The organism is Sorangium sp. So ce1036 (assembly GCF_051369805.1).
In the GTDB taxonomy this organism is placed as follows: Bacteria; Myxococcota_A; Polyangia; order Polyangiales; family Polyangiaceae; genus Sorangium; species Sorangium cellulosum_F.
In genome coordinates this window covers 5,446,717-5,677,402 of the sequence record NZ_JBBMOX010000001.1, presented here as the reverse complement: position 1 = coordinate 5,677,402, position 230,686 = coordinate 5,446,717, and the positions used below count along the sequence as shown (strand labels likewise).

174 protein-coding genes (2 of these 174 running past the window's edge) are annotated in these 230,686 nt (G+C 72.6%); 92 read left to right on the top strand and 82 right to left on the bottom strand.

Annotation, left to right across the window (positions count from 1 at the left end):
• From WMF31_RS21480 to WMF31_RS21460, 5 genes are all read left to right on the top strand, one after another.
• Positions 1–1,148: the 3' portion of an acyl-CoA dehydrogenase family protein gene (locus WMF31_RS21480; protein ID WP_436603741.1), read on the top strand. Its footprint begins 25 nt before the window's first position; the window shows 1,148 of its 1,173 coding nt (coding positions 26–1,173); the start codon falls outside the window, past its left edge; it ends in the stop codon at positions 1,146–1,148.
• 18 nt (positions 1,149–1,166) lie between these two features.
• Positions 1,167–1,595, top strand: coding sequence for an ester cyclase (locus tag WMF31_RS21475; protein WP_436603740.1), 429 nt, complete (start codon positions 1,167–1,169; stop codon positions 1,593–1,595).
• 317 nt (positions 1,596–1,912) lie between these two features.
• Complete coding sequence (locus WMF31_RS21470) at positions 1,913–2,074, top strand: ribbon-helix-helix protein, CopG family (RefSeq protein ID WP_436603739.1); 162 nt, start codon at positions 1,913–1,915, stop codon at positions 2,072–2,074.
• Positions 2,071–2,448 carry a VOC family protein gene (locus tag WMF31_RS21465; RefSeq protein WP_129347700.1) on the top strand — a complete coding sequence of 126 codons (378 nt, stop codon included), beginning with the start codon at positions 2,071–2,073 and terminating at the stop codon, positions 2,446–2,448. The genes WMF31_RS21470 and WMF31_RS21465 overlap by 4 nt, the downstream gene beginning before the upstream one ends.
• The gene (locus tag WMF31_RS21460) at positions 2,441–3,298 is read left to right on the top strand and encodes a class I SAM-dependent methyltransferase (protein WP_436603738.1); all 858 of its coding nucleotides are present in this window, start codon (positions 2,441–2,443) and stop codon (positions 3,296–3,298) included. The genes WMF31_RS21465 and WMF31_RS21460 overlap by 8 nt, the downstream gene beginning before the upstream one ends.
• 11 nt (positions 3,299–3,309) lie before the next feature.
• Here WMF31_RS21460 and WMF31_RS21455 read toward each other — a convergent pair whose 3' ends face one another.
• From WMF31_RS21455 to WMF31_RS21440, 4 genes are all read right to left on the bottom strand, one after another.
• Positions 3,310–4,080: a hypothetical protein gene (locus tag WMF31_RS21455; protein ID WP_436603737.1), complete on the bottom strand. Its 771-nt coding sequence runs from the start codon at positions 4,078–4,080 to the stop codon at positions 3,310–3,312.
• A 269-nt stretch (positions 4,081–4,349) separates the two neighbouring features.
• Positions 4,350–4,769: a peptidase inhibitor family I36 protein gene (locus WMF31_RS21450; protein WP_129347703.1), complete on the bottom strand. Its 420-nt coding sequence runs from the start codon at positions 4,767–4,769 to the stop codon at positions 4,350–4,352.
• A gap of 207 nt (positions 4,770–4,976) precedes the next feature.
• Entirely contained in the window at positions 4,977–6,026 is a 1,050-nt protein-coding gene (locus WMF31_RS21445) for a glycosyl hydrolase 53 family protein (RefSeq protein ID WP_436603736.1), read from the bottom strand.
• 609 nt (positions 6,027–6,635) lie between these two features.
• Positions 6,636–7,079, bottom strand: a complete 444-nt coding sequence (locus tag WMF31_RS21440) for a hypothetical protein (RefSeq protein ID WP_436603735.1) — start codon at positions 7,077–7,079, stop codon at positions 6,636–6,638.
• Positions 7,080–7,758: 679 nt separating this feature from the next.
• Between WMF31_RS21440 and WMF31_RS21435 the strand changes: the two genes are divergently transcribed.
• A complete protein-coding gene (locus WMF31_RS21435) occupies positions 7,759–8,904 on the top strand; it encodes a hypothetical protein (protein WP_436603734.1) in 1,146 nt (381 codons plus the stop codon).
• Positions 8,901–9,758 carry a hypothetical protein gene (locus tag WMF31_RS21430; protein ID WP_436603733.1) on the top strand — a complete coding sequence of 286 codons (858 nt, stop codon included), beginning with the start codon at positions 8,901–8,903 and terminating at the stop codon, positions 9,756–9,758. The genes WMF31_RS21435 and WMF31_RS21430 overlap by 4 nt, the downstream gene beginning before the upstream one ends.
• 181 nt (positions 9,759–9,939) lie before the next feature.
• Here WMF31_RS21430 and WMF31_RS21425 read toward each other — a convergent pair whose 3' ends face one another.
• Positions 9,940–10,449, bottom strand: coding sequence for a ClpX C4-type zinc finger protein (locus tag WMF31_RS21425; protein WP_436603732.1), 510 nt, complete (start codon positions 10,447–10,449; stop codon positions 9,940–9,942).
• Positions 10,450–11,027: 578 nt separating this feature from the next.
• The gene (locus WMF31_RS21420) at positions 11,028–12,191 is read right to left on the bottom strand and encodes an IS481 family transposase (protein WP_436603731.1); all 1,164 of its coding nucleotides are present in this window, start codon (positions 12,189–12,191) and stop codon (positions 11,028–11,030) included.
• Between the two features lie 387 nt (positions 12,192–12,578).
• Here WMF31_RS21420 and WMF31_RS21415 point away from each other — a divergent pair, with 387 nt between their 5' ends.
• On the top strand, positions 12,579–12,878 hold the full coding sequence (locus WMF31_RS21415) for a hypothetical protein (protein ID WP_129347709.1): 300 nt from the start codon (positions 12,579–12,581) through the stop codon (positions 12,876–12,878).
• Between the two features lie 76 nt (positions 12,879–12,954).
• On the opposite strand, the gene WMF31_RS21410 is transcribed toward WMF31_RS21415, so the two are convergent.
• The gene (locus WMF31_RS21410) at positions 12,955–13,776 is read right to left on the bottom strand and encodes a CBS domain-containing protein (protein WP_436603730.1); all 822 of its coding nucleotides are present in this window, start codon (positions 13,774–13,776) and stop codon (positions 12,955–12,957) included.
• 362 nt (positions 13,777–14,138) lie between these two features.
• On the opposite strand from WMF31_RS21410, the gene WMF31_RS21405 reads away from it, so the two are divergent.
• The 7 genes from WMF31_RS21405 to WMF31_RS21375 all read left to right on the top strand — a co-directional run bounded on the left by WMF31_RS21405 (position 14,139) and on the right by WMF31_RS21375 (position 25,087).
• Positions 14,139–14,807: a universal stress protein gene (locus tag WMF31_RS21405; RefSeq protein WP_436603729.1), complete on the top strand. Its 669-nt coding sequence runs from the start codon at positions 14,139–14,141 to the stop codon at positions 14,805–14,807.
• A gap of 436 nt (positions 14,808–15,243) precedes the next feature.
• Entirely contained in the window at positions 15,244–16,149 is a 906-nt protein-coding gene (locus WMF31_RS21400; RefSeq protein ID WP_436603728.1) for a latent transforming growth factor beta-binding protein, read from the top strand.
• A 164-nt stretch (positions 16,150–16,313) separates the two neighbouring features.
• Positions 16,314–19,046, top strand: coding sequence for a protein kinase domain-containing protein (locus WMF31_RS21395; protein ID WP_436603727.1), 2,733 nt, complete (start codon positions 16,314–16,316; stop codon positions 19,044–19,046).
• Between the two features lie 176 nt (positions 19,047–19,222).
• Positions 19,223–20,017, top strand: coding sequence for a septum site-determining protein MinC (gene minC, locus WMF31_RS21390; RefSeq protein WP_436603726.1), 795 nt, complete (start codon positions 19,223–19,225; stop codon positions 20,015–20,017).
• Between the two features lie 497 nt (positions 20,018–20,514).
• Complete coding sequence (locus tag WMF31_RS21385) at positions 20,515–22,119, top strand: endo-1,3-alpha-glucanase family glycosylhydrolase (protein ID WP_436603725.1); 1,605 nt, start codon at positions 20,515–20,517, stop codon at positions 22,117–22,119.
• Positions 22,120–22,705: 586 nt separating this feature from the next.
• On the top strand, positions 22,706–23,284 hold the full coding sequence (locus WMF31_RS21380; RefSeq protein ID WP_436603724.1) for a hypothetical protein: 579 nt from the start codon (positions 22,706–22,708) through the stop codon (positions 23,282–23,284).
• 219 nt (positions 23,285–23,503) lie between these two features.
• Complete coding sequence (locus tag WMF31_RS21375; protein ID WP_436603723.1) at positions 23,504–25,087, top strand: carboxypeptidase regulatory-like domain-containing protein; 1,584 nt, start codon at positions 23,504–23,506, stop codon at positions 25,085–25,087.
• A 34-nt stretch (positions 25,088–25,121) separates the two neighbouring features.
• Here the strand turns inward: WMF31_RS21375 and WMF31_RS21370 are convergent, their stop codons facing one another.
• Entirely contained in the window at positions 25,122–26,837 is a 1,716-nt protein-coding gene (locus WMF31_RS21370) for an ABC transporter substrate-binding protein (RefSeq protein ID WP_436606580.1), read from the bottom strand.
• Between the two features lie 520 nt (positions 26,838–27,357).
• On the opposite strand from WMF31_RS21370, the gene minD reads away from it, so the two are divergent.
• Together minD and minE are read left to right on the top strand one after the other, a co-directional pair.
• Positions 27,358–28,185 carry a septum site-determining protein MinD gene (gene minD, locus WMF31_RS21365; protein WP_129347719.1) on the top strand — a complete coding sequence of 276 codons (828 nt, stop codon included), beginning with the start codon at positions 27,358–27,360 and terminating at the stop codon, positions 28,183–28,185.
• A gap of 11 nt (positions 28,186–28,196) precedes the next feature.
• A complete protein-coding gene (gene minE, locus WMF31_RS21360) occupies positions 28,197–28,505 on the top strand; it encodes a cell division topological specificity factor MinE (protein ID WP_436603722.1) in 309 nt (102 codons plus the stop codon).
• 30 nt (positions 28,506–28,535) lie between these two features.
• On the opposite strand, the gene WMF31_RS21355 is transcribed toward minE, so the two are convergent.
• From WMF31_RS21355 to pheS, 16 genes are all read right to left on the bottom strand, one after another.
• Entirely contained in the window at positions 28,536–29,465 is a 930-nt protein-coding gene (locus WMF31_RS21355) for a phosphatase PAP2 family protein (protein ID WP_436603721.1), read from the bottom strand.
• A gap of 73 nt (positions 29,466–29,538) precedes the next feature.
• A complete protein-coding gene (locus WMF31_RS21350; RefSeq protein WP_436603720.1) occupies positions 29,539–29,991 on the bottom strand; it encodes a nucleoside deaminase in 453 nt (150 codons plus the stop codon).
• Positions 29,988–31,043 carry an ABC transporter substrate-binding protein gene (locus tag WMF31_RS21345; RefSeq protein WP_436603719.1) on the bottom strand — a complete coding sequence of 352 codons (1,056 nt, stop codon included), beginning with the start codon at positions 31,041–31,043 and terminating at the stop codon, positions 29,988–29,990. Before WMF31_RS21345 ends, WMF31_RS21350 begins: the two co-directional genes overlap by 4 nt.
• Complete coding sequence (locus tag WMF31_RS21340; RefSeq protein WP_436603718.1) at positions 31,040–31,885, bottom strand: ABC transporter ATP-binding protein; 846 nt, start codon at positions 31,883–31,885, stop codon at positions 31,040–31,042. The genes WMF31_RS21345 and WMF31_RS21340 overlap by 4 nt, the downstream gene beginning before the upstream one ends.
• A complete protein-coding gene (locus tag WMF31_RS21335) occupies positions 31,882–32,727 on the bottom strand; it encodes an ABC transporter permease (RefSeq protein ID WP_436603717.1) in 846 nt (281 codons plus the stop codon). Before WMF31_RS21335 ends, WMF31_RS21340 begins: the two co-directional genes overlap by 4 nt.
• A gap of 3 nt (positions 32,728–32,730) precedes the next feature.
• Complete coding sequence (locus WMF31_RS21330; RefSeq protein WP_436603716.1) at positions 32,731–33,363, bottom strand: cysteine hydrolase family protein; 633 nt, start codon at positions 33,361–33,363, stop codon at positions 32,731–32,733.
• 286 nt (positions 33,364–33,649) lie between these two features.
• Positions 33,650–34,651, bottom strand: coding sequence for a PAS domain-containing protein (locus WMF31_RS21325; protein ID WP_436603715.1), 1,002 nt, complete (start codon positions 34,649–34,651; stop codon positions 33,650–33,652).
• Between the two features lie 512 nt (positions 34,652–35,163).
• Complete coding sequence (locus WMF31_RS21320) at positions 35,164–35,460, bottom strand: hypothetical protein (RefSeq protein WP_436603714.1); 297 nt, start codon at positions 35,458–35,460, stop codon at positions 35,164–35,166.
• Positions 35,461–35,507: 47 nt separating this feature from the next.
• On the bottom strand, positions 35,508–37,151 hold the full coding sequence (locus WMF31_RS21315; RefSeq protein ID WP_436603713.1) for a hypothetical protein: 1,644 nt from the start codon (positions 37,149–37,151) through the stop codon (positions 35,508–35,510).
• A 177-nt stretch (positions 37,152–37,328) separates the two neighbouring features.
• Positions 37,329–37,979: a bifunctional 4-hydroxy-2-oxoglutarate aldolase/2-dehydro-3-deoxy-phosphogluconate aldolase gene (locus tag WMF31_RS21310; RefSeq protein WP_436603712.1), complete on the bottom strand. Its 651-nt coding sequence runs from the start codon at positions 37,977–37,979 to the stop codon at positions 37,329–37,331.
• 37 nt (positions 37,980–38,016) lie between these two features.
• Positions 38,017–39,669 carry an MFS transporter gene (locus tag WMF31_RS21305; protein ID WP_436603711.1) on the bottom strand — a complete coding sequence of 551 codons (1,653 nt, stop codon included), beginning with the start codon at positions 39,667–39,669 and terminating at the stop codon, positions 38,017–38,019.
• The gene (locus WMF31_RS21300; RefSeq protein ID WP_436603710.1) at positions 39,666–40,439 is read right to left on the bottom strand and encodes an SDR family NAD(P)-dependent oxidoreductase; all 774 of its coding nucleotides are present in this window, start codon (positions 40,437–40,439) and stop codon (positions 39,666–39,668) included. The genes WMF31_RS21305 and WMF31_RS21300 overlap by 4 nt, the downstream gene beginning before the upstream one ends.
• Entirely contained in the window at positions 40,436–41,554 is a 1,119-nt protein-coding gene (locus WMF31_RS21295) for a hypothetical protein (protein ID WP_436603709.1), read from the bottom strand. Before WMF31_RS21295 ends, WMF31_RS21300 begins: the two co-directional genes overlap by 4 nt.
• Positions 41,551–42,792, bottom strand: coding sequence for an enolase C-terminal domain-like protein (locus WMF31_RS21290; protein ID WP_436603708.1), 1,242 nt, complete (start codon positions 42,790–42,792; stop codon positions 41,551–41,553). The genes WMF31_RS21295 and WMF31_RS21290 overlap by 4 nt, the downstream gene beginning before the upstream one ends.
• Positions 42,793–43,292: 500 nt before the next feature.
• Complete coding sequence (gene pheT, locus WMF31_RS21285) at positions 43,293–45,725, bottom strand: phenylalanine--tRNA ligase subunit beta (protein ID WP_436603707.1); 2,433 nt, start codon at positions 45,723–45,725, stop codon at positions 43,293–43,295.
• A 33-nt stretch (positions 45,726–45,758) separates the two neighbouring features.
• A complete protein-coding gene (pheS, locus tag WMF31_RS21280; RefSeq protein WP_129347733.1) occupies positions 45,759–46,808 on the bottom strand; it encodes a phenylalanine--tRNA ligase subunit alpha in 1,050 nt (349 codons plus the stop codon).
• A gap of 329 nt (positions 46,809–47,137) precedes the next feature.
• On the opposite strand from pheS, the gene WMF31_RS21275 reads away from it, so the two are divergent.
• The 4 genes from WMF31_RS21275 (at position 47,138) to WMF31_RS21260 (ending at position 52,365) form a co-directional block, all read left to right on the top strand.
• The gene (locus tag WMF31_RS21275) at positions 47,138–48,364 is read left to right on the top strand and encodes a pectate lyase family protein (protein WP_436603706.1); all 1,227 of its coding nucleotides are present in this window, start codon (positions 47,138–47,140) and stop codon (positions 48,362–48,364) included.
• A 214-nt stretch (positions 48,365–48,578) separates the two neighbouring features.
• Complete coding sequence (locus WMF31_RS21270; RefSeq protein ID WP_436603705.1) at positions 48,579–49,784, top strand: vWA domain-containing protein; 1,206 nt, start codon at positions 48,579–48,581, stop codon at positions 49,782–49,784.
• 99 nt (positions 49,785–49,883) lie between these two features.
• On the top strand, positions 49,884–51,518 hold the full coding sequence (locus tag WMF31_RS21265; RefSeq protein ID WP_436603704.1) for a serine/threonine-protein kinase: 1,635 nt from the start codon (positions 49,884–49,886) through the stop codon (positions 51,516–51,518).
• A 28-nt stretch (positions 51,519–51,546) separates the two neighbouring features.
• Complete coding sequence (locus tag WMF31_RS21260) at positions 51,547–52,365, top strand: hypothetical protein (protein WP_436603703.1); 819 nt, start codon at positions 51,547–51,549, stop codon at positions 52,363–52,365.
• A gap of 51 nt (positions 52,366–52,416) precedes the next feature.
• On the opposite strand, the gene WMF31_RS21255 is transcribed toward WMF31_RS21260, so the two are convergent.
• Positions 52,417–53,742, bottom strand: a complete 1,326-nt coding sequence (locus WMF31_RS21255; RefSeq protein ID WP_436603702.1) for a sigma 54-interacting transcriptional regulator — start codon at positions 53,740–53,742, stop codon at positions 52,417–52,419.
• 122 nt (positions 53,743–53,864) lie between these two features.
• Between WMF31_RS21255 and WMF31_RS21250 the strand changes: the two genes are divergently transcribed.
• Positions 53,865–54,563, top strand: a complete 699-nt coding sequence (locus WMF31_RS21250; protein ID WP_436603701.1) for an HD domain-containing protein — start codon at positions 53,865–53,867, stop codon at positions 54,561–54,563.
• Positions 54,564–54,645: 82 nt separating this feature from the next.
• Here WMF31_RS21250 and WMF31_RS21245 read toward each other — a convergent pair whose 3' ends face one another.
• From WMF31_RS21245 to WMF31_RS21230, 4 genes are all read right to left on the bottom strand, one after another.
• A complete protein-coding gene (locus WMF31_RS21245) occupies positions 54,646–55,779 on the bottom strand; it encodes a pectate lyase (protein WP_436603700.1) in 1,134 nt (377 codons plus the stop codon).
• 542 nt (positions 55,780–56,321) lie between these two features.
• Positions 56,322–56,855 (bottom strand): hypothetical protein, encoded by a 534-nt coding sequence (locus tag WMF31_RS21240; RefSeq protein WP_436603699.1) that lies wholly within the window; start codon positions 56,853–56,855, stop codon positions 56,322–56,324.
• Positions 56,856–56,891: 36 nt separating this feature from the next.
• Positions 56,892–57,233 carry a hypothetical protein gene (locus WMF31_RS21235; protein ID WP_436603698.1) on the bottom strand — a complete coding sequence of 114 codons (342 nt, stop codon included), beginning with the start codon at positions 57,231–57,233 and terminating at the stop codon, positions 56,892–56,894.
• A gap of 1,104 nt (positions 57,234–58,337) precedes the next feature.
• A complete protein-coding gene (locus WMF31_RS21230) occupies positions 58,338–59,474 on the bottom strand; it encodes a response regulator (protein ID WP_436603697.1) in 1,137 nt (378 codons plus the stop codon).
• Positions 59,475–60,349: 875 nt separating this feature from the next.
• On the opposite strand from WMF31_RS21230, the gene WMF31_RS21225 reads away from it, so the two are divergent.
• Positions 60,350–64,693: a DNA topoisomerase 3 gene (locus tag WMF31_RS21225; protein WP_436603696.1), complete on the top strand. Its 4,344-nt coding sequence runs from the start codon at positions 60,350–60,352 to the stop codon at positions 64,691–64,693.
• Positions 64,694–64,748: 55 nt separating this feature from the next.
• On the opposite strand, the gene WMF31_RS21220 is transcribed toward WMF31_RS21225, so the two are convergent.
• The 3 genes from WMF31_RS21220 to WMF31_RS21210 form a co-directional block, all read right to left on the bottom strand.
• The gene (locus WMF31_RS21220) at positions 64,749–64,877 is read right to left on the bottom strand and encodes a hypothetical protein (RefSeq protein WP_436603695.1); all 129 of its coding nucleotides are present in this window, start codon (positions 64,875–64,877) and stop codon (positions 64,749–64,751) included.
• Positions 64,878–65,092: 215 nt separating this feature from the next.
• Positions 65,093–66,481, bottom strand: a complete 1,389-nt coding sequence (locus WMF31_RS21215) for an SBBP repeat-containing protein (protein ID WP_436603694.1) — start codon at positions 66,479–66,481, stop codon at positions 65,093–65,095.
• Between the two features lie 395 nt (positions 66,482–66,876).
• Positions 66,877–67,695, bottom strand: coding sequence for an SDR family NAD(P)-dependent oxidoreductase (locus tag WMF31_RS21210; protein WP_436603693.1), 819 nt, complete (start codon positions 67,693–67,695; stop codon positions 66,877–66,879).
• Between the two features lie 482 nt (positions 67,696–68,177).
• Here WMF31_RS21210 and traA point away from each other — a divergent pair, with 482 nt between their 5' ends.
• Positions 68,178–70,202, top strand: a complete 2,025-nt coding sequence (traA, locus tag WMF31_RS21205; RefSeq protein WP_436603692.1) for an outer membrane exchange protein TraA family protein — start codon at positions 68,178–68,180, stop codon at positions 70,200–70,202.
• Complete coding sequence (locus WMF31_RS21200; protein WP_436603691.1) at positions 70,199–72,082, top strand: OmpA family protein; 1,884 nt, start codon at positions 70,199–70,201, stop codon at positions 72,080–72,082. Before traA ends, WMF31_RS21200 begins: the two co-directional genes overlap by 4 nt.
• 224 nt (positions 72,083–72,306) lie before the next feature.
• On the opposite strand, the gene WMF31_RS21195 is transcribed toward WMF31_RS21200, so the two are convergent.
• Positions 72,307–72,939: a hypothetical protein gene (locus tag WMF31_RS21195; protein WP_436603690.1), complete on the bottom strand. Its 633-nt coding sequence runs from the start codon at positions 72,937–72,939 to the stop codon at positions 72,307–72,309.
• Positions 72,940–73,260: 321 nt separating this feature from the next.
• Between WMF31_RS21195 and WMF31_RS21190 the strand changes: the two genes are divergently transcribed.
• Complete coding sequence (locus WMF31_RS21190; RefSeq protein ID WP_436603689.1) at positions 73,261–73,803, top strand: hypothetical protein; 543 nt, start codon at positions 73,261–73,263, stop codon at positions 73,801–73,803.
• 55 nt (positions 73,804–73,858) lie between these two features.
• Here WMF31_RS21190 and WMF31_RS21185 read toward each other — a convergent pair whose 3' ends face one another.
• A complete protein-coding gene (locus tag WMF31_RS21185) occupies positions 73,859–75,661 on the bottom strand; it encodes a sensor histidine kinase (RefSeq protein ID WP_436603688.1) in 1,803 nt (600 codons plus the stop codon).
• Positions 75,662–75,791: 130 nt separating this feature from the next.
• Here WMF31_RS21185 and WMF31_RS21180 point away from each other — a divergent pair, with 130 nt between their 5' ends.
• Together WMF31_RS21180 and WMF31_RS21175 are read left to right on the top strand one after the other, a co-directional pair.
• Positions 75,792–76,409, top strand: a complete 618-nt coding sequence (locus WMF31_RS21180) for a DUF47 domain-containing protein (RefSeq protein ID WP_436603687.1) — start codon at positions 75,792–75,794, stop codon at positions 76,407–76,409.
• Positions 76,406–77,413 carry an anion permease gene (locus tag WMF31_RS21175; protein WP_436603686.1) on the top strand — a complete coding sequence of 336 codons (1,008 nt, stop codon included), beginning with the start codon at positions 76,406–76,408 and terminating at the stop codon, positions 77,411–77,413. Before WMF31_RS21180 ends, WMF31_RS21175 begins: the two co-directional genes overlap by 4 nt.
• Positions 77,414–77,668: 255 nt before the next feature.
• Here the strand turns inward: WMF31_RS21175 and WMF31_RS21170 are convergent, their stop codons facing one another.
• On the bottom strand, positions 77,669–78,841 hold the full coding sequence (locus WMF31_RS21170) for a 6-phosphofructokinase (RefSeq protein WP_436603685.1): 1,173 nt from the start codon (positions 78,839–78,841) through the stop codon (positions 77,669–77,671).
• A gap of 123 nt (positions 78,842–78,964) precedes the next feature.
• Positions 78,965–81,715: a phosphoenolpyruvate carboxylase gene (locus WMF31_RS21165; protein ID WP_436603684.1), complete on the bottom strand. Its 2,751-nt coding sequence runs from the start codon at positions 81,713–81,715 to the stop codon at positions 78,965–78,967.
• 283 nt (positions 81,716–81,998) lie between these two features.
• On the opposite strand from WMF31_RS21165, the gene WMF31_RS21160 reads away from it, so the two are divergent.
• Positions 81,999–83,489, top strand: coding sequence for a protein kinase domain-containing protein (locus tag WMF31_RS21160; protein ID WP_436603683.1), 1,491 nt, complete (start codon positions 81,999–82,001; stop codon positions 83,487–83,489).
• Positions 83,490–83,517: 28 nt separating this feature from the next.
• On the opposite strand, the gene dut is transcribed toward WMF31_RS21160, so the two are convergent.
• Complete coding sequence (gene dut / locus WMF31_RS21155; protein WP_129347750.1) at positions 83,518–83,973, bottom strand: dUTP diphosphatase; 456 nt, start codon at positions 83,971–83,973, stop codon at positions 83,518–83,520.
• 18 nt (positions 83,974–83,991) lie between these two features.
• On the bottom strand, positions 83,992–85,371 hold the full coding sequence (locus WMF31_RS21150; RefSeq protein WP_436603682.1) for a site-2 protease family protein: 1,380 nt from the start codon (positions 85,369–85,371) through the stop codon (positions 83,992–83,994).
• A 152-nt stretch (positions 85,372–85,523) separates the two neighbouring features.
• Here WMF31_RS21150 and WMF31_RS21145 point away from each other — a divergent pair, with 152 nt between their 5' ends.
• Positions 85,524–86,450 (top strand): SGNH/GDSL hydrolase family protein, encoded by a 927-nt coding sequence (locus WMF31_RS21145; RefSeq protein WP_436603681.1) that lies wholly within the window; start codon positions 85,524–85,526, stop codon positions 86,448–86,450.
• Positions 86,451–86,508: 58 nt separating this feature from the next.
• Here WMF31_RS21145 and WMF31_RS21140 read toward each other — a convergent pair whose 3' ends face one another.
• The 5 genes from WMF31_RS21140 to WMF31_RS21120 form a co-directional block, all read right to left on the bottom strand.
• Complete coding sequence (locus WMF31_RS21140; protein ID WP_129347752.1) at positions 86,509–87,255, bottom strand: lysophospholipid acyltransferase family protein; 747 nt, start codon at positions 87,253–87,255, stop codon at positions 86,509–86,511.
• A 135-nt stretch (positions 87,256–87,390) separates the two neighbouring features.
• Positions 87,391–87,822, bottom strand: coding sequence for a secondary thiamine-phosphate synthase enzyme YjbQ (locus WMF31_RS21135; protein ID WP_129347753.1), 432 nt, complete (start codon positions 87,820–87,822; stop codon positions 87,391–87,393).
• A gap of 9 nt (positions 87,823–87,831) precedes the next feature.
• Complete coding sequence (locus WMF31_RS21130; RefSeq protein ID WP_129347754.1) at positions 87,832–88,701, bottom strand: HvfC/BufC N-terminal domain-containing protein; 870 nt, start codon at positions 88,699–88,701, stop codon at positions 87,832–87,834.
• The gene (gene bufB, locus WMF31_RS21125; protein ID WP_436603680.1) at positions 88,685–89,542 is read right to left on the bottom strand and encodes an MNIO family bufferin maturase; all 858 of its coding nucleotides are present in this window, start codon (positions 89,540–89,542) and stop codon (positions 88,685–88,687) included. The genes WMF31_RS21130 and bufB overlap by 17 nt, the downstream gene beginning before the upstream one ends.
• Before the next feature lie 125 nt (positions 89,543–89,667).
• Positions 89,668–89,955 (bottom strand): hypothetical protein, encoded by a 288-nt coding sequence (locus tag WMF31_RS21120; protein WP_129347755.1) that lies wholly within the window; start codon positions 89,953–89,955, stop codon positions 89,668–89,670.
• 252 nt (positions 89,956–90,207) lie between these two features.
• On the opposite strand from WMF31_RS21120, the gene WMF31_RS21115 reads away from it, so the two are divergent.
• A complete protein-coding gene (locus tag WMF31_RS21115; protein ID WP_436603679.1) occupies positions 90,208–91,323 on the top strand; it encodes a hypothetical protein in 1,116 nt (371 codons plus the stop codon).
• Positions 91,304–92,428 carry a hypothetical protein gene (locus tag WMF31_RS21110; protein WP_436603678.1) on the top strand — a complete coding sequence of 375 codons (1,125 nt, stop codon included), beginning with the start codon at positions 91,304–91,306 and terminating at the stop codon, positions 92,426–92,428. The genes WMF31_RS21115 and WMF31_RS21110 overlap by 20 nt, the downstream gene beginning before the upstream one ends.
• A 168-nt stretch (positions 92,429–92,596) precedes the next feature.
• Here WMF31_RS21110 and WMF31_RS21105 read toward each other — a convergent pair whose 3' ends face one another.
• Entirely contained in the window at positions 92,597–93,175 is a 579-nt protein-coding gene (locus WMF31_RS21105) for a hypothetical protein (RefSeq protein WP_436603677.1), read from the bottom strand.
• Entirely contained in the window at positions 93,172–94,449 is a 1,278-nt protein-coding gene (locus WMF31_RS21100; RefSeq protein ID WP_129347757.1) for an AAA family ATPase, read from the bottom strand. The genes WMF31_RS21105 and WMF31_RS21100 overlap by 4 nt, the downstream gene beginning before the upstream one ends.
• A gap of 986 nt (positions 94,450–95,435) precedes the next feature.
• Between WMF31_RS21100 and WMF31_RS21095 the strand changes: the two genes are divergently transcribed.
• Complete coding sequence (locus tag WMF31_RS21095) at positions 95,436–95,909, top strand: SRPBCC family protein (RefSeq protein ID WP_436603676.1); 474 nt, start codon at positions 95,436–95,438, stop codon at positions 95,907–95,909.
• Positions 95,910–96,062: 153 nt separating this feature from the next.
• On the opposite strand, the gene WMF31_RS21090 is transcribed toward WMF31_RS21095, so the two are convergent.
• Positions 96,063–98,681 carry an efflux RND transporter permease subunit gene (locus WMF31_RS21090; RefSeq protein ID WP_436603675.1) on the bottom strand — a complete coding sequence of 873 codons (2,619 nt, stop codon included), beginning with the start codon at positions 98,679–98,681 and terminating at the stop codon, positions 96,063–96,065.
• Between the two features lie 154 nt (positions 98,682–98,835).
• Between WMF31_RS21090 and WMF31_RS21085 the strand changes: the two genes are divergently transcribed.
• Positions 98,836–99,501: an HAD family hydrolase gene (locus WMF31_RS21085; protein WP_436603674.1), complete on the top strand. Its 666-nt coding sequence runs from the start codon at positions 98,836–98,838 to the stop codon at positions 99,499–99,501.
• A gap of 91 nt (positions 99,502–99,592) precedes the next feature.
• Here the strand turns inward: WMF31_RS21085 and WMF31_RS21080 are convergent, their stop codons facing one another.
• Together WMF31_RS21080 and WMF31_RS21075 are read right to left on the bottom strand one after the other, a co-directional pair.
• A complete protein-coding gene (locus WMF31_RS21080; protein WP_436603673.1) occupies positions 99,593–100,444 on the bottom strand; it encodes a hypothetical protein in 852 nt (283 codons plus the stop codon).
• Positions 100,445–100,476: 32 nt separating this feature from the next.
• Positions 100,477–101,559, bottom strand: a complete 1,083-nt coding sequence (locus tag WMF31_RS21075) for a fatty acid desaturase family protein (protein ID WP_436603672.1) — start codon at positions 101,557–101,559, stop codon at positions 100,477–100,479.
• Between the two features lie 399 nt (positions 101,560–101,958).
• Between WMF31_RS21075 and WMF31_RS21070 the strand changes: the two genes are divergently transcribed.
• Positions 101,959–102,753, top strand: coding sequence for a fatty acid desaturase (locus tag WMF31_RS21070; protein WP_436603671.1), 795 nt, complete (start codon positions 101,959–101,961; stop codon positions 102,751–102,753).
• A gap of 255 nt (positions 102,754–103,008) precedes the next feature.
• Here WMF31_RS21070 and WMF31_RS21065 read toward each other — a convergent pair whose 3' ends face one another.
• Both WMF31_RS21065 and WMF31_RS21060 read right to left on the bottom strand, forming a co-directional pair.
• Complete coding sequence (locus WMF31_RS21065; protein WP_436603670.1) at positions 103,009–103,833, bottom strand: hypothetical protein; 825 nt, start codon at positions 103,831–103,833, stop codon at positions 103,009–103,011.
• A 32-nt stretch (positions 103,834–103,865) separates the two neighbouring features.
• Positions 103,866–104,291: an EVE domain-containing protein gene (locus WMF31_RS21060; RefSeq protein ID WP_436603669.1), complete on the bottom strand. Its 426-nt coding sequence runs from the start codon at positions 104,289–104,291 to the stop codon at positions 103,866–103,868.
• Between the two features lie 893 nt (positions 104,292–105,184).
• Here WMF31_RS21060 and WMF31_RS21055 point away from each other — a divergent pair.
• The 3 genes from WMF31_RS21055 (at position 105,185) to WMF31_RS21045 (ending at position 111,822) form a co-directional block, all read left to right on the top strand.
• Positions 105,185–106,243 (top strand): OmpA family protein, encoded by a 1,059-nt coding sequence (locus WMF31_RS21055; protein ID WP_436603668.1) that lies wholly within the window; start codon positions 105,185–105,187, stop codon positions 106,241–106,243.
• A 195-nt stretch (positions 106,244–106,438) separates the two neighbouring features.
• Positions 106,439–109,288 carry a peptide ABC transporter substrate-binding protein gene (locus tag WMF31_RS21050; protein ID WP_436603667.1) on the top strand — a complete coding sequence of 950 codons (2,850 nt, stop codon included), beginning with the start codon at positions 106,439–106,441 and terminating at the stop codon, positions 109,286–109,288.
• Positions 109,289–109,488: 200 nt separating this feature from the next.
• Entirely contained in the window at positions 109,489–111,822 is a 2,334-nt protein-coding gene (locus WMF31_RS21045; protein ID WP_436603666.1) for a peptide ABC transporter substrate-binding protein, read from the top strand.
• A 46-nt stretch (positions 111,823–111,868) separates the two neighbouring features.
• On the opposite strand, the gene WMF31_RS21040 is transcribed toward WMF31_RS21045, so the two are convergent.
• Positions 111,869–112,888, bottom strand: coding sequence for a sigma-54 interaction domain-containing protein (locus tag WMF31_RS21040; RefSeq protein ID WP_436603665.1), 1,020 nt, complete (start codon positions 112,886–112,888; stop codon positions 111,869–111,871).
• A 152-nt stretch (positions 112,889–113,040) separates the two neighbouring features.
• Here WMF31_RS21040 and WMF31_RS21035 point away from each other — a divergent pair, with 152 nt between their 5' ends.
• Positions 113,041–114,816 (top strand): phosphoenolpyruvate carboxykinase (GTP), encoded by a 1,776-nt coding sequence (locus WMF31_RS21035; RefSeq protein ID WP_436606579.1) that lies wholly within the window; start codon positions 113,041–113,043, stop codon positions 114,814–114,816.
• Between the two features lie 62 nt (positions 114,817–114,878).
• Positions 114,879–115,232, top strand: a complete 354-nt coding sequence (locus tag WMF31_RS21030) for a hypothetical protein (protein ID WP_436603664.1) — start codon at positions 114,879–114,881, stop codon at positions 115,230–115,232.
• Between the two features lie 46 nt (positions 115,233–115,278).
• On the opposite strand, the gene WMF31_RS21025 is transcribed toward WMF31_RS21030, so the two are convergent.
• Positions 115,279–115,986, bottom strand: coding sequence for a glutathione S-transferase N-terminal domain-containing protein (locus WMF31_RS21025; RefSeq protein ID WP_436603663.1), 708 nt, complete (start codon positions 115,984–115,986; stop codon positions 115,279–115,281).
• A gap of 135 nt (positions 115,987–116,121) precedes the next feature.
• Here WMF31_RS21025 and WMF31_RS21020 point away from each other — a divergent pair, with 135 nt between their 5' ends.
• A complete protein-coding gene (locus tag WMF31_RS21020) occupies positions 116,122–118,512 on the top strand; it encodes a glycoside hydrolase family 31 protein (RefSeq protein ID WP_436603662.1) in 2,391 nt (796 codons plus the stop codon).
• Between the two features lie 3 nt (positions 118,513–118,515).
• On the opposite strand, the gene WMF31_RS21015 is transcribed toward WMF31_RS21020, so the two are convergent.
• Positions 118,516–119,619: a polysaccharide lyase gene (locus WMF31_RS21015; RefSeq protein WP_436603661.1), complete on the bottom strand. Its 1,104-nt coding sequence runs from the start codon at positions 119,617–119,619 to the stop codon at positions 118,516–118,518.
• Positions 119,620–119,823: 204 nt separating this feature from the next.
• Between WMF31_RS21015 and WMF31_RS21010 the strand changes: the two genes are divergently transcribed.
• The 6 genes from WMF31_RS21010 (at position 119,824) to WMF31_RS20985 (ending at position 126,608) form a co-directional block, all read left to right on the top strand.
• The gene (locus tag WMF31_RS21010) at positions 119,824–120,792 is read left to right on the top strand and encodes a quinone oxidoreductase family protein (protein ID WP_436603660.1); all 969 of its coding nucleotides are present in this window, start codon (positions 119,824–119,826) and stop codon (positions 120,790–120,792) included.
• A gap of 331 nt (positions 120,793–121,123) precedes the next feature.
• A complete protein-coding gene (locus tag WMF31_RS21005; protein ID WP_436603659.1) occupies positions 121,124–122,044 on the top strand; it encodes an ABC transporter permease in 921 nt (306 codons plus the stop codon).
• 2 nt (positions 122,045–122,046) lie between these two features.
• A complete protein-coding gene (locus tag WMF31_RS21000) occupies positions 122,047–123,105 on the top strand; it encodes an ABC transporter permease (RefSeq protein ID WP_436603658.1) in 1,059 nt (352 codons plus the stop codon).
• Between the two features lie 34 nt (positions 123,106–123,139).
• On the top strand, positions 123,140–124,153 hold the full coding sequence (locus tag WMF31_RS20995; protein ID WP_436603657.1) for an ABC transporter ATP-binding protein: 1,014 nt from the start codon (positions 123,140–123,142) through the stop codon (positions 124,151–124,153).
• Entirely contained in the window at positions 124,150–125,178 is a 1,029-nt protein-coding gene (locus WMF31_RS20990; protein ID WP_436603656.1) for an ABC transporter ATP-binding protein, read from the top strand. The genes WMF31_RS20995 and WMF31_RS20990 overlap by 4 nt, the downstream gene beginning before the upstream one ends.
• Positions 125,179–125,303: 125 nt before the next feature.
• Complete coding sequence (locus WMF31_RS20985; protein ID WP_436603655.1) at positions 125,304–126,608, top strand: hypothetical protein; 1,305 nt, start codon at positions 125,304–125,306, stop codon at positions 126,606–126,608.
• Between the two features lie 364 nt (positions 126,609–126,972).
• Here WMF31_RS20985 and WMF31_RS20980 read toward each other — a convergent pair whose 3' ends face one another.
• Positions 126,973–127,668 (bottom strand): hypothetical protein, encoded by a 696-nt coding sequence (locus WMF31_RS20980; RefSeq protein WP_436603654.1) that lies wholly within the window; start codon positions 127,666–127,668, stop codon positions 126,973–126,975.
• Positions 127,669–127,907: 239 nt separating this feature from the next.
• Between WMF31_RS20980 and WMF31_RS20975 the strand changes: the two genes are divergently transcribed.
• From WMF31_RS20975 to WMF31_RS20960, 4 genes are read left to right on the top strand one after another with little or no spacing between them, the layout of a single operon-like run.
• Positions 127,908–128,249, top strand: coding sequence for a BolA family protein (locus WMF31_RS20975; RefSeq protein ID WP_436603653.1), 342 nt, complete (start codon positions 127,908–127,910; stop codon positions 128,247–128,249).
• A gap of 9 nt (positions 128,250–128,258) precedes the next feature.
• Positions 128,259–129,074, top strand: a complete 816-nt coding sequence (locus tag WMF31_RS20970) for a metallophosphoesterase family protein (protein ID WP_436603652.1) — start codon at positions 128,259–128,261, stop codon at positions 129,072–129,074.
• Positions 129,075–129,115: 41 nt separating this feature from the next.
• Complete coding sequence (locus WMF31_RS20965) at positions 129,116–130,510, top strand: hypothetical protein (protein WP_436603651.1); 1,395 nt, start codon at positions 129,116–129,118, stop codon at positions 130,508–130,510.
• Positions 130,441–132,762 carry a tetratricopeptide repeat protein gene (locus tag WMF31_RS20960; RefSeq protein ID WP_436603650.1) on the top strand — a complete coding sequence of 774 codons (2,322 nt, stop codon included), beginning with the start codon at positions 130,441–130,443 and terminating at the stop codon, positions 132,760–132,762. Before WMF31_RS20965 ends, WMF31_RS20960 begins: the two co-directional genes overlap by 70 nt.
• A 58-nt stretch (positions 132,763–132,820) precedes the next feature.
• On the opposite strand, the gene WMF31_RS20955 is transcribed toward WMF31_RS20960, so the two are convergent.
• Positions 132,821–133,420 (bottom strand): Uma2 family endonuclease, encoded by a 600-nt coding sequence (locus WMF31_RS20955; protein WP_129356659.1) that lies wholly within the window; start codon positions 133,418–133,420, stop codon positions 132,821–132,823.
• A 133-nt stretch (positions 133,421–133,553) separates the two neighbouring features.
• Between WMF31_RS20955 and WMF31_RS20950 the strand changes: the two genes are divergently transcribed.
• A complete protein-coding gene (locus tag WMF31_RS20950; RefSeq protein WP_129347784.1) occupies positions 133,554–133,826 on the top strand; it encodes a hypothetical protein in 273 nt (90 codons plus the stop codon).
• Here the strand turns inward: WMF31_RS20950 and WMF31_RS20945 are convergent.
• From WMF31_RS20945 to WMF31_RS20935, 3 genes are all read right to left on the bottom strand, one after another.
• A complete protein-coding gene (locus WMF31_RS20945) occupies positions 133,823–134,911 on the bottom strand; it encodes a hypothetical protein (RefSeq protein ID WP_129347785.1) in 1,089 nt (362 codons plus the stop codon). The two genes, WMF31_RS20950 and WMF31_RS20945, sit on opposite strands and share 4 nt — an antisense overlap.
• A 114-nt stretch (positions 134,912–135,025) precedes the next feature.
• On the bottom strand, positions 135,026–135,439 hold the full coding sequence (locus WMF31_RS20940) for a four-helix bundle copper-binding protein (protein WP_436603649.1): 414 nt from the start codon (positions 135,437–135,439) through the stop codon (positions 135,026–135,028).
• A gap of 383 nt (positions 135,440–135,822) precedes the next feature.
• A complete protein-coding gene (locus WMF31_RS20935) occupies positions 135,823–136,227 on the bottom strand; it encodes a CBS domain-containing protein (protein ID WP_242516238.1) in 405 nt (134 codons plus the stop codon).
• 649 nt (positions 136,228–136,876) lie between these two features.
• Between WMF31_RS20935 and WMF31_RS20930 the strand changes: the two genes are divergently transcribed.
• The 4 genes from WMF31_RS20930 to WMF31_RS20915 all read left to right on the top strand — a co-directional run bounded on the left by WMF31_RS20930 (position 136,877) and on the right by WMF31_RS20915 (position 144,052).
• Positions 136,877–137,704, top strand: a complete 828-nt coding sequence (locus WMF31_RS20930) for a hypothetical protein (RefSeq protein ID WP_436603648.1) — start codon at positions 136,877–136,879, stop codon at positions 137,702–137,704.
• Position 137,705: 1 nt separating this feature from the next.
• Positions 137,706–141,686, top strand: a complete 3,981-nt coding sequence (locus tag WMF31_RS20925; RefSeq protein WP_436603647.1) for a serine/threonine-protein kinase — start codon at positions 137,706–137,708, stop codon at positions 141,684–141,686.
• Positions 141,687–142,096: 410 nt separating this feature from the next.
• Positions 142,097–143,008 (top strand): lipase family alpha/beta hydrolase, encoded by a 912-nt coding sequence (locus WMF31_RS20920; RefSeq protein WP_436603646.1) that lies wholly within the window; start codon positions 142,097–142,099, stop codon positions 143,006–143,008.
• 3 nt (positions 143,009–143,011) lie between these two features.
• On the top strand, positions 143,012–144,052 hold the full coding sequence (locus tag WMF31_RS20915) for a lipase secretion chaperone (RefSeq protein WP_436603645.1): 1,041 nt from the start codon (positions 143,012–143,014) through the stop codon (positions 144,050–144,052).
• A gap of 27 nt (positions 144,053–144,079) precedes the next feature.
• Here WMF31_RS20915 and WMF31_RS20910 read toward each other — a convergent pair whose 3' ends face one another.
• The 6 genes from WMF31_RS20910 to WMF31_RS20885 form a co-directional block, all read right to left on the bottom strand.
• Positions 144,080–144,712: a hypothetical protein gene (locus WMF31_RS20910; protein WP_436603644.1), complete on the bottom strand. Its 633-nt coding sequence runs from the start codon at positions 144,710–144,712 to the stop codon at positions 144,080–144,082.
• A gap of 482 nt (positions 144,713–145,194) precedes the next feature.
• On the bottom strand, positions 145,195–146,496 hold the full coding sequence (locus WMF31_RS20905) for an MFS transporter (RefSeq protein ID WP_436603643.1): 1,302 nt from the start codon (positions 146,494–146,496) through the stop codon (positions 145,195–145,197).
• Between the two features lie 44 nt (positions 146,497–146,540).
• Positions 146,541–147,530 carry a zinc ribbon domain-containing protein gene (locus WMF31_RS20900; RefSeq protein ID WP_436603642.1) on the bottom strand — a complete coding sequence of 330 codons (990 nt, stop codon included), beginning with the start codon at positions 147,528–147,530 and terminating at the stop codon, positions 146,541–146,543.
• A complete protein-coding gene (locus WMF31_RS20895; RefSeq protein WP_436603641.1) occupies positions 147,527–148,666 on the bottom strand; it encodes a hypothetical protein in 1,140 nt (379 codons plus the stop codon). Before WMF31_RS20895 ends, WMF31_RS20900 begins: the two co-directional genes overlap by 4 nt.
• 156 nt (positions 148,667–148,822) lie before the next feature.
• Positions 148,823–149,833, bottom strand: a complete 1,011-nt coding sequence (locus WMF31_RS20890; protein WP_436603640.1) for an alpha/beta fold hydrolase — start codon at positions 149,831–149,833, stop codon at positions 148,823–148,825.
• 389 nt (positions 149,834–150,222) lie between these two features.
• Positions 150,223–151,326, bottom strand: a complete 1,104-nt coding sequence (locus WMF31_RS20885; protein WP_436603639.1) for an extensin family protein — start codon at positions 151,324–151,326, stop codon at positions 150,223–150,225.
• Positions 151,327–151,864: 538 nt separating this feature from the next.
• Here WMF31_RS20885 and WMF31_RS20880 point away from each other — a divergent pair.
• From WMF31_RS20880 to WMF31_RS20855, 6 genes are all read left to right on the top strand, one after another.
• Positions 151,865–155,887, top strand: a complete 4,023-nt coding sequence (locus tag WMF31_RS20880) for an RHS repeat-associated core domain-containing protein (RefSeq protein WP_436603638.1) — start codon at positions 151,865–151,867, stop codon at positions 155,885–155,887.
• Positions 155,888–156,029: 142 nt separating this feature from the next.
• A complete protein-coding gene (locus WMF31_RS20875; RefSeq protein WP_436603637.1) occupies positions 156,030–157,775 on the top strand; it encodes a hypothetical protein in 1,746 nt (581 codons plus the stop codon).
• A 198-nt stretch (positions 157,776–157,973) separates the two neighbouring features.
• Positions 157,974–158,186 carry a hypothetical protein gene (locus tag WMF31_RS20870; RefSeq protein ID WP_436603636.1) on the top strand — a complete coding sequence of 71 codons (213 nt, stop codon included), beginning with the start codon at positions 157,974–157,976 and terminating at the stop codon, positions 158,184–158,186.
• 84 nt (positions 158,187–158,270) lie between these two features.
• Complete coding sequence (locus WMF31_RS20865) at positions 158,271–160,136, top strand: M14 family zinc carboxypeptidase (RefSeq protein ID WP_436603635.1); 1,866 nt, start codon at positions 158,271–158,273, stop codon at positions 160,134–160,136.
• Between the two features lie 317 nt (positions 160,137–160,453).
• A complete protein-coding gene (locus tag WMF31_RS20860; protein ID WP_436603634.1) occupies positions 160,454–161,062 on the top strand; it encodes a DUF4360 domain-containing protein in 609 nt (202 codons plus the stop codon).
• Positions 161,063–161,439: 377 nt separating this feature from the next.
• The gene (locus WMF31_RS20855) at positions 161,440–162,255 is read left to right on the top strand and encodes a hypothetical protein (protein ID WP_436603633.1); all 816 of its coding nucleotides are present in this window, start codon (positions 161,440–161,442) and stop codon (positions 162,253–162,255) included.
• A gap of 55 nt (positions 162,256–162,310) precedes the next feature.
• Here the strand turns inward: WMF31_RS20855 and WMF31_RS20850 are convergent, their stop codons facing one another.
• The 4 genes from WMF31_RS20850 to WMF31_RS20835 form a co-directional block, all read right to left on the bottom strand.
• Positions 162,311–162,739, bottom strand: a complete 429-nt coding sequence (locus tag WMF31_RS20850; RefSeq protein WP_436603632.1) for a hypothetical protein — start codon at positions 162,737–162,739, stop codon at positions 162,311–162,313.
• Positions 162,740–162,989: 250 nt separating this feature from the next.
• Positions 162,990–163,589, bottom strand: coding sequence for an RES family NAD+ phosphorylase (locus WMF31_RS20845; RefSeq protein ID WP_129347805.1), 600 nt, complete (start codon positions 163,587–163,589; stop codon positions 162,990–162,992).
• Between the two features lie 148 nt (positions 163,590–163,737).
• The gene (locus tag WMF31_RS20840; RefSeq protein WP_436603631.1) at positions 163,738–164,370 is read right to left on the bottom strand and encodes a hypothetical protein; all 633 of its coding nucleotides are present in this window, start codon (positions 164,368–164,370) and stop codon (positions 163,738–163,740) included.
• A gap of 466 nt (positions 164,371–164,836) precedes the next feature.
• A complete protein-coding gene (locus WMF31_RS20835; protein WP_436603630.1) occupies positions 164,837–166,096 on the bottom strand; it encodes a hypothetical protein in 1,260 nt (419 codons plus the stop codon).
• A gap of 756 nt (positions 166,097–166,852) precedes the next feature.
• Between WMF31_RS20835 and cysK the strand changes: the two genes are divergently transcribed.
• The 3 genes from cysK to WMF31_RS20820 all read left to right on the top strand — a co-directional run bounded on the left by cysK (position 166,853) and on the right by WMF31_RS20820 (position 170,979).
• On the top strand, positions 166,853–167,845 hold the full coding sequence (gene cysK, locus WMF31_RS20830; protein ID WP_436603629.1) for a cysteine synthase A: 993 nt from the start codon (positions 166,853–166,855) through the stop codon (positions 167,843–167,845).
• Positions 167,846–167,852: 7 nt separating this feature from the next.
• Positions 167,853–168,845 (top strand): serine O-acetyltransferase, encoded by a 993-nt coding sequence (locus WMF31_RS20825; RefSeq protein WP_436603628.1) that lies wholly within the window; start codon positions 167,853–167,855, stop codon positions 168,843–168,845.
• A gap of 238 nt (positions 168,846–169,083) precedes the next feature.
• A complete protein-coding gene (locus WMF31_RS20820) occupies positions 169,084–170,979 on the top strand; it encodes an SEL1-like repeat protein (RefSeq protein WP_436603627.1) in 1,896 nt (631 codons plus the stop codon).
• Positions 170,980–171,020: 41 nt separating this feature from the next.
• On the opposite strand, the gene WMF31_RS20815 is transcribed toward WMF31_RS20820, so the two are convergent.
• Both WMF31_RS20815 and WMF31_RS20810 read right to left on the bottom strand, forming a co-directional pair.
• The gene (locus WMF31_RS20815) at positions 171,021–173,813 is read right to left on the bottom strand and encodes an RICIN domain-containing protein (RefSeq protein WP_436603626.1); all 2,793 of its coding nucleotides are present in this window, start codon (positions 173,811–173,813) and stop codon (positions 171,021–171,023) included.
• A 686-nt stretch (positions 173,814–174,499) separates the two neighbouring features.
• Entirely contained in the window at positions 174,500–177,805 is a 3,306-nt protein-coding gene (locus WMF31_RS20810; RefSeq protein WP_436603625.1) for a UvrD-helicase domain-containing protein, read from the bottom strand.
• Positions 177,806–178,386: 581 nt separating this feature from the next.
• Here WMF31_RS20810 and WMF31_RS20805 point away from each other — a divergent pair.
• From WMF31_RS20805 to WMF31_RS20770, 8 genes are all read left to right on the top strand, one after another.
• Complete coding sequence (locus WMF31_RS20805; protein ID WP_436603624.1) at positions 178,387–180,903, top strand: DUF2169 domain-containing protein; 2,517 nt, start codon at positions 178,387–178,389, stop codon at positions 180,901–180,903.
• 110 nt (positions 180,904–181,013) lie between these two features.
• Entirely contained in the window at positions 181,014–183,434 is a 2,421-nt protein-coding gene (locus WMF31_RS20800; RefSeq protein WP_436603623.1) for a type VI secretion system Vgr family protein, read from the top strand.
• A gap of 108 nt (positions 183,435–183,542) precedes the next feature.
• Positions 183,543–183,980: a hypothetical protein gene (locus tag WMF31_RS20795; RefSeq protein WP_436603622.1), complete on the top strand. Its 438-nt coding sequence runs from the start codon at positions 183,543–183,545 to the stop codon at positions 183,978–183,980.
• A gap of 34 nt (positions 183,981–184,014) precedes the next feature.
• On the top strand, positions 184,015–186,657 hold the full coding sequence (locus tag WMF31_RS20790) for a DUF2169 domain-containing protein (protein ID WP_436603621.1): 2,643 nt from the start codon (positions 184,015–184,017) through the stop codon (positions 186,655–186,657).
• Entirely contained in the window at positions 186,654–187,703 is a 1,050-nt protein-coding gene (locus WMF31_RS20785; RefSeq protein WP_436603620.1) for a pentapeptide repeat-containing protein, read from the top strand. Before WMF31_RS20790 ends, WMF31_RS20785 begins: the two co-directional genes overlap by 4 nt.
• 19 nt (positions 187,704–187,722) lie before the next feature.
• A complete protein-coding gene (locus WMF31_RS20780; protein ID WP_129347817.1) occupies positions 187,723–188,367 on the top strand; it encodes a DUF3540 domain-containing protein in 645 nt (214 codons plus the stop codon).
• 9 nt (positions 188,368–188,376) lie between these two features.
• Positions 188,377–188,769, top strand: coding sequence for a DUF4150 domain-containing protein (locus WMF31_RS20775; RefSeq protein ID WP_129347818.1), 393 nt, complete (start codon positions 188,377–188,379; stop codon positions 188,767–188,769).
• Positions 188,766–189,215, top strand: a complete 450-nt coding sequence (locus WMF31_RS20770) for a hypothetical protein (protein ID WP_436603619.1) — start codon at positions 188,766–188,768, stop codon at positions 189,213–189,215. The genes WMF31_RS20775 and WMF31_RS20770 overlap by 4 nt, the downstream gene beginning before the upstream one ends.
• Positions 189,216–189,299: 84 nt before the next feature.
• On the opposite strand, the gene WMF31_RS20765 is transcribed toward WMF31_RS20770, so the two are convergent.
• Positions 189,300–190,604, bottom strand: a complete 1,305-nt coding sequence (locus tag WMF31_RS20765; protein WP_436603618.1) for a hypothetical protein — start codon at positions 190,602–190,604, stop codon at positions 189,300–189,302.
• 320 nt (positions 190,605–190,924) lie between these two features.
• Between WMF31_RS20765 and WMF31_RS20760 the strand changes: the two genes are divergently transcribed.
• The 6 genes from WMF31_RS20760 to WMF31_RS20735 all read left to right on the top strand — a co-directional run bounded on the left by WMF31_RS20760 (position 190,925) and on the right by WMF31_RS20735 (position 197,680).
• A complete protein-coding gene (locus WMF31_RS20760; RefSeq protein WP_436603617.1) occupies positions 190,925–192,391 on the top strand; it encodes a DEAD/DEAH box helicase in 1,467 nt (488 codons plus the stop codon).
• Between the two features lie 269 nt (positions 192,392–192,660).
• Positions 192,661–193,656, top strand: a complete 996-nt coding sequence (locus tag WMF31_RS20755) for a M23 family metallopeptidase (protein ID WP_242516245.1) — start codon at positions 192,661–192,663, stop codon at positions 193,654–193,656.
• A gap of 94 nt (positions 193,657–193,750) precedes the next feature.
• Positions 193,751–194,851, top strand: coding sequence for an alpha/beta fold hydrolase (locus WMF31_RS20750; RefSeq protein ID WP_436603616.1), 1,101 nt, complete (start codon positions 193,751–193,753; stop codon positions 194,849–194,851).
• Between the two features lie 220 nt (positions 194,852–195,071).
• Complete coding sequence (locus WMF31_RS20745) at positions 195,072–195,473, top strand: SPW repeat domain-containing protein (protein ID WP_436603615.1); 402 nt, start codon at positions 195,072–195,074, stop codon at positions 195,471–195,473.
• A gap of 95 nt (positions 195,474–195,568) precedes the next feature.
• Positions 195,569–196,336 (top strand): TSUP family transporter, encoded by a 768-nt coding sequence (locus WMF31_RS20740; protein ID WP_436603614.1) that lies wholly within the window; start codon positions 195,569–195,571, stop codon positions 196,334–196,336.
• 99 nt (positions 196,337–196,435) lie between these two features.
• Entirely contained in the window at positions 196,436–197,680 is a 1,245-nt protein-coding gene (locus tag WMF31_RS20735) for an NAD(P)/FAD-dependent oxidoreductase (RefSeq protein WP_436603613.1), read from the top strand.
• A 6-nt stretch (positions 197,681–197,686) separates the two neighbouring features.
• Here the strand turns inward: WMF31_RS20735 and WMF31_RS20730 are convergent, their stop codons facing one another.
• Together WMF31_RS20730 and map are read right to left on the bottom strand one after the other, a co-directional pair.
• A complete protein-coding gene (locus WMF31_RS20730; protein WP_436603612.1) occupies positions 197,687–198,883 on the bottom strand; it encodes a sodium/glutamate symporter in 1,197 nt (398 codons plus the stop codon).
• A 210-nt stretch (positions 198,884–199,093) separates the two neighbouring features.
• Positions 199,094–199,843: a type I methionyl aminopeptidase gene (gene map, locus WMF31_RS20725; protein ID WP_436603611.1), complete on the bottom strand. Its 750-nt coding sequence runs from the start codon at positions 199,841–199,843 to the stop codon at positions 199,094–199,096.
• Between the two features lie 487 nt (positions 199,844–200,330).
• On the opposite strand from map, the gene WMF31_RS20720 reads away from it, so the two are divergent.
• Positions 200,331–201,338, top strand: a complete 1,008-nt coding sequence (locus WMF31_RS20720; protein WP_436603610.1) for a glycoside hydrolase family 16 protein — start codon at positions 200,331–200,333, stop codon at positions 201,336–201,338.
• Between the two features lie 117 nt (positions 201,339–201,455).
• Here the strand turns inward: WMF31_RS20720 and WMF31_RS20715 are convergent, their stop codons facing one another.
• A complete protein-coding gene (locus WMF31_RS20715) occupies positions 201,456–203,303 on the bottom strand; it encodes a hypothetical protein (protein WP_436603609.1) in 1,848 nt (615 codons plus the stop codon).
• Positions 203,304–203,505: 202 nt separating this feature from the next.
• Positions 203,506–204,402 (bottom strand): STAS domain-containing protein, encoded by an 897-nt coding sequence (locus WMF31_RS20710; RefSeq protein ID WP_436603608.1) that lies wholly within the window; start codon positions 204,400–204,402, stop codon positions 203,506–203,508.
• 196 nt (positions 204,403–204,598) lie between these two features.
• Here WMF31_RS20710 and WMF31_RS20705 point away from each other — a divergent pair, with 196 nt between their 5' ends.
• On the top strand, positions 204,599–204,925 hold the full coding sequence (locus WMF31_RS20705; RefSeq protein WP_436603607.1) for a LysR family transcriptional regulator: 327 nt from the start codon (positions 204,599–204,601) through the stop codon (positions 204,923–204,925).
• Between the two features lie 28 nt (positions 204,926–204,953).
• Positions 204,954–206,795, top strand: a complete 1,842-nt coding sequence (locus WMF31_RS20700) for an inositol monophosphatase family protein (RefSeq protein WP_436603606.1) — start codon at positions 204,954–204,956, stop codon at positions 206,793–206,795.
• A gap of 41 nt (positions 206,796–206,836) precedes the next feature.
• On the opposite strand, the gene WMF31_RS20695 is transcribed toward WMF31_RS20700, so the two are convergent.
• On the bottom strand, positions 206,837–207,859 hold the full coding sequence (locus WMF31_RS20695) for an STAS domain-containing protein (RefSeq protein WP_436603605.1): 1,023 nt from the start codon (positions 207,857–207,859) through the stop codon (positions 206,837–206,839).
• Between the two features lie 5 nt (positions 207,860–207,864).
• The gene (locus tag WMF31_RS20690) at positions 207,865–208,038 is read right to left on the bottom strand and encodes a hypothetical protein (RefSeq protein ID WP_436603604.1); all 174 of its coding nucleotides are present in this window, start codon (positions 208,036–208,038) and stop codon (positions 207,865–207,867) included.
• Between the two features lie 163 nt (positions 208,039–208,201).
• On the opposite strand from WMF31_RS20690, the gene WMF31_RS20685 reads away from it, so the two are divergent.
• Both WMF31_RS20685 and WMF31_RS20680 read left to right on the top strand, forming a co-directional pair.
• The gene (locus tag WMF31_RS20685; protein WP_129347834.1) at positions 208,202–208,423 is read left to right on the top strand and encodes a hypothetical protein; all 222 of its coding nucleotides are present in this window, start codon (positions 208,202–208,204) and stop codon (positions 208,421–208,423) included.
• Positions 208,424–208,658: 235 nt separating this feature from the next.
• Entirely contained in the window at positions 208,659–209,549 is an 891-nt protein-coding gene (locus WMF31_RS20680; RefSeq protein WP_436603603.1) for a hypothetical protein, read from the top strand.
• Between the two features lie 231 nt (positions 209,550–209,780).
• Here WMF31_RS20680 and WMF31_RS20675 read toward each other — a convergent pair whose 3' ends face one another.
• The 4 genes from WMF31_RS20675 to WMF31_RS20660 all read right to left on the bottom strand — a co-directional run bounded on the left by WMF31_RS20675 (position 209,781) and on the right by WMF31_RS20660 (position 214,015).
• The gene (locus tag WMF31_RS20675; RefSeq protein WP_436603602.1) at positions 209,781–211,073 is read right to left on the bottom strand and encodes a BMP family lipoprotein; all 1,293 of its coding nucleotides are present in this window, start codon (positions 211,071–211,073) and stop codon (positions 209,781–209,783) included.
• Between the two features lie 125 nt (positions 211,074–211,198).
• A complete protein-coding gene (locus tag WMF31_RS20670) occupies positions 211,199–211,861 on the bottom strand; it encodes a glutathione S-transferase family protein (protein WP_436603601.1) in 663 nt (220 codons plus the stop codon).
• 51 nt (positions 211,862–211,912) lie between these two features.
• Positions 211,913–212,299: a VOC family protein gene (locus WMF31_RS20665; protein WP_436603600.1), complete on the bottom strand. Its 387-nt coding sequence runs from the start codon at positions 212,297–212,299 to the stop codon at positions 211,913–211,915.
• A gap of 105 nt (positions 212,300–212,404) precedes the next feature.
• Complete coding sequence (locus tag WMF31_RS20660; RefSeq protein ID WP_436603599.1) at positions 212,405–214,015, bottom strand: metallophosphoesterase family protein; 1,611 nt, start codon at positions 214,013–214,015, stop codon at positions 212,405–212,407.
• 124 nt (positions 214,016–214,139) lie between these two features.
• Here WMF31_RS20660 and WMF31_RS20655 point away from each other — a divergent pair, with 124 nt between their 5' ends.
• The 4 genes from WMF31_RS20655 (at position 214,140) to WMF31_RS20640 (ending at position 221,454) form a co-directional block, all read left to right on the top strand.
• Positions 214,140–215,408: an SUMF1/EgtB/PvdO family nonheme iron enzyme gene (locus WMF31_RS20655; RefSeq protein WP_436603598.1), complete on the top strand. Its 1,269-nt coding sequence runs from the start codon at positions 214,140–214,142 to the stop codon at positions 215,406–215,408.
• Between the two features lie 905 nt (positions 215,409–216,313).
• Positions 216,314–217,294 (top strand): hypothetical protein, encoded by a 981-nt coding sequence (locus WMF31_RS20650; protein ID WP_436603597.1) that lies wholly within the window; start codon positions 216,314–216,316, stop codon positions 217,292–217,294.
• Between the two features lie 415 nt (positions 217,295–217,709).
• Positions 217,710–219,485, top strand: coding sequence for a serine/threonine protein kinase (locus tag WMF31_RS20645; protein WP_436603596.1), 1,776 nt, complete (start codon positions 217,710–217,712; stop codon positions 219,483–219,485).
• A gap of 22 nt (positions 219,486–219,507) precedes the next feature.
• Positions 219,508–221,454 (top strand): PEGA domain-containing protein, encoded by a 1,947-nt coding sequence (locus WMF31_RS20640; RefSeq protein ID WP_436603595.1) that lies wholly within the window; start codon positions 219,508–219,510, stop codon positions 221,452–221,454.
• Between the two features lie 152 nt (positions 221,455–221,606).
• Here the strand turns inward: WMF31_RS20640 and WMF31_RS20635 are convergent, their stop codons facing one another.
• Positions 221,607–225,221, bottom strand: a complete 3,615-nt coding sequence (locus WMF31_RS20635) for a kelch repeat-containing protein (protein WP_436603594.1) — start codon at positions 225,219–225,221, stop codon at positions 221,607–221,609.
• Positions 225,222–225,441: 220 nt separating this feature from the next.
• Between WMF31_RS20635 and WMF31_RS20630 the strand changes: the two genes are divergently transcribed.
• The 4 genes from WMF31_RS20630 to WMF31_RS20615 form a co-directional block, all read left to right on the top strand.
• A complete protein-coding gene (locus WMF31_RS20630; protein ID WP_436603593.1) occupies positions 225,442–228,255 on the top strand; it encodes a thrombospondin type 3 repeat-containing protein in 2,814 nt (937 codons plus the stop codon).
• Positions 228,256–228,502: 247 nt separating this feature from the next.
• Positions 228,503–229,405, top strand: a complete 903-nt coding sequence (locus WMF31_RS20625) for a hypothetical protein (protein ID WP_436603592.1) — start codon at positions 228,503–228,505, stop codon at positions 229,403–229,405.
• Positions 229,402–230,349, top strand: coding sequence for an OmpA family protein (locus WMF31_RS20620; protein WP_436603591.1), 948 nt, complete (start codon positions 229,402–229,404; stop codon positions 230,347–230,349). The genes WMF31_RS20625 and WMF31_RS20620 overlap by 4 nt, the downstream gene beginning before the upstream one ends.
• 283 nt (positions 230,350–230,632) lie before the next feature.
• Positions 230,633–230,686 carry the 5' portion of a hypothetical protein gene (locus tag WMF31_RS20615; RefSeq protein WP_436603590.1) on the top strand. The gene runs 1,392 nt beyond the window's last position, so 54 of the gene's 1,446 nt are visible here — the first part of the coding sequence; its start codon is at positions 230,633–230,635; its stop codon lies off the right edge, out of view.

The following is a 230,686-nucleotide window of genomic DNA, read 5'->3' as shown; positions in this document are numbered from 1 at the left end:
TCGACGACCCTGTTCGCGCCGCGCGCGCCATCGCGCCGCTCGCGCGCGCTCTCCGTGACGAGACCGAGCACCAGCGCCGGCTCCCACCTGCGGTGGTTGACGCGCTCGTCGCCGCCGGGCTCTTCCGCATGTGGGTGCCCCGGGAGCTCGGCGGCGCCGAGGCCGACCCGAGGACCTTGGTGGAGGCGGTGGAGGCGCTGTCCGCCGCCGACGGCGCCGCCGGCTGGTGCCTGATGATCGCCGCAGGCACCTCCCTCTCCAGCGGCTATCTCCCGTCCGCGGGCGCGCGCGAGATCTACGGCGACCCCGCGTCGATCGTCGGCGGGCGCCTCGTGGCGAGCGGGCGCGCGACGCGCGTCGACGGCGGCTACCGCGTGAGCGGCCGCTGGGGTTTCAACAGCGGTATCGACCACGCGACCTGGCTCATCGGCGGCTGCGTCCTCTGGGAGGGGGATCGCGTGCTGCTGCGCCCGAACGGCGCTCCGGCGATGCGTTACATGTTCTTCCCCAAGGCGGCGTGCGACGTCATCGACACCTGGTCGGTCGGCGGGCTGCGCGGGACGGGCAGCCACGACTTCACGGTGGAGGACGCGCTCGTGCCCGACGAGCGGTCCTTCTCCTTCGACGAGCCGTGCCTGCGCGCGCCGCTCTACCGCCTGCCGCCGTTCGCGCTGCTCGCGCCGGCCTTCTCGGCGGTCGCGCTCGGGATCGCGCGCGGCGCCATCGACGCCCTCGTCGAGCTCGCGACGCACAAGGCGCCGTGCGGCTCGGGCGCGCTGCTCCGCGATCGCGCGTCGGCGCAAGCCGCGGTGGCCCAGGCCGAGGCGCAGCTCCGGTCGGCGCGGCTGTTCCTCCTGGACGCGGTCGACGTCGCGTGGGGCGACACGCTGGCCGGTCGACCGCTCACGCTCGAGCAGCGCGCCCTGCTCCGCCTCGCGGCGACGCACGCGAGCACGAGCGCCGCCCACGCGGTCGACCTCATGTACGCCGCCGGCGGCGCGAGCTCGATCTACACGACGAACCCGCTCGAGCGCGCGTTCCGCGACGTGCACACCGTGACCCAGCACGTGCTCGGGCAATCGCAGAACTACGAGGCCGCCGGGCGCGTCCTGCTCGGCCTCGAAGCGAAGATCGTCCCGCCGCTGTAGCGGCCGGAGGAGACGAGGATGAGCATCGAACAGAACAAGCGGGTCGCCCGCGCAAACTTCGAATTCTACGACAGGGGCGACCTCGACGCGCAGATATCCCTCTACGACCCGGCGTGCCGGGTGCACCTGCCCGGGCGCCCCGGGCCCATCGGCCGAGACGGCTTTCGCGCCTTCATCGCCGGCCTGCTGGCCGCGTTCGGCGACAACACCCACGCCATCGAGGATCAGATCGCCGAGGGGGATCGCGTGCTCACCCGCTGGCGCTGGCAGGGCGTGCATCGCGCGGAGTTCCTGGAGATGGCGCCCACGGGGCGGCTGGTCGTGCTGAGCGGCATGAACATCGATCGCATCGCGGACGGCCGTATCGTGGAGCGGTGGGGGCAGTTCGACATGCTGACGTTGCTTCGCCAGCTCGACCCGGGCTTCCGCTCGTCGCGCCCCGGGTAGCCCGGCGCTTCCGGGTGAACGGGTGCGGCCGCTCGTGTCGCCGGCGCTGACGCCCCTACCGTCCGATGCGCGCGCGGATGGCGGCGCGCGTCCACGACGAGCAGCGCGAACGCCCCGCCGTGGAGCCGCTGGTAGCCGCCGCCGAGGTCGCCTCATGCCAGGCCGAGAATCGGCCACGTCAGGGCCGCGCCGCCCCGGCCGGGGCCGCGGTGACGCTGCTCCTTCCAGGTGCGCGGCTACCCCAGACCCGTGCCGCGGCGCGAGCACCCGTTGCGCGAGCGGTGCTAGATTGCTAGCATGCTATCAAAGAGGCGCCGATGGCCGAGGATGTCAAGCAGTTCAACGTGTACCTGCCGACCGATCTCATTCGGGAGGTGAAGCACCACGCCGTGGAGACCGAGCAGTCGCTGTCGGCGATCGTGGCCGCCGCATTGCGCGCCTACCTCGACAAGCAACCACGGAGACGGAGCAAGAAATGACGACGACCGACGGAATTCAAGGGCTGCTCATCGAGACGCACAACTGGGGCAAGACGGTCGCGTTCTGGAGGGCGCTCGGGTACGAGCTGGAGTTCGAGACGGATCACCGCTCAGGCCGGCTGCGACATCCGAGTGGCGGGCCGTTCCTCTTCATCGCCGAGCGCCCCGAGGGCTCGCCGCTCCAGCTTCAGCCGGTGCTCGCCGTGCGCGACGCCGCGAGGTTCTCGCCCCCGGGCGCGGGCGGCGTGGTGCGCCCCTTCGAAGCACAGCACTGGAAGGTGCTCGAGATGCTCCTGGCCGACCCCGATGGCCGGCAGCTCAGCGTCCAGGCGCCGCTGCCCCGAGGCGCCAAGGAGGAGCCTCACGATGGCTGAGACGTCGAGCCCCGTTCCCGACAACACCGCCGTCCGCGTCGCGCTGTGGCGCGCGCTCCACGTGCTGGCCGATCCGGCGCCGCACGTGTTCGAGGACACGATCGGCCTCGCCCTCGCGGCGCCGGACGCCGACTGGCAGGAGCGGCGGGACATGAGCCCGTTCACGCGGCCCTTCCGCGCCTCCATCGTGGCGCGCGCGCGCTTCGTTGAAGATCTCCTCGAGGAGCGAGCTGCCCGGGGTGTCGCGCAGTACGTCATCCTCGGAGCGGGCCTCGACACCTTCGCTCAGCGGCGGCCAGGGCTCGCCTCCCGCCTGCGTGTGTTCGAGGTCGATCAGCCGGGGCCCCAGGCGTGGAAGCGCCAGCGCCTCGTCGACCTCGGCTTCGGCGTCCCGTCGTTCCTTCGTCTCGTGCCGGTCGACTTCGAGCGCGGCGACGCGTGGCTTCCGCGGCTGGCGGCGTCAGGCTTCGACGCGAAGCAGCCGGCGCTCGTGGCCTCCACCGGCGTCAGCATGTACCTCACGAAGGACGCCATCGCGGCCACGCTGCGCCAGATCGCGGCGCTCGCGCCGGGCACCACGCTGGTCATGTCGTTCATGCTGCCGATCGAGCTCGCGGACCCGGACGTACGGCCCGGGATCGAGGCAGCGGCGAGGGGCGCACGCGCGAACGGCACGCCGTTCGTCAGCTTCTTCACGCCGGAGGAGATGCTCGCGCTGGCGCGCGAAGCCGGCTTCCGGGACGTGGCGCACGTGTCGGCGGCGGCCCTCGCCGGGCGCTACTTCGCCGGTCGGGCCGATGGCCTTCGCCCGCCGAACAACTCGGAGGAGCTGCTCGTCGCGACGACGTAGCGCGGCCGCGGTCAGCGCTCGTGACGCCTCTCCTCGACGTGGTGCCGCCGCCGCTCCACGCGAGGCTTCTTCGTCGGCCTGGCCGGGGTCGCCGGCCTCGCCGCCGCCCCCGCCCTGACCGTCGCGCCCGCCTTCACCGTCGCCCCCGCCCTGACCGTGGCCGCAGGCCGAGCCGGGGTCGCCGGCCGGGCCGCGGGCGCGCGGTGCACGTGGCCGCGGCGCGCGGGGGCCGGGTGCACGTGGCCGCGGCGCGCGGGGGCCGGGTGCACGTGGCCGCGGCGCGCGGGGGCCGGGTGCACGTGGCCGCGGCGCGCGGGGGCCGGGTGCACGTGGCCGCGGCGCGCGGGGGCCGGGTGCACGTGGCCGCGGCGCGCGGGGTCGCGATGCACGTGCTGGCGGTGGTGGTGAGGGGCTCGGCGCCGGTCGAAGTCGACGCGGTAGTGGACCAGCGCGCGCGGCTCGTCGCGGTAGTAGACCCAGCCGTGGCGCGTCGGATAGTACCAGCGGCCGTCCACGTAGTAGACGTAGGTCCCGCGGTAGTACACGCGCGGGTAGGTCTCGATGTGGGCCGGCGCCGCTGCGACGTGAACGACCGGCTCCTCGTACACCGTGACCTCCTGGTAGGTGACGGGCGCGGGCGCGGCGGCCCTGGTGTGGACTTCCGCAGCGCACCCGGTCGCGCCGAGGAGCGCGAGCGCGACGAGCGCGGCCAGCACGGCGAGCCTGCTGCGCTGCGGGGCATGCGCGGTGGCGCTGCGGGACGAGGGTTCGAGGACTGCCACGTTCATCTCCATGGGGTTCACAGAAGCAACTGCGGTGCCACTCGGCGGCCCGGGCGGCCGGCGCCTGCGCCTGGCAGCGCGCCTGCTCCTGGTATAGCGCTTGCTGACACTTCGCGCATCGGCGCGACGGCGCCAGACCTGGATGAGACGTGAGCCGGGCGCGCGCCTCGCGCCTCGCGCCTCGAGGCAGCCGTGCACGGGCCCGCGCATCGCCCCGGGCGCGTCGGGCGATGGCCGCGATGCCCATCGCCTCTCGCCCGGTCATGGTGTCAGAAGACGTAGACGCTCTTGGGGATGAACGGCAGCGGGCTCAGGCCGCTCTCCGCGAAGACGGGGTACGGGTAGCCGATGCAGTCCTCGTTCATGAATATCGCGGCGGCGGCGCCGTTGGTGTTGTAGGCAGAGTGAGCCCTTCCTTCCCAGCCGTGCTCCGGGAGGTTGACGCACGTGCCCACCTGCGGGTTCAGCGCCCGGACGTTGAAGATCTCCCCGCCGTAGCCCTCCTCCTCGAAGAGGCAGAGGACGTTATCGAACGGGCACGGAACGGGGTCCTCCTCCTGCGCCGAGGCCACCTCGGGGAGCAGCAGGCCTGCCCCCGCGAGGAGGCCGACGCCCACCAGGGCGCGCAGGCCCAGGGAGGGGGACGGCGTGAGACGACGGAGGTTCTGAACGCGATCGAGCCAGTGCATGGGGTTTCCTCCTCCTGCCCACCCATGGGCAGGTGCTGCGGAGGCACCAAACAGCGGAGGCTGCTCGTGCATTCCCGATGGCCACCGCGGACACTCCCTCGACCTGGCACGAGGTGATCGTCGGCTGATGAGCCGCCTCCGCGGCCCGCTTCAGGGGGTGCTGGAGGTCCTCGTGTCGCGGGGGATGGCGTGATCCGCAGCTCGACGTCATTCCAGGCCGAAGCTCGCCTTGATGGCGTCGAACTCCGCGAAGTCGTCGCTGTTGGCCCTGTACGCGCCGCCCTGCTGCGTGAAGAGGGACGAGCCCCATGAGCCGCTCTGCGTCGGCTCCCAGAAGAACGTGCCGAGGCCTCTGCCGTCCGGCAGGTCGCGCATGATCTGATTGGCCTTCGTGCGCTCGGGGTTGTATTCCGCGATCGCGAACGACAGATCCGGGAATGTCTCGGCCAGGGTATTGAACGTGTTCTGCCACACTGCCGGCTGGCCCTGAAACGCCGTGTAGCAGGAGAGCCCGAGGACGTCGAACGCGACGCCTCGCGTCTTGGCGCTGTTGACCCACCACGTGACGCCGTTGACGTCCTCGGTGTTCTCGACGTGCAGCATGATCTTGATCGTGTCATCGACCTCCTTGACCCCGGCGATGCCTGCCTTGAGCAGGGCGGCCAGGTTGTCCCAGGTCTGGTTCGTCGCCCGCCCGGTAAGTCCTTTCGGATTGACGACCGAGTTGTTGCCCCAGCAGTCCGTGTCCGCGGCCGGCACATGGATCAGCATGCCCGGCGTGATCTCGTTGCCGATCTGCACCATGTCCGGGCGCGCGCCCGCGGTGACGAGCGCGGCGACGACGTCCTTCGTGTAGGCCTTCAAGAGGCCCGCCATCTCGTCGATCGACTGGGCGTCCCGCCAGGCCTCGGGGATGATCTGCTTGCCAGGATCGGCCCAGGTGTCGCTATAGTGGAAGTCGAGCAGGAACCCCATGCCCGCCTCCTTGATCTGCTTGCCGAACTCGATCGTGTGGTCCTTGTCGCAGTAGGTCTCCGACTTCGCGCAAGAGCCGCCGGTGCCGAAGGCATATCCGTACGATGTGCCCGGATCCACGAATGTCCGGAGCCGGATGTAGTTGAATCCATGGTTCTTCAGCAGCTCGAGTATCCCTTTTTCGTTTCCGTCCGTGTCCGTGTAAGTCGCGCCGTTGTCGATCGCCTCCTGGACGCTGGAGATATCAGCGCCCAGGATGAAGGGGGGGTCGAACGCGGGCATGCCGCCCATTCCGCCGGTCCCGGCGCCGCCGACTCCGCCGGTTCCGGCGCTGCCCGTTCCGCCGGTCCCGGCGCTGCCCATGCCCTCCGAAGCGGAAGAGGACGAGCTCGTTGCGCCGGATGCGCCTCCCCCGCTCGAGATCCCGGCCGTCGCGCTGCCGCCGCCTCCCCCCGAAGTGGCTCCCCCCTGACCAGCGCCGCCGGGATCATTGCCACCCGGGCTTGGCTCGGTGCAGTGACAGAGAAAAAATGGGATGATGAGCGCGCCAATCGTCGCGTAGGACGGTACGGTGGAGCGAAATGTGGACATCGTGCCACCATCTTACCCGAGCCCGACCGCCAGTGTCATCGGATGGATTCACCGCGGTCTCCCGGCGGAACGTACGGGTGAAGTGGCTCGGGCTATCGCCAAGCGCCGCCGCTGCGAGCGCACCTGGGAGTTCCAGCGCCGCGAAGACGCCGGCCGGGCCCCGCTCCGCGCCGAGACCGGCGCTCGACGCCTTCGGCGATGCCGTCCGCTCGCTCGACGCGGACGCGGGCGTCGCCGTCGCCGACCTCGGCGAGCGGCTCGGCCTGTCCGCGAGCGCCCTCAAGAAGACCGTCGACGAGCTCATCGAGCGCCGGGCGGCTGGTCGAAAAGAAGAAGCGGCCGCGCGTCGTGGCGTATATAGCGGAGGTCGGTGAAGCGGATGGCGCGTCGATCGAGAAAAACCATGGCCTTCATCTGGTTGTCCCCGCGATGACCCATGCCTGGCTCAGGAGGTGGCCGGTCTCGGACTTCGGCCAGCGAATCTACCTCGTGCGCGCGAGCCACGCGCCGGACGATCCCGCCCGGGTACGCCTCGAGCGCGTCCCGCTCCTGTTCGCCCTGTCCGCCATCGATGCTCGCCGGAATGAGGACCTCTACGTCCTTCAGGATATCTACTGCGAGCTCACCCTCTGCGGCCGGTCGAGCTTGCACCAGCAGGACCACCGAGTGCTCCGCGCTCGGGTCGCCGAGCGGGTGCGACGAGCGCTGGAACACGGCGACCTCGTCGCATTTCGCGAGATCCATTCCAGCGCGTCCGTCGCGCCCCGATGCGCGGGAGCCGGCGGATCGCACGGCGCATCGACGGCGTCGCCGCCGCCCCGCTCTCCCGAGGCGGAGACGGAGCTCTCGTTCTACGAGATCGTCCTGCTGGACGAGCTCGAGACTCCGATCGTCGACGTGAGCTTGCGGGTGAGCACCCCCGCCGGGGAGGTCGTACGGCGAACGGACGCGAGCGGCCGCGTACGCGTCGACCGCGTGCCGCCGGGTTGGGGAAGCGCAGCGATCGCCGATGCCGGGGAGCTCGTCAGGGCGCTCGCGGGCCGGGAGCGCAGCCCGCGCCGGACAGCGCCGTTGCCGCGGGGGGACACATGGCACGTGCGTGTCCCGGGCCGCATCGGCGACGCCGTGAGCCTCCCCGACGCCGAGCCCCAGAAGCTCCTGCTCGTGACGCGCACCGACCTCGTTCATGTCGCCCAGGCATCCCCCTGGCCCGCGCTGTCGCTGCTCGACCCGGCGGGGCCATGGCAGCTCACCCTCGCCGAGGAGCGCGCGATGCTCGCGCTCCTCTCCGCCGCGACGGGCGCAGAGGCCGTCCTGCAGCGGGTCGCACCGGCGCCCCCGCCGATGCGCGCGGGTCGTCCTGAAGGCCACGTTCACGGCGTCGTTCGGCGCGGTCGGCAGCGTCGGCCCGATGCGCCATCCCGTGCTTCAGGTGGAGCAACCCTACGACGTCGTCGCGGGGGGAACGATGCTCCAGGCAGCGAACATCCCAGCCTACGTGAAGAGCCACCCTCTCGTCGACACGAAGGTCATGGCCAACGTGAACGGCGCCGCGCTCGTCCAGATCCGGACCGAGTTTGTCAACATCACGCCGTTCTGGATGGCGTACGCCGCCTACGCGTCCGAGTACGTCGCCGATCACCGGCCCGGCGATCCCGAGCTCGTCGCCCTCGGCTACACCGGCGGCAGGCCGCTCATCTGGTTTGCCACCGTTCCCGCCGCGTGCGCCGCGCCGCCGGCGCCCGGGGTCGGCTGCCTCGTGTTCTTCCGGCCCGAGAGCTACGCTTACACGCGCGTCGACGAGGCCAGCCACTCGATGTTCGGGCTCAACCGGTATCTGCTCAAGCCGGTGGACGATCCGAAGGCAAGTTTCTGGAAGCGCGACCTGTTCCTCCCGGATCCCGACGACGGCAAGAGCCCTTATGCATGGCTACGCGCCGGCTTCGAGGACGCGCTCGCCCGGAGCCAGAGGCCCGTGGTTCTCCTTCACCCCTGGCCGAGCGGCTCCGACTTCGGCGCCGCGACCGGCCCGTCGCTCGCTGCCCTCGCCGGCGGCGCGCTCCGGTTGCTCTGGGCCGAGCAGCGCCTCGGGAGGAACCGTGGCGCGATCCACCTAGGCCGTCTCGGCGTCATGGGCTACAGCGCCGGCGGGCTGTCGATGTGGGCCGCCCTCGCCAGCAACAAACAGCGGGTCTCCGAGGTGTATGCGTTCGATGCGCGGGGCACGCCCGCCAAGGCGGGCGCCGTGATCCAGTGGTTCAATGCGCGGAGCGACACGGTTCTGCGGATGAGCGGGGGCTACCAGCTCGCCGCGAACGAGGGGATCCGGCTCAGCATCGAGAAGCTCGCAGGTGGCCCTGTATCGCGGGTGACCGCGACGCCGCCGGACAGGAAGGCATATGCGGCGGGCAGCAATCCGCTCTGGGATCATGTGATCACCCACTACCCGGACTTGCGCGAGCAGGCCGGCTACTGGCACCAATTCGCGATCTTCGGCGGCTATGTCGCCGTTCCCGGCTCGTTCACCCTGACCTTTCTGCAGCAGTTCCTGCAGGACTCGCTGTTTTGATGCGCGCCGTCGTCTCTCCCGTGCTCGCTGCGCTCGCGGCGGTCCTCGCCGCAGGCCAGCCGGGTTGCCATCGAGATCGCCTGCCGCAGGGCGACGCCTCGACGGGGGCGCTGCCCTCGTCGGCGAGCGCGGCGGCGGCGTCGCCGTCGCCTGCCGGGAGCAACGCTGCGGCCGGTGGCGCCATGGGCCATCTCGATGCCGCACGCGCCGACGCCACCGGGGCTACCGGCCAGGGCGCGCCGCCGCCGTCGATCGGCGGTGCAGGGGCGGTGTCGCCGGTGCCTGGAACGACCCCCGGCGCGGGTGCGCCGGCGGGCAGACCGTTCGACCAGGATGCCTGGCTGGCCGCGCGCGGCGTCGCGTGGCGTCCCGACGCCTCGTGCTGGTCGACCCTCGCCACGAGCCCGCCCCGGCGCATCCACGTGTGCTCATGCCACGAGGCGCTCAGCCTGCCCGAGATCGAGCTGATGGTGTGCTCGCGCGCGCGCGAGCCGGACGCCGCGGAGGGGCCGTTCGTGACGCACACGGTCCTCTATGCGCCGCGGGGCGGCGCGCTCGAGGCCGTGCTCGACGTGCCGACCGGCGCGATGCTCGACGACTGCCCGCCGCGATCTCCGATCCCTTGCAGGGTGGCGCTTGAGCTCCGGGTCGAGCGGGGCGCGATCCATCTGGAGGAGAAGTCGGGGGCCGCCTCCGCGTGCGGCCACCCGGGGATCATGTCGAGCAGGCCCATCCCGGGCGCCTCCGGCTGGAACAGCGCCTCCGGGCAGCGCGCGCGCGCCGCGTACCGGCGTGTCTGCGGCGCCCGCGGACGGTACGGCTGGGAGCGCGGCATGCTGCGCCGGGCGCCGTGAACCTCCAGTCGGCCCACGCGCCCCCGGGGGATTCCGGCGAGCGCGCCGTGCTCGCCGAGCCCCGCGGCCGAGCCGACTTGCGGCGCTGAGCTCACGGTGGCGGATCGGGGGCGAGGGCGAGCGAGCTCGCGGGACCGAGGCGCACGAGCGCGGCCGGCAGCCGCCTGTCCGTGAGAGCGAGTTACTCCGTCTCGCTCGCGGACAGCTCGATGCCTGGCACTCCACAGGCCAGGCGCGCACAGGAGGCGCAGATGCTGGCCTCTGGTCCGGCGACAAGCTTCGATTCTGTTTCGGTCTTTCCGCAGAACGAGCAGGAGCTGGGCACCGCGGTTCTTGTCGCGAGCGCGATCCCGCCGTGACGGGGGCCGAGGTGGCCTCCGGGGCCGGCGAGCTCCTCGACGACGGTCATTGCAGCATACATCGACCGGATGGCCTCGCGCGTCGCTGCAAGGAGGCCTTGCGCGATGCTCGTGGCTCGAACGGAGGCGGCTTGCTCGCACGCCGCCTCTCTGCAGCATGTCAGCGTGGACCCTGCGTTGGCGATGGTGGCGCTCAAGAAATCCTGGTAGTGCGTCAGCGCCTTGCGTCCGAGGCGCAGGTCCTTCGTCGCACGCTCGAGATGCTCGGTCACGGCACCGCGTGCGACCTGGACCAGGTCTTGAACTGCCCTGATCTCATCATCGAGTGTCATGTCGCGAGCCTTCTCCCAGGCGTCGCGCTACCTGCTCAAATGCGAGGGTGCGGACCGTGTCCGGTGCCGGGGAGGCAGCTGCGCTGTCCGGTGTGGACCGCCACCGGTTCCGGGGAAGCAGCTGCGCTGCCCGGTGCGGACCGTGTCCGGTGCCGGGGAGGCAGCTGCGCTGCCCGGTGCGGACCGTGTCCGGTGCCGGGGAGGCAGCTGCGCTGCCCGGTGCGGACCGTGTCCGGTGCCAGGGAGGCAGCTGCGCTGCCCGGTGCGGACCGTGTTCCGGTTCCGGGGAGGCAGCTGCGCTGCCCGGTGCGGACCGCCCCCGGTTCCGGGAGGCAGCTGCGCTGCCCGGTGCGGGTGTACGAGCGGAGCCCTGGTAACAGTTCTGACCGGGAGCAGCGGTGACACTTCCTTGAGCTACGGGCCCCTGCTCCGGGAGGACTGGGAACAGGGGCCGGATCCTCGTCGACGCGACACGCTCACCGCGCTCTCTCGGACCGCCAGGATCTATACACGAACCGCTTCCCGCGGTCTCGGTACACGCGAGCCTCTCCTCACGTTCCGGCGTGAGTGCGCGCAGGTCACCGTGCCTTGGCGAGCTGCAGCTCCTTGTTCTTCAAGGTGACCTGCGCGAGCAGAACCGGCCCGTAGTACAGCTCCCAGACGTCGTCGGCGATCGGAAGCAGCCCCACGGGTTCGTTGGCGATCAGCTTGGAAACGAAGGTGTTCGCGCCACCGAACTGAAGCCGACCCATGTCCCCCACGCGTCGCACGGCCATCGTGTCCGGATACTCCGGCGAGGAGGGCTTGCTCGGCATCGTCCGCCGCGACGGCGTGTAGCGCGAAGCCGGCGTCCTCTGGCCGAGCGCCTCGTGAGGCCGCTGGTCATTGTACTCGTGCCGGAAGCGGTCGAAGACGCGCTGCTGCGCCGCGAGCGTGGCTTCGGGCGGCGATGTCGCCTCCGCCTTCAGCGTCTTGTGCATGCGCTCGTGCCGGCCGTTCTGCTGCGGTTTGCCGGGCTCAATGCGCTCGGGAACCACGCCGAGCTTGATCCAGCTCACCGACAGCGCCGAGAGCCCTCCAATGCCCTGCGTGGCGAACGGCGGGCCGTTATCGGAGCGGATACGATTCGGCAGCCCAAACTCGCGGAACGCGCGCTCGAAGTGCGGCCGCACCGAGGCCTCGTCCGGCTTCGCTACGCCCTCGCATTTGAGCAAGTACCGCGACGCCTGGTCCGTCAACGTCAGCGGGTGGCACCGGGTCTTGTCGCCAAGCGCGAAATGCCCCTTGAAATCGGCGCACCATGTGTCATTAGGCTGCTCCGCTGGAGCCAGCGTCGACGGCTTCGCTGACGTCGGCATCACCACGCGGCGCCGCCGGGGCCGGATCAGCCCGTGTTTCTTGAGCAGCTCGCCGATGGTGCTCGTCGCCGGCAGCCCCTCAAGGCCCATGCTCTCCAGCCGGGCGCGCAGCTTCTTCGGACCCCAGGTGGGTCGCTCCTTCCGCAGCTCGACCAGCGCGTTGACGATCGCCGCTGGCGTCGCATGCGGGAACGTGTGCGCCACGGGCCGCCGCTCCTCCAGACCACGAGGTCCGGCTTGCTCGTAACGCTCCACCCACTTGTACCCCGTCTTCCGGCTGATGCCGAACCGTCGGCACAGCTCCGCGAACGTCTCGTCCGACTCGTTGACCTGCGCGATGAACTGAAGCCTCTCGTCCACTGAACATGTCTCTTTCCAGGGCACCAGCGATCCTCCGTCGCCGACCCTCTACGACATGTGTCACCCAGGCTCCCGGTCCGTCCGGGTGCTACCCAGGCTCCCGGTCTGAACCGTTACCCAGGCCACCGGTCCGTACCGGGCCGCCTCCGGTTGCCGGGGAAGCAGCTGCGCTGCCCGGCGCGGACCGCGTCCGGTTCCGGGGAAGCAGCTGCGCTGCCCGGCGCGGACCGCCCCCGGTGCCGGGGAGGCCGCTGCGCTGCCCGGCGCGGACCGTCTCCGGTACCGCGCGGACGTTACCGCGTGCCCTTGCATCTCCGGCTCGCGGGCTTACCTCATCGCGTGATCCCGGTCCCCACCCAGCGCCTGGGCCAGGGCCATGGGTCGGAAAGGAACCCGAAAGGAATTCACGCCATGCGCGCCGTCGACCGCCTCGATGCTGAGAACACGACCGTCGTCCCCTCCGAAGGTGGCGGAGGAGCCCCGTCCGGGAACGAGAAGGCCGTCGAGCAATCCTGGTCCGACGTCATGCGCCTCCTGGAGCAGGCGGCCGCCATCGCCGCCGCGCGTGGATGCGATCCGCAGTCGTTCACCGGCGCCGCCTTCACGGCCTACGTGGCCAAGAACCCGGCCTTCCGTCAGTGGCTCGAGACCATGCAGCTCGCCCACCAGCTCGAGCGCCTGCGGCGGGAGGGGCGCATCGGCGTCGCCTGAAGCGGGCCACCCCGGGTCGCCTGAAGCGGGCCACCCCGGGGTCGCGCCTGAGGAGGGCCACCCCGGGGTCGCCACCTCACCCCCCCGCGGCGCGCGCGGGCGTCGCGAGCCGCCTGCGCGCCTCCGGGATGAGATAGCCGCACCGCCGCCCGAACCACCGCAGCACGTCGAGCGACGAGACGATGCCGACGACCTTGCCGTCGTCCGACAGCACCGGCAGCCGGTGCACGCCCTCGTACGCCATGAGCGCCGCGGCCTGCCGGATGCTCGCGCTCTCGTGCAGCGTCACCACCACGGGCGTCATCACGTCGCCCGCGGTGGTCGTGACGGGCTCGAGCACATGGAAGCCCGGCTCGAGATCCAGCGGCGCGCGCTCGTCCGGTCGCGCGGTCACGCGCTCCGCCTCCGCGGTGTCGCCGCGCTCCTCCGCCGCCCGCAGCACGTCGGCCCGCGACACCATGCCCACCGGCCTGCCCTCCGCGTCCACGACCGGGATCCCGTTGATCTCGTGGCGGACGAGCAGGGCCGCGACCTCGTCGACGGCGACCTCCGGCCGGACGCAGACCACGTCCCTGGTCATGATGTCCGCGAGCGGCGACTCCGGATCCATCAGCCCGCCCGGATCGCGCGGCGGCTCCTCCCTCGCCGCGCCGCCCGGCGCCCGCGCGACCGCCTCGGTGTGACAGACGACCGACGTCGTCTGCGTGCCCACGTCGAAATGCAGGGCGTGAAACCGATGGCACGCCTCGCACTCGCGCACCGTGGTCGACCGCCCCTTCACGGGGCAATGGACGGTCTCCACGACCGACGCCTCGCCGTCGCGCCCGACGACGCGCGCGCTGTGGATCGTGTGACGCGGGATGGGGTGCTGTCCGTTGATCGATCCAGGGGTGATCATCTGCCTCTTCTCCGCTCCCCCCTCGGCGTCCTTCGCCCGGGGTACGTCGACGGGGACGAGCACCGGCCGTGCCACGGCCGAGCGCCCCGGGATCCCGCGGTCCTCCCGGCCGCGCCGCGCCCGCGCGGCGCAGGCGCTTCGCGCCGGTGCACCGCCTGCGCCGGCGCCGCGGCCGGCGCCCGTCGCGCACCCCGTGCGCCGCGGCGAACGGCGTGCAGGCCACCCCGCCCCGCGCCGCGCGATGAGGCCGCTCCCCGGGCGATCGGCGCGGCTGGCACATGGCGTGCAAGACTTCCTGGCGAGCGAGAGAGCGGGGCAACCGCCGGAGAGCGGCCTCATCGCGAGGCTCAAAGGAGGCTTCCATGTCGAGCGCAAACGATCGTTACGTCATCGTCGTCGGGATCGATTTCTCGGAGCTGAGCGACCGCGCCCTCGATCAGGCGCTCGAGGCCGCGTGCCTCCGCAGCAACGCCGAGGTGCATGTCATCTACGTCGAGCCCGAGACCTGGGTGAACGTCGATCTCCCGGCGGCGCCCGACCCCGCCGCGCGGACCGAGGCGATGCTCCAGCGGGTGCAGCAGCGCGCGAGCGAGCGCGTCGGCGCCCTGGGCAGCAGGCTCGACGGCGAGCGGCTGAAGCGCGTCGTCGTCCACTACCGCCGCGGCGCTGCGGCCGAGCAGATCGCCCAGCTCGCCGCCGACCTCGACGCCGACCTCGTGATCGTCGGCTCGCACGGCCTCCGCGGGCTCCAGCGGCTCCTGCTCGGCTCGGTCGCCGAGCGCGTCTCCCGGCTGGCTCGCTGCGCGGTGTGGATCGTCCGGCCGAAGGACCACGCGACGGAGGGCCGCGTCCCCGAGATCGAGCCGCCCTGCCCGGAGTGCGTGAAGCGCCGGCAGGAGACGGGCGGCGCACAGCTCTGGTGCGCGCGCCACGCGGAGCACCACGTGCGGCCGCACCGCTACTCGTACGCGACCAACGGGATCTACGCCTCGTCGAGCGCCCCCTACCAGGCGACGCCGGACAGCGTGTGAGCTCCCCATCGGGCGAACCGGCGCGCGCTCGGGCGAACCGGCGCGCGCTCGGGCGGACCCGCGCGCAGGGACCGCATCGCGCGCCGCGCAAAGCCCTCCTCCGCCACGGCGCTGCGCAAAACCCTCCTCCAGCACATCGCCGCGCCCGGCCCGACCCGGGAGGCGCGCCCCTCGCTCGCTGCATCCGCACCGAGATCATCCGAAATTGACGGCCAGCATCCCGCGGTGATATAGGTAACCGTTTTCTTCTGGCGGATTTTTGTGGTGAAAGCCGAATCGAGAGGTGATCGGGCGCGGCGTGTGCGATGTGCAGGGGGGGAGGACGACATGGAGCCTCCAGCGTCCAGCGACGCCGCGCCTCCCTCGTCGGCTCCCCGGCGGGCGTCATGAGCCTCGGCGGATGACCTCTTGTTTCGTCAGATGACGAGGAGAACGCATGCGTGTCGGACATGGGATGATCACAGCGGCGCTCGCCGGCCTGTTCGCTGCCTGCGCCGGGCCGGTCGGCGGTGTGGGCGGGGGTCAGGCTCAGACAGAGACACCGACGCACGAGACGGTGTGCGCGGCCCGCTGTGCCTGCGCGGGGTGCTCGGCGGAGGATGAGGCGCTGTGCAGCGCCGAGCAGGAGGCCGCGGGGGAGAGGGCCGAACAGGCGCAGTGCCAGGACGAGCTCACCGCATACACCGAGTGCGTCCGCCTGGAAGGACGATGCGTGGACGGCCAGCACGTCACCGACGCCTGCGACGTCCATGCGGCGGCCCTCTCGCGCTGTCTCGACGCCGCCGATCCGTCATGTCCCACCGTGGACAACGGCATCTGCGATGAGCTGCAGGGCACCGGACGATGTCCTGCCGGGACCGACGCCGCGGATTGCCGCCCGCGTTGCCCGTACACCGGCGACGGCGTCTGCGATGAGCCCCACGGCACCGGACGATGTCCTGCCGGGACCGACACCGCGGATTGCGGCTCGTTCTGCCCGTCCACCAACGACGGCATCTGCGATGAGCCCGAGGGCACCCGCCGCTGCGCCGAGGGCACCGACGCCGGGGACTGCAACCGCTCGAGCGAGTGCGACATCCTCCGCGACTGCGGCGACGTGTCGACCGGGTGCACCGCGTGCGCGATCGAGAAGGGCTGCTCCGACGAGCTCGACGCGTGCTCCAGCGACGACGCCTGCATCGCCTTCACGCAATGCGCCGTGACCTGCGAGGACGACGATGATCTCTGCCTCGGTGACTGCGAGGCGAGGCACCCGGCCGGAGCTGCCCTGTTCACCACCTACATGACGTGCGTGACCTGCGACTATTGCTACATCTCGTGCGGCGGCGCGCTCTCGTGCTGAGCCGCGGTGTCCTCGGGCCGGCGCGGTGAGCCCCGCCGCGTCGCCGGGGGGCGCGCGCCGCCGGGGGGCGCGCGGTGGTGCGCCCGCGCGCGCCCGCTTTCGATCTGGACAGGCGGAGCAGGGCGCGTAGTGTAGCTCGTCGAGCGTATCGCACCGGGAACCACATGACGCAGGGCCTCGAGGCGACCCGACATGCCGCGGGAGAGGGCTCTCCGCCGGGAGCGGGAAACGAGCGCGCCGCGAGCGCGCGGCCGTGGTGGAGGCCGGGCGTCGTCGTCGACGGCCGGTACCGGCTCGATCGGCTCCTCGGCGAAGGGGGCATGGGCGTGGTCTGGGCCGCGAGCCACACGCTGACCGGCAAGCCGTTCGCGCTCAAGTTCGTGAAGGGCGGGGCCGTGTCCGGCGCGGTGGGCGTGCGCCTGCTGCGCGAGGCGAGGATCGTGAGCACCCTCCGCCATCCCAACGTCGTCGAGGTGCACGACCTCATCGAGCTCGATGGCGGGACACCCGTGATGGTCATGGAGCTCCTGTCCGGCGAGTCGCTCGCCAGGAGGCTGCTCCGCGAGCCGAGGATGCCGCTCCGGGAGGTCGCCTCCATCTTCCTGCCGGTCATCTCGGCCGTCAGGACGGCGCACGCGCTGCGCATCGTCCATCGCGATCTGAAGCCGGAGAACATCTTCCTCGTCGACGGCTCGAGCGCGCGGGTCAAGGTCCTCGACTTCGGCATCGCGAAGCGGACGGCCCTGGAGGGGCAGGACGCCCAGACAACGGGGCTCACCGACAGCGGGGCGAGGCTGGGGACGCCCTGTTACATGTCGCCGGAGCAGGCGTTCGGAGAGCCCATCGATCACCGGACCGACATCTGGTCGCTCGGCCTGCTCCTCTACGAGTGCCTGTCGGGCGTGCTCCCCACGCGCGCCGACAACGCCGGCCAGGTGTTCAAGATCGTCGTGACAGGCGCCATCTCGCCGCTGGACAGGACAGCGCCCCACGTGCCCCGGGAGCTCTCCAGCCTGGTGAGCCGCATGCTGTCGACGGCCCGCGACGCCCGGCTCTCCGACCTGGGGGAGGTGGTCCGCGTGCTCGAGCCGCTCGCGCAAGCGGCGCCGCCGTGCCTCGACGCGCCGGCGCCCCCGGCGGCCGTGCGCCCGGAGCCTCCGGTCATGGAGCCCGACCGCCGTGCCGGGGAGGAGGGGGAGGGGGACGGCGTGGATCCCATGGCCGCGACCGAGCGCCCCGACACCGCGGCGCGCCCGGCGCCGCGCCCCTCGGCCAGACGCCGCGCCGGCGCGCGGGCGGCGGCCTGGACGATCGGCCTCGGCGTGGCGCTCGCGGGGAGCCTCGCCGGGGCGCTCGCGCTGCGCGGAGAGCCGCCGCCCGAGGTCGCGGCGATCACGGTCTTGCCGCGCTCCGGCCCGCAGGCGCACGGCCTGTACACGGCCGCGCTCCAGGCCGCGCGCGACGCGAGAGAGGCCGAGGCGGTGGACCTCCTGCGGCAGGCGGTCGCCACCGACGACGCCTTCGCCGCGGCGCACCTCCGCCTCGCGATCTACGCGCCGGAGCTCGCCGAAGCGCGGAAGCACCACGCGCGCGCCGAGGCGCTGAGCGCCGCGCTCGACCCGGACGAGCGGGCGATCCTCGCGGCGATGGAGCCCGCGCTCGGCCGCGACGTCGTGGACACGGCGCTCTGCGCGGAGCGGCTCGGCGCGCTCGCGGCGCAGCACCCCGACGACGCGGAGCTGCTCTCCCTCCTCGCGCGCTGCGCGCTGCGCTCGGACATCCACACGAGCGTCGCGGCGGCGCGGCGGATCGTCGAGATCGAGCCCCACCACGCCCGGGGATGGGCCGCGCTCGCGCGGTCGCTGCAGCGCCTGGGGAGCCTCAACGAGTCCGCCGCCGCCATCGACCGGTGCCTCGCGATCTCGCCCAGGGCGGCGAGCTGTCATGAGGTCCGGAGCGAGCTCCACGGCGCGCTCGGCCTCTGCGCCGACGTCGAGCACGACCTGCAGCTCATGCTGCCGGCGGCGCGCGGGAGGGGCCAGCAGATCCTCCGCAAGCTCGCGTCCTCGATCCATGCGCAGGGGCGGTCGCCCGATGCGGTCCGCGAGCTGACGCGGCAGAGCCGGGTCTCGCTGCCCGAGGCGGAGAGACGCCATGTCTCGCTGCTCGACGAGGCGAACCTGAGCGCGTTCATGGGCAACTTCGCGGCGGCCGAGGACCAGCTGCGGCGCGCGCGCCTGTGGATCAGCGCGGACTCCAGGGCCCACGCCGACGTCGCCCGCGCGCTCATCGACATCGCCCTCGAGACCGATCGCGCGCTCGAGGCGGCGAGCATCGCCGAGACGTGCGTCGAGAACTACAGCGCCTGCGCCACGGACTCGGCGGACCTCCTGCGGGTCATGCTGCACGCCGGCCGCATCACCAGGGCCGAGTTCCAGCGGCGGCGCGCCGAGCAGCTGTCGCCGTCGCGCGCCCCGGGCGCGGCCGATCTGGCGCCCTCCGCCTGGATGAGGGCCCACGCGCGGTGGATCGGCGACCCCGAGGAGGCGGCGGAGGACGCCCCCGCGCTGCCGCTGGCCGCGCTGATGAGCCATCAGGTCGGGCACGAGGTCCACGCGGACATCGGCGCGGTCTATTCCCTCGCGGGCATGCCTCACCACGCGATCTACGCGCTCCGCAGGGCGGTCACGACATGCGATGGGCTGGGCTGGCCGGTGAGGTACGTCCGGTCGTTCTGGTTCCTCGGTCAAGCCCTCGAGCGGACGAGGGACGTCCCCGGCGCGTGCGAGGCCTACGCGGGCGTGATCGCGCGCTGGGGGAGCGCGGCCCCGCGCTCGGTGACCGCGGAGCGGGCGCGGGCGAGGATGACGGCGCTCGGCTGCGGAACGACCGGGTGAGCGTCCCGCCGCGGCGGCGAGGCGCGCGAGAGGACTCCTCTGCTCACCCGCGTTGCCACTCAGCCCCTCCGGTGAGCACCCCAGACGAGGCCACCGCCCGGTTTTTCCTGCGCGCGCGTTCCGGATCCGGGGTACCATGCCGCCGCACAAGCACCTTTTTGTGAGCGAGGAGAGCGATGGTGTCGGGCAGGCGAGGGGAGAAGCGGCAGGAGCAGCAGGCGTTTGCGCTCAAGGGCACGATGCCCGCCATCACGATGCTCAGCCTGCGGACGGCGGACGTGTCGGCGATCGAGCGTCAGCTCGCCGACCACATCTCGCAGATGCCGCACTTTTTCCTCCACCTGCCGGTCCTGCTCGACCTCGAGGCGCTCGGCGATGAGCTCATCGACCTCGGCGCCGTCGCCGCGGTGCTGCGGCGGCACAACCTCGTGCCGATCGCCGTGCGCAACCCCACCGACGCCCAGCGCGAGCGGGCCGTCGCCGCCGGGCTCGGGGTCCTGCGGACGCCGCTCTCGCGCGCGCCGCGCCAGCCCGCGCCGCCCGAGGCGAGCGCGCCGGAGCGCGCGGCGACCACGCCAGCGCCCGGGCCGGTCCGGCGGGCACGCGACGCGGCGCCCGCGCCCGATCCGGTCGGCGAGCCGCCGCCCGCGGGGCTCACGGTGCGGCAGCCGGTGCGCAGCGGGCAGGTGATCTACGTGCCTCACGGCGATCTCGTGGCCCTCGCGCCGGTCAGCTCGGGCGCGGAGCTCATCGCCAACGACAACATCCATGTTTATGCCCCGCTCCGGGGCCGCGCCATGGCGGGCGCCCACAACAACGCCGAGGCGAGCATCTTCTGCATGAGCCTCGAGGCGGAGTTCGTGTCGATCGCGGGCCGCTACCTCATGGCGGACGAGATCCCCGACGAGCACCGCGGGAAGCCGGTGCGGATCTCGGTGCAGAACGGTGAACTCGTGATCACCCGGCTGTGACGCGCCGAGGGGCGCCGTTGCCTCAGGGCGGGGGCGCCGGCGCTCACGAGCACGGGCGCGTTCACCGCGACATCGACGAAGACGGGGCGGAAGGGGGATACCCACGGCGGCCAGCGCCGCGCCGCGGGCCCACCGGCGCGCCGCGGGCCCACCGGCGCGGGGCGGATCACCCCCGCGCGGCGCGCCGGACAGGGCTCCTCGCGCCGGGCAACCTGGCGAGAACCTCTCAGGCGCGCTGAACTTTTGTCATACAGGTTCGCTCATGTGATCTCCTGTTGGACAAGATGGGTGTGGCGATCGGGTCATGTAATATTCGATCTGTCATGTTTAGTTTTGTAAACACTTCTGGCTCGTGTCCCTGTCGTTGCTACGGTCTCGTCGACCGGTGCTTCCTCTGCGAACGGAGTCGAACCTCCGGCGGCGAGCGGAGCGATCATCTGATGATTCCATCCCGGAGCGGGACACCGGCCTGCCCGCCCGCGGCCAGGAGGTTTCCAATGCAATCGTGGCACATCGCGCTGCCGATTGCGCTGCTCGGGAGCTCTGTCTCCGGATGCGGTGACGGCGAGCTGGCAGCGTCGGAGGTCGACGGGGCGTCCCGCGCGGACGCCGTGCTCCGGTCACCGGGCGGGGGCGAGCCCGCGGGTGACAGCGGCAGGTCGGAGGCCAGCGGCAGCCCCTGCTACCCGTTCGATCAGCCCAGCCCGGCGGCGCTCCGCGGCTCCGAAAAGAAGGCGTTCGCGTGGTATTTCCCCCCGTATCCCGTGTCGATCGACAACCGCGATCCGAGCGGCGACTGGTATGCGCGCTGGCTGAGCCCCGACGGGGGGGGCGGGGAGTACGCCGACACGGGGGGGCAGCTCCGCGACCGACCGCTGTTCCAGCGCCCGCCGCGGCCGGAGTCGCTCTGGCGGCAGCTCGATTTCGAGGTGGAGATCCGGCAAGCCATCGCGATGGGGCTCGACGGCTTCATCCTCGAGATGTCCCACCGCAAGGTCCATTCGGACGACAGGTTCAACCAGGTAGGAAAGATGCTCGACGCCGCGCGGGCGGTCGATCCAGGGTTCCGCATCCTGCTCGGGCCGGGGTTCCCCAAGGAGTCGAACGCCACGCCGGACGAGCTGGCCGAGACGCTGCTCAGCTACACGGGACACCCGTCGGTCTTCCGGCTGCCCGACGGCCGCGTGCCGATCGCCACGTTCTACCCGGAGCGCCCGGCGTCGAGCGGGGGCAAACCGCTCTCTTGGTGGAAGGCGCTGCGCTCGAAGATGCGCGCGCGAGGCGTCGAGATCGCATGGTTCCCCGTGTTCCTGTCCCGGACGTCGAGGGACAAGATCCCGGACCTCGACGCGTGGTACGACGAGATCGCGGGATACTCCATCTTCGACGGGAAGTTCGTGTCGCAGGGCGCGTCGAACGCCACGGAGAGCCAGAACGCCAGGGCCCGTGGCCTGACCTGGGTGGCGCGCACCGGGTTCCAGGACATCCGTGTGCGCAAGGGGGACTACGTCGAGCTGAAGCACTGGGAGCCGTCCAACAGCCGCACGCTGCGGACCCTCTTCGATCATGCGATCGGGGGGGACGCCCCCTGGATCAACGTGGTCACGTGGAACGACTACGGGGAGACGCAGACCGCGCCGTCCCAGGCGCGCGGTTATGCCGTGGCCGACCTGATCGCCTATTACACGACCTGGTTCAAGACCGGCGCCGCCCCCGCGATCACGCGCGACGCGCTGTACTACTTCCACCGGAAGCAGCATACGAACGCGCCTTACGACAGGACCAGGCAGACCGCCGGCGCCTTCAAGATCGCCGCCGGACCGGCCGCGGAGAACAACGTCGAGCTCCTCGCGTTCCTCACGGAGCCTGGCCGCCTGATCATCACCCAGGGCAGCGACACCCGGGTGATGGACGTCACGAAGCGCGGCATGACCTCGTTCATCGCGCCGATCGTCCCCGGCACCACGCCCGCCTTCGAGCTGCAGCGCGATGGAGAGGTGATCGTGTCGCTCACGAGCGACACGCGCATCGAGCGCGAGGTCGTCTATCAGGACATGACCTACTATGCGGGCGGCAGCCTCGAGTGCGAGCGCCCTGAATAGGCTTCCTCCGCGCGGTGTGGGATGCCGCGCCGGCGTTTCCCCGTCCGGCCGCTCGGGGCAGCGCAGCTCCGTCCGGGCGCGAGCTCCGCTATCCCGGGCACCCGAGCCGCCTCCACCCCGGACAGCGCGGTTCGCGCCGGCAGCGCGGGCCATCGGCGCTCGCCGGACGCGGAGGGGCCGCTGTTCCGTGCGAACCATCGCCGTCGCGTCGGAGACGGCCGATCGTTCACGCCCGGAGCACCGCGGGATCACCTGCAGCAGACCTCGACAGGCCCGGTGGGGCAGGGACGATGGCTGTGCGCGCGCGCGCTGGAGTCGCTGGAACAAAGAGCGATTCGTCCAGTGCGACTACCATGAAAGAACCACCCTGTCTCGAAATAGCTCTTGCGCTGGCGAAGGCGTGGAATAGCTTACCGCTCGCCGTCACGCGGAGCTCAGCGGAGCGCGTGACCGCGCTCGGGTCTACGAGCGGCAGATGAGCTGGCGACAGACGTCGCCCCAGCGCATCGGCCGTTGTCGAGCTGTGTGCCGGGAGAGCAGACCCGGTGTGTGATCGTGTGTCTGTGGTCATGATTGGAGGGGTTCCATGAAGAAGTCGCTTGTTTCATCGCTCGTTCTCGCTGCTGCGACGCTCTCTGCCAGCGCGATGGCGCTGGACACCAACGAAAGGTGGAATGTGGAGATTGATGTCCTCGATGAGCTCATCGGCATCGGTGAGATGGAGTGTGTGGCGAACCCCTGGGCCGCCGAGAGTGTCGCCTGCGCTTACGCCTGCGCGGTCGAGGCCAATGGGTATCCGCTGGACACCACCAACTTCTTCCTCCTGGAGCAGAAGACGTTCGGTCGCAATGACTGCGACGAAAACGCCGAGGTGGCGTTCAACACCATCCTCGTCAACGATCAGGATCAGCTGAGCAAGCTCATCTTCAATAACGAGAAGCTGGAGGTCAACGCCACGGTGCTGGGCGAGGAGAGGGACAACGACCTGTCCGGCGCCATCGTGTTCAGGGGGGTCGGCTACGTGGTCTTCGGCATCTTCTTCGACTCGACCGAAACTCAGCAATCGGGCGGCGGTGACGATGGCAATGGCGATCCGGGTGAGGGCGGGGATGATGGTGACGATGACGGCGGCGGTGAGGGGCTGGGCGTGGACGGGACGCTGTGACGGACGCCTGATCCTCGACGCGTGATCCAAGCGCCGCCGAGCGGCGGCCGGCCGGAGCTCCCCGGGGTGCACACGGGAGCTCCGGTGACCGGCGGCGGCGCGCTCCGGTCTGCAGCGGAAAGGGAGTCGCCGGCGCTCGCCGGCGGCTCTCCCTTTTTGTGCCAGGCGTCTGCCGCGCGACGACGCGCTCGCCGGGGTACGCCACGTGGAGACACGACGATGCAACAGCACAACGCACGAACAAGCTACCTCCATCGGTTCAGGCTCCTCCTGCTCGCCCTGCTCGCCCTCGCGATCGCGGCCGCGGTGCTGCTGCTCGCCCGCCCCAGGGCTGAAGAGCACCCCGTCGCGAGCCGCGAGGAGGCCCCGGGCGAGGCGCGGAAGCGAGCGTCCACCTACCGGAACCGGTCCATCCTGAGGGCCCCTGCGCCATCACGGCCGCGCGAGTCCGAGCGCCCGCGGATCGTCGGCGAGGTCTATGACACGGACGGCAACACGCTCGCGGGCGCGGCCGTCGTCGCGACGACGTTCGAGGTCGCCGGCAACATCCCCTCGACCGCGGGCGCCGTGAAGAGCGACGAGCGCGGGCGCTTCGAGCTCAGCCTGCCCGACGGGACGTACCAGCTCAAGGCCGATCTGGCCGGCTACGGCCCGACCACCGCGGTCGCGCACAGCGGCGACACCGTGAGCCTCGTCCTCTCGCGGAGCGGCGTCATCACCGGGCGCGTCGTCGACGAGCGCAGGGAGCCGGTGCGCCGCTTCACCATCGATGTCCTCACCGCCGCTCCCGACGACGTGCCGGCGCCGCCGCCGATGACCTCGAGGACGTTCGACAGCCCCGATGGGACCTTCCGCATCGACCAGATCCCCCCCTGGGGCGTGATCCTCAAGGCGACGGCCGAGGCGCACGCGCCGGCGCTCTCCGACGTGCTCTCCGTGAAGGCCGGTGACACGGGCTCGGTGGAGCTCGCGCTGTCCCGCGGGTGCGCCCTCTCGGGGAGGGTGGAGGACCCGCAGGGCACGCCGCTGGCGGGCGTGTTCATCGACGCCGAGTCGCGCGTCGGCGCCGGCGCGCTGAGCGAGATGGCCTTGAAGTCCTCGGCCGACGTGCAGCAGACCCAGACAGGGGACGACGGCACCTTCCGGCTCGATCATGTGCCCACGGGTGACATCCAGGTGCGCGCCTACGACGGGAGTTACGCGGTGACCACGCTGGCCATGTCCCTCTCCGACTGCGGCAAGGCGGAGCCGGTCCGGGTGGTCATGTCCGCCGGCGGGAGCCTCCGCGGCGTGGCGCGCCGGGGTGACGGCTCGCCGATCCCGCACGCAAAGCTGACGCTGCTCTCCCGATCCGTCGGCTTCGTGAGCGTGATGGCCGACGCCGAGGGACGCTATCAGATCGACGATCTACCCGCCGAGCGGGTGCGCCTCGAGCTGCGCGAGGGGACCCGGGCGGCCATGGTGTCCGTGAACGTCAAGGAGGGCGAGGTGGTGAGCCGCGACATCTCCCTCTTCGGCGAGGGGACCGGCGAGATCCGCGGGCGCATCACCGCCGGCGACAGGCCCCTCGCCGGGGTTCGCCTCCTGATCGCCTCCAACCGCGGCCGCAAGCAGGGCTTCGAGCGCTACATGCCGGTGACCGACAGGGACGGCAGCTTCCGCGTGCCCGCCCTCGCCGCGGGGGGGTACGTGGTCACCGCCATGACGACCTCGGTGGGCAAGGGCGTCCACGTCGAGGAGGGCGGCGTCGCGACCGTGAACCTGGACGTGACCCCCAAGCCCGCCGCGGAGGACACGAACTGAGCCGCCGCCCTGGTCCGGCCGGGTGGCGGGGCCGTCACCTCGGCCGGATCTCGGTGAGCACGAGCAGGTACTCCGGCGGGTTGTTCGGCGTCAGCTTGGCATACGGGTTCTGCTGGGTGGGGAACCCCGTGAATCGCCTGGAGTTGTACTCGCCCCAGGACGGGTTCTTGAAGAGCGGGATCACCGGCGCCGCCTCGACGAAGATCCTCTGGATCGCGTCGAGGATGCGCTTCTGCTCGGCCGGATCCGTCGCGGCCTCGAACTGCTGGAACAGCGGGTCGGCCTGCTTGGCCCCGAAGCGGTGCCAGTTGCGCGCGCTCATCTCGCCGACGGGCTTCACGAGCTCCGTGCCCATGAGATCGCGGTAGAAGTTGTAGGGGGTGGGCTCGACCGTGGTCCAGCCCATCGACATGTCGAACGTGCCCTTCTGGAGCGCCTCGAAGAACGCGCTGAAGTCGTACGTCCTGAGCGAGGCGTCGAGGCCGATCTGCTTCAGGTTCTGCGTGATGATCTGGACCGCGCGGACCCAGTCGGACCAGCCGGTCACGACGTTGATGTCGAAGCGTATCGGCTTGCCGCCCCTCATCCGGATGCCGTCGGCGCCCCTCGGATAGCCCGCCTCGTCGAGGATCTTGTTCGCCCGCGCCACGTCGAGCTTCACCCAGTCGCCCGCGGCCACGGCCTCCTCGTTGCGGAAGCGCTCGTAGGAGTCGTCCAGCCCGGTCGCGTCCGCGCCGTGCGTGTAGTTGTTCGCCGCGATCTTGACGATCTGCTCCCGGTCGATGGCCATGCTGATCGCCTTGCGCACCCGCACGTCGTCGAACGGCTTCCTGGTGCTGTTCGGATAGAGCGTGGCCGTGCCGCCCACGAGCGGGAACCAGTAATGATGGTGCGCCGGATCCTTGGCGACGAACGTCCTCTCGATGTCGGGGACGAAGGCGCCCGCCCAGTCGACCTCGCCGCTCGTGAGCGCCAGGCTGACCTGATCGTTGCTGGGGTACGCCGGGAAGCGCAGCCCGTCGACCGCCGGCTTGCCCTTCTGCCAGTAGTTCGGGTTCCGTCCGAGCTCGTAGATCTGGTTCTGGAAGACCTTCACCTCGGTGAAGGGGCCTGTCGCCACGGGGTTCTCGTTCGCGTACGTGACCGGATCCGCGACGTCTTTCCACGTGTGCTCGGGGACGATCGGCTGGTGTCCGATGTAGCTGAGCCCGGGGACATAGGGCCGCTTCAGCGCGAACTCGACGGTGGAGGCGTCCCTGGCCGTCACGGCGCCGACGAACTTCCAGACGCCCGAGAGGTCGAGCGCCGGGTGCTTCTTGAGCAGCCCGAACGTGAACGCCACGTCCTTTGCCGTGAACGCCTCGCCGTCGGACCACTTGACGTCGGGGCGGATCGTGAAGGTCAGTTTCGTGTTCTGCTCGCTCCACTCGTACCGGGTCGCGAGCCACGGCGTGTACTCGTTCCTCATCGTGTTGTAGATGAGCATCGGCTCGTAGATGCCGGCGACCGTCGGGAAACGCACGTTCCCCTCGGCGAGCAGGGGGTTGAAGTTGCGCACCCACGTGGCCTGCTGCTCCCTGGCGATGGTGACCATCGCGGGGCCCTTCTGCGCGGGCTTCGCCGCGGACGCGGCCGTCGCGGCGCCGTCGGGCGCGCCGGAGGCGGTCTGGGCTCTCTCCTTGGAAGAGCAGCCCGCCGCGGCGCCGGCGGACAGGAGCAGCGCCGACAGCACGAACCCGCGGCGGCGCATCGAACGACTCGTCTTCAGCATAGGCCTCTTCACGCGGGCGACCCCGGCCCCCCGCCACGCTCCCTCTCGGTGACAGCACGCGGCGCCGTCGCCCGGCAGAGCGGCACAGCCAAGGAGTCGCTGCCGCAACGCCCCCCCTGCCGAACACGACAATCCTTGGCGCCCACGTTATCGGTGGGCGTGCGCGCGTGTCAAATTCGATAAACCTACAAATATTCCGTCATTGCCGAGCCTCTCGGCGCCGGGAACCCCGTCGTGGGGGTCGGGCAATTGCCTACATGTAGGGAATTTGGATCCGTGAGGCCGACCGGGCTACGCTCCGAAATTTCGCCGCCAAAAAGTTGTTCCTCCGTTTCGTGATGACGTACCCCTCCGAGCGCGTCCCCGGCCTCGATGGACTCGGGCAGGCGCCGAGCTCTCAATTTCTGTCGACGGCGCCGATCGGACGCCGGGAGACGAGCACCCGAGCGGGCTCGGCCAACGGACAGCCACGTCGTTCGAACCAACAAGGAGGTTCCTGGTGTCAAAGGTAGTCGTCGTCACCTCGGGCAAAGGCGGAGTCGGCAAGACCACCACGACCGCTAACCTCGCGTCCGGCATCGCGGCGCTCGGGTACAAGACGGTTGCCATCGACTTCGACGTGGGCCTCCGCAACCTCGATCTCGTGATGGGGTGCGAGCGCCGCGTGGTCTACGATCTCGTCAACGTCCTCCGCGGCGAGGCGACGCTCCGTCAGGCGCTGATCCGTGACAAGCGGATCGAGACCCTGTACGTGCTCCCCGCGTCGCAGACGCGCGACAAGGACGCCCTCAGCATGGAAGGCGTCGGGCGCGTCCTCGACGAGCTGCGCGCCTCCGGCTTCGATTACATCTTCTGCGACTCGCCCGCGGGCATCGAGTGGGGCGCCCAGATGGCGATGTACTTCGCGGACGAGGCGATCGTGGTCACGAACCCCGAGGTCTCCTCGGTGCGGGACTCGGACCGCGTGCTCGGCCTGCTCGACGCGAAGACGCGCAGGGCCGAGCTCGGCGAGGAGCCGGTGCGCACGCACCTCCTCCTCACGCGGTACGCGCCCGCGCGCGTCGCCCGGGGCGAGATGCTCGCGCACAAGGACGTCCTGGAGCTCCTCGGCATCCCGCTGCTCGGCGTGATCCCGGAGTCTCAGGCGGTGCTCCAGGCGTCGAACGCCGGGACGCCGGTGGTGCTCGATCCGACGAGCGACGCGGCGCAGGCCTACCTCGATGTGGTCCAGCGCTTCCTCGGCGAGGAGCGCCCCCACCGGTTCCTCGATCCGGTCAAGAAGGGCTTCTTCAGCCGGATCTTCGGCGGCCAGGCGGCCACCGCCTAGGAGGGCGAGCCATGTCGATCATGGATTACTTCCGCAGATCGCAGCCGAAGTCGGCGACGGTCGCGAAGGAGCGGCTGCAGATCATCGTGGCGCGCGAGCGGGTGCGCCACACCGGTGAGCCGGACTACCTGCCGCGGCTCAAGCAGGAGCTGCTCCAGGTCATCTCGAGATACGAGCGCATCGACCTCGATCAGGTGAGCGTCAACGTCGAGCGCAGCGGCGACTGCGACGTGCTCGAGCTGAACGTCGTCCTCTCCGAGTCCGAGCGCGCCGCCCGCGCCGCGTCGCGCGGCCTCGCCGCCGCCGCGCGCAACTTCTGAGGAGGCCCGCCGCGGCCACGCGCGGCGGCCTCAGAAGCGCCAGGTCGCCGAGATCACCCTGTCGCTCACGGACACGCTCGACGGGGCGAGGCTCGCGCGCTCGGCCTTCGCGGGGGCCGCGTGGAACAGGAGGGGGACGAGGACGCCGCTCAGCGTGCCGACGACGGCGCCCGTGATCACGTCGGTGAAGTAGTGCCGGTCGGCGGCGATCCGCAGGTATCCGATGCCGGCCGCGATGGGGAGCCCCCCCGCCCAGACCCAGGGCGCGTGACGGTAGCCGCGCAGGCTGGCGACCATGCCGCTCGACACGGCGATGGCGAACGAGAAGTTCGTGTGCGCGGAGAAGAACGAGACGTTGTTGTCGCTCGGCTTCGTGACCTCGTCCGAGCGGTAGTGCACGAAGGGGCGCTCGCGGGCCACCGCGAACTTGACGAGCTGGGTCGTCATCGAGGCCACGAAGGTCGCCTCGGCGATGAGCAGTGAGTTGATCCACGCCTCGTCCAGGCGGTCGTCGAGGCCCGCCGCCAGCGCGTTGAGCCCGAGGGCCGAGGCGGGGCTGACCACGTAGCCGAGGACGTCGCTCGCGGTGTTGGCCGCCGTGGGGTCCGCCCACCGGAGCGACCGCGCGGCGCCGTCGAGGCCGTTCAGCGCGTCGGAGCCGTCGCCGTTCCGATCGCACCAGCCGCAGCGATCCGCGGCGAGCACCTCCTGCCCGAGCTGCGTGCCGAGCCAGAGGGTCCCCGCGGCGATGGTGATCCCGAGGTCGAGGGGGAGGTTGTACGTGATACGATCGCCGGCCGCCGGCTCGCTGGCCTCGCCGGCGCGCGCGGTCAGCGCGAGCGCGAGCGCGAGCGGCGCGGCGATCGCGGCCGCGCCGCGCCGGCGGGCCCGGCCGGGGCGCCGGCGGCGGCGAGGTGGAGGTGCTCTGTCGGCGACGGGACACGCGGGCTGCGGGCTCATGGGGCGCGCAGGATACTACGGGGGTGGCGCCCGGGGATCCCGCCGCCCCGACCCGCGCTCGCCGGCCGGCGCGCTACCTCCCGCGGAACAGCGCGAGGCACCGCGCGCCGAGCACGCCGCCGAGCAGGTCGAGCGGCGCGCCGGAGCGCGCGTTCATCCACGAGGCGGCCACGACCAGCTCGCGCTGCGCGCCGCCGGTCGCGCGCGTGACCTCCTGCATCGTGCAGCCGAAGACGACGCGGCTGACCCGCGCGAGCCAGGCCGCGGTGAAGCACATCGGGCAGGGCTCCACGGTCGTGTACAGCGTGGTCCCCCGGAGGTCCGGCCCGGCGGCCGCGCAGGCGCGCCGGACCGCGCCCACCTCGGCGTGCCACGTCATGTCGCGCCGGCCGTTCACCTCGTCGGTCGCCTCGGCGAGGATCGCGCCGTCCGGAGCGACCACGAGCGCGCCGAACGGCGGCTCGCCCGCCGCGAGCGCGCCGCGCGCGAGCTCCAGCGCCCGCGCCATCAGCGCCTCGTCGCTCACCGGACGAACCCCGGATCGAGCAGCGACTCCGGCGCCGGGGCCTTCTTGACGAGCCCCGATTGCGCCGCGAAATCGACCACGTATTTCATCGTGGCGTACACGGGCCCGGGCCTGTCCGCCGTGCCGAAGAGCTGCTTGTTCTCGGCCAGGCCGTAGATCTTGTCGCCGTCCAGCATGCGCTTCACGTCCTCGGCCGGAGCGTTCAAGTACTTGCCGACGATGGGGAGCGCCCTGTCGGGGTCGCTCCGCAGGGAGCGGACCCCTCGGTCGATGGCGCCGAGGAATTTCGCGTACGCGTCCTTCCCCTCGGCGAGCCTGGAGCGGCGCACGGCCACCGAGTCCGCGATCGTGTCGGGGACGCTGGCGCTGCTGAAGATCACGTGACCCCCGCCCTTGGTCGCCTTGGTGATCCACGGCTCCCAGGTCACCGCCGCGTCGACCTTCCCGGCCACGAACGCGGCGCCGGCGTCGTCCGCGCTCATGCTCGTGATCTTCACGTCGTCCGCGCGGAGCCCGGCCTTCTCGAGGCCCAGGAGGAACAGCATGTGGTTGACCTCGCCGAGCGTGAGGGCGACGGTCTTGCCCTTGAGATCGGCCATGGAGGCGATGCCCTCTCGGGCCACCACCGCGTCCGCGCCGTTCGAGCTGTCGATCAGGGCGATGGCCACGATGTCCGTGTCGCCGTTGCCGTTCACGACGGCGAGGTTCTGCAGCGTCGTGAGGCCGATGTCGAGCTGGCTCGACGCGAGCGCGGCGAGCGTGTCCCCCGGGTTCGAGAACGGCTTGAGCCCGACGTCCAGCCCGGCCTCCTTGAAATACCCGAGCTCGTTCGCGAGGAACACGCCCGCATAGCCGATCCACAGGTCGTGCCCCACGGTGAGCTTCACCGGCGCGGCGGGCGGCGCGGGCGCCTTCGCGTCCCCGGCGCGCTGCTCCGGCCCGGCGGCGGGCCCGGCGCCGCGGGCCGCCGGCTCCTTGTTCGAGCAGCCCACGGACAGGGCGAGACAGGCGAGGGCTGCCCCGAGCTCTCGCAAGACGGTTCTTCGGTTCATGATCCCCCTTCTGGTTGTGTGCTGGTGAGCCCGGAGAGCCAACGGTCGCGCTGCGCCTCGGAGCGCGCGCTCCCGAAGAGGAGCGCCAGGAGCTCTCGCTTGAGGCGCAGGAACGCGTCATCGAGCTTGAGCTCCGGCGCGCGCGCCTCCCGCGGGAATGGCACGTGGACGCTGGCCAGGACGCGGCCGGGCCGCCCGGAGAAGACCACGACGCGATCGGACAGGAGCAGCGCCTCGTCCACGTCGTGCGTGACGAACAGCGTCGTGATGCGGTGGCGCTGGATGAGGTGCAAGAGGAGCTCTTGCATCTGCTCGCGCGTCTGGGCGTCGAGCGCGCCGAACGGCTCGTCCATGAGCAGCACCTCGGGCTGCGCCACGAGCGCGCGCGCGAGGGCCGCGCGCTGCTGCATGCCGCCGCTCAGCTCCCCGGGGTAGCTGTCGCGGAAGTCCCACAGCCCGACCAGGCGCAGGAGGCCCTCGACGCGGGCCGCCTGCCGGTCCGGGGCCGCCGCGAGCCCCCTCGCGCGGCTCCTCGCGAGCGTCAGCGGAAAGCGGACGTTCTCCCGCACGCTGAGCCAGGGAAACAGCGTCTGCTGCTGGAAGACGAGGCCGAGCTCGGCGCCCGGGCCGAGCACGGGCTCGCCGTCGAGGGCGACGCCGCCGGTGGTCGCCGGCTCGAGCCCGGCGGCGATGTGCAGGAGCGTCGATTTGCCGCACCCGGAGGGGCCCACCAGGCTGACGAACTCGCCCTCGCCCGCGTCCAGATCGATCGCGGAGAGGGCGCTCGTCTCGCCGCGCCGGCCCGCGTAGGATTTGGTGACGCCTCGGATGGATAGCTTCATGGCCCGCCCCCCGGCGCCCAGCGGAACAGCCGGCGATGCGCCGCGCGGAACACCCAGTCCAGGCCGAGGCCCAGGAGCCCGAGCACCGCCAGATAAGCATAGATGCTCGGCGTCTGGATGAAGCGGTAAAAACGCAGGATGCGAAAGCCGAGCCCCTCCGTCGCCGCCACGAGCTCCGCGACGACGACGTAGCTCCAGGCCCACCCGTTGCACATGCGCAGCGCGCTCCAGATCCCGGGGAGGGCCGCGGGGGCCATGACGCGCCAGACGATCTCACGCCGCGTCGCGCCCAGGCTCTGGCTGATCTGGACGAGGGGCGCCGGCACCCGCCGCACCTCGTCCGCGGTCATGAGCAGGAGCTGAAAGAAGGTGCCCAGGAACACGAGGAGCACCTTCGCGCCCTCGCCGATGCCGGCGACGATCATGACGAGCGGGATGAGCGCCGGCACCGGGACGTAGCGGAGGAACTCGGTCGGCGGCTCGAGCAGCGCGGCGACCGAGCGGAACGCGCCGGCGAGCACGCCGAGCGGGACGGCCAGGACCGCGGCGGCGACGAACCCCGCCGTGACGCGCAGGAAGCTGTGCTCGACGTCGATCCAGAACTCCTCGGCGACGAGCGCGTCCGCCGCGGCGCGCGCGACGCTCCCGAGCGTCGGCACGACGACGCTGTTCACCCCGTCTCGCCCCGCGAGCGAGGCGTACGCCGCGAGCGTCAGGAGGATGCTCGCCGCGCCGAGCGCGAGGCGCGCCCGCCCCGAGACGGGGCGGCCCAGGGCGAGCCAGCGGGGAGGGGCGCGTCCGCACTGTCGCGACGGGGCGCGCGGCTTCGCGTCGACGAGCATGCCCTAGCTCCACAAACGCATCACCGAGGCGCTGTCGGTGATGTAGGCGAACACGTCGCCCATGCAGCAGAGCGCGGCCTCGTGGAGCGCGACGGACGTCCCGGCGACCGCGTCGGCCGGCACGAGGACACGGTAATCCATGTTCCTGGCGGTGAGCACCGTGCTCATCACGCAGATGTTGGTGCAAACACCGCAGCAGACGAGGTTCGTGACCCGCCTTTGCCGCAGCAGGAGGTCGAGCTCGGTGCCCATGAAGCAGTCATATCGCCGCTTGGCGCGGATCCAGAGGGCGCCCTCCGCGACCTCCACGCCGTCGGCCATCTCGCTCCCGCGGGTCCCCTCGATGCAGTGCAGCGGCTCGAACTCGAGCTCGATGCCATAGTCGCTCCGATCCGGCCTGTGCATCTCCTGGGAGAAGACGATCGGGAGCTGGTTCTTTTTCGCCCACGCGACGAGCGAATTGACGGTTGGCACGAGCTCCCGGGCCCCGCGCGCCTCGCACGGAGCGCCCGCGTCGACGAAGTCGCGCTGCATGTCGATGACGAGCAGCGCCGTGTCGGCGGGGTGGATCTTCTCGAGGGGCAGCGGACGGATGCGCGGCGTCATCGTGGGGTGGGTGCTCCTGTGATTGCGCATGGCGAACGCAGACGCCTTCGCCCGCGGGTCGAACGGGACAACCGCCCTGCCATGCCAGGGTGAACCCTCAGGAATCTCACCAGCCTGCCGGCGGACCGTCAAGCACGATCGATCCCGTGGGGGCGTACTTCGCAGCTGCGATGCTGTGTGAACTCCACATCAGCGCGGGCGCGTGTCCCGGGGCGCGAGCTGGGTGGATGTGCGACGAGAGCGGCCGAGATTGGCGGCCTCCGGGGCGAGCCGGGGACCGCGGGGGGGCCGGCCCGACGGCCGCGTCTCGCGCCCTCTACCCGAGCACCGTCTGGAGCCTTCGGGCCATGGCGCTTCGCCGGGCCATCGCGTAACGCACGGCGGCCCGGAGATCTCGCCGGATGATGAGCTCCGCCAGCGCGTCCCCGGTGTGCACCAGCGACTGGGCGGTGCCCGCGGAGATGCCGGCGAGGACGCACTGCGCGCCGAGCAGGCTGACGGCTTGCACCGCGCGCAGGAGGTGGCGCGCGACGGCGCTGTCGATGAGCGGGACGCCGGTGAGGTCGATGATCACGAAGTCGGCGTCGTGGCGCTCCACGCCGTGGAGGAGCGCCTCCATGATCTGGGCGCTCCGCATCGTGCTGATATTTCCCACGATCGGGAGGACCAGGATGCCCTCGTCGATCGGCAGGACGGGCGCCGACAGCGTGGCTATCGTCGCGAGCAGGCGCTCCTGGGTGGCGAGCAGGTCGTCCTCGGCGCGCCGCAGCGCCTCTTCTGCCCTCTTGCGGTCGGTCATGTCGATCACGACCCCCGCCATCCCGACCACGCGCCCCTCCGCGTCGCGGTAAGGGACGTTGTTCTCCAGCGTCCAGCCGTCCGTCCCGTCCTCGCGCCTGTACTGGAGCTCCACGTTGAGCCGGGGAATCCCGGTCGACATGATGTCCTCGTCGTTGTCGTGGTAGCTGCGCGCGGTCTCCTCGACGAAGATGTCCTCGTCGCGCTTTCCGATGATCTTCTCGACCGGGAGCTGGTAGTGGGCGGCGTATGCCTTGTTGACGATGAGGTACCGGTGATGTCGATCCTTGAAGAAGACCATCGCCGGGATCGCGTCGAGCAGCGCGGCGTACACCGAGGACGACCGCGCGGCGCCGATCCGGTCGAGCAGGTCCGCCGGCTCGACGGGGCTCTCCGCGGACAGCGCCGCGCGAGCCTCTGCCAGCTCTCGCTCCAGCTCGGCGACGTGCGCGCGGAGCGCCGTCACCTCGTCGCCGGGAGTCTGACGATCATCGCCCTCGCGCGGCATCCGGGGTTCCATGGATCGGTCTCATCGCAACCGTCTCATGATTGCCCGGGCCGCCTCGCCTGTCAAGGCGACCGATGTCCTCTGTCGAGCGAGTGCCGCGAGGTCGGGAGGGCGCGTTGTCTTGGCGCTGCTGCTCTCTCTGTCCCTGTCGTCGTCCTTGTCGTCCCGGTCGATATTGGGTCTCGCTTCTCGCTCGATGTTGCTCGCATCACGGCGGCTCCGTTAGCACTGCTGCGGGAAGTTGCCCCGGATCAGCAGAAGAACCGCCATGGCGCCAACGACGCCAAGAAGAGAGGGGAAGGGGTGTCCGTCCATCTTCCCCTTCCACTTCCCTGGTTTCTTGGCGCCCTTGGCGTCATGGCGGTTCGCCTCTCGGCCCGACTTCCTCGAAGACGACATCCCGCTCATCGCGGCGCGCCTCGCCTGACGGCGCGGCCCGCGCCGAACACCCCGTCCGTGGGTCGGGCAGCCCGGACCGCCCCAGAGCGCCGGCCGGGTGGGCTCCGGCGCGGCGCCGCCTCGCCTCAGGCGGGCGATCGACCGTGCGCCGACTGCGCGACGCGGTAGGCCCCGACGGTCGCGGCGAGCGACGCGAGGGCGAGCAGGGCCAGCGCCAGCGCGACGTTGTTGTGCGCCTCGCCGAGGCCGAGCATCCAGATCCAGCGCGTGTCGGGCGCCACCGCGCCCACGGCCATGAACGACTTGAGGGTGCCGGCGACGAACCCGAGCCCACCGGCCACCAGCGTGAGGATACCGAGGCTCACCTGGAGCGGCACGAACCGCCGCTCGGGCGAGACGGCGTAACGGACCGACGCGGCCACGAGCAAGAGCCCGAAGCGCGGCGGAGGGCAGGGGAGGCCCTCGCCGTCTAGAAGAAGCAGTAGAGCGACAGCTTGGTGCGCCCGTTGTCCGCCGTCACGTCGTCGGGGAAGGTCTGGTGCGAGTACTGATACGAGAGGCCCGCACGGATGGCCGGCGTGACGTCGACGAACACGGTGCCGTCGACGTAGCGCGACTCGCTGAAGGCGGTGCGGAGATCGCTGTAACCGTTCTCCGCCGTGAGGTGGTCCGACCAGCCCTGGGTGTAGTTCGCGGCGACGGAGACGCGCCCCGAGGGGGGCAGATAGTACTGGAGCCCGACCATCCACCCCGTCCAGCCGAGGGTCTTCAGGCGGCCGTTCGCGTCGTAGGTCACGAGGCCGTTGTCGATGTTCGGCGCGAAGGCCGTCCCGTCCGGGAGAGCCGGGGGCGGCACGTTGCCCGCCACGCCGACCAGGTCCGCGATGCCGGTGCCGGTGAAGAGCGAGCCGGTCAGCGTGAGCGCGTTGCCCGGGTCGTCCAGCGAGCTGGCCGGGATGATCGGGACCATCGCGCCGACCGAGAGCCCGTAGCCGTGCCCCGATCTCGAGTAGACCGGGGCGGCGGAGAACTCCCTGACCTTGAAGTGGCGATACGCGCCCGAGACGCCGATCGTCAGCGGGTTATGCAACATCCCGCCGGCGCCGAGCGTGTGGATCCCCCTCCAGCCGTTGAAGCCCACGCGGAGCCCCGCGTGCACGTCCGGTATCTCGGAGTCGCGCTGCGGCCCTTTGTTGGCGGCCGCGGCGATCTCGAGGTTGAGGGGATCCGTCTTCAACGAGTAGCCAAGGCGAACCTGCGGCATCCGCCCGAATACCTGGTTCACCAGCGGGAAGAAGGACGAGGTGGCCGGGGAGAAGAACGGCTGCCACCCGAACAGCTGATAGTACTGGCCGATCAGGACCTCGACGGAGCCCGCCTCGGCCTTGATGAACGCCTGCCGCATGCGGAAAGTGCCGCTGCTCACCATCGGGGCTTCGGCGATGTTGGGGGCCTGGCTGCCGAAGAAGTCCAGCTCCAGGGTGGCGGTGGTCTTGATCCCCGCGTACTCGGGCGCGTGCACCCTGACGCCGAACCGGGAGTTCCGCGCCGTGAAATGCGTGCGGCCGTGCGTGCCCGCGTAGGTGTCGTCGGTCTGGATCACCGTGGCCCCCACCGACTCGCCGAAGCTCTGGGTGGAGTCGTGCATGATGTCGAACTCCACCATCCCGTAGGCCGTGACGTCCCACTTGGATGTCACGGGCACGGGGGATGGAGCGGCGGGCTTGGCGGCCTCCGCCGGGGGGATCGGCTGCGGAGCCGGAGCCACGGGCGCGGCCCCCGGGAGCGGCGGGGGCGTGGCCGGCGCCTCCGTGGCCGGCGGCTGCTGCGTCGCGGCGGCGTCCGTCGGCTGGGGAGCCGGCGCCGCCGCGGCCGGCAGAGCGGCCGGGGCCGCGGGCTGGGCCGCCGCGGCCGGGGGAGCGGCCGGGGCCGCCGCGGCCGGCGGGGCGGCCGGGGCCGCGGGCTGGGCCGCCCCGGCCGGGGGAGCGCCCGGGGCCGCGGGCTGGGCCGGCGGCACCTGCGCCGCGGGCGGCGGGGGGGTCTGCGCGTGCGCGGCCGCCGCCATCAAGACAATCGACGCACCAAACAGGTTCGCAACCTTCAATCGGTTCATGTTCGAAGCCCCTGGGTTATCCATGGCGGCCGCGCCCGGGTTCCCGTGCGGCCGCCGAGAGCGATTGGTTCTGCAGATGTCCCGCGCAGCGCCGCGTGGCTCGTGGCCCGTTCACCGGGTCAAGCTCCTCGGGCGGCGCTGGCCGGGATCGAAACGACGAGCGGTGTCTGCGCCTCCTCAGCGCGCGTCCGACGGGCGGCACGCCTCGCGGAACGCGCGGGCGCGGGCGACGAGCTCCTCGCGGCGTCCCTCGCGCAGAAGCCCGAGGTCGACGAGGCTCGTGCCGACGCCGACCGCCTCCGCGCCCGCCGCGAGGAAGGCGCCCACGTTGTCCAGCGTCGCGCCGCCGGTGGGCATGAGCGGGATATGCGGCAGCGGCGCCTTGACCGCCTTGAGGTACGCGGCGCCGCCGAGGGCGTCGCAGGGGAACACCTTGATGACGTCCCCGCCCGCCCGGTGGGCCGCCACGATCTCGGTGGGGGTGAGCGCGCCGGGGGCGTGGACGACGTTCATCGCGAGGCACGCCCTCAGCGTCGGCTCGTCCAGCGCCGGGCTGACGATGAAGCGCGCCCCGGCCTCGACGCACGCCTCCGCGGTGGCGGGGTCGAGCACGGTGCCCGCGCCGACGAGCGCCCGATCGCCGTGGCGCGCGGAGATCTCACGCACGACCTCCACCGCGCCGGGCACGGTCATCGTGATCTCGAGCACGTCGAGCCCACCCTCGATGAGGGCCTCGACCGCCCGAAAGGCCAGCTCGGCCGAGCTCGTGCGCACGATGGGAACGACGCGCGTGCGCCTGATCCATGCAAGGACGTCTCCCTTGTTCATCGGTCCACCCGGCCGTGCCCGGCTCCATCGCGCCGGCTCATGGCGCCTCCGAGGCCTGGACCTGCTCCGCGGTCGGGCCCTCGTAGCCCTTGGCGGAGGCGCCCCTGGGCTCGACGATCGGCCGCGCGTCGCGGTCGAGCTTGATGAGCTCGGCCTTGGTCCCCTCGGGCGTCGGCCAGAGATACCAGCGCGCATCCATCCAGCCCACGCGCGCCGCGGGGCCCTCGGTGGGCGCGCCCGTCGCCCCCAGCTGGGCGGACCGCGTCGCGCGGTAGTCCGCGACGGAGGTGTAGGGAGGACGGTTGAGGGCGAACTGCAGCCCCGCGATGCTGGCGAGCATCACCACGCCGCCGGCGACGATCGCCGCCTTCGGCACGCTCCGCTTGGGCGTGACCGGCTCGACCCGCGGCAGGACGAGGTGCAGCGCGAGCAGCCCGATGAGGTACAGCGTCCCCGCGAGCAGGAACGGCAGGGCGTACGAGCCCGTGATCTTGAGCGACCAGCCCACGAAGATCTGGAAGAGCGCGCCGCCGACGACGCCGAACGCGGTCATGACGCCGACCACCGTCGCCATGGCCGGACGCGGGAGGGCGTCCGAGACGAGCGTGTAGAGATTGCTGCTCCAGCCCTGGTGCGCGGCCGCGGCGAGCGACAGGATCGCGACCGCGACGAAGACCGTGGGGATGCCCGCGACGCTCGGGACGCCGACGAGCTGCCCGACCGCCATGACGGGCACCGCGGAGAGCGCGCAGACGAGCATCGCGAGCTTCCGCGCCGCGCCGACGGAGCGGCCGCCCGCGATGAGCCGCGAGGAGAGCCAGCCGCCGCCGACCGCGCCGCCGTCGGCCACGAGGAACACGACGGGGATCGCGTAGGCCATGAAGGTCGGCTTGAGGTTGAACTCGCTGACGAGGAACTTCGGCAGCCAGGTGAGGTAGAACCACCACGGCGCGTCGGTGAAGAACTTCGCGATGGCGACCGCGTAGACGGGCCGCATCCCGAACACCTCGCCGACGCCGAGCGACTCGGTCGACTCCTTCGCGTCGGAGCGGATGTGCGCGAGCTCCTCGGGCGACACCTTCGGGTGCTCCTCGGGCCGCCGGTAGAGGCGATTCCAGAAGAAGATCCACACGACGCCGACGCCGCCCAGCAGGAGGAAGCAGGTGCGCCAGCCGTACGCCTCCGCGATGCGCACCGCGAGGAGCGGGGCGAGGATGGCGCCCACGTTCGAGCCGCAGTTGAACAGCCCGGTGGCGAGCGCCCGCTCTTTCTTGGGGAACCACTCGGCGACCGTGCGGACGGCGGACGGGAAGTTGCCCGCCTCGCCGACCCCGAGCAAAAAGCGGATCCCGGCGAAGCCGGCGAAGCTGCCGACGAACGCGTGGCCCGCCGAGGCGACGTTCCAGAGCAGGAACGTCGCGCTCAGCCCCTTGCCGGTGCCGATGCGGTCGATCCAGCGACCCACGAACACCATGCCGAAGCCGTAGGCGAGCAGGAAGCTCACGTTGATGAGCGCGAGGTCCGTCGGCCCGAGGCGCAGCTCGTCCTCGAAGAACGGGATCAGCAGGGAGAAGAGCTGCCGATCGAGGTAGTTGATCGTCGTCGCGAAGAAGAGGAGCGCGCAGATGGTCCAGCGGACCCGGGTGACAGTGCCCTGGCGCGCCGGGGCGACGGGGGATGACGCAGTCATTGGTTCACCGCCGAAGCCAGGAAGCCGCCGTCGACAACGAGGCTCGTGCCGGTGACGAAGCTCACCGCGTCCGAGCAGAGGAAGAGCGCCGCGCCGACCAGCTCCTGCGTCTCGCCGAAGCGGCCGAGCGGGGTGCGGGTGAGCAGCTCCTGCCCGCGCGGCGTGCCCTCGAGGAGGGCGCGGTTGAGGTCGGTCACGAAGACGCCGGGCACGAGGGCGTTGGTCCGGATGCCGTGCTTCGCCCACTCGGTGCCGAGGCTCCGGGTGAGCGCCATGACGGCGGCCTTGGACGCGCCGTAGGCCGCCACCTCGTGGAACGCGACGAAGCTCGACAGCGAGGCGACGTTGACGATGCGGCCGCGGCCGCTCTCGCGCAGGGGGCCGTGGAACGACTGGCAGGCGCGCAGCATGCCCGTGACGTTCGTGTCGAGCAGGCTGTTCCACTCCGCGTCGCCGACGTCGGTCGTGGGCTTGCGGAAGGTCCGGCCGGCGCAGTTGACGAGGATGTCGACGCCGCCGAGCGCCTCGAGGACCCGCTCACGCAGGGCGTCGAGCGACGCCCGGTCGCCGACGTCGCACGTCGCCTCGAGCGAGCGGACCCCCCGGGCGCGGAGCTCCTCGGTGACCGCGCGCGCGCGGTCCGCCCGGGTGCCCGACGCGACGGTGTGGACCCCCGCCTCGGCGAGGCCGAGGGCGATCGCGCGCCCGATGCCGGACGTCCCGCCGATGACGACCGCCTTGCGGCCCGCGATGTCGAAGAGCTTGGTCATGCCTTCAGCCACTCCCCTGCGATGCCGCCCAGGAGCGCCCGCGCGTCGCGCTCGATCTGGGCGTCGGTCGGCGGGACGGGCATCGCGCCGTAGCGCCGCGTGAGCGCGCTCGCGATCGAGCGCCGCGAGTGGCGCCACTTGTAGATGAGCTGATCGAGGACGCGCGCGTCGGAGTGCTGGGGCACGAACGTCGGCCCGAGCATCTCCAGGCGCATCATGGTCGTCTCCTCGATGAGGCTCGGGTTGTTCATGAACCACCAGCAGCCGAACGGGAGGACGTTGGCGAACTTCCGCGCCACGACGCAGAGGGTGTGCGTGTTCTCGCGCGCGAGCGTCGTGACCAGGAAGCGGACGTCGGGGTTCTCCGCGGCGAGCCGCTCGAGCGGGGTCAGGTCGACGGCGCTCACCCCGTCGCCGGCCACGCCGAGGCGGGGGTTCACCGCGCGCCGGACGCCGATCATCATCGCGAACGGCAGGTCGTGCTCGCGGCACGCGTCCAGCACCGCCCGGGGCGGGGCCGAGACCTCGTTGACGGAGATCGCGAGGTAGCGCGGCCGCATCCGGGCGATCCACCGCGTGAGCTCGGCCCTCAGATCCTGCGCGGCGATGAGGCGATCGAGGCGCAGCGCGGCGTGGAACCGCGGATCGGGCGCGAGGCCCGCCTCCCAGAGCGCGCGCTCCTCCGGATCGGTCGGGTCGTTCGTCATCGCGAGCGCGCTCACGCCGGCGAGGCGCAGCACGTCCTCCACGTGCTGCTCGACCCGGCGCGCGGCGAAGAAGGCGCGCGCCTCGCGCAGGTCCCGGGCGGCGGGGTCGAGGCCGAAGGCGGCGAGCACGGTCGCGACGCCCGCGGCGGCCTCGGACAGCGGCGAGCGGCGGACGAAGAGCGCGTCCCACACGAGGTCGGCCTGCGCCGCCTTGTCGCGGGCGAAGAACGCCTCGGGCGCGAGCTTCGGCTCGGCGCGGAGGGTCTCCGCGACGAGGTAATGATAGGTCAAGAGCTCGTCGACGCCCCACAGGTTCATCGCGCCGAACTGGGGCGCGAACAGGTGGGTGTGGAGATCGACGACGGGCGCGGCGTCGACGGCTCTGGCAACGCGCTCGGCGAGGGTCATCTCGGCACCTCAGGGATGCGGTTATCCTTCGGATCGGCCCAGCGCTCGTTCGGCACGGTGGCCGACCAGCCCGGGCGCAGCGGATCTCTGTCGTAGGGATAGGAGCCCAGGCGGCGGTACTCCTCGGCGTAGTGAGCGAGCTTGTCGCGGTCGAGGCGCACGCCCAGGCCGGGGCCCTCGGGGACGCGGATGCGGCCGCTCCGGTAAGGGAGCGGGCCCCCCTGGATCACGTCGTCTCTCAGGTGGTGGTAATGCGCGTCGGCGGCGAACGAGAGGTTCGGGATCACCGCCCCGAGGTGCAGCATCGTGGCGAGCTGCACGCCGAGCTCGCCCGAGGAGTGGACCGCGACGCCGAGGCCGAACGTCTCGCAGATCCCGGCCGCCTTCACGCAGGGCCGGATGCCGCCCCAGAACGTCGTGTCGAGCAGGATGACGTCCACGGCCGTGTCCAGCACGTTCGCGGCGAGCTGCTCGAAGTTGACGACGACGGTGTTCGTCGCGAGCGGCATCCGCACCTTCTCGCGGGTGCGCCGCATCGCGTGGAGGCCGAAGACGGGGTCCTCGAGGTAATCGTTGTTCAGGTCCTCGATCGCCTGCCCGAAGCGGATGCCCTGCTCCGTCGACCAGACGGCGTTCGGATCGAAGCGGACCCGATCTCCCCCGACGGCGTGGGCGACCGCGCGGTAGCAGTCGAGCTCGTAATCCGGGTGGAACACGCCGCCCTTGAGCTTGTGCGAGGTGAACCCGTGCTCCTTCTTCAGCGCCTTCGCGTGCTCCACGAGCTGCTCCGGCGTGCGCACCTCGCCGGAGCCGTCGGGGTTCGCGTAGCGGAAGAAGAGGTAGGAGGCGAAGGGGACCTCGTCCTGCAGCTTGCCGCCGAGGAGGTCGTGGACCGGCACGCCGAACGCCTGCCCGAGCAGGTCGAGGCAGGCGAACTCCAGCGCGGCGAGGATCTGGGTGCGGTTGTTGTAGAGAGAGGCCGTCGGGTTCGCGATCCGGAACCGCATCTCCTCGAGGCGGGCGGGGTCGTGGCCCACGAGATAGGCCTTCATCGCCCGGAACACGGCCTCGGCCGACTCGCCCCCGCCGCCCATCTCGCCGAGGCCGACGAGCCCGTTGTCCGCCTCGACCTCGACGAGGGTGCGCACGAAGCGACCCCAGTGACAGCCGTTCGCGTGGCGCAGGGGCGCCTCGAGCGGGACGGTGACGGTGGTGGCGCGGATATCGACAATCCTCATGCAGGACGTGCTCCCGGGGACCGGCGGTGAAGGGGCGAGTCCATCGGCGACGGCCCCTCCGTTGTGCTTCGCTGTGCATCACGCCCGCGCTCCCGCGCGCGGCGGAACAGACCAGGTTCAGAGAAGGAATCGAAGTGTCGTTTTCGGCTCCCGACGAGTGGGCGTCTCGCAGAGGCCAGATGAGCCCTCAGAACGAGTGGAAAGGCACGAGCTCGTACGCACGGAGTTTTCCGTTCGGCACGGGAGTATTCCCGACCAGTACGGAAGCTTTCCATGCGGCGCGGGAATATTCCCGACCAGTACGGAAGTGATCACGGCTCGTAACAAAAGATCAGGGAGCTACCCCACCACCGTCGATGGCGGCGCGCGACGCGCGCGTCGGCTCCCGGGCGGGAGCGCGCGTCGTGGTGTCCTGGGGTCGTGAAGAGCGAAGGAGCGACCGGATCGCCTCTGTGATCACGAGGCGACTCCGGTGCGCGCGTCGCGCGGCGAGGGCGTCGTCAGCGCTGCTGGGCGCCGAAGCGCGCCTTGGCGGCGTCCACCGCGGCGCGCGTCCACCGATCGACCTCGTCGTCGGTCAGGGTGCGCTCGGGCGAGCGGAACCAGAGGGCGAAGCCGAGCGAGTGGGTCCCGGGCGGGAGCTCGCTGCCGCGGTAGCGATCGAACAGCTCCACCTTCTCGCAGCGCTCGCCGGCCGTGGTGCGCAGCACGTCGAGCACCTGGCCCGCCGGCACCTCGAGCGGCAGGAGGAGCGCCACGTCGTGCCGCATCGCCGGGAACCGGCTCGGCTTCACGGCCACCGGCGCGCGGTACGAGCGCGCCACGGCCTGGAGATCGAGCTCCGCCGCCACCGCGCCGGCGGTGAGCTCCAGCGCGTCGCGCACGTCCGGGTGGAGCTCCGCCACGTGCCCGACGGGGCGGCCGTCGAGCGTGACGCGGGCGCCCTTGCGCGGGTGCGCCCACGGCGGGGGCTCCCCCTCCAGGTCGAGCGCCGCCGCCGCGCTGCCGGCGAGCTCCGCCAGCACCGCCTCGACCACGCCCTTTCCGTCGTAGAAATCGACGTCCTCGGGCGGCGACAGGTACGTGTCGCGCGGCCCCGCGAGGAGGATCGCGAGCCGGGTCGGCTCGTCCACGGGCGGCCGCTCGACCCCGCCCGCGCCGCGCTCGGCGGGGGCCTCGCCCTGCCGGGGCAGGAACACCTGGCTCACCTCGAACAGCCGCACCCGGGGCACGTTGTACCGCTGCGCGCGCTGCGCGACCGTGAGGAGCCCCGGGATGAGCGACGGGCGCATCACCGACTTCTCCTCGGAGAGCGGGTTCTGCAGCCGGAGGACCGGCGCGGCGGCGAGGCCCGCCGCCCTGAGATCCCCGGGCGAGAGGAACGAGTACGTCACCGCCTCGTGCAGCCCGATGCCGGTGCAGAGCTGGCGCACGCGGCGCCGGAGCCGGTAATCGCCCTTCGCGCCGGCGGGCGCCGCCGCGATGCGCGGGAGCCGGCTCGGGATCTGGTCGTACCCGGCGACGCGCGCGACCTCCTCGATGAGGTCGATCTCCTCGGCGATGTCGGGCCGGTGCGCCGGCACGTCGACGACGAGCGCGTCCGCCTGCTGCTCCACGATCGAGATGCCCAGCGTGGTCAGGATCTCGCGCGTCCGCGCCGGGGCCTCGGCCCCGATGATCCGCTGGTAGCGGGGCAGCCGGAGCGTCAGGCGGCGCGGGGCGCGGGGCGCGACGTACGCGTCGATCGGCTCGCCCGCCGCCTCGCCGCCGGCGAGCTCGCAGAGGAGGGCGCTCCCGCGGTCGCGCGACAGGGGGACCCCCGAGATGTCCACCTCCCGCTCGAAGCGGTGCGACGCCTCGGTGTGGAAGCCGTACCGGCGCGCGGTGCGCCGGATGCCGCGCGGCTCGAAGTAGGCCGACTCGAGGAACACCCGGCGCGTCGTCGCGGTGACGCCGCTGTCCGCGCCCCCGATCACGCCGGCCAGGGCCAGGACGCGCTCCGCGTCGGCGATCACGAGGTCGTCCTCGTGCAAGGAGAGCTGCTGCCCGTCGAGCGCGACGAACGCCTCGCCCGGCCGGGCCCTCCGGATCTCGATCGGCAGGCGCAGCGTGTCGAGATCGAAGGCGTGCAGCGGCTGCCCCCGCTCGAGCATCACCAGGTTGGTCGCGTCGACGAGGTTGCTGATCGGCCGGACCCCGAGGCGGCCCAGCCGCACCCGCGCCCAGAGCGGCGACGGGCCCACGCGGACCCCCTCGATCACCTGGCCGGCATACCGGGGGCACCCCTCCTTGCTGCGCACCTCCACGGCCGCGCGCGCCCCGCCGCCGACCGCCCGCGGCGGCGCGACGCCGGGCGGCTGGAACGGGAGCCCGAGCACCGCGGCCACGTCCCGGGCCACGCCGAGGTGGCCCAGCGCGTCGGGCCGGTTCGGCGTGACGCTGAGCTCGATGATCCAGTCCTCGAGGCGCGGCTCCCAGTCGAGCAGCGACTGCCCGGGGCGGCCGCCCTCGATCGTGAGCAGCCCCTCGTGGCTCGAGCCGAGCCCGAGCTCGTCCTCGGCGCAGAGCATGCCGGGCGAGGTGATGCCGGCGACCGCCTTCTCGGTCAGGGTGATGGGCGCGCCGGTGCGATCCAGGACCTCTGCCCCCACGGGCGCGTAGCAGACGAGCGCCGGCGCGGGCGGGATGACCGGCGCGCCGCACACCACCTCCACCTCCCGGCCGCCGGCGTCCACGCGGACCAGCGTGAGGCCTTTTCTGTTGGGGTGCGGACGCGTCGCGACGACGCTCGCGAGGACGACCGGGCGCAGCGAGGCGCCGACGTGCGTCACGCGGTCGACCTCGAGCCCGCCGCGGCCGAGCGCCGATACCACGGCGTCGACGCCGGGATCGGCGCCGAGGATCTCTTTCGTCCACTGGTAGGATATCAACATGGGGAATCGGGGCTGCGGCCTTGGGACAATCGCCTAGAGGCTTCCGAGGAAGCGGACGTCGTTCTCGTAGAAGCTGCGGATATCGTCGACGGCGAACTTCATGTTGGCCGTGCGATCCACGCCGATGCCGAACGCCAGCCCTGTATAGACCTCGGGGTCGATCCCGACGTTCCGGAGCACCGTCGGGTGGACCATGCCGCACCCGAGCACCTCCAGCCAGCCTGTCCCCTTGCACTGCGGGCAAGCGCGGTTCTCGCCGTAGCAGACGAGGCAGGACACATCGAGCTCCGCGCTGGGCTCGGTGAAGGGGAAGTAGCTCGGCCGGAAGCGCGTCTTCGTGTCCTCACCGAACATCCGGCGGCTGTAGACCTCGAGCAGGCCCTTCAGATCGGCGAGGGACACGTCGCGGTCGACCACGAGGCCCTCGATCTGCACGAACATGGGGCTGTGGCTGGCGTCGTCGTCGCGGCGATAGACGACGCCGGGCGCGACGATCATGACCGGGGGAGGGTGGGAGAGCATCTCGCGCACCTGCACCGGGCTCGTGTGCGTCCTGAGCAGCACGTTCTGGCCGGGATCTCCGGCGATGTAGAACGTGTCGTGCATGTCCATCGCCGGGTGATCCGCGGGGAACCCGAGGAGGTCGAAGTTGTAGCGCGCGAGCTCGATCTGCGGCCCTTCGGCCACGTCGAACCCGAGCCCGACGAAGATATCGACGATCTCGTCGAGGGTCCGCATGATGGGGTGCGGCCGCCCCGGCGCGCGCCACCGTCCGGGCAGGGTGATATCGAGGGGCGGCGCGGAGAGCTCGCGCTCGCGGGCCGTCCGCTTGATGCGCGCGGTGGCCTCCTCGCGGGCGCGCTCGACGCGGCCCTTGACCGCGTTGAGGCGCTGTCCGAGGAGCTTGCGCTCCGCCGGCGCCGCGCCGGGCAGCTGCTTCATCAGGGCATTGAGCGAGCCGCGGCGCCCGAGCAGGCTGGCATACAGGCGGTTCAGCTCATCGACGTCGCCGACGGCGGCGAACTGGACGTCGACCGTCCGATCGACCTCGTCGATGAGGCGGCCGAGTTCGGGACCACTCATTGCCGCCCCCCTTACCCCAGGGGCCCTGGCAACGCAAGGCGTGACCTCCGGCGCGGCGCCAGCGCGCAGCGCCCCGCGTCGGCGCGCGCGGGGGGCGTCCGGCGCGGGGCGACCGCGGTGGAGCGCGCCTCGCGGTGCGCGGGGCGTGGCTCCCGGCGCTCGGAGGAGCGCGCCAGATCCGCGGCGCCGCGCCCCCGGGCGCAACAACGGGTGTCCACGCCGTCAACGCCGGGTTGACGGCGTGTGGCGCCTCGCGAGCGCGCGAGCGCGCTGCTCGTGCGGTGGCCCGGCGATTGCTAATCAGGTGCATTCAGAAAGGAACTTGAATCATGAGCTTCAGGATCAGAATTGCCACGAGCACGCTGCTCATGGCTTGTGTCACCGGAATCCTCGCGATCGGCTGTGGCTCGGACGACGGGGACGAGACGTCGGGAGGCGGCAGCACGACGACGAGCGGCAGCGGCGGCGCTGACGGCAGCACGACCGCGAGCGGCAGCGGCGGCGCCGGCGGCAGCGGCGGCGCCGACGGCAGCACGACCGCGAGCGGCAATGGCGGCTCCGATGGCAGCGGCGGCTCCGATGGCAGCGGCGGCGCCGACGGCAGCACGACCGCGAGCGGCAGCGGCGGCTCCGACGGCAGCGGCGGCTCCAGCGCCAGCGGCGGCCCGGATTTCAGGCTCTACGGCTATGGCAGCGGCACCACCGGCGGCAAGGGCGGCGCCGTCGTCTCCGTGAGCACGCTGAGCGAGCTGCAGGCAGCGGCCGGGCGGGAGGAGCCGCTGATCATCCAGATCACCGGCAAGATCTCCGGCAGCGAGAAGGTGCGCGTCGCCTCCGACAAGACCATCGTGGGGGTCGGCACGAGCGGCGAGCTCGACGGCGTCGAGCTCACCCTGAGGAAGTCGTCCAACATCATCCTCCGCAACCTGAAGATCCACCACGTGGAAGCCGAGGACGGCGACGCCATCCACCTCGAGGGGACCCACAACGTGTGGATCGATCACTGCGAGCTCTGGGCCGACTCCCCCGCCGTTCAGCCCGACAAGGACAAGTACGACGGTCTCATCGACATCACCCGAGACAGCTCGGACGTCACCATCTCGTGGAGCTACCTCCACGATCACTGGAAAGGCATGCTGATCGGCGCGTCGGACAGCGACACCATCGATCGCAGGGTCACCTTTCACCACAACCACATCAGGAACGTCAACTCCCGGCTGCCGAGCTACCGCGGCGGCAAGGGGCACATCTACAACTCGTACTTCGAGGACATCCCCACGTCGGGCGTGAACTCGCGCGTCGACGCGTGCCTGCGGGTCGAGGGCAACCACTTCTACAGGGTCAAGCACCCCATCACCACGCTGGACAGCGACGCGGGCGGCACGGACCGGCGCGACAACAAGTTCGAGGAGACCACCGGCGACCAGGCCTCCGGGAAGGATTGCACCTGGGAAGCGCCCTACGGCTATCCGCTCGACGACGTGGAGGACGTCAAGGCCCTCGTCACGGAGCACGCGGGCGTCGGCAAGACCGATCCCCTCGAGAACCTGCCTTGAGTCGCCCCGCGTCCGACACGGTGCGCCGGTCGGCGACGATCCACGCGCCGCAGTCACCGCGCGGGGCTGCTCCACGGCGTACGGGTTGCTAAAGTGCTCCCCGCCACACACGCGATGTCGGCCGTTCAACCCCCGGCGCGGCGGGGGACGGCGCGCGATGGGGGAAGGGAGCATGGATGTGAATTGTCTTACGGTTACCATCTCTTTGCTGACCGTGGTGGCTGTCGGAGCCGGGTGCAGCGCCACCAACGTGCGCGACGACCGCGGGGGCAGCGATGGAGGCCAGACCTCCAGCGGAGCTTCCGGTGAACCCGCCGGTGAAGCCTCCGGCGGGGCTTCCGGGGAAGCCTCCGGCGGGGCCTCCGGCCAGGGGGGCGCGCCGGACCTCGGCGGCATCGACGTCGGCGCGACGGGCGCGGGCGGCGAGGGGTCGGCGGGGGCCGGCGGATCGTGCGTCACGCAGACGTCGGCGGCCTCGCTTCAGCCCGTGTACCTGGCCTTCGCGTTCGACGTGTCGGGCAGCATGGGCCAGGGCGACAAGGAATGGCACGACAAGGAGGCCAAGTGGGACCCGGTGGTCGCGGCGACCAAGGAGTTCTTCTCGGATCCCGCGTCGAGCGGGCTCACGGCCTCGCTCACGTTCTTTCCCGATGAGAAGGACGTCCGATGCACGCTCGAGGCCTACACGACGCCGGATGTGCCGCTGACGCCGCTCCCGTCCGACGCCTTCAAGGAGGCGCTCGACGCGATCGAGCCGAAGTCCTCGCGCGACTGGCGCGGCGGCACGCCGACGGCGTGGGTCATGGAGGGCACGATCGGGTTCATCGAGGCCGCGCGCCAGGAGAACCCCGGGAAATACGCGATCGTGCTCGTGACGGACGGCTACCCGCAGGACTGCGACGAGGAGTCCAACTCGATCGACGCCGTCGTGGCCGACGCTCAGGCGGCGCTCGCGAAGGAGATCTCGACGTACGTCATCGGGGTCGAGAACCCTCCGATCGAGGGCGCGCCCAAGACCCTCTCCGACCTGCACGAGATCGCGGCCGCGGGCGGCACCGAGGAGGCCATCCTCATCGACACGGGCAATCCCTCGCAGACCACCGCCGCGTTCAGGGACGCCGTCGACCGGATCCGCGGCGCCGCGGTGTCGTGCACCATGGAGATCCCGCCCGCCCCCGATGGCCGGACCTTCGACAAGGAGAAGGTCCGCGTGCTCCACACGACGGACGGCTCGGACACGCCCGCGGCGCTCACCTACGACCAGACCTGCGCGACCGAGGGCGCCTGGCGCTACGACGATCCCGCGAGCCCGACGCAGATCGTGATCTGCCCCGGCGCGTGCGACACCATCCAGGCCGACGTGAAGGCGACCCTGAGCGTCGACTTCACCTGCGAGAGCGTGATCGTCGTGCCGCGGTGACCGGCGGCCGCCTCGCTCCGGGCATCCCCGCTCGGCCCTCGGCGCGAGCGCGCGCTGCCGCCCGGTGACACCGCCGAGATGATGTAGAACAGGGCAACGATGGCTGCCGGGGAGCGCGAGCCGAGGACCCTTGACCGATACACGCTCCACGGCGTGATCGCGTCCGGAGGGATGGCGTCCGTCCACTTCGGCCGGCTCGTCGGCGCCCGCGGCTTCGCCCGCACCGTCGCGATCAAGCGCCTGCACCCGCAGTTCGCGATGGATCCCGAGTTCTCATCGATGCTCCTCGACGAGGCGCGGCTCGCGGTGCGCATCCACCACCCGAACGTCGTCGCCACGCTCGACAGCGTCCAGGCCGACGGAGAGCTCTTCCTGGTCATGGAGTACATCGCGGGCGAGTCGCTCGCGGGTCTGCTCCGCGAGGCCGGCCAGCGAGGGGCCCGGGTGCCGCAGCCGATCGGGTCGGCCATCCTCGCCGGCGCGCTCGCGGGCCTGCACGCGGCGCACGAGGCCACGGCCGAGGACGGCGCCCCGCTCCAGATCGTCCACCGCGACGTCTCGCCGCAGAACATCCTGGTCGGCGAGGACGGGATCGCGCGCGTGCTCGACTTCGGCATCGCGCGCGCGGCGGTGCGGAGCCAGGTGAGCCGCGAGGGGCAGCTCAAGGGCAAGCTCAGCTACATGGCGCCGGAGCAGCTGCGCGGCGCCCCGCTGACCCGCCGCACCGACATCTACGCCGCGGCCGTGGTGCTGTGGGAGGTGCTCACCGGACGGCGGCTGTTCACGGGGGACAGCGACGCGGCGATCTTCGGGCGGATCCTCGAGGGCGTGATCCAGCCGCCGAGCGCGTTCGGTGAGGTCTCCGAGGAGCTCGACCGGGTGGTGCTCCGGGGCCTCGCGAAGGACCCCGAGCGGCGCTACGCGACCGCGCTGGAGATGGCCGCGGCGCTGGAAGCGGCGCTGCCGCCGGCGAGCCCGCGCGCGGTCGGGGCGTGGGTCGAGGAGACCGCCGAGCCGCTCCTCGCGGCGCGGGCGAGGAGCCTCGCCGAGATCGAGACGTCGCAGCGGAGCCCCGCGGTCGCGACGCCGATGCCGTCGAGCCCTGCCGTCATCGACCGAAGGCTGCCGCGCGCGATCGAGCCGCGCCCTTCGCCGCCGCCGGACGGCCTCGCCGGCGAGCGGCGATCCTCGGTGACGCTCCCGACGCTGACGAGGACCGTCGAGGACGTGGCGCGGCCGAAGCCTGTCGCGCTCGTGACCGCGGTCCCCGCGACGCCGCGAGCGCGGCGGGGCGCGCGGATCGCCCGCGCCTCCGCGCTCGCGGCCGCGGCCGGCTCGCTCGTCCTCGCGGCGCTCGCCGGCCAGCGCTGCGGCGTGCGCCCCGAGCTCGAGGCGCCCTCGCCCGAGCCGGCCCTGGTCGGCGCGCCCTCGCCGCCGGCCGCGACGCCCGCGGCGGCCTCTCCGGAGGCGCCGGCGGCGGCCTCGAGCGCGGGCGTGCCGGGGCGTGCGAGCGCCTCCGCGGGAGCGCCGGCGGCGCCCTCGAGCGCGGCCGTGCCGCGGCCTGCGAGCGCGTCCGCGCAGGCGGATGCGGGCGCGCCCAGGGCCGAGCCGGGGCGCACCGGCGCCGCGCGCGCCACGGCCCCCGCGCGCAGCGCGCGCCCGCGGTCGCGCTGCGCGCCGCCCTACTATGTGGACGCCAAGGGAATCCGGCGGATCAAGCGCGAGTGCCTGTGAGCGACGGATGCGTGTAGCCTGCGCTGCGATGAGACGGGGCCTCCTTGTCGTCAGCATGGTCGCCACGCTGCTCACGGGCTCGCGTGCCCGCGCGCAGGGCATCGGGGAGGCGTGCGCGAGCTCGTACGAGCAGGCTCAGCAGCTCCGCCGCGACCGCGCGTTCCTGCGCAGCCGCGCGGAGCTCCGCGCGTGCGTGAGCGCGTGCCCGGCGACGCTCGCCGCGGATTGCAATGTCTGGCTCGAGATGATCGAGCGCGACATGCCCAGCGTGGCGCTGTCCGCCACGTCCGCGGACGGCCGCGCGCCGGGACGGGTACGGGTATTCCTCGACGGCGCGTTGCTCGTCGAGGCCATCCCCGAGGCCCCGGTCGAGGTCGATCCCGGGCGGCACACGCTGACCTTCGAGGACGCGGCCGGGGCGCGCGTCGTCGCCGTGGTCACGGTGTCGCCCGGCGACAAGGCGCTGCCGATCGCCGTGCGCTTCCCGCGCGCCGCGCCGCCGCCCGAGATCGCCGGGGCGGCGCGGGTACGGCGGCGCTGGCCGCTCGTGCTCGTCGGCGGCGGCGCGGTGGCGCTCGCCGCCGGCGCCGTCCTCGGCATCAAGGGGCACATCGAGCGGAGCGATCTCGTCAGCGCCCGCTGCGCGCCCCGGTGTCCCGCGGACGAGGTCGACGCGATCGACACGCTCTGGAAGGCCGGCGCGATCAGCGCCGGCCTGGGCCTCGTCGCGGCGGGCGCGGGCGCGGCGCTGTACTTCCAGCTCGATCCCGTCGCCCCCGCGGCGCCGGCCGCGGGCGCCGCCCTGCTGCCGGACGGCGTCGGGCTCTCGCTGCGCGGCTCGTTCTGACCCGTACTGAGCGCCCGGGCGCCTGTCGCGCCGGCCCCCGTGGGCGGGCCGTCAGCCCTTGCTCCGGATGCCGTAGCGCTCCATGAGCCGGTGGACGAGCTGCCGGGAGACGCCCATCGACGCGGCGGCCCGGGCGACGTTGCCGCCGTGATCGCGGAGCTTCATGGAGATGAAGCGCCGCTCGAACTGCTCGACGACCATGTCGCGCGCCTCGCGGAGCGTGAGCGCGGCGAGCGGGCCGACGCCCATGTCGTCCACCCGCGGCGCCACCTTGACGATCGCCTGCTCGGCCAGGTGCGGGAACAGCACGAGCCGCGCGACGGTGTTGCGGAGCTCGCGCACGTTGCCCGGCCAGTGGTGCCCCTTGAGCAGCTCCAGCGCGTTCGGGGGCAGATCGTCGAGCGATCGCGGCGGCACCTGCGCCGCGAGGAAGCGCTCGACGAGCAGCGGGATGTCCTCCTTGCGCTCGCGCAGCGGGGGCACGACGGCCTCGACGACGGCGAGCCGGTAGTAGAGATCCTCGCGGAAGGCGCCCGAGGCGATGCGGCCCTGGAGGTCGCGGTGGGTGGCGGCGACGACCCGGGCGTCGAAGGACGTGTACGCGGCGGCGCCGATGCGGCGGACCTGGCGGGCCTCGAGGGCGCGCAGGAGCTTCGGCTGGAGATCGAGGGGAAGCTCGCCGATCTCGTCGATGAAGAGCGTGCCGCCGTTCGCCTCCTCGAGCAGGCCGGCGCGCGCGGCCTGGGCGCCCGTGAAGGCGCCCTTCGTGTAGCCGAAGAGCTCGGCCTCGATGAGGCCCGGGGCGACGGCGCTGCAGTCGAACACGACGAAGGGGCCGCCACGCCGAGGGCTCGCGTCGTGGATGGCGCGGGCGAGGACCTCCTTGCCGGTGCCGGATTCGCCGAGGAGCAGGATGGTCTCCGAGGTGGCGGCGGCGCGCTCCAGGCGGGCGAAGAGCGCGCGCATGGGGACGCTGCCGCCGAGGGCCTCCCCGAAGCTCGCCGAGGTGGAGAGCGGGACGAGCACGGGGGCGCCGCAGAGGCGGACGGTGAGGGAGACGCCGCCCAGGGACGCGACGGCGCTCGGGGTCAGGAAGCCCTCATGGATGAGGACGTCGTTGATGAACGTGCCGTTCTTGCTGCCGAGATCGGTGAGGACGATCCCCCGAGGCGTCAGCCGGAGCTGGCAATGGCGGCGGGACACGCGGGCATCGGGGATGACGACATCGCACTCGGCGCTCGTCCCGAGGACGAGCGGGGCCACGCCCAGGGCGGCCTCGATCGGGGGGCCCTTCTGGGGCGTGGCGACGACGCGCAGGTCGGGGACCTCGACGGCGTCGCTGCGAAGTGTCGTGATCGTCCGGGTGGAGTCGTGCATCGGAGCGGCGAGCGGGGAGGGCAGCATCTCCGAAAGCCGCGCGGATTACCAGCGGCATGCGTCGCGCGCCGCGGTCCGCGGAGGTGATTGACACCGTGGCGCGCCCGGTGACGATGCGCTCCATGGCGAGGATCGACGAGGAGCGGGCCGTGACGGTGAATGACGGGCGCGACGGCGGCTGCGCCGGCGCCACGCCGCCTCCGGGGCCGGGCGGGCTCGCCCTGCCGGAGCCGCTGTGGAGCGCCCTGCGCGCGGCGTACAGCGAGCCCGGGCGCGCGTACCACGACCTGACTCACGTGCGCGAGGTGCTCGCTCGCTTCGATGAGGCGGGGCGCGATGTCGGCTGGCGGAGGCCGCGCGAGGTGTTCCTCGCGGCGCTCTTTCACGACGCGGTGTACGTGCCCGGTCGCCACGACAACGAGGCGCGCAGCGCGGAGCTCGCGCGGGAGGCGATCGCGCGGTGGCTGCCCGGCGAAGGGCTCGACGCGGGCCTCGTCACGCGGCTCGTCCTGCTGACGGCGCGGCACGGCGCGCTCGCGCCGGCGGACGTCGACGAGGAAGAGGCGCTGTTCCTCGACTGCGACATGGCCATCCTGGGCAGCGACGCGGCGACGTTCGACGCCTATGATCGGGGCATCGCAGAGGAGTACTGCGCCGTGCCGGCCGAGCTCTACGCGCTCGGCCGGCGCAGCTTCTTCGAGAAGCTGCTCGCCGCCGAGCGCATCTTCCTCTCGCCTTATTTCCGGGATCGCCTCGAAGCGCGCGCGAGAGAGAACCTGCGCCGGAAGCTCGCGGTGGCGCCGGGCGGCGCGGGCTCGTAGCCTGTCTGTCGAGGGCTCCCCGGCGCGGCCTGCGGGACGCGACGCCCGCGGGCCGCGGGGGGCGAGCGCCCGCGCCGCGCGATCACCAGCTCTTCACGTCGCTCTTGCTCACGCGGCACGTCTCGGTGTTCCACTGGCTCGCGCCGCCGTGGAGCTTCTTGGACTCGCCCTTGTGGTCGGTGACGGCCTCGTACTCCTGGCAGATCTTCGGCTTGTCGTCCTCCTCGTCGTAGCCCCCCTTGACGTAGAGATCGGTGATCGTGACGGTGTCCCCGTAGTTCTGGTTCGCCCCCGCGATCGTCGTCTTGACGCCATCCACCCTGACGTTGTCGATGATCAGGTTGCGCGGGCCGCCGTTGGCCGTGCAATCGCCGCAGGAGCGCCAGAGCTTGCCGAAGTCGGCGATGTACGAGTTCGTGACGATGGTCGTGGAGCCGCCCTTGGCGTTGTGCTGGAAGATCTTGTCCGCGGAGTGCAGGGCGATGGAGCTGTTGATCCTCATCGTCGCCCCGTCCTTGCTGTTGGTGGCCGCGTCCTCGCAGACGTCCTCCCAGTAGACGTGATCGAGGGTGCAGTCGCCGAGGCAGACGATGCCGTTGCCGCCGGGGAGCCCGCCCGCGATGATGAGGTTCTTCACCGTGACGCCGTCCTCGACCTCGAACACCGTCTTCTGGCCCTCCCCGTCGTCGCAATCCTCGGTGTTGTTGACGCCGATCTTCTGGTTGTTGAAGTCGTAGACGTCCTGGCCGCCGTTGGCGGCGTTCTTCAGACGCGTCGTCTCGGTCCTGATCTCGCCGTCGCCGTTGGTGGGCGTCGGGATCTCCATCGGGATCTCGTCGCCGAGCGGCTCCCCTCCGCCCGCGCCGCCGGTGCCGCTGGTCGCGCTGCTCGTGTCGCTGCCGCCGGCGCCGCTGTCGCCGCCGCCGGTGCCGCTGTCGCTGCCGCCGGCGCCGCTGCCGCCGGCGCCGCTGGTCGCGCTGCTCGTGTCGCTGCCGCCGGTGCCGCTGGTCGTGCCGCTCGCGGTCGTGCTGCTCGTGGTCGTGGCGCTGCTGCCGGTGGCGCTGGTCGTGCTGCTGCCGCCGCCGGTCGCGACGGTGCTGCTGGTCGCGCCGCCCCCCTGGCCACCATCGTCCGGCGTCACGTCGCCGCCCGAACAGCCGAGCTGGGCTGCTCCGGCGGCGCCGATCACGAGCAACAAAGTGAAAGCTGACGTCATTCCGAATCTCATCTCGCTACCTCTCGTTCTGGATTCATGGCGGACGGCTCGCGGTCCGGACGCGCTTGGTTGACGCCGGCCTGCGCCCGTCGACTCCTCGGCTCGACCCCGTCGCGGGGCAAGCACGAACCCACGCTCCACGCCGTTCAGATGGTCCCTATGGTCCCTGGGTGCAAGGGGCGGTCCAAGACGCGCGGCGGGAGTTCGGGACGTCGCGCGGATCTCCGCGGAGGTGGACCTGTCAACTCCGGGGCGACACCGGTTGACGGTCGCTGTTGACGTGCGCGTGCACCGCGCGCGCGGACGGCTTTCCTGCCTCCTGCAAGCGGGCTCCTGGTGACGCCCTCACGATCGCTCGGCCGGCGCCTGTTCTTTGGGGCAGCGGCCAGCCCGCGTGTCAACGCGTGTCCTGCGTCACCGAGAACTCTGCTGAACTCCCACGATGCGAGCGGCGGGCTCGGAGCGCCCTCGCGCGGTTGGCTGGATCATCCCAGCAACGAGTATGCCCCGCTACGCGGGGTGGACGGTGTTGCCAGCGACCGTTACTCGAGCTCGTCGGCGAAGCGCTCGAGCCAGCCCTCGATGTCCTCGGTCGGGACGACCAGCGGCCGCGAGGTCGGCTCTGCCGACGGGTAGCCTCCCACCTCATCCTGGCTGTTCACGAACGTGCCGCCGCCGGACCGGAAGTCTGTGATGATGCGGAGATCGACCTCGTCGCGGTCTCTGGGTCGGGCGCCCGCGTGTGCGAGCACCCACTCCACGACCGACGCCACCGGGAGCGCGACGAGGCCTTCGGGCCACACGGGCTCGTCGGCGAGGACGGTGATCTCCGGGGCGGCGATCGGCACCGGGTCGCCGAGCGCGTCCACGGCGATGTTGTCCTCGAGGTAGGCTGATCCCAGCGAGTTGGTGCCCACCATCGCGAGGCCCGGCTTCGTGTCGGCGCCGTGCCGCATGTAGTTGCCGACGATGCTGACGCTGGGAGGCGCCGGCGTGATGCCAGAGCTCGCCCACTCCTTCAGGACGGGGCCAAGCCGCATCGCCCATTTCCCGGGGTTGTAGACGACGTTGTTCACGATCGCCCCTGTCGCGAACCCCTTGAACCAGGGGTTTCACTCGTTGTTGTGGGCGAAGAGATTGCCGACGACGGTGACGTCGGTGCAGTCATCGTGCACGAGTGTGCCCATGGAGTGTGAGCCCTTCTCGTGGATGGATTCGAGGAGCCCTTCGGCGACAATGTTGTTGCTGAGGGTGACGCGGCGCGACGTGCCGTCGGGGCCGTCGAAGCGGGGGCCCCAGACCGACAGATCCTCGTCGACGCCCCACGCGACCGAGCGGTGGTCGATCACGATGTTGTACGCCGAGGCGCCGTCCGTCGTGACATCGGGCTCGAACCCCGACGCCGGCGCGGCCCCGGCATCGCCCATCCGGAAGCGGGGATGCTGGAGCCGCACGTCGACCCCGCCTGCCCACGGCTCGTTCCGCCCCGAGCGCGGCCGCAGCGAGCCGCGCTGGGCTCGCGCCGTGGAGGTCCCCGTCGCCGCGCGCCGCGGTCGCCGCGTCAACCACGAGTTGACGTGATTGACGGCACCGCCGTACCACGGTGTCAACCGCACGTTGACCAGCGGCCGTCCCCGGGACCTCCGCCAGCTCCTCCAGGACAGCCGCCCACGCCAGCGCCGGCGCGCCAAAGGCCATAAGGAGTCCAGCCGTGCCGCAGGAGGCCCCCGAAGAGCCGGGCGGCCGGGCAGGGGTGGCGCCGAGCGGCACGCCCGTTGCGTAGGAGCTCCGCAGGACCGGTGAGGCGAACCGCGGCAGCCCGAAAGTGGCGTCGCCGGCGAGCACCACCCATCGAGCTCCGACGTCCGCTGCCTCGACGACGAACCGAACGATGACCCCAGCATCCCAGTCAGAGCACAGGTGAAGCTGAACGATGAGCTCAAGCAGAAACACAGGTAGGATTCACGCGTTCCCGCTCGCGCTGCTGGCGCTCAGCCTCTCCGCGTGCGGCGGCGACGAGGTCACTCCTCGATCGACCGATGGAGGCGGCGGTGCGGGGGGCTCGGCCCCGACCGGCGCCGGCGAGGCGGCCGGCGGCATCCACCCTGCGGGCGGCACCACCACCCGGCATGAAGGCCGGAGCCGGGCGGCTCTGATCGCGCCGCGAGCGCCTCGGCACGCGGCGGGCCGGCGCGCCGCCGACCGGCGCCTCGACGATGGCCTCAGGGGGCGCGACCAGCCCGAGCTGGTCGCCGCGCTCGGAGACGACGCCCCGACGGTCCTCCGGATCTCGGGCACGATCGGGGGCGACGGCGCCCGATGCGGCGCGTGCGCTCCAGCAAGGCCCTCGTCGGCGTGGGCGCAGATGCGACCATCGACGGCTTCGGCTTCGACGTGAGCGGCTGGACGGAGGAGCTCGCGGCCAGCACGGGCGACACCTGCACGTCCGCCACGCCAGAGGGCTACGCGCAGGTGTCGAACGCCATCCTCCGGAACCTCACGTTCGTCAACTCGCGGCGCTCCTCCGCGCTGCCGTGGCCGCGCCCGGGGGGGCCTGCTCAGCTCGGGACCTGGGTCGCGCCCCGCGCGAGCAGGCTGATGGCCGCGATGCCGCGGCTCGAGTCCTCCTCGTTCAGGAACAGGCGCAGCGTCTCGTGGATGGCGGGCAGCGCGCGGTGGAGGTCCTCGGGCGACATCGATCGCGGCGCGATGCCGGCCCGCCGGCAGGCCCGGACGATGGTGCTCGGCCCGATCACGCTGGAGAGCCCGCTCGCGGCGACCACCTGATCGAACAGCGAGTCGGCCGCCGGCGCCACGCTGCTCGGGCCGGCGCGGGCGTGCGAGCTCGGCGGCGCCTCGTCGAGGGGGGGCCCGGCGCGCCTCGAGGGCACCGCGGCCTCCGTGCCCTGCGCGGCTCTGGGCCGGAACAGGCTGCGCAGCCGTGTCTTCAGCAGGGTGAGCTCGGGCGTCTTCAGCACGACGTCGTCCACGCCGATCTCCGCGCCTTCTTCCCGGGTCCCGGCGTCCTCGTGCCCCGTGAGGAGGATCACGGGGATGTGGCACAAGGCGCCGGATCGCTTCATCCGTCGCGCGGCCTCGAGGCCGCCCATCCCCGGCATCAGCAGATCCATGATCACGCAATCGACCCGCTCCACGGCGAGGAGGCTCAGCGCCTCTTCGCCGGATTGCGCCGGGATGACGTCGCAGCCGCCCTGCCTCAGGAGCTGCGCGAGCGCGGCGCGGTACGTGGGGCTGTCGTCCACGACGAGGACCTTCTTGCCGGTGGCGATGGAAGCGCCGGCGCCCGTCGCGCGGAGCACGGTGCTGCGCTGGCTCACGAGCTCCGCCGCGCGGAGGACGAGGTAGTTCCCGTCGTACGGCTTGCCGAGGTACTCGTCGGCCTCCGCGCCGAGCGCCTGGATCCGGTGCTTCACCTCGGTCTCGGTGGACAGCAGGATGACGGGCGTGTGCACGGGATCGGTCGCGGCGCGTATTTCCCGGAGGAGCTCGATCCCGTCGCCGTCGGGCAGGAGGACATCGAGGATCGCGAGAGAGAAGGTCTTCGACCGCAGGACCTTCTGGGCGAGCGCCCTGGTCTCGCACGCCGTCACCTGGAACCCGGCGCCGCGGAGCAGGCCCCGCAGATCCATGCGAATCGCGAGGCTGTCGTCGACGATCAGGACTTGCGGCTTCATGCTACTCCCTTCTGCTCGTGGACGACGCGAGCCATGCAGCGCTGATCGCTCCTCCGGCGTTGTAGCAGGCGCTCCCCCGGGCGCGCTCCCGGGCGCCCTTCGTGAATCGCCCTCGACGCGTTCTGCGCCGCCCTGAGCCCCGTGCAGCGCGGCGTCCGTGACGGAGGGGCGCCGGCGCGCGCTGGTCCATGCTCGGGCGCGGACGACCAGGACGCTTCACCGCTTCTTCTCCTTCAATGAGCAGCCAGGGATTCCGCATCTGTCATGAACGGAGGAGCTGTCACGCGCTGGCGAGATCCCTTGATGATAGCCGATCTCGAGCCGCCTCGGGCAGGTTCATGGGCTCGCTGTCTCGTGCGCACGGGCGCGACGGTCGATGGGTCGGATGCGCCGAGTCGCGGAGTCCTTCTGGCGAGGCGACCGTGGCTGGCACTGGCACCCTGTCTCATGGTGGGTGTCACCGTCGCGGGGATGCGCGTCAGGACATCACCGCATGGTCGGCTCTCGGCATCGCGACGGGCGCCGCGAGCCGGAGGCGCGATGTCCGCCCGCCGCCGACTTTCCCGGTTCGCGCTGTCGCGTCGCCCGCGCCTGCGCTGTCGTCGCGTCCGGGCCCGCGCTGTCGCGTCCGGGCCCGCGCTGTCGTCGCGACCGCGCACGGGGCACGGCCGCGCGCCCGCGGTCCGCGCGCGGGGCACGGCCGCGCGCCCGCGGTCCGCGCGCGGGGCACGGCCGCGCGCCCGCTGCCCTGGCCGCGCGAGCCCGTGCGGGCGTGGGCTTCCGGGGGCGCGGTTCTCCATACCGCTTCCGCGCGGCACGCGCTATCAACGCAGCCGCGAAGCGCGGGCGACGCCTGCGCTTCCCAGGTTGGCCCCATGATCGCCGTGGTCGCAGAGAAGCCCGCCGTCGCCCGCGACATCGCCGCGGTGGTCGGCGCATCGCGGCGCGCCGAGGGCTTCCTCGAGGGGGGAGGCTACGTCGTGACGTGGGCGGTGGGGCACCTCGTCGCCATCGCCGAGCCGCACCAGATCGACCCGGCCTGGAAGCGCTGGCGCCTCGATCTGCTCCCGATGCTGCCCGAGCGGTTTCCGCTGGTCGTGCTCCCCGGGACGCGGGCGCAGTTCGAGTGCGTGCGCAAGGTCCTCGGCCGGCGCGACGTCGAGCGCGTCATCTGCGCGACCGACGCGGGCCGCGAGGGCGAGCTCATCTTCCGGTACATCTACGAGGCCGCGGGCTGCAAGAAGCCGGTCGCTCGGCTGTGGATCTCGTCCCTCACCCCCGACGCCATCCGCGACGGGCTCCGGCGGCTGCGCGACGCGCGCGGCTACGACGGCCTCGCCGACGCCGCGCGCGGGCGCAGCCGGGCGGACTGGCTCGTCGGCATGAACCTCTCGCGCGCCTACAGCCTCGCCTTCGACCAGGACCTCTCGGTCGGCCGCGTGCAGACGCCCACGCTCTCGATGGTCGTCGAGCGGGAGCTCGCGATCCGGAGGTTCGTCCCCGAGCCGTACCTCGAGGTGGTCGCGACCTTCTGCCCCTTCCGGGAGGGCGGCGCGGGCGCGGCGGAGGCGTCGTACAAGGGCACGTATTTCCGGGACGAGGCGCTCCCCGGCGAGCAGCCCGGCAGGGCGGCCGACGGGGACCGGGAGCAGGGCGAGACCGCGCCGTCGCGGCGGCGCCTGCCGCCGGACGGCGAGGAGGCGCGGCAGATCATCGAGCGGGCCCTCCGGGGCGAGGCGCGCATCGAGGCGGTCCGGGCCGAGTCCCGCCGCCTGCCGCCGCCGCTGCTCTACGACCTGACCGAGCTGCAGCGGCACGCCAACCGCCTTTACGGCTTCTCCGCGCAGAAGACGCTCGAGGTCGCGCAGGCGCTGTACGAGCGCAGGAAGCTCATCAGCTATCCGCGCACCGACAGCCGGCACCTCTCGACCGACGTCGCCGCCACCCTCGGCGCGGTGGTGCAGGCGGTGGAGGGCCCGTACCGGGACAAGCTCGCGCCGGGGACGGGGACGCGGCCGCTCGGCCGGCGCTTCGTCGACGACGCCAAGGTCGGCGATCACCACGCCATCATCCCCACGGGGACGCGGCCTCCGCGCGCGGAGCTCTCGGCCGACGAGCAGAGGATCTTCGATCTGATCTGCCGCCGCCTGCTCTCGGCGTGGCACGAGGATCACGTCACGTCGATCACCACCGTCATCACGGCGATCACGGCGCGCGGCCCCGGCGGCGCGACGGTCGTGGATCGTTATCACAGCGCGGGCAGCGTCGTGGAGAAGGTCGGGTGGAAGGTGCTCGACATCGGCTTCGGCAAGGAGCCCGCGAAGCGGCGCAAGGCGGGGGAGCCGGGAGAGGGGCAGGCCGAGGGGGAGGGGGCCGCGGGAGAAGGAGATCGGGAGACGGCGGATCAGCGGCTCCCGCCGGGCCTGGTGAAGGGCGAGGTGCAGCTCGTGCTCGACGCGCAGGCGCAGGCCAAGAAGACGCGGCCGCCGCCGCGGTTCACCGAGGCGACGCTGCTCACCGCCATGGAGACCGCCGGCAGCAGCCTCGAGGAGAAGGAGCTCTCCGAGGCGATGAAGGACTCGGGCCTCGGCACCCCGGCGACGCGGGCGGCGATCATCGAGACGCTGCTCCGGCGCGAGTACCTCGTGCGGAAGGGCAAGCTGCTGCACGCGACCGAGAAGGGCATCGGGCTGATCGAGGTCGTCCACGCCGACGTGAAGAGCCCGGCGATGACGGGCGCCTGGGAGGCGAAGCTCGCCCGCATGGCGCGCGGCGGGGGCGATCTGCCCTCGTTCATGGCGGGCATCGCGTCCTACGTCCGCCACGTGGTGGAGGAGGTGCGCTCGGGGCGGCGCGCGGCGGGGGGCGCTGCGCCGCGGCCAGAGGCGAGGACGTCTCCGTTTCAGGAAGGCGGGGCGGCGAGGGGGGGAGGCGGGACGGCGAGGGGGGTCGACAAGGACCGGGCCGCCGCGGCGGCTCCGGCGGAGGCGCCGCACGAGCGGGAGGCGGCGCGCGAGCGGGAGGCGGCGCGGGCGCCGGCCCGCCGGCCTGGCAACGGCAGCGCGGCGAGCGCGCCGGTCGCCGCCTCGCGCGGCGCGCTTCGCGCGGCCGCGGCCGCCGTGTCCCCCCCGCCGGCGCCTCGCGGGGAGGCAAGGAATCGTGGAGAGAAACATCAGCAAATTCCATCGGATGCGCGCGTCTTTGCAGGGAGTCGAGGAGAGAGACCTCAACAGACTCCGGCGGGCGCGCGCATCTCTCCAGGAGGCTGCGGGGAAAAACCTCAGCAGATTCCAGCGGATGCGCGTGTTTCCTCAGGTGTCTCCGAGCTGATCCCGCCGCCTGGAGCGCGGGCGGCGGCCAGCTCGATCCCGCCCGCGCATGCGGCGGCGGTGGCGTCCGCGCCTGCGCGCCGGCCGGCCGATCTCGTCGAGCTGCTCCAGCGGTGCTTCGGCTTCCGCGGCTTCCGCCCCTACCAGGAGGCCGTCTGCCGCACGGCGGCCGCGGGGCGCGACGTGCTCCTCGTCATGCCCACGGGCGCCGGGAAGTCGCTCTGTTACCAGCTCCCCGGGATCGCCCGCGGCGGCACCACGCTCGTGGTGAGCCCGCTGATCGCGCTCATGGAGGATCAGGCCGCGAAGCTCCGGGCGTGCGGCTTCGCCGCCGAGCGGATCCACTCGGGCCGGAGCCGGGCCGAGTCGCGCAAGGCGTGCGTCGATTACCTCGAGGGCGCGCTCGACTTCCTGTTCATCGCGCCCGAGCGGCTCCGGGTGCCCGGCTTCCCCGAGCTGCTCGCGCGCCGGAAGCCGGTGCTCGTGGCCGTCGACGAGGCCCATTGCATCTCCAAGTGGGGACACGATTTCCGCCCTGATTACCGGATGCTGGGCCAGCGGCTCCCCGCGCTCCGTCCGGCGCCGGTCATCGCGCTCACCGCGACCGCCACGCCGGTCGTGCAGGACGACATCGTGGAGCAGCTCGGGCTCACGTCCGCGGCCCGGTTCATTCACGGCTTCCGGCGGAGCAACCTGGCCATCGAGCTCCTCGAGGCGAGCCCGGGCGACCGCCTCGCCCGGGTGCGCGCGCTGCTCGGGAAGAAGGGCCGGACGCCGGCCATCGTCTACGCGCCGACCCGGAAGGACGCCGAGGCGCTCGCGGCCGGCCTCTCGGGGGATTTCTCGGCCGAGGCGTACCACGCGGGCCTCGCCGCGCCGGCGCGCGACCGGATCCAGGCGGCGTTCCTGGGCGGCAGCACCGAGATCATCGTCGCCACCATCGCCTTCGGCATGGGCATCGACAAGCCCGACGTGCGCACGGTCGTCCACGCCGGGCTGCCCGGGAGCCTCGAGGGCTATTATCAGGAGATCGGCCGCGCCGGCCGCGACGGCCTCCCGTCGCGGGCCGTGCTGATGCACTCGTATGTGGACCGGCGAATGCACGAGTTCTTCCACGAGCGCGACTACCCGGATCCGGCGACGCTGCAGCGCATCGAGGCGGCCCTCTCCGCGGAGCCGCGCCCGCGCGAGGCGGTCCTGGGCGAGCTTCACCTGGATCCCGAGGTCGCGGAGAAGGCCCTGGAGAAGCTCTGGATCCACGGCGGCGCGCGCGTGGACGCGGACGGCGGCGTGGCCCTGGGCGATCCGGGGTGGCGCGGGCCGTACGAGGCGCAGCGGCGCCACAAGCTCGCGGAGCTCGTGCAGATGGCGCGCTTCACCGAGAGCCACGGCTGCCGCATGCTCCACCTGGTCCGTCATTTCGGCGACCAGGAGGACACGGGCGAGGCGTGCGGCCTGTGCGACGTCTGCGCGCCGGACGCGTGCGTGGCGCGGGAGTTCCGGGCGCCGAGCCGCGACGAGGCGCAGGCGATCGCGAAGATCCTGGTCGCGCTGCGGGACGGCGAGCAGCCGACCGGGCGCCTCTACCGCGAGGCGTTCGCGGGCGGGTCGCTCGAGCGGCGCGATTTCGAGCACCTGCTCGGCGGGCTGGTGCGGGCGGGGCTCGTGAGCGTGCGCGACGACTCGTTCGAGAAGGACGGCGAGCACATCGCCTTCCAGCGGGCGTCGCTCACGCCGAAGGGGCGCCTCGGCGGGGGGGCGGCCGACGTCCCGCTGGCGAAGGTGCCGCCGAAGGTGAAGAAGCGGCAGGGCCCGGGCGCGAAGTCGTCGGACGCGCGGAAGGCGTTCTTCGCCCGCAAGGCGCAGCGCAAGAAGGGGCGGGCGCGCTGAGCGGTGGCCTTGGGGGGGACGCCGGACGGGATGAGCGGCTGGCGGGCGGCGGCGCTCAGCGGAAGATGCCGAAGTGGCCCAGGACCCACCAGAGCAAGGCGAAGATGAGGAGGGTGCTGAGGCACCCGCCGCCGAGCTTCTTCGCGCCGTAACCCGCTGCAATCCCACGCAGAATCTTGCTCATCGAGCGACCTCCGGCCCCGTGTCGGGGGGGCTCGATGGGTGAGGCAACGCGGGTGCCAGCTCGGACGGCCGAGGGGAGGCGGAGATCGGCTCGCGGGAGGCCGATGGCCCCGCTCGATCGGGAGCGGGCATCTCGGCGCGCGCGCCACAGTGGGGCGTTTCGCCACGCGAAGGCCTCGGTCCATGCGGAGATCCGCCCGCCGGGGCGGTGGCTTGCTACCGGCCCAGCTTGGCGACGACGAGGCGCTGCTTGTAACCGTCGCCGGTTCCGGGGAGGGGGCCTGTACCAAGGTCGGCGTCCACCGCTTTGGTCCAGCCCGCAACGAGCGTCTCACCGGTGGGGGAGGCCACGACGGCGTCAAGGTGGACGCGACTACCCACGAGACGATGCCATGCGAGCTTTGCGTCGGGCGTGAGCTTGGCGACCAAGCCCTGGGTATCCTTCACCACGACCGGACCGTCGCCGAAGTCAATCTGGTTCTCGGCTCGTCCAGCAATGACGATGTTGTCATCGGCGTCGAGAGCGATTCCGCCCACCGACTGACCACCGTCCCCGCCGAACGCACTCGCCCATCCGACTTCGCCGTCAGCCGCGAGTTGCACAACGAAGGCATCGGTCTCGTCAGAAGCCGTCAGAGTGTATGGCTCTATTCGCAGCTCGCCCGAGTAATAGCCGGCCACGACAGGTCGTCCCGACGTGTCCACCGCGATATCGGCTGCCTGCACGGACAAATGCTCGCCGAGACTTCTGACCCATGCAGGAATCCCGGATGGCGTCAGCTTCATGACGAAGCTTCTGTCTTCGACACTGAACACCCCTCCAAGATCAAGAGCTCCTCGGGTCCAGCCGGTGACGAAGATGTTTCTTGAACGGTCCACAGCGACGGCGTTGAGGCCCTGCTCCGCTGGACCACTGAACTTTCTCGCCCAGCAGCCCGGTGCGGTCACTAGGCCCGTTGCACCGTCGAGCTTCGCCACGAGGATGTCCTCGCCCCCGTCGTCGGGCCGGATCGGCCCGCCGCCGAGATCGATCGTCCCACGAAACGATCCTACCACGATGATGTCATCCCGCGCATCGATCGCGACGGCGTCAATCGAGGTGTTATAGCCGCCACCCAGCCCTTTGCTCCAGATGTGCTCACCCGATGGATCAAATTGCGCGATGAACGCTCCCAGCGGGATCGGCCCTCCGCCGAAATCGGTCGTCCCGCTGGTGGTTTGTCCGGCGACGACCGGGTTGCCCTTGGAGTCGATGGCCAACGCCCACGGATTATCCGCCAAACGGTCCCCAAACTGCCTGGCCCACAGGACATCTCCGGAAGGGTTCAGCTTCAGGAGCAGCACGTCTGTTGTGTCGGCAGAAGCGAATGTTTCATTGCCAATCTTGATGGTGCCGAAGAAGGCGGCGCTGACGAACACATTCCCCTCGGCATCGCGCGCGATGCCCATGGGGTGGACGTCTCCGGTCTGCTCGTACCCGGTCGCCCACACGATGCACTCCAGACCGTCGCAGTTCTCATCGTCCACGGCATCGCAGCGCTCCACCGCGGGCAGAACCTCGCCCTCGCATGCGCCCCAGGTCCCGTCGGCGCCGCAGGTGCGCATTCCTTCCCGGCACGCGCCCCTGTTCCTGGTGCCCAGTGGGCCGGCGTAGCACGCCTCCGAAGCGTCCGGCGTGCATGTGGGCGCCTCCTCCTCAGCGCCACCCGCGCCGCCGGCACCCGTGGGATCAGAACCCCCCAGACCTCCGGCACCCCCCGTGCCGCCTGGCGCCTGGTCGGAGAACTCGTCGAGACCGAGGAGCTGCGCGCACCCGCTGGCGCACAGGCCCAGGCCGAGGAGGGAAGCGAGCGCGTAAGGTCGTGCTTGTCGTTGCATGGGCTCGTGTGCGCCCGGAAGCCGCAAGGCGAGGTTCCCGACGCTGGCGCGGAGGCTATCACACTGACGCGGCGCGCAGGAGCCTGGTTCGGATCGTCGCTGGGGCGAGCCGGGCGCTCGTCCTAGCTTCGGGCGCCTCGCGCAAGACCGCCATAGCCGAGGATCGAGAGCCCTATCCGCGCCGAGAGCCGGCGTAGCGCCGCGCGAGGGAGTACGCGGGAGAGCTGGGCCGTGGCCTTGCTCAACGCGGTCGGGACGGCGACCACGTCGCCCCGATCGGCCGCCGCGATTCCATAGGCCGCGCATTCCTCGGCGGAGATCTCGAACGGGGGCTTTTTGCGCGACACGCCGGGCGCGCCCGCGTCGAAGATCTCCGTGGTCACCGGCCCCGGGCACAGGGCCGTCACGGTGACGCCGGTCCCGTCGAGCTCCACGGCCAGGCTCTCGGAGAACGACAGCACGAACGCCTTGGTCGCCCCGTAGACCGCATGCCCCGGGGTCGGCTGGAACGCGGCGAGCGACGCCACGTTGAGCACGCGCCCTCCGCCGCATGCCACGAGGTCGGGGACGACCGCCGCGCACAGGGCGACGACGCTCTCGCCGTTGAGCCGCACCAGCATCGCCTGCGCGGCGGGGTCGCCGTCCAGGAAGGGCCCGAGCCGCGTCGTGCCGGCGTTGTTGACGAGCCAGGCCGCGCCGCCCAGGGCGCGTGCCCGATCCCGCACGCGGAGGGCCGCGCCCTCGGTGGTGACATCGAGCTCGAGCGGGTGGATGGGCGCATGCCCGGCGGCGCACGCCTGTGCGCAGAGCTCCTCCAGCCGGTGCGCCCGCCGGCCGATGGCGAGCACCGGCTGCCCGCGCGCCGAGAGCTGTCGCGCGAGCGCCGCGCCGATGCCGGACGAGGCGCCTGTGACGATGGCGAGGGCCGAGGGGGTGGTCATGAAACAGTCCTTTAGGCCCCTTTGCCCCGGAGCGCGAGATAAGCGCAGATCCCGGCGCACGGACGCGCCTCAATCCTCGCCGCCGCACCGGTTCGCCGCATCGCGCCATGGCCGCGCGAACGCCGCGCGTGCGTCGTTCAGCGGGGGCGCTCTGAGCTTGACGCGTGATGTCGACGTCGTGCCGTTCTCGTCACAATGGCGCATACCGCCCAGCGCGGCGCGGCGGAGCGCCTGGGTGGTCCGCCCGCGGCCCCACGCGCAGGAGGCATTGGAGCATCGGGGGGGAGAGGACTGTCCCCTACATCGGGGCGGGCGTTTCGCCGCCTTCCTCTTGCAGGACGCGGGGCGCAGCGGCTAGCCTGTGAAGCGTGCTTCCGACTTCGGGTGCTGAGGACCCGCGAGCGATGCTGAGGACCCGCGAGCAAGCCGTGCGCATTCGAGGCGTCGCGCTGGCCACGGCCGCCCTGTGTGCGCTGTTGCCGTTGCCCTTGCACGCACAGGAGGAGCGGCCGGTCGTCGTTTCAGCGCCCGCCTTCGAGGAGCTGCCGGGAGTCGAGGGCACCGGTCTCTGCGCCGCGTCGACCATCCCGGACAAGTCGCCGATTGAGACCTTCCTGCCGAACTTCATCGGAAAGACCAACGAGCTTATCGACGGACACAAGGAAAGTCGCCTCGAGTACGTCATCCGGACGCTCCTGGATCTGAGCAACAACAACGACACCGACAGCAACCCCAATGACGAGAACGACCCGCGGAGTTTCGGCGACTTCAAGGGGATGTCGCCGGATTGCGGGATCGGCGGCTGTAGCTTCCCGTGGGACGATCGCCTTGACAAAACGGAGATCGTCTTTGGCTCCCGTCTTCGCGGGTTCCTGGCCGTCACGGAGGAGCTCGCCGGCAAGCCGGTTCATTTCGGCATGTTCGCCGACGACGCCGTGAGCCTCGCGTTCTACGATGGCGTCACGAGCGAGAAGGTGGTCCTGCTCCAGCCGCCGGAGCTCGGCAAGCCGGTCTGGCGCCTCACGAACACCGTCACCTTCGAGAAGCCAGGCCTGTACCCGCTCGAGATCCTCTACGCGGAGATCGCCGAGCACGCGGCGCTCGAGATGTCCTATTTCGTCGGGGAGTTCGAGGACTTCCACCGCGCCGCGGAGACGCCGCCCGTCGAGAAGCTGAGCGAGAACGACTTCACCCTCTTCCGGCCGACGCAGTTCTACCAGACGCTCGCCGGCTCCCCGTCGTTCCCCGATCTCGATCAATGCCAGCAGTGCGAGCGCAGGTTCGTCGGCCAGCCCAACAACAACGGCTGCCCCTCGAGCTTCTACTGCAACGAGGCCGCCCTCTGCGCGCCATGCGACACGGCGATCCACTGCGGCGAGTCGTGCATGGCCTGCCTGGGCGACACGCCGTTCTGCATCGATCTCAACGGCAGCCACCAGTGCGCCGAGTGCCGCACCGACGCCGACTGCCGCGCCAATTTCACCTGCGACCCCGAGACGCACGAGTGCAAGGAGCGCTACGAGTGCGAGGAGGACCCGGACTGCCCGCGCGGCCACGTCTGCGTCGAGCACGCGTGCGTGCCGTGCGACTCGCCCGACATGTGCGCCGGCAACTCCTGCAACTGCTGCCCGAACGGGATCAACGGCAGGCAGATGGACTGCGCCGCCGTCGAGCCCGGCGGCATCGAGATGTGCGTCGAGTGCGTCAACGACACGCAGTGCCCCGACGGCAAGGTGTGCCACACCCCGACCGGTCACTGCGTCGACCCGCCCCTCCCGACGAACGCGCAGCCCGACTGCTGCGGCGAGGGGTGCGTCGACTGCATGCGCCCCGAGGACCCGAACGACCCCGAGACGCCCCCGGTGCCGTTCTGCCTCCCCGGGCCCGTGGGCACCGCGTGCGCCGCGTGCCGCAACGACATGGACTGCGGCGACGGCCAGTACTGCCTGAGCGGCGAGTGCAAGGCGTGCGTCGAGGACCGGCGCTGCGGCGCGCGCTGCAGGAGCTGCGGCGAGGACACGCCGTTCTGCCTCGGCACGTTCGCCGAGACCGCCGCCTGCGTGCGCTGCACCTCGGACGATCAGTGCGCCGGCACGACGTGCAACCCCGAGACGCACGCGTGCGACCCCCCCGGGTGCATGGCGACCTGCGCCGAGGACACCCCGTACTGCGACGGCGAGAAGTGCGTCGAGTGCTACGCCGACACGCAGTGCCCCTGCGGCAACACCTGCGACCTCGAGACGAACACCTGCGACGTCTCCTGCAAGTCGAACCTGGACTGCCTCGGCAACGAGCACTGCCGCTGGACCGATCAGGCCGACGCCAAGGAGTGCGCGCTCGGCCCGATGCCGGACAACGTCGCGTGCGGCGGCACCCTCGCCGACATCTGCAGCGTCTCGGTCGTCGGCCAGAAGGGCACCGACCCGCGGCCCGCCGGGCTCCTCGCGCTGGCGATGCTGGCCCTGCTCGAACGGCAGCGCCGGCGGCGCACCGGAGGTCCGTCGTGAGAAAGCGCCCGCTCCTCCTCGCCCCGCTCCTCGCGCTCTCCGCGCTCCTCGCCGGGGGCCCCGCGCGCGCCGAGGAAGGGCGCTTCGACGCCCAGGTGTTCCGCCCGTCGGCCGCGCCGCGCGACCTCGTGATGGTGCAGAAGTCCGAGGTGATCGGGAACCTGTCCCCGACCATCGGCCTCTACAGCGACGTCGCGGCCGACCCGCTCGTCCTCATCCTTGCGGGCGAGGACAGGAAGCAGGCGGCCAACGCGATCACCGGGCGCCTCGAGCTCGCCCTCCTCGCGGGCATCGGCTTCTTCGACGTGCTCGACGTCACGATGGCCATGCCGCTCATCCTCTTCCAGGAGGGCGGCAACCTCCGCAGGTTCGGCACCGAGGGGTCGGTCAAGAGCACCACCGTGGGCGATCTCCGCCTCTCCACCAAGGTCTCGCTCCCGTACCTGAACCGCAAGGAGCAGGTGAAGGAGGGGTTCGGGATGGCGATCGCCGGCAACCTGAACTTCCCCACGGGCGACCAGAACGCGTTCGCCAGCGACGGCGCGCTGAGCGGCGGCGCCACCCTCATCGCCGATTACCGGTTCAACTTCGGGCTGCTCCTCGCCGCGAACGCCGGCGTCTGGCTGCGGCCCGACAACCAGTTCGCGGGCGTGCGCGTCGGCGACATGGCCCAGTTCGGCGTGGCCGCCGAGCAGTACGTCGTGCAGCGCTGGGGCCTGTCGGTCATCGGCGAGGTGTACGGCTATCCGTCCATCACGAGCTACCCCGACGACCCGGGGCAGATCCCCGCCGAGGCGCTCCTCGGGCTGCGCTGGCAGACCAAGCACGGCATCACGATCACCTTCGGCGGGAGCTTCGGCGCGGCGTGCGGCTTCGGCGCCCCCTCGATCCGCTTCTTCAACGTGATCACGTGGCAGCCGAAGACGTCCCAGGAGCAGGAGGAGATCAACCGCCTCCAGCAGCGCGACGACGAGGATCCGGACCGCGACGGGCTGATCGGCGCGGCGGACCGCTGCCCCGACGTGCCGGGGAGCCCGGAGAACTTCGGCTGCCCGGACCTCGACACCGACGGCGACGGCTTCATCGATCGCGACGACCAGTGCCCCGACAAGCCCGCAGGGCCGCACGGGAAGAACGGCTGCCCGCTCGCCTTCGTCCGCGGCGACGAGATCGTGATCACCGAGCAGGTCCACTTCGCGACCGACAAGGACGTCATCCTCGAGGAGTCGAACCCCACCCTCGAGGCGGTCGCGCACGTGCTCATCGACAACCCGGACATCCGCGAGGTGCGCATCGAGGGCCACACCGACGTGCGCGCGACCGACGTGTACAACATGGCCCTGTCGCAGCGCCGCGTGGCGAGCGTCATGGCGTACCTGATCGCGAAGGGCGTCGATCCCTCGCGGCTCCAGGCGGTCGGCTACGGGCACACGCAGCCGATCTACGACGACAGCGGCTGCCTCGGGCCCGACGAGCAGCTCTCGCCGGATTGCCGGTTCATGACGTCGAAGAACCGGCGCGTGGTCTTCCGGATCCTGCGCTACGGCAACGCGGGGCCGCGGCCGCTCACCGGGGCGCCCGAGGGGACCGAGCAGGTCCTGCCGTCGGGCGGGGTGCTGCCGCAGAAGTCGACGACCACGCTGCCGAACCAGGGCACGCTGCCGAGCCGCGGGGTCCTCCCGCAGACCGTGCTGCCGAGCGGCGGGAGCCAGCTCCCGCCGGCCGGCGCCGGCGGGAGCACGAAGCCGCTGCCCAACCGGGGGGAGGCGGGCGGGCTTCCCAGCAACAAGGGGGTGCTGCCGAGGTCGGGGGCGCCGGGGCCGGCGCCTTCCTCGTCGAGCCAGCCTCCTGCGGCGCCGCCTGCAGGCCCGAAGCCGTAGACGCCCGCCGTTCCTGCGGCGAGGGCGGTGTTGCCGAGCTGCCCGGCCCCCGGAGAGGGTGTTCGTTTCGTGGGGCGGCGTGGGGGCCCCACGAAACGAACACCCTCTCCGGGCGCGTACGGGATGGCCGAGGGATCAACGGAGCGAGAGCTGAGACGCAAGGCGACCACCGGAGAGTCGCTGCTCGACGCGCGTTCCAGCCGGCGGCCGCGGGGCGGCGAGGGTCACTTCTTCGACGTGGACTTCGTCGGGAGCGTCGCCGGGGTCGAGGGCTTCGCCGACGCTGGCGGGGTGGACGAGGAAGGCTTGGCCGTGGTCGGGGACGAGGGCTTCGCGCCGGGCTTGCCTGCCTGTCCGGCCTTGGCCGGCGCTGCAGGCGCCGCGTCCTCGTACAGCTCGTCCGAAGAGGGCTCGGTCGGCTCGGCCTCCGCGGGAGGCGCCTCCGGCTCGGCCGTCGGCGCCGGCTCCGCGGGCTGCTCCGTCGTCGGATGGAGCGTCAGCGGCTTCGCCTCTCCTTCCGTGCGGCGGACCCACATCACCGCGGTCCCGCTCGCGACGGTGGCATAACGCCCGTCCTCGGTGCGGATCTCCTCGTTCACCGCCTCGATGACCGCATCGCCGCCGACGGCGCACGCGGCCTTGCGGAGCGACTCGAGGCGCTCTGCCTCCGTCCGGGCCTCCGGATCGCTGGCGATGGGCTGGAGGCGGTGGTACTCGCGATCGGGCATCTGGCCAGCCGGCACGACGTGCATGTCGCTACAGAACTCGCCGGAAGGCGTGCGTCGATCCCGGAAGGGCGTGCTGCAAGCGGAGATCAGCGCGGCACCCAGGGCTGCCGCGAGGAGGAGGCGCTGCATGATGCCTTCTTACCAGCGTTGCGACGGGCGATGCAAACCCCGCGCGCCACGAACGGAGCGCGCCGCCGGGGCAGGGGGATCCGGGCGGGTCGACCCCCGCTCATCCCGCCCCTCGGCGCCGCCTCATGTTCCGATCCCACGACGGCCCGGCTATGCTGCCGCGGCAGGCGTCGGCGCGCGACCCGCTCGCCTCGTGTTCCGCTCCACCAGCTCAGCGACGTCGTGGTGATCCGCGACGGATTCCTCGTGATCTTCCGGGCCGAGCAGCGCGCCCCTCGCGAGGAAGTTGCTTCCCCCGCGCAGGCACCGCATGAAGCGCCCATGCGCGCCAAGAAGCTCCTCGCTGCTCTCGCCGTGACGTTCGCCTTGCCGGGGTCGCTGGGGCTCGCGGCGTGCAAGTCCAGCGACGATCCGGAGGAGGTCTCCCCGGCGCCGAGCGCGCCGAGCGCCCCCGCCGAGCCCACCGCGACGGCGACGCAGCCCGCGGCCCCCGCGACCACGGCCTCCGCGACGCCGGCTCCGCCCACGCCTGCTGCGACGGCGAAGGCGACACCGGCCCAGCCCACCCCGGCGGGGGCCTCGCCCAGCGCGAGCGCCTCGCCCAGCGCGAGCGCCTCGCCCAGCGCGAGCGCCTCGCCCAGCGCGAGCGCCTCGCCCAGCGCGAGCGCCTCGCCCAGCGCGAGCGCGCCGCCCGACGCCGGAGCGCTCTCGGCCAAGCTCGCGGCGTGCGCCGCCAAGTGTCAGTCGATCCTGCAGAGCTGCCTCACGCCGACGTTCCCCGCGGACGGCGGCCTGCCGCAGCTCAAGGACCCGGCGGCCTGCCAGGCGTCCTTCGAGGCCTGCCGCACCGCCTGCGCGCCGTAGCGCGCTCCCCGCCGCGCCATGTACGCCGCCCGCGCACCGCAGCGCGCTCGCCGGCTCACCCCTCGGCGCCGGCCGTCGCGCTCGGCAGCGTCACCCGGAAGAGCGCGCCGCCCGCCGCGCCGTTCGCCACGGTGATGTCGCCCCGCATCGCCTCGACGAGGTGCTTCGCGATCGACAGGCCGAGCCCGGTGCCGCCCGCGGCCCGCGAGCGCCCCGCGTCCACGCGGTAGAACCGCTCGAAGACCCGCGCCTGGTGCGCCGCGGGGATGCCCGGACCGTCGTCCTCCACCTCCAGGACCACGCACCCGTCGCTGGCCCTCGCGCGCACGGCGACGCGCGAGCCGTCCGGCGTGTGGTGGATCGCGTTGTCGACCAGGTTGGTCAGGACCTGATCCAGCGCGCGCGCGTCCGCCGCGACCAGCGTGCCCGGGGCCACCTCGACCTCCACCGTGGTGCGCTTCTCGCGGGCGCGCTCGCGCAGGAGCGCCACCGTGGCCTCGGCCTGCTCCGCCAGATCGAGCGTGCCCGGCGACAGCGCCCGCTCCCCGCCCTCGATGCGCGACAGGTCGAGCAGATCGTTCACGAGCCGGTGCAGCCGGGTCGCGTTGCGATCGATCACCTCGACGAAATCCCGCGCGGCCGCCGGGTCGTCGAGCGCGCCGTCGAGCAGCGTCTCGCTGCTCGCGCGGATCGACGCGACCGGCGTGCGGAGCTCGTGCGACGCGTTGGCGATGAAGTTGCGCTGCAGCCCCTCGATGCGGCGCAGCTCCGTCACGTCGAAGAAGACGGCGACGACCCCGGCGGCGCCGCGCCCCTCCTCCGCCGGCAGCGCGAGCGGCGCCGCGTTGACGACGACGACCCGGCGCCCCGCAGGTCCCGCCGCGCCCGGCGAGGCGGGCGCGATCTCGATCTCGCGCATCGCCGCCGCACGCGAGCGCGCGACCTCCTCGAGGATCTCGTGCAGCCCCGCCGAGCGGAGCACCTCGAGCGGCGGGCGGCCGACCGCGTCCCCGCGGACGCCGAGCAGCTGCGAGAGCGCCGGGTTGATCAGCGTGATGTCGCCTCGCTCGTCCGTGACGAGCACCCCCTCGCGCATCGACTCGAGCACCGCGCCGAAGCGCTCGCCCTCGCCGCCGAGCTCGCGCCGCGACCGCTCCAGGCTCTCGGCGAGGTCGTCGAGCGCGGAGCCCAGCGCCGCGATCTCGTCGCGCCCCTGCACGCGCGCGCGCCGGCTCAGGTCACCGCGCATCGCCCGCGCGACCCCGGTCAGGTACACGAGCCGCCCGGAGAGCGCGCGCGCCCCCACGAGCGCCGCGCCGATGGCGAGCGCCAGGGCGAGGAGCGTGCCCTCGACGACGCGCGCGTGCGCGGCGGACAGGCTGCGGTCGATGGCCACCGGCTCGAACGCGAGCCGCACGACCCACGGCCCCTCCGGCCGATCGAGCCGCCGGGCCGCGTAGAGCATCCTCATCCGCGTCGTCTTGCTCACGCGCTCGCCGCGCCCGACGCCGAGGTGCCGCGCGTCGGCGACCTCACGGCGCGACCCGTGCACGTCGAGCTCCTCGAGCCGCTCCGGCGGGACCGACGAGTCGCCCCGCACCACGCCGTCCGGATCGATGAGCGTGACGCGCGCGCCGGCGCGCTCCGACAGCGCCGCCGCGAGCGCGGGCGCCTCGGCCGCGAGGTCGCCCGCGCCCGCGACGGCCGCGGCCACGAGCGCCGTCCGCGCCGCGAGGTCGTCCTCCGTGTGCTCCTCGAGCTCGGCCCCGAGCGTCTGCACCACGTAGCCGTCGAACACCACCGCCGCGAGGACCGCGATCCCCACGGCGAACGCGATGAGCTTGCTTCGTATCCCCATGTCTCCCGCGCAGCGCGCGCCGAGCGCCGGTCGCGACACGACCGGCGCTGCATCACGATATTACATAAATATCGAGCCCGCGTTACGACTCGTTGACGTGATGCGGAGCAACAGCTAAACGGCCCGCCCCATGGGACTGACCCGCGATGCGGTCTTCTTCGACGCGCTCGCCGACCATGCGCAACGGAGCGTTGCCGCGAGCAAGCTCCTCCTGGAAATGCTCGACCGGATCGAGGACGCGCCAGGGCTGGCGAAGCGGATTTCTGACCTCGAGCACGAGGGCGACAAGATCACCCACGGCTGCCTGGCCGCTCTCCATCAGACATGGATCACCCCGCTCGACCGCGAGGAGATCCACGCCCTCATCACCCGGCTCGACGACGTGCTCGACTGCATCGACGCCGCGAGCATGCGGATCGTGCTGTTCGAGGTCGGCGGCGCCCTCCCCGAGGCGCGCGAGCTCGCGCAGGCGGTGGTCGACGCGTGCACCGTGATGAGCTCGGCCGTCCAGTCGCTCAAGGACATGAAGCGGCAGCCGGACCTCCTCGCGCTCTGCGTCGAGATCAACGAGCGCGAGAACGCGGCGGACGGCCTCTACCGCAAGGCGCTCGCGGCGCTCTTCAAGAAGGGGAACGACCCGCTCCTCGTCATGAAGTGGCGCGACATCTACGACCTGCTGGAGAACGCGACCGACCGCTGCGAGGACGTCGCGAACATCATCGAAGGCATCGTCCTCGAGCACGCATGACGACCTACATCCTCGTCATCCTCGTGATCGCGTTGATCTTCGACTACATCAACGGCTTTCACGACGCCGCGAACTCCATCGCGACCATCGTCTCCACCCGCGTCCTTTCGCCTCGCTCCGCGGTGATCTGGGCGGCCGCGTTCAACTTCATCGCGTTCGCGCTGTTCGAGCCCACGGTCGCGCGCAACATCGCGAAGGGCGTCGAGCCGGCGTTCATCACCCCGAACGTCATCCTGGGCGGCCTCCTCGGCGCGATCATCTGGAACCTGCTCACGTGGTGGTGGGGGCTGCCCTCGTCGTCGTCGCACGCGCTGATGGGCGGGTTCGCGGGGGCCGCGGTCAACAGCGCGGGGCGGCTGTCGGTGCTCGACGCCACCATCTTCGGCAAGACGGCGGCCTTCATCCTGGTGTCGCCGCTGCTCGGCGCGATCATCGGGTTCGTGCTCATGCACGGGATCCGGGTGCTCGCGCGCGACTGGACGCCCGGCAAGGTGAGCGGCCGGTTCCGGCGCCTGCAGCTGCTCTCGGCCGCCGCCTACTCGCTCGGCCACGGCGGCAACGACGCCCAGAAGACGATGGGCATCATCACGGCGCTGCTCATCTCCGCGGGCCTCCAGTCGAGCGAAGGCGAGCCGAAGCCGATGCTCTGGGTCGTGCTCGTCTGCCACGCCGCGATGGGCCTCGGCACGCTCTCCGGCGGCTGGCGCATCGTGAAGACGATGGGCATGAAGATCACGAAGCTCAAGCCGGTGGGCGGCTTCGCGGCCGAGACCGCCGGCGCGGCGACGCTGTTCAGCGCCACGGCGCTCGGCATCCCCGTGAGCACGACCCACACGATCACGGGCGCCATCGTCGGCGTCGGCGCCACGAGCGGGCGCCTCTCCACCGTCCGCTGGGGCGTCGCCGGGCGCATCGTCTGGGCCTGGGTCTTCACGATCCCCGCCTCGGCCCTCCTGGCGGCCGCCGTCTACAGCGCCGCGCGCTACATCTCGGGCACCCCCTGATCCGCACGCTGCTCCCGCACGCGTGCGCGGGGGGTGGGGGCACGCCGGGGGCTCACCTCCGGGGCTTGCGTTCCGGCGAGCCCCTTTTGTGGCTCGCCTCCACGCCAGCCCCTCCGGTGAGCCCCCGGCGTGCCCCCACCCCCCGCGCACGCGTGGCAACGCGCATGGCCACAGGGCCCCGGTCACGGCCACGGCCCGGGCCGCGTTGCGGTCCTCGTGGCTGGCTGACCCCGCGCGCTGCCGCGCGGGCGCAGGTCAGCCGCCGGAGCGCAGGCTGACGAAGTTGTCGAGGATCCAGGTCTTGAAGCGCTTGAGATCGAGGCGATCGATCAGCGGGAGGAAGGCGCGCTCCACGCCGTCCTCGCGCCGGATCGAGGAGAAGCTCAGCACGCCGACGTCGTCCGCGGCGAGCACGTACGGCATGACCTCCGTGCGCCCCTCCTCGAACGCCGCGAGCAGCAGCGACGCCTTGAGGAACGCGGCCGACACGTCGAGGAAGGCCGGGCGGATGCCGCGGATGTACCGGCTGAACGGCTCCGCGATGACGCGCTTGTCCGGCGAGTCGACGAGCCCCGCGCCCTCGAGCTGCTTCTTCAGGTACGCGCTCGCCGACACGCCGGGGTGGTCCTTGCGGCGGCGCTCGGCCTCGTAGCCCTCGGCGACGACCACGAGCGCGTAGTCGGCGCGCCCGAGGTTCTCGGCGAGCTCGCTCAGCACGTCCTGGGGGAAGCGGAAGAAGGGGAGCACGATGAGGTGCGCCCGCGCCGCCACCGCGCAGTGCAGCGCGTGCCGCCCGCTGCGGTTGCCCATCATCTCGAGGATGTAGATCCGCTTGTGCGTGTACGCGTCCTCGTAGAGCCCGCGCGCGATCGTCGCGCCCGTCTCCACGCCCGAGAGGAAGCCGATCGCGCGATCGCCCGCCAGGTCGTTGTCGATGGAGACGTTGACGAAGCCCGCCTGCGGGCGGACCTCGAACTCGTCGAGCCAGGCCTTGATGCCCTCGAACGTGCCGTTGCCGCCGACGCAGATGAGGTGGGTGAACCCTTGTGCCTTGAAGATCTCGGCGGCGCGCTTGCGCTTCGCGCGGTCGAGGAAGCCGGAGTAACGCTCGCTCCGGAAGTCGCTGCCGGCGTCGAGCACGCGCCGCCCCATCGAGCGCGCCGGGATGCCCTGCGCGAGCAGATCGTAGCGCTGGCGCCGGCTCATGATGAGGCGCTCGAACTGCGGCTTCGCCCGGGCGTCGTCGGTCAGCGAGCGGAAGCCTTCGGTCGCGGCCCACACCTCGTAGCCGCGTCGCGCCGCTTCCTCGGTCAGCGCGACGGCGACTGACGAGTAGCCTGGGGCATTGCCGCCGTCGAAGACGAGCAGCAAGCGCTTGTCCGATGCCGGGAGGGTTTCGGGACGTCCGAACTCGACGATGCTGGTCATGGCGCCGGCCTTCTACCACGCTGCGCAGCGCGCCGCTGAGCGATCGTCATGAGTTCATCACGGTCGTCCGAACTCGCCCGACGCTGGACGCGCATGCCGCGCTGCGCGGCGGCGCCGCGGCGCTCATCCGGTGTTGCGCATGCCGGCGGCGATGCCGTTCAGCGTCAAGAGAAGGGAGCGATCGCGCCCTGCATCGCCGCCGCGCGCCGCCCGCAGGAGCTCGACTTGCAAGAATGAAAGGGGGTCGACATAGGGGTTGCGCAGCGAGATGCTCCGCTGGAGCGTCGGGTTGCCGTCGAGCAGCCGCCGGTTGCCGGTGAGCCGCTTGAGCCACGACCGCGTCCGCCGGTACTCCGCGATGATCCGGGGGGCGACCGCCTTGCGCGCGGCGGGCGGCGCGAGCTCGGCGTAGCCCGCGAAGATCGACAGGTCGGCCTTCGCCAGCACCATCTCCACGTTGTCGATCACCGCCCGGAAGAACGGCCACGACGCCATCATCTCCTTGAGCAGCTCCTCGCCCTCGGGGCGCTGCCCCATCGCCTCCAGGCCGCTGCCCACGCCGTACCACCCCGGGAGGATGGCCCGGTTCTGCGTCCACGCGAAGACCCACGGGATCGCGCGCAGCGACTCCAGGCCGCCCGCGCGGCGCTTGCTCGGGCGCGAGCCGAGCGGCAGCCGCGCGATCTCGTCGACCGGCGTCACCGCCGTGAAGAACTCCACGAACCTGGGCTCCTCCCAGACGAGCGCGCGGTAGACGCGCCGCCCCGTCTCCGCGAGCTCGTCGAACGCCTCGGCGAAGCGCAGCTCGGCCGTCGCGGGCGGGCGCGGCTGCGCGCCCAGCGTGTGGATGAGCACGCCGCTCAGCATCAGCTCCAGCGTGCGCATCGCGAGCTCGGGGCGGGCGTACTTGTGCTCGAGGGCCTCGCCCTGCTCGGTCGCCTTGTAGCGGCCGCCGACGCTGCCGGCCGGCAGCGCGAGCAGCGCCTGGTGCGCCGGCCCGCCGCCGCGCGCCACCGACTCGCCGCGGCCGTGGAAGACCCGGAGCGGCAGCTCCGCCTCGGCGGCGATCTTCGGCAGCGTCTCCTGCACGCGCCGGAGCGCGGCGCTCGCGGCGAGCAGGCCGACCTCCTTGCCCGAGTCGCTGTAGCCGATCATCACCTCCTGCACGCCGCGGGCGAGGACGTGCGGCCGGTACGCGGGGTGCGCGAGCAGCGCGCGCAGGATCCTCGCGCTGTCGTTCAGGGCGCCGAGCGACTCGAACAGCGGGACGACGTCGAGGCGCGCGCACGACCGCGCCTCGTCCCACAGGCCCGCGGCCCTCGCGCACTCGAGCGCGGCGAGCACGTCGTGCTCGCTCTGCGTCATCGACAGCACGAGCGTGCGGCAGGCCGACTCGCCGGCGTCGCGCTGCGCCTCGGCGATGCGCTGGAGCGACTCGAAGACGCGGCGCGCCTCGGCCGACATCCGCGAAGGCTCCACGCAGCCCTCCGCGATCGCGCGCGCCGCGGCGCGCGCGTCCTCGCCCGGGGCGCGCATCTCGAGCTCCGCGAGCGCGAACCCGAGCGCGCGGACCTGCGAGAGCAGCGCGCGCGCGCGCCGCTCGCCCGCGCGCGCGCAGCCCGCGGCGCGCAGGCCGTCGGCGACGAGCGCGAGGTCGCGCTCGAGCTCCGAGGGGTCGCGGTAGGGGATCGCGTGCGTCGGCTCCTCGGGGCGCACGAAGGCGCGCCCCTCGCGCGCCGGCCCCTGGCCGGAGCGCTCGCGCGCCGCCGCGCGGCCGTGCTCGGCGTGCTCGAGCGTGGCGACGAGGCGCGCCTCGATGAAGTGCAGCTTGCGGCGCCACGGCTCGCCCTCGGTGCGCGGCCCGAAGTGCGCGGCCACGGCGGGCATCGCGGCGGCGTCCTCCTCGTTCGAGGCGAGCAGCCACGGCGGCGGCGTGACGTGGCGGACCGACTGGGAGAGCGCGCCGCCGAGATCGCGCGCCGCGCGGATGAGCCGGCGCAGGCCCCGGATCCGGTACGCGAAGAGCGCGTCCTCGAGGACGGCGGGCACGACGAGCGGGTTGCCGTCCATGTCGCCGCCGACCCACGAGTGGATGCGGAACGGCACGATCTCGGCGTCGAACGGCTCGCCGTACACGGCCTCGAACGCGCGCCCGATGGCGGCGGAGAGATCGGGGATCAGATCCCAGAGGATCTCCTCGATGTACCAGGCGACGTTCTTCACCTCGTCGCCCACGGTGGGGCGCTCGCGGCGCACCTCGTCGGTCTGCCAGAGCGCGGTGATCTCCTCGCGGATCTCGTCGAGCCGCTCGGCCGACTCGACCGGCGTGAGCTGGCAGCGATCGCGCTCCTCGAGGTGGCGTGCGATGCGATAGAGCTTCTCGAGGACGGTGCGGCGCGCCGCCTGGGTCGGGTGCGCGGTGAGCGTGAGCGTGACGTCGAGCGAGCGCAGCGCCGCGCGCACGCGCTCCGCGGGCACGCCGGCGTCCTTGAGCGTGCGCATCGCGGCCTCGATCGATCCGCGCTGCGGGCGCGCGTCGGGATCGGTCGCGTACGCGCGCGCGCGGCGGATGCGGTGGTGCTGCTCCGCGAGGTTCACGAGCCGGAAGTAGACGGTGAACGCGCGGATGACGGGCTCGATGCGATCGTGCGGCAGGCTCGCGAGCAAGCCGCTGAGCTCCGCGGCGGCGTGCGCGCGCCCGTCGCTGGGGCCGCGGCGGCGGCGTATGGCGAGCGTGCGGATGCGCTCCTCGAGCGCGAAGAGCTCCTCGCCTTCCTGCTCGATCAGGACTTCACCAAGCAGACGGCCAAGCAAGCGAACTTCTTTACGAAGAGGTCGATCGACCTCGCGGCGATCACGGCGACGGGGCGGCATGGCGGCGAGCCTAGCGCGATGCGGCGTGGAACGGACCACCGAGTGTGATTTGGGCGGAACATCCACCCGGGGACGGCCTGCCGACGGCGCCGGACCGGCCGTGCGGCCAGGGAGAGGGAGAGTAGGGAAGGGGCGAGCGGCGGTGGTGGGCGAATGTGGGAGCTGCGCGCCGACAGGCCGCTCGGGGGCAGCGTCACGCGGGGGCGGTGGGCGCGGGTGGGCCCGAGCCCAGGCTTCCGGCGGCTCTTTCGGAGGGCCGTGGGGCTCGTGTACCCTCGGCGGGATGGCCGATGACGTCTTCGGGATCGTCGGCACGACCCAGGGGGCGTTCAAGGTGGAGCGGGTCGTCGCCGAAGGGGGGTTCGGCGTCGTGTACCGGGCGCACCACGAGGCGTTCCGCGCGCCGGTCGCGCTGAAGTGCCTCAAGGTCCCCGGCGCGCTGCCCGGCCCGCAGCGCGCGCAGTTCCTCGAAAAATTTCGCGAGGAGGCGGAGCTGCTCTTCCGCCTCTCGGCGGCGATCCCGGCCGTGGTGCGGCCGCTGCACCACGACGTGATCTCGACCGCGTCGGGCGTGTTCGTGCCGTTCATCGCCCTGGAGTGGCTCGAGGGCAGCACGCTCGCGAGCCACATCGCGTCGCGCGCGGCGCGGGGGCAGCCGCCGCTCTCGCCGGGCGAGGCGATCCGGCTGCTCACGCCGGTGGCGCGGGCGCTCGAGGCGGCGCACCGCTTCCCCGGCCCGGGCGGCCCGCAGTGCGTGGTGCACCGCGATCTCAAGCCGGCGAACATCTTCCTCGCCGAGATCCACGGCGCCGAGGTCGTCAAGATCCTCGACTTCGGCATCGCCAGCGCCCGCGACGCCGCGACGCTCACGGCCGGCCAGACCGCCACCACGTCGGGCGGCCTCGCGACGGCGTTCACCCCCGCGTACGGCGCGCCCGAGCAGTGGGCGCCGAAGCGCTTCGGCAAGACGGGCCCGTGGACCGACGTCTGGGGGCTCGCGATCACGGTGGTCGAGGCGCTCGCCGGCCGCGAGATCATCGCCGGCGATCACGTCGCGATGATGGGCACGGCGCTCGACGAGCGCCGCCGCCCGACGCCGGGGAACGAGGGCGTCCTCTTGCCCGAGGCGCTGGAGGACGTCTTCCGGCGGGCGCTCGCGGTCGATCCGCGCGATCGCTTCCGGGACGCCGGGGCGTTCTGGGACGAGGTGGAGCGGGCGCTCGGGCTCCCGCGGAGCGCGCCGCCGATCGCGCTGCCTGCCCGGAGCCACGCGCCCCCGGCCGCCCGCGGCCCCGCGACGCCGAGGGCGGCGTCGCAGCCGCCGTGGCCTGCGGGCCCCGGCGGGCTCGCGCGGACGGCGCCGGCCGACGCCTCGATGCGGGAGCTCGATCTGCCGGAGCGCGCCGGGCGCCTCGCGCCGCACAGCCTGCCCACCGAGCCGCTCGTCCCGCTCGCGCTCGACTGGTCTCCCCCGGCGCCCGCGCTCGGCGCGCGGCCGTCCTGCGCGCCCCTCCGGATGCCGCCCCCGAGGGCGGATCGCGCGCCCGCGCGCCCCAGCCTGGGCGCCGCGGAGCTCGTCTCGATGTTCGCCTTGCCGGTGCGGCTCGCGGGCGCGGGCGTCCTCATCACGGTCCTCGACCAGGGCGCCGCCTCGCTGCTCCTCGACGGCCAGCGCTTCGGGATCGGCCCGTTCCGGCTCCTCTATGTCGCCGTGGGCCTGGTGGTCCTCGGGATCGTGATCGCCGTGTACCGGCTGTTCACCTCGGATCGCTAGCGCGGCGGTCCCCGCTGCGGGTGCGGGCCTACGGCTCCCCGCGCACGCCGGTCGATCCGTAGCCGCCGGCGCCCCGCGCGGTCGGCGCGAGCGCGGGGACCAGCACCACGTCGGCGAGGGCGACGGGACAGATCACGAGCTGGGCGATGCGATCCCCCGGGCGCACCGTGAACGGATCCGCGCCGAGGTTGATCAGGACGACCTTGATCTCGCCGCGGTAGTCCGGGTCGATCGTCCCGGGGGAGTTGAGCACGGTGACGCCGTGGTGGAGCGCGAGCCCCGAGCGCGGGCGCACCTGCCCCTCGTACCCGTCGGGGAGGGCGACCGCGTAGCCCGTGGGCAGGAGCTTGCGCTCGCCGGGCGCGAGCGTCACCGGCGCCTCGAGCGCGGCGCAGAGATCGAGCCCGACGGCTCCCTCGGACTGGTAGGCGGGCGGCGGGACCTCGACGGGCCCGACGCGGAGGAAAGGGACCTGGATGCGCACGCGGCGGAGCCTAGCCGGTCACGGGCGCGGCAGCACCGTCTCGAGCGCCGCGCCCCGCAGCGCCTCGAACGCGCTGTCCGACCACGCCCGCGCGCCATCCGAAAACCCCGCCTCCACGGCGTGCTTGAGCAGCTCGAGCGCGCGCTCCAGGTTGCCGTCCTTCGCGCTCGCGCGCGCCGCGCCGTAGGCGTCCTCGCTCGTGCCCACGCGGCGGAAGACGGCCTCGTAGAGCCGCGCCGACCAGTCGAACGCGCCGTGCTCGAACGCGATCTCCGCCATCCTCCGCGCGTCGTCCTCCGAGAGCTGCTCCACGATGTCGAGCGCGATCGCCGCCGCCCGCGGCACCTCGCCTTGATCGACGAGCACCCGGATGAGCGGCCCCGCGACCTCCTTCCGGTCGTCGCCGGACTCGCGGGCCGCCTCGAGCACCTTGCGGGCCTGCTTGAGCTCGCCGAGCGCGAGGTGCACCGCGCCCGCGAGCGCCGGGTCCGGCTCGCCGTGCTTGCGCGCCTGCGCCACCGCGTCGGCCGCCTGCGCCGTGTCGCCGAGGAGCAGGCGCGACCACCCGATGAGCTCGTGCGCCTCCCGGAGCGCGCGCTTCGGCGGCTCGGGCGCCTGCGCCAGCACCTCGCTGGCCAGGGCGAGCGCCTCGTCCGCCCGCTCGTCCTCGAGCGCGCGCCGGGCCCGATGGAGCAGGAGCGCCGTCTCCATCGGCACCGGCTCCTCCTGGAGCGCCGCGCGCCGGCGGAGCATGGAGGGCGACGGCGCCTCCGGCTCGCTGCGGAAGCGCTGGAAGCTCTGGAAGGCGGACATGACGAGGATGAAGGCGAAGAAGTAGAAGTGGGCCTTCAGGAAGACGATGGCGAGGAGCACGGCCGCGATGCCCGAGATCGCCGCCGTCAGCCGGGCCCGCTTCGGGCCGAGCGCGTGCTCGAGGACGTGCCCGCCGTCGAACGGCAGCACGGGGATCAGGTTGAGGATGCCCCAGACCACGTTGACCTGGACGAGCAGCTCCATGCCGACGAGCAGCAGCGGCGGGAGCACGTGGAGCCCCGGGACATGCCCGCGCACGAGGTGCATGCACCCGGCCACGAGGAAGCCGGCGAAGGGGCCGGCCAGGCTGATGAGCACGTGCTGGAGCCGCCCCAGCGGCAGGATCGACCGCCACGTCGTCGTTCCGCCCATGAAGTGCAGCGTGATCTCCGGCTCGATCCGGTGCCGCTTGATCGCCAGCGCGTGGCCGAACTCGTGCACCAGGACGGACACGAAGACCACCACGACCCAGACCAGGAACTGCGGATATTGCTCCCTGGCCAAGATCCCGAACCCGAGCAGGGCGGCGGAGAGCCAGAACCCGAGCTGGACCTCTACCGGGACACCAAACAGACGGAAGCTCATCGGCATTTAATAAGGCCTGCGAGCCGTCCGCTCAACGATTGCCGTGCAGACGCAGCGTGCCCTAGAGTGCGCCGCGCGACGCCCCGCGCGGCCGCAGGCGCCGACGGCGCACGCGCGCACGGCCGGAGGCGGTCCGCGCAGCGAGCATGGGCATGGACATCCGGGTCAGGAGAGGGGCGGCGCTCGCCGCGATCACCGTGGCGGGCCTCGCGTGCGGCGCCGCGCCGCCGCCCGAGCCCTCGGCGGACGGCCTGCCGGCGGACGCCGCGCCGCCGCCCGCGTCCGGGGCCGCGCCCGCCACCGCCCGCGCGCCGGAGGCGGCCGCCCCGGCGGCCCGGATCCCGGCCGCGGCGCCATCCCCGGCCGCGCCGCCGGCCGTCGCGGCCGGGGATGGCGCCGCGGCTGCGGCTCCGTCCCGGGTTGCCGCGCCGCCCGTTGCGGATCCCCCGGCGGCCGAGCCGGCGCTCACCGTTCCGCCCGACACGGCGGTCCTCCACATCGGCGACTCGTTTGCGCTCGCGGGGTTCGCGCAGGCGCTCCGCCCGCGGATGGAGGCGCTCCGCGTGCGCTATGCGGTGAAGGCGGAGACCAGCTCCTACACGACGACGTGGGCCCCGCGGATGGAGCTCCTGGTCGCGAACTACCAGCCGGACCTCGTCATCATCAGCCTCGGCGCCAACGAGGTGGAGGCCTTCAACCCGCCGGCCCACGCCGGCGCGGTCCGGCGCATCGTGAAGGCCATCGGCGGCCGCCCGTGCGTGTGGGTCTCTCCGCCGCTCTGGCGCAAGGACACCGGCATCATCGACGTGATCCGGACGAGCTCGGCGCCGTGCCGCTTCTTCGACTCGGACGCGCTCGTGCCCGGCCCGATCCCGCGAAAGAGGGACAAGATCCACCCGAACGCCGAGGGCGGAGCGCGCTGGGCCGAGGTCTTCTGGCGCTGGCTGGCGGCGGAGCACCTGCCGGCCGGCGAGGACGCCGGCGCCGCCGCGCCGCGGCGCAGCCCGTGGGCGCTCCGCCCCCCGCCGCCGGACGAGCACCGCGCCCGCCCCGCGCTCGCCGGCGCCCCCGCGCCCTGACGCGCGGACCCGGACCGGGCGGGAGCGCTCTCCGGCCGGCCCCTCCCGCTTGGCGGCTCTAGGCGGGCGGCGCCGCCGTGGCGCCGCGGTGCACCAGGGCCGGGTCGTGGCCGAGGGCCCCCGCGATCGCCGCGCGCACGTCCCGCATGAGGCGGTTGCGCCCGCTCGCCCCGTAGGGCGCCGGATCGATCGGGGGCATGATGGTGACCACCACCCGGTGGTGCTTCTGCACGAGGTAGTCCCGCGCCCGCAGCACGTTGCGCGTCCCGTCGATCGCGACCGGGAGGATCGGCGTGTTGGTCTCGATCGCCATCCGGAAGCCGCCGCTCTTGAACGGCAGCAGCGCGCCCGACCTGCTCCGCGTGCCCTCCGGCGCGATCCAGACCCGCGTTCCGTCCTGGAGCATCGAGGCGCCGATCTGCAGGCTCGCGCTCGCCTGGACGTGATTGCTGCGGTTGATCCGGATGAACCCGGCGGCCTTCATCGCCTGGCCGAAGACCGGCACCGTGAAGAGCTCCTTCTTGGCCACCATCCGGAGCCGCCCCGGGACGGCGCGGAACACGACCGGGATGTCGAAGAGGCTCTGGTGGTTGGACATCACCACGAACGGCCGGGTGCCGGCCGCGTGCTCGCGCCCGCGCACCACCAGATCCACGTCGGCGTCCTCGAGGACCTTGCGCGCCCACCAGTCGAGCCGCTCATCGCAGCGCTCGAGGGTCACGCGCCCCAGCATCGCGTCCAGCACCGTGGGAAAGCAGATCCGCGCGGTGTCGAAGATTCCCATGAACGTCGTCTGAAGGCCCATCGCTCTCGTTCCGTTGAGGGTAAGGGGGTCGCCTGATGCACGCGCGCCGCGAGCAGGCCCTGCCGGCCGGGCGGCCGAGCGGCCCTCCGGAGGGCGCCGAGCTCAGCCAGCCCAGCAACACGGTAAGTATACCACTCAACCCCCTGCTGTGGCGCCCGTTACGGTGACGACCACGCGGCGGAGGTGGGGCGCGCTACGGTGCTCCCAGAGGTAGATGGCTTGCCATGTTCCGAGCGCGAGGCGTCCGCCGGAGACGGGGATCACCTCGCTCGAGCGGGTGACGGCGCTCCGGAGGTGGCCCGGCATGTCGTCGGGGCCCTCGTCGTCGTGCTCGTAGCCGTGCCCCTCGGGGGCGAGGCGCGCCATCCAGCGCTCCAGGTCGCGCAGGACGGCGGGGTCGGCGTTCTCCTGGATGACGAGGCTCGCCGAGGTGTGCTGGAGGAAGAGGGCGCAGAGCCCCACGTCGACGCCGGCGGCGGCGACGACGCGGGCGACCTCGCGCGTGATGTCGGTGAACCCCCGGCCGCTCGTGCGGATCTCGAGGGTGCGCTGGAGGATGCTGGTCACCGGGCCATCCTAGCCCGCCCCGGCGCCCTGGCCCTGCACGACGTCGACGATCAGCCCGGCGCTCGTCCACTGCTGGAACCAGGCGCCCACGCGGGCGGAGAGCGCGGCGCCCGCGGCCGCGCCGGCGCCGGCGGCCACGGCCTCGCACGCCGCGACGAGCGGCACACCTCGCCCGAGCGCCTCGAGGAGCGACAACGCCAGCGGATCGAGCTCCTCGCACCGCATCGTGAGATCGGCGGCGCGGCGGAAGACGGCGAGGTGGACGGGGCGGGGCGCCGGCAGCGCGGGCGTCCTGCCCTGCCGGAGCTCGCCGCGGAGGAGGTGCACCGGGTAGCGGAGCGCGAGGAGCGCGAGCAGCGGGTGGAGCACGAGCCGGGCCGTGGTCCAGCCGTCGGCGGGCATGCCGGTCACCTTCGCGGGATCGAGCGGCGCGGGCGCGGCGCCGTCGAACAGCGCGACGAGGGCGTGCTCGTAGCGCGCCATGTCGCGCGCGAGGTCCCGCACGGCAGGGGGGAAGCCGTCGTACGCGGCGGCGAAGGCGACGACGTGGCTCCCGAGATCGCGCAGCGTGAAGCTGTCCGGCGGGTGCGCCGCGAGGTACGCCCGGCAGAACGCGTCGAAGCCGGCGTCCCCGAGGACGTGCGCGAGCCCGGGGTAGTCCTCGCGGAGGGCGTCGATGTGGCGCACCCAGAACTGCCGCCGGTAGATGTCGGCCTGCTCGGCGGGCGTGAGCCGCTCGTTCCCGGCCACGTGCGCGCCGCACCGCGCGGCGAGCTCCGCGTCGTCGGGGAGCGGCGAGCCGCTCGTGAGCAGGCGGGTGAGCTCGCCCATCAGCGCCGCGAGCCCGGCTGGCGGCGGCGCGTCAGGCGGCGCGCGCACGCGCCACCTCCATGCGGATGGCCCGCGCCTTCTCCGCCTCGGCGACGACGTCCTCGAACGGGGGGATGTCGTCGTCCCACTCGATGAGGGTCGAGACGTCCCCGGTGTGGCCGAGGGCGCGCCGGTAGAGCGCCCACACGGCGTCGATCACGCGATCGCTGTGGGTGTCGAGGATGTACTTGCCGTGGTGCGTGTGGCCGGCGAGGTGGAGCTGCACGATCCGGTGGTGCGGCACGCCGTCGATGTAGGCCTCGGGGTCGAAGCCGTGGTTGTAGGCGGAGACGTAGACGTTGTTGACGTCGAGCAGGATGCCGCAGTCGGCCTCGTCCGCGACCGCGGAGAGGAACTGCCACTCGGTCATGCGGCTCGAGGTGAAGGTCAGGTAGCTCGACACGTTCTCCAGGGCGAGCCGGACCTCGAGGAAGTCCTGCACCACGCGGGCCCGCGCCGCGACGTGGCGCACGGCCTCGTCCGTGTAGGGGAGCGGGAGCAGGTCGTGCAGATGGAGCCCGTGCGCGCCGGTCCAGCACAGGTGATCGCTCACCCAGGGGGATTTCACCCTGGCGAGGAGCGCCTTGAGCCTGCGCAGGTAGCCGAAGTCGAGCGGATCGGTGTTGCCGATGGAGAGGGAGACCCCGTGCTGGACGAGGCGGTAGCTCTGGAGGGCCCGCTCGAGGTTCGCGAGGGGCATCCCGCCGTCGACCATGAAGTTCTCGCTGATGATCTCGAACCAGTCGACGCGCGGGCGGTGCTCGAAGAGGTGGCGGTAATGGGGGATCCGGAGGCCGATCCCGACCCCGAGGTCGGGGAGCCCCAGCCGCATGCGGGTGGCGTTTTCCATCGCTGCTTCCCCTCGAGGCCGGTCCCCCGCCCACGCAACGACCACGTTCACGTCAACGTGGTCGTGGACGTGGACGTGGTCGTGGACGGTTGCGTTAGCCGGTCACGGGGAGGGGGGACGGCCGCTCAGTGCGCCATCCCCCCACACTCGGCCGGCTTGCAGCCGCCCTTGCCCTTGCACTCGTTCTGCCCCGCACACCCGTGCGTGTCCGTCTTGCAGCCGCCCTTGCCCTTGCACTCGTTCTTCCCGGCGCAGCACTCCTTCGCGCTGGCCGCGGGCGCCGCGTCCGCCGGCTCGCCGGAGGGGGCTCCCGCCTCGGGCTCGGGCAGGTTCGATGATCCGCAGCCCGTCAGGCCCGCCACCATCCCCGACACCGCCGTGAACGCCAACGTCTTGCCCATCTCGATCGCCATGTGAACCTCCACCTTCCCGTTTCTCGATCCCGTGGCGCGGTCGGGTGCCCTCGTCGATCGCCTCGACCGCTCCGAGCCCCTCACGCGCCCCTCTGGCCACCCCGCTCCACGGCGTCGCCGCCGGATGCGTTGATTCCTGCTGCGACTCCCCGTAAGTGAGCGGCGTTGACCTCCACGCCGACGCGACTCCCCCCAGCGCGCACCCCTTCCGGCAACGCGTCGCCTGGGCTCAGGACGGCCGACCTGGCTGCGGTGTTTCGGATAGGACGTATCCCGTCTCGGCGGTCGAGGGCAAGACAAAGCGACCTCGATGGCCCGCCGCCTCCGGGGTGCGGCGACCGCTCTTCCCGCGGGCGCGCGGCGCTCCCGATCGCGGCGGCGCTCGCGCTCGGCGCGGCCGGCTGCGGAGAGGCGGCGCGCGGCGCGAAGGACGTGGAGGACCCCGCGACGGCTCGCCGCGGCGGGCGCGCGCTGCGCGACGCCCCGATCGCGGTGATCGCCGCGGAGCTCGAGGCGATGAGCGGCCCGATCCTCGAGGGACGGGAGGCGACGTTCCGGGACATCCTGGCCGACACGATCGCGAAGGACGCATACCTGTGCCTGCCCTCGGCGCGCCGCGTCTTCCACGGCGACGCGCCGGAAGGGGAGCGGCGCATCGCCGGGGTGATGCCGCACTACGGGCTCTTCCTCGGCCCGATGCGTTACCTCATGCGGCGGCGCGGGGGCGCCTGGGAGGTCGAGGTGCGCATCGAGGTCGAGCCGCCGGCCGGCGCGGCGCGGCTCGAGCTGCCCGACTGCGGGCTCTCCGCCGCGCTCGGGGGCGCGGTCGCGTGCCGTGGGACGCCGTACGCGCGCTCCGGCTCGACGGACGCGTGCCCGGGGTCCGGCGTGTTCTCGACCCGGGCCACGCCGGCCGCGATCCGCGCGCTGCTCGCGCGCTGGTCGACGGAGGCCGAGGCGTACTGGAACCGCGACGCGCGCGCCTTCGCGCTGCCGGTCCGCTACGACTTCGACTTCGTCGTCGCGGGCGAGGCGCGCGCGCGCGGGCTCCGGGTCGACCTCTCGGTCCCGCTCGCGCCGACGTGCGGCAGGACCCCGTACTTCTACGCCATGCGCGCCGGCTGGTCGCTGCCCGTGCTCGCCCACGAGGTGGGGCACGTGCTCGGCCTGCTCGACGAGTACGAGGCGCTCTCGGGCATCGTCCGCTGCTACCCGAAGACGCCATTCCCGGGCGCGGAGATCAGCCGGATGGGGCTGTCGATGCGGGAGGAGACGCGGCTCCTGCCGATCCACCACTACCTCGTGCTCCGCCGCTTCTTCTGCCGCGAGCCGAGGACCACGGACCCGTATGCCGACGCGATCCGCTGAGCGCACCGCGCGGCCCCGGGCCGGCGCGCCGCGGGAGCTCTTCGACGTTGTGGCCGCGTGCGCGCCGGCGGCGTATGCGCGCAAGGAGCTCGCATGCGCGGCGATCGCGTTCACGGCGCTCGCGGGCGCGGCGATCGCGGGCTGCCGCGCGGAGCGGGACGACGGCGGCGCGGCGGACGCAGGCGCCGGGGCGGCGGGGGCGGCGACCGGGGCGATGGACGCACGCGGCGGCGCACCGGCGCCGATAGCGAGCGAGCTGGACGGTGGGCGCGGCGCCAGTGAGGCGGCGCCGCCGATGCTCGGGGCGCCGCACGGGGCGCGGCCGCCCGCGCCGCCCGCGGAGCCGCGCTGTCCGCCGGAGATGGTGCGGGTCGCCCGCCGCTTCTGCGTGGATCGCTACGAGGCGGTGCTGCTCGACAGGGAGACCGGCCTCGAGATCTCGGCCTTCTACCCGCCGTCGCGACGGACGGCGGCGTCCGTCGAGCGCACCTGGTCGAGGCTGCGGCTCCAGATGGGCGACGAGGACGCGCGGCGCATGGAGCTGCCGCTCCTGCCGGGCTGGCAGAAGGCGCGCGACTTCGAGCCGCGCGCCGTCTCGCGCAGGGGCGTGCTCCCGCAGGGCTACACGAGCGGCGCGCTGGCGGCGCTCGCGTGCAGGAACGCCGGCAAGCGGCTCTGCTCGCTCGACGAGTGGCGGACGGCGTGCCGCGGCGAGCGCGACGAGCCGTTCCCGTACGGGCCGACCTACGCGGACGGGCGCTGCAACGTGTTCCGCGAGGGCCACCCGGCCGTCGTGCTCCACCGGGACGCGTCCCGCGGGCACAGCGATCCGCGGCTCAACCTGGTGCGCGTCGCCGGCGCGCCGCTCTTGCGGCGGACCGGCGAGACCGCGACCTGCGCGAGCGCGTGGGAGGACGACGCCGTGAGCGACATGGTCGGCAACCTGGACGAGTGGATCGACGATCCGGAGGGGACCTTCGTCGGCGGCTTCTACGCGCGCGCGACCCGGGAGGGGTGCATGGCGCGCGTGGAGTCCCACGACTTCACCTACTTCGACTACTCGACCGGCGTGCGCTGCTGCGCCGATTTGCGCGCGTCGCCGTGAGGGCAAGCGGGGGACGGGGCCTCGCCGGAGCCGCCGGCCGCGCAGCGGAGATCGCGGCCCGCAGGCAGCCCCGGAGGAGCGACGGTGCGGGTGTGCGGTGGTGAGCACCCAGCGTGCTGCACCAGCCGGCGTGGCGAGGGGCGCGCAGGACTCGTGGAGCCCTGGAGCTCACTCTCGCCTGGCCAGTCCCTGGCGGACGACCTCCCTGGCGACGAACGGGCTCCATTCCTGGAGCAGCTCCAGCGTCAGCCGTCCCTCCAGGTACGGCGTGTAGTACAGCTCCCGTGCGGCGATGCACTCCTTGTCGTTGAGCTTCAGTCGCTCGATGGTCGCCTGGACACGCTCGCGCGCCTCGCCGTGGAGGCCTTCCGCTGGGAGCACTTGAAGGAAGGACATCTCCAGGACGAACCATTCATCCGGGATCTCCATCGGATCCAGTACGTCCTCGAAGTCGCGCTTGCGCGCGTTCATGAGCGAGCACACGAAGCGGTAGTTGCTCCACTCGTACGCGAGCTCGCGGCGCTTCGACTTCGGTGCTAAGTGATCGACCGATCCCGCTCCTGTCCCGGGTGGAACGATCACACTCAGGTAGGCGCAGATGCTGCGGTAGCTGCGGCGGAGATCGTCCAGGCATTCCCGCCAGTAAGGGGGGAGGTGCTCCACGTTCGCCGCGAGGGCGCGCCGGCCGGGCTGCCGGACGAGCGCGTCGAAGCGCTCCGGCTCCGGCTGGAGACGTACGTGGATCACGGTGTGAGCCCGGCCTGCCGCGCCCTGACGAGCCAGCGCGCCCAGAAGGGATCGGTGTCCTTGAGCACGCCGTGCAGCTCTTCGTGGATCCGCTTCACGTCCTCGATCGGTAAATTCGGCCGCCGCATGGCTGCCATGGCGTCGAGGATCGCCCTCTCCGCCTCGACGGACCGCGCCTGCGCAAGGTCGAACACGTCGGACGTGAGCCAAGCAGAGGCGTCCCCGCGCGGCTTCCAAGCGGGCTTCGACACCGTGACCTCGGCCCCGTCGAGGTCGAACAGGAAGAGCGCGTCGCGCGTCTCGTTGAAGTGGGGTTCGGCGGAGGCGAGGACCAGCGGCGCGTGCGTCGTGAGGAAGAGCTGCGTCTCGATCGATGCCTCGAGCTCACCGGAGACCCGTAGCAAGGCGGGCAGGATCACGCGTTGCCACTGCGGGTGCAGGTGAGCTTCGACCTCGTCCACGAGCACGATCAAGCTGCGCTCCGGCGAAGTATTCCGGAGCTTCGCCGCCTCGACGTGCTCGCGCCACATCCAGACGAGCAGGTAGGCGAACGAGAGGATCCGCTTCATCCCGGCGGACGCAAGGACGACCGGGATGTTGCCGTACGGCATGTCGAGGGTGGGGATGTCGCGCACGTCGTGCAGCGAGACGCGGGTCGTGATCGCCCCGGGGCGGAGGGTCTCTCCGGGCCTCGGCGACAGGACCTCGAGCACGCGCGTCAACAGATCGAACGTGCTGCTCCTCTGGAGCTGCCATGTCGCCCAGTCGCGGATCAGGCCATTGCAGAGCACCGAGCCGTCGAGGTCGTCCGCGGTGAGCCCGTTCCAGATCTGGCCGGGCGTGAAGTGAAACCCGGGCACGGGTCCCATCGACCTCACGCCGAGGGGGAACTGCAGGTGCCCCGCGGGTCGAAGCGGGTCCCACACGGAGAAGCTGCCGTCGACGCGGGCGTAGAAGACGAGCCCGGAGCGCCTGGAGGCCCCGGGAGGATAGACGGTATGCCAAGTTTGCTGCTCGAAGTCGAACGACGACGAGATCCGATGTACGGCCTCCCCGTCGCGCGTCTGTCGGACGATCTCCGGCTTGACTGCCGGGCCACGTCGCGGCGCCGCGGGGTAACCCGGCCACGTGCCCGTCAGCGCGAACCAGCCGACATCCAGCACGAAGGTCTTGCCCAGCCCGTTGTCGCCCGCGAAGAGGTTCAGTCGCGGCGCGAGCTCGAACACCATCGAGGGCGCGGGGCCGGTGTCGCGCAGCTCCAGCCGTTCAAGCATCGCGGCCCTCCGCTGCGGAGCCGGTCCGCGTGGCGTGCTCCTTGGGGTCGCTCGTCGGACCATCCTGGCTCACGGAGGTCCTCCCTTCCGGAGGTACTTCATCGGCTGCGTGCTGGGCATGACAACGGCTGATCTGCCGGCTCGCGCGGCACAAGGCAAGGAAAGGCGTTCCCGCAGGGCTCCTGCCCGGACGCGAAGCGCCGCGGTGGCAAGGGCCGTCTGCGCGTCGAGGCTGTCCCTCGACCCGAGGCCGAGGGGACAGGCCGCCCATGTCCTTGTACGAGCGCGGCGGCGGGGCCGGCGCGGAGCGGGACCCGTCGGAAGGGGATGGCAGGAGCGGGGCTGGACGGAGCGGAGCGGCTGGCAAGGCGGGCTGCCGGGGGCCTCGACGGAGCGCGTCCGTTGCAGAGGTCGACGCCGGGGGGGCCAACGGAGTGCAACCGTTGGGGGGGCCGCCCGCCGGGGGTCCAGCGGAGTGCAGCCGTTGGGAGGGGGCCGCCCGCCGGGGGTCCAGCGGAGTGCAACCGTTGGGAGGGGGCCGCCCGCCGGGGGTCCAGCGGAGTGCAACCGTTGGGAGGGGCCGCCCGCCGGGGGTCCGCAACGGATCGCGTCTGCGCGAGGGGCCGTCCGCCGGGGGTCCGCAACGGATTGAGTCCGTCGGGAGGGCCTGCCGCCGGGGGTCCGCAACGGATCGCGTCCGTCGGGAGGGCCTGCCGCCAGGGGTCCGCAACGGATCGCGTCTGCGCGAGGGGCCGTCCGCCGGGGGTCCGCAACGGATCGAGTCGGCGCGAGGGGCCGTCCGCGGGGGTCCGCAACGGATCGAGTCGGCGCGAGGGGCCGTCCGCCGGGGGTCCGCAACGGATCGCGTGCGCTGGAGCGATCCTTCCCGTGCGCACGCCGCCGTGACGAGCGCGCGGACTCACCTGATAGCATCGCTCCACGATGCGGGTCGCGTGTCGCGCCCGCGGCACCGGGAGGAGGGATCCATGATCGAAGCGCGCTATCACGTCTACGACTCGGCGGTGCTGGACGCCCCCATCGAGGAGGTCTGGCAGGAGATCCGCGACGTCACGAAGCTCATCCCCATCGTCTTCGGAGACAGCGTCAAGGAGTACGGCTACGTCGACGGCGGCTCCGCGGAGAAGGTGCCGTCGCGGTTCGCGTTCACGCTCGCCTCGGGGGAGAGATCGGTGGAGGAGGTGGTCGCGCGCTCCGAGACCGAGCGCTCCGTTACCTACCGGCTCCACGGGCAGATCTTCGGCATCGAAGGGTACACCGGGACCTACCGCCTCCGGCGCATCACGACCGAGCCGGGCAAGACCTTCCTCGAGTTCCCACGGGAGTTCGGCGTCGCGGCGGGCAACGATCCCGCGCAGGTCGTCCCGTCCCTCGCCGCGCTCACCGCGAAGGAGGTCGCGACGATCAAGGCGTACTTCGCGAAGCGCCGCCGCGCCGCCTGACCCGGCCGCCGCGCCGCCTGACCCGGCCGCCGCGCCGCCTGACCCGGCCGCCGCGCCGCCTGACCCGGCCGCCGCGCCGCCTGACCCGGCCGCCGCGCCGCGGACGTCGCGGCGCGGGCGGCGGCCTCCCGAGCGCGCCGCGCGCCGGCGCGCTCAGGTCGTCGAACGGCCGACGGCGAGGAAGCTCCGGGCGCCCTTCGGGAGCTTCCGGTCGAGCCAGAGCAGCGCCGACGGCAGCACCAGCACCGCGGCGAACAGGCAGGCGAGCTCGCCGATGACCGCCGCGATCCCCAGGCTCCGCACCGCGTGGTTCTGCGAGCGCACGAGGGCCAGGTAGCCCAGCGCCGTCGTGAGGCTGCAGAGGATCACGGCGCCGCCCGTCTCCCGCACCGCCGTCAGCGCGCCCCCCGCCCCCTCGCGCGCGTACCTTTGGACGATGTTCACGGCGTAGTCGACGCCGATCCCGAACGTCAGCGGCAGGGCGATGAAGTTCAGGAAGTTGAGCTTCACGTCCATCGCCACGAGCAGCCCCGCCATCCACGAGACGCCGACGAGCAGCGCCGCGAGCACCGCGAACGCCGGGCGGCCGCCCCGGAAGGCGATGAGCACGACCAGGACCGTCGCGGCGAGCGAGAAGACGACCGCCGGCGGCACGTCGTCGATCACCGCGGCCCACATGTCCGCATAGATGACGGCGCGCCCCGAGCCGCGCACGACGCTGCCGTCGGGGAGCCGCGTCTCGCGGTACGAGTCCGCCCAGCGGAACAGGTAGTGCGCGTCGTGCACGCTCTCCGGCGAGATCGGGCTGATGTAGACGATGCGCCCGCGCGTCCCGTCCGTCTCCGTGAAGGCGCGCGCCACCCCCGCCGGCAGATCGGCGATCCCGAACGGCGCGAGATCGTCCGGCGGGATCACGGCCTGGATCCGGCCCCAGTCGTCGTCGCCGATGAGGCCGCGCTTCCTCGCCCGCACCACGCGATCCTTGATCTCCTGGAGCAGCGGGATCTTCGCCTCCTGGTCCGCCGGGACGAAGTCCTGGAGGGCGTAGATCTCCTTGAACGGCTCCTCGCCCTCCGGCGCCGCGTCGCGCCGCGCGTAGAGCGCGGCCCGGAGCGGCTCGACCTGCTCGGGCCGATCGACGAGGATCGCCATGCCGTCGGTGCCCACGTAGCCCGTGATCTCCTCCGCGAGCGCGGTCAGGCGGATCTGCTCGGCGCGCGCTCTCTCGTCGTTGCGGAGGTTCCGGAGGTCGTACTCCATCGGATCCGCGCGCACGTAGGTGACCGTGGCGACGAGCCCGATCGCGGCCAGGGCGAGCCCCGCGATCGTGAGCCCGGCCGGGCTCCGCGCGGCGAGGCGCGCGAACGGCGCGCCGAACGCGACGCCGCCCTGGGCGCGCCGCCGGAGCCCGCCGAGCAGCCCCGACGACCCCTGATCGAGCGGGACGAGCCGCTCCATCACCGCGAGGAGGCTCGGCAGCGCGACGAACGTCGCGACCCAGCAGAGCACCATGCCGACGCCGCCGATCAGGCCGAAGTCGTGGAACCCGCGGAACTCGGTGACGAGCAGCGAGCCGTACGCGGCCGACGCCGCGCAGCCGGCGGTGAGCGTGGGCAGCCACGTCTCGCGGTGGGCGACGCGCACGGCCTCGAGCAGGTCCGCGCCGCCGCGGCGCGCCTCGAGGTAGCGGGCCATGTAGATGATGCCGAAGTTGATGCCGTTGCCCGCGACGATCGAGAAGAGGAACCCGGTCGCCATGTTGAGGTGGCCGATCGCGAGCTGCGTGACGCCGAACGTCCAGGCGACGCCGACGCCGATCGTGATCAGCATGGCGACGAGCATGCGCACGCGCAGGTAGTAGAGGAACACGACCGCGGCGATGAGCAGGGCGCCGGCGACGCCGACGTCGGTCAGGTCCTCGTTGATCGCCGCGTACTCGGCGATGCCGGTCGCCAGATCGCCGGCGAGGCCGTAGGTGATGCCGGGGTCGAAGGAGGCCGGGTTCACGCGGTCGACGACCTCGCGCACGCGCCGGATCGCCTCGGTGCCGGCGGCGAAATCGCTCGCGATCACCTTCGAGCGGATGGCGACCACGACGGTCTTGCCGTCCTTCGACTGGTAGTAGCCGTCGGGGTAGCGCCCCGCGTCGATCCCGCCGAGCCCGAGGCTCTGCTCGATCGAGCGCGCGTCGATCTCGGGCGGCGGCTCGTCGTCGTCGAGCAGCGCGCCGGTCGCCTTGTTGACCTCGTAGGCGTAGCGCGCCTCGATGTCGTCCCGGAGCTTCGTGAGCTTGTCGAGGCCGACGTAGAGCCCGGCGCGCGGCGAGAGGTAGCGGTAGGCGTCGTGCACGCCGTCCTCGACGCTGCCGACCCACGGCGGGCCGATCCGCTCGATCTCGGGCACGAGCGCGTCGGCCGCCCGCTGGAGCGCGCGGGCCTCCGTGCCCTCGCCGCCCTGCAGCACGACGAAGAGCGTGGACACGCCGGCCGTCTTGGCCGCGACCCGATCGAGCTCCTGCACGCTCGGGCGCGACGCGGGCAGGAGCGACGCGAAGCCGGTGAGCACGGTGAGCCGCGTCGCGAGCAGGACGGCGACGACCGTGAGGAGCCCGGTGAGGAGCAGCGGCAGCGCGGGCCGCTTCACCTGGAGCTCGGCGAGGCGCGCGGCGAAGCCGCCGCCCCTCGGGGCGGGCGGCGAGGGGCCGGGGGAGGGCGCCTGTGGGGTGGGCGACGGCGGGGTCGCCGTGGGCGGTTGCTTCTGCGGAGAGGACATGGAGGAGGTCAGGGATCCGGGGCTGAAGGCCGAAAGAAAAGAGAAGGAGAAGGGACGCGGGCCGCAGGACGGCGCCCCTTCTTAGGCTTCTTAGGGGACGGTTTCCCGGGGAACAGCGGAGCGCGGCCGGCGCGGGCGGTGTTAGGGTCGTGCCATGTCGTCATCACCACCGAAAAAAGCCGTTCTCTGGGATCTGGACGGGACCCTGATCGACTCCAGCGAGCTGCATTTCACCGCCTGGCGTGAGGCGCTCGCGGCCGAGGGGCGCACGTACGATCGCGTCGACCATGACGCGATGTTCGGGATGCGCAACGACGACATCCTGCGCCGCCTGGTCGATCCCGGGATCACCGAGGCCGAGATCGCCCGGATCGCGGGCGCGAAGGAGCGGCGCTACCGGGAGCTCGCCGCGCGCTCGGGGATCGAGCCGCTGCCCGGCGCGCGCGCGTGGCTCCGCGCGCTGCCGCAGCGGGGCTTCCGGATGGCGATCGCGTCGTCCGCGCCGCGCGAGAACCTCGACGCGATCCTCGCGGCGACCGGGCTCACGGGCGCGTTCGACGCGGTGATCAGCAGCGAGGAGGTCTCGCGCGGCAAGCCGCACCCCGACGTCTTCCTCCGCGCGGCCGAGCGCGTCGCGGTCCCGCCGGCCCGGTGCGTCGTCGTGGAGGACGCGCCCGCGGGCGTGCTCGCCGGCAAGCGCGGCGGCATGAGGGTCATCGGCGTGGGCCCGCGGCACGCGGAGCTCGGCGCCGATCGCTCGGCCGAGCGGCTCGACCAGCTCCCGGAGGACGCGTTCGACCGGCTGATCGAGCGGGGCTAGGGGCGCGCTCGCGGGGCGGCGGGACAGCGCCTCCGCGGCCCGTCACCTCGGACGCGGCGGGCGCGCAGCAGGCTCGACCTCCGGCGCGAGCTCAGCGCGAAGCGACCGCCCGCGGGGCCTCGGCCGCGCGCGGGCGGAGCCAGCGGCCGCGCGCGAGCGCCGCGGCCGGCGTCCGCGCGGCGTCGCGGAGGGCGGTCCCGAGCGGCTGGACCAGCAGGAAGAAGGCGAGGCAGAGCGCGCCGCCCACGGCGCTCAGCGGCCCGAAGCGCGGCTCGGACAGCGCGAGCGCGGTGCAGCCGAGGAGCGCGCCGACGATGCCGGCCACGCCGAGCGACAGCAGCGCGCACCGCGACCGGCACCACGCCCGCGGATCCACGCTGGACACGAGGGACGGGCGCATCCGCAGCGCGCCGTCCGCGCCCCGCGCCGCCGCGCCGAGCAGCCACACCGGCGTGCCCGCGCGGATCGTGACCTCGACCGTCCTGGAGAAGCCGCGCGGCCGGCGCGCGTGCTGATAGGCCTCGTCGAACCGCGCGTCCGATGGACAGGCGGACGCCGCGCGGACCTCGGCCGGCGACACCCAGACCTCGCCCGCCGCGACCGGCTCGATCGCGATCTCGCGCCCCTCCGAGACGACGACGCCGCCGTGGATCTCGCCGGCGTGGCCGCGATCGGCGAAGGCGATCGCCTCGCGCGCGCCCGCCTCGGCCCCGGCGCGGCCCACCTGATCGATGCGGTGCGCGGCGAGCGCGCCGCCCTGGCCGTCCCCGCGGAGGACGCGCGCCGAGAGGAGCGCCTCGCCCCCCTCCTGCGCCGCGCCCCGCCCCTGACGGCTCGGGCCGAGCCGGCGGAGCAGGGCCGCCACGGCGGCGCGCTGCTTGAGCGCGGCCGCGACGATGAGCAGCGTGTTCACCCAGACGATGGACAGGGCGAGGACGCCCATGATCTCTCTCGACAGCACGCGGCGCGCTCCGGCTAGACGGTGGCTGCCTCGGCCTCGGCCCGGCGGTGATCGCGGGGCGCGAGGTCGATGGGCGGGGCAGAGCGCTCGGCCCGCGCCACGTCACGCGGCGCGGGCCGGTCGAAGCGGAGCACGTAAGTCCGGAGCAGGTAGCCGACCATGCTCGGCTCGTCGAGGGCCGGGTCGATCCGCGGCTCGACCTCGCGCCGGTGCGCCTCGGCGAGCGCGGACCAGTGCAGGCCAGCCCGGTTGTGGTGGATCGTGTGGTAGCCGTTGTTGCACATGATCCAGTTGAAGGCGCGGCCGACGAAGTTGCGCGAGTGGTTCCACTCGCTCGCGGTGTCGCACCCGTCGTGCTGGATGAGGTTGATCCGGAGGATGCAGCGCGCGCCGTAGAGCTGCGGGAGCACGACGAAGAACAGCGCGGTCCAGAAGTCGACGACGAGGAGCGCCCCGGTGAGGCCGAACGCGAAGACCATCTCGGCCAGGTATTGCCGGACGAACTCGCGCCGGCCGGCGAGCGCCTTCCAGCGCGCGACGCCGGCGAAGGTGTTCGGCCCGGCCACGTTGGGGAAGTGGATCAGGTTGAGGAGGTTCCAGCGAAACGACACGTGCTCCGGCGCGGCCCAGTCGGGCTGGCCGTCGTCGTCGAAGTGGTGATGAACCAGGTTGTGCGAGGGGATGTTGGCCGACGCGGGGTAGAGCGCGCCGAAGCTGAGCACGCAGCGCCAGAGCATGTTCAGCCGGCGGCTCCGGAAGATGCCCTGGTGCAGGTGGTTGTGGATGACCACGGCGTTGAGGAAGCTCAGGCCGCACGCCGCGGCGAAGCAGACGACATTGCGGCACGCCGGCGCGCAGAACATCGCCGCGAGCAGGCCGAGGTAGGCGGCGACGATCCCGATCTGGCGCCACTCGGCCGGGTGCTTCACGAGCCACGGCTCGCGGTGAGCGCCGCCGGGCAGGCCGCGCGCGGCCGCGGCCCCGTGCCCCGCCGGCTCCACCGGAGAGGACGATCCGCCCATCGTGCGAAGCGCGACAGCGCCGCAGCGCTCCCCGTCGCTGCCCGATTTCGGCTGTGAGACGACTTCGTCTGTCACGCTCCCGTCAGTATCATCCCTGCCCACGTCAAACAATGTTCAGGGGCGCCGCGCACGGTCGCGTCGCCTCGCTCGATTGCCTCCGGATGCGAAGCGCACTTCGCATCGCGCCGGACGCGCGCTGAATTCGCACTGAAATCGAGCGGCGCCGGAAGCGCCACGGACGCTCCCCGCGCGAGAGCGCGACGCGCGCGACGAAATCGAGCGATGTGCGTCGGGCGCATGGACGGGAACGAGAGACTGGTGTATTCGAGCTACCTCGATAGCCGTCGGTCCGATCCAGGCGGCGTTGGCCCGGGGCGCGGGGGAGCTGCGTGAGGCCGTCTCGGCGCTGGCGTGCGTCGCCCCTGGCGCGGGAGGCTTGAGCTCGTGTCTGCCATCGTTTCTACGCTGACGTCCTTGCCGTTCACTCAGCTCCGTCGCAATCGTTATTTTTATCTCTATTACGACGGCTTTTACGCGGTCGCGTGCGCGACGTTCCTCCTGTGGATGTGGCTCGGCGGGCGCGGGCCGCTGATCGAGCGATGGGACCATCGCTTCTGGCTGCTCCTGCCGCTGGTCTGCCACGCCCAGATCCTGTGCAGCGTGTTCATCCACAACGCGACACACAACAACTTCCCCCGGCCGATCAACCGGCTCGTCGGAGAGCTCTGCGGGATCGTGGTGCTCACGCGCTTCGCCTCGTGGGAGGTCATCCACCAGCGCCACCACCGCTACTCGGATGACGTCGACAGGGATCCGCACCCGGTCGTGCCGGGTTACTGGGCGTTCCTGGTGAAGACGGTGGTGAACGTCGAGCGCCAGCTCCAGCGGATCTACTTCGAGCTCCACGGCGACACGCCGGAGAACCGTCGCTACGAGCGGCGGCGCGCCTACGTGAGCTATGTGACGAACCTGCTGCTCATCGCGTGCTGGTACGTCTTCCTCGGCCCGATCGGGTTCTTCTTCTTCTTCGTGCCCGCGTCGATCGTCGGCTTTCTGCACCTCGTGCACTTCAACTGGTCGACGCACAACGCGTCCTCGCCGGACAGGGACGTCAGGCCGGTGAACCTGAACCACGGGGTTTACCGGATCGGCAACCTCCTCTGGCACGGCATCTACATGCACGCGAACCACCACAAGCGCGCGGGCATGTTCAACCCGGCCAGGCTGCAGCCGGGGCTGCCGGTCACGAAGGTCGGTCGCGGCGGCTAGTCGAGGCGGCTGGTCGCGGCAGCTCGCAGGTCGTCGCCCACGTCCTCGTCGCGGATCGGGGTGGGGGATGAGCCTGGGAGGCCGCGCGCTGGCACTACAGTTGCCCCGGATCAGCAGAAGAGCCGCCAAGGCGCCGAGGACGCCAGGAGGAGAGGGGGAGGGCCGTCCCAGCATTTCCCCCTCCTATTCCCCTGATTTCTTGGCGCCCTTGGCGGCATGGCGGTTCGTTTTCCAGGCCGACTCCTCGCAGTAGAGCTAGTTGCCCTGCGGCGGCTTGCCCGCGCCGCCTGCGCCCGCGTCCGCCGCTCCCGCCGCGGCTGCCGGCTTCGCACCTGCCGAGCCCGCCGGCGCAGGCGAGGCTGCCGGCTTCGCACCTGCCGAGCCCGCCGGCGCAGGCGAGGCTGCCGGCTTCGCACCTGCCGAGCCCGCCGGCGCCGCGGGGGCCGCCGGCGGCGCGCCCGCCGAGCTGGCCGGCGCGGCCGAGGCCGCCGCCGCGGCGTCCGCGCTCCCCGCGTCGGACGGCGACAGCTCGGCCCCGGCGTCGGACGGCGCCGGGTCGGCCCCCGCGTCCGGCGCGGGCGGCGGATCGGCCGGCGGCACCTCGCTCTCCCAGCACGCAGGCTTCGGCGGCGCCGCGAAGCGGACCGTGCGCGACGCGGGATCGCCCTTCCTCGTGACGAGCTTGTCGGTCTTGTACACCGTCGCGTTGCCGCACGCGTACTCGGCGGTGTCCCGCGTCTCGTGGGCCAGCGTGAGCGGCCGCGGGGCGCGCTCGTTCTCGCACTGCGCCCACTCGACCTCGTACTCGGCGTCCGCGTCCTGGAGCAGGATGCGGCTCGCCGGCTGGTCCTTCGTCCGGCGCCCGTGGAGCGTCGCCCGGGCCACCGGATCCTTGCCGTCGAGCACCGTCAGCGTGACCGGGAAGCGAAGGCTCCCGCGCATGGCCGAGCGCGTCGCGCCGATCTCGAAGTCGGGGCAGACCGGCTCGCCCTCGATCGGCGACGGCGTGGGCGGGCCGCCGCACGCGGCGCTGCAGACGAAGAGGAGGGCGAGGGCTCGGGCTCCGGGGCGGACGTTCACGCCGGGATTAGTCGTTACCCCGGGGCCTCGCGTCAAGCGATCTTGGTCTTGCCCAGCTTCAGCACGCGGTCGAAGTGCTCCTTCAAGACGGGCACCACGCTCAGGCGCGACCGCTTCAGGAGCGGCATCTCCGTGAGCGACTCGTCGCCCCGGATCGTGTCGAGCGTCACCTGCACCCGGAGCGGCGCGACGGGCTCGATGTCCACGACGCTCCAGTCCTCCTCCGCGTCGGCGGTCGGATCCGGGTACGCCGCGCGCTTGACGCGCGCCACGCCCGCGACCGACTTGCCCTCGTTCGAGTGGTAGAAGAGCACGAGATCGCCCTCCTTCATGGCCCGCATGTTGTTGCGGGCCTCGAAGTTCCGGACGCCGTCCCATATCGTCTGGCCGTCGCGCACGAGCTGCGCGAACGAATATTTCTTGGGCTCGCTCTTCATCAGCCAGTAACGGCGAGGCATGCACGGATCTCCAGGAAAGGCATGAGGGCAGCGCCGGTCAGGAAGGCGCGCTCCCATCCTCGACGACAGTCCGTCGCGTTGGCCGGCTACCCTAGCACCGCGCGTCCACCCGGTGAGCACGATCTTGACGCCGCCGGGCGGACCCCTCCGACGCGCTCGCGCGCAGACGAGGGCCGCCGAGGCGCGATGCGCCTGCCGCCCCGGGATGGCGGCGCGTGACGCGGTCGAGGCAGTGGACGCGCGGCGCGCCGGTGCGCGGAGCTCGCCGCGGGCGCCGGTGCGCGGAGCTCGCCGCGGGCGCTGGCGGCCGAGGCACTGGGGCCCGTCGCCCCGGAGCGGACCGGGCCGGAGGAGACCGGCGCGCGGCCCGCGTCCCAGTACGTCCGGAAGGTGGCGCCGCCGCTGACATCGAAACCCGCGGGAGCGCTTCCTGACACGACGACGAAACCAGCAGGCACGGTGAGGGTGTAAAATGGCATGCCTGAGGAGCGGAGATATCGAGGCCGCTCCGGCGATCGATCCCTGATCCAGGAATCGACAGCGGCATCCGCCCCGCTCTGGCGCAGTCCCCGCAGCGCGGCGGTCTCCCGCTCAGGAGACGGGCCCGGATCGGCGCCTTCGGCGCGAATGCGCGCGAAAGGGCGCTGAGCACCGAAAATGTCGCGGTGGACCCGTATCCGAAGCGGGTGACCGCCGCTCTGGCGAGCTGCGCTATCGCTTCCCGTGTCGGGAGTGACCCGACAAGGTGTCCGACATTGTGGTGAATCAATGCGCTTCGCCCTGGTTTTGCCTCTCGCAGTTTCGGGCGTGGTCGTCTAAACACGTTGGCGCTCGGCGCGAGAACGACGCCAAGGAGAGGAGCCCGAACGATGCGAACCACGAGATGGCTTGGAATGGCATTCGCAGTATCGCTGCTCGCCGCGAACGCCGGCTGCGCGGGAGAGCCCCAGATGCAGGCCCCGGCGAAGGCGCCCGCGCCGCCGCCCCCGCCCGCGCCGCCGCCCCCGCCGCCGCCCCCTCCGGACGCGGACGCGGACGGCGTGCTCGACGACGGCACGGACAAGTGCGTTGCCGAGAAGGAAGACGGCCTGCCGCCCGACCCCAGGGACGGCTGCAAGTCGAGCGATCCGGACGGCGACGGCATCGTGGCCGAGGCCGACAAGTGCCCGAACGAGGCCGAGGTCAAGAACGACTACAAGGACGACGACGGTTGCCCCGACGTCGCGCGGGTCATCGTCGCCGGGCCCGCGGTGCAGCTCAACGAGCCGATCGCCTTCGTCGAGGGCAAGGCCGACATCGAGCCCGCCTCGCAGGACCTCCTCGCCGCCATCGCCAAGGCGATGAAGGACAACCCGCAGATCCAGTTCGTCGAGATCGCCGTGCACTCCGAGAAGGCGGGAACCGACTGGAACACCGTGGCGCTCACGAAGAAGCGCGCGGACGCGGTCGTGAAGGCGCTCGTGGCGCTCGGCGTCGAGAAGAACCGGATGAGGGCCGCCGGCTACGGGGCGTTCTGCGCGGTCGATCCGGCCGACACCCCGGAGGCGAAGGCGAAGAACCGCCGCGTCGAGATCAAGATCATGCGGCTCGACGGCACGGACACCGGCGTCGAGCTCGCCTGCGCCACGGCCAAGACCAAGGGCCTGAGGCCCGCCGGCGTGCCCGCCTCCGCGCCGAAGGGCGCCGCGAAGCCGGCCGCCGCGAAGCCCGCGGACGCGAAGGGCGCCGCGAAGCCGGCCGCCGCGAAGCCCGCGGACGCGAAGGGCGCCGCCCCGGCGAAGCCCGCGGACGCGAAGGGCGCCCCCGCCGCGAAGCCCGCGGACGCGAAGCCCGCGGGCGCGGCGCCGGCCGCGGCGAAGCCCGCCGAGCCGAAGCCCGCGGACACGACGCCGGCGGCGATGAAGCCCGCCGAGCCGAAGCCCGCGGAGACCAAGCCCGCTAGCGTGAAGTAGGCGCGGCGCGAGGGCGGGGCCGCTGCCCTGCCTGCGCGCGCGGCGGCGATCACGCCGTCGAGCGCCTCCTTCGCGCGCCGCCGGCGCTCGGGCTCCGGCAGCGCGCCGGCGGCGCGCAGGCCCTCGATCTGCGCGCACAGCGCGGCGCGCGCGCCGGAGGGCGGCTCGCCGGCGAGCGCGGCCGCCGCGGCCTCGATGAGCAGCGCGGTCGCCGCCGCGTCGGCGTCCTCCGCCATCCACCGATCGACGAACCCGGGCTGCTTCGCGAGCTTCGCGAGGAGGTCCCAGCGCCCCGCGCGCGCGGAGAGCTCCGTCGCGAACAGCACGACGTTCAGGTTGCGGCCGAGATCCGGCAGGGCGCGGGTCTCGTCGTCGAGCGCGAGGAGGTCGTCGACGACCGCGTCGTCGAGCGCGGCGCAGGCGCGGCAGCTCGCCGACGACGTCCGCGATCCGCAGCGAGAGGGCGAGGGGGTAGGCGTCGCAGGCGGGCGCTTCGTGGCCGCCGAGATCGCGCGCCGCGCGGGTGCACGGGAGCGGGCCGGCGACCACGGCGAGCGAGCGGGCGGTGCGCGCGACCAGCGGGCGAGCCGCGGGCTTCCTGGCGGTGGGCGGCCGTGCTACCTCCGCGGGATGCAGCGGCGGGCTTCAGGGCGACGGGGGGCCGGCGGCGGCCGGGCCGCGGGGAGCGCCGGCCTCCTTTCGCTCGGCATCCTGGCCGCCTCGCTCGCGGCGTGCGGCGAGCGCGAGGGCGGGTATGCCGGGACGATCTCGCGCGTCGGCAAGGACGCGGCGACCCTCTACGTCAACAACGGCTCGGAGCCGGAGTACCTCGATCCAGGAAAGACGAACGACTCGGCGAGCAACACCCTCGTCCAGCAGATGTTCGAGGGGCTGACGGCGTACGCGCCGGGCGACCTGCACCCGGTGCAGGGGGTGGCGACGCGGTGGGAGCAGAGCGACGACAACCGGATCTTCCGGTTCCACCTGAGGCCCGAGGCGCGGTGGTCGGACGGCAAGCCGGTGACGGCGCACGACTTCGAGTACGCGTGGAAACGCGTGCTGCGGCCGAAGACGGCCTCGCTCGCGGCGACGAACCTGCACGTGCTGAAGAACGGCGAGCTGTTCAACCTGGGCAAGCTCAAGGCGCTGCGCGAGGCCGCCCCGCTGCGCGCCGCGCCCCGGCCCGACGCGCCGCCTGCGCTCGACCTGCCGCGCGGGGCGTTCGTCGTCGTGCTGGCGCGCTCGCCGATCCAGGTGGACACCGCGGTCGCGCCGCTCGCCGCGGTGCCCGAGGGCGCCGCCGCGGTGACGTTCACGAAGGGCGACGGGAAGGCCGGGAGCGGCGGCGAGGTCGACCGGATCGCGTTCGACGGGGCCGCGGGCGGCGCCGCGCCGCTCGCGGCCGCGCCCGGCGGCGGCTGGCAGGGCGCCGTGGTCGACATCGTCCGCGCCGGGCCGCCGTGCACCTGCAACGGCGCGGCCGACCGCTGGTTCGAGCTCGAGCGGGGCGGCGCGCGCGGCTTCCTCCCGGGCTGCGCGCTCACCCCGGGCGCGGCGGCGGCCGGCGGGGGGAGCGCGGGCGCGGCGCCGCGGGGCGAGCCGTACGCGCTCGTCATGCCGCACGCGAGCCTCCCGACGTACGACGCCGCCGCGCCGCCGGCAGCGGCGCAGGGCGAGCCCCAGGTGGGCTTCGTGCCCGACGCGCTCCTCGTCGAGGACGACCGCGCCGTCGGCGTCCGCGCCACCGACGACCTCACGCTCGAGGTCGAGCTCGAGCAGCCCACGCCCTATTTCACCGATCTCACGAGCTACACGACGCTCTTCCCCGTGCGCAAGGACGTCATCGAGGCGTTCGAGCGGCGCGGCGAGCCGGAGCTCTGGTTCCGCCCCGAGAACATCGTGGTCAACGGGCCTTACACGCTCGACGAGTGGAAGTTCCGTTACGAGATCACGATGAAGCGGAACCCGATGTACTGGGACCGCGACAAGCTGAAGATCCACCGCATCGTGTGGCTGGAGATCGAGCAGTACAACGCCACGTTGAACCTCTACAAGGCGGGAGACATCGATTACCTCGGCGACAACGCCTCCCTCCCGGCCGAGCACATGACGTGGCTGTCGACCAAGAAGGATTTCCGGCGGTACGCCTACCTCTCCACGTACTGGTACGAGTTCAACACGAGGAAGCCGCCGGTGAACGACGTCCGCGTCCGGTGGGCGCTGAACCTCGCGGTCGACAAGCGGCAGATCGTCGAGAAGATCACGCGCGCGGGGCAGATCCCGGCGACGCACTACGTCCCGGAGTACACCGGCTCGGGCTACGCCGACGCGGTCGCCGAGGACCGGCGGCGCGGGGTCGATCCGTTCTCGTCGCCGGACGTCGCATTCAACCCGGAGCGCGCCCGCGCGCTGCTCGCGGAGGCGGGCTACGAGGTCGTCCGGGAGGGCGACGGGTTCCGGGCGAACGGCTTCCCGCCGCTCGAGATCCTCTACAACACGTCCGAGGGGCACAAGCAGATCGCGGTCGCCATCCAGGACATGTGGAAGCGTCACCTCGGCGTCTCCGCCACGCTGCGGAACGAGGAGTGGAAGGTGATGCTCAAGAACGTGCGCGACGGCAACTTCCAGGTCGTGCGGTTCGGCTGGGGCGGCGAGTACAACCACCCGGCGACGTGGCTCGGCACCTTCCTCTCGTACAGCCCGCAGAACCGGACGGGCTGGGCCGACCGCGAGTTCGACGAGATGATGCGCGCCGCCGCGGCGACCGCCGACCCGCGGGAGAGCATCCGGCTCTTCCGCAAGGCGGAGCAGCGCGCCGTCGACGGCATGGCCAAGATGCCGCTCTACTTCTACACGAAGTCGACGCTGCTGAAGCCCTGGGTCAAGGGGTTCGAGGGCAACGCGCGGGGCATGCAGCACGTGCGATGGCTCTGGATCGACCCGGCCTGGCGCGACAACCCGTCGAACGAGGTCGCGGTTCCGCTGCTCGAGTTCCCGCCGCCCGGGCGGCTCGGGCCGCCCCTGGCCGGGCCGGCCGCGCCCTGATCGGGGCGCGGGCGCTCCCAGCCGAGCGCGCCGGGGGTGGGGGCACGCTGGGGGCTCACCGGAGGGGCTGGAGTGCAGGCGAGCCACAAAAGGGGCTCGCCGGAACGCAAGCCCCGGAGGTGAGCCCCCAGCGTGCCCCCACCCCCGGCGCGCCGCCGCCGCTTGCCGTCGCCGCTCGGGTTGCGGGATATTCGGAGAGGATGGGATACGCCTCCGACCCACCTCGCGGCCTTCCTGGCGTGGCGGGCGCCGCGGCTGCGCCCTGGCTCGCTTTCGCGCTCGCGGCCTGCTCCGGCGGCGACGAGGCCTACGTCGGGACGACGGCGCGCACCGGCAAGGACGCCGCGACCTTCTACGTCAACAACGGGGACGAGCCGGAGACCCTCGATCCCGCGCGGGCCGTCGACTCCGTGAGCATCGCGCTGCTCCAGCAGATGTTCGAGGGGCTGACGACGTACGCGCCGGGCGACCTGCACCCGGTGCAGGGGGTGGCGACGCGCTGGGAGCAGAGCGACGACAACCGGATCTTCCGGTTCCACCTGAGGCCCGAGGCGCGGTGGTCGGACGGCAAGCCGGTGACGGCGCACGACTTCGAGTACGCGTGGAAACGCGTGCTGCGGCCGAGGACGGCCTCGCTGGCGGCGACGAACCTTCACGTGCTGAAGAACGGCGAGCTGTTCAACCTGGGCAAGCTCAAGGCGCTGCGCGAGGCCGCCCCGCTGCGCGCCGCGCCCCGGCCCGACGCGCCGCCCGCGCTCGACCTGCCGCGCGGGGCGTTCGTGGTGGTGCTCGGCCGCTCGCCCGCGCGGACGATCGCGGCGGTGGCGCCCCTCGCCGCGCCGCCGCCCGGGGTGACCGCGGTGGCCTACGCCGCGCCCGACGAGGAGACCGGCGCCGGCGCGCGGCTCTCGTTCGAGGCGGCCCCCGGCACGGCCCCGCCGCCGGCGCCCGTCGCCCCGGCGCCGGGCAGCGGGTGGCGAGGGGCCTCCGTCTCGCTCCTCGCCGCCGGGCCGCCCGTCGCCTGCAACGGCGCGGCCGATCGCTGGTTCGAGGTGGAAGGGCCCGCGGGGCGTGGCTTCCTCCCGGGCTGCCTGCTCGAGCCCGCGGAGGACGCCGCGTACGCGCTGGTCGCGCCCCACGCGAGCCTGCCCACGTACGACCCTGCGCGGCCTGAGGCGGCGCCGCCCCAGGCCGCGGCGACCGGGTTCATCGCCGCGTCGGCGCTCGTCGAGGACGACGGTGCCGTGGGCGTGCGCGCCCGCGACGAGCGGACGCTCGACGTCGAGCTGGAGCAGCCGACGCCCTACTTCCTCGATCTCACGAGCTCGGCGACGCTCTTCCCCGTCCGCCGCGACGTCGTCGAGCCGTTCGAGGCGCGCGGCGAGCCGGGGCTCTGGTTCCGCCCCGAGAGCATCGTGGTCAACGGGCCTTACACCCTCGATGCGTGGAAGTTCCGTTACGAGATCACGATGAAGCGGAACCCGGCGTACTGGGCCCATGACGCCCTCAGGATTCACCGGATCGTCTGGATGGAGATCCCGCAGTACAACGCCGCGATGCAGCTCTACAGGGCGGGAGATCTCGATTACCTGGGCGACAACACCTCGCTCCCGTCCGAGCACCTCGGCTGGCTCTCCGGGAAGAAGGATTTCCGGCGCAGCGAGTACCTCTCCACCGTGTATTACGAGCTCAACACGCGGAGGCCGCCGCTCGATGACGCGCGCGTGCGGTGGGCGCTGAACCTCGCCATCGACAAGCGAACGCTCGTCGAGAAGATCACGCGGACAGGGACGCCCGCGACCCATTACGTACCTGACATCACGGGATCCGGGTACGCCGAGCAGGTGGCGGAGGACAGGAGGCGCGGCGCGGATCCGTTCGCGCGCGCCGAGGTCGGCCATGATCCGGCGCGCGCCCGCGCGCTGCTCGCCGAGGCGGGCTACGAGATCGTCCGCGAGGGGGACGGGCTCCGCGCCAGGGGCTTTCCGCCGATCGAGGTCCTTTACAACACGGGGGAGGGGCACGGCCAGGTGGCCGTGGCGATCCAGGACATGTGGAAGCGCCACCTCGGCATCTCCGTGACGCTGCGCAACGAGGAGTGGCGGGTGATGCTCGACAACCTCGGCGACGGGAACTTCCAGGTGATCCGCCTGGCCTGGTACGCCGATTACAACCATCCGCACACGTGGCTCGGGACGTTCCTCTCGTACAGCTCCCAGAACCGGAGCGGCTGGGCGGACGCGGAGCTCGACGAGATGGTCCGCAAGGCCGCCGCCGTCGCGGATCCGAGGGAGAGCATCCGGCTCTACCGCGCGGCCGAGCGGCGGGCGCTCGACGGGATGTGCCGGATACCGCTCTACTTCGAGGAGAAGCCGACGCTGGTGAAGCCGTGGGTCCGGGGGTTCCTCCCCAACGCGCGGAACACGCAGCTCATGCGGTGGCTCTGGATCGATCCCGACTGGCAGAGCAAGCCGGCCGGCGCGCCCCCGCCGGCGCCGGAGCTGCCCCCGCCAGGCCGGCTCGGGGGGCCGTAGCGCCGCGCCGCGACCGCCGCCGGGCCGCGCGCGGCCCGGGGGGCGGTCAGGACGCCGCGGGCGCGGCGTGGACGGCCTGATTCCGCCCCGCCAGGTGGCGCTGAACGGTCCGGAGGCTGATCCCGAGCCTCGCCGCCGCCCGCGAGCGGTTCCCGCCCTCCAGCGAGAGCGCCGCGTCGAGGATCTTCCCGATCGACTCGTCCAGCGTGGCGTCGAGCGAGATCTCGATCACGCGACGGCCGCCGGCGCGCGCCGCGGGGGCGGCCTCCCTGACCTGGGCCAGGTGGCGGAGCCCCCGCGGGAGGTCGTGCACCCGGACCTGCTTGCCCGCGCGCAGGAGCGTGACCAGCTCGATCACGTTGCGCAGCTCGCGGACGTTGCCCGGCCAGTCGTGCCGGCGCAGCGCCGCCATGGCCGCCCGCGTCATCCGGGCCGGCGGCGTCCCGTGCTTGGCCGCGAGCTGCTGCAGGAACAGGTGAACGAGCGGCGGCAGATCCGCCTGGCGCTCCCGCAGCGGCGGCACCTGCAGCGCGACCCCCTGGATGCGATAATAGAGGTCTCCCCGGAAGCGCCCGGCCTTCACCTCCTCCTCCAGGGGGCGCAGCGTCGCGCAGACGATGCGGGCGTCCACGGAGATCTTCTCGGTGCCGCCCACGCGCATGAACTTCCGGTTCTCCAGGAAGCGAAGCAGCTTCGCCTGGACCGACACGGGCATCTCGCCGATCTCGTCGAGGAAGAGCGTGCCGCCGTCCGCGACCTCGATCTTGCCCCGAGTCCGGCCGGCGGCTCCGGTGAAGGCGCCCCGCTCGTAGCCGAAGAGCTCGCTCTCGAAGAGCGGCTCCGGGACCGCGGCGCAGTTGATCGGGATGAACGGGCCCGAGCGCCGGTGCGAGAGATCGTGGATCCGGCGCGCGAGGACCTCCTTGCCGGTCCCGCTCTCGCCGACGAGCGAGATCCCCACCTCCTTCGGCGCCACCGTCCGGAGGACGCGATCGAGATCCCGCATCGCCGACGAGCGCATCACGGGCTCGATCACCACGTCAATCTGTCGCAACCTGCGGCCCATGCGGACAGTATGCGCGACACCCTGTCGTAGGGCCAGCCGGCCGTCGCGAAGGGCGGCTACCGGGCGAGCCTTTCCGGACCGCGCGACGGAGAATTCGACGTGGCATCGATGTTGCTCTTTCGCGACGCGTCGTGCCGAGCGCCCTCGAGGCCGTGAAGAGGCACTTCCAGGAAAGAAAAAGGATGCAATACGACGATCTCGACGCCTGGGTGCTCTCGGTCGCAACGCACGTCCGCCCCTCGAGCATTCACTGGTGCGACGGCACGGACGCGGAGATGAGGTGGCTCCAGAAGCAGATGGTCGCGAAGGGCGCGCTCCACCCGCTCGACCCCGGAAGGTATCCGCGGAGCTATCTGCACCGCTCCGATCCGGCGGACGTGGCCCGCGCCGAGGACCGGACGTTCGTCTGCACGCCGCAGCGGGACGACGCGGGGCCGACGAACCGCTGGATGTCCGAGGACGATGCGCAGCGCGTCGTGTGGCCGCTGTTCGCCGCGGCGATGGCGGGCCGGACCCTGTACGTGGTTCCCTATCTCCTGGGTCCCCGCAACTCGAAATACTGCCGCGTCGGGGTGGAGCTCACGGACAGCCCTCATGTCGTCGCGAGCCTCCGGCTCCTGACGCAGATGGGGAAGGAGGCCTTGCGGCACCTCGACGGCTCGCCGGACCTCGTCCGGGGCGTTCACAGCCTCGGCGACCGCTCGCCCGACCGCCGGTACGTCGTCCATTTCCCCTCGACGAGGACCATCTGGAGCCTCGGCTCGGGCCACGGGAGCAACGCGCTCCTCAGCAGGGAGTGTCACGCCCTCCGCATCGCGAGCGCGCAGGCGCGGCAGGAGGGGTGGCTCGCGGAGCACATGAGCGTCCTGGGGGTGACGAGCCCCGAGGGAAAGAAGCGCTACGTGGCCGCGGCCTTCCCGGAAGGCTGCGGGAAGACGGCGCTCTCGACGCTCGTCCCGGACCTGCCCGGCTGGAAGGTGGAGACGGTCAGCGATCACGCCGCCTGGCTGCACGTGGGAGACGACGGGCAGCTCCACGCGATCAACCCGGAGGTCGGGATGTCCTGCCGCGCGCCCGGGACGAGCCTGAGATCGGATCCCCACGCGAGGCAGCTCCTCGCCCACGATGTCCTGTTCACGAACACCGCGCTCCGTCAGGACGGGACGCCGTTCTGGGAGGGCATCGGCGACGAGCCCGGGCCGGGGATCGTCGACTGGCGCGGGCGCCCCTGGCAGGCCTCCTCGCCCGAGCGCGCGGCGCACCCCGACGCGCGGTTCACGGTCGCGATGGCCCAGTGCCCCACGGTGGGGGACGGAATCCTCGATCCCAGGGGCGTGCCGATCTCGGCGATCCTCTTCGGCGGCCGTCGCGCCAGGGTGGCGCCGCTCGTGTACGAGGCGACGAGCTGGGAGCAGGGCGTGTACATCGGCGCCACCCTGGTCTCGGACACGGCCGAGGGCGCCACGGACGCGGCCCCGGCGCCGCGGCACGACCCGATGGCGATGCTCCGCTTCTGCGGTTACAACATGGGCGATTACTTCGCCCACTGGCTGTCCGTCGGCGGGAGGATGCTGCGGCCGCCGCGCGTCTTCCACGTCAACTGGTTCCGCACCGACGAGCGGGGCAATCTCCTGTGGCCCGGCTTCGGGCACAACGTCCGTGTCCTCAAGTGGATCCTCGGGCGCGTGGAGCGGAGCGCCGCGGCGCGGCTCACGCCGATCGGGTACGTCCCCACGGAGCTCGACCTGTCGGGCCTCGATCTCTCCGACGATCACGCCCAGCGGCTGCACGAGGTCGATCTCCGCGCCTGGTCCGAGCAGGCGGCCCGGAGCGAGGAGTTCCTCGGGCGGTTCGGGAGGCGCTTGCCGGAGGCGCTTCGACGGGAGCACGAGGGCCTCGTCCGCCGGCTGAAGGTGGCCTCGAACTGATGGCACGGGGAGACGGAGCGATGCTCTCCAGCGCTCGAAGGCGGCGGGGCGAGCCACTCCACGTGGTCATCGTGTCCGATAACCCCGAGACGCTGGACGGCCTGCAAGCGTACCTCCAGCGCGCGGGCGTGACGGCGTACGTGACGCGCCAGCTGCAAGCGGCCGTCGTGGCCAGCGCCGCCATCTCGGCCGTGGTGGTCTTCCCGGACGACTACCCCGCGGCCGAGGTCGAGGCGGCGGTGGAGCGCATCACGCGAGACCGCCCCGGCGTGCTCTCCGTCCTGGTGACCGGGACGCCGCAGCGCTTCGAGGCGCTGCGGGTCGGGACGAGCGCGCGCGTGATCCCGACCATCATCCCGAAGCCGGCCTGGGGGTGGACGATCCTCGACACCATCCGCGCGCTCCTGGAGCCATGACTCGGCCGTTCCCAGGTGCGCCACGGCCGCGCCCGCAGGCGGGCGGTCACGTCTTGCGTGACGGAACGCCCAGCCCGCGCTCCACCGCCGGCCGCGCGGCGAAGGCGTCGAGCACGCGCTTCACCTCCTCGAAGGCGTCGAACCCCACCAGCTCCCCCGCGCCGTAAAAGTCCACGAGGCTGCGCACCCACGGAAAGATCGCGATGTCGGCGATGGTGTAGTCCTCGCCCATCACCCACGCGCGCCCGCGCAGACGGACGTCGAGGACGCCCAGCAGCCGCTTCGCCTCCGCCACATAGCGGTCGCGCGGCCGCTTGTCCTCGTACTCCTTGCCGGCGAACTTGTGGAAGAAGCCGACCTGGCCGAACATGGGGCCGATGCCGCCCATCTGGAACATCACCCACTGGATCGTCTCGTAGCGGCGCGCCGCGTCCCGCGGCAGCAGCTGCCCGCTCTTCTCCGCCAGATAGAGCAGGATCGCGCCGGACTCGAACAGCGCGAGCGGCTCGCCGCCCGGGCCCTGCGGGTCGAGGATCGCCGGGATCTTGTTGTTCGGGTTGAGCGAGAGGAACTCGGGCGAGAGCTGGTCGTTCGTGTCGAAGGCGACGAGGTGGGCCTCGTAGGGCAGGCCAGTCTCCTCCAGCGCGATCGACACCTTCACGCCGTTGGGCGTGGGGAACGAGTAGAGCTGGATGCGGTCGGGGTGCAGCGCGGGCCATTTGCGCGTGACGGGGAAGGAAGACAGATCGGTCATGCGGGATCCCTCGTTGTTGAAACCGCCAGTGTGAGCCTCCCCGGGCGGCGCGGGGCTGGACACAAGCCATGCCAACATCCGGGGGAGAAGGAAAGCCAAATTCGCTCCTGGGGGACAACGTACTAGACTCGCGCCATGCTCCTCACCGACGCCTCGATCGCCGGGGCGCGCGTGCTCCTCTGGGGCGCCCGCGCCGCGGTCGAGATCCGCTGTCCAGGCCCCGGCGTGCTGCGCGTGCGCCACGCCCCGCTGTCGTCCGTGGTGGGCTTCACCCACCCGGAGCTGCCCGACAAGCGCTCCTTCGCCGTGGTGGCCGGCGACGCGCTGCCGCTCCGCGCCCGCCGCGAGGGGGACACCGTCCGCGTGAGCGCCGAGGGCGCCTGTCTCGAGGTCGCGCTCGCCTCGGGGACGTGGGCCTTCAGCGATGGAGAGGGCCGCGTCCTCGCGCGCAGCGAGGCGGTCTCCGGCGAGGCGCGCCCGGCGTTCCCCCTGGACCAGCTCCGCACCCGGCTCTCGCTCGCGGCGCCGCCGGAGGAGGCCTATCTCGGCTTCGGCGAGAAGGTCGGCCCGCTCGACAAGCGCGGCATGCGCTTCACGTTCTGGAACACCGACGCGTTCCCGCCGCAGGTGGACACCGACCCGCTCTACGCCTCGATTCCCTTCTTCGTGGCCCTGCGCGGCGGGGTGGCCTGGGGCCTCTTCCTCGATGAGCCGTGGCGCTCGGAGGTCGATGTCGCCCTCGGCGACCCGGCCCGCCTCGAGTGGGAATCGCGCGGCCCCGAGCTCGACGTGTACCTCCTTTCCGGCCCGCACCCGGCCGACGTCGTGCGGAGATACACGGCGCTCACCGGGCGCCCGGCGATGCCGCCGCTCTGGAGCCTCGGCGCCCACCAGTCGCGCTGGGGCTACGAGAACGAGGACGACGTGCGCGGCGTCGTCCGCGGCTACCGGTCGCGCGGCCTGCCCCTCGACGTGATCCACCTCGATATCGATCACCTGGACGCGTACAAGGCGTGGACGTGGGATCGCGCGCGCTTCCCCGATCCGGCGCGGCTCGCGCGCGAGCTCGCGGCCGAGGGCGTCAGGGTGGTGACGATCGTCGACCCGGCCCTCAAGGCCGAGCCGGGCTATCCCGTCTACGAAGAGGCCCGCGCGCGCGATTACCTCGTGCGGCTGGATCGCGGCGACCCGCTCGTGGGAGAGGTCTGGCCCGATCCCGCGGTCTTCCCGGATTTCACGCGCGACGAGGTGCAGCGCTGGTGGGGAGATCTCCAGCGCTCGTTCCTCGACGCGGGCGTCGCCGGGATCTGGAACGACATGAACGAGCCGGCCTGCTTCTCGGTCCGCCCGGGCCGGGGCGTGCCGGGCCCGAGCGGCCAGCGCGCCTCGGGCCTCGGCCCGATCGAGGGCAGCACGCTCCCCGACGACGCGCGCCACGGCGCCCGGCGCCACCTCGAGGTGCACAACGTCTACGGGCTCGGCATGGCGCGGGCCGCGTTCGAGGGGCTCGCGCGCCACGCGCCGGACCGGCGCCCGTTCGTGCTCACGCGCGCGGCCTTCGCCGGGATCCAGCGCTACGCCGCGGTCTGGACTGGCGATTTCTCCAGCAATTTCACGCATCTGGAGGCGTCCATCGCGATGCTGCTGGGCCTCGGCCTCTCGGGCGTGCCGTTCACCGGCGCGGACATCCCCGGCTTCGTCGGCCGCGCGAGCGGCGAGCTGCTCGTGCGCTGGATGCAGGCGGGCCTGTTCTACCCGCTGATGCGCAACCACGCCGCCCGCGGCAGGCCGGCGCAGGAGCCGTGGCGCTTCGGCGAGCCGTACCTCGGCCTCGCCCGCGCCGTGCTCGAGCGGCGCTACCGGCTCCTGCCGACGCTGTACACGCTGATGTGGGAGGCGGCGGAGACGGGCCTGCCGGTGCTGCGGCCGCTCTGCTTCCTCGCGCCGGGCGATCGCCACGCGCTGCGCGCCGACGATCAGCTCCTGTTCGGCGACGATCTGCTGGTCGCGCCCGTGGTGCGGCCGGGGCAGTCGAAGCGACTCATGTACCTGCCCGACGGCGCGTGGGTGGATTTCGCGAACCTCGAGGGCTCGGGCAGGCGCGAGGAGGGCGGGCGACACGTCGTCGCGGACGCGCCGCTCGAGGTCGTCCCGGTGTGGCTCCGCGCGGGGGGCGCGGTGGCGCTCACGGCGCCGCGGATGCACACGACCCGCGCGAGCTGGGAGGAGCTCGTCTGGCACGTGCACGCGGCGCCGGTGGTGCGCGGCTGCCTGTACGAGGACGAGGGCGACGGCGACGGCGCGTCGCGCGTCACGCGGCTCGCGGGCGGCCTCGACGGCGCGACCTTCCACCTCGAGCGCCGCGCGGAGGGCGCGCTGCCGCTCGCGCGCGCGGTGGAGACGATCCGCATCCACGGACTGCCGCCGCCGCGCGCCGTCGCGGGGGCCAGGTCGCACCGCGTCCTCGAGGGAGCCGTCGAGATCGAGGTCGCGGCGGACTGGCAGCGGATCGAGGTCCGGAGCTGAGGGTCAGCGGCGCTCGCGCCGCCGCGCGAACGCGAGCGCGACGAGGAGGCCCGTGAGCGCCGCGGGCGCGGCGGGGGCCGCGGGCGAGGAGCCGACGCTGCACCCACCGTCGGAGTCCGCGTCCTCGGCGGGCGCGTCGCCGCCTGTGCCGGTGGAGGCAGAGGTGGAGGCGGCGGTCGCGGTCGGCTCGCCGCCGCCGGCCTCGCCGCTCGATCCGCCGACGCCGCTCGCGCCGCCGGTCTCGCCGCTCGATCCGCCGACGCCGCTCGCGCCGCCGGCGCCGCCGGTCTCGCCGCCCGATCCGCCGGTGTTCCCGGATCCTCCCGTCCCGTCCGCGCCGCCCGCGCCGCCGGCGCCGCCCGCGCCGCCCGCGCCCCCGGTGCCCTCGGTCGGCAGGGCGGGGCGGACATCCTCGAGGGAGTCGCCTTCCACCGCGTCATCGATGATCAGGATGGGGCTGTCCGTGAACTCGCTCGGATTGCGCAGCATGCCGAGCTGCGTGAAATGGGCGTTGTCGTCGGCGAGGGTCTGCGCGCTGCCCCCGGTGACGACCTGCTCGCCGTCGAACCACACGTCGACCGAGCCCTGCGCCGCGTTCTTCGACCACTTGATGCGCAGCGCGATGCGGTGCCACGCGCCGGGCGTGACCGCGTCGTCCGCCTGCCAGTGCACCTTGTTCTCCGGCTTGCGCGTCGCGAAGCTGATGCGCTGCCCCGTGACCTCGAAGGACATCACCTGGTTCCAGGTCTGATCGGACTCCCAGTACCCGATCTGCGTGGGCGGGTCCGCCGCCAGCGCCTCGGGGAGGTAGAAGCTCCAGGCGAAGTACGTCTCGGCGCCCTCGGCAGTGCGCGCGGCGGCCGGCTTGTGGTTCAGCTCGACGCGCTTGATGCCGTTGCCGGGCCACGTGGAATCGTTGGTGAGCTTGATCTGCCCCGCCCGCGTGCCCTGCAGGACAGGCGACGTCACCACGGAGATGTTCCTCTCGTTCAGGGTCGTCGACCACTGGGAGAGGTCGCCTGTCTCGAAGTCGCCGTTCCAGACCTGGGCCGCGGACGCCCCCGTCGTGACGCTCATGGCCAGCGCGGCGGCGGGCAAGGCGGGCAAGAAGCGCAGCCGCCGGGCGAGGAGAGCACGGCAGCGGGAAAGGAGGACAAGAGGTAGGGAAAAGTGAGCTGCTGAAGTCATCGGCGGATCCCATGCTGTTTCGGGCTGGACGTCAATCGGGAAGACCTGGCGCCCCACCACCGCGCGCCAGAGGGGACGCGGCGAGCCCGTTGACGGCCCGGCGCGCATCGACAACATGGGCGCATGCGCGCGATACGTCCGAAGGCGGCCGGCGGCCCCGAGGTGATGCAGCTCGAGGAGCTCCCCACGCCCGCGCCGGGCCCGGGAGAGGCCGTGATCCGCGTCGAGGCCGCGGGGGTCAACTTCATCGATACCTACCAGCGGAGCGGGCAGTACAGGACCGAGGTGCCCATCCCGCTCGGGCTCGAGGGCGCGGGCCGGGTCGAGGCCGTGGGGCCGGGCGTCACCGAGGTGAGGGAAGGGGACGAGGTCGCGTGGGCAGCGGGCCCCGGCTCGTACGCCACGCACGTCCGCATCCCGGTCGCGAGGCTCGTCCCCGTGCCGGCGGGCGTCGGCGCGAGGAACGCCGCGGCCGCGATGCTCCAGGGCCTCACCGCGCACTACCTCGTGCGATCGACGTTCCCGCTCGGGCCCTCGCACACGTGCCTGGTCCACGCGGCCGCGGGCGGCGTCGGCCTGCTCCTCTGCCAGATGGCGAAGCGGCTCGGGGCGCGCGTGATCGGCACCGCGTCGACCGACGCGAAGGCCCGGCTCGCGCGCGAGGCGGGCGCCGACGAGGTGATCCTGTACACGCAGGCCGATTTCGAGGCCGAGGCGCGGCGCCTCACCGGCGGCCAGGGCGTCCACGTCGTCTACGACGGCGTCGGCAAGGACACGTTCGCGAAGAGCCTGGGCGCGCTGCGCACGCGCGGCATGCTCGTGCTCTTCGGCCAGGCGAGCGGGCCCGTGCCGTCGTTCGACCCGCAGATCCTGAACCAGAAGGGCTCGCTCTACCTCACGCGGCCGAGCCTCGGGCACTACACCGCGACGCGCGAGGAGCTGGTCGGGCGCGCCGCCGACGTGCTCGGCGCGATCGACCGCGGCGAGCTGACGATCTCCGTCGGCGCCACGTACCCGCTCGCCGAGGCGGCCGAGGCGCACCGCGCGCTCCAGGGCCGCGCCACGACGGGGAAGGTGCTGCTGATCCCGTAACGTGGGTTGCGCGCTCAGGCGGCCAGGCCGGATGAGCAATACCCCTGTTGCGGGGGCGACTCGTGGCGGGCCGCCTCGGCGATAGCGCCGGCCGGCGCCCGGCAAATCGCCGCGGCTGGCCGGCGGTTCCGTGATATGCGGGAGAGCGCGGCGCGCGCCCCGCGACGGTCGCCGCGCGGGGAAGGACGGCAGCCCGGAGGCACCTCGTGACATCGCTCGGGATCGACGGAACACGGCGGGATGATGGGGGGCGCGGGCCGGCCCCGTCCGTTCGCGATGGGCTCGACCTCCTCTCGCCCGGGCGGCCCGGCGCGCCGGGAGGCGGCGCGCCGTGAGCACCTACGTCCTCAAGCGGCTCCTGTCGATCATCCCCACGCTCTTCCTCGTCGCCACCCTGGTGTTCGTCCTGGTGCGCATCGTGCCGGGCGGGCCGTTCGATCTGGAGCGGGCCGTCCCCGCCGAGGTCCAGCGTCAGCTCGACGCGAAGTACCACCTGAACGATCCGGTGCTCAAGCAGTACGGCGACTGGCTGTTCGCGCTCGTCACGCGCGGCGACCTGGGCCCGACGTTCAGGTACCCGAACCGCACGGTCAACGAGATCATCGCGCTCAGCCTGCCCGTGTCCATGCAGCTCGGCCTCTGCGCGATGCTCTTCGCCCTCGCCGTGGGCGTCCCCCTCGGCATCCTCGGCGCGATCCGCCAGAACACGTGGAAGGACACGGCGGCCATGGCCGCCGCCATGATCGGCCTCAGCGTGCCGCGCTACGTGCTCGCGCCGCTGCTCCTGCTGGTCTTCTCGCTCAAGCTGTACTGGTTCCCGGTCGCGCGGTGGGAGACGTGGCGGCACATGGTGCTCCCGGTCGTCTGCGCCGGGCTCCCGGTGGCGGCCGTCATCGCCCGGCTGACCCGGGGCGGGATGCTCGAGGTGATCCGCGCCGACTTCATCCGCACCGCCCGCGCCAAGGGGCTCTCCGAGCGCAAGATCATCCTGAAGCACGCGCTGCGCGGCGGGCTGCTCCCGGTCGTGAGCTTCCTCGGCCCCGGCTTCAGCGGCATGCTCGTCGGCTCGCTCGTCGTCGAGAAGATCTTCAACATCCCCGGCATGGGCCGCTACTTCGTCGAGGCGGCCACGAACCGCGACTACAACCTCGTGATGGGGGTCATGCTCGTCTACGGATCCCTCCTCATGGTCTTCAACGCGCTCGTCGACGTGGCCTACGCGCTCCTCGACCCGCGCGTGGAGCTCCGCTGACCATGTCGTCCGTCGCCCCCTCGCCGCGCGCCGCCGCTCCCGGCGGCCCGCCCGCGGAGGCCGACCCGGCCGCCGGCGGCGCGGCGCCGCGCCCCCCGGCCCCGCTGCGGCTCGACGCGATCGAGCAGGGGTCGAGCCTCGGCCGCGACGCCTGGCGCAGGCTCCGCAAGAACCGGGCGGCGGTCGCGAGCGGCGCCGTGCTCGTCGCCATGATCGTCGCCTGCGTCCTCGTGCCGGAGCTCTCGAGCTACCGCTACGACGCGGCCGACCTCAAGCTGGGCGCGCAGCCGCCGTCGCTCGCGCACTGGATGGGCACCGACTACTTCGGCCGCGACCTCATGGCGCGCGTCTTCTTCGGCGGGCGCATCTCGTTCGCGGTCGGCATCGTCGCGACGCTCGTGAGCTTCGCCATCGGCGTGAGCTGGGGCGGCGTCGCCGGCTACTTCGGCGGCAAGATCGACGCGATCATGATGCGCATCGTGGACGTGCTCTACGCGTTCCCGTTCCTCATCCTCGTCATCCTGCTGATGGTCTTCTTCGCGAACGACCAGACCGTCCTCTACCGCGCCTTCCAGGCCGTGCTCGGCCTCATGGTCGAGGACCCGTCCGATCCGAGCTATTTCCCCATCTTCCAGATCGTCGTCGTCTTCGCGGCCCTCGGCGGCATCTCCTGGCTCACGATGGCCCGCATCGTCCGCGGCCAGGTCATCGCGCTGCGTAGCCAGCCGTTCGTCGAGTCGGCGCGCTCGATCGGCGTCGGCCACGCCGCGCTCATCTTCCGGCACCTCGTCCCGAACGCGCTCGGCCCGATCATCGTGTACACCACGCTCACCATCCCCGAGGTGATGATGACCGAGGCGTTCCTGAGCTTCCTCGGCCTCGGCACGCAGGAGCCGCTGTCGAGCTGGGGCCTGCTCGCGTCGACGGGCGCCGACGCGATGGACCTCTTCCCGTGGCAGCTCATCTTCCCGGCGCTGATGCTCGCGCTCACGCTGATCTGCTTCAACTTCCTCGGCGACGGGCTCCGCGACGCCCTCGATCCACGCATCCGAAAGGACTGAAGGGCGAGGCCCCTCCGGCGCGCCCGCACGGACCATGCTGCTCGAGGTCAAGAACCTGAAGACCCACTTCTTCACCGAGGAGGGGGTGGTCCGCGCCGTCGACGACGTCTCCTTCGGCGTCGATCGCGGCGAGGTGCTCGGGATCGTCGGCGAGTCCGGCTCGGGCAAGAGCGTGACGAGCCTCTCGCTCCTGCGGCTCATCCCCGATCCGCCGGGGAGGATCGTGGGCGGCGAGATCCTGCTCGAGTCCGAGCGCGGGACCCCCGAGGACCTGCTCTCTGTGAGCGAGGCGCGGATGGAGCGCATCCGCGGCGACCGGATCGCGATGATCTTCCAGGACCCGATGACGTCGCTGAACCCCTACCTCCGGGTGAGCGAGCAGCTCATCGAGGTGCTCGCGCTCCACCGCGGCATGGGGCGCGCCGAGGCCCGCCGGCGCAGCGTCGAGATGCTGCAGGCGGTGGGCATCCCCGCGGCGGCGTCGCGGATCGACGACTACCCCCACCAGCTCTCGGGCGGGATGCGGCAGCGCGTGATGATCGCGATGGCCCTGCTCTGCGACCCGGATCTGCTCATCGCCGACGAGCCGACGACGGCGCTCGACGTCACGATCCAGGCGCAGATCCTCGACCTCATCCGCGAGCGCAAGGAGGCGCTCGGCGCGGCGGTCATCCTCATCACGCACGACCTCGGCGTGGTCGCGAACATGGCCGATCGCGTCGCGGTGATGTACGCCGGGCGCATCGTCGAGGAGGGGCCGGTCCGCGACATCTTCCGCGCGCCGAGGCACCCGTACACGATCGGGCTGTCGCGCTCGATCCCGCGGCTCGACGACGCGCGCGGCGCGGAGCTCGTCCCCATCCCCGGGATGCCGCCGTCGCTCGCGCGTCTGCCGCCGGGCTGCGCGTTCCACCCGCGCTGCGCGCACGCGGTCGCGAGGTGCCGGGAGGAGCCGCCCGCCCCGCGCGTCGTCTCGGGGCAGGGGAGCAGGAGGGCGCTGCACGTCGTGCGGTGCCATGTCGAGGACGTCGCCGGACGAGCGCCATGACCACCCCCGCCGCCACACCCGAGCCCGGCGCGCCGCTGCTCTCGGTGCGCGATCTCAAGGTCCACTTCCCCGTGCGGCGCGGCCTGCTCCAGCGGCAGGTCGGCACGGTGCGCGCGGTCGACGGCGTCTCCTTCGACGTCGAGCGCGGCGCCACGCTGGGCCTCGTCGGCGAGTCCGGCTGCGGCAAGTCGACCACGGGGCGGGGGATCCTCCGCCTCGTCCAGCCCACGTCCGGGAGCGTGAAGATCGACGGCCGGGAGATCCTGACGCTCGACCCGCGCGCGCTGCGCAGGGCGCGCCGCGAGATGCAGATGATCTTCCAGGACCCGTACGCGAGCCTCAACCCGCGCATGACGGTCCACGACCTCATCGCCGAGCCGCTCTGGACTCACGATCTCGTCTCCTCGCGCGACGAGGCGCTCCGCGAGGTGGCGCGCCTGATGGACCTCGTGGGGCTGTCGCCCTCGTACATGCGCCGCTACCCGCACGAGTTCTCCGGCGGCCAAAGGCAGCGGATCGGCATCGCCCGCGCGCTCGCGCTCAGGCCGAAGCTCGTCATCGCGGACGAGCCGGTCAGCGCGCTCGACGTGAGCATCCAGGCGCAGATCGTGAACCTGCTCGCGTCGCTGCAGCGCGAGCTCTCGCTCACCTACGTGTTCGTGGCGCACGACCTCGCGGTGGTGCGGCACTTGTCAAGCGAGATCGCGGTGATGTACCTCGGGCGGATCGTCGAGCGCGCCCGTCCAGAGGCGTTGTTCGGCTCACCCCGACATCCGTACACACAGGCGCTGCTCTCGGCGATCCCGATCCCGGATCCCGACGTGGAGCGGACGCGGCGGCGCCTGACGCTCGTCGGCGAGGTGCCGAGTCCGCTGAACCCGCCGCCCGGGTGCCATTTTCACACGCGCTGTCCGTACGTGATGGACCGGTGTCGGGTCGAGCCTCCGTCGCTGGAGCAGCGGCGTCCCGGGCACTGGGCCGCTTGCCACCTGACCGAGCTCCCCGCGGCACCTATGCGTCCGTGAGGTGCGCCGGAGGAGGGAAATGCCCCACACGGTCGAGCTCGCCTGTCCAGACATGACGGGGAATGTCCGATGACAGGATTTTCCTGAACGCGGCTCCGGGCAGGGGGGTTAGGATCCCTTCACCGATGTCGCGACTTTCCGACGCCACGCTTCGCGCCCAGATCCCGACGGCTCTTCTCATCGGCGGCGACGCGGCGCTGCTGGAGCGTTGCCAGGCGGCGGCGATGGACGCCGGGATCATTGTCAAGGCGTGTCCTGTGTCGATGGCGGCGGCGCTGGCGGAGGAGCGGCGGCCGGTGGTCATCGTGGTCACGCCGTCGACGTACGCGCTCGATCCCGAGCGGTTCGAGGAGATCGCGCGCGACGTGGTGAGCACGGTCGTGCGGGTCGACGCGAGGCTGACGGACGACGAGCTCGGGATGATGCTCTCGACGGCGGCGCGCGAGAGCCGCAAGCAGCGGGCGCGGCAGCTCACGCCGGGGCGTTACTCGCTGGTGCCGGGCGACGAGGGGGCGTCGGGGCCGCGCTCCGAGCGCTGGAGCGTCGCGGCGTCGGCGCCGGAGGTGGGGGGGCGGCCCGACCCCGAGGCGACGCCGCTGCCGCGCTCGGGGCGGCGGAGCGCGGCCGAGCTGGAGACTGCGTACCGCGAGCGCGTGGCGGCCGCGGTGTCGGGGCCGCAGCCTGGGCGCTGGGGAGCGGACTCGATGCCTCCGGAGGCGAGGTATCGCCCGCACGAGGCCGCGGTGCCGCGGTCGGGGCGTCCGGGTGGCGCGGCGGGGCCGGGGGCGCCGCGCGGCGGCTTGCCGGCGCCGTCGGTGCCGCTGGGCGTGATGTCCGCTCGCCGGAGCCCTCCGGGCCCGCCTGCGCCGGGGGGAGAAGGGGCGAGGAGGAGGGACACCCCCGTGGCGGGAACGCAGCCGGCGGTGGCGCCTCTGCGGAGGGAGTGGCCGGCGCCGGGGTTGCAGAGGGCGGAGCAGCCCTGGAGGAGAGAGACGCCGGCGCCGGGGTCGCGGCGAGGGGAAGAGTCTCCGTCGGGGCCGGGGTCGCAGCGGGGAGCGGCGTACGCGGCGGGGCCGGGGTCGCAGCGGGGAGCGGCGTACGGGGCGGGGCCGGGGTCGCAGCGAGGGGCGGCGTATGCGGCGGGGCCGGGGTCGCAGCGAGGGGCGGCGTACGGGGCGGGGCCGGGGTCGCAGCGAGGGGCGGAGCCTTTGCAGCGGGAGGACCTGGGCCCTCCTCCCGCCGCGACGGCCATGCAGGGACAGGTGCCGGCGTCGGGCGTCCAGGAAGGTGAAGCGAACGGGCGTCGACCCACGCCGCCGCCGAGCTCACATCGCGCGCCGCCGTCGTCGCGCAGAGCCCAGTTCCACGTCGATATCGCGCTCCTCTTCGACGAGCGAGGACTTCCGCGCGCGGATCCTCAGGCGAAGTGATGACAGGTTGAGCGGGAAGAAGTCCCGCGCGTTTGTGTGGGGAAGGGAGGGGGAGAGTTTTCCGCTCAGGGAGTCGACGAGAGATCGGATTGCACCCCGTCTTCCGTCTTCCGTCTCCCGTCTCCCGTCTCCCGTCTTCCCTCTCCCTCTTCGTGCGCGTGCGCGTGCGCGTGCGCGCTCATTCCGTGCGCGTCCTCGTACGCGAGCGTGTCGAGCACCCGCACGATCACGAATTCGCGGACGGTGGCAGAAACGGATGACGAGAGACGTGGAGGGGATGAGCGCGCACGCGCACGCGCACGAGGACGCGGAGGCCAGACGAAAGACGGGAGACGGAAGACGGGAGACGGACGCGCCTAGAGATCTAACCCGCTGAGCCGCCGCCTTCGCCCCCGGCGCCGCCTTCGCCCCCGGCGCCGCCCTCGCCCCCAGCGCCGCCTTCGCCCCCGGCGCCGCCCTCGCCCCCAGCGCCGCCCTCGCCCCCAGCGCCACCCTCGCCCCCGGCGCCGCCACCCTCGCCCCCGGTGCCGCCGCCTTCGCCCCCAGCGCCGCCGCCTTCGCCGCCGCCCTCCTCGCACGACGCCGCGACGGTCACCGAAAGCCTCCGGACGAGAGGCTCCATCCTGTTCTCCCCGCCGAGGACCGTCACGCCCTCATCGTTCACGAAACGGATCTCGATCGTGCGCTCTCCATAGCGCTCCTCGGCATCGAGCCTGTCGAGCCGGACGTCGATCACGCGGCTGGAAGAGGAGTTGTTCTCCTCGCCATCGACGCTGAGCACGAGGTGTCCGCACTGCCGGTACGATCCGCACGTGCCAGGCGGGCGAAGGAGGAGCTGCGAGACCTCGACCGTGACCGGAATCGTCGGCTCCCCGGGCGAAGGAGAGGCCGGCGGCTCGCCGATCGCGACGCACGCGCCGTCCTCCGGGCTCACGATCGAGAAGGAGGGTGCCCCGGTCGGGCCGGGGGCGCTCCCCGCATTGTCATCGCTGCAGCCGGATGCGCCGGCGAGCCCGGCGGCGAGGACGAGCGCGAGCCGCGCAACCATCGAAGGTGCCATGCCGCGCGGTTTATCCGCTGCCGTGGCGCCGGGCAATCTCTTCGTCCGAAACGACCCGCGCCCGCGCCCCCTCCCGCCGGAGCGGGCGCCCCTCGCCCCCTCGGGACCGGCCGGACCCGCCCACGGGGCGGCCCTCCGGCGGGAGGGGCGCTCGCCACGACGGGAGGAGCGCCTCCTCGTCGCTCCCGGCGCGCGCGCGGGTGACCTGCGCCGCGACGGAGGCTAAGCTCGGCGCGGCCATGACGACGACGAGGAAGGACTCCATCCAGAGCAAGCTCCTCCACGCGCTCGCCCCCGTGCACCTCGACGTGGAGAACGAGAGCCGAATGCACAGCGTGCCGGTCGGCTCGGAGACCCACTTCAAGGTGCTCGTGGTGAGCGAGGCGTTCCGGGGCCTGAGCCCGGTCGAGCGCCACCGGCGCGTCAACGAGATCGTGCGCGAGGAGTTCCGCGCGGGGCTGCACGCCCTCACGATCCGCGCGATGACGCCGGACGAGTGGGAGCGGCAGGGCGGGGCGGGCTTCCAGTCGCCCGCGTGCCTCGGCGGCTCCAAGGCGGACCCCGGCGCGAAGTCGGGCTGAGCGGCGCGCATGGCGGAGCTCGTCGTCGCGTTCGTCTCGGACCTGCACTTCGGCCCGCCGGCGTCGTTCGGGGGCAAGCTGCGCAAGCTCACGGGCGAGGCGCCCGCGCTGACCCGCGCCTTCGTGGCGCGGATGAACGAGATCACGCGGCCCGATCTCGTCGTGAACCTGGGCGACGACATCGAGGACGAGGGGCCCGAGGCCGACCGGGCGCGCTACGGCGAGTGCATCGCCGCCCTCCGCGGCCTGGAGGCCGAGCTGTTCCACGTCGCCGGCAACCACGACACGGTCCACCTGAGCGAGGCCGACCTGCTGTCGGCCTGGGGCAGGCCCGAGATCACCCGGCTGTACTACTCGTTCGATCGCGGCGGCCTTCACTTCACGGTCCTCCACACGCGCGAGCGCAAGGACCACGACATCTCGCTGGGGGCCGAGCAGCTCGCCTGGCTCGCCCAGGACCTCGCCGCGACCTCGCTGCCCACCGTCGTGCTGATGCACCACAGCGCGGCCGACCAGGATCTCCGGGGCAACCGCTGGTTCGAGGGGAGCCCGCACATCTGCCTCGTGCGTGAGCGGCGCGCGATGCGGGGGCTCTTCGAGGAGCACGGCGTGCTCGCGGTCTTCAACGGCCACCTGCACTGGAACCACCTCGACGTGATCCGCGGCATCCCGTACGTCACGATCCAGAGCCTCATCGAGAACCTCGACGACGACGCGCCGGGCCGCCCCGCCGCCGCGCACGCCGTCGCGCGCTTCGGGCCGAAGCGCATCGTGGTGGAGATCGAGGGCGCGGAGCGGGCGCGCTATCAGTTCGAGCGGAGGTAGGCGGCGCGGCCGATCCCTCCTTGTTGTGGTAGCGTCGCGGCATGTCGCGCCGGCCGATTTGGGAAGAGATCTACAATCGCTTCGACCCATTCCAGCCAGCGGCCGAGCAGGCCAGGCGCGCCGATCGTCCGCGGAGCCCGGCCGCGGACATCATCAAGCTGCTGCAAGCGCCGTTCGAGGGGACCCGCGCCCTCGTCACGGGCACGACAGGGACGGGCAAGTCGACCGAGCTGCTGCGCATCGCCGAGGCACGGAGCCGCCACGACTTCGTCGTCGTGCTCGACCTGCAGCGGCACTTCTCCGACGTCGTCGGCGACGAGCAGGCGCTGCAGGACATCAGCTCCTGGGAGGTCGTGTTCCTCGCCGGGCTGGCCGTCGCGCGCGCCGCCAAGGAGCTGCTCCCTTATCCGCTACCGGACCAGCACCTCGAGGAGCTCGCCAGGGCGTGGCAGAAGGCCGCCAAGGCCGCCGACACGCCGGCGCCGCCGGCCCAGCTCGACCTCGGCGCGGTGGCCAAGACGATGGTCGTGCTCGCCTCCGCCGCGGCCCCGCTCGCCGCGCCTGCCACGGCCGCGGCTGCGGCAGGCACCACGGCAGGGCTCGAGCTCCTCTCGGCGGCGACGAAGGTCGCCGACGCCGCGACCGGCGCCCTCAAGTGGCAGCTGCCCATCGGGCGATCCCAGCGCCGGCTGCCCGACCAGGACGAGCACGCGCAGAACCTGCTCGGCGCGGTCAATGTGCTCGTCGGCTACGTCCAGTCGAAGCTGCGCCGCGTGCTCCTCGTCATCGACGGCCTCGATCGAATCCTCGAGTTCGAGCGCGCCGAGGCGCTGTTCCTTCGGTCGGAGCTGATCGCCCAGATCGCGTGCCGGATGGTCGTCGCTGGGCCGTTCGCGTTGCACTCGCACCCGGCGAAGGGCGCCATCCCCCGCTTCAGCAAGAACTGCGTCGTGTTCAACGAGCCGGTCATGCAGAAGGGCACGGAGTCCGAGCCTGGGCCGGGCGTCGGGTTCTTCTGCGACGTCTTCCGCCGCCGCACCGCCGATCTCGGCGTCCCCGATCTCGTCCCGAACGACCTGCTCGAGCGGCTCGCGTACTTCTCGGGCGGCCGCGTGCGGGACTTCGTCAAGCTCGTCCGCGCGTTGGCCGAGCAGGGCTGGGTCGACGACGCCATGCACGCCACCCAGCCGCTCGTCGACCGCGTGCTCGATGAGATGCGCCGGCTGCTGGAGACAGGCCTCGACGCGGGGCACGTCGAGGTGCTCGAGAGAGCGGCCGCCGATCCACGCCGCCTCATCCCGGCGGATCCCAGGGCGCGGGAGCTGCTCGACTATGGCAAGCTGCTCCCGTACCCGAACGAGTCGGAATGGTACTTCCCGCACCCGCTCCTGACGATGCACCTCGTGCGAACGACGCGCCCTGGCTCGCACGGCTGAGCGGCATCCTCCGCCTCGCCCGGAAGGGCGTGCTCGTGCTCCTCGACGGAGCACGTCCGGAGCGGCTCGGTGAGCTCGTGCGGACCCTGCTGCCGTCGCACCCGCACCTGGAGGTCCACACGGACGCGGTGCGGCTCGCGCGCGCGGACCAAGGTGCGCTGGTCATCCTGATCCCGTCGCCGGACCAGGCGACCTGGCTCAACCTGGAGCGCCCGCTCCTGGCCCACCGTGCGCTGCGCGTGATCCTCTTCAGCGACCCCGGGACAACGACCGCGCTGGCCCGTCGAGCGCCGGATTTCTTCCACTGGATCTCTCACCGCCTCGAGTGTCCTCTCGGGCCGCCGCGGCCCGCGGTGCGTGGGATCCAGCGCGCGCTCCTCTCGCGCGCCGCGGGGGTGGCCTGGAGCGGAGGCGACTTCGAGGCCGCGCTCTCGGCCGCGCTCCCGGGCCGCCATCTCAGGCGGGCTTCCGCGGCGCTCTCCTACGAGCAGATGGTCGAGGCGGCGAGGCCGAGTGGCAACGCATGGCTCGCGTGGACCGATGTGGATGGCCCGTTCCGTCTCCAGCGGGTCCGCTGGGCCATGGCAGAGGCGGGGCGGCGCGGGCGGAGCGCGCTGCTCGATCCGGCGGCCACCCCCCCGGCCTTCGTGCCCGTGCACGGCACGCTGCTCAGCGTGCCGGAGGCGCGGGCCCGCCTGGAGGACGCGGGCGTGCGGTACGCCGGAAGGCTCGCTGCGCTCCTGGAGCTGGAGCCCGAGGCGGTGGAGATCGCCGCGGGGTTGCGGCGCGTGGGCGTGAACGAGACCGAGATCGAGGCGGCGGCAGCCGAGGCGGCCGATCCTGGCGTGGTCATGGCGGAGATGGCCGAGGGGCGCGGTGTCGTGATCGGGGCCGCGCTGCGTGCGCGGGCGTCCGGGGTGGGATCGCCGTCGCGCGACGCCGTGGAGACGGCGCTGCGGGAGGGGACGGGGGCGGAGCGCTGGGTGGAGGCGGCCCGAGGGGCCATCGACGCAGGGGATGCCAGGGTCGCCGTGCTGTGGGCGCAGCGGGGCCTCGCGCTCGCGGGGGAGGATCCCAGGGCGCTGCAGGTCGCCGGGCGCGCGCTGCGGCTATACGGCCGCTATGCCGAAGCCGCGGCACTTTCACAAAAAGCGGTGCTCCTCGGGGAGGAGAGGCGGCAGACCCGGGAGGCGTACTATCCCGATGCGCTCGTCGACTGGGCGTTCTCGCTGCTCCGGCAGGCCAGGCCCGCTGAAGCAGAGCGGCTCCTCCGGAAGGCGGTCGCGGCGGAGAGGCGACGCGTCGGTCGAGACCACACTGACTATGCGGTGGCGCTCCATGACCTGGCCATCGTGCTCCGGGACCGCGCCAAGCTCGAGGAGGCCGAGCGCGCGCTCACGCGCTCGCTGGCGATCGCACGGCGGAAGCTCTCCGAGGGACATGCCAACATTGCAACCGCGATGAGCGATCTCGGAAGCGTGCTGCTGGAGAAAGGGGAGTACGGCGCGGCCGAGGCCCTCTTGCGAGAGGCCTCAGAGCGCCTGGAAGTGTCCCCAGGGCCGGAACATCCCTCCACCGCAACCGCGCTCCATGGTCTCGGGCGCGCGCTGCTCGTGCAGAGAGAGTCTGTCGAAGCAGAAAGACTGTTTCGACAGGCTGCTAAGCGACAGGCCAAGATCTGGGGCGAAGAGCACCCAGCCTACGCCACCTCGCTGCACGATCTCGCGCGAAGCCTGGAGGTCCAGGGAAGGTACGACGAGGCGGAGCTGTACCTGCGCGAGGCGCTCTCGGTGTACGAGAGGTCGACCGGCCCCGAGACCCCCGCCTACGCGGCCTCCTTGCACGAGCTCGCCGGGATGATGCTCGATCGCGGTGAGTATGCAAAAGCCGAGAAGGCCTTGAGGCGCGTCATTGCGATCGAGCAGAAGGCTTTGGGGATGGATCATCCATCGCTCTGCCCGAGCCTCTGCGACCTGGCGCTGGCCCTGTGGCTGCTCCAGACGAACGCCAGGGAGGCAGAAGCTCTGGCGCGGCGCGCTCTCGAGATCGCGATGGAGAAGCGCGGCCCCCGGCATCCGGACACGGCGCATAGCCTCTACATGGTCGCGTTCTTCCAGGCTGCGCGCGGAGACGCGAAGGCCCTGGAGACAGCTCGCCGTGCCCACGATGCCCTCGTCCACGCCGCCGGCCCCGATGCGCCCGCCGCGAAGGCCGCGGCGCAGCTGCTCGACCGGCTCGCGCGGTCCTCTTGACGGCCCGAAGCGCATGGCCTTGACGGCCCGAAGCGCATGGCCCCGCCCGCACGTGCGCTCAGCCGCCGCCGCCGTCGCCGGCGTCCTCCGCCTCGCCGGCTGGCGCCTCGTCCCCCGGCAACCGCTCCACCTCGGCCCAGAGCGCATCCAGATCGAGCTCGAGCCCCTCGAGGCCCGGCACGACGAGCTTCCCCTCGGCCGCCGCGCGCGCGCGGGCATAGCGCCCATCAGGACCGAGCTCGTAAAGCTCGACGAGCTGTACTTCCGGATCGACCAGGCAGTAGATCCGCACGCCGAAGCGAGCGTAATCATCGAGCTTGTCCACGCGGTCGCGCCGGACGTCACGCGGGCTCCGCGAGAGGACCTCGACCACGAGGACAGGCGGCGTGCGGGAGAGCGAATCGCGCCGGCGCAGCGGCGCGCCCGGGGCATAGAGGGTCACGTCCGGCTTGCGCCCTCTCCCGGGCGCGATCCCGAGCTTGTGCTCCGAGCCGAAGGCGAAACCGCCTCGCGCGAGCGCCCAGGCACGCAGCATGGCGTGAAACCAGCCCACGACGAGCTCGTGCAGATGCGTCGGCACCTCTTCCTCCACGAGCCGGCCATCCACGAGCTCGCCCGGCTCATCCTCGTCCAGGTCGGCCCATTGATCGAGGGTCATGGGCGTCGGGAAGAGCGCCTCGGCTGCTCCTGCGGCCACCATCCGGTGGACGTTACCACGCGGGCTCCGAGGGCGCGCTCCCCGGCGCCGAGCGCCCGGCGGTATTGCGCCGAACGTCTTCATCGCGCTCGGCATGGCGGGCATCACCGGCAGCATGGGCCAGATGAACAGGTCGATCACCGTCGGCGCCGTGGCCAGCGCCAGCGGCGCGGGCGGCAGCGGAGGGGCATCGGCCGGAGGGCCCGGCGGCAGCGGGCCCCAGGGGCCCGGCAACCGCGGCGGCGGGGGCGGCGGCGACAGCCAGGGCGCCGGCCCGCCCAGCCCGGCGGCTTCCGCCAGCGGTTCGAGCGGGGGGCGCGTCGTGGAGCGCGTCGACCCGGACGGCGGCAAGACCGAGTATCGCTAGAGAGCCATGAGGGGAGGAGCGGGCAAGGGGGCGTCGCGCGCCGGGATGAGCAGCTCCGTGTCCTCGATCCACAGCGAAAGGTAGGGCGCCGCGCGCCCTCTCCTCAGGAGCAGCACCAGGAACGGCCCGTCGCAGATGAAATTGCGCGGAAGGAAGCCGAGCCGTATCCCGCCGCGGGGCGCGGTCAGCGCGAACTCGGACTTGAGCAGGGCACCCTTGTCGTCGAGCCGGAACCGGATGGACTGGTCGGCCTGCGAGATGATGCGCTGTCGCGAGGCGAGCCGCCTGCCCGCGAGCTCGCTGAAATGACACAGGACATCGAAGTCAACGATGGGTATCTTCAGCGTGTCCTTCCTGCGGAGATGCGCGCCGCCCATCATCCGGCTCCACGCCGAGGGCGTGGCGCGGGCGAGGACCTCCCGGGTGGTGGCGAGCAACGTCGCTCCCGGGGGGACGCGGGCGACGATCAGGCGGTCGTCCCGGGCCCGGGTGAGCAGCTCCACGACGAAGTCCTCGTCGGACCGGTGGTCGTGGACGACGACTTGCCTGGCCTGCTGCTTCCAGTCCGCCTCGTCCGCCGTCTCCCAGAGGCCGAAATGGCGCACGCTCCGCGAACCGTTGAACTCGAGTCCGCCCCCCTCTTCCCTGAGGAGCGGCGTCGCGAACGCGAGGCTCTTGAACAGGTAGGCGTAGACGAACAGGGCATCTCCCGGCAGGCGCTCCGGGAGCATGCCGGGGGACGCCGCCCCCTGGAACTTGCGCGCGAGCTCGCGGCGGATCTCCGAGAGCACCGCGTCGCCCTCGCCCGCGCGGGCCACGTAGCTGTCGTCGTCAAGGTCGTCGCGGGTGAAGCGCGACGCCTCCCGGCTGAGCCGCTCGGCGATCTCGCACGGCCCGCCGAGATCCGGCGGCCCACCGCACAGCCGGAGGAGCTCGTTCCACGCGAGCTGGATCGTCCCGCAATAGAGGATGTTCTTCCCCGCCGCGTGCGGCTCGTCGGGGGCGGGGGCGACGACGGTGCGGAGGAGCGCGTCGGCGTCCGCCGTCAGGTAAGGCTCACCGCTCTGCTCGGCATGGCTCGGCATACCGCAGTCTTAACACCGGCCGCCCGCGGGCTCCCAGCGACCGACGTCAGCCTCGCTGCGGATGCCGCCGCGTCCGGCGGCCTCACCGCACGCACGGTGGTCGACGCGCGTCGATCAGCGAAGCCGCTGGCCGCCGTGCGCTGCAGCGCCGTGGCCCGCCGCCGCGCCGCCGATGGGCGTCGCGGCGGCCACCATCTGCCGGCACGCCTGGGCGCACCTGCGGCACTCGCGCGCGCAGGCTTGCATCTGCTGGTTGCCCACGAAGCGCTCGCAATCCGCCGCGCACACGTCGCAGATATCGGCGCAGGTACGGCAAAGGTCGAGCGACGTGGTCGAGTTCCGCAGCATCGAGTTCAGGCTCACATTGCAGATCTCGGCGCAGTCCGTGATGAGGCTCACGTGCTCGTGCTCGGTGTGCTCTCCTCCCATCCTCACGGCCAGGCTCGCCGTCTCGACGCAGATCTCATGACAGCTCTGGCAGCTCCGGATGCACTCCTCGATCGCCTGCGTCTTGTTCTGGAGATGCATAATTCCCCTCCTGATTCGCAGCGCGCGGCGCCCCTCGATGAAATGCGATGAAGGAAGCTCTGGCCTTCCGGTCGCCAGCGGCTCGTCAGGATCACCGAAGCAGGCCGCGCACACCCAAAGAGAAAAACGACGAGCAACCCGGAAGGTGTAGCGTCGTGAGCTGCTCAGTCAACGAAAGAGCACCGCGGGAGTCTTGCGAGCACGACGTCTCCACAGGACCTCTTCTGTTCATCCCGTCGGGTGGCTGCCCCGCACGCACCGCGCGGCGCCCAGGAGACGTCTCCTGGGCTCGCCAGGATCGGCGCGCCGTGTCGCATCGCCCGGTAGGCCGCCGCCGTCCCCTCGCTTCGGCGCGCGACGGCCGCGGGCGCCGGTCCGCCGCCTCAGGCGGGGCTCGGCGGGAGCGGGAGGACCCGCTTCACCAGGTAGCGCAGGATGTCCTGCGGGGTGATGATCCCGACGAGCCGCCCTTCGCGCACGACCGGCAGATGGTGAATCCGGTTCTCGCGGAGCAGGCTCATCACGTCGTCGGTGGGCATGAACTCGTCCGCGACGATGGGCGGCGCGCTCATCACGTCCGCGGCCGTCATGCCCTCGTACTCCTGCCGGAGGAGCGCGCCGAGGAGATCCGTCTCGCTGACGAAGCCGACGACCCGGTGCCCCGCGTCGATGACCGGCGCGCCGCTCAGGTTCTCGCCGGCGAACAGCTGCAACATGTCGGTGACGGGCGTGTCGTCTTGCAAAGCGATCACGCGCTCGGTCATCAGGTTGCGCGCATGGCCTTTCATGGTCCGCGGCATGTAATGATCAGGCCGCGGCGGCGTCAAGGGCGCGCGCCACCGCGGCGTCGAGGGCGCGCGCCGCGGCGGCAGACGGCCGTGCCGCCGAGGCGGACGGCCGCGCCACGGAGGCCGCGGAGACAGACGGCAGCGACCGCAGAGGACAGACGCCTCGAAGCGGCCAGGCTCCGCCCCGACGGCAGGCGCTCCCAGGCGCCGCCCTGCCGCGCCGAGCGCCGGGGGCGCGGGCGAGCGAGGCCGCGCCCCCGGCGATCCGCTCCAGCGAGCACATACGGTCTGTCGCTATCCATACCTCCGTCCCCGGTGCGAACACCCCCTGTCGAGATTGCCGCGGACAGAGCGCATGTTTTCGCGTCGACAGCGCCGACAGAGCGTTCGTGCATCGACACAAAAAAAGAGCTCATTGCGTGCGCGTCGGTCTTTGCTGCGCGCGTCATCGGTGACATCTTTCCATTTGCGACAGCGATGGCGAGCGGCACAGGCCACTTCAACCCTGTGCGCTCTTCGCGGCTCGTCCAGATTGAACCACGATGTACGCACCGGCGATCGACGCGCGCGCTTCAGGTCGTGTCTCGGCGCCGGTCGTGTCGGGAGCTCATGGGCCCTCCGGCCCATCGGCATCCCAGGGGGCGTTACCATGGAGCATTCGCCGAGGCTCGCCGTATTCGTCCTGGCCGTCGCCGCGCTCTTCGCGGGCGGGTGCGTGGCCCCCTTCGATCCGGGCGAGGAGGACGCGGGCGACGCCGCGTCACAGGCCGTCCGCTCGGACAACGCGCTGACGTCGAACGCGCTGACGTCGAACGCGCTGACGTCGAACGCGCTGACGTCGAACGCGCTGACGTCGAACGCGCTCACGGCCGGGGCGCTGGCGAGGAACCCGCTCACGGCCTCGGCGCTCCGCGATCCGGCGGCGCGCTCCGTGCTGAAGTACATCGCGGGGTGCGCGCTGCCGGCGGGCGAGCGCATCCTCCTGGAGATCGACGGCGTGGAGGTCGCCTTCGTGGGGGAGCTCGGCCTCGCGCCGCGCTGGGGAGAGAAAGGGGGGTCCTGCGATGCCGGGTGCCGCTCCTGGGTCAGCGGCTGCGTCCTGGCTCGGCTCAATTACCTGGGAGAGAAGGTGAGCATCTCCCTCCGCGGCGACCACGAGGAGCTCCGGGCCAACAAGGCCGAACGCCGCGCGTACCCCAGGCAGGAGGCGACGTATTACGGCGACATCTTCGCCGAGGAGCCCCTCTATTACGCGTGCCTCCCGCCCGGCGCCTCCTCAATCCCCCGCGTCTGCGGGCCCTCCCTCGACGGGTGCGTGCTCGATGTCGTCGGGCCGTGCGGCGCGGTGTGCGAGAAGCAGAGAGACGATGGCAGCTTCCCCGGCTGCCGCGCCATGGTCCGCGGTCGATCGGGCGAGCTCCGTCCTGACGAGCCCCCGTACCCTGGCTCGCTCTCGGTCTTCCTCGAAGAACGGTGACGTGGGCAACGCCGAGCTCATAGCGGAGCGCTTCGTCGTCGAGGGCGAGGCCGCCTCCGGGGGCATGGGGACGGTCTACAGGGCGCGCGATCGCCTCGGCGGCGGCCTGGTCGCCCTCAAGGTCGTCCGCCTCCGGAGCGCGGTCCAGGTGGAGCGGTTCGAGCGGGAGGCCGCGCTGCTCGCCGCGCTCGTCCATCCGGGTATCGTGCGTTACATCGCGCACGGACTCACGCTGGACGGAGATCGCTACCTCGCCATGGAGTGGCTCGACGGCGAGGACCTGGCCGCGCGCCTCGCGCGGCGCATCCTCCCGGCGAGCGAGGGGGTCTCGCTCGTGCGCCGGGCGGCCGACGCCCTCGCGTTCGCGCACGCGCGCGGCATCGTCCACCGCGACATCAAGCCGAGCAACCTCTTCCTCCCGGGCGGGGACGCCGAGCGCGTCAAGCTCGTCGACTTCGGCCTCGCGCGGCCCAGCGCGGACGCGGGGCGCGTGACCATCTCCGGCGGCCTCCTCGGCACGCCCGGGTACATGGCCCCCGAGCAAGTCGAGGGCAGGGCCTCGCCCGATCCGCGCAGCGACGTGTTCTCCCTCGGGTGCGTCCTGTTCGAGTGCCTCACGGGGAGCCCCGTGTTCGCCGGCCCGAGCCCGATGGCGGCGCTCGGCGAGCTGCTCCTGAAGGAGCCGCCCCGCCTCCGCGACCTCCGCCCCGACGCGCCCGCGCCGCTCGACGATCTCGTCGCGCGCATGCTGTCCAGGCGGCCCGGCGACCGCCCGCGCGACGGGGCCGAGGTCGCCGCCGAGCTCGACCGCATCGCCGCGTCCGTGGACGCGTGGACCGCTCCCGCGGACGCGCCGACGCGCGCGGGGGGCGTGCCGGTCAGCGCCTCCGCCGTGCGCGAGCGCGTCGCCCTCACCCTGGGCGAGCGGCGCCTCGTCAGCCTGATCTTCCTCGGCGAGGCCGCGCCGCCGCCGCCGACCTCGTCGGCGGCCGAGCTCCGCGCGATCGTCGAGCTCCACGGCGGCAAGCTCACGCGGCTCGGCCCGGGCGTGGCGCTCGTCGTGATGGCGGGGCCCGGCAGCGCCGTGGACCGCGCCGAGCGCGCCGCCCAGTGCGCCCTGGCCCTCCGGGCCGAGCTGCCGGGCGTGCCGCTCTGCGTCGTCACGGGGCGCGGCGTCTTCTCCGCGGGCGCCGTCGGCGGAGACCTCGTCGGCCGCGGCGTCGCCGCGCTCCGCGGCGCGCCCGCCGGCGCCGTGCGCCTCGACAGCACGACCGCCGGCATGCTCGGCCCGCGCTTCGAGATCACCCGCGGCGCGCCCGCCGCGCCGGGCGAGGCGCTCGTGCTGGCCGGCGAGCGCGCCGGCGACGAGATCGTCCCCGCGCTGCTCGGCCGGTCCACCCCGTGCGTCGGCCGCGTCCGCGAGCTCTCGATGCTCCACGGCGTGCTCTCCGGCTGCATCTCCGAGTCGCTCGCGAGCGCCGTGCTCGTCCTCGGCCCCCCCGGCGTCGGCAAGTCCCGGCTCCGCCTGGAGCTCTTCGCCGCGCTGCGGCAGCGCGACGAGCCGGTCGAGATCCTCTGGGGCCGCGCCGACTCGGGCGCGCCCGGCACGCCGTTCGGCATGATCGCGGACATCCTCCGCCGGGCGGCCGGCCTCCACGAGCGCGACCCTCCGCGCGTCCGCCAGCGCAAGCTCGCGCAGCGGCTCGGGCGCCACCTCGGCGGCGTGGAGCTCGACCGGGCGGCCGCGTTCCTCGGCGAGATCGCCGGCGCGCCGTCCCCCGACCACGCCCGCGTGCTGCGGGCGGCGCGCCAGACCCCGACCGGCATCAGCGACGGCGTGCGGGCCGCGTGGGAGGACTGGCTCGCGGCCGAGTGCGCCGCTCACCCGGTGCTCCTCGCGCTGGAGGACCTGCACTGGGGCGACGCCGCCACCGTGCGCCTGCTCGACGCGACCCTGCGGAACCTCCGCGAGGCGCCGCTCATGCTGCTCGCGCTCGCCCGCCCCGACGTCCACCGGCAGTTCCCGAACCTGTGGGCCGAGCGCGAGGTGCAGACGATCAAGCTCGGCCCGCTGCAGCGGCGCGCCAGCGCGGAGCTCGTCCGCGCGGCGCTCGGCGACGCGGTGGACGAGGGCGTCGCGGCGCAGGTGATCGACCGCGCCGGCGGCAACCCGTTCTACCTGGAGGAGCTCATCCGGGCGGTCGCCAGCGGCAAGGGGGAGATCCTGCCCGACTCGGTGCTCGGCACGGTCGAGGCGCGGCTCGACGCCGAGGGCAACGAGGGCAAGCGCGTGCTCCGGGCGGCCAGCATCTTCGGCGACCGGTTCTCGAAGGACGGCGTCACCGCGCTGCTCGGCGGCGACGAGCGCCTCGCCGACGTCGAGGCCTGGCTGAGCGCGCTCGCGGACCGCGAGCTCGTCGCGCCCGCCGGCCCGCCCGCGGGGCTCCACGACGTCGCCGACTACGTCTTCCGGCACGCGCTCGTCCGCGAGGCCGCCTACGCCATGCTGACCGAGCACGACCGCGCCCTCGGCCACCGGCTCGCGGGCGCGTGGCTCGAGCAGCGCGCCTCGGCCGACGCGCGGGTCGTGGCCGAGCACTTCCGCCGGGGCGGCGAGCCCGGGCGCGCGGTGCGCTGGTACCGGCGCGCGGCCGAGCAGTCGCTCGAGGCGAGCGATCTCCGCGGCGCGATCGAGCGCGCCGCGTGCGGGATCGCGTGCGGCGCGGAGGGCGAGGAGCTCGGCGCGCTCCGGCTGGTCGAGGCCGAGGCGCGCGTCTGGGAGGGCGATCTCGCCGCCGCCGAGGAGCGCGGGGCGGCGGCGGCCGCGCTGCTCCGGCCCGGCAGCCCCGGCTGGTTCCGCGCGGTCACCCAGATCGCCGCGGCCGCGGGGAAGCTCGGCGCGGTCGACCGCGTGGCGCGCTGGGCCGCCGTCGCCGAGGGCGCGCCCGCGCCGCAGCTCGCCGAGGCGGGCGCCGGGCCGCTGTCCACCACGTCCGCGCTGCGCCGCGCCCGGATCGCCTGCTTCTGCGAGTGCGGCGCGCAGCTCGTCTTCGGCGGCCGCCACGCCGAGGCCGACGCGCTGCTCGCGCGCATCGACGAGGACCTCCGCGCGCCGCCGGCGCCGGACGCCGAGCTCGTCGCGATGGCGCAGCAGCTCCGCGCGATCCGCGCCGCCGCGGGCGGCGACCTCGAGGCGTGCCTCCTCGGGCTGGAGGCCGCGCTCGCGGCCTTCGAGCAGGCCGGGGACCGGCGGAGCGCGTGCGTGATCGGCGCGAACCTCGGCTTCGTCTACGCCGAGCTCGGCGAGCTCGCCGCGGCCGAGTCCGTCCTGCGCGCCGCGCTGTCGACCGCCGATCGGATGGGCCTGCGCGAGCTCGCGACGGTGGCGCTCCAGAACCTCGGCCACGCGCTCGGGCGCCTGGGCAAGCTGGACGAGGCGCAGAGCGTCGAGCGGCGCGCGGTCGAGGCGTTCCAGCGGCGGGGCGACCTCCGCATGGAGGGCGCGGCGCGGACCTACCTCGCGAGGATCGCGCTGCTCTCGGGCGACGCGTCCACGGCCGAGCGGGAGGCGCGCGCCGCGGAGGCGGCGCTGCACGTGGCGCCGTGGCTGCGCGCGCCCGCCGTGGCGGTGCGCGCGCTCGCGCTGCTCGCGCGGGGCGAGGTCGCGGAGGCGCTCGAGGCGTCGGGCGCGGCGTACCGCGAGCTCACGGCCCTGGGCTCCCTGGAAGAAGGGGAGTCGCTCGTGCGGCTCGCGCGCGCCGAGGCGCTCGCGGCGGCGGGCGCGCGCGCCGAGGCGGCGGCGGTGCTCGACGCGGCGAGGGAGAGCCTGCTCGCGCGGGCCCGGAGGATCACCGATCCGCGGCGGCGGGAGCGGTTCCTGACGGCGGTGCCGGAGAACGCGCGCGTCCTCGGCGGGGCGACGGCGCCGGAGGAGGGGGATGAGGGCGCGCGGGCGGGCGAGCGGGGCCTATCCGAACGGTGAGCGGCGAACGTGGGCGCGGACGCGCGGCGCCCCGGGCGCCCCGGGCGGGCGGGCCGTAACGCGCGGCCGCGTCGATGCGCTGTCGCGGCTCGGGCCGCGTGGTCCTCGGGGATTCGGAGGAAAGGCCACGTACTTACCGATTGTCCAGAATGGGCGAGGTGCCTGTCATCTTGCGAAGCTGTGAGTTCTGCTTGATTCGAATTAAAAAAATACTCTATCAGAGGTGACAGGTGATCAGGCGAGCTCAATCCACCAACTCACGCGCTGTACAACCCAACACCGTCACGCCCGCTCGAAATCGGGAGAGAGTCGAGAGAAAACGAGGGGCTGGAGGACGAATGCGAATTGACGCATTGCGCTGTGCGGCGGGCGCCGTGGCGCTGCTGATGCTGCAAGGATGCATTGCGTCGATGGAGGAGCCGATTGACGCAGAGCGCGCCGAGATCGGCGAGGGCGCGCTCGCATTGGAGAGCTACGCGCAGACGCAGTATCCCATCGTGCTGTGTCACGGCATGGCCGGCTTCAAGACAATGTTCGGTGTGGTCGACTACTTCGGTGGGATCGCCTCGACGCTGCGCTCCGGCGGAGCGGAGGTGTACGTCACCGAGGTGCCGCAGTTCTCCGCGACCGAGGATCGCGGGGAGGCGCTGCTCGCGCAGGTCGAGGATATCGTCGCCCGGACGGGGAGCGAGAGGGTCAACCTCGTCGGGCACAGCCACGGGGGGCTCGACGCGCGGTACGTCGCCGCGGTGCGGCCGGATCTCGTCGCCTCGGTGACCACGATCGGCTCGCCGCACCAGGGGGCCGAGCTCGCCAGCTTTCTCCGGCGGAACCTGCGGGACGGCGGCTTCGCCCAGGGGGCGCTGTCGTTCTTCGCGAACGGCCTCGGCACCGTCCTCGGCCTGCTCAGCGGGCGCACCTCGCCCCAGGACTCGGTCGCGGCGGTGAAATCGCTCTCCGCCGAGGGGATGCGAGAATTCAATGCGTGGCACCCGGCCGGGCTACCCGCCAGCCGGTGCGGGCAGGGCGCCCCCGAGGAGGACGGCGTCCGCTTCTACTCGTGGTCGGGGACAGGGCTGCTCACCAGCGTCATCGATCCGACCGACCTGACGCTCGGGCTCATCTCCAAGCTGTATTCGGAGTCGAATGACGGGTTGGTCGGCAGGTGCAGCTCCCACTTCGGCGAGGTGATCCGCGACAACTACAGGATGAACCACCTCGATGAGGTCAATCAGCTCTTCGGGTTTATCAACCTGTCTGGCCCGAACCCGAAATCCGTGTTTCGCGCGCACGCGAGCCGGCTCAAGCGCGCCGGGCTCTGATCCATGGGGCGTCGCGGCAAGGCTGTCCTCCTCGTCCCGATCGCGCTCGCCGCGCTGGCAGGCGCGGAGCGGCTCGCCTCGAGCGAGCGGCCGGCGCATGAAGGCCACGCCGCCCGGTCGAGCGGGGCGGCGGCGCGCTCCGCGCGGAAGGGGGCGGTGCCGGCGGTGTCCGTCGCGCCGGTCTCCCCGCGCCTCGAGCCGGCGGTGTCCGTCGCGCCGCCCCCTCCGCCGGCGCCGCGCGACGTGCCCCGCTCGCTCCGCGACACCGCCGTCGACGGCGCGGTGCTCGTCGACGAGCGCGGCGATCTGACCGTCGGCCCCGAGCTGCTCGCGCTCTTCGACTACTTCCTCAGCGCGACGGGCGAGGAGCCGGACGCGGCGATCCGGGCCCGCATCGTCGCGGCGATCCGGGCGCGGGCGGCGGGGCGCGCCGCGGACCAGGCGATCGCGTTGCTCGACCGGTACCTCGCCTACCGCGAGGCCGGCGCGGCGATGCGCGTCGAGGACGAGGCCGATCCGGCGGCGCGGCTCGCCGCGCTGCGCGAGCTCCGGCGCGAGCATTTCGGCGAGCCGGACGCGACGCTGCTGTTCGGCGACGACGAGCGGGAGGGGGAGGCGGCCATCGAGCAGGCCCACATCCTCGCCGACGCGACCCTGTCGGCCGAGGAGCGCGACGCGCGGATCGCGGAGGTCGAGGCGGCGCTCCCCGAGGGGATCCGCGCGGCGCGGGAGGCGGCGATGCGGCCGCTCACGCAGCAGGCCGAGGAGCTCTCGCTGCGGGCGGCGGGCGCCTCGGACGAGGAGATCCACGCGCACCGGGTCGCCACGGTCGGCCCCGAGGCCGCGGACCGCCTCGCGGAGCTCGACCGGGAGCGGGCGGCGTGGCAGCAGCGCCTCGACGCGTTCGCCGGCGCGCGCGCGCTGCTCGCGGCGACGGTGGCCGATCCGGACGAGCGGCGCGCCGCCGCCGAGGCGCTGCTCGAGCGCGACTTCACGCCCGAGGAGAGGCTGCGCGTGCGGGCGATCCTGGGTCCTGCGCCGTGACGCGCCCGCCGCGGCGCGGGGGCTCGCTCACATCGATCCCTGGATCGCGATCCCGACCCCATCGGGGCCGACGAGGGGGACCGCGCCCACCTGGATCACCTGGCCGCGCCTCACGGGCACGCGCACCTGCGCCGGCATGGCGATGCCCCCGAGCAGCATCCCGAGCCCGACGGCCTGCCCGGCGCCGAGGATGGAGAGCTTGACCGCGCTCGCCGCCGAGGGCCGCGAGGTGCTGAGGTGGATCCACGGACCCGCGACGGGGATGAGCAGCGTCGCGGGGTTGGCCGCGCGCCTCTCGCGGCGGGGGAGCAGGAAGCAGGCGATCTTGGTGCAGTGCGCCTGCCGGACGATCTGCGGCCTGTCGAGGGCGAGCAAGGCGGCCGAGGCGGCGGACGCCGCCCAGAACCCGCCCAGGGTCGCCGTGCCGGCGATGGTCATTCGCCTCTTCGCCCGGTTGGCGACATAGGCGGTCGCGGCCTGCTGCGCCGCGGCCTGCTGCGTCACCGCGCGGGCCTGGGGCGCGCGCCGGGGCGAGATCGCCTGGGGCGCGCCGCCCGCGGAGGCGCTGGAGATCCCGAGGCAGAGCCCGAGCCCGAGGAGCCCCGAGAGCCCCTGGACGACGCCTCGCCCCTTCGCCGTGCTGCTACCGATTCTCCCCATCTGCGAAGTCCGCATGAGCCCCTCCTGGTGACATGACGCGCACCTGCGCTGGAGAGAGCAAGCTCCGGGCCTCGCAAGGAGATGTCCTGTGAACGGCCGCAGGGGCCGAGACGCCTGGACGGGATTCGACACAAGGATGCAGAGACGAGAGAGGTTGGGAGCTATGGACGTGAACGCGGTCGTGAACGTGGTCGTGGTCGTCGACGACCCCATCGTGGACGTTTCAGCCAGGTACCCCCCTCTCTCCTGTCTTTGGGCGCCTCGTATCTCGGCGTCTTTGCGTTGAGTCCCTTCTAGCGCTACTGCGGAAGGTCGCCCCGGATCAGCAGAAGAACCGCCATGGCGCCAAGGACGCCAAGAAGAGAGGGGAAGAGAAGAGAGGGGAAGGGTTGTCCCTCCATTTTCCCCTTCTACTTCCCTGATTTCTTGGCGCCCTTGGCGCCATGGCGGTTCGCCTCTCGGCCCGACTTACCGCAGGTGCGCTACCGCGCGTCGGGGACGCTGCGCCCGCGATCCTCTTCCGCGGCGCTCCTCCGCAGCGCAGCCGGGAGCGAGAGCGCCGCGGCGAGGGTGGCCAGCGCGCCCCCGGCGCCGGCGAAGAGCAGCGTCACCGGCGCCGAGGTCGCGTCGAGCAGCAGGCCGCCGCCGACGTAGGACAGCGCGGCCGCGACGCCGATGGCGCCGTAGAGGTTGCCGAAGACCCGGCCCAGCATGCCGGGCGGGACGAGCTGCTGAACCAGCGTGTTGCAGGCGACGTCCATCGCCGCGATGCCGAGCCCGCGCACGGCTTGCATCGCGAACGCCGCCGCGACGGCCCAGGCGAGCCCCGTGAGGAGGTTGCCGACGCTGCTCACCGCGAACCCGGCGATCAGCATCACCGCCATCGACGCGCGCGCGCCGTACCGCGAGAGCAGCGCGTAGCCGAGCAGCAGCCCCAGCCCGACCGCGCCAAGGAGGAGCCCGACCGCCGCGTCGCCGGCGCGGAGCGTGTCTCTCGCCAGGACGACCAGCGCCACGTCGTCGACCCCGTTGAAGGCGACGACGCCGCAGAAGCCCAGCGCGATGACCCGGACCGCGGGGGCCGACAGGATGTAGCCGAGCCCGATCCTGGCGTCGTGGAGCAGCGACGACCGCTCCTCCTCCCCGGCGCGGGCCGGCGGCAGCGACGGCAGCGCGGCGAGCATCGCCGCCGAGGCGAGGAAGGAGGCCGCGTCGACGAGGAGCGCGCCGCGGACGCCCACGAGCGGGAGCAGCGCGGCCGCGAGCAGCGGGCCGAGCGCCTCGGCGCCGTTCGCGCCGAGGCCGAGGGTGGCGTTCGCGGTCTCCAGGTCGCGGGCGCGCACGAGCGCCGGGACCGCGGCGCGGGACGCCGGCTGGAACACCTGCCCGGCGATCGCGCGCGCCGCCACGAGCCCGAGGAGCAGCGGCAGCGGCGGCAAGGCGAGCGCGATGAGCACGAGGAGCGCGCCCTGCGCGAGCTCGCAGAGGATCATCACCCGCCGGAGGTCCCACCGATCGCTGATCGCCCCGGTGATCGGGCCGAGCAGCGAGGGCGCGAAGTCGCCGACGAGCAACAGCAGCGAGACCGCGAGCGCCTGGCCGGCCGTGTCGGCGACATGGAGCATGAGCGCGACCAGGCTGAGCGAGTCGCCGGCGTACGAGATGACGCGCGCGCACCACAGCCGCCGGAACGCCGGGTTCTGGCGCAGGAGCCGCAGCGCGCCCGCGGCGCGCTCCTCGGAGGTCTCGGCGGGGGAGGTCTCGGCGGGACCGGAGCCGGGCATCCCCCTTGTTTAGCTCGGATCGGCGCGGGATCGGCGCCGCGCGGCTATCGCGTGAGCAAGAGCGCCACGAAGAGGAGCACGAGCGCTACGGCGATGAGCAGCGCCACCTTGCCCCAGGCGATCGGCGCCGTGCCCGTGACGCGGAGCGCGTCCTGGCCGTGCACCACGGCGCGGTAGCTCCGCCCGTCGTAGCGGTAGGCCAGCACGTACGAGGGCAGCGCCACCCGGCGGGTCGAGAGCCCGCGCAGGAGCACGGCCACGCGCACGTTGCGGAAGGTCGACCCCGGGATCACCCCCTGCCGCAGGGCGTCCGCCGCGGCGTCCGCGATCCGCTCGTTGACGATCTTCCGCGCCCCCGAGCGCTGCGCGTCGAACTGCTCCAGCGCCGCGTCGGGCGGGCCGAGCCCTTGCGCCGACCGCTGCGCCGCCGGGACGGCCCGGTCGACCCGGTAGTACGGCGCGAGCTCCAGGGCCTCGTCGAGCGAGAGGCCGCGCGACGCGGACACGAGCAGGTTGCGGAAGGGGAGCTGCGTCTGTCCGGCGTGCGGGGCCCAGGCGCTCCGCCGGGCGCCCGCGTTCGAGTCCGCCGTCCAGCTCACCACGGCGTCCGCGTTGACGAGCCAGCCCGCCCACCAGATCGGGTGGAGCCCCTCGACCGTGGCCGCGCGCGAGAGATCCGACGGCCGGAAGAAGCCGAGCGTCGCCATCCACCGCCGCAGCGCCTGGTCGGCCTGCTCGGGCGAAACCTCGAACGGGAGCAGCCAGTCGGCCTGGTCGACCGGGTCGACGGGCTGCTCCAGCCGCGTGACGGCGCCGCAGAAGCGGCACTTCGGCGCCTGCGCCTCGGCCGAGTACGAGACCGCGGCGCCGCACTCGGTGCACCGCAGCACCTGCGCCGGCTGCGGGGCCGGGGCGCGGCCCTGCGGCGCGGCGAGGCCGCACACGGCGCAGCGCAGATCCCCCGCCTCCAGCGGGCTGTGGCACCGCGCACAGCCGTGCGCCGAGGCCGCCGGGACGCCCATGCTCAGGCTCATCGCGCCCCTCCGGTCTGGGTGCGGCGCCTGGAGGAGGGGCGCCATGGGGGCTCACCTCCGGGGCTTGCGTTCCGGCGAGCCCTTCTCGTGGCCCGCCTGCATTTCAGCCCCTCCGGTGAGCCCCCATGGCGCCCCTCCTCCAGGCGCCCGTCGGGCCGGGCTCCCTCCGGCGGCGGCTCGGCCGGCGCGGCGGCCAGCGCCGGGGGCCGCGCGACGGGGCGCGCTGCGCCGCCGTCCCGCATCGCGGCCACGAGGAACGGCGTCGCGAGCAGCAGGATCACGAGCAGGACGGCGAGGGCGATCTTGATCCAGGAGAGGGGCGCCTTGCCGTGGATCACGCCCGTCTGGCCGTTGATGAGGACCCGGAACGGCGGCTTCTGCGGGTCGTGCCGGATGGCGAGCACCCAGAGGGGCACGTAGACGAGCTCGAGCGTCTCGCGGTCGAGGCGCGTCTCGTGGGACAGGCCGTGGTGGCTGTCCCCGGGCATGAAGCGCGGGAGCTCCCGGCCGATCTTCTCCAGCGCTTCGCGCCGCGCGAGGCCGACGCACTCCTCCTGGGTCATCGTCGGCTCCTCGGCGATCCAGCCGCTGAGCACGGCGGGCGTGTAGCGCCGCATCATGCGGAGGTCGAACGGCTCGACCGCCTCGAGCTCCGCGTTGTGGATGGCGCGGGAGGCCACGACGAGCACGTCCGTGATGTAGGCGGCGCGCTGGCCCTCGAGGGGCCGGTGCTCGGTCCTCGTGACGACGCGCGTGCGGGTGACGGCGTTTCCCTTGTCGTCGGTCGTCGTGTACGTCTCGGTTTCCTGGTAGTTCTCGCCGATCTGCGCGGCGAAGCGCGTCTCTGCCATCGCCGAGTACAGGTACGCGGGCGTGTACACGCCGCGGATCGCGTCGACCGTCCCCGTCTTGACGCTGGACTGCACGAAGAGGCTCCGCTTCCCGAGCCACGCCTTGACCGCGCCGAGCGCGCTCTCCCGGGTCATGGTGAAGCCGAGGACGAAGTGCGGCGGCGGCCGGTGTGCCGAGGGCGGCCGCTCCACCACCGACGGTGAGGCGCAGTACGGGCACACCGCCGTTCGCTGATCGGCCTCGATGTGGAGCGAGGCGCCGCAGGTCTCACACTCGAGTTGCACCGGCGTCCGAGACAACCGCATCGGGCGGCGCGGCGTCAACAGCGAACGGGCCGTGCAGCGTCGGCGACGAGCGGGCGGCGCGATGTCCGCAGCGAGCGAGCACAGCAACGAGCGGGCGGCGGGGCGGCGGATGTCAGCGGCGGACGCGGCGTCGCGCTACGGCGGAGAGGTCTGCCGGAGCAGCGACGAGAGCGGGCTCCGCGCCCACGGCTTGACCGCGGCGTCCGGCCACGACGGCCACCTGAGGCCGACCGGCACAGCGGCGGCCACCGCGGACGCCCGCGGCGCGCGCGCCCCGGCGCGCAGGCGTGGCGGGGGGCGCGGCTCGTCGAGGAAGCGCAGCAGATCGGGGGTGAGCTCGGCGACCGCCTCCCGGTGCGGGTAGTGTCCGGCCCTGGCGAAGCGCCGCACGGTCACGCCCTCCAGGTAGCGGTCCACGTCGGCGGCGTGGCGCGCCGGGATCACGGGGTCGCGGTCGCCCCAGTAGACGGCGAGCGGCGGGATCTCCGGCAGCCGGTGGGCGATGTCCATGAGGTGCTCGCGCTGGCCGCGCAGATCGATCGCGTGGCGGAGGGTGCGCGACAGGGCGCGCGCGGTGCCGGGCCGCGCGTTCACGCGGGCGAGGTGCCTGCGCTCCGCCGCATTGAAGTTGCCGCCGAGCACCAGCATCCCCGCGTGGGTGCCGACGCCCATGAGCAGCGGCGCGGCCAGCTCGAGCACGCCTGTCACGGCGGCGAGCCGGAGGGGCAGCGCCACCTCGCTCCCGAAGCCGCCCGCCGCGACCAGCGCGAGGCGGTGCACGCGGCCTGGCCGCTCTATCGCCACGCACATCGCAATGCTGCCGCCGAACGAGTGCCCGATCAGATCGAAATCGCGGAGCCCGAGGGCGCGGATCCAGTCCGCGACGACGCTCGCATACCAGGCCACCGTGTACGGAGCCTCGGGCCGGTCCGAGTGGCCATGGCCGGGCAGATCGAGCGCATAGACGCGGCGCCTCGCCGCGAGCGCCGGCGCGAGCCGGTTCCAGGTCCGACAGCTATCGGACAGGCCGTGCACCAGGACCACGGGGCGCCTGCTCTCGCCGCTCCTCGGAGGGGGGTGCCACTCCTCCCAGTGGACCTCCCCCGCGGGGAACGAGCGAACATGGCTACGACACGTGATCGACATGTTCTTCCAGAAAACGTCGCACGAAGGACAGCATCTGTCCAGATTGCATTCCGCTCCCTGCGCCCCCCACGGCGGCCGCCCCCACCGCGAATCTCCTGTCGCGTGGCATGTGGGTCGGATGATGCCAGCGTGCGCCATGTTGGGAGCGAACCGGGCAGCGTTGTGGTGGGATTAATTCAATCTCGGCGCTGTGTGGCCACGGCTTGAAGGTGTGTTGGCGCGCGTGTTCTGGCGTGATCGGGTCGGCGGCGCTCCGTGGCGGCGCCGTGCCCGGGGGAGGTGCTCGCGGCGAACCCGGGCGGGCGATCCGGAGCTCCAGGAGATCGCGGAGCTGCTCGCGCTCCACCCGTCGTACTGAGCGCGATCCGCGCGGCCCCGGGGGGGGCGGCTCATTCCAGCAGGAAATAGCGCGCGTTGCGCTTGATATCGAAGTGAAAGTGGTCCGCGTGCGCCTCGTTCGCGTTGGGCGTGAGGACGACGTTGAACAGCCCGCTGGCGAAGACCGCGCAGACGAGCTCCCGCAGCTCGAGCGCCGCTGGCGTGGGCGCCTTCGGCGCCGAGCCGGGGCCGCACGGCGGCGCGCCGATGGCGCCGTGCCAGTCGGCCTTCACGTCGAGCCGCGCGCCGTCGGCCTTGACGAAGGCGGCCACGTCGATGGCGAGCCCGAGGGCGTGCTGGCTGGGGCGCGCGGGCGCCGCGGCCGGCTTCGTGGCCTTGGCCGCCGCGCGCTTCGCCGCCTTGCCCGCGCCCTTCGGGGCCTTCTTGGCCGGCTGCTGCGCCGCCTTCGCCTTCGAGGCCGCGCCGGCCGGCGCGGGCCGGTGCATGCTGACGTGCACGACCTCGGTCACGCCGCGGGTCGCGAGGAAGGCGGCCAGGTCGTCGAGCACGAGGACGAGCCGGCAGTCCGCGATGTCGAAGGGGGAGGCCGACCGCTGCTTCCTGGCCTTCCTCGCCACGCCGTCGCCGCGGAACGTGACCCCGTGGAGCGCGCCCGTGAGCCGCACCGGCCGGTCGACCAGCGGGGCGCCGCGCGCCGGGGCGTGGGGGATCCCGCGGCGCTTCAGCTCCCGGTCGCACGCGCTGGTCGTGAGCGCCCCGTAGGTCGCCGCGCGCGACGCCGGGGACCACGTGGGCTTCTCGAAGATCGCGGCGCCGCCGTCCAGGAGGCCAGCGTCCGCCAGGAGGCCAGCGCCGCCGTCCAGGAGGCCAGCGCCCGCCGGGCCAGCCTCGCCGCCGGCCCAGCCAGTGCCCGCCGGGTCAGTGTCAGTGCCCGCCGGGCCAGTCCCGCCGTCCACAGGGCCGCCGACAGCCGCTGCCAGACCGAGCCCGCCGCCGGCGAGCGCTGCCGCCGCGCTGGCGAGCGCGGGCGCCGCGAGCTCGGCCCGCTCCGCCCGGGCGCGGCGCAGCGAGGCGATGCCGAGCGGCGCCAGGAGCACCCCGCCGAGGAGGGCCGCCCCGAGGGCCAGCTCACGGCGGGAAGAGAACGCGCTCATGTCGGCGCGAACCTGGGTACGGGCCGGGCGGCCAGGCGCCTCGCGGCATCGGAATCGATCCCGGGGAGGCTGCCGGGAGCCCTCGCGGCATCGGACACGGTCGTCGGTGGCGGGCTCTCTGGCTCGAAGCCGCCCAGCGCGACCGGCAGAAAGAAGGGGAAGGCATCCTCCAGCGCGTCCCACGGACTGCACTTCGAGACGATTCGCACCCTGAATCGGGCTGTCATGGCTCCCCCCTCCCTCCACCGTCCGCGCAACGTCGCCTTGCAGGGGGCCGGGCGTGTCGCGCCGCAAGGTGACTGCCGTTCCTGCCGCGCGCGGGCCCGTATGCCATGGCGCAAGATTACGATGTACGGCGGCACGCTGTCAGAAAATCAGCCCCTCTGAAGAACGCACCGGCGGCGGCATCGCGCGTGCTGAAACCTGGCCGCCGCGCTGCCGACCACGCCCCTTCCATCGACACGCGGCGCGCCACGGCGGCCCCGCGCGTCACCGCGGCTCGTCTTGACACCTCGGTCCGTTCAGCGACCATGCCGCCATGGCGCGCACAGCTCCGGTTCCGAACATCCCGGCCATCCCCGGGATGAACCCCGGCGTCTTCATCATGGGCGGCGGCGGCGGGGGCGGCGGCAAGGGCGGCCGCGGCGGGAAGGGCAACGGCGGCGACCAGGGCGGCGACGGCAAGAACGGCGGCAAGGACGCGCAGGGCGGCGGGAAGGGAACCGGCGACTGCGGACAAGGCAACCTCGGCGGCTGCACCAACTGTCACCGCAAGACCTCCGCAGGGGATCCGGTCGACGTGGCGACGGGCGAGATGTTCACCTTGCCGAACGTCGACCTCGACCTTCCCGGGGTGTTCCGCCTGCTGTTCAAGCGCCAGTACAGCTCCGGCCAGCGCGCGCGCGACGTGGGCATGGGCCCGGGATGGGGCCATTCGTTCGCGTGGAACCTCGAGGAGAAGCGGGGCTCGGTCGTCGTCCGCGCCTGCTTCGGCGCCGAGATCCGCTTCGACCGCCCCGACGACCAGAACCGGACGATCCTGGGCGATGGTGGCTGGCTGCTCCACCGCGGCAAGAGGGGATACTACCTCGACACCAAGGACGGGTTCACCCACGTCTTCCTGCCCGGGCGCGACGGCGTCTACCGGCTGCGGCGCATCCAGAACCTGAACGGCAACGCCGTCTCGCTGCACCACGACCGCCGTGGCCGGCTCGTGGCGGCCTTCGATGCGTCGAGGCGATACATCCGGTTCACCAGCGACAGCCGAGGGCGGATCACGTCGATCGAGGTGCCGAACCCCGGAGACCGCACCACCATCGTCTTCGCGCGGTATGCCTATGATGGGCGCGGCGATCTGGTCCGCTACACCGACGCGGACGGCCTCTCGATCCACTACGTATACGATGACGACCACCGGATCGTGCGGTATTCGTACGACTCGGGCCTGACCTTCCACTTCCACTACGACGCCGCCGGCCGCTGCTTCGAGACGTGGGGAGATTATGGAGGGGCCCCCGATCCGGCGCTCGCCCCGCGCGGCCTTCCCGAGCGGCTCCGTGACGGCGAGACCAAGGTCCGCGGGATCTTCCACGTCAAGCTCGAGTTCGGAGAGCACGGGTACAGCGAGCGTTACGACTCGGTGCGTTTTCAGCGCTTCTTCGCCAACGAGGACGGCGACGTCACGAAGGCCGTCGGCGCGGGCGTGACCAGCCGGGTCATCGACGACGACGGCGCGGAGCGGAGCCACACCGACCCGCTCGGCGGCACCAGCACCTTCGCGTACAACTGGCGGGGGAGCTTGATCCAGGAGACCGACCCGCTCGGGCGTGTCTTCACCATCGAGCGCGACGCGAACGATCTCGTGGTCCGCAACATCGACTTCGCGGGCGGTGTGCGAGAGTGCGTGCGTGACGAGCGCGGCAACCCCGTCCAGGTCAAGGATCCCAACGGATCGGTGACGACCTACACCTACGATGCGCGTAGCCTGATGACCGGACGGATCGATCCGGACGGCGGCGAGTGGCGTTACGCGTGCGACGCGCACGGCAATCTGGTCGAGGTCACCACGCCGACCGGGGCCGTCTGGCGCTGGACCTACGATCACTGGGGCCGCGCCACGTCACGCACCGATCCCAAGGGCGGGGTCGACCACTACCGGGTTTCGAAGGCGGGCCGCCTCCTCTCGATGACCCGTCTCGGCGGCCGTCAGGTGGCGTTCACGTACGACGCGATGGGCAACCTCGCCAGCCGGACCGACGAGCGCGGGACGTCCCACTTCCTGTGGGGCGGCTTCCGGTGGCCGTGCGGCGTGCGCCTCCCGAACGGGGACGAGGTGCGCTCGTACTACAACCATGAGGGCTGGGTCGTCGCGTGCCACAACGAGCGCGGCGAGGTCGAGACCTACGAGCGCGACGCGAGCGGCAACCTCGTGGGCATCGTGGCGTTCGACGGCAGCGCGTGGCGCATGGGCTACGACCCGATGGGGCGGCTTCTATGGCAGAAGAGCTCGGCCCTGGAGCGCTTCGACGTGACCCGCGACGCGGCGGGCCGGGAGACGCAGATCGCCTTCAGCGACGATACCGAGGTCCGCGTGGAGTACGATCTCCTCGATCGCATCAGCGCCGTCGACGGCCCGGACTACCGCGTCGCGTTCACCTATGACGGCGTCGGCAACGTCCTCCAGGAGACGCAGGAAGTCCGGGGCGCGCGGCAGTCGGTCACGCTCCAGCGGGACGCGGCCGGCGCCCTCACGGGCGTGCGCACGTCCTTTGGCCACGACCGGCGCATCGAGCGCAGCCCCTTCCGCAGCGCGCGGGTCCTCCGGCTCGACGCGCGCACGGCCGTCGCGGAGGAGCGCGACCGGCTCGGGCTCGTGGAGACGCTGCGGCTGCCGGAGGGCGCGCTCCTCCGGAATCAGCACGACGCGCATCACCGCCTCACGCGGCGCACCGTGATGCGCGCCGGGGCCGAGGCCGTCCGGGCGGGGGAGCCGGCGTGGGTCGGCCTCGATCCGCGGGGCGCGACCGTGGACAAGGTGTTCCAGTTCGCGCCCGAGGGCGACAACCTGCTGCTGCGCTGGGACAGCTCGGCCGGGCCCACGCGGTACACCTACGATCGGCGCGATCGGCTGCTCGAGCGCTCGCCGGAGCGGGGCGCGCCCGAGCGCTTCGCGCACGACGCGACCGGGAACCTGCGCGAGGTGCGGGCCGCAGGCGCCGCGGAGACCGGGCGCGTCTACGAGCGCGGGGACCGGCTCGTCGAGAAGGACGGCGAGCGGTTCGTCTGGGACGCGGTGGGCCGGCTGATCGAGCGGTTCCATGCGCGCGATCCGTCGAGGCGCTGGCGCTATCAGTGGAACGCGCAGGGCCAGCTCGCGGCGGTCGAGCGGCCGGACGGCGTGCGGGTGGAGCTCCTGCACGACTTCTTCCAGCGGCGTCTGGAGAAGCGCGTGCTCCTCCCGGAGCCGGGCGGGGCGCGCCGGCTGGCGACGGTGACGCGCTTTTTGTGGCACGGGGCGCAGATGATCCACGAGCACACGGTGGCGTTCCTGCCCGACGGCGCGCGCCGGTCCACCGCGCGCTCGTACGTCTACGCCGCGGGGCGGACGGTGCCGTGGGCGCACCACGATCACGCCGCGGAGGGAGACGACGCGCCGGGCGCCGGACGGTGGTGGTTCTACGTGGGCGACATCCTGGGCACGCCGGAGGAGCTCGTGGACGCGCGCGGCGAGGTAGGGTGCCGGCTGACGCGCACGGCGTACGGCGTTACCGAGGTCGAGGCGGGGGCACGGACGTACACGCCGTTCCGCTTCGAGGGCCAGTACGCGGACCCGGAGACCGGGCTCGTGTACAACATGCACCGTTACTACGACCCGGCGCTGGGGCGGTACATCTCGCCGGATCCGCTTGGGTCTGCGGCCGGGCCGAATCGGTATGTCTACTGTCCGAACCCCATCGGGTTCGTGGATCCGGAGGGGCTACACGAGCTGAACGTGCAGCTGACGCTGAGCGACGATAGCGTCTACGTCCCCGGCCCCACGCCGGGACACCGCGACGGCCAGGGGCGCGGCTTCTCGTCCGGCTACACGTCGGCGCCGGGCACGCTGAAGAGGGTGCCGGGGCTCAACGACCAGCCCCCGACGAATTTCAACACCAGCCTCGCAACCCAGGCGCAGGCGCACACCGAGCGCCAAGCGATAGAGTGGGCAACCCATCATTTCTCGGACGACGAGCTCCAGGGCGGTCACATGGAGATGAACGGCCAGTATCCACCGTGCCCTATGTGCAGCAACCAGATGCGCAAGTTCGCGCAGGAGAATGGCTGCAAGGTCACCTACGGCTGGCCGCCGGACAACAAGGTGACCTACGATCCGAGCAAGCCGAACGCCAGCCCTAAGCACAAATCCGGGGACGCCGCCAGGCGCGTGGCCACGGACTACGCCCCGAACACGCGGCCGAAGGGGCAGACGCCGACGAAGCGGTATATGGCCGAGATGGACGAGCTCCGCGCGAACGGGGACCCGAACGCCATACCGGAGGAGTTCGTCGACGACGAGGCGTGATGCAGTGGGTCGCCGGCGCGCGCGTTGTCCGCCGGCATCGAGCGCTTGCCCGCGCAGACCACGGGAGCGGCGTGCTAGCGTCGCGGAGTACCGACCGGGGGCGGGAGGCCGCGCGCCGGGGTGAATTCGAAGGGATACGCAGATGGCATACTGGGAAACCGTCGACTGGTCGAAGCTCAAGCGCAAGGACGGCGCCGCGCAGAACCTCCCGCATCACTTCGGCGCGCTCACCGCCACGCAGCCGGACGTCCGGGCGCAGGCCCGCGGCGAGTTGCGCCGCTTCCTCTGCAGCGCGGCCGACTGGTTCTCCGCGAACGCGCCGGCGGTCACGTCGCTCGTCGATCTCGCGGCGGCTCCTGCGACGCCGGATCGCGGCCAGGTCCTCGCGCTGGCCGTCGACGTCTTGACCGTGGGACACCCCTGGTTCTTGTCACGCGGCCTCGATTTCCGCGAGGCGAGGGTGCAGTCGCTCTTCGCCGAGGGGACCGAGGCGCGGCGCGCGCTCGAGGCGATGGAGGCGGAGGTGCCGCGGCTCATGGGGCTCGTCGAGGACGCGGACGCGAGCGTGCGCGCGGCGGCGGCGATGGCGCTCGCGTTCATCGCGGCCGCCGCGGGGGCCTCCCGCGCTCTCCTGCTCGGCCGGCTGGAGCGGGAGCCGGTGTCGCTCGTGCGCGGCAGCGTGGCGGTCGCGCTCGGGATGCTCGGCCGCTACGAGCCGAGCTCCGAGATCGCGCCCCGCCTGCGCGCGCTCATGGCGGGCGACGAGCCCGAGATCCTCCGCGGCGTCGCCTTCGCGGCCCGTCTCTACGTCGATCCGGCGCCCCCATCGGCCGTGGAGCTCGAGCTGGCGAGCGCGCTCATCCGCACGACGCGCGTCGATGAGGCGCTCCTGCCCTGGATGTATGGGCGCGTGGACCACCTCGTCGAGCAGCAGCTCAAGGCGCACACCGAGGAGGGGGCGCTCTTCGCGGCGCGCCTGCTCGTCGCGATGGTGCGCGAGGCGGAGGGGGCCGATCCGATGCGCAACGAGCGTGCGCAGGATGCCCTGGGGCTCGTCCTGGACCCGCACGCCGATCCGCCAGCTGTGCTCTCGGACGGCCAGGCCGAGGTCGCCCGGGAGCTGACCCGGCTCGACGTCGATGTCCTGTTCGCCCCCCACCACCTGCCGGGCAGGCGGCGCGACCGCCGGCGCTTCCTCGGGCTCGATGCCCCGGGACCGCTCGATCGGGTGGTGCCGCTGGATATCCCGGGCGTGGATCCGGCGTGGCCGCTGTGGGAGACGCTGCGTTTCCTTGGTAGCCAGCGCTTCGACGAGCGCGTCCTCGCGGCCCGGCTGCGCGAGGCGCTGTCCCCGGAGGACTACCTGTGGGTGTGCGGGGAGTGGAAGCTCGGGTCCTATGGAGTGCGGATGCGATCGGACCTGCTGCGACGCGCGATCGAGGCGGTGCCAGCGGACGCGGCCCTGCGTTGGGGACGAGCGTTCGCGGACATGTTGCTAAAAGATCGGTCGCTCTGGAAGAACCAGCAGATGGTCGGAAACTACGCCGTGCTGCCGCTGATCCGGGGCCTGGATCCCGGGCAGGTGCTCGAAGAGCGTTATGACGATTTGCTGACCTTCGCGGGGCCGGCGTGGCTCGCCCGCGAGGTGCTCTCCGCCCTACCCCTGGCTCGGCGCGAGAACGTCCTTTGCGAGAAGATCGAGCGCGACCTCGCCGCGGGGTCCGCGCTGGAGATCTCGCTCCGGCTGCTGGTGCCCCTCCTCGACCTGGCCCCTACCGCGCGGGTGCGGGCTGCCACCCTGCGGCTCATCGCCAGGGTCGAGCCCGAGGACGAAGATGTCGCCCAGGAGGCGCGAGAGGCGCTCGCCGGGCTCGGACCTGGCCAGTAGCTCCGTGGGCGACATCGGCGCTTGCGCCTCGTCCAATTTCCGAAGCTCCTCCCGCCGGGATCGAACCTGCTGCATCGGGTTCAGTATCTCACCGCGTTCCATGGAAGTGTCGCCCTTCGCGCATCAGTTCGCCCGACACCCTCTTGGCTGGAGCCGCGCACAGGGGACGTTCTGGCTCTCCGACCTTTGAGGAATCTCATGGCGCACTACGAGCTTCGCGCCGCGGCGAAGTTCGCCGCCGGCAGCACCGAGCCGTTCTACGCAGCGGTTGGCGGCCTTGCCGGCATGAGCGTGGACAAGGTGTCTGGGATGGCTCGGGAACGCCTCACGCGGATGTCCGAATTTCTCGGCAGCGGGCTCACGAAGACCGCGCTGCGACCCATCCGCGCCCTGCTGGGCAAACACACCTGAGCCGGCCCGCCATCTCGCTCCGCCCGACGCCAGCCGCGCCGATCGCGCGTTGCCGCTCGACACGAAATTTGCTCGACTCCCGCGATGGCTCGCCCCCCTGTCGCGGCCGTCGGCCGCATCATTTCCCGCCTCGTCGCGCCGATCGCGCTGCTCGCGGCCTGCCAGGTGCCCGCGCCCGGCGCGCCGCCTGCGCCGCCCGTCGACCCGGCCGCGCGGCCCGCGTCGCGCCCGTCGCTCGTCACCGAGGCCGAGCGGACCCGCTTCGAGCGCACCGGCCGCTACGCCGAGGTCGAGCGGCTCTGCCGCGGCTTCGAGCAGGCCTACCCGGGCCGCGCCCGCTGCGTCCGCTTCGGCACGACGCCCGAGGGCAGGCCCATGCTCGCGATCGTCGCCTCCGACGACGGCGCGCTCGACCCCGACGCGGCGCGGGCCAGGCGGCGCCCGGTGATCCTCTTCCAGGGCGGCATCCACGCCGGCGAGATCGACGGCAAGGACGGCGGCTTCTGGGCGCTGCGCGAGCTGCTCGACGGCGCGATGGCGCCCGGCGCGCTCGCCGCGACGACCGCGGTGTTCGTGCCGGTCTTCAACGTCGACGGCCACGAGCGCTTCCGGCGAAACCAGCGGCCCAACCAGCGCGGGCCCGAGGAGATGGGCTTCCGCGCCACCGGCCAGAACCTCAACCTGAACCGCGACCACATGAAGGCCGAGGCGCCCGAGATGCGGGCGATGCTGGCGCTCGTCCGCGCCTGGGATCCGGTGATCCACGTCGACCTGCACACCACCGACGGCGCGAAGTTCCAGCACGACGTGGCGGTCCTGGTCGAGCCGTCGGTGCCTCACCCGGGCGGGCTCGACGGGGCGGCGCGCGACCTCTCCGGCGCGCTGCAGGCGCGCCTCGCGGCGCTCGGCCACCTGCCGCTCCCGTTCTACCCGGCCTTTCGCGAGGAGGACGACCCCGCGTCCGGGATCTCGACCGAGCCGGGGCCGCCGCGCTTCTCGCAGGGCTACAGCGCCGCGCGCAACCGCCTCGGCGTGCTCGTCGAGACGCATAGCTGGGCCACGTACGGGGCGCGCGTGCGCGCGGTCCACGACCTCCTCTCGGCGCTCTTCGAGCACGCCACCGACGCCGCGGGCGCGCTCCGCGCGGCGGTCGACCGCGCCGACGCCGCGAGCGCGCGCCTCGCCGGCGCGCCCTTCGCCCTGACGCACCGCGCGGGGCCCGCGTCGCGCACCATCGCGTTCCACGGGTACGCCTACGAGAGGCGCGCGTCCGAGATCTCGGGCGGCACGTGGATCGTGTACGACGAGTCGCGCCCCGAGACCTGGCGCATCCCGCTGTTCGATCGGCTCGAGCCGGAGCTGACCGTCACCGCGCCGGCCGCCGGCTACGTCGTCCCGGCGGCGCACGCGGCGTGGGTGGCCGAGAAGCTGCGCTTGCACGGCGTGCGCCACGAGGTCCTCCGCGAGGCGCGCCCGGGCCTCGCGGTCGAGGTGTTCCGGGCCCGCGAGGTGACCTTCGCGCACCCGTACGAGGGCCGGACGCGCGCGAAGGTCCAGGGCGATTTCCGGCCGGAGCGGCGCGATCTGCCCGCGGGCTCGCTCTTCATCCCCATCGCGCAGCCGCTCGCGCCGCTGGTGCTGCACCTCCTGGAGCCGCGCGCGCCCGACTCGCTCGTGTCCTGGGGCTTCTTCAACGCCGCCTTCGAGCGCAAGGAGTACATGGAGAGCTACGTCGCCGAGGAGGAGGCCCGCAGGATGCTGGCCGCGGATCCGGCGCTGCGCGCCGAGTTCGAGGCGCGCCTCCGCGATCCTGCGTTCGCCGGGGATCCCGGAGCCCGGCTGGATTTCTTCTATCAGCGCCACCCGTCCTGGGACGAGCGGGTCAATCGGGTCCCGGTATTCCGCGTCGCCGCGCCGCCGCTCCCCCTGGGCGCTCCCCGCAACGAGTGAGACTCATCCCCCCAGCGGTCACCAACGTGGTCGTGAACGTCCACGACCATGTTGGTGACCGCGGGGGGGCGGGATTCGGGACCTGATCGCGACCGAACGCGCTTGGGGAACGCCGAGGAAGTGGTCAAGTTGGAACATGAAGGCATGAAGGCAGAGGCGCTGCGCCGCAACGAGGCAAAACCACCCGCTCAGGTTGCACCGAGCGCGCGGTCATCGCATGATCGGCAGATATGTCGGTCGACCTGCGACAGCGGTGACGCGCGCCGGCGCCGACGCAGGACGGCGCGGGGGGCGTCCGTCTGTGAAAGGGGGCGAGCATGTTGCTGCGTTCGACGTTGGTGTTTTCTTCGGCGTTCCTCTTCGCCTTTCCGGCGCTGGCGCAGAATGCGCGGATCGAGGGCTTCACGTACGCCGGCAGCGGATGTCCCGTCGGCACCGCGGCGGGGGTGATCTCCCCCGATCAGAAGGCGCTGACCGTCATCTTCGATCGGTTCGAGGCGCAGGCCGGCCCCGGCGCCGCCCGGTCCGCGAACCGCGCGTTCTGCCAGCTCGCCGTGGATCTGCGGTTCGAGCCGGGCTGGCAGGTGGCGCTGTTCGACGCCACGTACCGCGGGTTCGCCGATCTGGAGAGCGGCGTCCAGGCGCTGCACGAGACATCGTATTACTTCTCGGGCTCCCCGCTCACGTCGGGGCCGCTCACGTGGAGCATGGTGGGGCCTTTCACGGACAACTTCTCGCGCACGGACAGCTTCGCGACCACGGTGTGGTCGGAGTGCGGCACCGTGAGGCCGCTCAACATCAAGACGAACCTCTACGTCACCAACCGCCTCGCGCCGGCGCGCGCCGGCGTCGTGACGAACGACACCACCGACGTCCAGGTCCGGATCGAGTATGCCCTCATGTACCGCCGCTGCCCGAGCCCCTGAGCGCCGCGGATCGACGCGCCCGTCCGCTGACCGGACGCGTCGATCCGCGCCCCGGCGTAACGCTGCTGCGGGGAGCTGCTCCAGATCGGCAGCCACGGCGCCACGGCCTCCAAGAGGAGAGGGGAAGAGACACCCCGGCATTTTTTTGCCTGCTATTCCCCTGGTCTCTCGGCGCCCTCTTCGTCATGGCGGCTCGCTCCCCAGCCCGACTCCGCAGTAGAGTGAAGGAATCGAAGCAGGCCGACCCTGCGCTGCGACGCAGGCGCGCGGCGCTGCGGGGAGCGAGCGCGCGCCGGCGGGGAGGGGACACGGCGAGGATCGAGGCGTCCTCGCCGCGGCGCTGGTGCTGCCGGTGGTCGGCCTGGTACGATGGCGGCATGTCGAGCTTGTCCACGCTGGTGATCATCGCGCTCAGCATCATCGTCCCGCTCGGGATCACCGGGGTGATCGTCTGGGTGGTCTGGAAGAAGGTCCTCGCCCCCCTCCACGCCCAGCAGCAGGAGCAGCGGCAGCTGCTCCAGATGGGCATATCCTGCGCAGCCCGCGTGCTGCAGTATCAGGAGACGGGCATGAGGGTGTCCCAGGGGGCCCAGGATGCTTATCGCCTCAGGCTGTTTCTCGAGGTGATGCCGCCGGGCATGCCGCCCTATCAGGTGGAGACGGTGTCGCTCGTATCGGTGATGGCGGCCCCCCGCATCCAGCCGGGGTGCATCGTCACGGTGCGCTATGATCCGGCCAACCCCCGCCGCGTCGCCCTGGAGGCCGCCTACCCACCCGGCCAGGGGCCGACCGCCGCAGCGCCGCCCGGAGGCGGCTATCCGCCGCCGCCCGGAGCGCCGTACGGCGTTCCGCCGGGGGCTTACGGCGCACCCGCTGCGGGGGCGTACGGCGCGCCGCCCGGAGCCATGCCGGGCGCCTACGGCGCGCCGCCCGGGGTTCCGCAGGGGGCGTACGGCGCGCCGCCCGGGGTCATGCCGGGCGCCTACGGCGCACCGCCCGGAGGAGCTTACGGCGCACCGCCCGGAGGAGCTTACGGCGCGCCCGCTGCGGGCGCGCCGCCCGGGGTCATGCCGGGCGCCTACGGCGCGCCCCCCGCTGCCGCCCCCGGCCCGGTGGGCGGCGGCCCTGCCGCCGCCCCCGGTGGGGCGTCCGGTCCTTTCGGGCCTGGCGGCGGCCGCCCGCACGGCGCCTGAGCGGCGCTCCGCCCCGGATCCTCGGGGCGATCCGCGCGCGCCGGCGCGGCCCTGCTCACGCCACCACGCAGCCTGCCGACGCGCCCTGCATCGGCAGGATCGCCTGCACCTCGCCGGTCTCCCCGAAGACCAGGAGCCGCGCGACGATCGCCTCCTTGCTCGTGGCGCAGAGGGGCAGCAGCGCGAGCCGGATCGCGGGTCCTTGGCCTCCGAGGAACTTGATGGCGAGCAGCTGCTTCTCATCGCACTCCTCCAGGAGCTCCACGTCCGCCTCCAGGTGGAGCGGCGCCATCCGCGTGGACGCCTTCTTGGGCTCGCCGAAGCTGTCGAGGATGCATCGATTGGGATCGAGCGAGATCCGGACCCGGGAGGAGCCCCCCTCGTCGATCGTCGTGATCTGGATCTGGTGAATCGCGAGCTTGCCCTGGAGCGAAACAGGCTCCACGAGATAGCCTGTCTCCAGCCGCAGATTCCTTATTTTCATCGGATCCCCCCCGCCGCTCGGCCGTGCGCGCCGCGACCACCCTGCGCCGCGAGCGCGCCGCCTCGCCCCACCTCGCAGGAGAAGCACCGGCCGTGCCGGCGCGCTCGCGCGCGCGGAGGTCGCAGCGGCCCTGGCCCCGCTCGCGTCCCGGCAGACCACCCCGCCGGGGCCAGGCCGCCGCCGACCGCGGAGCGCCGCGCGTCGGACCATCCCGGTGCGTGTCGAGGAGCGACGCGCGGAGCGGGGCGCGTCAGACCAGCCCGAACCGGTACGTGTCGAGGAGCGACCCGAGGAGCGACGCGTGCGCCGGATCCGCGAGGGAGCCCAGGATCGCCACCTCCAGCTCCGCGCTGGCGCGCTCGAAGAGGGCGGCGCTCACGCGGCTCGGGTCGTGGCGCGCGGCGTACGCGATGCCGTCAGGCCGCTTCGGGTGGTCGTGGATGGCGAGCGCCCAGCGGTGCGCGACCTCGTACGACTCCCCCGACGTCAGGCGGGCGTCGGCCCCGATGCGCGCGAGCCCCTCTCCCGCGAGGTTCACGAGCCGCAGCGGCCGCCTCGGCGCGATGCGCGCGAGCCCGCGCGCGGCGAGCTCGGCCTGCTCCACGAGGCGCACGCCGGTCGCGTGGCCGAGCGCCTCGATGAAGGCGCAACGCGCGTCCTTGCCGACGTACAGCACCCCGAACTCTCCGTCCGGCGCGTCGAAGCGGTTGTCCCCGGAGCGCCCGAAATACAGCGGATCGCGCGCGAGCCGATGAATCCGGAACCAGCAGCGACGGTGAATCGTGATGGGGAGCGGCCGTGCCGCGAAATCGGAGGGCGGGTCCGGATGCGGCTCGAGCGTTGTCTTCATGTGATTCTGCCCCGTGCGAACGCAAGACAAGCCAGGGGCGCCCGATCTCCGGCTTACGCGCTGCTCCTCCGCTCCTGCCTCCTCCTGCGCGGAGCGCGTGCGCCTGGATCTCGGGCGAGCTCCGCGGCCTGGCCGGCGCCGGGATCGCTCATGCCGCCCCTTGCTCGCCGAACGTGCGCGCGGCGAGCCGCACGGGGGCGAGGTCGCCGCGGCGCAGCCGATCGAGCGGCCGCTCTCCGTCGAGGCGGTGGTTGCCGGAAAGGAAGAACCGGAGCTTCGCCAGGGGGGGATGCTCCACGAGGAGCCCGAGGATCTCCTCCAGCCCCGGCAGCACGCCCTCGTCCGCGAGCTGCCATGAAGGGTAGAGGTAGCCGCGACGGCCGCCGTCCACGGCCAGGAGCTGCCCGGCCGCGCGCCGCACCTCGACGGCCTGGGGCGACACGTGGAGCACCTCGCCGACCTCGTCGGCCGTGAGCGTCCCGCCCTCGGCGGCCAGCAACGCGTCCCTCGCCTGCACGCCGCGGAGGCGGGCCAGCATGAGCGGATCCGCGGCGGAAAAGAGGCCGACGGCGCTCGGTTGTGTGAGCGCCGTCACCAGGACGTCCGTGTTGCTCGTCGAGGCGACGACCTCGCCAAGCTCGCTCTGATCGAGCCGCTCGGCGATCTGCGTGAGCGCATCGATGCCGCGCGCCAGGAACTCGACCCGGAGGGGCTCGCCGTCGAACTGGTGGAGGCGCTCGGCGATCTCCGAAAGGGCGCTGGAGTTCCGGTCCTTTGCCATGGCCGACGCAGCTCGACAGTGTAGCGCGGCGGCTGCGTCGTCAACCGAGTGGAGCGTGGCGGCTGCGTCGTCAACCGAGCGCACCCCGCCATGTGGCGTGATTCCGATCACGCTGAACGGAACGTCAGTGAACGTACGCCCCCGTCGTTTTTTGGGGTGATGAGGGATCTCGGGGGGGCTCGCCTCCGAGGCTTGCGTTCCGGCGAGCCCTTTTTGTGGCTCGCACTCCAGCCCTTCCGGCGAGCCCCCCGAGATCCCTCACCACCGTGTTTGGTAGTCGACGAAGACCTTGCCGGCGCGCTTGGCCCTGGACAGGGGCGCGAGCGCGCGGCGCGGCTTCGCCGCGGCCCCGACCGCCTGAAGCTCCTCGACCGGCGAGCGTGGGCTGCCATCCTGCGGTCAGCGGCCCCGCGAGGCGACGCCGTTCCCTCGGCGGCCCCGTGTGCCCACGAGCCGCCGCGGTCGGTCACGGCGCGGGGCGTTCGCTCCAGCGGCGGACCAGGTCCGGCACCGCCGTCTCTGCCATCCGGGTCAGGTGTCGCACGTGGTCCGGCTTCTGCGTGCCCGCATAGCCGCGGACATGGAGCGCCCCCTTGTGCGCCTCGGAGAGCTGGACGAACGGAGCGGGCCTGTCCGCGCTCGCCGGTCCGGCCACCTGATAAAGCGCCTGCGCGTCGGCGCTGCCGATCGGAGAGCGCTCGGCGCCCGCGAGCGCCAAGAGGGCGTCGGTGCTCTCGTGCGTCCCGGCGTAATCGCCGTTCGGGGTGATCTCCGAATGGGTGATCGACATGAGCTTCTCGCCGCTGGCCGCCTGCTGGGCGAAGCGCGAGAACGGCTTGAGGCGCTCCAGGTCCAGGCTGTGATCGATCGGCATGTAGCCGGTGTGGATGCCGTCCAGCAGCAGCACCGCGTCCACCCTGTCGGCGAACGACGCCTGGTTCAGGAGCCCGCGCACCGCGCCGTAACCCGCGCTGAACGCCGAGAGCGCGATGCGCCGGAGCCGGGCGCCCCGCAGCCCGCGCGCCCGGAGCGCGGCCTCGGTCTTCGCGAGGAGCGCCGGCAGATAAGAGCGGATCGAGAACCGGGTCTCGTAGGCCGCGGAGCTGATGCCGAGGTTGAGGATCATCACGACGGCGTTGAGGCCCGCGCGCTCGAACCCCGCCTCGACGACATCGTTGATGCCATGAAAATGGATGACCAGATCGTACTCCCCATCGGCCGAGGAGAACGACTCGGGAATCGTGACGATCCCATCGTGGATCGGGATCACGGCCGAGCGATCGAGCGTCGCATCGGCGCGGTCCTCCGGGGCGATGGCCGGGACAGCCGCCGGGGGGTTCTCATGCGCCGCCGGCGCCGGCGCTGCCGCCTTCGCCCGGGCCGGAGCGGCCGCCACCGCCGGGCGCAGGACGGCGGCCGCGGCCACGGCCGGCTGCATCGTGGAGCCCGCGCCGAGATCGAGGGTGGCCCCGCCGAGCCTCAGAAAGAAGACCGCTCCCACCGCCGCAGCGAGGCCCGCGCCCGCGCCCACGGCGAACAGGCGCGCCGTGGAGCGTCGCGCCGGCGCCGTCACGACCGGAGCCGGCGCGCCGATCGGCAGCGCAAGGCCGGAGAGTGAAGCGGGGGGACGACGGAAAATTAAAGTAGGTTCGTTATCATCATCCAGGGAATCGCAAGCTAGATGGGCCTCCGCAGCGGGGCTCTCCGTAGGGGACATGCCGGCCATGATGCGAGGCATATGCCACACAGCGCAAGAGCCAATCTGGGCCAAAATCACGAAGGTAACCTCGCCCGGATGTGCGTCAAGGGGGCGGACAGGGTCCGACGTGGTCCATGGACGTGGTCAGTGCATTGCTCAGGGGACCACCGTATGTCCTCCCCCGGCTGCCCGCGAGATCGCCACGTCCACGCGCCCAGGAACGCGCGGGCGAGGCGCGCCAGGCGAGCAGCGAGCTGTGTCGCGCTGCGTCATCGCGTCTGCCAGGCCAGCATGCAGGGAAAAAAAGCGTGCCTGTGCGCGGGTTGCGCGGTCGCCGGCTGCCCGTGGTCCTTCGTGAGCGCGTCCAGGATTCATGTCCTTCGAGTCCTGTCTTCACTCCATCGCGCCTCGACACATCGCTCCTCGCTCGATCGGGACACGGTCGGATCGCCCATCACGGTCTCAACCGCTCTCGGGAGAGGCGCCCTCCGGGGCGATCCGCAGGATCGCCGTGCCCTTTCGGGACCGGGAGAGGGCCTTCGGTCGCGGGGGCAGCGCGCAGGGCGGGCCACGGCCGGGCGCGCCGGGCCGCGCGCGATCGTCGGGCAAGCAGGTCCGGTGGCCGCGCGCCGGCGGCGTCAGCGATGCGTCTGCGACGTCGTCATCGCGGCGCGACGCTCTGGAAACCGGGTCGGGGCGAGGAGGCGGCGCACGTGTGCCTTGACATCGAGGGGGCGGCTCTGGATCTTCTGACCCCTCACCCCTACCAGCACGGTCACCACGATGAGCACCTTCCCCCGCGTCTACGACGACAACACCCGGAGCATCGGCCGCACGCCGCTCGTCCGCGTCCGCCGCGTGACCGACGGCGCGCCCGCCACCGTCCTGGCGAAGATCGAGGGGCGCAACCCGGCCTACTCGGTCAAGTGCCGCATCGGCGCGGCCATGGTCTGGGACGCCGAGCAACGCGGGCTGCTCGGGCCCGGCAAGGCGATCGTCGAGGCCACCAGCGGCAACACCGGCATCGCGCTCGCCTTCGCCGCGGCCTCGCGCGGGCTCGAGTGCGTGCTCTGCATGCCCGAGACGATGAGCATGGAGCGGCGCAAGGTGCTCGTGGCCCTCGGGGCCAAGCTCATCCTGACCCCCGGCCCCCAGGGGATGAACGGCGCCATCGCCAAGGCCGAGGCCCTGGCCGCCTCCGATCCCGGCCGGTACGTGCTGATGCGGCAGTTCGAGAACCCCGCGAACCCGGCGATCCACGAGACCACCACCGGCGCGGAGATCTGGGAGGACACCGGCGGCAACGTCGATGTCCTCGTCTCGGGCGTGGGCACCGGCGGCACGCTCACCGGCGTCAGCCGCCATTTCGAGCGCGTCCGGGGCCGGCCGCTCCACTCCGTGGCGGTGGAGCCGGTCCACTCGCCGGTCATCTCGCAGACGCTCGCCGGCCAGCCGCTCACGCCGTCCGCGCACAAGATCCAGGGGCTCGGCGCGGGCTTCGTCCCGAAGAACCTCGATCTCTCGTTCGTGGATCAGGTGGAGACGGTCTCCAACGACGCGTCGATCGCCATGGCGCGGCGCCTCGCGCGCGAGGAGGGCATCCTCAGCGGCGTCTCCTGCGGCGCGGCGATGGTCGCGGCGAGCCGGCTCGCGCGCGACCCGAGGTGGGAGGGCAAGACCATCGTCGTCATCCTGCCCGACGCCGGCGAGCGCTACCTGTCCGGCCCCCTCTTCGAGGGCATGTTCACCGAGATCGAGAGCATGAAGGCGTCGTGAGGTCGACGTGGACGACAAGAGACATGCGCCCACCCCGGGGAGCGAGCTGCACGGCGTCGTCGAGGCGCTGATCGCGGGCTATCGGGAGGATACGCGCGGGCACCACATCAACAAGCGGTTCACGCCCTCGAGGCAGGAGATCATCGATATCATCGATCTCCTCCTCCAGATCTTCTACCCGGGCTACAACGGGCGGCAGGACCTGTCGGACGAGGACCTGCTCTACCACGTGGGCACGCTGGTCTCGACGCTCCAGACCAAGCTGGAGCGGCAGATCGAGCGCTGCCTGTGCTTCCAGGACGAGACCGTGGCGGGCTGTCGCATCGACATCCCGAAGTGCCGGCAGCGCGGGCGCGACGTGGCGCATGTGTTCGTGGGCAAGCTGCCGGAGATCCGGCGACGCCTCCTGCTCGACGTGCAGGCGGCCTACGACGGCGACCCCGCGGCGTCGTCGATGGACGAGATCATCCTCGCCTATCCGGGCCTGCTCGCGGTGACGGTGTACCGCGTGGCGCACGAGCTGTACCTGCTCGGCGTGCCGCTCATGCCCCGGATCATGAGCGAGTGGGCGCACACGCGGACGGGCGCCGACATCCACCCGGGCGCCAACATCGGCGACAGCTTCTTCATCGACCACGCCACCGGCGTGGTCATCGGCGAGACCACGGACATCGGCGCGCACGTCAAGCTCTACCAGGGCGTGACGCTCGGCGCCCTGTCGTTGCCGCAGCACTCGCGGGGCGCGCGCGGGATGAAGCGCCACCCCACGGTCGAGGACCACGTCACCATCTACGCGAACGCCACGGTGCTCGGCGGCAAGACGGTGCTGGGGCAGGGGAGCGTGGTGGGCGGCTCGGTGTTCCTCACGAAGAGCGTGGCCGACGGCCAGCGCGTGGCGATCGAGGCGCCGAGGCTGCGCGTCGCCTCGCCGCCCCAGGGCTCGCCGACGGCGGGCGGCTCCGAGGCGGAGCCCGACGGCATTCTCGATTTCGACATCTAGGGCCGCGCGCCCCGCCTCGCCTCGGGCGCCGCGCGGATCATGGCGTGATGGATCGGCGAGCGCGGCGGGCAGCGTCCGGCGGGCGCGGCGCGCCCCGGCGCCGTCGCGCTCGCCGTATTGACCGGACCCCACGCCTCATGGTTCTGTCGACTCGATGAAGCGCGCCTTTGACTTGTCTGTGGTTGGGCTCTCGCTCGCAGCGGCAGCCTGTGGACCGGGCCTGGATCCCGAGGTGGTCGTGCACGCTCCCCGGCCCACCAGCTCGCCGGCGACCAGCGCGAACGAGAGCAGCGGCGGGTGCCCGCCCATCGGCCACGCCGAGCCGCTCATCGTCGACTGGCTCACGACCCGCCGCTCCGACCTCGGGCTCGTCATGAAAGAGGGCGTCGCCGTGGTCTCGTACGACTGCTCGACGTTGCAGCTCCTCACCCAGTGCAAGCTCCCGGGCGCCTACTCCTACGCCGGCGTGGCCCGGAAGGAGGACGCGTTCCAGCTCGCCAACCCAGCGGAGATGCAGGCGAACGTGCCGTTCGGCGCCACGGCGATGAGCACCGCGATCGAGGGCGGCGGCGCGATCGACGTGGCGCTCGTGACGTCGGGGAAGCTGTCGACCACCCTCGCGGCCGCCTCGATGGACGACGCCGCGGGCAGCTGCACGGGCGCGACGCACTTCGTGCGCAGCGCGCACCTCGGGGCGTTCGCGACGGCGCCCGGCAGCCGGGGCGCGGCGCGGACGGTCGATCAGATCTTCGCGGCGGCGGCCGCGGCCGGCGCGTCGGGCCAGGGCGGCGCGACGAGCAAGGAAGGGGAGCTCGAGGCGTGCCGGAGCGCGAAGCCCGACGCGAAGGCGCCCGCCGAGCGGTGCCAGGGGCCGCTGCGCCTGGAGCTCGTCCCCCTGCTCGCGCGGCGGCCGGCCGCGGGCGAGCAGGGCGCGACGGCCCAGGCCGAGGAGGAGGAGCACCCGAGGCTGTCGGACCCGTGCCCGCACGGGACGGCGCGGAGCGGCGCCAAGTGCTCCCCGCGGGCGCTCGTGCCCGCGCACCTGTGCGATCCGGACGACTCGAGGGCGTGCACGGCCGAGTGCGACAAGGGCGATATCGGCAGCTGCTATCACCTCGCGTATCACTATCTCAGCGGCAAGGACCTCCCGCGCGACGACGCGAGGGCGGCGTCGCTGTTCGAGAAGGCCTGTGACGCCGGCGTCCCGCAGGCCTGTCACGCGAGGGCGAAGCTGCACATGCGCGATATCCTGAGCAACAAGGCGCCCGCGGACGCGGCGGGGCGGGCCAAGCTGCGAGAGCTCTCCGACAAGGCGTGTCAGCTCGGCGACGGCTGGGCGTGCTGGAGCGTGGCCGGGTGGTACCTCCGGGAGGGCACGCAGGCCGTCTTCCCGAAGGACCCGGCGCGCGCGATCGCGCTGCTCCGGCGCGGCTGCGACCTCGGGCACGGGCCGAGCTGCAGCTCCCTGGGCAACATGCTGGTCGACGGCAAGGTCGTGGCGAAGGACGTCGCGACGGCCGTGGGCGTGCTCCACCGCGCCTGCGACGGGGGCCGTGCGGAAGACTGCATGCTGCTCGGCGACATCCTCCGCAAGGGCCAGGGCGCCCCGAAGGACGGCGCGAAGGCGATCGCGGCCTACGAGCGCGGCTGCAACCTGGGGGAGATGCGCGCCTGCAACGCCGTCGGCTCGGTCTACGCGGAGGGCGACGGCGTCCCGAGGGACGTCGCGAAGGCGTACGCGTCCTTCTCGAAGGGCTGTCCGGAGAGGGGCTTCGGCGCGGAGGCGTGCATGAGCCTCGCCGCGATGTACGAGAAGGGGACGGGCATTCCCAGGGACATGGCGCGCGCCGCGGCGCTCTACGAGAGGGTCTGCGGCACGGGCGGCTGCCTGCGCGCCGCGGAGATCTGGCAGCGCGGCGAGGGGGTGCCGGCCGATCCGGCGCGGGCGTTCTCGCTCTACGAGAAGGCCTGCGTGCAGTGGAGCGAGAAGCGGGCGTGCGACGCGTTCGGCCCGCTCCTGGAGGCGAAGGACAAGGAGCGGGCGCGGACCTTCTACGCGGACCAGTGCTCGCGGACGCAAGACAAGGCGGCGTGCGCGAGCCACAGGCGGCTCGGCGGCGGCGCGGCCCGATAGGTCCGCGCCCGCCGCCCTCCTGCCACGAGCCTGACGCGAGCCTAGTTCGAGCGGGTCGGGGCGTACCTGTAGAAGCTCTGCGCCCACTCGATGGTCCAGATCGTCGGCTCCACGTACACGTTCTTGTCCGCGCCCAGGACCATTCCCCGCTTCATCTTCGCCATCGCCGACAGGAAGATGCGGCGGTCGTCCTCCATCCGCGGCCTCATCACGCTCGAGGGCGGGTACAGCTCCTTGACCTGCGCCACGGTCGCCGGGTCGTTGATCCACCCGTCGACCCCGTGCTCGCCCTTCGGGAGCCGCTCGCCGCCGGCGTCCAGCCAGTCGCGCAGATCGTTGTTGCCGCGGTTCATGCCGTCCGTGTGGCAGCCGATGCACGAGCTGCCGTTGTTCAGGCGGCGGTCCTGGGTGGCGAAGCCCACCAGGCTGTTGATCTGCTGGTCCGAGGCGTTCCGCTGGAGGCGCGGATCACGCACGATGTTGACGAAGGCGTCGACGCGACGCTGGTTGAAGCCGCCCCACAGGGAGTACCCCTGCAGGCCGTTCGGCAGGCTCCAGATGACCTCCTCCGCGGACTGCTGGAGCCCGTCGGTCCCGGTGTAGTACCGGCAATTCAAGAACTGCCCGCCGCCGTAGCTCGGCTGCCCATCGCACCCCGCGGGCTCCGAGCCGTACGGCTGCGCCAGGGTCGCGATGAAGCTGTAGCTCTGCGGTGTCACGCCGCCGCCGGTCCCGCTGATGAACTTCGGGATCGGGTGCGACCAGAACGGGAACCGGATCTGGCCCGTCTCGTACGCCTGCTCGATGGTCTGCACGTTGCCGTCGAGCTGCCCGGAGAAGACGTCCCACGTCTTCCAGTAGAACCCGCCGCTCCTGGTCCTGGCCCGCCAGTACATGCGGGAGTCGACCGTGATGGCCTGCTTGGTGAGCATGTACTCGTACGACTTCATGCCCTGATCCTTGATGACGCCGAGCTCGTTCTCGAGATCCTGCGCGTACCAGGGGATGGCCATGATCGCGTTGTACACGTCCGGGCGGGTCAGCGTGTAGACGAGCTGGCTCGCCTCGATGTAGTCCGTCTTGAAGCCGTCGACGTTGGGCGGCAGCACCCCGCCGTCCGTGGCGCCCTCGACGTTGCCGGCGAGGACGCGCCCCCACACGAGCTTCGCGAACTCCGGATCTCTCTGGACCGTCGATGTGTAGTTGTACCTCTCCCGGAACGTGACGTCGGTGCCGACCGGCTCACCCAGGTAGTTGACGGTCGTCCTCCCGAAGAAGACGTCGTCGTCCGAGCCGCCGAAGTGGAGCTTCTTGACGCCCTTGTTGTAGCCCCAGTAGTCGCGGGTATCGAAGCGGTAGACGATGCCCTTTCCGTTGATGTCCACCGGGTTCACGATCACGGGCGCCCAGCGCGCGGTCGAGTTCAGGGCCTTCGACAGGCCCACGCGGGCCACGTTCAGCTCCTCGGCGGAGACGCCGGCGTTGTGGATCTCGTGCAGCGAGGCGTACTTGATGAACTCCGCGTCGGCCGGCTGGACGTTGGCGGCCCTGTCCGCCGCGATCCACTGATTGACCTCGCTCTCGGAGATCTTCTGGCTGGCCGCCACGGGGCGCGGCGTCTGCGGAAGCCTCGGCGTGACGGCGTTGGCCCACGCCTGGACCGCGGAGAGCATCTGCGCGTTGGCGTCCCTGCAGTCCCTCCCGAAGCAGTTGTGCCGGTCGATCCCCATCCGGACGACGAGCTTGGAGTCCGCCGGCTTCCTGAAGTTCACGCGCGTGAGCGCGTACTCATGGGCCAGCGCCGGATCGGCGTCGGCGTGGATGGGCGCCTGGCCCTTGCCGGACGTGCTGTGACAGCCCGAGCAGTTCTCGCGCAGCAGCGGGTAGACCGTGCTCTGGAAGGCCGCCAGCGACGCGTCCATGTCGAAGCTCATGTCTCTATCGAGGCAGACGGCCTCGACGTTATAGCCGCCCTTGCCGTTCGGGAGCTGGCTATAGCCGAGCTCGCACCCTGCCGCCGGGGCGACCCCCACATCCGCGTCGCCAGCAGGAGCGCCGCCGGAGCCGCCCGCACCGCCGGAGCCACCCGCACCGCCGGAACCGCCCGCACCCCCGGCGCCGCCCGCACCCCCGGCGCCGCCCGCACCCCCGGCGCCGCCCGCGCCGCCCGAACCGCCGACGCCGGTGGTCGAGCTGGTCGAGCTGGTCGTGGTGCTCGAGCTGGTCGTGGTGCTCGAGCTGGTCGTGGTGCTCGAGCCGCTCTCCGCGATCCTGAGCGAGAACTTCTGGTTGTCGCCGTTCGCCCAGCTCCACTGAATGATGGCGGCGCCGTCGTCCGTCCGCCGGTCCTTGACGTCGAGCACCCTGCCGCTGCTGCGGACCGTGATCCGCTGGACGTCGCTCGACACGTCCATGAACGAAAATTGCTGGCTCGTGCTGTTGCCGCAGCTGGACTGGACGATGGCGGCGCCGTTCTGCGTCGACCCTCCGCTGACCCCCAGGCAGAGCCCGCTGCTCACGTTTCGCAGCCGGTAGTACGCGCTACCCCATCCCCCGCCCCATCCGCCCCATCCGCTCGAGGCGAGCTCCGCGCGAAACTGTTGCCTCGCGCTGCCGTTGCAGGTCGCGATCTGCGCGGGCGCCGAGCTCCCATCCCCGACCTGCACGCATCGCTGGCTCTGGAGGCCGACGATCGTGTAGAGCGCGTTCGTGTCGATCGTGATGCCCCCCTCGAGCTCGCCTCCGTCCTCGCTGTCGGACGCGTCCGGAGCGACGCATGACGCGGCGAGCAGGCTCGTCGCGGTGAGCAAGATGCGCCTGAATGCGAATCTCATGTGGTTCTCCTGTTTCGGTCAAGGAATCAAAAGCCGCTCTACCTACAGCTCGACGCTGCCCTCGCGTTGAAGGCTGGCCCTCGCGTTGGTCGGGGCGCTCGCCGCGCGATGAAGGCCTCCAGGGACCGACCGCTCTCTGGCAGGCGTCCTGCTGGTGAATCTCAATCACGAGTGCGCGGAGCCGGAAGATCGTTCCGTGTGCGGTCAGGCACTGCGACGATGGTAAGTCTTATTCCAAACCAACTAGCCAGTCAAGACAGTCGTGCACTTTGTGGGCCGACCTGACTATTACGGGGTCACGACAATGGCAATGGTGATGTCTGGTGGCGCAAAGTCCGACATGGGCCCAAGCCTCTACGGGCCCCGTCACCCGGCGAGCTGCGCCGGGTTGAACCGGTTCAGTGATCTAGTCTTGTCTGATTTTGACATGCCGTGTTGCCCGCTGGATCAACCGATGACCAGGCTTCGCCGCGCGTCGATTCCTTCAGAAATCCAGCCTGATCGGTCCTTCGAGATGTCCCAGGCGGGACATGGAGCATCGAACAGGTTGAAACCACGAGAGATGAGAGAGCGTTGAACCACAGCGGCGCAGAGGGCACCGATGAGGAGGGTTGTATTTTTCTTTCTCTCCTCTGCGCTCTCTGCGCCTCTGTGGTCATTTGTCCGAGCTCGACCCGATAGGTGCTCTAGAACAGCTTCAGCTGCCGCTCGGCGGCCGCGCGCGGCCTCGCCTCCGGGGCCGGATCGAGCCGCGTGAGCAGCCGCTCCTCGATCTCGCGCACGAACGGCGAGGCCTCGGCCTCCACGACCTTGCCGTGCCGCGCGCGCGTGCGGGCGCGGGTGAGGAACAGCCGCTCTCGCGCCCGCGTCATGCCGACATAGAAGAGCCGGCGCTCCTCGGCGACGTCCGATTCGCCCCGGCCGGGGAAGCGGAGCGGGAGCAGGCCGTCCTCGCACCCCACCAGGAAGACCACGCGGAACTCGAGGCCCTTGGCCGCGTGCAGCGTGAGCAGCGAGATGCGGTCGGCCCGCGGGTCCCACGCGTCGACCTCGGAGCACAGCGAGAGATCGAGCTGGAAGCGATCGAGGTCCGCGCCGCAGCGCTCCGCGAGCGGCAGGAGGAGCCTGAGCGCCGCGTCCACGTCGGCCTCGCCGAGGGGCAGCGCCGCGCCGGCGCCGCCCTCCGCGGCCCCGGCCTCCGCGGGCGGCGCCTCGGCCGGACCGGGCTGCGCCACCTCCTCGCGGAGCCGCGCCGCGGCCCCCTTGAGCCGCGCGGCGAGCGGCCCAGGCGGCGTGTCCGCCAGCGCCCGCGCGAGCGCCTCGGAGGCCGCGCGCTCCGCGACGCGGCGCTCGGAGCGCTGCTGGAACGGCATGCCCGAGCGGGCGAGCGCCTCCCGGAGCGGCTCGGCCTGCGCCTCGGTCCGGTAGAGCACCGCGAAGTCCGAGAAGGCGTGATCCCCGCCCGCGAGCGGCGCCGAGACCCGGCCGCTGTCCATCGAGAAGAACGCGGAGCCGCCGATCATCCGCTCGATCGTGTGGACCACGTGCTCGGCCTCGGCGCGCTCCGTGGGCGCCTCGTGCACGGCGATGCGCTCCGCGCCCGCGGCGGTCGGCACGAGCTCCCGCGCGCCGAGCGTCGGCGAGGGCGCGATGACCTGGAGCGCCGCCTCGACGATGGGGCGCGCGGAGCGGTAGTTCCGCTTCAGGCGCACCACGCGCGCGCCCGGGAAATCCTGCTGGAAGCGGAAGAAGCAGCCCACGTCCGCGCCGCGAAAGCCGTAGATGGCCTGATCCGGATCGCCGATGGCCCAGACGTTCCCGCCGGGAGGGACCAGCGCGCGCACGAGGCGAAGCTGGCGCTCGTCGATGTCCTGGTACTCGTCGATGGAGACGTACCGGGCCGCCGCGCGCGCGGCGGCCAGCGCGTCGCCCTGCTCCTCCAGCAGGACGACCGCGTGGCCGATCAGGTCGTCGAGATCGAGGAGCCCGCGCGCCGCGAGCGCCTCCTCGTACGCCTTCCACGCGCGATCGACGTGGGGATCGAGGCCTCCGGCCGGCGGCGCGCCCTCCCGCGGCCGGCGCGCATCGGCGTGGCGCGGGTAGACCCGCTTCAGCGCCGCGATCTCCGCGAGCAGCCTGGAGGCGCGCCGCTCCGGGACCCGGAGCGCCCCGGCGAGCAGCGCCACCCGCTCGCGCTCGCCGGCGATCTTCGGCGGGGCCAGGTCGCCCTCCCGCGCGGCGCGCTTCCGGAGCAGCGAGAGGCCGAGCGCGTGAAAGGTCATGGCGGGCACGCGGCCGCCGGCCTCGCCGAGGAGCGCGCCGAGCCGCTCCCGCATCTCGTCGGCGGCGCGCCGGGTGAAGGTGATCGCGAGGCACTGCTCCGGCGGCACGCCGCGGTCGAGCACGAGGTGGGCGATCCGGTGCGTCAGCGTGCGCGTCTTGCCGGTGCCGGGCCCCGCGAGCAGGAGCAGCGCGCCCTCGTCGACCTCCGCCGCGGCCCGCTGCTCCGGGTCGAGCGCGTCGAGCAGCGCCGGGCCGCCCGGCGGGGGCGCCGCGGGCGGCGCGCCGCGGGGAGCGTCGCCCACCGGCTCGGGCGGGGGCTCGGCGGGGGCCGGGGCGCGGCGGCCACGGGGGCGCGACCCGGCCGGCGGGGGCGAGCCTACGGGCGAGCGCGGCCCGGCGCGGGGCGGCACGGGCGCCGCGGGCTCCGGCGGGAAGAGGAGCCCGCCCCCGCGGCGGCGCTGCAGCTCGCCGGGCTCGAAGACCCGGATCACGCCGTACTCGCCGTCGTAGCCCGCGTCGCGGATCACGCGCCCCTCGCGCATCCGCGCGATCGCCTCGGAGAGGAGGGGCGTCCCGGCGCGCTCGATCTCGTCGAGCGGCGCCTCGCCGAGGAGGAACAGCTCGGGGCCGAGCCGCGAGAGCACCGCGTCGTAGCTCCGCTGGACCGCCTTGCTGGAGGCGCTCACGCCGTGGAGCTCGGCCAGCACCTCGGGCAGCGGCACCAGGTTGCGGAACGCGCTCGCGCCCTCGGGCCGCGCCCCTTCCTCCCGATCGGCGAGCTCCTCGACCCGGTGCAGCACCCCGACCGTGACCGGGTGCCCGCACACGGGGCAGGCGAGGGAGCGCGCCCGCGCCTCCGCCGGCGAGAGCACGACATTGCATTTGCGGTGGCCGTCGAGGTGGTATTTCCCCTCTTCCGGGAAGAACTCCACGGTGCCGCCGAAGCCCTGTCCGGTCTCCAGGGCGCGCCGGATCGCGAAGTAATCGAGCGGCGTGTCGAAGGCCGTGGCCTCGCGGCCGAGCTTGCCGGGCGAGTGCGCGTCCGAGCTGGAGACGAGCCGGTAGCGATCGAGCCCGGAGATGCGCCAGTTCATCGCGGGATCCGACGAGAGCCCCGTCTCGACCGCGAAGATGTGCGGCGCGAGATCGCCATAACACTCCTCGACCGCGTCGAAGCCGGCCTTCGCGCCCAGCACCGAGAACCAGGGGGTCCAGATGTGCGCCGGCACGAGGTAGGAGCCCTCGCCCGACTCCAGCACGATCTCGAGCAGGTGGCGCGAGTCGAGCCCCAGGATGGGCCGCCCGTCGGCGCTCAGGTTGCCGACCTTCGAGAGCGCGCGGACGATGCGATCGGCGGCCTCGAAGTCGGGCGCGTAGAGGAGATGATGGATCTTCCGCGTCCGGTCTCCCTTCTTGTAGATCGTGGAGATCTCCACCGACAGGACGAAGCGGGGCGCCCCGCGGCACGCCCCGGGGAGCCGCTCCGAGGCGGCGCGGGCGAGGTCGTCCCGCAGGCGGAACAGCCCGGGCTCGGCCGGTACGAGGCTCTCCCGGAGCTCGGCCATCCACGCGGGGTGGGTGAAGTCCCCCGTGCCGATCACCGCGATGCCCTTGCGCTGAGCCCAGTAACAGAGATGCGCGAGATCGCAATCGCTGCTCGTCGCGCGGGAATACTTCGAATGCACGTGGAGATCGGCGTAGAAGCGCATGTCGTGGGTCGCGGTTCCTATCGAGAACTTCCTCGCGGCGTCAATCGTGGATCCCGGCGATCTTCGCGAAATTTGGCCGGAAAATTCGACGCGCCGAACGTAAAGACACCCGACGCAAAAAAAGGCGATGTGACGCGGCAAAACGATCGCGCTCGACGTAATGTGTTGCAGCGCGTGCGTGTCGATGGGCTCGCCTGGAGTCCTGGCCGATCCGTTGCAGCGCGTGCGTGTCGATGGGCTCGCCTGGAGTCCTGGAGGGAGTCCTGACTGCGTCGCTGCGTCGGTGCGTGGAGGATGCGGGCAGTCGCGTCCTCACACCATGCCCCCGCACATCCCACATGAGGCGGTCGCCGGAGGATCTTCACAGCGGCATGGTCCCAGAAGAAAGCTCGATTACGATGCTCCGCCGGTCATGCCCTGCGCTTGCGTCCGAGCTGCGCTGGAGGCTATCCTGGCGGGCCCAGGGGCCCTCCGCTGCCGTCGAGAGGCGCAGGGCCCCGTGACCTCGCTCCGTGCAATCGCCCTGGCCCCTCTCCGTCGTCGCCCTGACTCCATCCTCTTGCGGTGCCGTTCGATGGCGCATGCAGGGCGCAGAGCGGCTCACGGTCATCGTCAAAGCGACGTTCGCCCTGGTCCACGACAGGAGCGCCGAGCTCGCCCCGCCGGACGAGCTGGTCCGCACCGATCAGCTTCGCGGGGGGCGGGGCAGCCTGGAAGAGGCGTGTGAGACGGCGCCCTACCTGCCGGGCGCCGGGGTCCTCGTGCGCGGGCACGCCTGCGCGCCGGCGGGAAAGACCGTGACGGCGCTCCCGGTGCGGGTCGCGCTGTTCCGCAACGACCGCTGGATCCTCAACAAGGTCCTTCATGTCTTCGGCGACTACACGCGAGAGGCGCCGAGCCCGCGCCCGTTCAGCCGGATGCCGATCGTGTACGAGCGCGCGTATGGCGGCCCGCGCGTCGACATGAACCCGGTGGGCGTGGGCGCCGACGCGGTGCTGCCGAACATCGTCGATCCTGCCGATCCGACGCGGCCGGCGGGCCTCGGCCCGGTTGCGAGGCACTGGGCCCCGAGGCGGCATTTCCTCGGGCGGGATCGGACGATCGACCCGCTGTCCCCGGAGCTCGACACCCGCTTCGATTTCCGGTACTTCCACGCGGCGCCCGCGGACCAGCAGATCGCCTTTCTCCGCGGCGATGAGTGGATCTTCCTGGAGGGCCTGCACCCGCATTGCCCGTGGCTCCGGTCCAGCCTGCCCTCCGCCCGCGGGCTCGCGCGGCTCTACCGGTCCGGATCGGCGGGCGAGGACCAGGGGCAACCGGTCGAGCTCGTGGCCGACACGCTGACCCTCGACGCGGACCGGCTGCGCTGCTCGCTGATCTGGCGGGGGAGCGTCGCGCTCTCGCCGGGCGACACGCTGGCCCGCATGCGCGTGGTCGCGGGCGTCGAGCTGCCGGGGCGGCCCCTCGCGTGGCCGTCCGTGGCGGCCGGTCCCCCTCCGTCCCAGGGCAGGCCCGGCGCGCCGGGCCTCGCCGGAGGAGCGCCGGAGGCCGGAAGGGGTCCTGTCATCGAGGACGAGGACACGGCCGACTCCCAGGATGGCGTCGGCCCGGGGATCCAGCCGCTGGCGCCGTTCGCGCTCGCCGAGCCCGGGAGCGGGCCCGCCCCTCGGACCACGGCGATCCCTGGAGCGCCCTGGAGCGGTCATCCGCGGCCGACGCCGCCGCGCCCGCCGTCCCCCCGGGCCATGGTGACGCTGGTGGATGCGCCGGCCGGCGCGGCGGGGCCGCCGTCGCCGCCGTCGCCGCCGTCGCATCCGCCCTTCCGGGCCATGGTGACGCTGGTGGATGCGCCGGCCGGCGCGGCGGGGAACGGCGCGGTGAGCCACTTCGCACCGGAGCTCGAGGCGGTGCTCACCGGGATCGGCGACCTCGCCGGGCCGTCACGGCGCCGCGCAGGGGAGCCTGCTCCACCACCGTCGCCCCTGCCGTTCGCGCCGGCGCCCACGCCGCCGCCGCGGGTCGAGCCTCGCGCGGGCTCCGTGCCGTTCGCGATGCCGTTCACCCGCCCCGGGATCGCGCCCTCGCCGCACCCGGGCGACGTTCCCGGGGCGCCCGCGCCGGCAGGACCGACGTCGCCCGCGCCTCCCGGCGAGCAGCGCGCCGCGATGGACGCACCGCGTCCGCCGCGCGCCGCGGAGCCCAGCTTCCGGTCTGAGCCCGCCGCCCCCGCGAGCGGCGCCACCCCCGCGAGCGGCGCCACCCCCGCGAGCAGCGCCGCACCTGCGAACGGCGCCGCCCCCGTGAGCAGCGCCGCCCCCGTGAGCAGCGCCGCGCCCGCGAGCAGCGCCGCGCCCGCGAGCAGCGCCGCGCCCGCGAGCAGCGCCGCGTATTCCGCCCCGGCGTCCGAGCCGGAGGCCCGTGGACTGCGCGCGACGCTGCTCGCTCGGCTCAAGAGCGGCCAGCCGCTCCACGACCTGGAGCTCGCGGGCGTCGAGCTCGACGGCATCGACTTCAGCGGCGCCTCGCTCGAGCGCCTGAACCTCGCCGGCTCGACGCTCACCCGGTGCAACTTCGCCTCGGCGCGCCTCTCCGGCGCGAACATGAGCGGCGCGGACCTGACGGGCGCGTGCTTCCACGAGGCCGACCTGACGCGCGCCGACCTCTCCCGCGCCACGCTCGACCGGGCGCGGCTCTCCTCCGCGCTCCTCAGGAACGCCGATCTCGCGTTCGCCAGGGGCTCGCACGCGAGCTTCGAGGGCGCGTCGCTGGAGGGCGCCGACCTCCGGCAGGCGCGCCTCGTCGAGGCCGTCTTCGACCGGGCGTGCCTCGCGGACATCAACGGGAGCAAGGCCGATATCTCGCGATCGAGCCTCGCGCGCGCCAACCTCGCCGGCGCCATCCTGCGCGCGGCGAAGCTCAAGGAGGCGAGTCTGCCCTGCGCCAACGTCGAGGGCGCCGATCTGCGCGACGCGGATCTCGCGGGTGCCAACGTCTATGGCGTCAAGCTCGCGAGCGCGCGATCGAGCGGCGCGATCCTCCGCGCCCTCGTCGAGATCCCACCCGCGGAACACGGCATCAATCCGTCTTCAGGAGGTTGACCGGCTGACGGATTTGCGTCTAGTTCTATCCTCGGGCTCTCTCGGTACGGCTCGCGGACGACTCTCCTTGAGGCACCCGACGTGTGCCGTCGAACAACGCAGGAAAGGCCATGGACGACCTCATCAAAATCTCCTCGGGCGCGCTCCCCAGCTCCACGCGCGTCGTCGGATTCCGCGGCGTCGAGGCCATCTCGCGCCCGTACCAGATCGACATCTACCTCCTGCTCCAGGGCGAGGACGCGGAGTCGTTGGACCTCTCCGACGCCATCGGGGCCAGGGCCTCGCTCGTGCTCGACTGGCTCACGGACAACCGCCCTCCCTTCGTCTTCGCCGGCGTCCTCGCGACCCTCGGCGTGCTGCACGAGCTCGACGGCCGCTCGCTGCTCCGCGCGGTGCTCGTGCCGAAGCTCTGGCTGCTCGGCCTCTCCAGGCACAGCCGCATCTTCACGAAGCAGACGTTCCCCGACGTCATGAAGGCCGTCCTCGAGGAGAACGGCATCGGACCTGACGAGTACGAGATGCGCCTCGGCAGCTATGACGTCGAGGAGCACATCTGCCAGTACCGGGAGAGCGACCTCGATTTCCTCTCGCGGTGGATGGAGCGCGAGGGCATCTTCTACTTCTTCGAGCACTCGCCGGACGGCGACAAGGTCGTCTTCTGCGACGCCAAGGCGTACGAGGAGGACCCGATCGGCGCGCCCGTCCGCTACCACCCGCAGGTCGGGCACGACGTGAGCGCGGGCATGTCGCTCCGCACCTTCACCAGCCAGCACACGACGCTCCCGGCGGCGATCAAGCTCAAGGACTACGACTACGCGCGGCCGAACCTGAACGTCGCCGGCGCCGCGCGCGTCTCGCCGAACGGCGCGGGGGAGGTGAGCCTCTACGGCGAGCGCTTCTTCACGCCGGCGGCGGGCGAGCGGCTCGCCAGGATCCGCGCCGAGGAGATGCTGGCGCGGCAGGTGGTCTACCGGGCGTCGGGGACGCGGATGCACCTCCGGCCCGGCTACACGTTCGAGCTCGACGACCACCCGCGCGCCGCGTTCAACGCGAGATACCTCACCATAGAGGCGCACCACCACGGCAACCAGCTCGCCGGGACCACCATGTACCGCGAGATGCTCGATCTGCCGCACGAGGAGGTGTATTTCGTCGAGCTCACCGCCATCCCCGCGAAGACGCAGATGCGCGCGGAGTCGCGCACGCCGTGGCCGCGCATCTACGGTTACGAGAACGGCACCGTGGACGGGCCCGCGGAGAGCGAGTACGCGCAGATCGACGATCTCGGCCGCTACAACGTGAAGTTCAAGTTCGACGAGAGCAACCTGAAGAGCGGGAAGGCGTCGACGTTCGTGCGCATGATGCAGCCGCACGGCGGCGGCATCGAGGGCTTTCACTTCCCGCTCCGCAGGGGGACGGAGGTGGTGTTCAGCTTCCTCGGCGGCGACCCCGACCGGCCGGTCATCTCGGGCGTCGTGCCGAACGCGCTCACGCCGAGCCCGATCACGAGCGGCAACCACACGAAGAACGTCATCCAGACGGGCGGGCGCAACCGGCTCGAGCTCGAGGACCGGGCAGGGCAGCAGCGCGTCACCCTCTCGACGCCGTACTCGAACACGTACCTGCGCATGGGCTCGCCGAACGACGATCACGAGCTCATCGTGAAGACGGACGACAACACGCTGCTCGACGCGGGCAAGAACTTCGACCAGACCGTGGGCCTGAACGGCGGCGGCACCTGGAACGCCACGATCAAGGACAACTGGATCACCCACGTGCAATCCGGGATCCACGAGCTGTTCGTCGAGTCCGGCACCTCGTACACCGAGATCGAGGGCGACACGTGGCTCCACGTGCTGACCGGCAACCTGTTCACCGACGTCGACACGGGCACGATGATCACCAACGTCGAGGGAGACACCACGACGACGGTGAAGACCGGGAATTACACGGTGAACATCGACACCGGGAACACGACCGTCACCACCAAGTCCGGAGACACCCTGGTCGACACGCAGTCCGGGACCACGACCATCAAGAGCCAGGGCAAGATGACGCTGGAGACCCAGGACCAGTGCGAGGTCAGGGTCAAGAGCAACATGATGCAATACGTCGACGGCAACCTGGTGGGGGAGATCAAGGGCGCGGCGCAGCTCACGACCCACGGCCCGTTCAAGAAGCTCTACAGCTCGAACAACGTCAACGTCACGGGCGGGTTCAAATCGGACACGTTCCTCGGCCTGTCGAACACCAACGCCATCGGCGCCAGCATCGCCACCTTCGTCGGCGCGAAGGCGACGCTGGAGCTCTCCGCGGCCTTCACGGCGACCTACGCGGCCAAGCTCGACATCACGGGCGGCGTGGCGCTGGCGTTCAAGTGGGGCGCCTCGCTCGCGATCAACAGCGCTGTCGAGCTCACCGTGAAGCCGACGTCCATCGAGACGGGCGCGGCGAAGATCTCCCAGCTCCCGACGCGGCTCGCGATGTGCGCGCTGCGCTACCACCTCTCCGGCGTCCATGTGCTCAGCTGATGGAGCGAGTCGGGGCCATCGCTCGAGGAACTCGACCTTGACCGCCGGCCCCCGCGGGCAGGCTCTGGCTCACCGCCTGTGAGCTCAAAGGGAAGATCGCGCGGCGACATGGGTACAATCATCGCTCTCACGGCCATCCTCGTGCCGCTGCTCGTCGTGGCGGTCATCGTCTTCTTCGTCTTCCGCCGGGACAACGCCCAGGTCGAGGCGATGAGGGGCCGGGTGGCCGAGGTGGACTCCAGGATGGCCCGCGCGCGCCTCGCCCAGGCCACGGTGGTCTCGAGCCGGACGCGCGGCACCTTCCAGGACGGCTCCATGGCGTTCGTCGACCTCCGGCTGGAGGTGCAGCCGCCCGGCGGGCCCCCCTACCTCGCGAACACGGAGTGGGAGCTGAACATCAGCTCCATGTCGATGGTGGAGCCGGGGAAGAGCGTCGCCGTCAAGATCGACGGCGAGGATGCCGAGATCATCTACCCCAACGTGAGCTGGGCCAGGCTGTCACGCACGTTCATCGCGCGTGGCGTGATGGGCAAGAGCAAGCAGTGAGCACCCCACCGGCCTGAGCGAGCCCCGATCCCCTATGCGCGTCATCAAGCCCCAACGCATCTCCATCCTGCAGCGCGTGTTCGAGCTGCGGCAGCAGCGCTATCTGGCGCTCGGCCTCGCGGCGTACGTCCCGCTCGACGCGCCCGAGCGCCCGCTCCCCGAGATCTCCATGTGGCAGGAGATCCCGAGGCAGCTCGGCAAGGACGCCGCGCTCGACGAGGGGCTGCCGAAGCCCCGGGGCGAGGTCCTCGCCTTCGGCAAGGCGTTCGCGCCGGGCGGCAAGCCGCGCACGGCGTTCCGGGCGCGCGTCCAGGTCGGCCCCATCGACAAGGCCGTGTACGTCGTCGGCAAGCGGCGCTGGGAGCTCGGCGGGCCGAGCGAGCCCGAGCCGCTCACCGAGCTCGCCCTCGGCTGGGACAAGGCGTTCGGCGGGCCGGGCTTCGCCGCGAACCCCGCCGGGACGGGGGTCGCGCCGGCCGAGGAGAACGGCAAGAAGATCCACCTGCTGCCGCAGATGGAGCACCCGAAGCACCTCATCACCTCGCCGGGCGACCGGCCGCCCCCCGCGGGGTTCGGCCCCCTCGACCCCACCTGGCCCGAGCGCCAGTCGAAGCTCGGCACGTACGACGCGGCCTGGCTAGAGAACGACTTCCCCGGCTTCGCCCGCGACCTCGACCCGGAGTACTTCATGGTCGCGCCCCCCGATCAGCGCCTGCCCGGCTTCTTCCAGGGCGGGGAGCCGATCGCGCTCGAGCACCTCCACCCCGAGCAGACCACGCTGACGGGCCGCGTGACGGAGCTCCTCGCGCGCTGCTTCGTGACGCGGGCCTCGCGCGAGGACGCGCTCGAGGAGGTCGCGACCCGGCTCGAGACCCTCGTGCTCCTGCCCAATGTCCGGCGCATGATCGCGATCTTCCGCGGCACCCTGCGCGTCGAGGAGGACGACGCGCGCGACGTGAAGTGCCTGCTCGCCGCGCTCGAGCGCCGGGGCGCCCCCCGGCCGAAGGAGCACTACGACGCCGTCTTCGCCCAGCGCCTCGACAAGAAGAAGGGCCACCTCGTCGCCCTGCGCGACCGCGACCTGCTCCCGGAGCCGGACCCCGACGCCCCCGCGCTGCCGGACGAGAAGATCGGCGACATGGAAGACCTCCTGCGCCGCGAGGGCGTGCTGGAGCGGAGGTCGCGCGAGCGATCGCAGCGCGAGCTCGACAAGGCCCGCATGTCCGTGCGGGTGCTCGGGCTCGATCCGGACGAGAAGGGTATCCCGCGGGAGCTGCCGAAGGAGGAGCCGCCGCCGACGCTCGACGAGCTGCCCGAGTACATGGAGCGCGTCGAGGCCGAGGCCGCCCGCCTCGAGGCCGAGGCCAAGGTCAAGCAGGAGGAGGCCCTCGCCGAGGCGCGAAAGAACCTCGCCGAGCACGGCGTCGACCTCGACGAGGTCATCGAGCGATCGAAGCGCGAGGCGGGCGGGCCGCCCAGGTTCAGCGCGGACGAGCACCTCGCCCGCATGCGGGAGACCGCCCAGGCCGGCCGCGCCCTCGGCGCCCCGATGGAGGCGCTCGAGGCCCAGATCGAGGATCCGGCCTTCCTCGCCAAGCTGCGCAAGCTCGAGGAGGCCCAGCTCCACGGCTACCGGCTGGCCGCGCACCACATGGCGCCCGCCGCGATCCCGGACGACGCCGCGCAGCGCGACCTCCGCGCGCGCGTCTCGGCCGCGCGCGCGTCCGGCGCCCCGATGACCGGCTGGGACCTCACCGGCGCCGACCTCCGCGGGCTCGACCTGTCCGGGGCCGTCCTGCGCGAGGCGCTCCTCGAGCGCGCGGACCTGCGCGGCTGCGCGCTCGCCGGCGCGGATATGACGGACGCGGTGCTGGTGCGCGCCAACCTCGAGGGCGCCCGCCTCGAGGGCGTCTGCCTCGAGGGCGCGAACCTCGGCGAGGTCGTGGCGCGCGACGCCGACCTCGGGGGCGCGCGCCTCGCCCGGGCGATCCTGCAGCGCGGCGAGCTCGCGGGCGCGCGCTTCGCCCGCGCGGACCTGCGCGGCGCCGACCTGTTCGAGGCGCGCCTCCCGCGCGGCGACCTCGCGGACGCCCTCGCGGACGAGGTCCTCTTCTACGAGTGCGACCTCGAGGGGGCGCGCCTCGATCGCGCGAGCCTGCGCAAGGCGACGTTCTTCCGGTGCCGCATGGCCGGCGCGAGCCTCGCGGACGCCGTGCTGGAGGGCGCGGCGCTCGTCGAGGCGGACGCCGAGGGCGCCTGCTTCCGGGGCGCCCGCGCGAACAACCTGCGCCTCGTGCAGGCGTGCCGGCTCGGCAAGGCCGACTTCTCGGGCGCGGAGCTCGCGCTCGCGACGCTGCGCGGCGCCTCGATGCGCGGCGCCGGGCTGGCCCGCGTCCGGGCCGACGGCTGTGACCTCAGCGAGTCGGACCTCGCGGGGGCGCGCCTCGCGGGCGCGAGCCTCCAGGGCGCGCGGCTGATGCGCACGGATCTCGGCGACGCCGAGCTGCCCGACGCGAACCTGATGGAGGCGATGCTGCAGGGCGCGAGGGTGCACGGCGCCTCGTTCCTCCGGGCCAACCTGTTCCGCGCGAACCTGATGGGCGCCGAGGGCGACGCGCGCACGAGCTTCAAGGACGCCCACGTCGTCCGGACCCTGTTCCCGAGGCGAAAGCGATGACCAAGGACGATCTGCTCGCCCGCGTCGCGAGCGCGGAGCCCGTGGCCGACGAGGACCTCTCCGGCGCGGACCTCTCCGGCGCGGACCTCTCCGGCGCGGTGCTCGAGCGCGTCTCGTTCCGGGGGGCCGACCTGACCTCCGCGAAGCTCCACGAGTCCGTCTTCTCGGACTGCCATTTCGAGGGGGCGCGGCTCGGGGGCGCGCGCCTCCGCCACGGGGTGTGGGACCGGTGCACGTTCCTCGCGGCCGACCTGCGCGACGCCGAGCTGATCGGCGCGAGCCTGGTCGAGTGCGACCTGTCGCGCGCCTCGCTCGACGGCGCCGACCTGACCATCGCGAGCCTGGTCAAGCCGCGCCTCGAGGAGGCGAGCCTGTCGCGGGCGAACCTCGACCGCGCCGCGGTCGTCGACGCCGAGCTCGCCCGGGCGAGCTTCGAGGGCGCGACCCTGCTCCAGACCGTGCTCCTCAAGGCCGATCTGTCGACCGTGACCCTGCGCGGCGCGCGCCTCGAGCGGGCGATGCTGATCGGGGGCAAGCTCGTCGGCCAGGATCTCTCGGGCATGGATCTCACGCTCGCGCAGCTCATGGAGGTGGACCTCACCGGCTGCGACCTCCGCGGCGCGCGGCTGGTCCAGACGAACTTCAAGGGGGCCACCCTCGCCGGCGCGAAGCTCGACGAGGCGAACCTCGAGCGGGCCCTGCTCGCCGAGGCCTGCCTGTCGAGCGCGACGCTCCGGAAGGCGAAGGTCGACCAGGCGCTCTTCGTCAAGGCGCGGCTCGACGGCGCGAGCCTCGAGGGCGCGAGCGCGTACCAGGCCATCTTCAAGAGCGCGAGCTGCCTCGGCGCGACGTTCGCCGGCGCCGATCTGACGTACGCCGACTTCTCGTACGCGGACCTCGCGAACGCCGATTTCTCGCACTGCAAGCTGTTCCGCGCGCGCTTCCACAGGACGCGCGAGCAGGACACGCGATTTTCGAGCCGGTCCGCGGCGCTCGGCGACGACGAGGAGCTGAGCGAGGCGGAGCGGCGCTCGGAGAGCCGGTAGGGTCAGCACGGAGGGTACGATGAGGGACAATCTGGCAAGGAAGCTCGCGTGGCCTCTGCAAGAGGCCGCGACCGTGGTGGGCGTCTCGGGTCGCGGCCTGCGCGTCAGGTCGAGCTCGGGCGAGTTCGAGGTGCGGCGCGCGGCCAGCTGCCTCCTCGAGCCCGCCCTCGGCGACGAGGTGCTCGTCGCGCACCACGACCGCGGCTCGCACGTCCTCGCGGTGCTGGAGCGCGACGACGAGGCGCCGGCGCGCCTCTCGGCCGAGGGCGACCTCGAGATCGCCGCCGCGTCGGGCAAGGTCTCGGTGAGCGGGCGCGACGGCGTCGACGTGCTCACGCCCGGCGAGGCCACGATCGCGGCGGGCTCGGCGCGCCTGTCGGCCGGGCGCGCCGACGCGGTGGTCGGGGTCCTGAGCCTCCTCGGCGACAGCCTCACCGCGAGGGTCGACCGCATGAAGACCGTGGCGCAGTCGGTGGAGACGGTCGCCGAGCGCCTGGTGCAGCGGCTCGACCGGGCCTACCGCTTCATCGCGCGGTCCGAGGTGGTGCGCGCCGAGTACCTCGAGATCGAGGCGCGCGCCGCGTACCACGTCAAGGCAGAGACGACGCTCGTGAACAGCGGCGGGCTCACGAAGATCGACGGCTCCCAGATCCACCTTGGTTGAGAGGACGAGATGTTCGCCAACACGCAGATGATGGGCATGTCCCTCGGCGCCCCCGACGTGTGCCTCACGCCGATGCCCGCGCCGACCCCGATCCCGTACCCGAACATCGCGATGCAGCCTATGGGCATCCCGGCCGCGTACAACGTGCTGTTCATGTGCACGCCGGCGCACAACATGGCGACGACCGTGCCGCTCACGAACGGCGACAACCCGGGCGTCGCGCTCGGGGTCGCCTCGGGCATGGTGATGGGCCCGTCGCGCCACGTCACGGCGTCGTTCACCGTGCTCGCCGGCGGCATCCCGGCCACGCGCCTGACGAGCATGACGATCACGAACTCCACGAACTGCCCGGCCGTGTCGATCGTCCCGAGCCAGGTCAAGGTGCTGCTCCTGGCGCCGTGAGGGACCACAGCAAGAACCGCCTGGCGCTCATCACGAGCCGCTACGCGGCGCGGCAGCAGGAGAAGGCCGCGGGCGACCGGAGGGCGTTCGACGACGCGTTCCGGGCGGTGCGCGGGGAGGTGATCCTGCCCGTGCTCGGGGAGATCGCCACCGAGCTCCGGTCCGCCGGCCACGCCCCGCGCATCGCGCTCGACGAGGCGCCCGAGACGCCGAGCGTCGCGCTGGCCCTCGGGATCCGGGGCGTCACCGCCGCGCCGGGGACGGACCTCATCGCCTTCTCGGTCATCCAGCGGCGCGAGGCGCCGGAGATCCTCGCCTACCTGGTGGTGAAGCCGCCGCCGATGGATCTCCTGCGCTTCGCGAGCCCCGCCGACATCACCGCCTACCAGGTGGAGCAGCTCGTGGTCGACGCGATCGAGCACATCTTCGCGTGCCGTTCCATCTGACGGCGCCGGCGTCGAGCCGCGCGCCGCGCGGCCCGGGCCCGGGCGTGCGCCGCTCGACGTGGGCCCCGGGCGCCGGGCGCGCGGTCACGGCGCCGCGGCGGGGGGCGCGGAGGGCTTGCGGGTCAGGTAGAAGAAGTCGCGCCTGGAGCGCTTGCGGATGTACTCGTCCTCGGAGAACTCGAACCCGCTCGCCAGCGCGACCGCCTTCAGGGCGCCGTCCTCGCCCGGCTCGTAGAGCAGGAACTTCGGGTAGGACCAGTTCACGTCGAGCTGCGCCACGTCCCAGGCGCCGGCGTGGCGCAGCCCGAGCGCGATCGCCGTCGCCGTCGTGTGGTTGCTGATGGCGACGAAGAGGACCTTGCCGTCACGGTCCATGCCCACCGCGGACCTGCGGATGACCGTGTTGCCGTCGAGCGTGGCGCCCCAGTTGCGGACGTTGGGCGCGCGGAGCGCCGGGTGGAGCTCGCCGCCGACGGCCATGCAGCTCGGCGCCTGGCGCCACCACCGCATGCCGGCCTCGTCGGCCGCGAGCGCGGTCCACGGCGCGATCCGCACCCGATCGTCGCGGTAGAGCGCCACGGTGCAGCCCTTGTCCCTGGGGGGCACCACCGTCACGTCGTCGAGCCGCATCCCCCACTTGCCGTGCTCGGTCATGAAGCCGCCGTTGAACGCCGCGAGCAGGTGCTCGTGGTGCGCCTCCGGGATCTTCGCGGGCCGCGCGAGGGTCTCGCCCTCCTTGGTGGTCGCCGCGGGCTCCCGCGAGCCGGCCATGAGGTGGAGGTCGACCCTCGAGAGATCCACGGCCACGACGAACAGCTCCGCCCAGGAGCGGCTCGGATCCGGGTGGAGCAGCGTCTTGTACAGGCGCGGCGGCTCGTCGGGGCGCGCGTGATCGACGATGGGCACCCACCGCCCATCGCCGGGGGCCGACCAGGCCTCGTGGGAGGGGCCGACGTCCTTCGGGCGGAACAGCGCCGGCACCACCCCCGAGGAGGCGCGCGCGGTCGGCGCGCTGAGCGCGACCGCCGCGGTGAGCGAGGCCGCCGGTGCGGCCGGCGCCGGCGCCTCCTCCGGCACCTCCCAGTACGTCTTCGGCGGCTCGTTGCCGCGGAAGAGGCGGAGGATGCGATCTTCGACCGCGTAGGCGGTCTCCTCGAGGTCGGTGACGTTCTCGGTCCCGATCACCGCGCGCAGCCCGCCCGCGACGAGCGGGCCCATCCACGGGATGCGGTGCACCGCGATCCACAGCCCCGCGCCGGCGAGCGCCGACACGCCGACGGCGCCGAGGATCCAGCGCCGGCGTCGCGCGCGCGGCGGCCGCGTTCCGGGGTGCTGCTGAGCGGGGGGCGCGGCGGGCGCCGGCGACGTCGAGGCTTCGGGTTCGGCCATGATGCGGAAGGGGCGGCGAGGCGCGGGCGAGGGTGTAGCACGGGGCGGCGAGCGCACGGAAATCCGCGGCGAGCGCGCCGCGTCGCCGGAGATCACCGTCGCGCCTCGACTTTTACATGACCGCACACTAGAGTGGCTGCCTCTCGGACTGACCTGGCACGGCCCGCGGTGCTCGGTCGCTGTCGATGTGGTCTGGCGGCCTTCTCTTCGGAGGAGGCGCCGGGCGACAGCTCTCTGTCACCGGCCCCTCGGCGTTTCGAGGGCGCGGTGCCGCGGCGCTTTTGGCCCTGCTCAGGAGGGGCTCTCGGAGCCCGACGTCCATGCAATTTACCGATCTCGATCTGATTGAACCGTTGCTCCGCGCCATCGCCGCCGAGGGGTACAGCGCCCCGACGCCCATCCAGGCGCAGGCGATCCCCCCCATCCTCGCGGGCAACGACGTCCTCGGCTGCGCCCAGACGGGCACCGGAAAGACCGCGGCGTTCGCGCTGCCGATCCTGCAGCGCCTCGCGCAGGGCGTCGCGCCGAGCCCGCGCGCGCTCCGCGTGCTGGTGCTCACCCCGACGCGCGAGCTCGCGGCGCAGGTCGGCGAGAGCTTCGAGACGTACGGCAGGAACCTCGGCCTGCGGAGCGCGGTCGTCTTCGGCGGGGTCGGGCAGCGCCCCCAGATGGAGGCGCTGCGCCGCGGCGTCGACGTCCTCGTGGCGACGCCGGGCCGGCTGCTCGACCTCTGCGCGCAGGGCCTCTCCCCGTTCGGGCGCCTCGAGACGCTCGTGCTCGACGAGGCGGACCGGATGCTCGACATGGGGTTCATCCACGACATCCGGCGCGTCCTCGCGATGCTGCCCGAGCGCCGGCAGACGCTCCTCTTCTCGGCCACGATGCCGCCGGACATCCAGAAGCTCGCGAGCAGCATCCTGCGCCGCCCGGTGCGGGTCGAGGTCGCGCGGGTCGCCACGACGGCCGAGAACATCGACCAGCGGGTGGTCTTCGTCGATCGGTCCGACAAGCGCGCGATGCTGGAGCACGTCCTCAAGGATCCGGGCCTGCGCCGGGCGATCGTGTTCACCCGGACCAAGCACGGCGCCAACCGCGTCGTCCAGCAGCTCGGCCGCGCGCGCATCGAGGCCGTCGCCATCCACGGGAACAAGTCCCAGGGGGCGCGCGAGCGGGCGCTCGCGAGCTTCAAGCAGGGGACGACGAGCGTGCTCGTGGCGACCGACATCGCCGCGCGCGGGATCGACATCGAGGACATCTCGCACGTGATCAACTACGACCTCCCCAACATCCCGGAGAGCTACGTGCACCGCATCGGCCGCACGGCGCGCGCCGGGGCGTCCGGGGTGGCGCTGTCGTTCTGCGACAGCGAGGAGCGGGCCTATCTCGCCGACATCGAGCGCCTCATCCAGAAGCGCCTCCCGGTCCTGACTCCCCCTGGATTCACCAGCTCCCCGGCCGACCCCGGGCCGGCGCCGCAGGCGCAGGCGCGGCCGCCGATGCAGCCGCAGGGGCAGGGAAGACCGCAGGGCCCGGGGCGGCCGCAGGGGCAGGGAAGACCGCAGGGCCCGGGGCGGCCGCAGGGGCAGGGAAGACCGCAGGGCCCGGGGCGGCCGCAAGGGCAGGGAAGACCGCCGGGCCCGGGGCGGCCGCAAGGGCAGGGAAGGCCGCAGGCGCAGGGAAGGCCGCAGGGCCCGGGGCGGCCGCAGGAGCAGGCGCAGTCCCGGTCATCGATGCAGGCGCGGCCGCCGATGCAGGCGTCGCCCGGCGCGCCCCGCGTGAGCCGCTAGCCGCCGCCCGGCGCGCCTCGCGGGAGCCGGGAGCTGCTGCTGCCCGGCGCGCCCTCGTGGGAGCCGGTGGCCGTCGCCTGACGTGCCCTCGTGGGAACCGGTGGCCGTCGCCTGACGTGCCCTCGTGGGAACCGGTGGCCGTCACCTGACGTGCCCTCGTGGGAACCGGTGGCCGTCACCTGACGCGCCCCGTTCGCATCGACGGATGCCAGTATTACGTGCACCAACAAACGTTCGTCGCGGTGCATGAACTCTGGCACGATCGCGCCATGCGCATGCGCATCCCCGCTCTCCTCGTCAGCCTGCTCGCCGTCGCGGCTTGCGACCGCTGCGCTGCCTCGGACACGCCCGCCACGGACGCCTCCACCGGCGCGACGCCGGACGCTGCGGCCGCCCCGGTCACAGCCAGCGCTCCGGCGGCGGCCAGCGCTCCGGCGGCGGCCAGCGCCTCGGCGGCCCCGGCCGCGAGCGCGGAAGCGCCTGACGCCGGCCCCCCTGAGGCCGATTCCGGCCGGCTCTCGGTGGAGGGGCGCGCCGTCCAGGGGGGGCTCCTCCGCGCGAAGCTGAATGGCAAGCTGCGCCGCATGGCGTTCCCCGGCCACCGGGTGACCGTCAGCGATGAAGGGGAGTTCCTCATCGCCTTCTCGCGCGACGCGCCCCCGCAGGAGAAGCTGACCATCACGTTCGACGACGGGCAGGTGCTCGAGAAGGTCTTCGACGTCGAACAGCGCACGTTCGAGCTCGACAAGGTCGACGGCCTCCCGGAGAACATGGTCAAGCTCGACCTGCAGACGCGCGTGAAGCTCACGCAGGTCGACAAGAGGCTCGACGCCATCCGGACCCGGTACACGAAGAAGAGCTGCTACAAGGACGGGTTCGTCTGGCCGACCAAGGGCAAGATCACCTCACGTTACGGCCAGCCGCGCGTGTACAACGGCACGGAGAGCGGGATCCACTGGGGCGTCGACATCTCTGCGCCTGTCGGGACGCCGGTGCGAGCGCCCGCCTGCGGCAAGGTCGTGCTCGTGGAGCGGAACCTGCCCCTCAGCGGGCATACCTTGATCCTCGATCACGGTCACGGGCTGACATCGACGTTCATCCATCTCCACGGCTTCCGCGTGAAGGTGAATGACGAGGTCAAGCAGGGTCAGGTCATCGCGACCGTCGGGATGACCGGCCGCACGAACGGCGCTCACCTCGACTGGCGCATGAACCTGTTCGGGACGCGCATCGATCCCGAGCTCCTGGCGCCCCCGATGCAATGACAGCCGCCGCCCCGGCCCTGCCCGCCGGCGAGGCCGCCGCGCGGCGCGGTCCACGCCGGGGCGCCCCCGTCCATCACGTCCCGGAGGTCATCTGTTGAGAACGCTCTCGCTCCCGTCGATCCTCGCAACGCTCTTCCTCTCGCTCGTGCCCGTCACCGGGTGCGCGCCGGCTCCCCGCGCCGATCTCCAGCCGGCCGCGCCGCCGAGCCCAGGAGCCGCCGCCGCGTCCGCGCCTGGCCAGGGAGCCGCCGCCGCGCCCGCGCGTGGCCTCGATCCGGAGCTCTCGTCGTATCCGTATCCGTATCCGGTCCAGTACTTCGAGGTCGAGTCGCAGCGCCAGAAGCTCCGCATGGCGTACATGGACGTGCGGCCCGCGAAGCCGAACGGGCGCGCGGTGCTCCTCCTCCACGGCAAGAACTTCACCGCAGCCCACTGGGAGCCGACGATCCGGGCGCTGGTCGAGCGGGGCTTCCGGGTCATCGCGCCCGATCAGATCGGGTTCGGCAAGTCGACCAAGCCCGCCGCCTACCAGTTCAGCTTCCACGCCCTGGCCGAGGCGACGCGCGCGCTCCTCGACTCCCTCGGGGTCCAGCGCGCGGCCGTCGTCGGTCACTCGATGGGGGGCATGCTCGCCGCGCGCTATGCCCTCATGTTCGCCGATCGGACCGAGCGCCTCGCCCTCGTCAACCCCATCGGCCTCGAGGACTGGAAGACGGTGGTCCCCTATCGCCCGGTCGAAGCCTGGTACGAGCAGGAGCTCGCGGCGACGCGCGACAGCATCCGCGAGTACCAGCGCAAGAGCTACTACGACGGCGCCTGGAAGCCCGAGTACGAGCGCCAGATCGAGATCCTGGCAGGCTGGACCGAGCACCCCGAGTACCCGCGCGTGGCCTGGTGCTCGGCGCTCACCTACGACATGATCTTCACCCAGCCCGTCGTCTACGAGCTGCCGCGCCTGCGCGCGCCCACGTTGCTGATCATCGGGCTCAGGGATCGGACGGCGCTCGGCCGAGCGTGGGCGCCGAAGGAGGCCGCCGCCGCGCTCGGCGACTACACCACGCTGGGCAAGAAGGCCGCGCAGGCGATCCCCGGCGCCAGGCTGGTCGAGCTCCCCGGCGTCGGCCACCTCCCGCAGGTCGAGGCGTTCGAGAAGTACATGGCTGCGCTCGCGGGGTTCCTCGAGCAGGCGCCCTGAGGCCCCCCGCAGGGGCGCGTCCGGTGCCCCCTCCTGTGGCGCGCGGGCGCGCCTCGGGGCAACGTGCCACACGACGAGATGTCATGACGCCGGGCCCACGGCCGCTGGCGCGCTCTCCGGCGCCGCCGAGCTGCTCGGCGGCATGTGCCTTGCAAATCCCAGCATCGATGACGTCGACGAAGGCCATCGATTCGAACCCTGGAGTCGCAAGGAGTCGATCATGAGAATCCTGTCGCCTCGAGCTCACGGATACCTGGACTACGCGGTCGCGGCGCTGTTCCTGCTGGCGCCCTCGCTGTTCGGCTTCGGCGGGCTCCCCGAGACGCTCTGCTACATCCTGGGCGTCGTGCACGTCGGGATGACGCTGATCACCGCCTTCCCGCTGGGCGCGGCCAAGCTCGTCCCGTTCCCTGTGCACGGCGCGCTCGAGGCCGCCGTGGCGGTGGGCCTCGTCGCGGCGCCCTGGCTCTTCGGCTTCGATGCGGTCCCCGCGGCCCGGAACTTCTACCTCGCGACGGGCGTGCTCATCGCCCTGGTCTGGCTCGTCACGGATTACCGCTCGGCCTTCACCCCGGCGACGGCCGGCGAGCGGTACCGGCCGGAGCACCGGTCGTTCTCCTGATGGCGGTCTGAGCCTCCGGATGGCGGCCTGAGCGCCATCGCGACGCAGGCAGGCGGGCGTGGTAGTGGAGCTGCCCTCCCGGAGCTGCCGCTGTCTTGGACGTCACCGCCATCGAGCTCGCCTTGCTGTGCCTCGCGGCCCTCCTCGCCGGCGGGGTGGACGCCATCGCGGGGGGAGGGGGGCTCATCACGCTGCCCGTCCTCCTGGCCACCGGGGTTCCTCCGCACGTCGCGCTGGGGACCAACAAGGGCCAGTCGGTGTTCGGCTCCGGGGCGGCCCTGGTCCGCTTCTCGCGCGCGGGGCTGGTGAGCGGAGAGCTGGCGTGGGTCAGCTTCGCGCTCGGGCTGCTCGGCGCGCTCGGCGGGGCGCGGCTCGTGCTGTGGGTGAAGCCCGAGGTGCTCAGGCCGCTGGTCCTGGTCCTGCTGGTGGCCGTGGCCGCCTTCTTCGCCTTCCGCAAGGGGCGGCCGCCCGGGGACCGGCCGGAGCCGCCCCTCGCGCGGCTGCGCGTGCTGGGGGGCCTGACGGCCTTCCTCGTCGGCGCCTACGACGGCTTCTTCGGCCCGGGCGCCGGCACCTTCCTCATCGTGGCCTTCTCCAGCCTGCTGGGCCACGGGCTGATGAGGGCGTCCGCGGACGCCAAGGTGGTCAACTTCGCCTCCAACCTCGCCTCCGTGGCGCTCTTCTCCTGGAAGGGCGTAGTGCTATGGCACCTGGCCCTGCCCATGGCCGTGGCGCAGTTCACCGGCGCGTGGATCGGCGCCCGCCTCACCGTGAGCGGGGGCGACAGGCTGGTGCGCAAGGTGGTGCTCGTGGTGGTCGCGGCGTTGACGCTGAAGCTCGGGCGCGACGTGCTGTTCGGGTGAGCGCCCGCGCGCCGGGGCTCGGTCGGCGCGCGGGGCAGGCGACGGCGCCGGTGCGCCGAGCACGCCGCCAGAGGGGCGGCCGCGAGAGGAGCGGTGGACATGGAAGAGACGATCGTCATCGTGGGTGCAGGGCAAGCCGGTGGAGAGGTGGCGAGCTCGCTCCGGCAGCAGGGATACGCGGGCCGCGTCGTGCTCGTCGGCGACGAGGCGCACCCTCCCTACCAGCGGCCGCCGCTCTCGAAGGGGTTCCTGCTGGGCAAGCTGCAGCTCGCGCAGCTCTACCTGAAGCCGGAGGCGGCGTACGAGCGCGCCGCGATCACCCTGAGGCTCGGCACCCGCGTGGACGCGATCGATCGCGCGGCGCGGGCCGTGGCGCTCCACGACGGGAGCCGGCTCCGCTACGACCGGCTGGTCCTCGCGACGGGGGGGAGGGCGCGCAGGCTGAGCGTGCCGGGGGCGGACCAGGGGAGGCTCGAGAACCTGTTCTATCTCCGCTCGATCGCCGACGTGGGCGCGATGCGGGCGCACCTCGTGGCCGGGCGGCACCTCCTGCTCATCGGCGCCGGGTACGTGGGGCTGGAGGTGGCGGCCGCCGCGGTGGAGCTCGGCATGAAGGTGACGGTGATCGACGTGGCGCCGCGGGTGCTGTCGCGGGTGACGGGGCCCGAGGTGTCGGCGTTCATCGAGGGGGTGCACCGGGAGCGCGGCGTGACGTTCAGGCTGTCCGCCACGGTGCGGGAGGTCGCCGTCGACGCGGCGGGGCGGGCGGCGCGCGAGGTCGTCGTGGCGACGGGCGGCGTCGAGGAGCGCATCGCGGCGGACGTGGTGCTGGTGGGGATCGGGCTCGTGCCGAACACGGAGCTGGCCGCCGCCGCGGGGCTCGAGGTGGACGACGGCATCGTCGTGGACGAGCGGGCGCGCACGTCCGACGAGGCCGTGCTCGCGGCCGGCGACTGCGCGAGCCAGCCGAGCGCGTACGCCGGGCGGCGCATCCGGCTGGAGTCCGTGCCGAACGCGATGGAGCACGCGCGGGTGGCCGCGGCGACGTTGCTCGGCAAGCCGGCGCCGCCGCCCGTGGTGCCGTGGTTCTGGTCGGAGCAGTTCGGGATGCGGCTGCAGATGGTGGGGCTGTCGACGGGTCACGACCGGTGCGTGGTGCGGGGGTCGATGGAGAAGAAGTCCTTCTCCGCGTTCTACCTGGCGGGAGGGCGCCTGATCGCCGCCGACGTGATCGGGCGCCCCGCGGACTTCATGGCATCCAGGAAGCTCGTCGCTGCCAGGCCCGTGATCGATCCGGCGGCGCTCGCCGACGAGGGCGTGCCGCTCGCGTCGCTGGGGGCCTGAACCCCGCTAGTGGAAGAAGTTCAACGCCTGCGTGATGAGCAGGGCGTTGATGAAGTCGATCAGGAACGCGCCCACGATGCTGACCACGAAGAACGCCTGCGGCGCGGGGCCCGACTTGCGCACGATCTCGTTCATGCACGCGAGCGCGTTCGCCGTCGTGCCCAGCATGAAGCCGCAGTAGCCGCCCGCCATCACCGCCGACGTGTAGTTCCGGCCCATCAGCCAGTAGATCGCCGTCCAGCACAGCCCCACCGTCAGCACCACCTGCATGGACAGGATCAGCAGCACGGGCAGCGCCAGCGTGGCCAGGTGCCAGAGCTGCAGGGTCAGCAGCGCCATCACGATGAACAGATCCAGCGTGACCTCGCCGATCTCGTCCATCCTCTTCTGCTCGATGCCCAGGAACTGGAACGCGTCGTCCAGGTTGCGCACGACGCCCGCCACGATCATGGCCCCGATGTACGCGGGCAGCGTCAGCCCCCAGTCCTGGAACTTCGCGCTGACCACCGAGCCGAGCGCCATCGCGATGCCGATGGCGATGATGTTCTCGACGTACGTCCCGTGCTTCTCGCCCGGGGCGGCGTCGAGATCGATCGCGGGCGCGGCCACCTGCTCGCTCGCCTCCGGGCGCAGGCCGTGCCGGCGGATCAGGAAGCTCCCGACATATCCGCCCAGGAGGCCGCTCACCACGATCCCGAAGACGGCCGAGGCGAGGCCCACGGCGGTCGCGCCGTGGACGCCGGCTTGCTCGAACACCGGCCCGAAGGCGAGGGACGTCGCGGGCCCGCCCGTGAGCGACACGGCGCCGGTCACGACGCCGAAGAGCGGCGGCAGCCCCAGCGCCCCCGCCGCGGTCATCCCGAGGACGATCTGCAGCACGAGCCCCAGCACGGACGCGCCGAGGAAGATGGCCACGCGCTTGCCGCCGAGCTTGAGCAGCCGCAGGCTGGCGCTCATCCCCACGGTCGTGAAGAACGCGATCATCAGGACGTCGCGCAGGACCAGGTCGAACTCGAGGTTGACCACGCGGTCGCGCAGGATGAGCGCCAGGAACGCGTAGACGAGCCCGCCCAGGACCGGCGCGGGGATGCTCAGCCGCTCGAGGATGGGCAGGGCGCGCCGGAGCCCGGCGCCGATCACCAGACCGAAACAGGAGACGCCCAGGACCTGGATGGCGCTGAGCTTGAAGGTCGGCACGTCCATGTGCCGCGGCATGCTAGCGGCAGAGCACACGACCTGCCTACCCGCATCATGTGCCCCGGGCGCAGGGAGGCGATGGGGCTCGGAGGGCTCCCCTCCGGGGCTTGCGCTCCTCCGGCGAGCCCCTCTGGCGGCTCGCCTGCACGAAAGCCCCTCCGGGGAGCCCTCCGAGCCCCGTCGACTCCCTGCGCGGAAGGGGCGGCCCGCGCGCCGTCAGCGCGTCAGGATCTCGCAGCCGTCCGGCGTGACGAGCACCGTGTGCTCGAACTGCGCCGAGAGGCTGCCGTCCTCGGTGACGATGGTCCACCCGTCGTCGAGCGTGCGGATGTGCGGCGAGCCCAGGTTGACCATCGGCTCGATCGTGATCGCCATCCCGGCGCGGAGCCGCATGCCCGCGCCGCGCACGCCGGTGTGCGAAACGTGCGGCGGCAGGTGCATCTTCCGCCCGATGCCGTGCCCGCCGACCTCGCGGACCACGCTGCACCCCTCGGCGCGCGCGAGCTCCTCGATCGCCGCGCCGATGTCGCCGAGCCGCGCCCCGTCGCGCACGACCGCGACGCCCGCGTCTCGGCAGCGCCGGGCGACGTCCACCACGTGCCGCGCCTCGGCGCTCGGCTCTCCGATGAAGAACGTCGCGGAGGTGTCGCCGTGGTAGCCGTCGAGCTCCGTCGTCACGTCGACGTTGAGGATGTCGCCCGGCGAGAGCACCTCGTCGGCCCGCGGGATCCCGTGGCAGACGACGTGGTTCCGGCTGGTGCACACCGCCGCCGGGAAGCCCTTGTAGCCGAGCTGGCTCGGGCGGCCGCCGCGCTGCGCCGTGTCCTCGCGCACCCACCGATCGATGTCCGCTGTCGTCACGAAGGGCTGGAGCCGCGCCCCGACGGCGGCCAGCGTCGCCGCGGCCGCGCGCCCTGCGCGCCGCATCGCCTCGCGCGCGCGAGGTCCAAGGATGTCCACGCTCATGCTCGGCGTATGCGCGCGCGGCGCGCCGCGATCCAATACCGTTTGGATCTCGCGCCCCGGAGCGCGGCGCGCGCCGCCTCGCCGGACCGCGCCAGCGCCGAGCAGGCCGCCGGCGAGGCGAGGGCGCTGGCCTCATGTAACGAACCGAAAGCCTGGTTCGGCGCTCCTCTTCATGCATCGAAGGAGTTCATGCATCGAAGGAGCGGCCTCAACTCGACAGCCGGCCTGCGGGTAGAATCCGGCGCCGGGGGCACGCGCGGCCGTTGCCGCCAGAAGCCGAAAAGCAGATGGTGATCGTGGCGCGAGACGCTCGGCTTGGAAGAGGTTGCACTGGATGAAAACAGCTCACAAGTACCAGAAGTTGGCCACGCCAAGAGACAGCGCTCCTTCTCACCGACCCTCGATCCGCTGGGGGACGAGCGAGCCCTCCCTGTGCGCTCGTCTCCGCCTCCACCTTGCAGGTGCGGCGCTGCTCGCGGTTCCGACGATGGTGGCGTGCTCGGAAGGAACGCGCGACGACGGCAGCGGCGGTGGCGACAGCAGCAGCAATCTCGGTACCACCTCCAGCAGCGGCGATGGCGGCCGTGGCGGCGGCGGGAGCAGCACCAGCAGCGGCGATGGCGGCCGTGGCGGCGGCGGGAGCAGCACCAGCAGCGGCGATGGCGGCCGTGGCGGCGGCCCCGCTGTTTCAGCCGAGCTCTTCGACGACTTCTCTTACACGGGCACCGGCGACGGCGAGTTCACGAGCCGGTGGTGGGTGCGGGACGTGGATGGGGCGCCCGGGATCGCCGGCGCGCAATGGCGACGTTCCAACGTGTCGCTCGTCCCCGATCCCGAGCTTGGCTCGAACACGCTGCTCCGGCTCAGGGCGACGACGAGCGGCTCCGCCGGGAGCACCTCGCACGCCGAGGTTCAGTCCACGGACGACAAGTTTCGCCTCGGGACCTACTCGGCCAGGGTGAAGTTCAGCAACATCCCTGTCGACGGCACCCGGTACTTCGGCGACAAGCTGGTCGAGACGTTCTTCACCATCAGCCCGTGGATCAACAACCCCGAGACCGATCCCAACTACTCGGAGCAGGACTTCGAGTACATGCCCAATGGCGGCTGGGGTCGGGGTGACACGAGCACGCTGTGGATGACCTCGTGGGAGACCGCCTCGCTCGACAGCACGCAGTCGAACCAGGTGTCGGGGGATCACTCCGGCTGGAAGCGGCTGCTCATTCAGATCACCGAGTCTGGCATCCAGTATTACGTCGATGGAACGCTCCTTTGCACGCATGACGCCGCCTACGTCCCAGAGACGAACCAGCACCTCGACTTCAATCTCTGGTTCGACGAGCTCGCCACCGACCAGGGCAGCGCCCGAACGTACGCCGAGGACGCGGACTGGGTGTATTTCGCCCAGGATGTGATCCTGTCGCAGGCCGAGGTCGACGCGAGGGTGGCCGGCTTCCGCGCCTCATCGATCGCCCGCGAAGACACCTTGCCCTGACCGCCCCTCCCGCGAAGACAGCCGATATCGACGCCGATCGGGGAGAAGGGGAGCGCGGCGCGCGCCGCCTCGCCTCGCCGCGCGCGCCGCCTCGCCGATCCGGGGGAAGCCCCGGCGCTACGGCGCCGAGCGCCCGGGTCGGAGCACGGCCGACAGGCGATCTAGGATGGCCCTCACGGTCGGTCGATAGCCGTAGTCGGCCCGCGTGGCGTCGTCGAGCTGCGCCGGGCAGATGGAGGCCGGGATGGCCCGATCGCCCAGGCGCCTCATCAGGTCGAGCTCGCGGAGACCGGGATAGGCCTTGGCCCGCACCTGCAATGTCCTCCCCCCGCCGTCGGGGTTGACCTCGCAGACGGGGCTGTCGTTGTCCGCCGCGGCGCAGTCGCAGCTCGACGATTCCTCATCGCAAATCCTGGGCTCGGGCAGCGGAAACACGCAGGCATACTGGAGATCTCCGTTGCCTCGAGTTTCCGTCGTGTACTCGCTCCCGTTGATGGGGTTCGTGATCGAGCCAGGGGGCGCCGTCGGATCGCCCGTGATCGGGTTGACGCCGGAGCGCGGCGCCGTCGACTCGAGCATCAGCGGATCTTTGGGCGGGATCGCGCGCTCCGGCTCGCCGAGGATGACGTCCCAGGTCGTCCCGCCGCCCGGGAGCGGCGCGGCGAGCTCGGCCGCGGTCTTCAGGCCGGCCGAGAGATCGCTCGGATCGCGCGCGATGTCTTGCCACGGCACCCCCACGATGCCGGTGAACAGGACGTGCTCCGGGCGCCGGCCCCTCGAGTCGCCGCCGCTGGGGTCGGGGCCCGAGAAGATCGGGTTCGGCACGATCTCCCCGTCTCGCGCCGTGATCGTGGCCGACGTGAGCGCCTCGACGTACCGCTCGACCGGGTAGAGGAAATCGACGCCGAACCGGCGCTTCTGGTCGAAGCACCGGAGGTTCACCCGATCGTCCTCCGGGCGGAGCGTGGCCACCTGACCGTCGTCGCCCTCGCAGGTGGGATCCGGCGGGCACTCCCCCGGGGCCGCCGAGCACGACATGCAGCACGGGTCGTCCGGATCGATCGCGCACTCGCTCCGCGCCCGAGACATCCTTTGCGACACATGGGCCACCCGCCAGTGGAGGCCGCCGTCCACGATCGAGCAGTCGTTCTCGTCGGTGAGCATCACGATGAGCAGCAGCGAGTCCGGCCGGAGGAACGCGGCCCGCTGCTGCAGCAGCGGCGCGTCGAGCCCCTCCGGCGTCGCGATCCCATCCTCCGTGACCGAGATCGACGCGTACGGCATGGGATCGACGAGGAAGCGATAGAAGCTCTCCAGCGGCGCCTCGTAGCCACACCCCCCCTGACCGGCGCCGACGACGATGTCCTTGAGCGTCTGGACGAGCACGTCCGGATCGGACTCCCCGGCCGGCTCGCGCTTCCCGCCCGGATCCCACGCGAGGAACCCCTGGCCTTGGTACGTCGGCAGCGCGCCCTCTTCCCCGGGCGCGCGGCGCGCGAGCAGGTGGGCCATATCGATCTCCGCTCGACGGTAGATGTCCGGCGTCATGCCGACCATGCCGCTGCAGGTCTTCGCGCCATGCCCGCCGAGGCTGCTGCTGATGACGCCGATGTGCATGTCCGTCACCGGCGCGCGCGCGCGCCCCGTGCCGTCCGGGCACTCGTCCATGCCGCTCGCGGGCTGGAGCGAGGCGAGGCGGCCGCTCGCGTCCTCGCAGGGCGGGTTGGTGATCCCCAGGACGAGGTCGGAGAGCACCAGCCCCAGCACCTCCTGCTTGTCCGCCATCGAGCCGGAGTTGTCGACGACGAGCAGGAGATCGACCTTGTCCGGGGTGAACACCTCGGAGTTCCCCCCCTGGCCCGAGCTCGAGCTGCCGCTGTCGCCCGCATTGCCGCCGGCGCCCTGTCCGTCCGGTGGCTCCCCCTGACATCCGACCAGCGACATCACGCCTGTGGCCAGCAACATCGAGGCCGTCCGTGCAAATCCAAGATCCATGAGCTCCTCCGCGCTGGCTCCGAGGGGGCGGCGCCGCCGCCCGGTCGTGCCGGCGCGTCGATGGACGAGCCAGGCCGGCTGCATCTGCAGACGATTCAGACGGTCGCACGCTGCCGTGCAGCGGCCGCGTGCAGCGAGCGTGCTGCACAGCAGCGGCCCCCGGCAGGGGACGTCACGGCGGGGACGGCGACGAGGCTGCCGGGCTCGTCGCGGTGGCGAACGCGATGCCGCTCTGCAGATCGCGGCGGGTCACGATGCCGGTGAGGTCGATGTCGAGGCCGACGATGGCCTGGGACACCTCGGGCCGGATGCCCGTCAGGACGACCTGCGCCCCGAGCAGACGGACCGCCCGCGCCACCTGCAGCAGGGCGTTCGCCGAGGCCGTGTCGATGTGCGGCACGCCCGTGACGTCGATGATCGCCACCCGCGCCTGTCGCTCGACCACCTTGCCCAGCAGGCTCTCCATCACCTGCTGCGCCCGCGCCGAGTCCAGCACGCCCACCAGCGGCAGCACGAGGACGCCCTGGCTGATGGGGACGATGGGCGCCGACAGCTCCAGGAGCGTCCTTGCCTGCATCCGGAGCTGGTCTTCGAGCTGCTTTCGCCTGGTGATCACCTCCGAGAACAGCATGATCCCGCCGATCTCGCCGGTCGTCGTGTGCCACGGGAAGATCTTCCAGCTCCCCCATTCGACGTGCCCGTCGCTCCGCGGAAAAGGCTCCTCGTCATTCCCTTCCGAGGCCCCTGCGAGGCAGCGCTGGTGGATCGCCTTCCAGTGCTCGGGCATGTCGGGGAAGACCTCGTAATGGGTCCGGCCGATGACCTCTTCCTCGCGCAAGCCGAAATCCGCCAGGTGGCGGTGACTGACCAGGATGTAGCGCATATCCCGATCGAACATGGCAAATGCGGCCGGTGTGTAGGTGACAAAGAGGCGCACGTGCTCCTCCGCCCGGCGCAGCGCAGCGCGGAGGCGCTCCCGCTCCTCGTCCGCCTGCTCCAGCTCGCGGATGCGCTGCCTCAGGCGCTCGTTCTCCGCAACGACATCCTCGTAACTCGAATCACAGGTCATCCGTGCCTCTTGCTCTGTCCTCGACCGTATACCAAAGAAGCACGGCAGCGTGCGTACGCGAGCACGTCGGCGTCTCCAGGGTAAGAGCGATCACCGGAGACCTTCTCGGGCGGGTCGGCGACACCGATCGTCCCGACGAGCGGGCGGGCGACGGACCAGGGACCAACCTGGGCGACGATGTACTAGAATCGGCCCCGTGAGCCTGTCGCAGATCCGGTACTTCATCGCCGTCGCCGAGGAGGGCCACGTCGGTCGCGCCGCGCGCCGCCTCCACATCGCGCAGCCGCCCCTCAGCCGCCAGATCCGCGGCCTCGAGGACGAGCTCGGCGCGCAGCTCTTCGAGCGCACCTCGCGCGGCATGCGCCTCCTGCCGGCCGGCGCGGCGTTCCTCGACCACGCCCGCGCGATCGTCGCGCAGGTCGACGCGGCCGTCGCCGACCTGCGCAGCTACGGCGCCGCGCCCGCGGGCGGCGGGGGCGGCGCGCACGACGCCGGCCGCCGCGCCCGCGCCGACCTGGGGTAGGCTGGTCCGGTGACATCACGGGACCGGCATGGGCTACGAGGCTGAGCTCGCGGTGGCCGTCGAGGCGGCGCGCCGCGCCGGCTCCCTGCTCCGCGCGGAGTTCCACCGGCCCGGCGGCCCCCGCGGCGACGGGGCGCACGCCGACATCGACGTCGAGGTCGAGCGCCTGCTCCGCGAGGCGCTCACCGGCGCCACCCCCTACGCGTTCCTCGGCGAGGAGACGGGCCCCCTCGACGGCCCGGACCCGTCGCACCGCTGGATCGTGGATCCGAACGACGGCACCGCGTCCTTCCTGCGCGGCTACCGCGGCGCCGCGGTCTCCATCGGCCTCCTGCGCGAGGGCACGCCGGTGCTCGGCGTCGTCTTCGCGTACGCTTACCCCGACGACGACGGCGATCTCATCGCGTGGGCGGAGGGCGCGGGGCCCATCCGGCGCAACGGCGCCGCGGTCTCGACCTCGCTCGCCGGCGGCGCGCTCGACCGCTACGCCGTCGTGCTGCTGTCGCAGTCGGCGGACTACCTCCCGTCCCGCAACGCCCGGTGCGTCGCCCCGGCGCGGTTCCTCGCGCTCCCGAGCCTCGCGTACCGGCTCGCCCTGGTCGCGGTCGGCGAGGGCGTCGCCGCGGTCTCGCTCAGCCGGCCGCAGAGCTGGGATTACGCGGCCGGGCACGCGCTCGTGCGCGCCGCCGGCGGCGAGATCGTCGACGACGACGGCGCGCCCGTCGCGTACACCCGGGAGCGCGAGGGCGAGCTCTGCCGCCTCTTCGGCGGCGCGCCCGCGGTCGTGCGGGAGCTCGCGCGGCGCCCGTGGAACGCCGTCATCCACGGCCGCATCCCGGCGCCGCAGGGCGGTTACGGGCTCCTGCGCCCGTCGCGCAGCCTGCTCGCCGGTGGCGCCGCCGCGCTCGCGCGCGCGCAGGGCTGCCTGCTCGGCCAGCTCGCGGGCGACGCGCTCGGCGCGCTCGTCGAGTTCCGGACCGCGGAGGAGATCGCGCCGCTCTACCCGGGCGGCGTCGACGACCTCGCCGACGGCGGCACCTGGAACACCCTGGCCGGGCAGCCGACCGACGACTCCGAGATGGCGATCCTGCTGGCGCGGTCGATCGTCCGCAAGCGCGGCTTCGTCGCCGAGGCCGCGCTCGACGCCTACGTGCACTGGTACGGCACCCGCCCGTTCGACATCGGCCACACCACGGCGGCCGCGCTCTCGGCGGCCGCGGGCGCGCCGCACCCCGGCGCGCGCCGCGAGCGCGCCCGGGCGGCCGCGAACGTGGCCAGCGAGGCGAACGGCTCGGTGATGCGCGCGGCGCCGCTCGGCATCCTCGGCGCGGGCCGCCCGCGGGAGGCCGCCGCCTGGGCGCGCGAGGACAGCGCCCTCACGCATCCGCACCCGGTCTGCTGCGCGGCCGCCGCCGCGTTCGTCGCGGCCATCGCCGCGGCGGTGGGCGGCGCCGGCGTCGAGGGGGCCTTCGCGGCCGCCCGCGCCGAGGCGGAGCGGAGCGGCGAGCGCGTGGTCCTCGCCGCGCTGGAGGCCGCGCGCCGCGCGCCGCCCCGGAGCTTCTCGCACCAGGCCGGCTGGGTCGTCATCGCCCTGCAGAACGCCTTCTTCCAGCTCCTCCACGCGCCCTCGCTCGAGGAGGGGCTCGTCGCGACGGTGATGGCGGGCGGCGACACCGACACGAACGCCGCGATCGCGGGCGCGCTGCTCGGCGCGGCGCACGGTAGGGACGCGGTCCCGGACCGGTTTCGCCGCCTCGTGCTCACCTGCCGCCCGCTGCCCGAGGCCGGGGCGAAGCGCGTGCGCCCGCCCGAGCTGTGGCCGGTCGACGCGCTGCTCCTCGCGGAGGCGCTGCTCGCCGTCGGCCGCTGACCGCGGCCGGCGCCGCTCACGGTGCGCCGCCCCCGGGCGCGCTACCGCGGCGGCCGTCCGACGGCGCCCATCACGTGCTGGAGCGCGCTCTTCAGCGTGCCGAACACCGGGATCCCGTCGAGGCTCCCGCCGATCTCCAGCAGGGTCCCGACCATCGCCGTCGGGACGCCGCAGACGACGCACCGGCTGCCGAGCAGCTTCGTCGCGGCGAAGAGCCGGAGGAGGTGCTCGATGGTCGGGGCGTCGGCCGCCTGCGCGCCGGTGAGGTCCACGATCATGAAGCGGGCGCCGTGCGCGACGATCGCCGCGAGCACCTCTTCCATCATGCGCGCGGCGCGGACGCTGTCCACCGTGCCGATCACGGGCAGCGTGAGCACGCTGTCCCACACCTGGATGATCGGCGTCGACATCTCGAGCATCGCCTCGTGCTGGGCGCGGACCCGGTCGAGCTGCAGGCGCAGCTCGCGCTGGACGCGCTCGAGCTCGTCGTTCTGCGCGCGGAGCTGCTCGCTCGCCGCGGCGAGATCGAGCTGGTTCTTGAGCATGGTGTACGTGGCGCCGACGTAGAGCGCGTACGTGGTCGCGCTCGCGAGCGCCTTCCGGTCGATCTGGCGCTGATCTTCCAGGGCGAAGAGCATCGAGCCGATGGTCCTCCTGTAGACCTGGATCGGCACGTGGAAGACGACGTCGGGGTCGTCCGCGAGCAGCCACGCGCGCGCGAGGTCCACCTGCCGCGGCTCGTCCCAGGGCCCCTTGAACCACGCGGCGCGCTGGGCCGTGAGCGCCGCGACCATCCAAGCGTCCACGACGACGCTGCCCGCGGGCGCGCCGTGCTCGAAGGCGCCCGCGTGGTACCGCGCCGCGATCCGGGCGCCGCCGTCCTCGTCGCCGAGCACGACGCAGAGCCGCTGGGACGGGACGATCCATCGCGCGCTCGCGCAGGCCTCCTGCCAGAGCGATGGCAGGTCCGGCTGGGTGGCGAGCTTGAGCAGGATCTCGTTCAGGACGCCGAGGACGATCCACCCGCCGCCGCCGGCCTCCGAGGGCTGGCCAGACTCGGACATCACCATCAGCGGTCGGCGTCGAGCGGGAGGCCCGCGGCGGCGGCCCGTGGGGTGATGCGCTGCGCGAGCGCCGCGCGCACGACGATCTCCAGGGGCTCGCCGCTGCTGAGCCCCACCGCCGGCCGGCACGGCGCGGCGGCGTCGATCGACGGGCTCGGGACCAGATCGGATCTCGACACGGTACACACTCCCCGCGCTGGGCGCGTGCGCGCATCCTACCGCGCAAGGCGCTCGCCGGGGGAGGTCTCCTGGAGGCCGGACGGATCGTACCCGATCCACGGGGCGCCCGTCCCGGGCCAGGCGGGCGGCGCCCGCGGCGCGGCTGCGTGCTACCGGTAGGGGATGAAGATCAAGGCACGCGACGGCAAGGTCTATGAAGTGAGCGCGGCTCCGCCCGGCGGGAGCCACGAGGTGCGCCTCGACGGCAAGGTGATCGGCTCGTTCGTGCTCCTGCCGGACGAGACGCAGGTCACCGTGAAGACCGCGCCCGCGACCGACGCGCTCCTCGTGGACATCGCCGATCGGTTCGTCGCCGAGGGTGGCGCGCCGATGGGGATCTGCTGACGCACCCCCTCGTGGGGGGAATCAGCAGCCCCCCCTTCGTGGGGGAATCGACGAGCCCCCTGCTCGGCCGACCGGGTCACGCGCCCGCGCCCTCGGGTCCTGCTGGCGCGCCGTTTCCGAGACCGCCCCGCGACCCTGCCCGGAATCCATGAACGACGCCACCCCGTTGCGCTTGCAGCGGAGCCAGCGCGCAATCCCGCGCGCCGCTCTCCGGCGTCCTCTGCATGGCCCCAACATGGCGACGATCTCCCGGAATTTATGGCATCTCGGCTTCGTGAACCTGGTGCGCGCCCGCGCGCCCGCGAGCATCTCCGTCCAGCCCGAGGTGCAGCTCACGATCGAGCCGCAGCGCGCGGACATGCTGCTGTTGCGCAAGGAGGGCGCCCCGCGAGGCGTCGGGGACGCCACGGTGCTGCGCGGCCTGTGGCCTCTGCTCGGAACGGACACGGTGCTCGAGTACAAGAGCCCGGTGGAGTCCGCGTTCCGCCGCGGCGACCTGCTGCGGCTGTGGGGGTACGGCGTGCAGCACCACGTGGACCAGATCGAGCGGCTGTCGGGGTATCGCGCGCTGACGCTGGTCCTCGTGGTCGCGAGCATTACGCGCACGTTCCTCCGGGAGCTCGCCGAGATGGACTGGTCTCTGGTGCGGCTGGGCGGAGGATATGGCCGGATCGACGGCGCGGTGTACGCGACCTATCTTGTGGTGACCGACGAGGTGGCGGAGGCGGAGCAGGACGACTTCTTGAGGATCTTCAGCCATCGCCGGGTGCTTGGCCCGGAGGCGCGTCGGTGGTTGCAGCAGTGGGTGAGCCCGGAGGAAGGTACGATGCAAAGCGTGGAGGAGATGGAAGGCTACGACGAGATGCTGCAGAAGCTGCTCGACTCCCTCCCAGCGGAGCGGCGGCTGGCCGGGCTGACGCCCGAGGAGGTGCTGTCGGCCTACCCCCCTGAGCAGCGGGTGGCGGGGCTGGCGCCCGAGCAGCGGCTGGCCGGGCTGGCGCCCGAGCAGCAGTTGCTCGCGGTCTCCGATGCGGTGCTGCGCGGCATGCCGGACGAGTACCTGCGCACGCTGCCGGCCGAGGTGCAGGACGCCATCCGGCGCCGCATCGGCCGGCCCTCTCGCTGATCGCGGTACGGTCGCGAGCCTCGCTGAGATCGACGCGGCCGAGAGATCCTCGTGCGCCTCGCGGGCGCCCTCGGGGATCCTCTTGCAAGCCGGGGCCCGCGGCGCTCCTGTCGCTGCACCGCTGGCGATTGCGCTAGGCGCCCGGCTCCGGGCGCGGGCGGTGGTCGCCTCGACCGCGTCGCTCGTGTTGCGCTCGAGCTCGACCCGCGCCGGATCACCGCCTGGAGGCGGCTACTTGCTCGGTCCGGTGATCCCCTGGACGAGCTGCGGCAGATACCAGATCTGCGGGTCCGTCGCGGCCTCGCCGTCCTTCAGGAACACGGTGCCATCCTGGAACCGGAGCGGCCCCTTGAACAGCTCCAGCCCGCGGGCGAGCTCCAGGACGAACGCGCCGAGCTGCGCCTTCGCCTCGCCGAGCGCGGCGCCCGGCAGGAAGCCGACGACCGACACCTCGCCGTTCAGATCGCGGAAATCCGGCCCCGTCCAGACGAACGCGCTCGCGTACTTGCCCGCGCGCGCCCCCTCGATGGCCTCGCGGTAGACAGGCGCCCAGTTGAAGTAGGCGGTCCCCAGGCAGATCTCCGGCGCGAGCGCGCAGCCGTCCTTGTGGTCGTAATGCACGTACTTGACCCGCTTGCCGGCCGCGGCCGCCTTCCTGGCCTGCTGCGCGATCGCGGGCGTGTCGAGGCCGGTCAGGAGCACGTCGTAGCCGCTGCTGTAAAAGCCGTCGGCCACCTTGGCGGGATCGAGGGCGCCCCCCGGGAGGCTGGACCGGAGGCCGAGCCAGGTGACCTTGAACGTGAGCTCTTCGGGCTTCTTCTTGCGGTACTTCTGCCAGCAGTACCGCGCGCCGAGGTACGCCGCGGTGACGAGCCTCCGCGCCTCGTCGTTCGCGAGCGGGCCCAGATACCCGATCTTGCCCGTCTCCGTGCCGATCGCCGCGGCGCACCCCGAGATGTGCTTGCCGACCTCGATGCGGCCCATGATGTTGCCCAGGTTCGGCTGGGGCTCGTGGTTCTTGCCCTCTCTCCAGGCGGCGTCACCGGAGATATGGATGACCGTCACCTCCGGGTGCTCGCGCGCGGTCTGGACGGCGTCGTCCTCGTGCTCGCCGGCGTTGTAGACGATGAGCCGGGCCCCCCGGGAGATGAGGTCGTCCGCGACCAGCGAGCCCGTCACGTCGGGGCGGTCGGTCGGATTCACCTTGTCGACGAACTCGAACGTGACGTTCGACATCCTCGCCAGGGCCGCCTTCATGCCGTCGTGATGGGCCTGATTCCACCCCTTGTCGTCGTGGGGGCCGACGAGGATCATGCCGACCTTGTACGCGGAGGCCGCCGGGGGCGCGGCGAGAGCGCCCGTCGCGACGGGCGCGGCGGCGGCCGAGACAGCGGGGTTGCTCTCGCCAGGATCCGTGCCCGTCGAGGAGCCCTTGCACGCGCCGGCGAGCAGCGACAGCGCGATTCCGAGGGCGGCGGGGGCGCGGACAGCGGACGACACGACGGACGTCGACGGGCGAGCCATCACGCGGTCATCGTGGGCGGGACGGTCGCACGGTGTCAAGACACCGACGCGCCGCTCGATCCCCGCTGCGACGTGCTGGCGCTGGCCCCCACCGGCGGCGCGCTCTTCACGCGCCGGGCGCGCGCTCAGCGTCGGTCCGTCGCCTCGCTCTCGGCGAAGGGCGCCATCTGGTCGGCCAGCGCCTTCTGGAATGCGGGCCGCGCCTCGCACCGCAGGCGGTAGGCCTCGAGCACCGGGGCCTGCGCGACCAGATCCGTGTGGCGCAGGATGCGCAGCACCGTCGTCATGAGCAGGTCCGCCGCGGTGAAGCGACCCTCGAGGTAATCTCGCCCCTCGAGCCAGCCGGAGAGCTGCGAGAGCCGCGCCTTCACCCCCTCGACGGCTCCGGGCCGGCGCATCTTCGCCCAGGCCTCGTCGGCGTGGAACAGGTCGATCTCGGCGAGCTGCTGGATCGCCGGCTCGATCGTGTTCAGCGCCGCGAACATCCACGTCTTCGCGCGCGCCCGGGCGCGCGGGTCGGGCGGCATCAGCGCCTCGGAGCGCTCGGCGATGTGCAGCACGATGGCGCCGGACTCGAACAGGACCAGCCCGTCCTCCTCGTAGACGGGCACCTGCCCGAACGGCTGGAGGCCGCGCTGGATCTCGGCCGCCTGATCCTCGGGCCCGAGCAGCCGCGCCTCGTAGGCGAGGCCCGCCTCCTCGAGCGCCCAGCGCACGCGAAGATCACGCACCAGGCCCTGGGCGAAAGGCGGTACCCATCGAAACGCGCTCACCGTGATCTTGGCCATTGATCTCTCCCTCCTCTCCGGCAGCCTGTGCGGTGCCGGTCTGACGTGACGCTACACCGCCCCGCTCCCGTACGGCCGGGTGATGAGCTCGAGTCCATGCCCGGATGGATCGCGGAAGTATACCCCTCTCCCCCCGTCGTTCGTGTTGATTTCGCCCGGCCGCTGCCACAATGGGTCGGCCGCGAACTCGACGCCCAGCGCGCGAATCCGCGAGAGGCTAGCGTCGAACTGTGCCTCGCTGACGAGGAACGCGTAATGCTGGCCAGGAAAGTCGATCCGCGGCTCTGCATAGTCGAGGGTGACGCGGTTGGAGAGCTCGACGGAGAGGAAATTCCCCGCGGGCTGCGGGGGAGGGAGGCCCAGGATCTCCGTGAGGAACGTGGCCGACTTCAGCTTGTCATGAGCGAATACGATAAGGTGATTCAGCTCGATATTCATACAGGTCTCCAGCGCCAGGCGCGTCGCGCGCGCCCTCGGCGGGCCACCCGGCGACCTCCCGGCGCGGCGGCATCGTCGCCCACGCCGCGCCGGAGGGTCAACCGCTCAGGACGCCGCCACGGCCGCGGCTGGCGACGCGGCGGCGGCGCGCGCGGGGCGGAGCGGGTGCGTCTCGACCCGCCAGATGCCGTCCTCCGTGAGCCGGACGGCCGCGAAGCGGGCGACGCCGTCGAGGTGGCCATCGGTCTCGTGGCCGAGCGTCGACGAAGGGTGCGCGTAAACGCTGACGCGACCGCCGCTCTTCGAGCGGTAATGGCCGAAGAACGCGAGGTGCTTGTGCCCGTGCAGCACGAGCGCGCTGTTCCTCGCCGGGTTCTTCTGCTGGTACGCCGCGAGGAGCTCGAGCAGGCGCGTGCCGTCCATGGCGATCTGGAACGTGTCGTTGAGCGACAGCGGCCCGGCGAGGCGCGCCACGTGGTGGTGCAGGAGCACGACGACAGGGCCGGATCCCGCGTCGAGCGCGCGGGCGAGGCGCCGGAGCTGGCCGCCGCCGAGCTGCCCTATCGCGTTCGACCCCACGAACCGCGACAGGTACCGGTTGGAGTTCAGCCCGAAGATCCGGATCCCGCCCTCGAGCTCGATCCGCCGCGGGTACAGGGCGGCGATCGCCCGGAGCCGCCGCCGCGCCCGGAGCCGCCGCCGCGCCCGCTTGCGGGCCGGGGCGTGCAGGGGAGGGTGGAAGGGGCCGCGCTCGACGCGCGCGAGCACGTCGATGAAGCGCTGCTCGCGCTCGGCCCTCTTCTTGAGATCGGGATCGGGCGAGGTCCCGAGGTTGATGGCGACGTCGTGGTTGCCGGGCACCATGAGCACGTGCGCGCTGTCCGGCACCCCGGAGAGCGCCCGCTCGAGCTCGGCCCACTGCGCCTCTTCCCCGAGATCGGTCATGTCCCCGGTCAGCGCCAACAGCGGCGGATTCAGGGCGGCGATCTCCGCGACGAGCCGGCGGAGGCGGCCTGTCAGCTCGGCCGTGTCCGGGCGAGGGGCGGCCTCGGGCCACGACGCCGAGCCCTCCTCGATCTCGTACGGCTCGCGCCCGTGCGCCGTGATGTGCAGATCGGAGATCTGGCAGAGCACGAGCCGCCCGCCGGGGATGGCGTCCCCGGGGTCGGGGAAGAGCGTGGCCGCCCCGCCATACCGCAGGATGACGCGGGTCGCCTCGCCCAGCGCGAACGCGAGCCAGGTGTAGAGCGAGATCCCGAAGCCGAGCAGGGCGACGGCGAGGCACGCGGCGAGGATGAGCGCGGCGCCGCTGCCGAAGCCGAGCCGCTCGCCCGCGGGCAGCCACGCGAGGTCGGACGGGAGGAGCGAGAGCCATGAGCCCACCGGCAACGCGGAGGCCCAGCTCGGGATCCCGAGCCCGAGGAAGCGCGCCAGCAGCCCGCCGAGGACGCACACGACGGCGAGGGTGACGAGCAGCGGGAGCAGGAATTCGCGGACGACGTCGGCGGCCTCGACGATCTCGCCGAGCCGGCCCCGGAACGACGATCGGAAGTAGCGACTTCCATAGGAGATCTTCTTCCACGCCTCCGGCCTCCACGGCCGGCCGCGGCTCCCCACGCGCGAGGCGATGACGACCGGAATGAGGATCACCGCGAGCAGCACGAACAGCGGCGGAAGGGTCAGGTAGAAGATCCGGAGAAGCACCCTTCGCGTCATGGCTCATTTGACGGCTCCCCGGCAGGACCGTCAAGTTGCCGCGCGGCCCGCGAGCTGGATTCGCGCCCCAAAATTTGCCTGGACCCGCAGCATTTCGTAGCACGGAGAGACGCGAGACCGCGCAATGTCTTCTGCCGAGACGCCGCCCCAGATGGATTGCGCGCCGCGCGCCCCGGCGCCGAGCGAGCCGCTGCCGGCGCTGTCGACCGGCGTGCGCCGCGCGTCGACGCCGCCCGCGCCGGGGCGCGGAGGGGTCTCCGCGCGCGTCGCCGCCGGCGCGGCCTGCGCGGCGGCGCTCGGCGTGGCCGCGGCGGTGCTCGGCGTGGCCGCGGCCGAGCCGAGCGGCGCGCTGGCGCTGACGCGGGCGCGGGAGGCGCAGGGCGGCGCGCCTCCCGCGGAGGACCAGGACGGCGTGCCCCTCGCGGCGCGAACGCCGGCGCCGCCGCCGCGCGTGACGCTCAGGATGGATGACGAGGACATCGTGCCAGACACGCTGGAGGAGCAGCGCCGCCGGCTCTTCGGGCGGATGCGGCGCGACCTCGAGCTCCCGGACGAGGCGATGCGGCAGGTGGAGGCGATCTTCGCGGCGTCGCCGGTGCTCGGCCAGGGCAACCCGGCGATCTCGCGTCATCCGATGTCGCGATCGGAGTGCCGCCGCATCCGGAGGCTCGCGGGCGTCGAGCCGGCGCGCGAGCCGGCGTGCGGCGCGCCGGGGATGGTGCCGCTGTTCGATCCCACGCGCGGCCAGACCGCGGAGAGCGCCCGCGTCTGCATCGATCAGCTCGAGTTTCCGAACCTGCCCTGCGAGTACCCCGTGGTGCACGTCCGGGCGCGCGAGGCGGCGCTCCTGTGCCGGGCGGTCGGAAAGCGCATCTGCGATGCGCACGAGTGGGAGGGCGCGTGCGCCGGCGCCCTCCGGGAGCCCGACGTCGAGTACGAGTGGGAGCGCCCCCGCGACGAGGCGAGCTGGCATCATAACCTCCTGCGCGAGAAGGTGTGGAGTTATGGCCCCGAGAAGAACCACGCCCTCTGCGGCACGGGGAGCTCCCGGACGCCCGGGTGCCCGGGCGGCGGGTGGGACCGCTGCGGCTCCAACACCTATCCGGCCGGGGCGTTCCCCGCGTGCCGGAGCAGCCTGGGCGTCTTCGATCTGCACGGCAACGTGGCCGAGCACATGAGCCTGCCCATCCTGCCCGAGGAGCTCGCGCGGCACGGCGACAAGGGGTTCACGGAGATGAAGGGGAGCTGGTTCGCGTTCGCGTCGATGGATGTCCACGCGGACGACTGCAGGTGGCGCGCGCCCGCCTGGCACGGGACGCGGCTCATGAGCAAGGGCAGCCACGCGAACTACCACCTTGGATTCCGCTGCTGCAAGGACGTCGCGCCGCCGTAGGCGCGCGCCGCTCGGGCCCTGAGCGCGTCGTGACGACCGGCCCGGGCGCGATGCGCGCATCGAGCGCGGCGCGGTCGGCGGGCGACACGAGGAAGGGGAGGGGCGGCCGGCGCCGGCCCCATCGGTCTCGCGCGGCTCGCGCAGGCGCCGCAAGGCGGAAATCCATCCACGAACCGAAGGTGCGTAAACAGGGGTTGGCCCAACGCGCCCACGATTGCCCACATACGCTCCCCCACGCGCCTGCGGTATTCAACTGTCGCAGGTTCGCGCCGACTCGGCTGCTCGCGGGAGCCCTCCTCGGGCGCCCGTCACGAAGCTGCAGTGACGGAGGCGGACGGTTATGGCCTGGATCGATCGATCCGGGCTGCCTTCCTGGATGCACAAACGGCGCAGCAGGAGGTGGTCTGAGCAGGCCAGGCGCAGAGGGCGCGACATCGCCTGGACGGCGCGGGCGGACGGGACGGGACGGGGGGGCGCGGCGGCGCGCGGCCTCGCGTCGTATGTCTGCGAGGCATGAGAGCGCGCCATTCACCTCGTTCATGACGGTCGCGACGCAGGCGAGGGCGCGAGCGCCCTGCTCAGCCGCGCGGGAGGTGCGCAGCGAGGCGCGTGGAGCGCCGGCCGCCATGACGGTGAGTTCGTCATCTCCAGCGTGACGCGCCGGAGGCAGCGGAGAAGACGCCCTCCGCGCGGGGGCCGTCCCGCTGGTCTTCGCGGTGAGATGTTGGAAACCAGCGCCGGCGCAGATCCAGAGAATGCCTTTTCACGGGCGCAGCGACGCGCTCGCGGCGCAGGCGGCGAGCGGCAGTGTCTGCACACGAGCGCTGAGGCACACAGCCTGCTCTTCGTGAGCCCGAGATGGCTCGGACCTTCCGGCCATCGTGGGACATTGAGGAGGACAACACATGATCTCGATTCATGGCAAGGTGATGGGGCTCGCGATGGTGATGGCGGCGCTGGGCACGGGGTGCGCCGTCGGTGCCGCGGAGGACGCCGATCTCGAGCAGGCCGGCCTCGACGAGGTCGAGGCGGTCGACTCGACCGCCGAGGCGCTCGAAGAGGAGGCGCTCGAAGCGGATGAGGAGCTGCGGGGCGGGCTCATGGGGCCGGGCAAGGGGCCGCTCGGGCCGAGCAAGGGGCCGCTCGGGCCGGGCAAGGGCGTCCTGGGCCCGCAGGCGCCGATCGGCGCGCAGGGGCCCATGGGCCAGGTCGGGCCGCTGCCGGGCGGAGCGCCCGTGGACCAGGTGGGGCAGTTGCCGGGCGGAGCGCCCGTGGACCAGGTGGGGCAGTCGCCGGGCGGAGCGCCCGTGGACCAGGTGGGGCAGTTGCCGATCGGGCAGGGGCCGGTCGGGCAGGCGCCGATCGGGCAGGCGCCGATCGGGCAGGGGCCGGTCGGGCAGGCGCCGATCGGGCAGGGGCCGGTCGGGCAGGCGCCGATCGGGCAGGGGCCGATCGGGCAGGGGCCCGTGGGTGGCGTGCCGGGCGTCGGCGTGCCGGGCGTCGGCGTGCCGGGCGTCGGTGTGCCGGGCGTCGGCGTCGGCGTGCCGGGCATCGGCGTCGGCGTGCCGGGCATCGGCGTCGGCGGCCTGGTGGGATCGCGCTTCGGCATCGGCGGCTTCGGCTGCCCCCCGCCGTTCATCAACATCATCAATAACAACTTCTTCTTCGACGACCGTTTCCACCACTGCTTCTTCCCCCCTCCCTTCGACCCGTGCCATCGTGACGACTTCTTCGGTTTCCGCGATGATTGCCGTGACGGCTCCGTCGGCTTCGGGCCTCCCTTCAGGCCGCCCGTCTGCCGTCCCAGCTTCGGCGCCTTCAGTGGCCTCGGCTGGAGCGGCGGCGGCTGCGGCGGCTGCGGCGGCGGCTGGGGCGGCGGCTGCTAGCGACACCGCCTCCGCGGCGCGGACGGCGCTCTCGACCGCCTGACGGCGTGCCGCGCAGGTGCGCGGGCGGTCGCGGGAGAGCGCGAGTCGCTCGTCCTCGATGGCCGATCGGGAATCGGCCTGGCATTGCAGCTCTCTCGCAGAGCGCTCCGCGGTCGCCTGGGGCTCACCCCCCAGGCGACCGGCGAGCCCGGCGCCGTGGCGGCTCCGGAGGCCGGTGGCGGCGACGACGGCCGCCTCCACCTCAGAGGGCGTGACCGCGTGAGGTCGCCGCCGCTCCAGGCGGACGCCCCGCGCGGGAGCGCGGCGTGACCCGCGGAGGCGCGCCCGGAGGAACGACACGTCGCGCCGGGGCACGCCCGCCTTCTCGGAGATTGCTCCCCCGTGGCCAATCCCCTAGAGTGGGCCTGACATTGTGATCGGCTCGATCATCGACGGCAAATACCAGATACGCAAGCTCCTCGGTGAGGGAGCCATGGGCTCGGTCTACGAGGCCGAGCACACGGCGACCGGCCGGCGCTGCGCCGTGAAGGTCATCAGCTCGGCCGACCTCACCCGCGACCCGAAGGTGGTGAGCCGCTTCCAGCGCGAGGCGCGCGCGGCGGGCGCGATCGACACGCAGCACATCACCCAGGTGCTCGACGCCGGCGTCGATCGCGGCTCGAACCTGCCGTTCCTCGCGATGGAGTACCTCGCCGGCGAGGACGTCCACCAGCTCATCAAGCGCGTCGGCCCGCTCTCGCCCGACCTCGCGCTGCGCATCGTCGCGCAGTCGTCGCTCGGCCTCCAGAAGGCGCACGAGGCGAGCGTCGTCCACCGCGACATCAAGCCGCACAACCTGTTCCTCGCGCACCGCGACGCCGGCGAGATCCTCGTCAAGCTGCTCGATTTCGGCATCGCCAAGGTGAAGATGGACCGGGCGAACGAGACCGAGAGCGCCGACCTCACGCGCACCGGCAACCTCATCGGCTCGCCGCTCTACATGTCGCCCGAGCAGGCGCGCGGCCAGAAGGACATCGACCACCGCACCGACATCTGGTCGCTCGGCGCCGTGCTGTACCAGGCGCTCACCGGGCGAACGCCGTATCACCACATCACCGCGCTCGGCGAGCTCATCATCGCGATCTGCTCGGAGCCGCCGCCGCCGGTGCAGGAGTTCGCGCCGTGGGTGCCGCCCGAGATCGCGGCGATCGTGCACCGGTGTCTGCAGCAGGATCAGGGGCGGCGCTACCAGACCGCGCAGGAGATGTTCAACGCGATCCGGCCGCTCCTCCCGTACGGCTGGGGCATCCACGAGAGCGTGCTCGTGCCGCTGCACGACAGCGTCCGCAGGCAGTCCGCGCCGCGGCTCTCGACGAGCCTCCCGCCGGCGAACCAGAGCGGCGGCTACGCAGCGCTCGCGGGCTCGCCCGCCAACCAGAGCGGCGGCTACGCAGCGCTCGCGAGCTCGCCCGCCAACCAGAGCGGCGGGTATCCCGCGCTCGTGAACCCGCCCGAGCTCCGCGGCGGCGGGCATCCGTCGGTCGCGCCGCCCGCGAGCCCGGGCGGCGCGTACGGCGCCGTCGCTCCGGGCGGCGCGCACATCGGCGCCGCGACGACGGGCGCGCTCACGCAGTCGCAGCGCGGCGCGCAGCCCGGCGCGTCGCGGGTGCCGGTCGTGGCCGGCGCCGCGCTGCTCGCCGTGGCCGTCGTCGGCGGCGTGTACGTCTTCAGCCGGCCGTCGCCGGCGCCCGTCCCGGAGCCGGTAGGAACGGAGGCGCTCGCGCCCGCGGAGCCCCCGAAGGAGCCGGCGTCGCCGCCGCCCCCGGTGGCGCCGACGGCGACGCCGTCCTCGGAGATCCTCCCGGTCGCCGAGGCGCAGCCCAAGCGCGTTCACGTGGTCATCCTGCCGGCCGACGCCTCCGTCGAGGTCGAGGGCAAGCGCGCGACGACGCGCGACGGGATCCTCGAGATCTCCGGGGTGCCCGGGAGCGTGCACAGGGTGCGCGTCTTCAAGGGCAAGAGCGAGACCCTGGCCGACGTCGTCGTCACCGAGACCGGCGCGCTGCCGCCCAAGGTCGAGATCGCGTCGACCCCGTCGAAGGCTGCTCCGCCGCCTGCGGCGAGGACCGCTCCCGCCGCCCCGACGCCGGCTCCGGTGCCCACGACCCCGAAGGGGATCATCGACGACACGGGCGAGTTCGGGGAATAGAAGAGAAGAACAGGCGGACACGGTGCTCGATCGGATGGATCTGCGTGCGCGGCGCGTCGGCGCCAGTCCTCTCCCCCCCGCGCGGCGACGCCGGGCCGCGGCGCGTCGGCTGCGCGCGCTCTCGGCCGCGCTCGCGCTCGCGATCGCTGCCGGGCCGGCGCTCGCGCAGCCGACGCCGGCCGGCGCGGGAGACGCGCCGAAGACAGGTGCAGGCGACGCGCCGAAGACAGGTGCAGGCGACGCGCCGAAGACAGGCGGGGGAGAGGCGCCGAACGCGGGCACGGCGGCGGACGCGCCGGAAGCGGGCGCGGAGGGCGCCGCGCCGGCCGAGGAGGCGCCCGTGTCCGAGGCGACGCGGCAGGAGGCGCGGCTCCACTTCGAGAAGGGGCTCGCCCTGCTGCGCGAGGGGGCCTGGAGCCCCGCCCTGGCCGAGTTCCTCCTGTCGCGCAAGCTCTACCCGACGCGCGCGGCCACGAACAACGCCGCCATCGCGCTGCGCAAGCTCCAGCGTTACGACGAGGCGCTCGAGATGTTCGAGACCTTCCTGCGCGACTTCACGATGTCCGCCGCCGAGCGCGCGGTCGCGCAGCGCGAGATCGCCGAGCTGCGCACGCTGGTGGGGACGCTCGACATCACGAGCGCCGAGCCCGGGGCCTCCATCGTCGTGAGCGGCGAGGACCGCGGCCAGTACCCGCCCGTCAAGCCGATCCGCGTCGCCGCGGGCGCGCACGTCGTCCGCGTCTTCAAGGAGGGCTTCGAGCCGGTGGAGACGCGCGTCTACGTGGCCGGAGGCCAGACCGTCACGGTGGACGCGAAGCTCCGCCGGCTCACCCGCTCGGGGCGGCTCCGCGTGGTGGAGCGGACCGGGAAGACCGTCGACGTGGTCGTGGACAACGTGGTCGTGGGGCGGACGCCGTGGCTCGGCACGCTGTCGGTGGGCGATCACATGGTGGCGCTGCGCGGAGAGGGGAAGCTCGGGACGCAGCCGACGGCCGCGCCCGTGAGGCCGCAGGAGCTGACCACGCTGTCGCTGCTCGCCGAGGATCTCGACGCGTCGCTCCGGGTCGATCCCACGCCGCCCGGCGCGAGCGTCTGGATCAACTCGGTCAACGTTGGCAACGGCGTGTGGCTCGGCCGGCTCAAGATCGGCGCGCACCGGGTCGAGGTGAAGGCCGACGGGTTCCTCCCCGCGACGCGCACGGTGACGCTGCAGAGGGGGCAGCGCCAGAACCTGAGCGTGTCGCTCGAGCGCGACGAGGACGCGGAGATGTGGCGCAAGCCGCCGAAGATCACGCTCGACGCGAGCGCGTCCTTCCTGGTCGCGCCGACGCTCGGCGGTGAGATCACGAGCGGCTGCGGCGCCGGCTGCTCGAGCTCGCTCGGCCTCGGCGGCCTCGGCCTGCTCCACGGCGGCTACGAGCTCGGCTCCGGGATCGGCGTCGGCATCGAGGCCGGCGTCCTGTTCGCGACGCAGCAGATCGACGAGCGCCCCGCGGGGCTCACGCCGGTCGGCTTCCGGGATCCGCTGCGCGGCACGGCGAACGACGCGCTCCGGCTGACCGGCTTCCTGGCCGGCGCCACGTTCGGCTACCACGTCGGCGAGGCGTACCCGGCGCTGCTCCGGCTCGGCGCCGGGGTGCTCCGCGGCGAGGTCCGCGACGAGCGCACGGGGAGGTTCGAGACGAGCGCGGGGGAGGCGTTCGGCACCTATCCCGTGGTCGATTTCGCGCCGGCCACGTACTTCTACGCGGCGCCGGAGGCCCGGCTCGGCATGCGGCTCGGGGAGCGCTGGGAGGCCTCCGCCGGCCTGAAGCTGCTGCTCCTGATCGGCCTGAGCAAGCCGGCGTGGGACAGGACGATCGAGCTCGCGGCGTCGACCGACGGGATCGGCACGTACGCGCCGGACTCGCTCATGGGCGACTTCGTGCTGATGGTCGCGCCCGGGGCGAGCCTGCGGTACCAGTTCTGAGCGGTCGCGCAGCGCCGGCGATCCGCGCAGCGCCAAAGAGCCGCGCAGCGCTCGCGATCCGCGCAGCGCCGAGGAGCCAGGCCTTGTGCGCGGAGCTCGCGGCCCCCACGCCGTGATCCGGCGGGGAGGCCGCAATCGTGCACCCCGGCCGACTACCGGCCGCGACGTCGACGGCGCAGCCCGCCGAACACGGCCGCGACGGCGCCGAGCAGGGCGGCGAGGGGTGCGGCGTCGCGCCCGGGCGGGGCGCCGACGACGGCGCAGGAGCAGGACGGGACCTCGGCCGGCTCGAGCGGCGGGACGCACTCGTTGTCGAGGTTGCACACCATGCCGTCGACGCAGTCGGCCACCGACCTGCACGGCGCGGCGCAGGCGCTGCCGCCCGGCGGGCACCTGTACGGGGTGCAATCCCGGTCGGCGCCCGCGGCCCGGAGCGTGTGCTCGCCGTCGCAGGTCGGTCCGACTTTCTCGAGGTCGACGCAGACACCGTCGCTGCAGATGAAGTCAGCGATGCAGTCCTCGTCGGACGCGCAGGAGGTCTTGCACGAGCTCTCGTCGGCGCACCGGAAGCCGCCGCAGCGCTCGACGACGGGCGCCTTCTCGAGGCCGCTTCCGTCGCAGAAGTAGCTGGTGAGCGTCGCGGGGCCGACGGCGCAGCCCTCGTCCGGGCAGGTGCACACCGAGGTCCGCGCGACCGCCCCGTCGACGGGGAACATGCACCTGGCTTCCCTGTCCCCGCCGCAGTAGCCGGCGCACGCCCCCTCGCCGGGGCAGGCTTCGCGCCGGAACGCGCCGCCCTCGTTGGGGTGCGGGGGCTCGGGCCTCAGATCCGTGCCCACGGGCGTGCACTTGCCGACATTGTTCTCCACGTCGCACGCCTGGCACTGGCCGTCGCACCGGGATTCGCAGCAAACGCCGTCGACGCAGTGGCCCGACTCGCACTGCCGATCCCGGGTGCACTCGGCGCCGATGCCGAGCCGGTCGAGGCAAAGGCCCGACCCGGGCGGAGCACCCCCCGCGCCGGCCGATGCGCTCCCCGACCCGGCCGTCGCGCCCCCGGTACCCGAGGCTTCCGCGCCGCCCGACCCGGCCGCCGCTCCGCCGACGCCGGAGCCCCCTGCGCCGCCGATGCCGGAGCCCCCTGCGCCGCCGATGCCGGAGCCTCCTGCGCCGCCGATGCCGGAGCCCCCTGCGCCGCCGATGCCGGAGCCCCCTGCGCCGCCGATGCCGGAGCCCCCTGCGCCGCCGATGCCGGAGCCCCCTGCGCCGCCGATGCCGGAGCCCCCTGCGCCGCCGGTGCCGGAACCACCTGTCCCCGCCGACGCGCCCCCCGCGCCGCCGGTGCCAGAGCCGCCCGCGCCGGTTGACTCACCGCCCGCCTCGCAACGGTCCGAATCGCCCGTTCCCACCTCGCACCAGCCCGTCTCGGAGCAATCGCAGTCGTCCAGGCAGTAGAGAACGCAGACGTTATCGGGGCCGCAGCGGCCCGGCTTGCAGTCCTTCGTGTCCGGGTGGGGGATCACGCGCCCCGCGCCGTCGCACTGGGTGTGCACCTCGATCTCGTTGAGACAGGCGACCGGGAGGAGGGTCCCGCGCTTCGCCGGACCGCAGGTGCCGGTGGCGCTGCCGTCCTCCTTGCCCTCCAGCGTGCACGAGGAACACGCATCGGCGCACTCCTCGTTGCAGCAGACCTTCTCCCTGTCGGAGCAGTGCCCCGACGCGCACTCCCGATCGCTCGCGCACGACTCGCTGTTCGCCTTGAGGAGCAGCTGGGCGCTGGCGAGCACTTGCCCGCTTCCGGGATCGACGCCGCCCGCGACGAGCACCGCCCGGCCTGCTTCGATGTCGGCGCCGGCGTTGACGAGGACGGCCGCGTGATCCAGCCGGCCTTGCAGGAGCGCCGGCAGGCCGCTGTCGCTGAAGCTCTTCGCGATGGGATCGTAGATCTCGACGCGGGAGAGCGCGCTCGTCCCGTCGAAGCCGCCGGCGACGAGGACGTTGCCCGTGGGCAGGAGGCTCGCCGTGTGGTTGGCGCGCGCGCCCAGCATCGAGATCGGCGTCGGCTGGAGCTCGAAGCCCCGCTTGCTCGGGTCGGTCACGCCGTCGTGGTAGATGTCGACGGTGCCCACGTGGGCGCCCCCGGAGACGCGGGTGGTGCCGCCGACGAGCAGCACCTCGCCGGAGTCGAGCAGCGTGGCCGTGTGGAAGCCGCGGAGCGCGGTCATCCGCGCCGTGGCGGGCGGGGTCGCGCTGATCGGCTGGAACGAGCGCGTGGCGTGGTCGAAGAGCTCGGCCGAGCTGAGCGCGGCGCCGGAGAGGACGAAGCCGCCCGCGACGAGCACGTCGCCGGTGTCGAGGCGGACGGCGGCGTGCGCGTGGCGCGCGGTCGCCATGTCGCCGGCGCCGGCGAGCGCGCTGGTGACGGGCCCGCCGCCGCCCGGCCCGAGGTCGGTGAAGGTGTAGACGAACGCGGTGCTCGTGGGCTGGTTGAGCGGGGGCGCCACGCCGCCCGCGAGCAGGACCTCGCCGGTGGCGATGAGGGTGGCCGTGTGGTTGAACCGCGGCAGCGGCGACAGCGAGTTGGGGTCCGTGACGAACTCGCCCGTGGCCGGGTCGTAGATCTCGAGGGAGGCGATCGGGGCGCCGCCCGCGCTGGCGCTGCCGCCCGCGACGAGGACGGGCGGCGCTGGCGGCGGCGAGGGCGAGGGAGCCGGCGGCGGGACCGTCGTGAGCGCCGTGGCGGTGTGGGCGCCGCGCGCGGTGTCCATCGCGTCGGTCATCGCGAACGTGCGATCGAGCGGGAAGTAGAGCTCGGCGGTCGCGCGCGCGTTGCCGGACGCGTCGAAGCCGCCGGCGATGAGCACGGGGCTCGCCCGGTCTCCCGGGTTGATCAGCGTGGCGGTGTGCCGGGTGCGCGGCTCGACCATCTGGTTCGCCGTCGAGACCCACTGCGGGTCGACGAGCGCCGGGTAACGGACGCCGGCGGACGGCCACGCGACGACGACGGTGCACGCCGGCGCGCCCGGCGGCGTGACCGGCCGGCCCCACGGGGCGCGGGGGCTCGTATCGAAGGCGCACCCCTCGACCGAGAGCGACGCCGGCGTGCGCGCGCCGGTCGCGTCGACGAGGTAGGGGGGCGCGACGCGCAGGCGGGGCGCGCCCGCGGCGTCGAGGAACTCGAGCGTGCGCTCCACGAGGCGGAGACCGGCCACGGCGCTCACGTCGACGCGGTAGCGGAGCTCCTTTCGCGCCGGCTCGCGCTCGAAGACGACGAAGTCCTCGGTGCCGCCGGGAAAGACGCGGTGCAGCACGTCGCGGGAGCTTCCATCCTCGGCGCGGATCGCGCCCGCGTAGAGGACCAGGGTGCCGTCGACGGCGGCGGGCACCTCGGACGCGTCGGGGAGGGAGAAGGCGATCGCGAGGCGTGAGGCGCTGTCGGCGAGCCGCACCGCGCCGGCGGCGTGCGGCGGGAGCTCGACGGACGCGGCGGCGCCGGGCCCTGCGGCGCGCAGGGCGCCGGCCGGGGTCGGCGTCACGGCTCCGGCGGCGCTGGGGCCGACGGCGCCGGCGAAGCGCGCGCGGATCGCGGCGATGCGGGCGCGCGCCTCGGGCGACGCCGCGCTGGGCGCCGCGGCGGCGGGCGGGGTTGCACGGCGCGGGGCGCTCTCGTCGGAGCAGCCCGAGGTCTGGGGGAGGAAGGCGCAGGCCGACAGCAGCGCGGCGCTCCGCAGGCGGAGGCCGGATCGCGGCACGCGGGGATCTCGCAAGGGGGTCATTCCGTGGTGGGCGCGGCGCGCGCGAGGTGAGGGAGGTTCGAAGCGCGATGCTACCAGAAGGCGCCGTTCCGCCGAAGGACATGGCGCTGCCGGAGCGCGGCGCGGGAAACTCCCCCAGGAGGGGGTTGATCCCGGGTACGCTCGACGGAGCGCCTTCGTGCGCGGCGCGCGACGAGCGCCGCCGTGCGCGGCGCGCTCTGGAGGAGCCGCGATGACCTTCCCTGCCTCGCCTTCGATGCCCCGCCGCCGCGCGCCCGCCGGCCCTGCGCGGCGCGGGCTCGTGCCCCTTCTCGCAGGCCTGCTCGCGCTGGTGGCGCCCGCGCCCGCCCGGGCGGCGCTGTGGGACGTCGACAACGACCAGGTCGCGAACTGGGTCGACAACTGCCCTGAGATCTACAATCCGAGCCAGTACGACGGCGACGGGGACGAGCTGGGCGACGCCTGCGATCCCGACGACGACGACGACGGCACGCCCGACGACCTGGACTCCGACGACGACAACGACTCGATCCCGGACGTCGACGACCTGTGCCCGACGATGCCGGGGGGGCACCGAGACGGCCCCGAGGGCGACGGGGATCGAGACGGCGATGGGGTCCCGGACGCCTGCGACAACTGCCCCGGCTACTCCAACGAGGACCAGCTCGACAGCGACGGCGACGGGCAAGGGAACCTGTGCATCAACGACAACGACGGTGACAGCGCCGTCGACAACCGCGACAATTGCATCAACATCCCGAACGAGGATCAGGTCAACGGCGACGGCGACATGTTCGGCGCTGCCTGCGACAACTGCCCCGACGACCGCAACGATAGCCAGTATGACGGCGACGCCGACGGCGTCGGCGACGCCTGCGACCGCTGCCCCGGCATCGTCAACCTGGGGAGCGACGCCGACGGGGACCAGGTCGACGACGCTTGCGACAACTGCATCGACGCCGACAACGAGGATCAGAACGACGAGGACGACGACGACATCGGCGACGCCTGCGATAACTGCCCGGGCGAGCCCAACGACGATCAGCTGAACACCGACGAGCTCCTGCCCGGCGGCGACGCCCTGGGCGACGCCTGCGACGACGACGACGACGCCGACGGGGCGCCCGACGCGAGCGACAACTGCCCGCTCCTCCCCAACCCCGATCAGCTGAACACCGATGAGCTCCTGCCCGGCGGCGACGCCCTGGGCGACGCCTGCGACGACGACGACGACGCCGACGGGGTGCCCGACGCGAGCGACAACTGCCCGCTCCACGCCAATCCGGATCAGCACAACGCCGACGGCGCCCTGTCCGGCGGCGACCTCCTGGGCGACGCCTGCGACGACGACGACGACGCCGACGAGGTGCCCGACGCGCTCGACAACTGCCCCCTCGCACCGAACGCGGATCAGCAGAACACCGACGCAGCCCTGCCCGGCGGCGACTCCCAGGGCGACCGCTGCGACGACGACGACGACGCCGACGGCCACCCCGACGGCGCGGACAACTGCCCGTTCGCCCCGAACGCGGATCAGCGGAACACCGATGAGCTGCTGCCCGGCGGCGACCCGGTGGGCGACGCCTGCGACAACGACGATGACGCGGACGGGGTGCCCGACGCGCTCGACAACTGCGTCGTCACGCCGAACCCGGATCAAGCGAACAACACGAAGAGCGGGCCCGACGACGGCCTCGGTGACGTCTGCGATGACGACGACGACAACGACACCGTCCCCGATGCGATGGACAACTGCCCGTACGACGTCAACACCAACCAGACGAACACCGATCTCGACGACGAGCTGGCGAGCGGGGGTGTCGTCGAGGGCGACGTGTGCGACCTCGATGACGACAACGACGGGCTCACGGACGACGAGGAGGCGGCGCTCCGGACCGAGCCGACCAGCCCGGACTCGGACCTCGACACGATCGGCGACGCCGAGGAGGTGAGCAATCCGAGCGACCCGGCCGACCCGGTGAACAACACCGACGGAGATGCGGTGATCGACGCGAACGACGCGGACAGCGATGGCGACGGGCTGTTCGACGTCGACGAGGCCGGAGACGCGCTGCTGAGCACGCCGCCCATCGACACCGACGGTGACGGGATCCCCAATTACCGGGACCGAGACTCGGATGATGACGGTGTGCTCGACGGGGACGACAACTGCCCCCTCGTCGCGAACCCGCCCGCGCAGCCCGGCGAGCCTCAGGCCGACACCGACGGCGACGGCAAGGGCGACCTCTGCGATGGCGATTCGGACAACGACGGCGTGCTCGACAGCGAGGACAACTGCCCGCTCACGCCGAACTCGCCCCCGGCGGCCGGTGAGCCGCAGGCCGACGCCGATGGCGACGGGCTCGGCGACGTCTGCGATCCGGACGCCGATCCGGACGGCGACGGCCTGAGCAACCAGGACGACAACTGCCCGACCCACGCGAACCCGCCGGCGCAGCCGGGGGATCCGCAGGCGGACCTCGACGACGACGGGCTCGGCGACGCGTGTGACCCGGATATCGACGGCGACGGGGTGGCCAACGCGGACGATACCTGCCCGCTCGTCGCCACCGACGCGCAGGAGGACGGCGACGGCGACGGGCACGGCGACGCCTGCGACAACTGCCCGGGCGACGCGAATGCCGACCAGGGGGACGAGAACGGCGACGGGCTCGGCGACGCCTGCGACGACGACGGCGACGGGGTGGCGAACCCCATCGACAACTGTCGGGACGTCGAGAACGCCGAGCAGTCGGACGACGACGAGGACGGGGTAGGGGACGCCTGCGAGGAGCCCGAGACGAGCGGCGCGGGCGGCGCGGGCGGCGCAGGCGGCGCGGAGGGCGCGGGCGGCGCGGGCGGCGCGGGCGGCGCGGGCGCGACCACGTCGGCGAGCAGCGGCGGCGGGACGCGACCTGATTTCCAGGGCGGCTGCGACTGCCGCATGGGCAGCGTCCCGGTCTCGAGCGCGCCGTGGGGGCTGGTCCTGATCCTCGCGGCCGCGCTGCGCCGGCGCGGACGGCGGGACCGGCCCCGCGCGGCGTGATCCGGCGCGCGGCGCGCGGGCCCGCCACGCCCGCCGGAGGCAGGTCTCCGGCGGGCGTGGCGGGCACGTCGGCCCGATCTCGCGGTCCGCTCACGGAGCGCGGCCCGCTCACGGAGCGCGACACGGCCGCTCGGCGTCGAGGGCCGCGGGGGGAACGCGACCGTGTATCTCGGCGTCGACGCGCGCGTCGTCGCGGCGCGACGGCATGTTGCCCCCCGCCGCACCCCCCCGCTATCGTGGCCCCCCGATGAGGTCCCCCTCCATCGCAGCGGCAGCGTCCACGGCCGTCCTCATGACGCTCGCCAGCGCCTCGCGAGGTCAAACCACCGGCGGCTTCTCCCTCGACCGGTTCGAGCCGGCGCCCGCCGGCGACGCCTTCTTCGGCGTGCCCTCGCCGGCCGCTCCCGGCCACCTCGCGCCGCGCGTCCACGCGATGCTCGACTACGCCCACCGCCCCATCCACAGCAGCGGCGACAGCCCCATCGACCTCGTCTCCTCGCAGGCGTTCCTCCGCCTCGGCGCCTCCCTCGCGCTCTGGGATCGCCTCCTGCTCTCGATCGATGCGCCGCTCGCCGTCGCGCAGGGCGGCGACGACCCGGGCATCCCCGGCGTCGCGTTCACGGAGCTGACGGCGCCCGAGCTGGGCGATCTCCGCCTCGGCGCGCGGCTCCGCATGCTCGGCAGGGACGCCGGCCCGCTCCAGCTCGGGATCGGCGGCTACCTGTTCGCGCCCACGGGCACGCCGGCGCAGTACACCGGCGACGAGGAGGCCCGCGGCGCCTTCCACGCGAGCCTCGGCGGGCGCCTCGGGACGGCGCGCTCCTCGCTCGGCTTCCTGTGGAGCGCGAGCGGCGGCGTCGAGCTCGGGGGCGGCCCGAACCGGCCGCAGCAGCTCACGTTCGGCGCCGCCGCGGGGGCGCTGCTCGGCGGCGATCTCCTCCAGCTCGGCGCCGAGGCGTACGGCGCGGCGCCGCTCGGCGACGACCTCCTGCTCTCGAGCACGCCGGTGCAGCGCGAGGAGGCGGGCCTCAACGCCGAGCTGCTCCTCGGCGCCAAGCTCCGCGTCCTGGGTGGCCTCACGTTCGGCGCCGCGGTCGGCCCGGGCCTCACGAACGCGATCGGCACGCCGTCGGTCCGCGCCGTCGCATGATCGGCTGGGCGCCGCTCCCGCAACCGGACTCGGCCGATCGGGCGCCCGCCGTCGTCGCGGGCGACAAGGACGACGACGGCATCGACGACGCGCTCGACGCCTGCCCCGACGTGAAGGGGGACCCGTCGCCCGATCCCGCGATGGACGGCTGTCCGCCGGCGGATCGCGACGGCGACACGGTGCGCGACATCGACGACGCGTGCCCCACCACGCCCGGGGCCCGCAGCGCCGACGTGACCAGGAGCGGCTGCCCCGACGACAGGGACGGCGACGGCTTCCATGACGGGATCGACGCCTGCCTCGACGTGCCCGGCAGCCCGAGCGACGACCCGAGGAAGGTCGGCTGCCCGGCGGACGCGGACGACGACGGCATCGTCGACGCGTCGGACGCCTGCCCGAAGGTGAAGGGGACCGCGAGCCGGGATCCGAAGCAGAACGGCTGCCCGGACGATCCCGACGGCGATGGCGTCCGCGGCGCCGCCGACGCCTGCCCGAACGAGCGCGGGCGGCCGGATCCCGATCCGGCGCAGAGCGGCTGTCCGAGGTTCGTCCGCGTGCACGCCGACGAGATCACGACCTCGAAGCCGGTGCAGTTCATCGTTTACGGAAAGACCCGCGCCCAGACGGTCGCTCCGATCTCCGACGATCTCCTGCGCGAGGTGCGCGACGCCATCCAGCAGAACCCGGACATCGAGCTCGTCGAGGTGCAGGGCCACACGGACGACAGCGGGAGCGAGGAGTACAACCTTCGCCTCTCCCAGGAGCGCGCGGAGGCCGTCCTCTCGTGGCTCGTCGCCGCCGGCGTGCCGCGCGAGAAGCTCGTCGCCAGGGGCTACGGCTTCGAGCGGCCGCTCGGGGACAATCGCGTCAAGACAGGTCGCCAGAAGAACCGGCGCGTCCAGTTCATGATCATCAAGCGCAAGGGCGCGGCTGTCCAGCGCTGAGCCGCCGAGCCTCGCCGCCCGCTGCCGCGACGCGTGACGACAGCCCCGTACAAGCCCCGCAGTCCAGGGCGATCCCACCACAGCGGCGCGGGCGGGGAGCGCGTGATGGAGCGCACGTGACACCGGCGAATGGACGGCGCGCTTCCTCCATGCCCCGACATCAGGTCGTGACGCTTCCCTGACGGCCGTTGACGGGCTGATGTGTCATTCTGGATAGATGCTCCATACGGTGGCCATCTCGGATATCCATCTTTGCGAGCTCGAGCCTGGTGACGGTCTGTGGATGCGCTACCGTCAGGCTCCTTACTCCCCCGACAGCGAGGTCGCGGCGATGCTG

Excerpts from the sequence above, each read along its gene's own strand:
- WMF31_RS20780 (WP_129347817.1), top strand. The coding sequence starts at position 187,723 with ATGAGGGACAATCTGGCAAGGAAGCTCGCGTGGCCTCTGCAAGAGGCC.
- WMF31_RS21325 (WP_436603715.1), bottom strand. The coding sequence starts at position 34,651 with ATGGAACCCCGGATGCCGCGCGAGGGCGATGATCGTCAGACTCCCGGC.
- WMF31_RS21175 (WP_436603686.1), top strand. The coding sequence starts at position 76,406 with ATGACGACCTACATCCTCGTCATCCTCGTGATCGCGTTGATCTTCGAC.
- WMF31_RS21120 (WP_129347755.1), bottom strand. The coding sequence starts at position 89,955 with ATGGCGATCGAGATGGGCAAGACGTTGGCGTTCACGGCGGTGTCGGGG.
- WMF31_RS20760 (WP_436603617.1), top strand. The coding sequence starts at position 190,925 with ATGCAATTTACCGATCTCGATCTGATTGAACCGTTGCTCCGCGCCATC.
- WMF31_RS21375 (WP_436603723.1), top strand. The coding sequence starts at position 23,504 with ATGCAACAGCACAACGCACGAACAAGCTACCTCCATCGGTTCAGGCTC.
- WMF31_RS21145 (WP_436603681.1), top strand. The coding sequence starts at position 85,524 with ATGGACATCCGGGTCAGGAGAGGGGCGGCGCTCGCCGCGATCACCGTG.
- WMF31_RS20765 (WP_436603618.1), bottom strand. The coding sequence starts at position 190,604 with ATGGCCGAACCCGAAGCCTCGACGTCGCCGGCGCCCGCCGCGCCCCCC.
- WMF31_RS21425 (WP_436603732.1), bottom strand. The coding sequence starts at position 10,449 with ATGACACTCGATGATGAGATCAGGGCAGTTCAAGACCTGGTCCAGGTC.
- WMF31_RS20675 (WP_436603602.1), bottom strand. The coding sequence starts at position 211,073 with ATGGCTCGCCCGTCGACGTCCGTCGTGTCGTCCGCTGTCCGCGCCCCC.
- WMF31_RS21415 (WP_129347709.1), top strand. The coding sequence starts at position 12,579 with ATGCGCGCCGTCGACCGCCTCGATGCTGAGAACACGACCGTCGTCCCC.
- WMF31_RS20680 (WP_436603603.1), top strand. The coding sequence starts at position 208,659 with ATGGCGACGATCTCCCGGAATTTATGGCATCTCGGCTTCGTGAACCTG.
- WMF31_RS21080 (WP_436603673.1), bottom strand. The coding sequence starts at position 100,444 with ATGGGCGTCCTCGCCCTGTCCATCGTCTGGGTGAACACGCTGCTCATC.
- WMF31_RS21085 (WP_436603674.1), top strand. The coding sequence starts at position 98,836 with ATGTCGTCATCACCACCGAAAAAAGCCGTTCTCTGGGATCTGGACGGG.
- WMF31_RS20930 (WP_436603648.1), top strand. The coding sequence starts at position 136,877 with ATGGAGCATTCGCCGAGGCTCGCCGTATTCGTCCTGGCCGTCGCCGCG.
- WMF31_RS20790 (WP_436603621.1), top strand. The coding sequence starts at position 184,015 with ATGCGCGTCATCAAGCCCCAACGCATCTCCATCCTGCAGCGCGTGTTC.
- WMF31_RS20980 (WP_436603654.1), bottom strand. The coding sequence starts at position 127,668 with ATGGCACCTTCGATGGTTGCGCGGCTCGCGCTCGTCCTCGCCGCCGGG.
- WMF31_RS20915 (WP_436603645.1), top strand. The coding sequence starts at position 143,012 with ATGGGGCGTCGCGGCAAGGCTGTCCTCCTCGTCCCGATCGCGCTCGCC.
- WMF31_RS20885 (WP_436603639.1), bottom strand. The coding sequence starts at position 151,326 with ATGAGCGCGTTCTCTTCCCGCCGTGAGCTGGCCCTCGGGGCGGCCCTC.
- WMF31_RS20875 (WP_436603637.1), top strand. The coding sequence starts at position 156,030 with ATGGCATACTGGGAAACCGTCGACTGGTCGAAGCTCAAGCGCAAGGAC.
- WMF31_RS21380 (WP_436603724.1), top strand. The coding sequence starts at position 22,706 with ATGAAGAAGTCGCTTGTTTCATCGCTCGTTCTCGCTGCTGCGACGCTC.
- WMF31_RS20890 (WP_436603640.1), bottom strand. The coding sequence starts at position 149,833 with ATGTCGATCACGTGTCGTAGCCATGTTCGCTCGTTCCCCGCGGGGGAG.
- WMF31_RS21090 (WP_436603675.1), bottom strand. The coding sequence starts at position 98,681 with ATGTCCTCTCCGCAGAAGCAACCGCCCACGGCGACCCCGCCGTCGCCC.
- WMF31_RS20660 (WP_436603599.1), bottom strand. The coding sequence starts at position 214,015 with ATGACGCGAAGGGTGCTTCTCCGGATCTTCTACCTGACCCTTCCGCCG.
- WMF31_RS21245 (WP_436603700.1), bottom strand. The coding sequence starts at position 55,779 with ATGACGTCAGCTTTCACTTTGTTGCTCGTGATCGGCGCCGCCGGAGCA.
- WMF31_RS21210 (WP_436603693.1), bottom strand. The coding sequence starts at position 67,695 with ATGACCACCCCCTCGGCCCTCGCCATCGTCACAGGCGCCTCGTCCGGC.
- WMF31_RS20715 (WP_436603609.1), bottom strand. The coding sequence starts at position 203,303 with ATGTTGCTGGCCACAGGCGTGATGTCGCTGGTCGGATGTCAGGGGGAG.
- map (WP_436603611.1), bottom strand. The coding sequence starts at position 199,843 with ATGAGCGTGGACATCCTTGGACCTCGCGCGCGCGAGGCGATGCGGCGC.
- WMF31_RS20785 (WP_436603620.1), top strand. The coding sequence starts at position 186,654 with ATGACCAAGGACGATCTGCTCGCCCGCGTCGCGAGCGCGGAGCCCGTG.
- WMF31_RS20975 (WP_436603653.1), top strand. The coding sequence starts at position 127,908 with ATGACGACGACGAGGAAGGACTCCATCCAGAGCAAGCTCCTCCACGCG.
- WMF31_RS21180 (WP_436603687.1), top strand. The coding sequence starts at position 75,792 with ATGGGACTGACCCGCGATGCGGTCTTCTTCGACGCGCTCGCCGACCAT.
- WMF31_RS21000 (WP_436603658.1), top strand. The coding sequence starts at position 122,047 with ATGTCGTCCGTCGCCCCCTCGCCGCGCGCCGCCGCTCCCGGCGGCCCG.
- WMF31_RS20805 (WP_436603624.1), top strand. The coding sequence starts at position 178,387 with ATGCAGGGCGCAGAGCGGCTCACGGTCATCGTCAAAGCGACGTTCGCC.
- WMF31_RS20965 (WP_436603651.1), top strand. The coding sequence starts at position 129,116 with ATGTCGCGCCGGCCGATTTGGGAAGAGATCTACAATCGCTTCGACCCA.
- WMF31_RS21100 (WP_129347757.1), bottom strand. The coding sequence starts at position 94,449 with ATGCTTGAACGGCTGGAGCTGCGCGACACCGGCCCCGCGCCCTCGATG.
- WMF31_RS21190 (WP_436603689.1), top strand. The coding sequence starts at position 73,261 with ATGCGCGCCAAGAAGCTCCTCGCTGCTCTCGCCGTGACGTTCGCCTTG.
- WMF31_RS20840 (WP_436603631.1), bottom strand. The coding sequence starts at position 164,370 with ATGGCAAAGGACCGGAACTCCAGCGCCCTTTCGGAGATCGCCGAGCGC.
- WMF31_RS21225 (WP_436603696.1), top strand. The coding sequence starts at position 60,350 with ATGATCGCCGTGGTCGCAGAGAAGCCCGCCGTCGCCCGCGACATCGCC.
- WMF31_RS20860 (WP_436603634.1), top strand. The coding sequence starts at position 160,454 with ATGTTGCTGCGTTCGACGTTGGTGTTTTCTTCGGCGTTCCTCTTCGCC.
- WMF31_RS21385 (WP_436603725.1), top strand. The coding sequence starts at position 20,515 with ATGCAATCGTGGCACATCGCGCTGCCGATTGCGCTGCTCGGGAGCTCT.
- WMF31_RS21475 (WP_436603740.1), top strand. The coding sequence starts at position 1,167 with ATGAGCATCGAACAGAACAAGCGGGTCGCCCGCGCAAACTTCGAATTC.
- WMF31_RS21220 (WP_436603695.1), bottom strand. The coding sequence starts at position 64,877 with ATGAGCAAGATTCTGCGTGGGATTGCAGCGGGTTACGGCGCGAAGAAG.
- WMF31_RS21395 (WP_436603727.1), top strand. The coding sequence starts at position 16,314 with ATGACGCAGGGCCTCGAGGCGACCCGACATGCCGCGGGAGAGGGCTCT.
- WMF31_RS20670 (WP_436603601.1), bottom strand. The coding sequence starts at position 211,861 with ATGGCCAAGATCACGGTGAGCGCGTTTCGATGGGTACCGCCTTTCGCC.
- WMF31_RS20810 (WP_436603625.1), bottom strand. The coding sequence starts at position 177,805 with ATGCGCTTCTACGCCGATCTCCACGTGCATTCGAAGTATTCCCGCGCG.
- WMF31_RS21340 (WP_436603718.1), bottom strand. The coding sequence starts at position 31,885 with ATGAAGCTATCCATCCGAGGCGTCACCAAATCCTACGCGGGCCGGCGC.
- WMF31_RS20745 (WP_436603615.1), top strand. The coding sequence starts at position 195,072 with ATGAGAATCCTGTCGCCTCGAGCTCACGGATACCTGGACTACGCGGTC.
- WMF31_RS20950 (WP_129347784.1), top strand. The coding sequence starts at position 133,554 with ATGGCGGGCATCACCGGCAGCATGGGCCAGATGAACAGGTCGATCACC.
- WMF31_RS21160 (WP_436603683.1), top strand. The coding sequence starts at position 81,999 with ATGGCCGATGACGTCTTCGGGATCGTCGGCACGACCCAGGGGGCGTTC.
- WMF31_RS20855 (WP_436603633.1), top strand. The coding sequence starts at position 161,440 with ATGTCGAGCTTGTCCACGCTGGTGATCATCGCGCTCAGCATCATCGTC.
- WMF31_RS21445 (WP_436603736.1), bottom strand. The coding sequence starts at position 6,026 with ATGCCCGCGTTCGACCCCCCCTTCATCCTGGGCGCTGATATCTCCAGC.
- WMF31_RS20755 (WP_242516245.1), top strand. The coding sequence starts at position 192,661 with ATGCGCATGCGCATCCCCGCTCTCCTCGTCAGCCTGCTCGCCGTCGCG.
- WMF31_RS20850 (WP_436603632.1), bottom strand. The coding sequence starts at position 162,739 with ATGAAAATAAGGAATCTGCGGCTGGAGACAGGCTATCTCGTGGAGCCT.
- WMF31_RS21290 (WP_436603708.1), bottom strand. The coding sequence starts at position 42,792 with ATGAGGATTGTCGATATCCGCGCCACCACCGTCACCGTCCCGCTCGAG.
- bufB (WP_436603680.1), bottom strand. The coding sequence starts at position 89,542 with ATGGAAAACGCCACCCGCATGCGGCTGGGGCTCCCCGACCTCGGGGTC.
- WMF31_RS21050 (WP_436603667.1), top strand. The coding sequence starts at position 106,439 with ATGAGCAGCGCGGTCGCCGCCGCGTCGGCGTCCTCCGCCATCCACCGA.
- WMF31_RS21450 (WP_129347703.1), bottom strand. The coding sequence starts at position 4,769 with ATGCACTGGCTCGATCGCGTTCAGAACCTCCGTCGTCTCACGCCGTCC.
- cysK (WP_436603629.1), top strand. The coding sequence starts at position 166,853 with ATGAGCACCTTCCCCCGCGTCTACGACGACAACACCCGGAGCATCGGC.
- WMF31_RS20910 (WP_436603644.1), bottom strand. The coding sequence starts at position 144,712 with ATGGGGAGAATCGGTAGCAGCACGGCGAAGGGGCGAGGCGTCGTCCAG.
- WMF31_RS20845 (WP_129347805.1), bottom strand. The coding sequence starts at position 163,589 with ATGAAGACAACGCTCGAGCCGCATCCGGACCCGCCCTCCGATTTCGCG.
- WMF31_RS21345 (WP_436603719.1), bottom strand. The coding sequence starts at position 31,043 with ATGAACCGAAGAACCGTCTTGCGAGAGCTCGGGGCAGCCCTCGCCTGT.
- WMF31_RS21260 (WP_436603703.1), top strand. The coding sequence starts at position 51,547 with ATGAGACGGGGCCTCCTTGTCGTCAGCATGGTCGCCACGCTGCTCACG.
- WMF31_RS21470 (WP_436603739.1), top strand. The coding sequence starts at position 1,913 with ATGGCCGAGGATGTCAAGCAGTTCAACGTGTACCTGCCGACCGATCTC.
- WMF31_RS21300 (WP_436603710.1), bottom strand. The coding sequence starts at position 40,439 with ATGACCAAGCTCTTCGACATCGCGGGCCGCAAGGCGGTCGTCATCGGC.
- WMF31_RS21195 (WP_436603690.1), bottom strand. The coding sequence starts at position 72,939 with ATGCAGCGCCTCCTCCTCGCGGCAGCCCTGGGTGCCGCGCTGATCTCC.
- WMF31_RS21110 (WP_436603678.1), top strand. The coding sequence starts at position 91,304 with ATGCCGACGCGATCCGCTGAGCGCACCGCGCGGCCCCGGGCCGGCGCG.
- WMF31_RS20985 (WP_436603655.1), top strand. The coding sequence starts at position 125,304 with ATGTCGCGACTTTCCGACGCCACGCTTCGCGCCCAGATCCCGACGGCT.
- WMF31_RS20815 (WP_436603626.1), bottom strand. The coding sequence starts at position 173,813 with ATGAGATTCGCATTCAGGCGCATCTTGCTCACCGCGACGAGCCTGCTC.
- WMF31_RS21010 (WP_436603660.1), top strand. The coding sequence starts at position 119,824 with ATGCGCGCGATACGTCCGAAGGCGGCCGGCGGCCCCGAGGTGATGCAG.
- WMF31_RS21215 (WP_436603694.1), bottom strand. The coding sequence starts at position 66,481 with ATGCGCACCTGCGGCGCCGACGGGACCTGGGGCGCATGCGAGGGCGAG.
- WMF31_RS20735 (WP_436603613.1), top strand. The coding sequence starts at position 196,436 with ATGGAAGAGACGATCGTCATCGTGGGTGCAGGGCAAGCCGGTGGAGAG.
- WMF31_RS20955 (WP_129356659.1), bottom strand. The coding sequence starts at position 133,420 with ATGACCCTCGATCAATGGGCCGACCTGGACGAGGATGAGCCGGGCGAG.
- WMF31_RS20655 (WP_436603598.1), top strand. The coding sequence starts at position 214,140 with ATGTCTTCTGCCGAGACGCCGCCCCAGATGGATTGCGCGCCGCGCGCC.
- WMF31_RS20730 (WP_436603612.1), bottom strand. The coding sequence starts at position 198,883 with ATGGACGTGCCGACCTTCAAGCTCAGCGCCATCCAGGTCCTGGGCGTC.
- WMF31_RS21230 (WP_436603697.1), bottom strand. The coding sequence starts at position 59,474 with ATGAAGCCGCAAGTCCTGATCGTCGACGACAGCCTCGCGATTCGCATG.
- WMF31_RS20630 (WP_436603593.1), top strand. The coding sequence starts at position 225,442 with ATGACCTTCCCTGCCTCGCCTTCGATGCCCCGCCGCCGCGCGCCCGCC.
- WMF31_RS21250 (WP_436603701.1), top strand. The coding sequence starts at position 53,865 with ATGGCGAGGATCGACGAGGAGCGGGCCGTGACGGTGAATGACGGGCGC.
- WMF31_RS20800 (WP_436603623.1), top strand. The coding sequence starts at position 181,014 with ATGGACGACCTCATCAAAATCTCCTCGGGCGCGCTCCCCAGCTCCACG.
- WMF31_RS20990 (WP_436603656.1), top strand. The coding sequence starts at position 124,150 with ATGACCACCCCCGCCGCCACACCCGAGCCCGGCGCGCCGCTGCTCTCG.
- WMF31_RS20905 (WP_436603643.1), bottom strand. The coding sequence starts at position 146,496 with ATGCCCGGCTCCGGTCCCGCCGAGACCTCCCCCGCCGAGACCTCCGAG.
- WMF31_RS20685 (WP_129347834.1), top strand. The coding sequence starts at position 208,202 with ATGAAGATCAAGGCACGCGACGGCAAGGTCTATGAAGTGAGCGCGGCT.
- WMF31_RS21095 (WP_436603676.1), top strand. The coding sequence starts at position 95,436 with ATGATCGAAGCGCGCTATCACGTCTACGACTCGGCGGTGCTGGACGCC.
- WMF31_RS21315 (WP_436603713.1), bottom strand. The coding sequence starts at position 37,151 with ATGAACCGATTGAAGGTTGCGAACCTGTTTGGTGCGTCGATTGTCTTG.
- WMF31_RS21055 (WP_436603668.1), top strand. The coding sequence starts at position 105,185 with ATGGCATTCGCAGTATCGCTGCTCGCCGCGAACGCCGGCTGCGCGGGA.
- WMF31_RS20700 (WP_436603606.1), top strand. The coding sequence starts at position 204,954 with ATGGGCTACGAGGCTGAGCTCGCGGTGGCCGTCGAGGCGGCGCGCCGC.
- WMF31_RS20880 (WP_436603638.1), top strand. The coding sequence starts at position 151,865 with ATGGCGCGCACAGCTCCGGTTCCGAACATCCCGGCCATCCCCGGGATG.
- WMF31_RS21440 (WP_436603735.1), bottom strand. The coding sequence starts at position 7,079 with ATGGATCTCGCGAAATGCGACGAGGTCGCCGTGTTCCAGCGCTCGTCG.
- WMF31_RS21460 (WP_436603738.1), top strand. The coding sequence starts at position 2,441 with ATGGCTGAGACGTCGAGCCCCGTTCCCGACAACACCGCCGTCCGCGTC.
- WMF31_RS21310 (WP_436603712.1), bottom strand. The coding sequence starts at position 37,979 with ATGAACAAGGGAGACGTCCTTGCATGGATCAGGCGCACGCGCGTCGTT.
- minE (WP_436603722.1), top strand. The coding sequence starts at position 28,197 with ATGTCGATCATGGATTACTTCCGCAGATCGCAGCCGAAGTCGGCGACG.
- WMF31_RS20795 (WP_436603622.1), top strand. The coding sequence starts at position 183,543 with ATGGGTACAATCATCGCTCTCACGGCCATCCTCGTGCCGCTGCTCGTC.
- WMF31_RS21255 (WP_436603702.1), bottom strand. The coding sequence starts at position 53,742 with ATGCACGACTCCACCCGGACGATCACGACACTTCGCAGCGACGCCGTC.
- WMF31_RS20620 (WP_436603591.1), top strand. The coding sequence starts at position 229,402 with ATGATCGGCTGGGCGCCGCTCCCGCAACCGGACTCGGCCGATCGGGCG.
- WMF31_RS20650 (WP_436603597.1), top strand. The coding sequence starts at position 216,314 with ATGATCTCGATTCATGGCAAGGTGATGGGGCTCGCGATGGTGATGGCG.
- WMF31_RS21025 (WP_436603663.1), bottom strand. The coding sequence starts at position 115,986 with ATGACCGATCTGTCTTCCTTCCCCGTCACGCGCAAATGGCCCGCGCTG.
- WMF31_RS21275 (WP_436603706.1), top strand. The coding sequence starts at position 47,138 with ATGAGCTTCAGGATCAGAATTGCCACGAGCACGCTGCTCATGGCTTGT.
- WMF31_RS20665 (WP_436603600.1), bottom strand. The coding sequence starts at position 212,299 with ATGAATATCGAGCTGAATCACCTTATCGTATTCGCTCATGACAAGCTG.
- WMF31_RS20775 (WP_129347818.1), top strand. The coding sequence starts at position 188,377 with ATGTTCGCCAACACGCAGATGATGGGCATGTCCCTCGGCGCCCCCGAC.
- WMF31_RS21400 (WP_436603728.1), top strand. The coding sequence starts at position 15,244 with ATGCGTGTCGGACATGGGATGATCACAGCGGCGCTCGCCGGCCTGTTC.
- WMF31_RS20870 (WP_436603636.1), top strand. The coding sequence starts at position 157,974 with ATGGCGCACTACGAGCTTCGCGCCGCGGCGAAGTTCGCCGCCGGCAGC.
- WMF31_RS21305 (WP_436603711.1), bottom strand. The coding sequence starts at position 39,669 with ATGACTGCGTCATCCCCCGTCGCCCCGGCGCGCCAGGGCACTGTCACC.
- WMF31_RS21040 (WP_436603665.1), bottom strand. The coding sequence starts at position 112,888 with ATGGGCCGCAGGTTGCGACAGATTGACGTGGTGATCGAGCCCGTGATG.
- pheS (WP_129347733.1), bottom strand. The coding sequence starts at position 46,808 with ATGAGTGGTCCCGAACTCGGCCGCCTCATCGACGAGGTCGATCGGACG.
- WMF31_RS21330 (WP_436603716.1), bottom strand. The coding sequence starts at position 33,363 with ATGCGCAATCACAGGAGCACCCACCCCACGATGACGCCGCGCATCCGT.
- WMF31_RS20900 (WP_436603642.1), bottom strand. The coding sequence starts at position 147,530 with ATGAGCCTGAGCATGGGCGTCCCGGCGGCCTCGGCGCACGGCTGTGCG.
- WMF31_RS21265 (WP_436603704.1), top strand. The coding sequence starts at position 49,884 with ATGGCTGCCGGGGAGCGCGAGCCGAGGACCCTTGACCGATACACGCTC.
- WMF31_RS21465 (WP_129347700.1), top strand. The coding sequence starts at position 2,071 with ATGACGACGACCGACGGAATTCAAGGGCTGCTCATCGAGACGCACAAC.
- WMF31_RS20960 (WP_436603650.1), top strand. The coding sequence starts at position 130,441 with ATGGTACTTCCCGCACCCGCTCCTGACGATGCACCTCGTGCGAACGAC.
- minC (WP_436603726.1), top strand. The coding sequence starts at position 19,223 with ATGGTGTCGGGCAGGCGAGGGGAGAAGCGGCAGGAGCAGCAGGCGTTT.
- WMF31_RS20835 (WP_436603630.1), bottom strand. The coding sequence starts at position 166,096 with ATGGCCGGCATGTCCCCTACGGAGAGCCCCGCTGCGGAGGCCCATCTA.
- WMF31_RS20710 (WP_436603608.1), bottom strand. The coding sequence starts at position 204,402 with ATGACCTGTGATTCGAGTTACGAGGATGTCGTTGCGGAGAACGAGCGC.
- WMF31_RS21405 (WP_436603729.1), top strand. The coding sequence starts at position 14,139 with ATGTCGAGCGCAAACGATCGTTACGTCATCGTCGTCGGGATCGATTTC.
- WMF31_RS20935 (WP_242516238.1), bottom strand. The coding sequence starts at position 136,227 with ATGAAAGGCCATGCGCGCAACCTGATGACCGAGCGCGTGATCGCTTTG.
- WMF31_RS20865 (WP_436603635.1), top strand. The coding sequence starts at position 158,271 with ATGGCTCGCCCCCCTGTCGCGGCCGTCGGCCGCATCATTTCCCGCCTC.
- WMF31_RS21185 (WP_436603688.1), bottom strand. The coding sequence starts at position 75,661 with ATGGGGATACGAAGCAAGCTCATCGCGTTCGCCGTGGGGATCGCGGTC.
- WMF31_RS20920 (WP_436603646.1), top strand. The coding sequence starts at position 142,097 with ATGGAGGAGCCGATTGACGCAGAGCGCGCCGAGATCGGCGAGGGCGCG.
- WMF31_RS21335 (WP_436603717.1), bottom strand. The coding sequence starts at position 32,727 with ATGCTCGTCGACGCGAAGCCGCGCGCCCCGTCGCGACAGTGCGGACGC.
- WMF31_RS21150 (WP_436603682.1), bottom strand. The coding sequence starts at position 85,371 with ATGAGCTTCCGTCTGTTTGGTGTCCCGGTAGAGGTCCAGCTCGGGTTC.
- pheT (WP_436603707.1), bottom strand. The coding sequence starts at position 45,725 with ATGTTGATATCCTACCAGTGGACGAAAGAGATCCTCGGCGCCGATCCC.
- WMF31_RS21295 (WP_436603709.1), bottom strand. The coding sequence starts at position 41,554 with ATGACCCTCGCCGAGCGCGTTGCCAGAGCCGTCGACGCCGCGCCCGTC.
- WMF31_RS20720 (WP_436603610.1), top strand. The coding sequence starts at position 200,331 with ATGGTGGCGTGCTCGGAAGGAACGCGCGACGACGGCAGCGGCGGTGGC.
- WMF31_RS21060 (WP_436603669.1), bottom strand. The coding sequence starts at position 104,291 with ATGCCTCGCCGTTACTGGCTGATGAAGAGCGAGCCCAAGAAATATTCG.
- WMF31_RS21410 (WP_436603730.1), bottom strand. The coding sequence starts at position 13,776 with ATGATCACCCCTGGATCGATCAACGGACAGCACCCCATCCCGCGTCAC.
- WMF31_RS21170 (WP_436603685.1), bottom strand. The coding sequence starts at position 78,841 with ATGACCAGCATCGTCGAGTTCGGACGTCCCGAAACCCTCCCGGCATCG.
- WMF31_RS20995 (WP_436603657.1), top strand. The coding sequence starts at position 123,140 with ATGCTGCTCGAGGTCAAGAACCTGAAGACCCACTTCTTCACCGAGGAG.
- WMF31_RS20970 (WP_436603652.1), top strand. The coding sequence starts at position 128,259 with ATGGCGGAGCTCGTCGTCGCGTTCGTCTCGGACCTGCACTTCGGCCCG.
- WMF31_RS20625 (WP_436603592.1), top strand. The coding sequence starts at position 228,503 with ATGAGGTCCCCCTCCATCGCAGCGGCAGCGTCCACGGCCGTCCTCATG.
- WMF31_RS21165 (WP_436603684.1), bottom strand. The coding sequence starts at position 81,715 with ATGCCGCCCCGTCGCCGTGATCGCCGCGAGGTCGATCGACCTCTTCGT.
- WMF31_RS21370 (WP_436606580.1), bottom strand. The coding sequence starts at position 26,837 with ATGCGCCGCCGCGGGTTCGTGCTGTCGGCGCTGCTCCTGTCCGCCGGC.
- WMF31_RS21045 (WP_436603666.1), top strand. The coding sequence starts at position 109,489 with ATGGGATACGCCTCCGACCCACCTCGCGGCCTTCCTGGCGTGGCGGGC.
- WMF31_RS20945 (WP_129347785.1), bottom strand. The coding sequence starts at position 134,911 with ATGCCGAGCCATGCCGAGCAGAGCGGTGAGCCTTACCTGACGGCGGAC.
- WMF31_RS21355 (WP_436603721.1), bottom strand. The coding sequence starts at position 29,465 with ATGAGCCCGCAGCCCGCGTGTCCCGTCGCCGACAGAGCACCTCCACCT.
- WMF31_RS21140 (WP_129347752.1), bottom strand. The coding sequence starts at position 87,255 with ATGGGCCTTCAGACGACGTTCATGGGAATCTTCGACACCGCGCGGATC.
- WMF31_RS20695 (WP_436603605.1), bottom strand. The coding sequence starts at position 207,859 with ATGTCCGAGTCTGGCCAGCCCTCGGAGGCCGGCGGCGGCGGGTGGATC.
- WMF31_RS21020 (WP_436603662.1), top strand. The coding sequence starts at position 116,122 with ATGCTCCTCACCGACGCCTCGATCGCCGGGGCGCGCGTGCTCCTCTGG.
- WMF31_RS20940 (WP_436603649.1), bottom strand. The coding sequence starts at position 135,439 with ATGCATCTCCAGAACAAGACGCAGGCGATCGAGGAGTGCATCCGGAGC.